Raw genomic sequence first — 230,686 nt, forward strand, 5'->3', positions numbered from 1 at the left:
CGACCGCGACCACGTGGGGAGCAATGCTGTGGCGGGGTGTGACGAAAGGCGTGGAAATCGAGCGGTTGGGGAGGCTGGAGGCCATCGTTGTCAGGCTTTGTCCGGGCACATCCCAGGCGGTGACCTGCGCGTTCACCGGGGATTGGCCCCCGTTTCCTCTCGCTCAATGACCCGGTTACGGATAACGTTGTCTCCCGACCTGTCCGCCGCCTTCGACGGAGCTCCATCACCGTGACTGTGCAGATCACCCGCGTGTCCTCACCCGAGTTGTTCGTCGGCCACGACGACGACCCGCGCCAGGTGCTGCGGATCGAGCTCGACCGATCCACTGCCGACGGCGCGTTCACCGTGCAGGTCGCGGGCGACGGCGTCTCCGGTACTGCGGAGGTCGCGGCCGGGGACGGCGCCACCCTGCTGGAGGTGCCCCTCGAGGTCGCCGCGGCGCTGCGTACGCAGTACGGGACCTCCGTTGACGCCACGGTGACAGTTGTCGCGGGCGACCGTGAGCTGGCGGCCGACAGTGGGCAGGTCACCATCGCGGAGCCGGGCTGGACGATGGTGATGGTGTCCCACTTCCACTACGACCCGGTCTGGTGGAACACCCAAGCGGCGTACACGACTGGCTGGGACCTGCTCGGTGCGGACGGCACGACCCGACCTGTGTACACCCACAACGCCTTCAGCCTGGTCGACGCGCACCTGAAGCTCGCGCTCCGCGACCCGGCGTACTGCTTCGTACTGGCCGAGCTCGACTACCTCAAGCCGTACTTCGACACCTTCCCCGAGCACAGGGCCGTACTGCGGCGCCTGATCGCCGAGGGCCGCGTGGAGATCATCGGCGGCACCTACAACGAGCCGAACACCAACCTGACCGGCGCGGAGACGACGATCCGCAACATCGTGTACGGCGTGGGCTACCAGCGCGACATCCTCGGCGGTGACCCACAGAACGCGTGGCAGCTCGACGTGTTCGGGCACGACCCGCAGTTCCCCGGGTATCTCGCCAAGGCCGGGCTGACGGGCAGTGCGTGGGCCCGCGGACCGTTCCACCAGTGGGGACCGCTGCGACAGGCCTGGAGCGACCCTAGGTCCGGCAGCGCCACGGTGATGCAGTTCCACAGCGAGTTCGAGTGGATCAGCCCCAGCGGCGACGGCGTACTCACCCACTACATGCCCGACCACTACGGCTCCGGCTGGGAGCTGCAGCACGCACCGAACGTGACGGCGGCCGGCGAAACGGCGTACGAGCTGTTCGCACGGCTGAAGACGGTCGCGGCGACCAAGAACGTCCTGCTGCCGGTCGGCGACGACTACTCGCCGCCGAGCACATGGATCACCGCACTGCACCACGACTGGGCGGACCGCTATGCGTGGCCCAAGTTCGTCTGCGGTACGACGAAGCAGTTCATGGATCGCGTGCGGACAGAGCTGGACGAGTCCGGGCGCAAGCCGTCACCGCAGTCGCGGGACATGAACCCGATCTACACCGGCAAGGACGTCTCGTACATCGACACCAAGCAGGCCCAGCGTGCTGCCGAGGTCGCTGCCGTCGATGCCGAGAAGCTGGGCACGTACGCCGAACTGCTCGGGCTCGGCCGGTTCGCGGAGGCTTCGCTCGACAAGGTCTGGCGACAGCTCGCGTACGGCGCGCACCACGACGCGATCACCGGTTCGGAGTCGGACCAGGTCTACATCGACCTGCTGACCGGCTGGCGGGAGGCGCACGACCTCTCCGATGCGGCGCGGTCCGCAGCACTGGAGGCGTTCGCGGCACGGATCGACACGAGCACCTTCGGCTCGGATGTCGTGGTCGTCACCAACACGCTCTCCTTCACCCGCACCGACCTCGTCTCCGTCCCAGTCGAAGGTGACGTGAGGGTGCTGACGGCCGACGGCGTCGAGCTGCCGTCGGTGGTGGAGGGCGGTCGGCTGACGTTCCTCGCCGAGGACGTGCCGTCGCTGGGATGGCGCACCTACCAGCTGACCGCCGGTACTGCGGGGTCGTGGGGGCCGGCCGATTCTGCTGATGCTGTCGAGAACGAGTTCTTCCGCGTGACGGTCGATCCGTCGCGAGGTGGCGCGGTCAGCTCGATCCTGGAGAAGCGGTCCGGACGTCAGGTACTGAAGGGCCTCGGCAACGAGCTCCGGGTCTACGAGGAGTACCCGGACCACCCGCGGTTCGGTGAGGGGCCGTGGCATCTCACGCCGTCCGGGCCGGTGGTCGGTTCGTCCGAAGGGCCCGCGAAGGTGCTCACCCAGAGCGGGCCGCTCGGCAGCAGGGTGGTGAGCCGCGGCGAGGTGGACGGGATCGCGTACGAGTCCGTGATCACCTTGTACGCCGGGCTCGACCGGGTCGAGTTCACCACCCGGATCCTCGACCACGCGCAGTCGGATCGGCTCGTCCGGGTGAAGTTCCCCGCCGACGTGCCGGGAGCACTGCCGTTGAGCGAGGTCGCCGGCGCCGTGGTGGGTCGCGGCTTCGGCCTGATCGACGTCGACAGCGAGCAGGCGCCGTGGACGCTGGACAACCCGGCGAACACCTGGTTCGGCCTCGGCTCGACCGCCCGGATCTCGCTCCTCGATGCCGAGGGCAACGAAGTCGGCACCCGCCCGGTGGCGGTCGCGGAGATCGTCGTACCGGACGACACCGAACCGGCCGACGTCCGCGACCTGGTCGTCGCCCTGGCCCGGGTCGGCGTCACCGCCACCACCTCGCCGGCCGGCGGCTCCCGCTACGGCAACCTCAAGGTCGACTCCAACCTCCCCGACCTCCGAATCCTCGTCGGCAACAGTCCTCTCACCGATTCCCTCCTGAGCAAGAGCACGAACGGCGCCGCAGGCGCTGGTGCCGGCGCGGGCGTGCAGGCGCGAGCCGGCGCAAGCACGCCTGGGGCGAGCGGCGCCGAAGGCGCTGGAGCTGCGGCGCACTTCGTTCCTGCTGAGACCGCGTTGGGTGAGGTGTGGCAGCCGAATGCGGATGTGCGGGGGGTGCGGACGATCTCGGCGCTGGTGTTGCCGGATGCGGCTGCTGTGGAGCGGGCTGTTGCGGAGTTGGCGGAGGCTCGGATCAGCGCGACGGTGGTGGGCGACGGCGTGGTCGAGGAGTTTGTCGACGCGACCGTTGCCTTGCTCACCTATGGATTGCCTGGTTTCGCAGTGGATGCGACCGGCGCGCTGCACGCCTCGCTGCTGCGGTCCTGCAGCGGCTGGCCGGCGGGGATCTGGATCGACCCGCCGCGTCGGTCGACACCCGACGGCTCGTCGTTCCAACTGCAGCACTGGACCCACGAATTCCGGTACGCGTTGACAGCAGGCGACGGCGACTGGCGCGCACAGCACCTGCCGTCGCGCGGCCAGGAGTTCTCATCTCCGTTGCTAGCAGCAACCACCACGGCACACGACGGCCTGCTGCCCGCCACCCATTCCCTCCTCCAGGTCTCCCCTGAACGAGACGTCCTGGTCTCCACCCTCAAGCCGGCCGGCAACCCGATCGCCCACGGCTCCGGTACGCCGTCCGACCCGCGCGAGGGCGTCACCCTCCGCCTGATCGAGGCCACCGGCCTCGGCGCGACGGCGACCATCACCTCAGCCGTCCCCATCACCGGCGCCTGCCATGCGGACCTCCTCGAACACCGGGGCGCACCACTGGATGTTGCCGATGGCAAGCTCACGGTCGACCTCGCCGGCTCGGCGGTCGACACCTTCGTCCTCGACGTCGACACCGCCGAACCAGCCGAGCCCGTCATCCTCGGTCGGCAGGCCGAGCTCGCCCAGCCGTCGTACTCGCGCTACTGGCTGCACAACCGCGGCCCCGCCCAGATGGGCTTCCTGCCGGTCAGCCTCTCGATCTCCCCCACCATCGCCCGCACCGCCGGCAAGCCCTTCGAGGTCGAGCTGGTGATCGCCAACCAGTACGTCGATTCCGTTGCCCGGGGCACCCTCACCCTCGACCTCCCACCCGGCTGGACCTCGGACCAACCGGACGTCCAGCTCGAGCTCGAGCCGGGCGGTTACGTCCGCCACCTCGCCAAAGTCACGCCGGCCGACTCCGAACCCGGGCAGTACTTCGTCGCGGCCCGCGTGACCACCCGGACGGACGAGCTGGCCGGCGGCGCCGGAGTACAGGCGGTCGAGGACGTCGTCACCGTGTTCCTCGGCGACAGCCCCGAACTGAACGCGACGATCGGTTTCGCACTGCCACCCGCCGAGCCACCGGAGCACGGATCCGGTGCCGTCGAGGGCGAACCGGGACGGCCCACCGGCTTGACCGTGACCCCATCGACCGAGGACTTGCGACTGACACCCGGCACCACGCAGACCCTGGAGCTCACCTTCGCGAACAACACCTTCTCGGAGATCCGGGCCGAGCTGCAGCTTGCGTCGCCGTACGGGACCTGGTCCTGGCTGCCCGAGCCGGTGCAGGCAGTCGTAGTACCGCCCAGGTCGTCGATGGTCGTCCCGGTGCCTGTCGTGGCGCCGGCGGATGCCACGCCGGCTCACGCGTGGGTGTTGCCGAAGGTGATGTGGTTCGGGCGGGCGCAGTACGCACCGACCGTCCGGCTGGAGATCTCGTGACGGCCACCCTCCAGCACGGCCATGGTCACGGTCATGGACATGGTCACGGCGCGGAGCACGCACCGCCGGAGGTGATGGGATATCTGAACGGCGAGCCCGTACCGCGGAGGTTGCTCGACGACCGTCTTGCCACACTCCGTGCGAGCGACATCGCCTGCGTACTGCCTCGACAGGACAGCCGAGAGGGTCGCCAGCTCGCCCGCTGGGTCGCCCAGGTCGTCCTCACCGAGCAGCTATGCATCGACGAACTGGCCCGCCGCGAGGACGTAGTACCGCAAACCCCCGCGAAGCCCTTGGACGTCTCCACCGCGATCGCGGTCGGCTCGATCACCGCTGCCGCCATCGCCTGCTCAGAGCCCGTACGCCGGTTGGCCGCCCTGGTCAGCCAGGACGTGCGGATCCCCCGCGCTCAGCTCGAGTACGCGGCAGACGTCCTCGGCGAGGAGCCACCGAGCGACCCGGACGTACCGGTCGCCCGCTGGCACGCCGAGTTGCTGGACAGTGCCCGGCTGGAGTCGTTCGCTCGCTGGCTGAATGCGGCCCTGCACGAACGGGTCCGGCTGGTGCACGGCCTCGAGCATCCGGGCGACAGCTCTCAACCTGACAATCTGCACCGGCACTGACGGGGGGACCATGAGCGACGAGGCAGTGACCGTACTCGGCATCGACATCGGCGGCACCAAGATGGCCGCCGCGATCGTTTCCGCCGACGGCCGGCTGGTCCGCGAGGACCGGATCCCGACACCGGCCGGCGATGCGGACCAGGTGTTCGCCGCGTTGGGTGAGCTGATCGACCGGATCCGTGACGACGCCACCCCGGCGGCGGTCGGGATCGGGTCGGCCGGGCCGCTCGACCAGCAGTACGGTCTGGTCTCGCCGGTGAACATCGCCGGCTGGCGGAACTTCCCGCTGGTGGACCGGGTGCGCGACCTGGTCGGCGGCGTACCGGTCAGGCTCGGGGTCGACGGTCACTGTTTCGCGCTCGGTGAGTTCTGGACCGGGGCCGGGCGCACCGTCGACAACCTGCTCGGCATCGTGGTCTCCACCGGAGTCGGCGCCGGCCTCGTGCTCGACGGGAAGCCGCTGCTCGGCCAGTCGGGCAATGCGGCCCACCTCGGTCACATGGTGGTGGACCTCGATGGCGAAGCGTGTGCGTGCGGGTCGTTCGGCTGTGTCGAGACGTACGCCAGCGGGCCGCGGATGGTGGCCCGGGCGAAGCGGCGCGGCTGGCGAAGCGACGAGGCCGTCGATGCGGCCGTGCTGTCCGCCGACGCGGCCGCCGGCGACGAGATCGCGCTGGCCGTCTTCGACGACGGCGCCCAAGCGCTTGCCGCAGGCATCGTCGCGACCGCGGTCACCGTGGACCTGACCACGGTGGTGATCGGTGGCGGGGTGGCGAAGGCCGGACCGGTGTTGTTCGACCCGGTCCAGCGGTGGGTGAAGCGCTTCGCGCAGTTACCGTTCGTCGCCGAACTGACCGTCGTACCGGCGCAGCTTCCCAATGCCGGCCTGATCGGAGCCGCCCGGCTCGGCCGGGACGCACTGGAACCGGCCGGTCTCGCAACTGCCGGACAATCTGACAGAAGCCCGCGACCGGGTGCCGGCTCCGGCAACGATCCCAGGTTGGGGCAACCAACCACGGTGGATGCCTCCGGGTAGGCGCGTCCGGCAGTTGGCGCCACCGTCACCGTGCTGACACGGTGAGCAACTCTTCGCACACATCTGATCCGTGCGGAAAAGGGTCTCCCGAGCAATTTTGTGCAGTTTTTACTCAATTGCCCAAAACCCTGTAACGATTGGCCCTGTCCACGCGATGCAACGGATGGATGGGGTGGGGGCACGTCATCCAAGGGCAATCAGGGGGGCCTGCATGCCAGGGATTGACCGTACGCGTGTGCGGCGGAAGGACGACCTTCCGCCGCCCGCGCGTGCAGAGCAGTGGAGGGATGCACGTCCACCAGCACCGCCGAGCGCGGTGCACGACCGTAGGGACAGGTCCAGATGGACGTCGTAGTACTCCTGATCTTCGCAGTTTTCTTCACCGTCCTCGTGGCCCTCACGATGACCGGGAACGGCCGGCTGCGCGCTGCTGTGCGCCGGCCGCGTCTCTTCCAGCTGGTGGTCGTACTCGCGGCCCTCGCCACCGTCCCCGTCGACCTGTACGCCGTGATCCACGGCACGGTCGGTCCGGGCGGCAGGGCGATCGAGGACGTCGCGGGCCGCCTGCTGTTGTTGAACGTCGCCGCGTCGTGCGGCGTCGCGGCCCTGCACGAGGCCCTCCGGGGCCAGGCCATCTCGTCGGCACCGGCCTCGGACGACTCCGAGATCGAGGAACCGCTGCGGATGGGTGTGCTGGGCTGGACAGGCCCACTGATCGCGCTGGGCGTGGTCACCGTCGTGATCGCGCTCGGGTCGTTGGGGAACGGACCCGAGCTCGGCAACGTCGGACCCGTCTGGGCCTGTTATTCCCTGCTCATCTGCGTGATCAGCGCCTTCGCGCTGTTGCGCCGAAGGGCCGGGAGTGCGATCGATCCTCGGGAGGGATGAGGATCGACGCGGGTTCTGCACCGCGGACGGTGGGCCGGTGGCTGCGGGAGGGCCGCCACTGGGGCAACACCCCCGTCCACGGTGCAGAACCGACGTCCTGAGGCCCCGCGTCCGGCGGAAGCCTCAGCCCTTGAGCCACTCCGGCTCGGGCAGGCGGGCGCGGTCCAGTTTGCCGCTGGCGTCGAGCGGGAGTTCCTCGATCGGGATCAGATCGGCCGGGACCAGGTAGATCGGAAGTTCCTTGGTGAGTTCGAGCAGTAACCGCGCCAGTACCGCGGGGTCGCTGTCCTCCAGGACGACGTACCCGATCAGGCAGGTGTCGCCGGCCGGATCCGTGTTGGCCACCACGACCGCGTCCACCACTCCGGGCAGGTCGGCGAGCACGTATTCGGTCTCACCCGGCTCCACCCGGTGACCACGGATCTTCACCTGGTCGTCGACCCGGCCGAGGTAGTCGAGCGTGCCGTCGGCCCGCCAGCGCCCGAGATCCCGACTGCGGTAGAGCCGCCCACCCGGATGCGCCGGGTCGTCGACGAACGCCGCCTCGGTCTCGTCCGGCCGCCCGAGGTAGCCCTGGGCAACGGATGCACCACCCAGATGGATCTCGCCGATCGCACCGACCGGGACCGGGCGGAGCGCCTCGTCGAGCAGCCGGACCACCACGCCGTCGATGGGCCGCCCGATCGACGGCCGCTCCTCGGCCGGGTCGACCTGATGAATCGTGGTCACCACCGACGCCTCCGTCGGCCCGTACTCGTTGTAGAGCAGGCAGTCGGGGTGCGCCGCCAGGAACTCCTTGATCCCGTGCGTCAGCACCATCGCCTCGCCGCCCGCGACGATCTCCCGGAGCGCGGGCAACTTCGGCAGCTCGGGCATCGTCGCCAGCAGCGCGGTCAGCGGGGTGAACGTCATGAACAGCCGTTCGACCTCGTACTTCGTCAGCGCCGCGACCACCTCGTCCGGGTCGTAGCGGTCGTCCTCGCCGATCACCACGAGCGCCGCGCCGGAAGCAAGCGCGGTGAACAGCTCCTGCACGTGGACATCGAAACCGAACGAGGTCCACTGCAGCGTCCGCAACGAGCGCCTCGTCCGCAGGTAGTGCCGAACCAGGTTGACGGGGCCGCGATGCGGTACCGCGACGCCCTTCGGGTTGCCGGTCGAGCCGGACGTGTAGATGCAGTAGGCAACATCATCGGCCGCGGCGCGCACCGGCGGCGCCTGCTTCGCGCGGAGATCCCCGTCGACAGCGGTCACCGGAACCAGCCGCAATCCGAGCCGATCGGCCAGCGCGGCGTCATCACCGACCAGCGCGACCGCGCCCGAGTCGGCGACCATGAACGACCACCGCGACTCCGGTACGCCCGGGTCCAGCGGGAGGTAGGCCGCACCGGACTTGAGAACGGCGAGGACGGCGATCACCAGCTCCGCACCACGAGCCACCCGTACGGCGACCAGTTGGCCCGGCTTGACGCCCAGGTCCACCAACTGCCAGGCGACCGCGTTCGACCGGCGGTTCAACTCGGCGTACGTCAACTCCCGGTCGCCCTGGATCACGGCGACCGCATCGGGTGTCCTGGCGACCTGCTGCTCGAACAACGTGTGCAAGCCGCTGAGCTCACCGGCGACCACGGCGTTCCGGCGTACGCGACCGATCGGGCCCGTCGGTGACGGTTCGCCTTCGAACTCGGCGAGGAGTACGCGGTCGGCTTCGATCGGGAGCATCAGGTCCGGGAGGCTCAATTCCGGCTCGGCGATCGCGCGCCGGAGTACGGCTTCGAGATAGTGCAGGACGCGCTCGATGGTCGCGTGATCGAACAGGCCGGACCGGTAGTCCGCAGTACAGCGGATGCCGCCGGGGTGATGCGCGAGGCGGAGGCGCAGATCGAGGTCGGGCGCCAGCTCGTCGTCACCGGGCTCGAACTCGACCAGGACCTGGAACAGCGGATCCTGCTCCAGTACGGCGAGGTCGGCGCTCGCGTGGTCGAACGCGGCGATCGTGATCTCGCCGACCCGCTGCGCGAGATCACCGAGCTGCGGTTCGCCGGACAGGTCGATGCGGAGTGGGAGCGCGCGCGGGCCCTTGGTGGGAGCGTTGCCTGCTCCGCGGAGAGCGGCCGTGCCGATGGTGATGTCGTCCTGCGCCGCGAACCGCCCGAGCACCGTGCCGACGGCCGCGAGCATCGTCATCAACGGACTGACCCGCCGCTCCCGACTGAACACGAAAATCGCGTCCCCCAGCTCGGAATCGAGCTCCAGCGATGCCGACGCCACCTCGGGCCGCGCCGCAGGCCGCGGCTGATCCGTCGGCAGCACCAGCGGCTGCGCCCCCGCCAACACCCGTTGCCAAAACCCCAGATCCGCAGCCTGCTTCTCCCCCGCGTTCTCGCCGGCACCCGCAGTCTCCGTACTCACCACAGCCTGCGCGACACTCACGTCCTTCGCGGCGAATCCCATGTTCGCCGCAGCCTGCGCGACGCTGACGTCCTTCGCGGCGAATCCCATGTTCTCCGCAGCCTGCGCGACACTGACGTCCTTCGCGGCGAATCCTATGTTCTCCGCAGCCTGCGCGAGTCCCGCGTCCTTCGCGGTGCTCGCAGTGTCCACGTTCTTTGCGGTTGGTGGGTTCTTCGTGGGGTGAGCCTTGGCCGGCTCGGCGTTCGGTTTTGCCGGCATCGCCTTTTCTTCAGCGCGGGTTCGAGCGCGCGTCTGCTGGGTGGATTCGTTGAGGAGGGCGAGTTGTTCGTGCATCAGCTTGGTGACGCCGTCGACCAGTTGACCGGCGACGCGCAGCTGCTGCGACATCAGCGCCGCCATTCCCGAACCCGGTAGATCGGCCTCACTCGTCGCCGCGGCGGCCGCGTCGACCTTCGCCGCGAGTTCGGCGAGCCCCGACCCGAGGACAGCCAGCGCCGTCCGGGAATCCTTCGCCTCAGCAGCATCCGCCTGCGCCTTCTCCGGCGCCGCCGGACGCAGCAGGTCGAGCGGATCGACCGCGCCGTCGGAAAGGTTGCGCGAGGCAACAGCCGAGGCGAGCTTGTGCGGCGTGTCCAGCTCGTCGAACAGCTCGCTCACCGCCAGCTCGACACCGAACCGCTGCCCGACCTCCTCGACAACCCGCAACATCGACAACGAATCCGCACCGAGTTCGGCGAACGTGTGATCCACCGTCACGTCGTACGGCTCGAGCCCCAACTGCTCCCCGGTCAGATCGAGTACGACGCCCAGCGAATCCCGATACCGCTCCGCCACCTCATCCGCACCACCCCCAGCCCGTCCGGCCAGCGCCGCCGCCTCGACAACCTGCCCAGCGTCATCCGACGACTCGACACCACCCGAGGCCTCCGCCTCGACTACCTGCCCGCCATCGCTCGACGACTCAGCCGCATCCGGCAACTCGACCTCGACTGCCGACTCGGCGTCGGTCAACGACTCGGCGTCGGTCAACGACTCGGCGTCGCCCGACGACTCGACACCGGCTCGCGACTCGGCGTCGTCTGCTGACTCGGGCTCGGGGTCGCCGGCCGACTCAGCACTACCCGACAGCTCGGTCACGGCCGCCGGCTCGTCGTCGTCCGACGACTCGGTGCCGGTCAGCGCTTCCGCCTGCTGCCTGGCGTCGCCCGACGGCTCGACAGCGCCTGGTGTCTCCGCCTCGACAAGCTGTCCGGCGTCGCTCGACGACTCAGCAGCGTCCGGCGACTCGGGTTCGACGGCCGGCTCGGCGTCGCTCGGCGGCTCGACATCGGGCCGCGACTCGGCGTCGTTTGCTGACTCGGAGTCGGGGTTCGCCAAGTTTTCGGTGTTCTTGGCGGTGGTCGGCGGCGTCGGGGCCGCTTTGAGTTCTGTGGGCTTGGTGGGGTGGGTGTTTTCTGCCGGGAGAGCGAACGGGGAGTGTTCCTCGGGCTCTTCGTGGGCTTGTTCGGTGAGCCCGTTGGAGCTTGGCGGGTCCAGCGGGATCTTCTTCAGTGCCGGGCGGAAACCCGCGTCGGCACCCTCGGCGCGCATGACCGGGCGCGCCGTAGTACCGAGGTCTGTTGCTCCGGGCAATGAAGGTGCCGCGGATGCCATCGACGGAGTGGTGGTGTCGACCGGGTGGTGGACGCGGCGGAACGGGTAGAGCGGCAGCGGTACGCGTCCGGCGTTCGGGTAGACCTTCGACCAGGCGATCTCGGTGCCTTGCGCGTACAGCTCGGCGAGGCCGTTCATCGTCGCGAGCACCGGGTCCTGGCCGAGTCGCTGCGCCGGAATCCAGGTGCTGTTCGGTGCGATCCGCCGGCCCGCCGGGCTCAGTACTGCGTCCGGCCCGAGCTCCAGGAACCGGCGGCACCCGGCCGCGGTCAACGCCTCCACCGCGTCACCGAACAACACCGGCTGCCGCAACTGCCCGACCAGGTAGTCGCTGTCGAGCGCCGTACCGCTTTCGAGCAGTTCACCGGACCAGCTCGACACCATCGGCATCCGCAGCGGGCGCAGCGAGATCTGCGCGACCACGTCGGCGAACTCACCGAGGATCGGATCCACCAGCGAGCTGTGGAACGCCCGATCGACATCCAGTCGCTGCCACGACACCTCGAGCCGGTCGAGCTGCTCGGCGAGCTGCCCGACGATCACCTCGGTACCGGTGAGCACGAACGACTGCGGTCCGTTGCCGGCGGCAATCTCCACGCCGGAGGACTGCGCCAGCTCGCGTACGCGGTCAGCGTCGGCACGGACCGCCACCATCGCGCCCGGCACAGTCCCGCGCTGCATGAGTTCGCCGCGCTTGGCCGTCAGCCGTACGCCGTCCGCCAGCGACAGGGCACCGGCCACGCACAGCGCGGCGTACTCGCCGACGCTGTGACCCACAACCAACGCGGGCTGCACACCGAACGACTGCCAGAGCCGCGCCAGCGCTACCTCGAAGGCGAACAGCGCGGGCTGAGCCGTCTCGGTCGGCCACACGCCTTCCGACGAGCCAGCGGGTGTCAGCAGGAGCTCCAGCAGGCTGCCGCCGAACTCCTCGGCGTACACCTTGTCGCACTCGTCCAGCACCGACCGGAAGACCGGGAACCGCGCAGCAAGCCCCGCAGCCATCCCGCGACGGGCAGCACCCTGACCGGTGAAGGCGAAGCCGAGTGGGCCGGGTCCACCGCGCGGTACGGCGACGGCTTGCGTAGTACCGAGTGCTTCGGCCAGCTCTTCTTCGGACGAGCCCGTCACAGCAACCCGATGACGGTGGGCCTGCCGGCCGAGTGCCGCAGTGTTGGCGAGGTCGATGAGGCGGTGGCCGGTGCCGTGCTCCAGGTCGACGCGGAACAGGTCGACGAGTTCGGTGAGCGCCTCGGGATCCGGCGCCGACAGCGGCAGCACGACCGGGCCGTCGTCGCCACGGCGAACCTGCCGAGGTGCTTCTTCGAGGATCACGTGCGCACTGGTGCCGCCCACGTCGAGCGCGCTGACTCCGGCGCGCAACGGCGTACCGGCTTCCCACTCGCGCAACTCGGTGCCGATCACGAACGGGCTGTTGGCGATCGGGAGTTCGGGGTCGACCTTCGTGTGGTTGATGGTCGGGACCAGCGTGCGGTGCTGCAGCATCAGCACGGTCTTGATCAGCCCGGCCATGCCGGCGGCGCTGTCGAGGTGGCCGATGTTGGGCTTGACCGAGCCGATCGTGCAGAAGCCGACCTTGTCGGTGTGCTTGCGCAGTACGGTCGCGAGTGCGCGGAACTCGCGGGCGTCCTCGACGGCGGTTCCGGTCGCGTTCGCCTCGATGTAGCTGAGCGAATCGGCTGGTACGCCGGCCTTCTCGAGCGCGTGCTCGACCAGGTCGGCCCGGTCGGTCTCGTTGCTGACCGCGGAACCACGGATCACGGCGTACACCGTGTCGCCGTCCTTGACTGCCTGGTCGAGACGCTTCAGCAGGACCGCCGCGACACCGTTGCCGCCGACGGTGCCGTCGGCTGCCGCATCGAAGACCCGGACATGCCCGGTCGGCGACAGGATCGACTCCGGGCTCGGGTGATAACCCGTTGCCTGCGGCACGTGTACTGCGGCGGCACCGGCGAGCGCGAGATCCGCGTCGCCGGACCGCAACGCCTGGCAGGCAAGGTGAACCGCCACCAGCGAAGACGACCACGCAGCCTGTACGCCGATCGCGGGGCCGGTGAGTCCGAGCCGGTAGGCGACCCTGGTGGCGAGGAAGTCGGGCGGCTGGTTCTGCTGGGTGTAGAGGTTCATCCCCGACCCGGCGAAGATGCCGATCCGGCCGGCTGCTCCGGCGTGACCGCCGTGTTCCAGCGCGTGCTGGCACACCTCGAGGAAGATCCGCTGCGCCGGGTCGGTCAGCTCGGCCTCCCGGTCGCTCAACCCGAAGAACTCCGCGTCGAACGACTCCACGTCGTCCAGCGCACCGCTCACCGCCACCAGCTCTTCGTTGCCGAAGGCATCCTTCGCGCCGCCGACCTCGTCCGGAGTGAACCGGCGCAGACTCTCCACCCCGCCGGCCAGGTTGTCCCAGAACTGCTCGAGCGTGTCCGCACCCGGGAACCGCGCGGCCAGCCCGATGATCGCGATCGGCTCGACGACCTGCTTCTTGGCCGGCTTCCTCGTCGGCTTGACCTGACTCCGCGCCTGCTCACTCGAATGCGCCGCCGCCGTACTACGGAACTCGTCCGCATGCCGCTCCAGGTAGTTGCTCAAAGCAAGAATCGACTCCTGCTCGAACATCACCGCCCGCGGAAACTCGATCCCCAGCACATCCTGCAACCGCGTATGCACCCGCACCATCGCGACGGAGTCGACGCCCAGCCCGATCAACCCGGTCCGCTCGTCAACCTCCTCACCCAACACGGCCCGGAACACCCCAACAACATCCCCCACCCAAGCGCCCGCACCCCCGGCCAAGCCCTCATCGGACCGAACCGAGACTTCCCCGGCCCGCTCTGGTACTTCACCGGCTCGGGCTGGTACTACGCCGGTTTCGTCCGGCACCTCATCGGCTCGCGCTGGTACTTCGTCGGCTTGGGCTGGTACTACGTCGGCTTGGGCTGGTACTTCGCCGGCTTGGGCTGGTACTACGTCGGCTTGGGCTGGTACTTCGCCGGCTCGTACTGGTACTTCGTCGGTTTCGGCCGGCACCTCATCGGATTCGTCCGCAGCCTCAATCGCCTCAGCGATCTCCTCATCACCTGACGCATCCGAAGCCTCGACATCCGCCGATGCGTCAACCTCCTCCGCCTCAGCCCCTTCACCGGCCGCCGGCGCGTCAGCTCCCCGCGCCACGTCAGCCGACTCGGCCCCAACCGACTCGACCATCGCCGCAGACTCGACATCGAAGTCCTCACCAGCAACCGCCAGCCCAGCACCCTCGGTCGCTTCGGTGAGTCCGGCCTCGGCAGCCGCCTCGATGGGCTCAACCTCGGCAGCCGGCTCCGTAGGTTCACCCTCGGAAGCCGCCGCGTCCACATCACCCGTCACGACCGCCAGCGCGGCCTCCGCCGGCTCAGCAGCCCCCGACGCTTCCGTGGCCTCAGCCGCGGCAGCCGGTTCGGTGGGGTCAACCTCGGCGGACGGCTCCGTAGGCTCGCCGTCGGAAGCCGGCGCGTCCACATCACCCGTCACGACCGCCAGCGCGGCCTCCGCCGAGTCCGCGATCTCGGCGCGTCCTGCAACCTCCGAGGGCTCAGCAGCTGCGGATGCGACGGCAACCGCCGGCTCAGCAGCCTTGGGTGCTTCTGTGGGCTCAGCCTCAGCAGCCGGTGCTTCTGGGGGCTCAGCGTCGGCAGCCGGTGCCTCCGCCAGCTCACCGTCGCCAATCGGCGCGTCCGCATCACTCGTCGCGGGAGCCGCCGCGGACTCCCTCGGCTCGGCGGCCTCCGTACGCTCGGTGGTCTCCGCGGCCTCGGCGGCCTCCGCCGGCTCGGCAGCTGCGGACGCGACGGGCTCCGCCACCTCAGCAGCTTCAATCGCTTCCGTAGCCTCAGCTTCGGCAGCCGGTTCGGCGGGATCCGCCTCAGCAGCCGGTGCCTCCGCCAGCTCACCCTCGGCAGCCGGTTCGGTGGGCTCGGCCTCGGCAGCGGGTTCGGTGGGCTCGGCCTCGGCAGCCGGTTCCGTTGGTTCACCGTCGGAAGCCGGTGTATCCGCCTCACTCGTCACGGCAACCGGCACAGACTCCACCGACTCGGCGGTCTTCGCAGGCTCGACACCCGCGGACGCGACGGCCTCCGCCGCCTCAGCAGCTTCGATCGATTCGGTGGGCTCATCCTCAGCAGCCGGTGCCTCCGCCAGCTCACCGTCGGCAGTCGGTTCGCTGAGCTCGACCTCGGCAGCCGGTTCCTTAGGTTCGCCGTCGGGAGCCGGCGCGGGCTCTGCCGGCTCGGCGATCTCCGCGGGCTCGACATCGGCGGATACGACGGCAGCAGCCGGATCAGTTGTCTCCGGCGCTTCCGTTGACTCACCCTCGGCGGACGGCTCCGCAGGCTCGCCGTCGGAGGCCGACGCAGGCGCCTCACTCGTCGCGGCAGCCGATGCGGGCTCCGTCGGCACAGCGGACGGATCCTCAGGCTCGCCGTCGGGGGCCGGTGCAGGCGACTCACTCGTCACGGCAGCCGATGCGGGCTCCGTCGGCTCGGCGGTCTCCGCAGGCTCGGCATCGGCGGATGCGACGGCAACAGCCGGCTCAAGAGTCTCCGGCGCTTCCATGGACTCGGCATCCGCATCCGGCTCGCTGGGCTCAGCCTCGGCGGGCGGCTCCGTGGATTCACCGTCGGGAGCCAGCTCGTTCACTTCACCCGTCACGGGCGCCTGCGCGTTCGCCTCACCCTTCACGGGCGCCTGCGCGTTCGCCTCACCCGTCGTGGGTGCCAGGTCGGACTGCGGCGGCTCGGCGGTCTCCGAGGGCTCGGCGTCCGCGGAGGTGGCGGGCGCCGGATCGGCAGTCTCGGTCGCTTCCGTGGGATCAGTGTCGGCAGCGGCCGCCTCGTCCGATGGGGCGGCCGGCTCGGAGTCGGCCGCTGGTGCGGGGGGTTCGCTGGCTGCCTCGGACGGGGTGGCTTCGGTCGGGTGAACGAACTCAGCAGGCTCGGCTGGTTCGAGGGGTGTCGTCGAGTCGGTGGGCTCTGCGGATGCGTCGGCGGGTTGGGCGCGCGTTGGGTCGACGGCGTCGTCTTCGGCCGGCTCGTTGGTGATTCCTGGTGCGGTTTCCTCTGCCGGTTGTTCGTCGGTGTCGTGGATCGGGGCCGTGGTGAAGGCGTCGACATCGGTGGGCTGTTCCGGCTCGTTCAGCTCCGGGGCAGATTGCTGCGCGGAGATGGCGTCGGCCATCTCGCGGTCGGCGGTCTCTGCGGAGTCGGCTTCCGGGTGCTCAGGTGTGGCGAGCGCAGCGGAATCGCGAGGGTCTGGCTGGGCCTGCTCCGACTGTTCCGGGGTGGTTTCGGTTGGGTGGGCGGGTTCTGGCGGGAGGCCGGCTTCTTCGGGGGTTTCTGGTGCGATCGCCTCGGTCGGGTGCTCGCCAACCGACGACCCGTCTGCCGGCGGCTCGTCGGCGTCCGCGGGGTCGATGGTTGGGGCGGCGGAGTGGCGGTTGGCGCCGAGGGTGGGGCGTTGGGGCGGGGTAGGGATGGAGTCTGCGAGGGTGCGGCGCCACGCGAGGCGGACGACCGGGAGTTCTGTTGTCTGCTCGGAGTCGTCCTCCACCCCGGCGGGGGCGCCGTACGGGGTGTTCGCGCGGAGCGGTTCGCCGTACGGGGAGCTGGGGGCGTTGAGGCTGCCGTCGATGAAGCGTTGCTTGAGCAGGGGGCGGAGGATCTTGCCGCCGGGGGTGGTCGGGAAGTGGCGGCGCGGTACGCCGACCACCTGCGCCGTCAGCTTGAGGCGGTCGTGCAGGACCGCTCGCATCGCCTCGGCAACCGCGTCGGGTGAGCCGTCCGCGGTCGGTTCGGTGGTGGCGAAGAAGATGACCAGTCGTTCGGTGCCGGACGAGGCGTCGGCGATGCCGCAGGCGGCGACCAGGCCGAGTTCGGCGCCGGGGACCGAGGCGGCGACGGTCTCGATGTCGTGGGCGTAGTAGTTCTGGCCGTTCAGGATGATGCGTTCGGAGTCGCGGCCGGTGATGACGACCTGGCCGCCGGTGATGAAGGCCTGGTCGCCGGTCGCCAGCCACTTGCGGGCCGGCCAGTTCCCGGCGGGGAAGGCGGCCCGGTCGGCGTCGGGGTTGCCGAGGTAGCCAGGCGTGACCCGGGCGGAGGCGATCTGGAGCTGGCCGATCCGGCCTTCGGGCAGTACGGCGCCGTTGGGGCCGACGATGCGCACGGTGGCGCCGGGCGCCGGCGTACCGACGGAAACCAGCGAGAGGACGCCGGGAGCTTCCGCCCGGGTCTTTCCCGGTCGAGCCACGGCGACCTTGCCGGCCGTCGTCCGCTGGTCGACCCATTCGACGACGCCGGTCGGTGGAATCCGGACGCGGTGCACGTTCGGCGTCAGCCCCGGTCGCGCGAACGTGATCCCGGTGACCGTCTCGGTCATCCCCCAGGCCGCGACGAACGTCTCCGGTACGACGCCGAAACGGTTCGTCAACCGAAGGAACTCGCTCACGACCGGCACCGTGATCTGTTCGCCGCCGCTGACCAGACTCCGCAGCGCCGACAGGTCCCAATGGCGATCGGGCTCGCCGGCGATCGCGGCGGTGACCAGCCGGTAGCCGAAGTTCGGCGCCCAGGAGTGGTTGACCCGGTGGGCGTCCATCAGGTCGAGCCAGCGGAGCGGGTTCGACAGCACCCAGTCGGTCGCGACGTGGATGTTGGTGCAGCCCGCGAACACCGGCAGCAGGTGGTAGAGCAGGAAGGCGCCGCTGTGGTCGAGCGGCAGCCAGTTCAGCGTGGTCTGGCCGGGGCGGACCGGCAGCATCGCCGGCGTACCGGCGGCGAACTCGACCAGGCCGCGATGCGTGAGCTGGATGATCTTCGGCGTCCCGGTGCTGCTGCCCGACGACATCATCAGTACGGCGACGTCGTCGGCGGCCGGCCGGTGGAACTCCGAGGTGGGCTCGTGCCCGGCCAGCGCGTCCGGATCGAGGACAGGAAGCCCGAGGTCGTCCGGCAGGTCCGACGGACGGCCGATGAGCACCGTCCAGCCGAGCAGGTCGGTCACCTTGCGCAGCCGCTCGCGCCCCTCCTCGGTCCGGTCGCCCTCGGCGGCCGGGGCCATCAGCAGCGGCCTGATGCCGCCGAGCGTGCAGGCCCAGAACGCGGCGAAGAACCCGACCGGCTCGGTGCAGTGCACGACGGCCGGATCACCAGCCCGTACGCCGTTCGCGCGCAGGCCGGCCAGGATCCGGGCGGCGAGCTCGAGCAGGGTCGGGAAGTCGAGCCGGGTCTCGCGGCCGTCCGGGCCGATCTCGACGACGCCCGACGTACTGAAGTCGCGGGCGGCCCGCAGCAGCGCGCTGGGCAGGTCGCGCGGATACCCGGCGGGGATCATCAACGCCGGCCCGGTACTGATCGCCGGCCGATCCGCCCCGTTCCTCACCATGCGAGCTCCAGGGCCGGCTCCAGGGCGAACTCCAAGGCCGGCCTCGTCAGGCCGGCACCGACGCGGCGGAGGCTGGCAGCCAGTCGGCGACCCACGGACACACGCCTCCCCCACTGGACGGAGCCGGGCTCAGGGCACACCCGTCTCGCTAGCTCTCACCGACAGAACAGGCCCCGTAAAACCGTCGATCGACGCGAGTCCGCGACCAGGCGTACCCGGTGCGTCATCGTCCGACCGACAGCCGTGAACCCTACCAGCCACAGACCGGCCTGGCAGAGCCAGTTCCTGCAGCCGAAGGTTAAGAATCAACCGGCCGACCGCTACTGGGGTCAACGAGCGTCGGCGGCTCGCGATACGCATCCACCGAAGACGTCCGCAGTACGGTCAGATCGCACCGGGAACGGAATTGAAGGTGGGCGCTGAGGGGATCGAACCCCCGACATCTTCCTTGTAAGGGAAGCGCTCTACCGCTGAGCTAAGCGCCCTGGAGCTACTACTTGCCGAACCGAGCGAGGAGTCTATCCGAGACCTGGGTGAAGTTCCGCCAAGGCCCTCAGGTAGTCGTCCGGGTCGCGTGCCTCGGAGATCGGTTTGACGATCGACCACCGGATCACCCCGGCCTGGTCGATCACGAACGTCCCGCGGGCCGCACAGCCCCGGTCGGCGTCGAAGACCCCGTACTGCGAAGCGATGGCGCCGTGCGGCCAGAAATCGCTCAGCAGGCCGAACTCGAGTCCGGTGGAGTCGGCGTACGCCCGCAGCGTGTACATCGGGTCGCAGGAGACAGCCAGGACCTCCGCGGCGGCCGCCAGGTCCGGCCGGTCGCGCAGGGCCGTCAGTTCGCTCGTGCACACCCCGCTGAAGGCATACGGGTAGAACACCAGCACGACGTCCCGCCGGCCCCGGAAGTCCGAGAGCCGGAGGGATTCGCCGTGCTGGTTGCGGGCGACGAAGTCCGGTGCCTGGCTGCCGACCCCAGGGACGGCAGCGGTCACCGGCGGATCACTTCTTGACCCGGGGCGACTTCGGCATCATCAGCTTCGTGGCCGACCAGTCCTCGGTCGGGGTCAGGCTGCTGGTCGTGGACAGTCCGGCGGTCGGTGCTGCCTCGGCGATCTCGCTGGCGTCGACGTAGCCCTCGCGGCCGACCTTGGGAGTCATCAGCCACACCACGCCGCCGGCCTTCAGGTCGGTCAGCACGTCGAAAAAGGCGTCCACCAGGTCGCCGTCGTCCTCCCGGAACCAGAGCAGAACGGCGTCGACGACCTCGTCCGTCTCCTCCCCGACGAAGGGCTCGCCGGTCAGTTCCTGGATGGCGTCCCGGAAATCGTCGTCGCAGTCGTCGTCGTAGCCGAGTTCCTGCACGACCCAGCCGCTTTCCAAGCCGAGCCGGGCGGCCATGTTCGGCTCGCCGCGCTTGCCGTCCGCGTGGTCCGCGGTCGCGCTCACGTGTCCTCCTCCGTCGTCCCCGCAGGCCCGGGGGTAGGCGTTAGTAGCAGTAGTCCATCGTGGCCTACCGCGTCGCGCAAGTATGCACGAGGGTTCCGTGACGTGTCCGGTATGCGCGTGCCGTGGACGTTCCGTGTCCGCTGCGACCGGGCCCGGGCGGGGAGAAAGTGCATCGTTGTGGATGCAAAGTAGAACGCATTCCGAACAGGTGACAGGATTGCCGGGAGGACCGACCTAGAGAGAACGGCAGGACACCGTGGCTTCCGGACACGAACCACCAGCCATCATCACCGAGGGGATGCCGACCCAGCTCCCCGACATCGACCCCGACGAAACTCGTGAATGGGTCGAATCGCTCGACGCCGTGCTGGACGAACGCGGCAAGGGCCGGGCGCGCTACCTGATGCTCAAGCTGATCGAGCGGGCCCGGGAGCGGCAGGTCGGAGTGCCGGCGCTGCGCAGTACGGACTACATCAACTCGATCCCGCCCGAGCGCGAGCCGTGGTTCCCCGGTGACGAGCACATCGAGCGGCGGATCCGGGCCTTCATCCGGTGGAACGCCGCGGTGATGGTCAGCAAGGCCAACCGCAAGGGGCTCGAGGTCGGCGGTCACATCGCCACCTACCAGTCCGCGGCCAGCCTGTACGAGGTCGGTTTCAACCACTTCTTCCGCGGCAAGGACCACCCCGGCGGCGGCGACCAGATCTTCATCCAGGGTCACGCCTCCCCCGGCATGTACGCGCGCGCCTTCCTCGAGGGCCGGCTCAGCGCCGACCAGCTGGACGGGTTCCGCCAGGAGGTCTCCCGCGGCCCGCACAAGGGCCTGTCGTCGTACCCGCACCCCCGGCTGATGCCGGACTTCTGGGAGTACCCGACGGTCTCCATGGGGCTGGCGGCGCTGGACTCGATCTACCAGGCCCGCTTCAACCGGTACCTGCACCACCGCGGCATCAAGGACACCAGCCAGCAGCACGTCTGGGCGTTCCTCGGTGACGGCGAGATGGGCGAGCCGGAGTCGCTCGGCGCGATCGGCCTGGCCGCCCGCGAGGAGCTGGACAACCTCACCTTCGTGATCAACTGCAACCTGCAGCAGCTGGACGGCCCGGTCCGCGGCAACGGCAAGGTGATCCAGGAGCTGGAGGCGTTCTTCCGCGGCGCGGGCTGGAACGTCATCAAGGTGATCTGGGGCCGCGAGTGGGACGCGCTGCTCGCGCAGGACCACGACGGCGTCCTGGTGAACAAGATGAACACCACCCCCGACGGCCAGTTCCAGACCTATTCGGTGGAGTCCGGCGACTACATCCGGAACAACTTCTTCGGCGGCGACCAGCGGCTGCAGGCTATGGTCCGGAACCTGTCCGACGAGGACCTGCGCAAGCTGCCCCGCGGCGGCCACGACTACCGCAAGGTGTACGCCGCGTTCAAGAACGCCACCGAGCACGTCGGCCAGCCGACCGTGATCCTGGCCCAGACGATCAAGGGCTGGACGATCGAGGCGCTGGAGGGCCGCAACGCGACCCACCAGATGAAGAAGCTGACCTCGGACGACCTGAAGGCCTTCCGCGACCGGCTCTACCTGCCGATCGACGACAAGGACCTCGAGGACGCCTACAACCCGCCGTACTACCACCCCGGCACCGACTCGCCGGAGCACCAGTACATGATGGAGCGGCGCAAGCAGCTCGGCGGTTTCCTGCCCGAGCGCCGGGTCCGGCCGAAGACGCTGAAGCTTCCTGGCGACGCCGTCTACAAGCCGCTCAGCAAGGGCAGCGACAAGACCCCGGTGGCGACCACGATGGCGCTCGTCCGGCTCTTCCGCGACCTGATGAAGGACCCGGAGATCGGGCACCGGATCGTGCCGATCGCCCCGGACGAGTACCGGACCTTCGGGATGGACTCGATGTTCCCGACGGCGAAGATCTACTCGCCGCACGGGCAGACCTACGAGGCGGTCGACCGCAACCTGCTGCTGTCGTACAAGGAGTCCGAGAAGGGCCAGCTGCTGCACGAGGGCATCAGCGAGGCCGGCGCGATGGGCTCGATGATCGCTGCCGGTACGGCGTACGCGACGCACGGCGAGCCGATGATCCCGTTCTACATCTTCTACTCGATGTTCGGGTTCCAGCGCACCGGCGACCAGCTCTGGGCGCTCGGCGACCAGCTCGGCCGCGGCTTCCTGATCGGCGCCACCGCGGGCCGTACGACGCTGACCGGTGAGGGTCTCCAGCACGCCGACGGGCACTCGCCGCTGCTCGCCTCCTCGAACCCGGCGGCGGTGCACTACGATCCCGGTTTCGCCTACGAGGTCGCGCACATCGTCAAGGACGGCCTGCGGCGGATGTACGGCTACGGGCTGGACGAGAAGAAGCCGTTCGGTGAGGACGTCTTCTACTACCTGACCGTCTACAACGAGCCGGTTCCGCAGCCGGCCGAGCCGGAGAACCTCGACGTGGCGGCCCTGCTCAAGGGCATGTACCGCTTCAACGAGTACGAGACGGCCGAGGGCGACGACGTACCGCGCGTGCAGCTGCTCGCGTCCGGCGTGGCGCTGCCGTGGGTCCGCAAGGCCCAGCAGATCCTCGCCGAGGAGTACTCCGTGGCCGCCGACATCTGGTCGGTGACGTCGTGGAACGAGCTGCGTCGCGACGCGATCGCCGCGGAGGAGCACAACCTGCTCCACCCCGACGAGGACGAGCGGGTGCCGTTCATCACCCAGCAGCTGAAGGACACCAAGGGCCCGGTCGTCGCGGTCAGCGACTTCATGCGCGCGGTGCAGGACCAGATCTCGCGCTGGGTGCCGAACGACTACACCTCGCTCGGGACCGACGGCTGGGGTCTGGCCGACACCCGGGCGGCCGCCCGCCGCCACTTCCACGTGGACGCCGAGTCGATCGTCGTCGCCACGCTGGAAATCCTGGCCAAGCGCGGCGACGTCAAGCGCGAGGTGGCCGCCGAGGCCGCCCGCAAGTACCGCATCGACGACCCGACCGCAGTCGCCGGCGTCAAGCAGGAAGGCGCCGGCGCCTGACGTAGTACCTCGAAGGGCCGTCCACCGATCGGGTGGGCGGCCCTTCGGCGTCCCTACGACAAATCACCCATCACCGGCCACACCCGAATTGGGCATTCCGTCCGACGCGACCGATGCCCCGCGCTTCCTACCGTCAGTGACATGACTGGCGCAAGCGTTGCTCTCCTCGCGGGGACGATCTCCACCGTCCTGTTCGCGTCGAGCACGTTGCCGATGATGTTCAAGGCGCTCCGGACCAGGGATCTCGCGTCGTACAGCCTCGCGAACCTCGTCCTCGCCAACGTCGGCAACGCCGTCCACTGCATCTACGTGGTGCACCTGCCGCTGGGCCCGATCTGGGCCCTGCACGGCTTCTACGTCGTGACGTCCGGACTGATGCTGCTGTGGTGCTTGCGCTACCGGCACGCCCAGCCCCGTGGCGCGCTGAACACCGAGCGGAGGCTCACATGAACACCGAAAGCATCGAGACCGTCATCATCGGCGCCGGGCAGGCCGGCCTGTCCACCGGCTACCACCTGCGCAAGCTTGGCCGGGAGTTCGTCATCCTGGACGGCAACGCCCGGCTCGGCGACAACTGGCGGGCGCAGTGGGACAGCCTACGGCTCTACACGCCGAGGAAGTACGACGGCTTGCCCGGTCTGCCCTTCCCCGGCGACCGCTGGTCGTACCCCGGCAAGGACGAGGTCGCCGACTACCTGGAGTCCTACGCCGCCCGATTCGACCTGCCGGTGCGGACCAGCACCCGGGTGGACCGGCTCGAAGCGGCCGAGGACGGGTACGCCGTCACGATCGGTGACCACCGGATCCTCGCCCGGAACGTCGTCGTTGCCACCGGCACCTTCGGCCGTACGCCGTACCTGCCGGAGTACGCCGTGGATCTCGATCCCGCCATCCGGCAGCTCCACTCCAGCGAGTACCGGCGTCCCGGGCAGTTGAAGGACGGACCGGTGCTCGTGGTCGGCGGATCGCACTCGGGGACCGACATAGCCTACGAGGTTGCCCTGACCCACCCGACCGTGCTCTGCGGCCGCGACCCGGGTCAGATCCCGGTCCGGCTGGAGAAGAAGGGCGCCCGGGTCTTCTTCCCGGTCTTCCTCTTCGTCGGGAAGTACCTGCTGACCCGCCGGACGCCGATGGGCCGCAAGGAGATGCAGGAGATCCGCTACCACGGCGGCCCGATGCTCCGGGTGAAGCGGGCGGACCTGCTCGGGCGAGGGGTCGAGCGGGTCCACCACCGGGTCACCGGGGTCAGCAACGGGCGGCCGGTTCTCGACGACGGACGGGTGCTGGACGTCGCCAACGTCGTCTGGAGCACGGGATTCCGGCAGGTGTTCGACTGGATCGACCTGCCGGTGTTCGGACCGGACGGGTGGCCGGAGGAGGTGCGTGGGGTCGCCGCCGGCGCGCCTGGCCTGTTCTTCTGCGGCCTGTGCTTCCAGTTCGCCTTCGCCTCGATGACTCTGCCGGGCGTGGGCCGGGACGCGCACTATGTTGCCGAGCGCATCGTGGCCCGCTCGGGAGCGATCCGTTCTGCCGCTGCCGCGTGATGCTCTCCCGCGCGTATCCTCGGCAGGGAGGGGGCTACGCGATGGGCATCGTCGACGACCTCGAGCAGGCGCGCAAGGCGTTCGAACAGCGGGACTGGGCCACCGCCTACGACCAGTTGGCGGTAGTGGCCGACCTGGGCCCGGACGACCTGCTGAAGCTGGGCACCGCGGCGTACCTGGCCGGCGACGACGACGCGTGCGTCCGGGCTCTGCAGCGCGGCTATCAGGTCGCGGTCGACGGCGGTGACACGCTGCGAGCGGTCCGGTTCGCCTTCTGGCTCGGCCTGGTCCTGAGCGTTCGCGGCGAGGTGGCCGTCGCCGGCGGCTGGTCCGCCCGGGCCCAGCGACTGCTCGCGGACCAGCCGGCCGACGTGGTGGAACGCGGCTACCTGCTGATCCACGACTTCTTCCGGTACCTCGACCAGCAGGACTTCCCGGGCGCGGTGCGGGTCGCGGCCGAGATCACCGAACTCGGCCGCCGGCATGCTGAACCAGATCTGCTGGCCCAGGGCCTGGTCTGCCAGGGCCGGACCCTGATGTACGCCGGCCAGGTGCCGGAAGGACTCGCGCTGCTGGACGAGGCCATGGTCGCGGTGGCTGCCGGCGAACTGTCGCCGATCTTCGCGGGCAACGTCTACTGCGCGATGATCGAGGCCTGCCAGGAGGTGCTGGACTTCGGCCGTGCCTCCGCGTGGACCACGGCGCTGACCCGCTGGTGTGACGGTCAGACCGGGCTGGTGCCCTTCACCGGTCAGTGCGCCGTGCACCGCGGTCAGATCCTGCGCCTTCGGGGAGAGTTCGCGGAGGCACTCGAGGAGTTCGAACGGGCTTGTCGCCGCTACGCCGCGTCGGGTGTCCAGTCTGCGGCCGGGTTCGCGATGAGCGAGGCCGGCGACGTACTGCGGATCCGCGGCGCCTACCCGCAGGCGGAGGATTGCTACCAGCAAGCCTCGGGGTTCGGCTACGAACCTCAGCCCGGGCTGGCCCTGCTGTGGCTGGCTCGGGGCCGCGCGCCGGCGGCCGGCGCCGCAGTACGGCGATTGCTGGCCGAGACTCCAGGGCCGGTGCAAAGGTCCCGGCTACTTCCAGCAGCGGTCGAAGTCCTCGTCGCCACCGGCAAGAGCGACGAAGCCGAAGCAGCCGCGACCGAGCTGACGAGGGTCGCGGAAAGCTTCGGGTGCAGCGGTCTGCGGGCGATGGCCGCATACTGCGCCGCGCTGGTGGCGGCCGCAGCCGGTGACGCCGACCGCGCTCTCCCCCAGGCCAGGCAGGCGAAGCAGTTGTGGAGCACCCTGCAGGCGCCGTACGAGGTTGCCCGTGCCATGGTCCTCGTCGGGCGGGCGTTCCGGAGCCTGGGCGACGAGGACTCGGCCACCGCCGAGCTGGCCGCCGCGCTCCGGATCTTCAGCGACGTCGGTGCCGTGGCCGGCCGGCAGGAGGTCGAGAAGCTGCTCGGCAGGAACGCGCCCGGAGGTCTCACCCAGCGCGAACTCGAAGTGCTGCAACTGGTTGCGGCCGGCAACAGCAACACCGAGATCGCTCAGCAGTTGGTCCTCAGCGACAAGACCGTTGCCCGGCACCTGTCCAACATTTTCGTCAAGCTCGACGTCCCGTCCCGGACAGCGGCGGTCGCGTACGCCCGCGAGCACGATCTCCTCTAGGCCTGCGGCGCTCGTAGGTAGGTGGCGCTCGAAAACAGGGTGAGGCCGACGCAGCGGCGGACCTAGCCTGGGCCCATGCCTGAATTGATCGAACCCACCGTCGACCTGCGGGATTCCTGGCTGAAGTCGGCGGCTGAGTGGGGATCGGAGACCCAGCACGGGTCCGGTCTGCAGGAGGACGACCAGGTCGGGACGGTCGAGGGATTCGTCCGCTGGATCGAGCGGCTGCGACGGCAACGTGACGGAGTGGTCGAGCCCGGTCGGGTGCCGGCGTCGTACTGGTGGGTCGTCGACGGCGGTGAGTACGCCGGTGCGATCACGCTGCGGTACGAGCTGAACGAGCGCCTGCTCGACGGTGGCGGCCACATCGGGTACGGCGTACGACCGTCGGCCAGGGGTCGCGGTCTGGCTTCGTGGGCGCTCGGGCAGATGCTCGACCGGGCTCGCGCGAGCGGTCTGGATCGCGTGCTGGTCACCTGCGACGACGAGAACCTCGCCTCGGCCCGCACGATCCAGCGCAACGGCGGTGTCCTGGAGGACGTCCGCGAGACCTGGCTGGGCCTGACCCGCCGTTACTGGATCGACCTCTGATCCCCGGCCTCACTCCATCCGCAGGCGCGCGGTGAGGGCGTGGCCGAACATCAGCTCGGCGTCGGCGATCGCCGCGGTTGACGGGGCGATCGTGCGGGCGCCTTCGGTCGTCAGGCGCTGGTAGGTGACCGTTTTCAGGAACTTGCCCACCCACAAGCCGCCGGTGTAGCGGCCGGCCCGGCCGGTGGGGAGAACGTGGTTGGTGCCGATCGACTTGTCGGAGAAGGCGACGGTTGCCTCCGGGCCGATGAAGAGCGAGCCGTAGTTGCGAAGGTGTTCGGCGTACCAGTCGTCCTGACTCGTTTGGATCTCCAGATGCTCCGGAGCGTAGGAATCCGAGACCTCGACGACCTCCTCGCGGGACGAACACACCACGACCGTGCCGTGGTCGCGCCAAGCGCCGCCGGCGACCTCGACGGTCGGCCAGTCCCCTGTCAGCCAGCGCTCGACCTCGGCGATCACCGCCGTACCGAAGGCCTGCGAGGTCGTGATCAGCAACGCCGGACTGTTGAGGCCGTGTTCGGCCTGGCCGAGCAGATCGGCTGCTACCAGGCGCGGATCGGCCGACTCGTCAGCGATCACGGCGACCTCGGTGGGCCCGGCCAGCAGGTCGATGCCGACCGTGCCGAACAGTTGCCGCTTCGCCTCCGCCACGTACGCGTTTCCAGCACCGACCACCAAGTCCACCGGTTCGACGTCCTCGACGCCGAAGGCCAGCGCGGCGAAGGCCTGCACGCCGCCCAGGCAGACGATCACGTCCGCTCCGGCGAGGTTCATCGTGTAGAGCTGGGGGCCGTAGATCCCGCGGCCGTCCCGGGGCGGCGCGACCGCGACGACCGTGTCCACCCCGGCCACCTTCGGCACGGTGACGGTCATGATCGAGGACGCGATCAACGGATACCGGCCGCCGGGCGAATACGACCCCACCTTGGCGATCGGCAGGTGCCGGTGGCCGAGCACCACCCCCGGCATCGTCTCGACCTCGAGGTCGGTCATCGTCGCCCGCTGAGCCCGGGCGAACCCCTCGACCTGGCTGCGAGCGAACTCCAGCTGCTCAGCGAGCTCGTCGTCGACAACAGCCGCCTTGATCTCGTCGGCCGGTACGACGAACGACCGCGGATCCCAGCCGTCGAGCCGCACCGACCAGCGCCGAATCGCCGGCAGCCCTTCGTGCTCGACCTCGGACAGGATCCGGCTGACGGTGTCGATCACCTCCGGCTGCCGCTCGACCTGCCGCGGCCATCCGGTCTTGAGGTGCTCGGCCATGACGATGCCTCCAGTGCCCGTAGCGACGTGCGGTCGCCGCGAAGATATGCGCCGGACGCCGGCCCCCGTAACGACCGGAGCGGACCGGAGTGGACCACGTCAGCCCTGCCCCGCCATTGGTCTACCCGGTGAGCCGCCCTGCTGACTTTCGACACCCCCGATTGGTGGTTGGGGTTTCCAACCAACTACGGTCGGCAGGACCGGTTTTCGATGGACAGGGAGTAGTCGAGCGTGTCCGGAACGCAACAGGCAACCGCCGGGGAGAAGACCTTCTTCGGGCATCCGCGCGGGTTGATGACGCTGTTCACCACCGAACTGTGGGAGCGCTTCAGCTACTACGGGATGCGCGCGATCCTGCTGCTGTACCTGACCGACAAGGCGCACGGCCTCGGCCTGGGCGAGTCGCTCGGCCAGGCCGTGGTCTCGATCTACGGCGCCTCGGTCTACCTGCTCTCGGTGCTCGGCGGCTGGCTCGCCGACCGGGTGATCGGCGCCCGCCGTACCGTCCTGTACGGCGGTGGCGTGATCGTCACCGGCCACATCTGCCTGGCGCTGCCGGTCGAGGGCATGGCGTACGCCGGTATCGCACTGGTTGCCCTCGGCACCGGATTGCTCAAGCCGAACGTGTCGACGATGGTCGGGAACCTCTACGCCAAGGACGACACCCGGCGCGACTCCGCGTTCTCGATCTTCTACATGGGCATCAACATCGGCTCGTTCTCGGCGCCGTTCGTGGTCGGATTCCTGCGCCGCGAGTTCGGGTTCCACGTCGCGTTCGCGGCCGCCGCGGTCGGTATGACGCTGGCGCTGGTCGCCTACGTGCTCGGGCGGCGGACCCTGCACGGCCGCGGTGACACCCCGCCGAACCCGCTCACCGCCGACGACCGGCCGACGATGCTGAAGATCACTGCCGCGGTCGCCGCGGTGCTGGTCGTCGTGTTCGCCTTGTCCGCCTGGCATTCCGGCGGTGTCGGCCCGAAACCGGTGGTCGACGCGATCTCCTACCTGTGCTTCCTGGCGCCGATCGCCTACTTCACCATGCTGCTCCGCAGCCCGCTGGTCACGCCGACCGAACGCCGCCGCGTCCGGGCGTACATCCCGCTGTTCATCGCCGCGATGCTGTTCTTCATGCTGTTCGAGCAGGCCGCGACCACGCTGACCACGTTCGCCGCGGACCGGACCGAGCTGAACCTGCTCGGCATCTCGATCTCGCCGGAGTTCTTCCAGTCGGTCAACCCGTTCAGCATCATCGTGCTGGCGCCGATCTTCGCCGTGATCTGGATCAAGCTCGGCGATCGCGGGCCGAGCATCGGCCAGAAGTTCGCCACCGGCCTGCTGCTGGCCGGCATCTCGTTCGCGGTGATGGCGCTGGCGTCGTCGATCTCGGGGAAGGACCTGGCCTCGCCGCTGTGGCTGGTGCTCGTGTATGTGATCCAGACCCTCGGTGAGTTGTTCCTCTCCCCCGTCGGCCTGGCAGCGACCACGATGCTCGCGCCGAAGGCGTTCACCAGCCAGATGATGGCGCTGTGGTTCCTTGCTCCCTCAGCCGGCCAGGCGATCACCGCCCAGGTCGTCCAAGCCACCACGGGCATCTCGGACACGGCGTACTTCGGTTGGCTCGCCGCCGTGACCATCGCGTTCGCCCTGATCCTCTACTTCCTGGCCCCCTGGATCCGCCGGCACGCTGACGTGCACGACGACACCGCAGCTACCTCAGCGCACTGAGCACGGCAGGAATCACCTCGGCAGCAACCAGCCGGAGTGTCTCCGACGCGCGCGCATGGGACAGCCCGGGCAACCGGGCCCAGTGCGCGAACTGGCTGAACCGCAACTCACGGCCGAGCGCGATCAACCGGTCCGCAACCTCGGCCGGAGTACCGACGAGATAGTCGTCGCGGTTCAGCCTCTGCTGCTTCCCCTGGCCGGCGTACTGCGCTAGCTGCCCTTCCAGATAAGCGATTCCGGGCTCGGCTTCGGCCCACGCCCGGTCCGGATCCGGGGCGACGTGCAGCACGCTCGTGCACACCAGTGGTAGGTCGATCTCCAGCTCATCGAGCAGGCGGCGCCGCGCGAGGAGGTCGGCCGGCGTCGCGCAGTACACGATCACGCCGTCCCCGAGCCGCGCTGCGCGTTCGAGTCCCGCCTTGGTGACTCCGCCGATGAATAGAGGGATCGGGCGCTCGGGCTTGGGGGTCACCTGCAGATCGTTCTTGCCTTGGAAATCGGGCGATCCCGACCAGGCTTGACGCAGTACCGCGACGCCTTCCTCGAGCAGCTGCGCACGGCGCCGGCGCTCGACGCCGAACGCGGCGAACTCCTCCGCCGCATAACCCTGCCCGATGCCGAGGACCAACCGACCACCCGAGAGCAGGTCGACCACCGCGGCATCCTCCGCGATCCGGAGCGGGTGGTGGAGCGGGAGGACGAGGATGCTGGTCCCGATTTGGATCCGCTGCGTGCGGGCAGCGATCGCTGCCGCCATCACCAGCGGGGAGGGCAACATCCCGTCTGCCGCGAGGTGGTGCTCGGGCATCCAGACAGTGTCGAAGCCGAGCTCCTCGGCGATGACGAGCTCTTCGAGGCACTCGGTGTAGTACGTGGTCAGGGACTCGCGGTGTGGCAGCGGTTGGCGGAAGTCGTGGAGGATGCCGAAGCTGGGTTGCATGCCCTTCAGGCTCGCCGCGCGGGTGCCGTTCGGTCCAATGCAATCTGCGGACGGAATCGATGCGGCGCGGGCATGTTCAACCTTGGGAGGGAGCTGGTTCCCGCTGCGGGGTGAGGATCGGGCATCGCAATCCGGCGATGCTCGACAGGTGACTGAACATCCGGTACCGCGCTGGGCCGACCGCCTCGCGCACGTGATCCCGTTCCTGGTCCTCCCGTCGAGTCTTTGGCGACTCGGCCTGGTCGCCGGCTCGTCGATGGGCGTGCTCGACGACGCCGGCCGCCGGGCGTATCTGCACGGCTTCGGTGAACACTTCTACGTCGTCTGCTTGAGCCTGTTCTCCGAGGCGGTCGCGCTGACCGCTTTCGGGATGGTCAGGCGGTGGGGCGAGGTGGTGCCGCGCTGGATCCCCTGGCTGGGCGGCCGCCGCGTCGCGCCGTACGCCGCCATCATCCCCGCGACGCTGGGCAGCCTCGCCCTGATCGCCATCTGGTCGTTCGCCTTCCGTGACGGGTTCACCGGCGACTTCTTGGCGTTCTCCTCCACCGCAGCCGAGATCCTGATGGTGGCCTGCTACGCCCCGCTCAACCTCTGGGGCCCGGCGCTCCTCGTCCTGACCTGGGCCTATTGGCGGCGCCGACGCCTCGAGCGGCAGCCGCACGCGGTTCTGGCCAGCTCCTAGGATGGTTGCCCCAGGCAAGCAGGCTTCAGCGTGAGCGGGGGCGTGGTTTCAGCCGTGTGCCGGGGAGGGCGGGCGCCGGCAGGGGTGCGCCGTCGTAACCGGGAACCATCGGGAAGCGGTGGCTTCCGCCAGACTCGATCGACGTCATCCAGTCGTTGCGTGCGGCAACCACTTCCTCGTGGGTGCGGCCGATGAAGTTCCACCACATCACGAGCTCCTCCTCGAACGGTTCGCCGCCGAGCAACAGGCAACGGGCGCCGTCCGGGGCAGCGGTCAGCTCGACCGACTCGCGGCCGCTGCCGAGGTAGGCCATCTCACCGAATCCCGGTGACAGCTCACCGACCCGCAGGGATCCGTCCACCACGAGTACGGCGTACTCGAAGGCTGCCGTCAGTGGGAGCGAGACGGTGCGGCCGGGTTCGATGCGGAGGTCGGCGCCGACGAGCGGTGTGTACGCCGGTGCGGGCGAGGTGACTCCCCCGACCGTCCCGAGCATCACCGTCGCCTCGGCGCCGTCGAGCACCAGGGTCGGCAGGTCGGCGTACGCGTTGAACGCGGGCGGGACGGCCGTACGCGCCGAATCGGGCAGCGCGACCCACAGTTGTGCGCCGTGCAGGGTCGGCGGCGCGCTGGGCAGCGAGACCTCGGAGTGCGCGATCCCGTTGCCCGCGGTCATGATGTTGAGTTCGCCGGGCCTGACCATCGCGTGCGACCCGACGCTGTCGCGGTGCTCGATCTCCCCCTCGAACAACCAGCTCACCGTCTGCAGACTCGTGTGCGGGTGGGGTGGCACGAGCATCCCGCGATCACCCGGTACGTCGTACGAGTCGACCCGGCCGGTCAGGTCGTCGGGGCCGTAGTGGTCGACGAAGCACCAGGCGCCGACCATCCTGCGGTTCTTGTTCGGCAGTAATCGGCGGACCTTGGTGGTCCGGCCGAGCACCACCTGCCGGGCCTCCAGCAACTCCTCCACCGGCCCGTCGGCCACACCGGCCGGGCAGACGATCTCGTCCGGATCCTTCTCCAGGTCACTCATACAACGAGTATGTACTTCGGCGGTCAACTCATCGTCGGCCGAGCCTGCGCGAACGTCCACCGGTGCCCTTCGAGGTCCTCGGCCTCGTAGCGGCGGTACCCGTGCTGGTGGATCTCGGAGACGATCTTCGCGCCGTACGCCGAACTCCGGCTGAAGTGCGCGTCGAGGTCGTCGACGTACAGCCAGATCGCGTGGTCGACCGGCCGTTCGCTGACAGGGTGCCCTTCGAGCTTGAAGAGCAGGATCGCTCGCCGGCCGACCTGGAGTTCGATCCAGTCCGGCTGCTCGCCTTCGGCGGGGATCTTGTCCCAGGACTCCAGTCCGAAGACGGTGTGCAGCCAACGCGCGGCCGCGGCGGGATCCTCGTAGTACAAGGCGATGCTGAGCCGGTCGAGCTCGCGCGGCTCTCCCGGCGCGGAGTCGCGGCGGGCGACCCAGGCGGGGAACCAGTGGATGACGTTCGGCCAGAAGTAGAACGCCTTCTCGCCACCTGGGACCAAGGCCTGCTCGACGGTGACTCTGGTGCCGCCGTCGAACGCTTCGAAGTCGATCCGGGTCTCGGTGTCGTCCACCTCGCTGCGATACGCGAATCGCTCGCCCGGCGCCCAGACGATGATCTTGCCCAGCACGAGGACGTCCTCGGCGGCTGTCTCGGTGGCCGGCTGGTAGACCTCCAGGATCCGGCCGCCGACGCCTGGTTCGATCTTCATCCCCACCGCCCGGGCGGAGTCGAAGAAGTTGATCGGGCCGCGGACCCACCACAGGTCGATGTCGTCGGTGAAGATCCGGAACGCCGTCAGCGGATCGGCACCGACCTCGACGGACGCGGATGCGGACTGCTTGGTCACGATGTCTCCCCAGTCTGATCGACGTACTTCTTGAACGCTCCCAGTTGCTCCTGCCAGTGCGCCTGCACCTGATCGAGCCAGGCCTGTACGGCGACCACGGGCTCGGCGCGCAACCGGAACACCCGCACCCGCGCGTCGTCCGCGACCCGCTCGTCGGTGACGACTCCCGCCGACAGCAGAATCCGCAAATGCCTGCTCATTGCGGGCGACGAGGTCCCCGTCGCCTGCGCCAGCCGACCGGCCCGCTGCGGCCCTTCGCCCAGCAACCGCACCACCTGCCGCCTGGTGGGGTCGGCCAGTACTTCGAAGAACCGATCCACCGAATCGTCCACCATGCGTCAATAGTTACAGCATCTGTTAACTATTGGCAACAGGTGGACGTTGTACGTCATCCTCGTCGCATGCTTCGACCTCTCGAACCCGCGATCATCTACCTGATCGTCGGCCTCCCCGGCGCCGGGAAGACAACTCGCGCCAAGGAACTGGAACTCAGCGCGCCGGCCCTGCGACTGACACCGGACGAATGGCAGCTCGCCCTGTTCGGCGACCAGAACCCGCCGGACAAGCGCGACCTCGTCGAGGGGAAACTCATCCAACTCGGAATGCGCGCCGCCGAACTCGGCACCAATGTCGTCTTCGACTTCGGCTTCTGGGGCAAGGACGAACGCTCAGCCCTCCGCTGGATCGCCGGCACCATCGGCGCCCGCAGCCAAGTCGTCTACCTACCGATCGACCACGAGGAACAACGCAAACGAGTCACCACCCGCTTCGCCACCACGCCCCACGAGACCTTCCAGATGAGCGACGTAGAACTCACCCAATGGCGCCTCCAATTCCAGGCCCCAGACGAGGAGGAGCTCCAAGGCACCCACATCCCACCCGCCCCCCTGGATCACGCCAGTTGGTCGGCTTGGGCGTCAGAACGCTGGCCGTCGCTGCCTGACATCTACACAGTTGCCGCCGAGTAGCCGCGGCGCAGTTCGCCCCGTGAGGGAGTCGAGCCCCGACGGAAGTGCCTGTACGCCGGGCGGGCGGGCCGACGCGAGCGAGCAGGACGACTTCGCCAGCCAACAAGCGCGCGGTGAGTACGACGGGTGGGGGCAAATACGAGCGAGTACGACGGCTGAGCCGGACGACACATGAGCGGTGAACTGAGGACTTCACCCGATGGGATCCGACCCACAGCGCCAGCAACTGAGCCGCGACGAAGGAGCGGCGAGCTACAGGCTCACCCGACGGGGTCCAGTTCGCTGCGCCAGCATCTGAGCCGCGACGAAGGAGCGGCAAGCAACCGGCTTCACTTGATGGAGTCCGACTCGCTGCGCCAGCAACTGAGCCGCGACGGAGGAGCGGCGAGCGGGCCGAGCGCCGACGAAGGAGGCGGCGAACGCTCGCCCCAGTTCGACGGGGATCCGCCTGCGGCGCGAGCATTTGAGCCGCGACGGAGGAGCGGCGAGATCGGGTGGGTGGGTGAGCGCCGACGGAGGAGGGCGCGAAAGGGGTGCTGTTAGGCGTTCGTCCACTCCAACAGCTTCTTGGCGTCCCAGGTGTTGATGACGTTCTCGATTGCGACGTCGCATTCTTCGGCGCGTTCGCAGCCGTAGGGTTGCCAGTCCAACTGCCCCGGGGCGTGTGCATCGGTGTCGATCGAGAAGACGCAACCCGTCTCAACAGCCAAGGAGAGCAGGCGCTTCGGCGGGTCCAGGCGTTCCGGCCGGGAGTTGATCTCGACCGCGGTACCGAACTGGCGGCAGGCCTCGAAGACGACCTCGGCGTCGAATTCGGACTCCGGCCGGGTGCCGCGGCCGCCGGTGATGAGGCGGCCGGTGCAGTGGCCGAGGATGTCGACGTGGGGGTTGGCGATCGCCCGGACCATGCGCTCGGTCATCGGTTCGGAGGCCATCCGCAGTTTGGAGTGCACGCTGGCGACGACGATGTCGAGGCGGGCGAGGATCTCGGTGTCGCAGTCGAGCGAGCCGTCGTCGAGGATGTCGACCTCGATCCCGTTCAGGATGGTGAAGCCGTCGAGTTCGTCGGCGAGCTTCTTGTTCAGCTCGGCGACCACCTCGATCTGCTGCAGGCGCCGCTCCCGGGACAACCCGTTGGCGACGGTCAGCCGCGGCGAGTGGTCGGTCAGCGCCATGTACTTGTGCCCGAGCCGAGCCGCCGTCCGCGCCATCTCCTCGATCGGGCTGCCGCCGTCGGACCACTCGGAATGCAGGTGCAGATCGGCCTGCAGCGCGGAGCGCATCGCAGTACCGGAATCCGTCAACGACCCCGCGGCCTGTTCCAGCTTGGTGAGGTACGACGGGGTCGCGCCGTCCATCGCTTCCACGATCACCGCTTCGGTCTTCGGCCCGATCCCCGGCAACTCGGTCAACGTGCCGGCCCGCTTGCGGGCCCGTACTTCGGCCGCGGGCAGCGCCTCGATCGTGTCCGCGGCCCGCCGGTACGCCTTCACCCGGTGCGTCGGCTGCCGGTCCCGCTCCAGGTAGTAGCCGATCGCCCGCAGCGCCTCGACCGCCTCCGCCACACCCGCCTTGTCACTCATGCCCACATCATTGCGCCTCGGGGGGACAACTGTGAGCTTCTGTATAGAAGGTGGGGGCTAGGGTCGGAGGATGGCAGCCAAAGGGCACAAGGCGCGGGCGGAGCGGTTGCAGAACGCGACCGGGGCGCTGGCGACGGCTGCAATGGCTGCGATGGACGAGAAGTTGCCGTGGTTCGGGAAGCTCTCCGCACAGGACCGGTCCTGGATCGGGCTCGTCGCGCAGTCCGGGATCACCGCGTTCGTCGACTGGTTCCGCGACCCGGACGCGCATTCGTCGATGCCGACCCGGATGTTCGGATCCGCGCCGCGGGAGTTCACCCGGGTGATCTCGTTGCACCAGACGGTCGACCTGGTCCGGACCACGATCGAGATGATCGAGAACACGATCGGCGAACTGCTGCCGAGCGAGGACATCCCGTTCGTCCACGAGGCGATGAACCGGTACGCCCGCGAGGTCGCTTTCGCCGCCGCGACGGTCTACGCGCAGGCCGCCGAGATGCGCGGCGCCTGGGACGCACGACTGGAAGCCCTCGTGGTCGACTCGGTGATCCGCGGCGAGGCCGACGAGTCGGTCCGCTCCCGCGCCTCCGCACTCGGCTGGACCGGCTCCGGTACTGCGAATGCCGGTACCGCGGGTTCCGCCGAGGTCGCCGTCGTCGTCGGCCGGGCGCCCTCGAGCGAGCCGGGCAGCACCAATGTGGCCGACGCCGTACGGCATGCCGCTCGGGAAGCCGGCGCCGACGCTCTGTGCGCGATGCAGGGCGACCGGCTGGTGATAGTTCTCGGTGGTACGAGTAAACCTGTCGAGATCGTACAAACGCTCGCCGAGTTCTTCGGGCCCGGTCCGATCGTCGTCGGACCGCTGGTCAAGGACCTGATGTCGGCCGTCACCTCCGCTCGCGCAGCCGTGGCCGGGCTCCGCGCGGCACCCGCGTGGCCGGGTGCGCCGCGACCCGTCCATGCCGACGAACTCCTGCCCGAGCGATCCCTGTCCGGCGACGGTCACGCCCGGCGTCAACTGGCGACCGACGTCTACGGCCCGCTCACCATGGGCGACGGAGTGCTGCTGGACACCGTTTCGACCTACCTCGATTCGGGCGGTTCGATCGAGGCGACGGCCCGGGCGATGTTCATCCACCCCAATACCGTCCGGTACAGGTTGAAACGTGTGGGCGAGATCACTGGCTACTCGCCCGGCAATCCGCGCGACAGTTTCACACTGCGTGTCGCACTGAGCCTCGGGCGCCTGCTCAACCCGGAGCCCGGCGCTGGCGTTTTATAGGATTCCTACAAAGTCGGCCCAGTAGAATTCGTGCCACATTGTGGCCCGGAAACCGCTCGGCTCAGGGAGAGTTGTCACGTGCTCGTCATCGTCGCGCCCGGACAGGGCGCCCAGACCCCAGGTTTCCTCGAGCCCTGGCTCGAGGACCCCGCCTTCGAGAACCGGCTGCACTGGCTGTCCGCGGTCGCCGGGCTCGACCTGGCCCACTACGGCACCAAGGCCGACGCGGACACCATCCGCGACACCGCGATCGCGCAGCCGCTGCTGGTCGCCTCCAGCATGCTGGCCGCGCTGGCGGTGTTCCCGCACCCGTCCGACGCGTTCGCCCAGATGGGCGCGGTCTCCGGGCACAGCGTCGGTGAGATCGCCGCGGCGGTCGGCGCCGGCGTGATCAGCGCCGAGCAGGCGATGGTGCTGGTCCGCGAGCGCGGCAAGGCGATGGCCGCTGCCGCTGCGCAGACCGCCACCTCCATGACCGCTGTGCTCGGCGGTGACCGCGAAGAGGTGCTGGCCAAGATCGCCGAGCACGGCCTGACCGCGGCGAACGACAACGGCCCCGGCCAGATCGTTGCCGCAGGCACCGTCGAGGAGCTGGCCGCCTTCCAGGCCGATCCGCCCGCCAAGAGCCGGCTCGTCCCCTTGTCGGTGGCTGGTGCGTTCCACACCAAGCACATGGCCCCGGCCGTCGACACGCTGGCCGGCTATGCGCGTTCGATCACCACCCACGACCCGCGGTCGCGGCTGATCTCGAACCGCGACGGCCAGATCGTGCACGACGGTCAGGACGTACTGCGCCGGCTCGTGCAGCAGGTCAACGCGCCGGTCCGCTGGGACCTGTGCATGCAGACGATGGCCGACCTGCAGGTCACCGGCATCCTGGAGATGCCGCCGGCCGGCACCCTGACCGGCATCGCCAAGCGCGCCTTGAAGGGCGTCGAGACGTTCGCCCTGAAGACCCCGGACCAACTGGACGACGCCCGCGCGTTCGTCGAGAAGCACGGCAGCCCTTCCGAGATCGACGCGTCGCCGACCTGGCGGCTGCTGGTGGCTCCGATGAAGGGCACGTTCACCCGCGAGGGTCAGACGCAACGCGAGCCCGGCGACGCCGTCGCGGCCGGAGAGGTGGTGGCGAAGGTGAAGAGCCTGCGTGACGAGCTGGAGGTCAGCGCCCCGCACGGTGGCATCGTGGTCGAGTGGCTGGTGGAAGAGGGCGACCCGGTCTCCCCCGGCCAGCCGCTGGTCCGGCTCCACCCGAGCGCGGGGAACTGACATGGGCGGCCAGATCAACCAGTCCATCGGCGCCGAGCACGCCGCCGTCCTGGGCCTCGGCTCGTACCGGCCCCGCCGCGTCGTGCCGAACGCGGAGATCCTCGAGCAGATCGACTCCAGCGACGAGTGGATCCAGACCCGGTCCGGGATCAAGGAGCGCCGCTGGGCCGATCCGGACGAGACGATCCTGATGATGTCGACCAACGCGGCCAAGGAAGCGCTGACCGACTCCGGCATCGACCCGGCCCAGATCGGCTGCGTCGTCGTCGCCACGGTCACGCATCTCTACCAGACCCCGGCGATCGCGACCCAGCTCGCCGTCGCGGTCGGCGCACCGACGGCCGCGGCCTTCGACATCTCGGCCGCCTGCGCGGGGTTCTGCTACGGCATCGCGATGGCGAGCGACCTCGTCCGCGGCGGCAGCGCGAAGTACGTGCTGGTGATCGGGGTGGAGCGGCTCAGCGACATCACCGACCGGACCGACCGCGGTACGGCGTTCATCTTCGCCGACGGCGCCGGGGCTGCCATTGTCGGTCCGTCCGACGAGCCGGGCATCGGCCCGGTCGTGTGGGGTTCGGACGGCACGCAGCACCAGGTGATCAGCCAGAAGGAGTCCTGGCAGGAGGCGGCCGGCAGCTACCAGTGGCCGCACCTGACGATGGACGGCAACCCGGTGTTCCGGTGGGCCTCGTTCGAGATGGCCAAGGCCGCTCAGCAGGCGCTCGACGTGGCCGGGGTGAAGGCCGAGGATCTCGACCTGTTCATCCCGCACCAGGCGAACGAGCGGATCACCGACGCGATGCGCCGGACCCTGAAGCTGCCGGAGACCGTCAAGGTCGCCCGCGACATCCAGCGGCAAGGCAACACGTCGGCCGCCTCGATCCCGCTCGCGATCGCCACGATGCGCGAGGAGGGTGAAGCCAAGTCCGGCGACCTCGCGCTGATCATCGGCTTCGGCGCCGGCCTGGTGTACGCCGCCCAGGTGGTCCGGCTCCCCTAAAAGATGTCCGGGACGGCTCAGGTGGCCGGCCCGGCGATTGTCACAGCAAATTCCGAAAGGGAAACCACAAAGATGGCCAGCACCGAAGAGATCCGTTCCAACCTCGCCGAGATCGTCAACGAGATCGCGGGCATCCCGGTCGAGGACGTCCAGCTGGAGAAGTCGTTCACCGACGACCTCGACGTCGACTCGCTCTCCATGGTCGAGGTCGTCGTGGCCGCCGAGGAGAAGTTCAGCGTGAAGATCCCCGACGACGAGGTCAAGAACCTGAAGACCGTCGGTGACGCCGTCTCGTTCATCGAGCGCGCCCAGAACGGCTGATCGAGACCACTCGATCTGTGCTGGCAGCCGTACTGCTCACCGGACCCTGTGGCCCGGTGAGCAGGCACCGGCCGCGCGGTACGCCGTACCGATGGCTGCTGCTGCACCCGATCCACAGCTCGCCTGCCTACTCGACCCACAGCTCTCACGCCGAAGGATGAGGTAACCATGTCGAAGACCCGAGTCGTCATCACCGGGCTCGGAGCGTCCACCCCGGTCGGGGGCGACGTCGCCAGCACCTGGGACGCACTGCTGGCCGGCAAGTCCGGCGCCAAGCTGCTGACCGCGGACTGGGTCGAGGAGCTACCGGTGAAGATCGCCGCGCCCGCCGCCGTCGAACCGACCGAGGTGATCGAGCGGGTCAAGGCCCGGCGGCTGGACCGCAACGCGCAGTTCGCCGTGGTCGCCGCTCGCGAGGCGTGGGCCGACTCCGGCCTGGCCGACGTGGAGCTCGACAAGACCCGGCTCGGTGTCGCCATCGCCACCGGCATCGGCGGCCTGCTCACCACCCTGGCGAACTACGACCTGCTGCAGAAGGGGCCGCGCCGCGTCTCGCCGCTGGCGATCCCGATGCTGATGCCGAACTCGGCCGCCGCGAACGTCGGCCTGGAGCTCGGCGCGCTCGCGGGTGTGCAGACCCCGGTCTCCGCCTGCGCCTCCAGCAACGAGGCCATCTCGCTGGCCGCCGACCAGATCCGGCTCGGCCGCGCCGACATCGTCGTCGCCGGTGGCGCCGAGGGATCGATCACCGCGCTACCGCTGGCCGCCTTCGGCCAGATGATGGCGCTCAGCAAGCGCAACGACGACCCCGAGCGCGCCTCCCGTCCGTGGGACGTCGACCGCGACGGCTTCCTGCTCGGTGAGGGCGCCGGCGTCCTGATCCTGGAGAGCTACGACCACGCGGTCGCCCGCGGGGCCAAGATCTACGCCGAGTTCGCCGGCTCCGGTATCACCGCCGACGGTCACGACATCGTCCAGCCCGACCCGACCGGCTCCGGCGCCGAGCGCGCGATGAACCTCGCGCTGCGCGAAGGCGACCTGGCCACCGGCGACATCGTGCACATCAACGCGCACGCCACGTCGACGCCCGCGGGCGACGTCGCCGAGGCGGTGGCGATTCGGAAGGCACTCGGCAGCGCCGCCGACCACGCCGTCGCGACCGCGCCGAAGTCGATGATCGGCCACCTGCTCGGCGCCGCCGGCGCGGTCGAGTCGATCGCCACCGTGCTCGCGCTGCACCACCGGGTGGTGCCGCCGACGATCAACCTGGACAAGCTCGACGACGGCGTACAGCTCGATGTCGCGACCGAGCCGCGCAAGCTCGGCGACGGCGACATCGCGGCGCTGAACAACTCGTTCGGCTTCGGTGGGCACAACGTCGCGCTCGCCTTCAAATCTGTGTAGTTCCGTCTGACGTAGCCCCTGTCCGCCCGACCTGGAGAGCCTGATGACCACTGCACCCGTGAAGCCGGCGAAGTTGCCGCGCGAGCAGGACCCGCGCAATCCGGTCAGCAGGCTCACCGCGCTGCTCGACCCCGGCACGCTCGAGCTGATCACGCCGGACGACCTGTCCGGCATGCTCGCCGTCCGGGGCACGATCAGCGGCGCTCCGGTGATCGCCTTCTGTTCCGACGCCACCGTGATGGGTGGGGCGATGGGCGACCAGGGCTGCGAGGTCGTGGTCAAGGCGTACCAGGTGGCCCGCCAGGAGGAGCTGCCGATCATCGGGCTGTGGCACTCCGGCGGTGCCCGGCTGGCCGAGGGTGTGCTGTCGCTGCACGCGGTCGGCAAGATCTTCTTCGAGATGACCCAGGCCTCGGGCAAGATCCCGCAGATCTCGGTCGTGCTCGGCCCGGCGGCCGGCGGAGCGGCGTACGGTCCGGCGTTGACCGATGTCGTCGTCCTCGGGCCGGAGGGCCGGATCTTCGTGACCGGTCCGGACGTGGTCCGCTCGGTCACCGGTGAGGACGTCGACATGCTGCGCCTCGGCGGTCCCGAGCCGCACGGCCGGCGATCGGGCGTCGTCCACATCACCACTGACTCCGAGGCCGCGGCGATCGAGAAGGCGCGCCGGCTGGCGGATCTGTTCGCGAACCAGGGCGACGTGTCCGCCGACGTACCGGACACCGACCTGTCCGGGTTGCTGCCGGAGTCGGCGAAACGCGCGTACGACGTCCATCCGCTGGTCGGCGGGGTGCTCGACGAGGAGTCCGGCGTCGAGCTGCACCAGCGGTGGGCGCCGAACATCGTCACCACCCTCGGCCGGCTCGGCGGCCGGACCGTGGGCGTGATCGCGAACAACCCGCTCCGCCTCGGCGGCTGCCTGGACGCGCTGTCGGCCGAGAAGGCGTCCCGCTTCGTGCGGATGTGCGATGCCTTCGGCGTACCGATGGTCGTGCTGGTCGACGTACCGGGCTATCTCCCGGGCGTCGGGCAGGAGTGGGACGGCGTCGTACGGCGTGGCGCCAAGCTGCTCCATGCTTTCGCGGAGTCGGTGGTGCCGCGGGTGACGCTGGTGACCCGGAAGACGTACGGCGGCGCCTACATCGCGATGAACGCGCGGTCGCTCGGCGCGACTCGGGTGTTCGCGTGGCCGCGCGCCGAGGTCGCTGTGATGGGTGCGATCGCCGCGATCCGGATCCTGCACCGCCGCAAGCTGGCCGAGGTGCCGATCGAGCTGCGGCCACAGGTCGAGGCCGAGCTCGCCGCCGAGCACGAGAAGATCGCCGGCGGGATCGAGCGGGCGCGCCAGATCGGCGTCGTGGACGAAGTCGTCGAGCCGAGCGCGACCCGCTCCGCACTCGCCGCCGCCATCGCAACCGCCGAAGCCGGCGGCCGAGTCCGCGGGCTGCACGGCAACATCCCGCTCTAGAAAACCCAACAGACAAAGAGAAAGGCGCGGACCGGATGGTCCGCGCCTTTCCACGTGGTGCGGCCGCTGTTGTACGACAACCGGGGGTGTCCCGACACCCGGTGGCCACAGCGGCCACGGTCTTGTTCCCCACCTTGGCCTCAACGTCTGGCCTTCAGCATGCTCGAAAATCTCGAAGAAATCTTCCCTTTGCGGGCTTTCTTCTGAACTTCTCAGGAAACTCCTAGACGACCTGATGAAGCCAACGAACGGGCGCGCCGTCGCCGGCGTACCGGAACGGTTCGAGCTCGTCGTCCCAGGGCCGGCCGAGCAAACGTTCGACCTCCTCGGTCAGATCAGCCTCACCACTCGCAGCCTTCAGCATCGCTGCTTTCAGCCGCTCCTCCGGCACCATGATGTCGCCGTGCACGCCGGTGGTCGCGTGGAAGATGCCGAGCGTGGGAGTGAACGAGTAGCGCTCGCCCTCGACGCCGTTGCTCGGCTCCTCGGTCACCTCGAACCGGAGCTTCTGCCAACCGCGCAGAGCCGACGCCAGCTTGGCCGCCGTCCCGGCTTCGGCCTGCCACGACAGCTCGGCCCGGTAGCTCCCTTGAGCCGCGGGCTGCGGCGTCCAGTCGAGTTTCACGGGCACGCCGAGTATGCCGCCCGCCGCCCACTCGACATGTGGACACAACGCCGACGGCACCGTGTGGACGTAAAGCACGCCACGAGTTGTCGCCACCGGGACCTCCTGTGTTCGAGGGGCGCCTTCCCCAGCGTTCTCGAACATGGACCGGAAAGCCCGGCGACAGCAGGTACATCTTGCACCACCCACCCCTCCAACACCAGCAACCTCGCCGTGTCAACTACATCACCGTCGTGTCGCGGTCCCGCAAACCGCGCGAAGCCCCTCGCGGCTGCTAGCCACTTCGGCGAGGGACTTCACGCGGCGGGACCGACCGTCAACGGTCCTGCGGTTGCTCGGTCACCAGCAACGGCTCACTGAGCGGGGCTGTTGTGGTACGCCGCGATCTTCCACTCGCCGTCGCGCTTCTCGAACACCCAGGTCGCGTTCACCTTGGCGCTGTCCGGCACCTCGCTCTGACCGGCGAACAGGATGCCGGATTCGCTGACGACGATCGCGGCGTCGTCGCCGAGAAAGCGGAGGCTGAGCTGCTTGTTGTACGTCGAACTGCCCTTGAGTGGTCCTGCGAACGCCTGTGCCATGCTTTCGCGGATCACGTCGCGGCTGTCCCGGAGCGAGCCGGGCATGATCGCGGTGGCGTCTTCGGTGTAGTCGGCAACCATCCCGGCGGCATCACCGGCCTCCCAAGCCTTGTAGGAGTCGACCAGCACGGCCTGGATGGCGGCCTCGTCCTGCACACGACTGTCTGACATCGAGATCTCCTCTGTGAGCGGTTCCACCGGGTGATCCGGTGAACTCGCGAATACATACCGGCGGGAAGGCCGGAACTCATCGCGCGCGCCGAAAAACTTTGCGCAGGGAGCTTCGTCAGTCGTCGAGCCGGGTCGCCAGACCGAAGGAGGCGAAGACCTCGGTGTCCTGGAACACCGAGTTGCGGCTGATGCCTTCGGTGGTGACGGTGAAGACCTGCACCGTGTGCAACTCATACCCGTCGCCGGTACGCCGGTACGCGGCGAAGCCGGCCTGCCCGTTCGCCGCTAGCGGCTCCAGGCGCCAATCCGTACCGGCCTTGTCGAAGACCCATTCCATGAACACGCCGTAGTTGCCGCGGCCCACGAACCAGTTGATCATCGGCGGCATCTCCATCAGCACGTCCTCGGTGAGCAGCCGCTTGAGACCCTCGATGTCGGCTCGCTCGAACGCCCGCATGTAGCGGTCGACCCAGGCGCGCTGCTCGGCCGCGGACGGCTCACGGGACCGGTCCTGCAGGACGCCGGCCTCCTTCACCCGGCTACGCGCCCGCTGCAAGGAACTGTTGACCGAGGCAACGGTGGTGTCGAGGACCTCGGCGGCCTCTGCCGCGGAGAAGCTGAGCAGGTCGCGCAGGATCAGCGCACCACGCTGACGAGCCGACAGATGTTGCAGTGCGGCAGCCAAGGCCAGGCGCAGGCTGCTGCGGTCGACAGCCGCGCGAGCCGGATCACCTGAACCCAGCAACGAGTCCGGCAGCGGCTGGAGCCAGGGGGTCTCGCCGTGGACGAGCGGTCCGCGAGGGTCCGACGGGGGCACCAGGCCCGACGGCAGCGGCCGCCGACCTCGGACCTCCAAGGCGGTCAGGCAGGCGTTGGTCGCGATCCGGTAGAGCCACGTGCGCAGTGAACTGCGGGACTCGTCGTACTGATCGCGGGCCCGCCACGCTCGAAGGTAGGTGTCCTGGACGAGGTCTTCGGCGTCGTGGGCAGAGCCGAGCATGCGGTAGCAGTAGGCCAGCAACTCCGACCGGAACGGTTCGATCAGCTGATCGAAGCTCGCCACCTCGGTCGCCACCCCACTCACCTCCTCTGCCGCTGTCGACAGGACCCTATCCGGAGGCGCCGACAGTCAGGCCGACTCGCGATGGATCAGGCGGGTGGGGAGGATGAGCGGGCTGGGCCGGTCGCCCGACATCAGCGAGAGCAGCATGCGGGCCATCTCCCGGCCGAGCGCCTCGATCGGCTGGTTGACAGTGGTGAGCGGCGGGGTCGTGTGGCGAGCGGCCGGGATGTCGTTGAAACCGATGACCGCGACATCGCCGGGGACCGTGCGGCCGGCGCGCGCGAGCGTCCGGAGCGCGCCGATCGCCATCTGGTCCGAGGCGATGAAGACCGCGTCGAGCTCAGGCGCCCGGTCGAGCAGCCGGCCCATCGCCGTACTGCCGCCGTCCTCGCTGAAGTCACCCGGTTCCACCAGCGAGTTGTCCAGGCCGGCGACCGCGAGGGCCTCCTGAAACCCTTGCAGGCGGGCGATTCCGGCACCCTCGTCGATGCGGCCGGTGATGGTCGCGATCTTGCGCCGGCCGGACGCGATCAGGTGTTCGGTGGCCAGCCTCGCGCCGCCACGGTTGTCGGCGTCGACGTAGTACCGCGCCTCGATGTTGAGCGGCCGGCCGCCGAAGACGACCGGCACCGACGCCTGGTGGGCAAGCGCCGCCAGCGGATCGTCGCCGTGCAGCGACATCAGCATCACCCCGCCGGCCTGGTGGGTCCGCAGCAACTGCTCGAGCCGTGCCTGCCCGCGGGTTGAGGTGGCCAGCGACAGCATCAACTCGAGGTCGGTCTCCTCCAGTACGGCGTTGACGCCGACCACCACCTCGGCGAAGAACGGATCGGCGAACATCGCCGGGTCGTCACCCGAGATCGCCAGGACGACGGAGCCGGCTTGCCGGGTCGCCAGCGCACGAGCCGTTGCATTGGGCACGTATCCGAGGTCGTCGACCGCCCGGAGTACCGCCTCGCGTTTGGCGCGGCTGACGTGCGGCGCGTTGTTGATCACGCGCGAAGCGGCGGAGCGCGACACCCCCGCCCGCTCGGCGACCTCGTCGAGCGTCGGCTGCCGCCTGGGCGTATCGGTCGTCACCTGGTCCAAGGTAGTCGTCCCAACTCGGCCGGGGAGCACCGACCTTCGCCCGTCCGGTGGGCACACGCGCCGGTCGACCCCGAGCACGGTGATCGGGACCTGTTTCCGGGAGCGCTTCCAGTCGACCATAGAGCAAATGGATCGAGGTTGGAAGTGCTTGGTTTCCGAGCAACTCTCGCCCTTGACACGCCGGAGCGCCCTCGGAACCATGCTGAGGGACGCCGGTGGTTCGACCGTCGAACTGAAAGCGCTCCCAGCACATTTTCCCCTCCCGGAGGCCGCCTCATGTTTCCTTTCCGACGGCGAGCAGGTACCGCCCTGACCGCTCTGGTTCTCACCGTCCCACTGGCAGTCGTCGCCACGGATACCGCGGCGCTCGCCGCAGCCACGCAGTACGAGCGGGTGCTGAACGGGACCTTCGACTCCGGGAGCGAGAGTCCTTGGTGGACCAGCGGTAACACCCCGGCGAGCGTCGTCGACGGCCGGTTGTGCGCCGACATCCCGGCCGGGACGGTCAACCCGTGGGACGCACTGATCGGGCAGGACGACATCCCGTTCGAGAGCGGTCAGCCGTACACGTTGCGGTTCGACGCGTCGGCCTCTCGCGCGGTGGACTTCCGGTCCGTGGTGCAGTTGGGCGCTGCGCCGTACTCCTCGGTGCTGAACGAGACCGTCAGCGTCGGCACGACCCCGCAGACGTTCGCCTTCACCGCCAACTCCACAGTCGACAGCGCCCACGGCCAGGTCACCTTCCAGGTCGGCGGCGCGACCACGCCGTACACGTTGTGCCTGGACAACATCAGCTTCGTCGGCGGGATCGTGCCACCTGGTGGGGTACGGGACTTCGGCTCGCCGGTGCGGGTGAACCAGGTCGGCTATCTCACCACCGGTCCCAAGCGGGCCACGTATGTGACGGATGCGACCGGCCCGCTCGGCTGGCGCCTTCTCGACGCAGCGGGCACCGCCGTCGCGACCGGCAGCACCAGCCCGTACGGCGCGGACGCGATGTCGGGCGAGAACGTCCAACGGATCGACTTCGGAGCATTTCGCTCGAAGGGACAGGGCTATCGCCTGGCCGTCGGTGACGACGTGAGCGAGCCGTTCGACATCGGCGACGACATCTATAAGGCGCTCCGCGGTGATGCGCTCGCGTACTTCTACAACAACCGGAGCGGCATCCCGATCGAGGCCCAGTACGTCGGGGACGCCTATGCGCGGGCGGCCGGGCATCTGGGGATCGCGCCGAACAAGGGCGACACGTCCGTGCCGTGCTTCCCGGGGACCTGCGACTACAGCCTCGACGTACGGGGCGGTTGGTACGACGCGGGCGATCACGGCAAGTACGTCGTGAACGGCGCGCTCGCGGCGTGGCAGTTGCTGGATCTGTACGAGCGGTCCGCAACGCATCGGGATCGTGGTGTCGCCGACCGGACGCTGCGGATTCCCGAAGCGGGGAACGGCGATCCCGACGTACTGGACGAGGCGAAGTGGGAGCTCGACTTCCTGCTCCGGATGCAGGTCCCGGCCGGGCAGCCGCTCGCCGGGATGGTGCACCACAAGATTCACGACGAGAAGTGGACGGGGCTGCCGCTGGCGCCGGCGGCGGATCCGCAGCAGCGGTACCTCTATCCCCCGTCGACGGCGGCCACGCTGAACCTTGCGGCGGTCGGTGCGCGATGTGCGCGGGTCTACGCACTGTGGGACCGGAAGCTCGCCGGCCGGTGTCTGGTGGCTGCCCGGACGGCATGGAAGGCGGCGTTGGCGCATCCGGCGATCTACGCGCCCGCTGGAGGCGAAGGCGGCGGCGCGTACGACGACACGAAGGTGACGGACGAGTTCTCGTGGGCGGCTGCTGAGTTGTTCGCGACCACTGGCGATTCGTCGTACAAGAAGTTCGTCACCACGACGCTCTCGGCCGCCGACGGCTTCTCGTGGCAGGAGACCGGCGGGCTTGCGGATCTCGCGCTGGCACGGATGCCGTGGCGGTTGTCGCCGGTGGAGTTGGCGAAGCTCGTCGTACGGATCAGCAAGGTGGCCGACAAGTACGTCGCCGATCTGCGCGGGCAGGGGTTCGCGAACCCGTTCCTGCCTGCGGACGGGAAGTACGTCTGGGGATCGAACAGCGCGGTCGCCAACAACTCGATGATCATGGCGACGGCTTACGACCTGACCCATCGGGCCAGGTACCGCGATGCGGCGCTGGAGGCGATGGACTATCTGCTCGGGCGCAACGCGATCAACCAGTCGTACGTGACCGGGTACGGCGAGCGGGCCAGCCACAACCAGCATCACCGGTTCTGGGCGCACTCGCTCGATCCGTCGCTACCGTCGCCGGCGCCCGGATCCCTGGCGGGTGGACCGAACTCAGGGTTGCAGGATCCCGTTGCCGAGCGCAACCTTCAGGGCTGCGCCCCGGCGACCTGCTACCTCGACGACATCGGGTCCTACTCCACCAACGAGGTCGCGGTGAACTGGAACTCGGCACTCGCCTGGATGACCGCGTTCGCGGACAGCACCGGTCGTCACAGCTGAAACCGAGGGCCCGCCGTACGCCGGTACGGCGGGCCGCTCTGGTTACGGGAAACGAGAAGCCAGGGCGACGCAGGCGCCGGCCGCGGCGAGGGTGAAGAGCATGGCGATCCCGGCGAATCTCGACGTGATCTCCTTGTCGACCTTGTCGTAGCCGACCGAGGAGCCGATGTCCTTGTAGACGTCTTCGAGTTCGCCCGCCGACTCGGCCGTGTACGCCTCGCCGCCGCTGATCTCGGCGACGCTGCGGAGCTCGGCGCGGTCCGGTGGGACGCGCTGGCGGATGCCGTCCATCTCGATGAAGCCGGAGTCGGTGCCGAAGGTGATCGTGTAGACCGGCGTGTTCTTCGCTTTCGCCGCCTGCGCGCCTTCCTGCGCCGTCCGCCCCACCGTGCGCTTGCCGTCCGACAGCATCACGATGCGCGCCGGGGCCGGATCGTTCGGATGCTCCGGGTCCGGCGGGACCTGGGTCAGCGCCTGCAACGAGGTGAAGATGCCCTCACCGGTGGCGGTCGACTCGGCCAGCTCGAGCCCGTCGATCGACCGGACGACGGTCGACCGGTCGGTGGTCGGCGGGACGATGATGGACGCCGTACCGGCGAAGTTCACCAGCGCCACGTTGAACTTGGCCGGCAGCGCGTTGACGAAGTTCTTCGCCGACTTCTTGGCCGCCTCGAGCCGGTTCGGGTCGACGTCGGTCGCCATCATCGACAGCGAGACGTCGATCGCGACCACGATGGTGGCCCGCTCGCGCGGCACCTTGACCTCGGCCTTCGGCTGGGCGAACGCAAGGATGCAGGACGCGGTCGCCAGCAACGCGAGCACCACGGCCACATGCCGGCGCCACTGCGGCCGGCGCGGCGCGACCCGGTCCAGCAGCGCGATGTTGGTGAACCGCAGCGCGTACTGCGCTCGCCGGTGCTGGAGGAAGATGTACCCCGCGACGACGAGCGGGATGAACAACAGGAACCACAGTCTGGCCGGAGACAGGAACTCCATCAGCGAGCCACTCCCTTCGGCGGTTGATGCAAGCGCGGTGCCATCCGCCGGTAGGCGAGCACGAACCGCACGGTGTCGGCCACCCAGTCGCGATCGGTCCGCAGGACGAGGTGCCCGGCTCCTACCCTACGCAGTGCGATCCGGGTCCGTTCCCGCTGCGCGAGTGCGGCCGCTGCGTACTCGTCGCGGACCCGGCGCTTGCGGGTGTCGATCTCGCGGATCGCGCCGGTCTCGGGGTCGCCGATCATCACGACACCGATATTGGGCAGCTCCAGCTCGCGCGGGTCGATGATCTCCACCGCGAGCACCTGGTGCTGCGCGGTCAGCTTGCGCATCGCCCGCTCCCAGGACGGCTCGAGCCGGCTGTCGACCTCGCCGTCCTCGGGGGTGAGGAAGTCGGACACGATCACGCGCAGGCCGCGTTTGCGTTGCGTCCGGGCCATCGAGTCCAGCGCACCGGCCAGGTCGCTGCGGGCCTGGAGCTCACCGTTGTCCTGCTCGGCCAGCAAGGCGCGGAGCAGGCCGTAGAGCGCCAGCCGGCCGGACCTGGCCGGCCAGCGCCGCAACGACGAGTCGCGAAGCATCAGCCCGCCGAACCGGTCACCGAGCCGGTGGGTGAGGAACCCGACGGTGGCAACCGCTGCCACCGCGAGCTCCCGCTTCTCCAGCTGCGACGTACCGAAGTCCATCGAGGCCGAGAGGTCGACCAGCGCCCAGGTCTCCAGCTCGCGGTCGGCGATCAGATCGCGGACGTGCGGAACCGTAGTACGGGCGGTGACGGCCCAGTCCATCCGACGGACGTCGTCACCGACCTGGTACTCGCGGGCCTCGGCGAGCTCGGTCCCCGGACCGGGCAGCAGGCCGAGGTGTTCGCCGTGCAGGTAGCCCTCGAGCCGGCGGACGACCGTCAACTCGAGCCGCCGCAGCGCACGCTCGGGAGCGAGCTGCGAGATCGTCATCGCAGCCCGCGGGTCTGGTCGGTTGGCCATGCGGTTAAACGAACTCGGGGCGGCCGCTGCCGTCGTTGCCGTCGCGCCAGACCGGCTGCGGCGGGGGCACGGTGGCGAGGATCCGCTCGACCACCGCCCGCGGGTCGATGTTGTCGGCGACGGCGTCGAAGGTCAGTCCGAGCCGGTGGCCCATCACGTCGAGCGCGACGGTCTGGACGTCACTGGGCAGCAGGTAGTCGCGCCCGTGGATCAGCGCGAGCGCCCGGCCGGCCGAGACCAGGCCGAGGGTGGCACGCGGGCTGACGCCGAGCTCGATGATCGGCTCCAGGTCCGGCAGGTGGAAGTCCGACGGCGTCCGGGTCGCCATCACCAGGCGTACGGCGTACTCGGCGACCAGGTTGTGCACGAACACCTGCTCGGCCGAGCGCTGCAGCTCCATGATCGTCTCGGGCTTGAGCATCTGGCGCGCCTGCGGCGGGTCGACACTCATCCGGCGGAGGATCTCGAACTCCTCGTGCCCGCGCGGGTGCGGCACGTCGATCTTGACCAGGAACCGGTCCCGCTGCGCCTCGGGCAGCGGGTAGACGCCCTCGGACTCGATCGGGTTCTGGGTCGCGATCACGATGAACGGCTTCGGCATCGGGAAGGTCTGGCCGCCGATCGACACCTGCCGCTCCGCCATCAACTCCAGCATCGCCGACTGCACCTTGGCGGGCGCCCGGTTCACCTCGTCGGCGAGGACGAAGTTCACGAAGGTCGGGCCGAGCTCGATGTCGAACGCTTCCCTGGTCTGCCGGTAGATCCGGGTGCCGACGATGTCGGACGGCACCAGGTCGGGGGTGAACTGGATCCGGGCGAACGACCCGCCGACCACCGAGGCGAAGGTCCGGACCGCCAGGGTCTTGGCGACACCGGGCACACCCTCCAGAAGGCAGTGTCCCTTGGCCAGCAGGGACACCATCAGGGTCTCGACCATGTGCTCCTGCCCGACGATGACGCGTTTGACCTCGTTGATGGCCTCGCTCACCAAGTGGGACTGCTGGGCGACTGACCCAGCGGGCACAGTGGTTTCGGTCATGCCTGTCCTTCCGGGGTCCACTTCGGACCGTAGCTGCTCGCGAACTGCCGCCATTCCATCAGATCCCCGGGTCCGGCCACGACCGCGCCCCGCCCGTTCCTCTCCCCATCCTCCCCACCCACCCAAATCCACAACCCCGTACGCCGCGCGCGCCGACTGCGGCGGGCTGAGCGCACGGCGCACCGGCCGGCTGGGCGGACGGCGTACCGGCGGACTGGGCGGACGGCGGACCGGCGGACTGGGCGGACGGCGGACTGGGCGGGCGGCGTACCGGCGGGCTGGGCGGACGGCGTACCGGCGGGCTGGGCGACAGTGCTACCAGGTGTCTGGAAGGATTGGTGGCGATGACCGCGACCGACTCCCGACCCGACGCGCCGCCGGCAGGCCCTCCAGCAGGCCCTCCGGCCGGGCCGCCGTCCGGCGCACCCGCGCGGGTGATCCCGGAGGGTCTTCCGCTGCTGCCGGAGGACCCGCCGCGCGTCGGTGAGTTCTGGCTGCGAAGCAGGCTGGGGGCGAACGCGGCCGGCTATCTGTACGCGGCGAGCGACGAGACCGGCCGGTCCGCGGTGGTCGCGATGATGACCGAGGGCTCCGCCGACGACGCGGCCGCGCGGGACCGGTTCGTGACAGCCGTCGACAAGCTTCCCGACGAGGCAGTCCTCGCCCACAACGACACCGATGACGACGACCTGGCGCTCTGGGTGGCGCTCGGCCCGATCCGCGAGGACGACGGCTCCAGCGCCGCGGCCGACGAGCGGCTGATCGCCGAGCGCCGCGGCGAAGAAGTGCTGTCGGCCGTCCTGATGGACCGGATCCCGCAGCTCGGCCGGTTCCGCGGCCCGGACTACCGGCATCACTGGGAGAACCGTCGCCGCCCCGGCCTGTTCCGGATCTGGCCACTCCCCTGGCCCGCCGTACTGCGGCCCGCCTCCCGCCTCGCGCTCGCCCTCGCCCTGCTGACCATGGCGATCATCATGGCGGTCGCCATGTTCATCGCCTGGCTGTTGTTCAGGAACGCGCCCGAGGTCGACCCGGGTCCGGTGATCCCGACGAACTCGAACGGGACCACCACCGTCACGGTGACCCCGACGACGCCACCGCCGGGCACCGAATCGCCCACCAGCCCAGGTCCCTCGCAGACCCCGGGCAGCCCCACGGTCTCTCCGACCGGCCCGATCCCCACCGACATCCCCAGCGGAACCGGCAGCCCCGGCGACGACCCGGGCGACCGCTTCTGATCGATCGGCAAGCCTCGGCCACCGTCAAGGTCCAGCTTTCGGTTTGCTCGGTCGGCATGCAGTTTGCGACGGGGGCGTCTGTCAGCCGGCCAGCAGCTTCCTCAGTTCGTGGTCTGTCCACAAAGAGGCCGGTACCGGTTGGCGGACCAGGGCCGCGTCGGCGCGGATCTCGGCCGGGCTGGCCGCGCCGATCAGGACCGAAGTGACGGCAGGGTGCCGGCTCGGATAGGCGAGCGCGACCTGCGGCAGCGATACGCCGTACGCCTCGCAGACTGCCGCGATCCGGCGGGCGCGGACGTTCGTGACGTCGACGTTCGCGCTCTTGGACCGGTCGATCTGCAGCACTTCCGGCGTCAGCACGCCGGAGACGATCGCCGCCACTTCGCGTGCCTGGCAACGGTCGAGCAGCGGCCGGGCCGATTGGTCGAGCAACGAGTACTGGCCTGACAGCAGGACGGTGTCGACGTCGGTGTCGCGGACGAAGCGATCCAGTTCCCGCCAGTCGTCCATGGCCGCGCCGATCGCATGCAGGACGCCTTGCCCGCGGAGCTCGTGCAGCACCGGGTACGCCTCGTCGATCGCCTGCTGCCAGTGCTCGCCCGGATCCTGGATGAAGACGAGGTCGACCGACTCCAGCCGCAGCCGCTCGAGGCTCTCGGTGAGCGAGCGTCTGATCCCCGCGGCGGAGAAGTCGACCCGCAGGCCGCGAGGCGTCACGATGCCACCGACCTTGGTGGAGACGAGGTACTCGCCCCGCGGGTGCCGGGCGAGCGCAGTACCGAAGCGTTGTTCGGAAACGCCCAGCCCGTACGCCGGAGAGGTGTCGAAGAACCGGATGCCCGCGCCGTACGCCGCATCGATCGTGCTGGTCGCCCGGGCATCCCCGTCCGGCGCGGGCAGATTGCCGATCGGCGATCCGCCCAGGCCGAACCGCGGCGGCCGGAACCGGTGCGTCGAGCGGCTGAGGAGGACATGACTGGGAGCGGTCATCGGGCTCCTCCCATCCCTGGCCGGTGTAAGTACCAGGATCAGGGCTCTGCGACGACTTCGCATCTCGACCGACGCGGTGCGGTTGAAGCGATGCGGTGCGATGCGGTGCGGTGCGGTGCGGTGCGGTTGAAGCGGTTCGGAGCGAGAACAGCGATGCAGGGGTGGAACCCGCCCCGGCTCCACCCCTGCATCAGCTCATCGGCCGGCCCCGGTCAGGAAACCTTCGGCGCCCAGTCGAGCCCCTCGGGCCCGTCGTCGCCGGCGATCGGCCCGGTCAGGGAGTAGCTGTGGCTGCCGTCCGGCAGGTACCCACGGACCTTGAACCGCTCGTCGGTGTCCTCCGGATCCGGCAGCGCGTTCCGGTTGAACTGCAGCGCCGCGATCTTCTTCCCGTCCGGCGACCAGGCGACCCCGATGTAGAAGATCCCTTGCGGATAAGCCTGGTAGCTGATCCGGAACGGCTCACCGGCACCACTGCGCGGCAGCGAGACGAGCTCGGTGTGCTCGGCACCGCGGTACCGGTTGGTGACGAAGGCGATCTTCTGCGAGTCCGGCGACCAGTCCGGGTAGTTGTTGATCACGCCGACCGGACTGGACGTCAAGGTGCGCGGATTGGTGCCGTCCGGATGGACCAGCTTGATCGCATTGCCCGTGCTGAAGGCGATCCGGGTGCCGTCCGGCGACCAGGCCGGCGAGGTCAGCCGGCCCGTTCCGGCCGGTGCCGTCCAGATCGGCGACCGCGCACCGGTTCCGACGGCGATCCGGTCCAGCTTCGAACCGTAGGCCGCGACGATCGAGTGGCCGTCCGGCGACCAGGCCACTCCGATCGCGTAGTGCTCCCCGTCAGCGGGATAGGTGTACACCAACCGCTCGCTGCCGTTGCTCAGCGTGCGGGTCCAGACGGAGTAGTCCCGGACGAAGGCGACCTGCCGGCCGTCCGGCGAGAACTTGGGCCGGTCGCCCGCTATCTCGGAGCTGTACGGCGCCGGTGTCCCGCCCGGCACGACGACCAGCCCGCCGTACTGCACGAACACCAGATTGCCGTTCGCCGGAGTGGCTGCGCCGGCCGGTACTGCGGTGGTTGCTGCCAACCCGATCACACACAGCGCAGCCAGCATCGATCTGAGTTTCATCTGCTCCCCCACGGAACGTCTGATCGCGTGATCCCCCACGCCTCCTCGCGCACGCTACGGAGCAGGCTCGACAACTGCAAGGCCGGACCAGCTGCAACAAGCTGCAGCTGGTCCGGCCCTGGTACTCCGTCAGCGACCCGAGGTGTAGAGGTCCTTCACCTCCGTGTCGGTCAGAGCACGGTCGAAGAGGTGGACCTGGTCGGCGCTGCCGTCCAGGTAGTCCACCGAGTTGCCGCCGAACTTCGCCCGGCCGATCAGCGTGTGCCCGGTCGACGTCGAGTCCAGGCTGCAGGCGGCCTTCGTCGCCACCAGTTCGCCGTCGACGTACAGCTTCAGCTCACCCTTGGCGGCATCCCGTACGCCGGTGAGGTGGTACCACTGGCCAGGGTTCGGCTTGGTCGGCGACAACGCCCGCAACCCGGTGAAGCTCATCGCGAACCGCTGGTCGGCACCGGAGTACTGCAGGAAGAAGGCGCTGTCGCGATCGCCGTCCTGGCTGACCACGGTCTGGAACGAGCCATCGGCCTTGTTCAGCTTCACCCACGCGGACGCGGAGTAGCTGCCGGCGGTGTCGAGGAGCTGCGCACCCGTGTCGACGAACTGCCCGGATCCGTTCAGGACAAGGGCCTGCCCGTTCTTCCCCGGTCCGAACGTCGCGCCGCCGACGAGGGTGCCGTCATTGTTGCCGACGGCATCTTCCGCGGTTCCGTCGAGCGGGTAGAAGTGGATGCCGTCGATCCCCGGCGTACCGGGCGGCGGGGTCGGGCCGGAGGTGCCGGTGCCGTCCGCGCCGCGGATGATCGACTCGTTCACCGCGCGGACCTGGGCGAAGTCCATCTTCGGAACCTGGCGGTCATAGGTGTAGAAACCGTTCAGCTCGCCCTCGACGTCGGTGATCTGGGTATAGACGGAACCACTGATCCCACAGGAGTTGGCAGACCGCAGTACGTCGCGCTGGTTCTCGACGTACCGGCGGGTGAGGGTCGCGCTGTCCGGCGTCATCTCGTACGCGAAGCCGTCGCCGAACCACATGTGATCGGGGACCTTCAGGCCGAACCCGCCGTGCTCGCCGTCCACCGAGACCCGATCGCCGGCCGGACTCGGCGTCGCCGGGCCGAGATACGCGTGATGGTCGATGATGTCGCCGCGCCCGGAGTCACCCAGGGAGTCGCAGCAGTTCATGCCGCTGTGGGCGTTGACGAGTCGCGACGGGTCCTGCTGCTTCACGCTGTCGGCGATCCGGCCGGTCTCGGCGAGGTCCCACTCACCCCAGCCCTCGTTGAACGGCACCCAGGTGGTGATCGAGGTGAAGCTCTTGTGCTCGTCGACCAGCTCGTGCAGTTCGGCCTTGAACTGGGCTTGCCAGGGCGCCGGGATCGGGTCCGGCTTCGTGGCCGGCATGTCCTGCCAGACCATCAGGCCGAGCTTGTCCGCGTGGTAGTACCAGCGATCGGGTTCGACCTTGATGTGCTTGCGGACCGTGTTGAACCCGAGCGCCTTGTCCTGCTCCAGATCGAACTTCAGCGCCGCGTCGGTCGGCGCGGTGTTCAGCCCGTCCGGCCAGAAGCCCTGGTCCAAGGTGGCCAGGTTGAACAGGATCTTGCCGTTCAGCGCCATCCGAAGCTTGCCGTCGGCCCCTTTCACCTTGCCGACCGAGCGCATCCCGGCGTACGAGCCGACCTGGTCGACGGTCTTGCCCCGGTCGATCAGTTTCACCTTCAGGTCATAGAGGAACGGGCTGTCGGGTGACCACAGCTTCGGGTTCCTGATCGGCAGCCTGAGCTCGGTGTCCGCCTTGCCGCGCACGGTCCCGACGACACGCTGACCGTCGTACGCCGTGGCCTCGACGCTCAGGCCGGCCGGGCCGCTGGTGTCCGCAGTGAGCCGCAGACTGCTGGTCGGCAGGTCGGGGGTGAGTTGGAGGCGGTCGATCGAGGAAGTGGCGACGGGCTCCATCCAGACGGTCCGCCAGATCCCGGAACTGCCCTGGTAGAAGATGCCGTGGTCGGAGACCTCGCGCTGCTTGCCGATCGGCTGGAAGGTCTCGTCGGTGAGGTCCTCGGCCCAGACGATCAACTCCTGCGGGCCGGACTTGTGCAGCACACTCGTCACGTCCACGTCGAAGCCGTCGTAGCCGCCTCGATGGGTGGCGACCTGACGGCCGTTCACCCAGACCTTCGCGTCGTAGTCGACCGCGCCGAAGTGCAACAGCAGCCGCTTCTGCTTCCAGTTGTCCGGAACGGTGAAGGTCCGGCGGTACCACATCCGGTCCTCGTGCCGCTGGACGCCGGACAGCGCCGACTCGATCGGGTACGGCACCAGCACCTTCTCCGCCAGCGTCTTCCCGATCGGCGGCGCCTCCCCGGTCGCGGCGGCCGCGAACTCCCACAATCCGTTGAGGTTCTGCCATTGCGGGCGAGTCAACTGCGGACGTGGGTACTCCGGCAAGGCATTGCTCGGCGAGACCTGAGCCGTCCACGGCGTGCTCAGTGGCGGCGTCCCGGCCTGCCAGCCGGCTGTCGGTACTGCGGCGTCGGGTGGCGGCGCCGCGGTGGAACTACCGGCCGCCAGTGCGGTGGCGGCGAGGAGACCCGCCACCGCGACCGCGGCCACTCGTCGGATCGAGGTCGATCGGCTCATCTGTGCGTCCCTTTCATGGACGGAGAAAGGTCGAGTCCGTTACAACGCTGTCATGACGAAGCGTGATCGAACGGACACGCACGTTATTCAAAGCCGAGCCTCACAGAAACGCAAGAGCTCACCCAAAACCGAACATCCGCCGCCCGCGACCGGACAGCGGATGTCGGACGCTGTCAGGCCGGCAGGACGCAGACGGGGATCGGCGTGGCGAAGTCTGCTGCTGGAGTGAGCGCACCGGTCTGGAGGTCGACGTGGAAGGTGGTGACGTTGTTGGAGTTCTGGTTGGAGACGAACAGCAACGTGCCGGTGCGGTCGAGGGTGCAGTGGCGGGGCCAGTTACCGCCGCACGACGGGGTCGCCAGCAGGCGAAGCGACGCGCCGGCCGCTTCGACGGCGAAGACCGCGACGCTGTTGTGGCCGCGGTTGGTGAGGTAGACGAAGCGACCGTCGGGCGACACGATCACCTCGCCGGGGTAGTTCTGCGGCGAACCGGCCGGCACCGTGGGCTGGCTGGCACCCGGGGTGAGCTTGCCGGTCGTTCCGTCGTACCGGCAGACCGTGATCGTGCTGTTCACTTCGTTGGCGACGTACGCGTAGTGGCCGTTGGGGTGGAACGCGAGATGCCGCGGGCCGGCGCCGGTCGCGACCTTGGCCTGCGATTTCTGGACGAGCTTGCCGGTGGCCGAGAGGGTGGAGGTGTAGATCGAGTCGGTGCCGAGGTCGACGGCCAGGATGTACTTCCCGGCCGGATCTTGCACCACCTGGTGCGCATGCGGAGACGCTCCGACGTGCTTCACCAGATCGGTGCGAGCACCGAGACTGCCGTCCGCGCGGACCGGGTGGACCGCGACATCACCCGAGCCGTAGTTGGCGCTCAGCAGGTACTTGCCATTGGCAACCAGTGCGAGATGACACGGGCCGGAACCACCGTTGGGCTGGCGATTCAGCACCCGCAACTTGCCCGGGGCATCCACTGCGACCGCGGTGACACCTCCGCTCGTCTGCTCGTTCACGGCATACAGGAACCGCCCGGACGAAGCCATCACCAGGAAGGACGGATCCTGTACGCCGGTCAGGGTGCCGGTCGACGTGATCGCCCCGGTGGTGCCGTCGAACGTCGCCAGTCCGATCCCGGTGCCACCGCCGTTCGCCGAGGTGTAGGTGCCGAGATAGAGCGTCCCGCTCTCCCGGCAACTCGCTCCGGCTGGGGTGACTCCCACTGCGGCACTGCCGACGGCAGCGGCGGTGAGTCCGAGGAAACGACGGCGGCTCGTACCCATGAACATCCTCCGAGGTGTGTGACGGTCCGACCACACAGGGTGGCCCACCCGGAGCGATGTGGCAAGACATACAATCTGCGTTGCAACCTACGCAATGAGAATGCTCAACCAAGCGGGATCGTCCGCCGGTGAGCTGAATCGCACCGTGGTCCCCAGCGAGCTACGGCCGAGGTACCGCGGGTCGACGGTGTCGACAACCAGGACCAGGTGATGGCCGGCAGGCACCTCCCAGCTGGTTGCCTCGAGCCGCAGGTCGACGTCGCGTGCCACTCCGGGAGTCACTGCGCGCAAGGTGAACGGCTTGTGCGAGATCAGCGATCCGCCGCCGAGCACGTCGACGTCGTACAGGTAAGCGAACAGCGACGTGTCGGCACTGCTCGGCGTCACCGTCACGTGCAATCGCGGGGAGCCGTTCACCACCGTCTTGGAGCCGTACGTCGGTCCGGACCAGACCCCGGCGAAACTCCTGTCCACCAAGGGCATCGCGACGCCGGTGGGGATCGAGAGCAGTCCCTGCAGAGCGCCGGACAAGATCGCGATGCCGCTGTCCGCCACGGTCGGAACACCCGCTCCGATGGCGTTCGACCAGCCCGTCGCGGCACTGCCCTGGAGCGCGCCCGTCCTCGACAATCCGGCCGGCTTCGACAAGTACGACGTACGCGGTGTGCCGACGGCTGCCCAGTTCGGGTAGCTCCGCCAGACGCCTCGCTGGGATTTGAGTTGTACGGGTGCTTCCTGATCGGCCCCGTTGTCCGCGCCGGTCAGGAAATGCCGGAGCCACGGGGCGAGCTCGTCCCAGACCTCGTTCGGCAGCCCGATCGCACCGGTCACCTCGGGCGTCGCATGGTCGCCGTGCGCGAACAGCAGCCGCTTCGGCCCGGTCAGCCGGGTAAAGAAGTCCGTGTACTGCGTGGGCGGGAAGATCGAATCCTCGAAGGCATTCGCCAGGAAGACGGCCGGATGGTTGGCGTTGACCCGGTCCACCACGGTGGCGGCGGATCGCACCGGCGCGATCGCCTCGGCCTCCGCGATCGCCCCGTCGAAGTCGCCGCCGACGAACTTGGTCTGCAGCGACTGCATCTCCGGACCCGGCCGGCCGGTGATGTTGCCAAGGGCAAGAAGTGCCGCGACCGACTGCAGATTGACCGTGTCGTGAGGATTCAGCGACGCGATCAGGTCCGCCCAGCCGCTCATCGCCCCGACCGCCTTGATCCGCGGGTCCTGTGCCGAGGCGAGCAGCGAGACGCCGGCGCCGTACGAGATGCCGACCGCGGCGACCCGAGAGGTGTCCGCGGGGGTGTGCTCGCCGGCCCAGTCGATCACCTCACTGACGTCCGCGACGGTCGGCGGGCCCGCGATGTCGATCCCGCCGGCCGAGTCCCAGAACCCGCGGCTGGAGTAGGAGATCACCTGGAAACCGGCGGTCGCCAGCTTGCTGCCCTGACCGACGTACTCGACATTCGGCACGCCCCAGCTCGACGGCATCACCACGAGCGGGAACGGCCCGGTGCCCTGGCCGGTCGGGGTCAACACGACGGCGCCGAGCTCGGTCCCACCCGCGCCGGGGATGCGCTGGTACGACGTACTGAATCCTGGCGCGGCCTGGGCCGGGATCGGGGCCAGACCGACGCTCGCGGCGATCAGGGCGAGGGCGATCACGAGTCTGCGCATCGGTGACCTCCGACTGGTGTTACTGGGCGGTTTTACCGAAGGGTAACCACCCGTGTGCCGGTCTGTCACTAGCTGGATACTTTGCGTCAGAACAAGTCGACTCCAGTGGCCTCGACCGACCAGGCCCACAGCCTCCGCGCCAGCTCGGGGTCCTGTGCCGTCCTGGTCGGGCGGACGATCTTGGGTGCGCCGCGGTACTCGAGGAACGACGGACCGACGTACGAGCCTGGCGGCAGGCCGGGCAGCGTCGCGGCGTACAAGGTCGGCATCGCTCCGGCCGCGGCGGACTGTGCGACGAGCCTGGTGCCGAGGCCCAGTAGTCGCGATTCCAGCGTGACGCCGTCGAGCCCGGCGCCTGCCGTCTGGAGGTTGGTGGAGGCGTAGCCGGGGTGCGCGCCGGCGCTCAGCAGGTTCGATCCGGCGGCCCGGGCGCGCCGGTCGAGTTCGAGCATGAAGAGCAGATTGGCGAATTTGGACTTGCTGTACGAGTCCCATTTCCGGTAGCTGTTCGCGGCCCGGAAGTCGTCCTGGCTGATCCCGCGGACGGTCTTGTGCATGAACGAGCTGACGGTGACGACTCTCGGCCGGTCGGCTCTCATCAGCAGCGGCAGGAGGCGGGCGGTGAGAGCGAAATGCCCGAGGTGGTTGGTGCCGAACTGCAGCTCGAACCCGTCGACGGTCTGCCGGTACGGCGGCGCCATCACGCCCGCGTTGTTGACCAGCAGGTCGAGCGGCTCGGTAAGTTGCGCAGCGGCCTTCGCGACGCTCGTCAGATCGGAGAGATCGAGCTCCAGTACTTCGGGCGTGTGTCCCGTCGTTGCCTTGAGGGAGGCGGCGGCCCGGGCGGACTTCTCCGGATTCCGCGCGGCGAGGATCACCTCGGCGCCGTGTCGCAGCAGCTCGAGCGCGGTCTCGTAGCCGAGTCCGCTGGTCGCGCCGGTGACAAGGGCACGACGCCCGGTCAGGTCAGGAATATCCGCAGTGCTCCAGCTCATGCGCCCACAGTAGCCATGGGCGCATGAGCCTCGGCTTTTGCTAGGACAGGATCTTGCGTGCCTTGAAGGCGGTGGTCACCTGGTCGGCGGCCGCCTTGCCGTAGAGCAGGCGAGCGGACTGCACGGTCACCCGGGCAGCGTCGGCGAACGAGGTGTCCGGCGCGTAGAAGAACGTGCCCTGCAGGATCACCTTGTTGGCCTTGGTCCGGCCGAGCGACTTCTGGATGTCCCAGAGCGCGTTCGACCAGATCTCACCGTCGTCGTGCACCTCACCGTCGATGTCGTCGGTCGTCTTGCCGGTGTCGGTCCGCCGCAGGCAGTGCTTCGGCCCGTCGGTGTACGACGTGGAGTCCCAGTCCATCACGCACGGGATGTCGTAGTTCTTGCTGACCGGGATGGACTGCTGGACGGCCCAGTAGTCGCCGAAGCCCTCGCCGATCGCGCCGGCCTGCTCGGACTCACCGAAGCCGGGCACGACGTCGTCCTGGATCGCGTGACCGTACTCGTGCCAGATCACCTCGGCGTCCTCGGCGTCGTCGACGCCACCCTCGCCCATCGTGATCATGTCGGTCGACGGGTCGTAGAACGAGTTGTCACCGGCGAACGTGTTGATCGAGAAGTCCTGCGACTCGTTGTTCACGTCCTTGAAGCCGAGCGAGTGGATGTACTCCTGGGTCTGGTTGACCTGGTAGTACGCCTCGACCTGCTCGAACTTGTCGCTGTGCCGCTGGTAGACGAAGGTGTTCGTCTTGCTCGACGCGAGGCCGCCCTTGGCCTCCTTGATGTTCACGTAGGTGCCGTTGAGCTTGCCCGACCCGTCCAGGTTGCGCAGGATGACGTTCTTCTGCGCCAGGAACAGCGCGTCCTGGTTCTGGTCGTTCTGGTCGGTCAGGTTCTCGTTCTTCAGCGTGACGACCGGGTTCGGGTCGAACACCGAGCCCTTGCCGTCGGCGTTGTGGCTGATCACCTTCGAGTCCACGACGGTGCCCGACTTGGCGTCGACCAGCGAGCGGCTGACACCTTCACTCGAGCGCGAGGTGACGTTCCAGACCAGCCGGGCGTTCGGGCCGCCGATGACGGCCAGCTGGGCGGCGCCCTGGGTGGCGGTCGGCGTCGGCGTACCGTTCTTGTTCGGTGCCGCGATCCGGCTCCGGGCGGCGCGCGCCGTCACAACCGAGTTGGCCGACTGGGTCGCCGTTGCCGCGGGCACCTTTGCGGACACGTCGAGCGAATCCGGTACCGCGTCGCGGCCGTCGTTCGTCTGGACGACCTTGCCCGACTTGTCGACATGCTGCGCGTAGTACCCGTTGACGACCGGCAGGCCCTTGAAGGTCTGCTGGTACCAGTAGTGCTTGCCGAGCAGGGATGTCTTGGTCTTGATCAGCTTCAGGTTGGCCGGCACCGCACTGGCGCTGGCGCCGTTGGCCGGCGCGGCCCCCGCTGCGCTGGTGAACGACATCCCGAGTGCCAGGACCGCCGCTGTGGCAGTCATGGCCGCGACCGCCTGCCGGCGGCGCAGGTGCTTGGTCATGCGCATTCCCTCCCATGGTGGACGACCGTAGTGGTACGACTACGATCCGTCGCGACACTAGTTCGCCGGACACCCTGCTGGGAAGCAAAACTTCGCGTCATTCTGACGAGGCAAGGGAAAACATCTAGCTGCCTGCTTGCTGGTGGGTAGCGGCCAGGACCTGGCCTGATCTCTTCCTAAAGTTGCTGCAGACCCGAGGAGAGGATCGGCCATGACGAAGCTGAGTCCGCGCGCCCTGAACCGTGCCACCCTGGAGCGCCAGTGGCTGACCGAGCGCCGTACCGCCACCGCACTCGAAGCAGTGGAGCACCTCGTCGGCATGCAGGCCCAGGTCCCCCTCTCGCCGTACGTCGGTCTGTGGTCGCGGCTGGCTTCCTTCGACCCGTCCGAACTCGCCTCGCTGCTGGAGAACCGGCAGGCGGTCCGCGGTTCGATGATGAGGGCAACGATCCACCTGATGTCCTCGCGCGACTTCCTGGCGATCCGGCCGCTGATCCAGCCCCGTCTCGAGCGCGAGGTCTACGCGAACCAGACCTACGGCCGCAAACGCCTCGAGGGCCTCGACATGGACGCCGTCCTCGCCGCCGGCGCCGCCCGCCTGGCGACCTCCCCCGCCACGGCCTCCGAACTCCGCGAACACCTCCAGCCCCTCTGGCCCGACCGCGACGCCCCATCGCTGGCCCACGCCGTCCGCTGCCTGCTCCCCACCATCCAGATCCCACCCCGCGGCGTCTGGGGCAGATCCGGCAACCCCACCATGTCGACCGCCGCCCTCTGGCTCGGCTCGGACGTGACCCCGACCCCCTCGATCGACAACCTCGTACTCCGCTACCTCGCCGCCTACGGCCCCGCCTCCATCGCGGACGCCCAATCCTGGTCCGGCCTGACCCGCCTCACCGAAGTCTTCGACCGCCTACGCCCCCAACTCCGCACCTACACCGACGCCACCACATCCCGAGAACTCTTCGACCTCCCCACCATCCCCCTCCCCCCAGAAGACCTGGAGGTCCCCACCCGCTTCCTCCCAGAATTCGACAACCTCCTCCTCTCCCACGCCAACCGCACCCGCTGGCTCACCTCCCCCGACCACAAACACCTCCCCCTCCAGGAAGCCATGACCCACGGCGCCATCCTCCACGACGGCCACCTCGCCGCCACCTGGAAGCTGACCAAGCGCCCCCAAAAGTCCGCCACCCTAGAAATCAAACCGCTCGTCAAACTCTCCCGACCGGCCCGCGCCCAAATCTCAACCGAAGCCGAACACCTACTCACCTTCGCCACGCCGTCGACCACGACCACTGAGATCAGGTACCTCTAGCCACTCCCCCGAACCACAAACCTGCAAAGCAGAGCCGAAACCGCAGCCACGAGCTCGTATGTGCGCTGATCAGCGACTACCCTCCAGCGCCTGAACGCGCTCTACCACCGACGGTGTACTGGACATCAGCTGTGACCGCCGGCTGCCTTCCCGCCCCAACGTCTGCTGATGCTGCATCTGCCACCCGTAGAACACCTGCACCAACGTCGCCCCATACCCCATAGCCGCAGCCCGCCGATCCGCCTGTTTGACATCTCGTCGGCTCAGCCAAGCAAGAATTGGTGGAGCGACGAACGGAGTCAAAAAGAGTAGCGGGAACGTGAGACTTTTACCGAAAGTGAGGACGGCGAGAAGTATGCCGACGTACGCGATCAGGAGAAATCCCCCGATCGCACATCCGACCGCAGGGACCGCTCTCATCAGTCGCACAATCGCCCGCACCGCAATCAAGGCGCAGCGGGCCGGGATCGAATACCAGAAGCTGAGGAGACTCAACCAAGTTCGACCACCTAAATGGTGACTGAGCTCGTGCGCGAGAACTGCTTCCAGATGCGAGCCAGGCAATGTATAGAGCGCCCACCTGGTAACCGCGACCGTGTGACCGGGAGTGGGACTTGCATTGACTTCGTCCGACTCCTGTATCCATAAGAAGTATTTGGCCGCATCGACACCAGCACGTCCAGTCGCCTGCTGCCAGACAGGCATGAGCCGTTGTTGCTCGACCAGCGTCGGCTTGCGCAATCTGAACAGATAACGAGCGACAAGGTCTTCGACCGGCCGAAGAAAGACCACGGCGCCGGACAAAACCCAGAGCACGACGATGATCCAGCCCCACCCGAAGCCGACGATCCCTGCCAGCCATGAGACGACTACGAAACTCCAGAAGAACCACGGCACAGCCGAGAGAAGTGCGGTTGCCGCGGAGATCTCGACACGCCCCCGCGGCTCCGACCGACCTCCGCCGTCCGACGGCAACTGCGCCCTTGGTGGCGGAGGCGGAAGAGGGTTCGGGCCACCGGAGTACGGCGGTTCCGTTGGTTGCCATGGGCCTTGGCCCGCCGGGCCGTTGTGTGGTTGCCAGGGGCCTTGGCCCGCCGGGCCGTTGTGTGGTTGCCAGGGGCCTTGGCCCGCCGGGCCGTTGTGATCGGTCGGATCATTCGGGCCGGTCATTGCACACTCGCTTCCTCGGGCGGGAGATCAACACTGGAGAAACCACGGCTCTCGTCACCAGAGCGAGACGTGAACATGGTCGTAGTGGCCACCCGTCGCATCGGTCGGGTTGTAGACGCCGCCACCGTTGTAAGGAATCCACGTACCGCGCCGCGCAGACCAGATCTTGCCGTACCAGATCACGTAGTGAACTCCCGTCTGCCCAGCGGTCTGAATCGTCCAGTTGGCGATCTGGTCTCCGCGTGCCTTGGCAGTCGGCGAGCGCCGCGCGTCCGCACCGACCATCACGTCACAGGCTCGTCCCTTCGGATGATCGCTGGTGGGGTTCCAAGCGTGTGCATCCCAGCAAGTCATGCTGAGCGTCCCGAGGGTCTTCTGCGCCTGCGCCACCCACGCCGCTGTTCGCGGAGTGACCATCCCGCCAGTGCCGGTCGGATCCGTCACGGTCGCATCTTCTTCTGGCCAGACCCCATTGACCGGCTTCCCTGCGACCAGCCCCTGTCCGCACTCGTCCTCGGCGAGATTCTCGTTGCCTTCGTTCGGCGGCGCGTCACCAGCCCGGCCGGCGTACGGATTCCCTGATCGGTTCAGGTCGATGCCGGCGGTAGCCGCGATGTCCCTCGCCTCTTGTTCGTGCTGCGCGTACAGATCCGGATGTCCGGAGGCCTGAACAGCTTGGGCCGCGTCGTTGTAGGACATCGAGGGCCATCCGTCGATGTCGACCAGTCCAGGCGGACTTGGCGCTGCGGCCCCACCGAAGAAGGCGTTTGCCGCATAGCGAGGCTTCAGGATCTGATCCCGATCACCCCAGCCGGTGGAGGGCCGCTGCTGGAACAACCCGACGGAGTCTGCGCTGCCATAGGTCAGATTCTGAAGCTGCGATTCCTGAAGCGCTGTCATGAGTGCTACCAGGGTCGCCTGGCCCGGCAGACCACGCTGAACAGCTACTTCGTCGATGATTTTCGCGAACGCGATCTGGGTCTGTCGCAGCGACCCGCCAGGATTCGGGTCGCCGGCCTGGCCTGGCGCCAACGGCGAACAAGCGGCCTGCGACGTACTGGCGCCCCCAAAGGGAGCAAGCATCAGCAGACTCACCACACCTACCAACGCGAGGACCCCCGTCGCCTTGAGGAAAATGCCCCTGCTCGCGAACGTGACGGCCCTGCCCAAATCGCGCTCGTCGAACATCAGACCTCCCGCACGGCGCTCATGGACCGGTCCCGCCGGATACGTCGCTGATGAGCCATTGGTTGTTCTGACTTACCAGGGTGATGAGGAGCGGTAGGTCGAATCGCTGCGCACCTTTGCCCGTCACGTTGATGGTGACCTTGACGAAACGGGTGATTCTGGTCGGTGTGTCGACCGGCGCAGCGTCCGGCTGTGGAGCGCTCACTAATGCCGCAAGCACGGTCGACTTTCCACCGTCGTTCTTGAGGGCCTCGTAAGTAGGGTCGCCGGCCGAGCTGAAACTGGCGGCGACTTCGGGTGTCGTGTACTTGGCACACCTTGCCACCAGCGCTGCATACGCCTCGGCGGCAGGATCACGGGTATAGAACTCGCGCGCCCAGGCACCAACGACCTCCGACGCCTTGGCGGTCACCTCAGCGCCAGGTCGCCTCGTCTCCGGGGGTGGTGTCGTTTGTGCCGACGACGGAGCCCCGCTCGGGAGGTCGGAGCTCGTCTGACTCGAAGCGGGCACTGTCGGAAGCACGACAGATCCACCAGGGGTGAGCAGGCCCACCGGCTTCTTGTCCGACGAATCGTCACCACCGAGGAGGCGCGGCAGGCCACCGCCCAGCCCGAGAATGAGGATCGCCAACAGAAGGACGACCGCAATGACCGCTACCGGACTTGTCGGTTCAGCCTGGCGCTGACTTCGGAGCCAGTCCATCCGCTGCGCGTGGTCATCGCGCCGCCAGTTCTTCTTGGCTCGCCGGCGGCTCCGGCTGTCGAGCTCGTCCAGATCGTCCGGGTAGTCGTAGTCGGTGCTCATCAATGAGCGCCAACTGTCGGGGGCCTGGGGGCGAGGGCGCTCGGAGGTCCGGTCGTAATCGCCGGCCGATTCACCTCTGCGTGCCCGGTCCACAGGTCTGCTGTTCGATCCCTCCCGACGGTCGGGTGTATCGCGCCGTCTGCGTGCCATCGACCATCACCTGCGCGCCGGTACGTGGACGGTCACGCCGTCTTTCGTGAACGAGGAGTACTCACGGAAGCGACGCTGTTGCTGCCCGGGCGAGCGGCGCCGTACGCGCGGCGCCTTCGGCGGTCCTTCCCGAAGACTTGCCGACGGTGTGCTGATCCGTGGCTCGTACCGGACGTCGCTGCCAGTACTAGGTTGCGGCCGCCGGGAGTGACGTCCCTTCGGTGCGTCCGCTGACCCGACCTTCGCCGACCCACCTCCGGCTGCAGCCGCCGGAGCCGCGCTGGCGGTCGAGACCGAGATCGTCCGGCGGCCTTCGGTTCTCGACTGAGTCCGGGCTCTGGCCAAGTTCAGCGCCGAGGTGGTCCGCGTCGAGCTTGCGCCGGCTCCGCGTCCAGGTTCCCCTGCGGTGTGCTGACCAGGAGCCATCCCGCCAACTGAGCCCGCGCCACCATCGGCTCTCCGACGCTCAGCTCCGGTGGTCAGTTCGTGAGGACTGCTCCCCGAACCCGCACGAGCGAGCATGCCCGCCGCAGGTGCCTGTCGATAGACGCGCACCGACGAAACCCGCTGCGTTGCTGCCTCGCTCGGGGCGTTCCTTTCCCGATTGCGTTCCGTAATCGACGGTGCGGAGCTTCGGCTGCTCAAGGCGCCGAGCATCCGGCGTACGGCACCGGTAGCACCCCGACGCGCAAGCCCACCGAGCATGATGCTGCCCGCACCGGGCCTCATCATGGTGGTCAAATTGTCCAACAGACGGCGCAGTCGGAAGCCCGCGATCAGGACGGCGATGGCCAGACCACTCACCGGCAACCATCCCAGAGTGCCGCTCAAGCTGAACACGGCCGTCACCAAAGTCAGAGCGGTACCGAAGACAAGCATCGCGAGAAATGACTGCAGGACCAGACCGATGAGCGCCTCGAACCAGTTCAATCCCCACTGGCGAGGACGGCCCGGAATGATCCACAGGCATGCGAAAAACACGCCGACCACCAATAGCAACAAGCATCCCACGAATGCCATCAACGCGGTGAACGCCAATGCGATGTTCAAGAAGGCGAAGAGCGTGGCAGCGATAGCCGCCAGCATGACAACTCCCACACGACCGAAGGCATTGTCCCCCTTGGTCCATTTCACAGTCGCCGCGTCACCGCCGCCTTCCGCCGGGGTCACCACCGTGTCGACGTACTTCTTCCGGGCGTCGGAGTCCGTGCCCGCATCCAGCATGCCCTTGCCGTATCGCTGGCAGGCCGCCAAGGAGCCGAACTCAGCAATGCACCACGGCGTGACGGCAAATCCACGCCAACTGGCATCAGCGGATTTCCTGAGCAGGGTGTCGCGTGACGTGCCGCTGAATCCTGGCTCGGGCCATGCGATCGGGCTCTGCATGGTCGGGCCCATTGCGTCGGACGAGGCACTCATCACCGCGCCCGCCCCAAGTTGCCGGGCTCCATCCACTCCTCTGAGCCAGGTCGCCGGAGCCAGCGCAAAGCTGATGCTCAGCACACCCGCGACCAACACCCAGACCAGTTGTCCCAACGCACTTCCACTACTCCGGCGTTGTGCATACGCCGCGATCGCACCGAATGCGAGCGCCGAAGGTAGCAGCCACCCGACCAATTGAGTGCTGGTTGCGCCGATCGTCGTGGACGTCGCCTCTGTCAAAGGCTTGATGTCGGTGAAGGAGAAAAGCCACCAGCCGACTGAGATGGCACCTCTGGTGATGGCGACGATGTACATCATCACCAGATGCGCGTAACCGTTGAAAACTGCCTGTAACGGATCGCGAATGCTGGTATCGAAATCCAGGCCGTAGACCATCGGGCTGTATTGCTCGAAGAGGGTTCTGGTGTCGCCGTGGGTTAGGTCGGGGGTGGGGAGGAGGTCGGCGAAGCCGGTGGGGTTGGTGGGGCCGGTGTTGGGGTCGGCGGCCAGGGCTGTTTGGCAGAAGAGGATGGTGCTGACAGCCAGGGTCGTCAGCGCAGTACGGAGTCTGCGCGGTGACCTCATGCGACGTGCTCCTTCTTGGGGGAGCTGTTGGGGGTTGGGTCGTCGTCTGGGGTGGAGGGGTACATCGCTTCGTTGTAGGCGGCCTCGTCTGCCTCTTGGTCGTAGACCTCGTCGGGGCCGATGGGCTCGTCGTAGCGGCCGGAGTGGGTGCGGTCCTGGCCGTTGGAGGAGGCGTTGGAGGGGGGTGTAGAGCCGTTCGACGGGGGTGTCGAGCCGTTTGACGGGGGTGTGGAGCCGTTGGGGGCTGCGGGGGCGGGGGCTGCGCCGTTTTGTTGGGCTACCTGGGGGGTTGGGGAAGGCGCAGAGGAGGGAGGTGCGGTCGACTGGGAGGGGGGCGCGGCCGGGGCCGACGCGAAGGTCGGGGGTGGCGTTGCGGAGTTGGCGTGGTGGCTTGAGGTCTCTACGACCGGCACCGACGGGAGCGGGTCGTCCTGGATCGGTTCCTGGGTGTGGGCGGCTGCTTGGGCGTGGGCCTGGGCTGCTGGTTCCAGGGCGTCGTCGAGGTCCTCGTAGTCGTCTGCGAAGGGGTCTGGTTCTTCGTAGGGCGGGAGGATGGGGACGGTGGGTTCGAGGTCGTGTTCCGACTCGGGAGTGGTGCGGAGGAGGTCGGCAACGCGCTGGCTCGGGATGTCGATCTGGACGGTGGCCACCTCGTCCCAGCGGTCGCGCATGATGCAGTGGCCGTGGCGGATGCTCTTGCCGTTGGCGGCGGTGTTGATGCCGCGGACCAGGGTCTGGTACGGCGGGGTCTGCGGGCGACCCAGGAGCTCCAGAAGCGAGTCGACCTGTTCGCGGGAGCGCAGGCTGAAGGCGAAGAGCGTGGTGATCTGCTCGACCAGGCCGGGGAGCTTGAGGATCGACGCCGGATCCTGGGTGTCCAGGACGAGGGAGGCGCCGAGCGCACGGCCGACGCGGGCGATGTAGTCGAGGAACGAAGCGCCGTCGGGGGTCTTGGTGAGCAGGTGGACCTCGGGCACGATGACGACCTTCGAGCGACCGCGGAACTCGCGGCGGCCCGTCGTACGGACCATCCAGGCGAGGCAGCCGCGGAGGCAGGCCATACCGACGCGTTCGATCGGGGACCAGGATTCGGGGGCCGATTCGGGCGAGGGCAGGGTGAGGCCTGGCATCTGGACCACCCAGAGGCCCGGGTTCGTCGTCAAGGAGGACAGGCCGGAGGGTGGGCCGGCGACGACCGAGCCGAGGCCGGTCTCGACCAGGTCGCGCAGGGCGAAGCCGACCGTGCGGGTGGTCTCGGATTCGGAGGCGCAGAGGCGTTGGATGACGCCCCACGACGACGGGTCGGGCGACTGGATCTCGGCGCGGGTCGCCGCCATCACGGGTGCTTCTGCGGCACCTCGCAGATGTGGCGGGAGCAGGAGCATCAACTGCGAAGGCGCCTGCAGCAACGCGTCGTCGACGGGCAGCACACGAAGGAGGTCGGCCGCTCCGGAGAACTGGGCCGTGATCTCGATGACAGCAGTCGGTACGCCGTACTCCGCGGCCACTGCGGAAACGCCGGCCGCGTCGCCCTTCAGGTCGAGCAGCGGCACCCAGGCGCCCGCGAAGGCCGAGTCGAGACCACCGAGCATCGCAGCCGTCGTCTTGCCTCGACCCGAGCGGCCGAGGAACAGCGTGGTGGTCGCGTCACCGAGGGCCGAACCGGCAGCGGCGTCGAAGCGGACCAGGCCGGGCGTGGAGCCGGTCAGGTAACCGATCGCCGGGCCGGTGGCGTCGCCGATCGAGGCACCGCCCCAGAACCAGGAGCCGAAGAACGCGGTCGATTCGCGGACATGGCCGAGATCCGGCACCCGGAGCTGGTCGCCTGGCAGCGATTCCAGCCAGAGATCGCGCTGCTCGTCCGCGCCGGCGGCCACGGTGATGCCGCGGTCGGCATAGTGCGCGACGACCGCGTCGACATAGGTCTCGAGGTCTTCGCGGGTATCAGCGCTGACCAGCAGTCGCGGGTGGTCCTCGACCAGCGTCAGGCCGGACCGGTTGATGTCGCGCTTGACCTCACGCATGATCCGCTCGGTCTCGACGATCTCGTCGGCCGTCTCCTCGGCGGTGCCCTTGGCGGCCGAGCGGCGCTGCTCCTTGGCGCTCTTGCGGGTCTCGTCGACCAGGTGCCGCGCGGTCTTCTTGGTCAGCACCCGGAACCGGACCGACGCCTCGACGGTCACGTCGATCTCGTCGCCGTCGTCGTCGATCGCCTTGATCTCGCTCAGCGTCCGCAGCCATTCCCCGGCGCCTGGGGTCTCCAGTTCCTCGGGGAAGTCGGTCATCGCGAGCACGGTCGTGTACGCCGCGATCTGGCCGCGGGCGTCGTAGATGCGCAGGTGGTCGGTGTACGGCACGACCCGGCCGGACGTCAGCCGGGCCAGCGAGGCCCCGGTGATCAGGCCGCGGCGGGGAGCGGCGACGGCGCCGCGGTGCATCTCGCGGCTGATCAGCCAGGAGATCACCTCGGCGGGCGCGGTGTGCGCGCGCCAGACCGTGGAGCCGAGCTGGCGGCCGAGCTTGCGGACGCGCTCGTCCAGGTGCGCGAGCTCGCGGGCGCTGACCCGCCAGGACGTCGTCCCGAGGGCGTCGCTGATGGAACCGCGGACCTGCGCGGTGGCGCGCGGGTCCCGATCGCTGAGGTGCACGCCGAGCGCGACGTACCGCTCCGGCATCCGCATCTCGTCGATCCGGTCGGCGCGGGTCTGGGCCCAGGCGTCGTGGTCGCCGAGCCGGTAGTGGCCGGCCACGCTATCGAGGTAGTCCTGACCGGTCGAACGGCCCCAGACCACCTTCAGGTGGCTGAGCCGGTCGCCGAGGATCGTCGCGGCGGCGCTCACCGCGGCGTCGAGGGCGGCGTCCTGCTCGGCCTCGGTGGCCAGGTCGGTGTTCGCGACCGAGATCAGGAACCACGCCTCGGCGTTCCGTTCGGTCACCAGCAGACCGTCGGCGATGGCCACCAGCCGGGGCGGTGGCAGGCCACGGTCCCGGCCGATCCCGACCAGGTTCAGGAACTTGTCAGCGATCTTCATCAGTGCCTCTTCCCCGACGATGTCCTGCGGCTGACCTTCTGGACGTGGTCCGCCCCCAGCAGGCGAGCACGCTGGCTCACCGTGATGTCCGCTCCCGCGCGGACCTGGGGATCGACTTCCACCACGACCTCGCGATCCCATTCCGGCGTTACCCTGGCCCGCGCCAGGTTGGCCACCTTCTGGGTCGCGATGCGCTCACGCCATGGCAAGTACTCCGTCTTGTCGGCGGCCCGGGCGCCGAGTCCGATGATCGGGCGGTGCGAGCGCAACGCGTAGCGGACGGCGAGCGCCCACTCGGTCACGCGGCGGCGGCGTTCGTGGTGCTTACCTGCCCGCCAGCCGAACGCGGTGATCACGAACGGCGGTACGACGTACAGGCTGACGGTCGGTTTCTTGGGCACCCCGATGAAGGGCACCAGCAAAGCGATCCAGGCGATGATGATCACCGCACCGAAGATGATCATCCGGCGACGGGCGCCTTCTCCGAGGTCGATGCCGAGCAGGTCGTACTGCCGGGTCTCGATCTCGAAGTGGTGGGTCAGGGTCCGGCCGACGCGCATCAATTACCTCCGGACAGCAATCCCCAGAAGCCCTTGAGCACGTTGATCGTCTGGTTGTTGGCATAGATCAGGCCGCCGACCAGGACGCCCGCGGCGATGTGGCCGAACAGCTCGCCCCACTCCCGCTTGAAGTAGTGCCCGATCGCGCGCAGGACGAGGATGGCGATGAAGATGTTCCCCGCGATGACCAGGACCCAGTCCTTGAAATCCGCGCCTGTCGGGACGTTGGGGTCGGCGAGCGGCACGACGAGCTCCACCACGCTCGCGGCCAGTTGGTGAGTCATCATTGCGGCATCTCCCTTGTAACGGTGGTCATCCGACGGCAGCCACTTGCCATCGTTGTGCTCCGTTCACGGCGACCGTGCGCCGCAGCGTGAGCGTGTAGGTCTGGTCGAGGGTGGTGTCCCCAGTACCGTCCCAGGTGACGGCGGCGGTGGCTTTTCGCTCGTCGTCGTTTCCGGTGTAGACCTGCCAGTCCTTCAACTGGTCCAGCTTGACCGTTCCGCCGAGGCTGCGAATGGTCACGCCCGGCGCGGTCACCGCGGCCACCTTGGTGTCCGATTCGGCGTACGCGCTGAAGAACGCCTCGGCGTCCTTCAGGGTTGCCGCGGTCAGGTCGTCGTCCGGCGCGGCCGCCTCGGGCATGTTGTCCGGCAGTGCGGCGCGGTCGTCCGGCATGAAGGTCGGGGCTCCGCTGACGACGACGCGCGACGCCGTACGGGCCACTGGCACCGAGACGCGGCGCCAGCTGTACTGACCGCCGACCCAGTTGCGGCCGCTGCGGGTGAACGGGCGCACCTGCACGCGGACGTCCACAACTGCCGCGACTCCGCCTGGATCGACCGTGACCTCCCCCGCGTACGCCGCGTTGGCGGTCTGCTTGCCGCGGCCGTTCCAGCCGCCGCGGGCGTCGAGGCCGGCCGCGAGGTCCACGCTGAGCTGCTGCGGCCGGGCGTCCGGGTTGTCCTCGTCCCAGTTCAGGTAGGAGACGGCGAAGCGGGTCGCGATCGCGCGGGCTTCGTTGGCGGGATAGCCGGATTGGCCAGTGACCACGGTCGAAGGGGTGTTGTCGGGCCGGATCCACGACCGCACGCCCGAGATCGCGGCGAGCAACAGAACCGCGACCACCAAGCCGCGGAAGAAGCGTCGTGCCCAGGTCGAGAACGAGGATTCCGGCTCGGTCGACCAAGGCGTCTGATTCGGCTCGAGGGGTGCCTGCAGCGGCATCGGGGCGGCGTGCGCACCGTGCGGCGATCTCTGCCGAAGCCGCTCGGGCGGGCGCGGCCCTTGCTGAGCCGGCTGGCCGGGCGCCGTCGTACTGCGGTGGGCCGGCGGCTGCTGGGGTCGCCGAGGAGGCGCCATCACTCCGCCCGCATCGGGCGGGGGCGCGCTGTACTGCGCCGCTACGCCCTGTGCCTGGCGAGGCGTGGGCGACACCGGTCCATCGGGGTGGGCCCACCACTCCGGTGCGGTGTTCTGCGGGCGTCCTTTGCCCGCCTTCTTCGGACGGCTCTGCTTCGTGCGCCGCTGGTCCGCCCAGTGCTCACCTTTTGGCGGCAGATTCAGCAACGTTCGCCACCAACTCATCGCTACCCGCCCCTCAGACAGCAGTTACGCGGACAGTAGCCGGGAGAATACGGCAAGCAACTGTCCTCCGGGAGTCCTGAGGCCAGGATCCGGATGCTAGATCGCTCCCCGCAGCCATACTGTTACCCCACTCGCGCACAGATGCACACCTCGGTTCGAAGCGTGACACCTTCGGTACCGTCGCCATAGCTCCTCTCTCATGCCCGACCCGCTTCGATCAGGCTGCGCACACCCTGCCATACGGACCCGACAGCTTCGAAAATCCGTGCGAACAACATGGTAAGCGGACCGCACCAACTGATCACGCATAGTAACCGATTTTCCCTGCCCGCCCTGTGGAAAAGCCGCTCGTGGCGGGGGCCGGAAGTACTAGGCTTTTGAACGATCACAGCTCCCCTCGGAAGGACTGGCATGGAGACTCGGCGGCTCGGGCGGCTGGAACATCGCAGCTCGGTACTGATTTATGGCGCGGCGGCGCTCGGCGGGGTCGACCAGGACGTGGCGGACGCCTCGATCCAGTTGGCGCTCGATGCCGGCATCAACCACTTCGACGTGGCCGCCGACTACGGCGACGCGGAACTGCGGCTCGGGCCGCGGATGGCGGAGATGCGGGACCGGATCTTCCTGGCCACAAAGACCGGTCGGCGCACGTACGACGAGGCGTGGGCCGAGATCAACCGGTCGCTGGAGCGGCTGCAGACCGACCACGTCGACCTGATCCAGATGCACGCGGTCTGCGATCTGGAGAACCTCGACCTCGTCACCGGCAAGGGTGGCTCGCTGGAGGCGGCGGTCCGGGCCAAGGAGGAAGGCCTGGTGCGCGCGATCGGGATCACCGGGCACACCGCGGCGGCGCCGTCGGTGCATCGCGAGGGCCTTCGCCGGTTCGATTTCGACAGCGTGCTGACCCCGCTGAACTACCGGTTGTCGACCGATCCGCAGTACGCCGACGACTACGCGGCGTTGGTGGAGGCCGTCCGGGCATCGGACGCCGCCCTGATGACGATCAAGATGATCGCCCGGCGGAACTGGCAGGACGGCGAGGAGAAGACCTACGACACCTGGTACCGGCCGTTCGACGAACAGCGCTACATCTCGGCCGCCACGGCCTGGCTGCTGAACGGGCACCCGGAGATCACCGGCCTGGCAACCGCCGGCGAGACCCGGCTGCTCCAGCAGATGATCACCGCCGAGAAGGAGCGCGCCGACCTCACCCCGGAAGCAGCAGCCGCGATCCTGGAAGAAGTCCAGGACTACAGCTCCCCCTTCATCTCGATGCCCTGGTAGTTCATCCGCTTCAAACACCTCTTGTACTACGCACGCCCGGTCGCCGACGGCGGAGGTCGCTTCGCGCCGACGGCCTTTCGCGCCCAGCTGGGGGCGGGGTGGGAACAGTGGGCGGGGTTGTGCTGTTGTGATGGAGGTAGTCGTCTAACTTCCGGAGGTTGTAGTGGCAACGGTCGAGCTGTCCCAGCAGAACTTCGACGAGGTCGTCGGTTCCGACGGGCTCGTCCTGGTGGATTTCTGGGCGGAGTGGTGTGGTCCGTGCAAGATGTTCGGACCGGTTTTCGAGAAGTCGTCCGAGAAGCACGAAGACATCACCTTCGGCAAGGTGGACACCGAGGCGCAGGTCGAGCTGGCCCAGGCGTTCCAGATCAGTTCCATCCCGACGTTGATGGCCGTGCGTGACGGCGTCGTGCTGTACTCCCAGCCGGGCGCGCTGCCGGCTGCCGCGCTGGAGGACCTGATCGGCCAGCTCCGCGCGGTCGACATGGACGAGGTCCGTGCCCAGATCGCGGCCCACGAGGCCGAGCACGGCACCGAGCCGCACACGCACTAACTGCATCGATACAAACAAACAGATCAAACAGCAGGGCAGTCGCACATGGCGCATCGTGTGCAACTGCCCTGCTGGTCTGTGGGTCCGGGGGGTGATTGCTCGAGAGCGTGACTCCCGGAATCTTCGCGCCGCGCAGGGACGGGCAGATTCGGGGAGCCACGCTCTCGCCGCATCAGGCCCCCGCGGCCCGGTGCGGCTACCCCGCCGATCAGGGCGGGTCGTTCGGTCCCGGCCGGCTGGGACAGGGGGTTGTCAGCAACCAGCCGACCGGGGGGATCGTGGTGAGGCGGTCGAGGGCGCGAGCCCGGGCCGCCCTGGGGGGATCGTGGTGAAGCGGTCGTACGCGAGGGGTCTGGCCTGGTGGTCAGCGCAGGGGGTTGAAGGGGGCCAGTTCGGTCGGCGTGGTGCCGGTGGTGATGGTTTCGGCCAGGAGTTGGCCGGTGATCGGGCCGAGGGTGATACCCCACATGCCGTGACCGCCGGCCGCGAAGACGCGGGGCGAGGCAGTGGCGCCGATCAGGGGCAGGCCGTCCGGAGTACAGGGGCGCGGACCGACCCACTCGTCCGTGCGGGCGTCCAGGTCGGCGTCGCGGAGTAGCGGGCGGGCGGCCTCGACGATCGCGTCGATCCGGCGCGGGTCGAGCGCCGCGTCGGCCTTGCGGAACTCCATCATCCCGGCGACGCGGAGTCGGTCGCCGAGCGGCGTACAGGCGATCCGCTGCGCCGGGAAGTACACCGGGCCGGCCGGCACGTGCGCCATCGGGACGCTGAAACTGTACCCGCGTCCCGCCTGGACGACGGTCCGTACGCCGAAGCGGCGGGCCAGGTCGCCGAGCCAAGCGCCGGTCGCCATCACGACGGCGTCGTACGCCTCGCTCTCGCCGTCGGCGGTGACGATGCGGACGCCGCGGATCTCGTCGACGATGTCCGAGACGTTCGCGTCGGTGACGATCCGGCCGCCCCGGGCGACGACCGAGTCGGCCAGCATCTGGACGTACTCGCCGGGGTTGATGAAGCGCTGGCCGTGCAGCCGGATGGCCGCGCCGATCTCGTCGGACAGCGACGGCTCGATCTCCCGGGCGTCGTCGCCGGTGATCGCCTCGAACTCGATGCCCTGGCCGGCCGCGTGGATGTGCTCGATCTCGTCCAGCAGCACGGTCCGCTCGGCCTCGGTGCGATACGCGGCGAGGAAGGACTTCGCCTCGTAGGTCTCGGCCTCCACGCCGGCCTTGGCGAGCAGGTCGAAGGCGCCGAGCGCCTGGCGGTTGATCGGGACCAGCGACTCCATCGCGGTCTTCCAGCGTCCGGCGGTGCTGTTGCGAGCGAACCGCGTCAGGAACGACAGCAGTCGGGGGCTCGCAGTCGGCGGTACGTAGACCGGCGAGGAGGGGCTCAGCACCGCACGGACGCCGTACTTGAGGACGGCCGGTTCCGGCAGCGGGGTGGCGAGGCCGGGAGTGAGCCAGCCGGCATTGCCCCAGGAGGCCCCGGCGGCGACGCCCTGGCGGTCGAGCACGGTGACCTCGATGCCACGCTCCTGCAGGAACCAGGCGGTGGCGAGGCCGACCATGCCGGCGCCGACGATGGCGACCCGGTCGGGGACGATGTGTGTGGATGAACCAGCAGCGACCATGTATCGATGGTGCGGCCGCGCCGAGGCGCTGTCATGGTGCGATCGCACCATTGATGCGTGAAATGACAGTGCTCAGCGCACAATAACTTCATGATCACTGCGCCTGACCTAGTCGTCGCCGTCGGTCCAGCCCTGTTCGAAGTCGTCGTCCGAGGGCGGGGGGACGACGAGGTTCGTGATGTGTTCCTCGCCGACCCGCAGGAGGCGGCGACCGGTCAGCCCGGCGACCTGGTGCTCGGCCTCGGCCTGCGGGATTCGGAGGAGGCTGTCGAGCTCCTGGAGCGCTGTGCCGCCGGCAACGCGTCAGGAGTCGTACTACGGGTTGCCCTCGCCAGGGATCCCCTCGTAGTCGCGACTGCCGAGCGGTGGCTCATCACGCTCATCGCACTCCAGCCGAGCGTCACCTGGGCCCACGTGGTCTGGCTGCTCCGCGGCGTCATCGACCGAGCGGCAGCGCCCGACTCCCCCGTCGCCGGAGACGCCGGAGTACACCAGGAGCTCTTCGCTCTCGCAGACGCCGCCGCGGCGATCGTGGACGCCCCGGTGACCATCGAGGACAACCAGAGCCGCGTACTGGCGTACTCCTCCGGCCAGGACCTCACCGACCCGACCCGCGTCTCCACCATCGTCGGCCGCCGGGTCCCCGCGGAGGTTATCGCGCACTTCCGGGCCCGCGGGATCTTCCGCCGCCTGGCGAGGTCGAGCGAGCCGTTCCTGGTCCCGAACGGGCCCAACGGCATCCGCCCGCGCCTTGTCGTACCGGTCCGCGCCGGGGGCGAGTGGCTCGGGTCCATCTGGGCTGTGGTCGACGGGCCGGTCAGCGACGAGGTGACCGCCGAACTGAGCAACGCGGCGTCTGTCCTCGCCTTGCATCTCCTGCGGCTCCGGGCTCAGGCAGACGTCGCCAGACGCAGCGCGATCGACCGTCTGCGCACGGTCCTCAGACAGTTCTCACCGGACACCACTGTCGACGTGCGTCTCCCACCGCCACCATGGCGGGTCGTAGCACTCGGCTCCCCCAGCGGATACGACGTACCGCAGCAGCTGGACCTCTGGGAGTCGACGGGACGCCGTCATGGGTGGAGTGAGCCACAGCTGGCCGACCTCGACGGCACGGTCCTGGCGGTCGTCACAGACGCGGACGGCCCCGGCTCGTGGCGCTGGTTGCGCCGACTCACGGTCGACCTGGCCAAGGACGCCCCTGGTACTACGGCGGCCGCAGGCGGCCGCGCACGTGGGCCTGCAGACCTCCCGAGCTCCAGGGCGGAGGCAATCGAGCTACTGGGCCTCGTACGCCGGGGAACCGCGCCAGGCCCGGCCCTCCGTGTCGAGCAGGCCTGGCACCTACTGACGGTGCACCGGGCCGTCACCTCGCTGGACACCACCAAGCTGGACGGCCCGCTGGCGACCCTCCTGAGGCACGACATCGAGCACGACACCGACTTCGTCGACACGTTGCAGGCGTGGCTGAACTACCCCGGTCAACCGCAGCAAGCCGCCAAGCAGCTCCATCTGCACCCGAACACCTTGCGGCACCGGATGAAACGGATCGGCGAGATCGCCACGCTCGATCTGTCCGATCCGCGCGAACGGCTCGCCCTCCAGCTCCAGATCGCCGCCGTCCGGACCGAGCACTGAGACCTACGCCACAGGCCCGAGTAACAAGGCTTCATATTCCGGCAATCGTTGAGCAACATCCGGATGGAATTGTTGAGGTCACAAGGGAGGCCGGGTCGCTCGCACAGCTGACTCGATCACCTGACGGACTTGTCTCAGCTTTTCACCAGGATGCTGAGGCAAACCGTCCCAGCTTTTCACCAGGATGCTGGGAAGGTGAGTCTGAGCTTTTCACCAGGATGCTCAGATCGCTGTGTGACCTGGCGATTGTCTGAGCGATCGCCAGGTCCACGCAGCGCTCACACCGGCGAGTTAAGCGGTGCAGAACGACGCCCGCCGCGCACGGAACGACACAAGCCCCCGAGCACGACGCTCGAGGGCTTCCGCTGTCCTGGTGGATCAGCCGATGTTCGCGCAGACCACAGACGGCCGGACGATCAGGTCCGTAGTGCCGTTGTTGAAGCCCTCGACCAGCCATGCGTTCGGCTTGAGCGAGCCGGCCTTGTCACCGGCGATGGGCTCGTAGACCTCCTTGCCGTCCTTGACCTGGGTCGGCGACGAGCTGACGATCTGAAGGTTCTTGATCGCCGCGACGGCTTCGTCAGCGCGCTGGTAGCCGCCACCGATCGCGGTCTTGCCGTCGGCGCACTGGACCCACGCGCGCTGAAGCGTGGCGCCGCTGTCGCCCACGAACTTGACCGTGGAGTTGGCGCCCTGGCCGGGGTTGTCGCTGAGCTGAGTCGCGCTCGGGTACGGGCTGTCCGACTCCAGGCCGGTGATGCCCGGCTTGTTGATCTTCGCCTTGAGGTTGGCGTCGAGGCCGATCTCGTGGACGCTGCCGTTGTAGACGGTGGTGAACCACTGCACCATGCCGGGGCCGAGATTGTCGCCGTAGATGCTGGCCTTGGCCATGTTCCAGTTGGTGACTGCGCCCTTGGTGTTCGGGATCGAACCTGCCGTCGAACTTGCGGTCATCGGTCCGACTTCGGCCGCGTCAGCCTGCGAGCTGACCAGCACGCCCCCGCCGATAGCGGCGAACGATGCTGCGGAAACGACGGCAACGAGCTTTTTGGTGATACGCACAATAACTCCCCGTTTGAGCCCCCCGGACGTGACCGCCCGGGACGACTCAAGGAGTACAGCACACATTTCCGACAAACGGGAGATCGAATTCTTGCATCAACATGCAAAATACGCATAACCAGCATGATTGCCCTTTACCCTCGGCGGCGCTCCAGTTCCAAGGACGCCCAGGCAACCCTCGTCGACGCCGCGGAGCGTCCCACCTCGACACGGGTCCGCAGGGAAGTGCACCGCCTTCGGAAGGGAAGGGTCTCCCGACGACCTAGGCCAGCCGGTTGACGATCGCGCCGTAGACGCCTGGCAGGGCCGCCGCGGCCGGCACGATACGTGGAGCGAGCAACGATCTGTTGCGGGTCCAGAGCAACGATGCGGTGAGGAACCGAGCCTCCCGGGACACCCGCCGCCAGGCTGCTTCATAGTTCTCCGGGAGGTCTTTCGAAACACAACGCACGAGTTCGGCAGAGGTACGCAACGCCACCGCGATTCCTTCACCGGTCAGCGCATCGACATAGCCGGCCGCGTCCCCGACCAGCAGCACCCGCCCCGCGACGCGCCGACGTACCCGCTGACGCAACGGCCCCGCACCCATCACCTCGGAAGCCGGCGAAGCACCTTCCAGCCGACGCTTCAAAGCCGGAAACGCCTCGAGATGGGAATCGAAAGAACCGCGGGCCGAAGTCAACACAGCGACACCGACGAGGTCGTCGGCCACCGGGGTCACATAAGCCTCGCCGAGCGGTGACCAATAGACCTCGACAAGCTCGGTCCACGGCGCGGTCGAGAAATGCCGCCGCAATCCGCGCCGTACCTGGCCCGACCTGTCGAGCCCCAACCCGAGTTGCCGCCGGATCGGTGAATGCAAACCATCGGCGGCCGCCAGGTACCGAGCGGTCAATCCGGCCGCTGTCACCGACGACCCGTTCTGACTGATCGCGTCGACCCGGCCGGTGATGACCGGAACCTCGAGCGCAGCAAGGCGATCCAGCAGAGCGGCCTGCAGCACAGTACGCCGTACGCCGAGCCCCGGGCCGGCCCGGAAGCGGGCGTCGACACAATGCGAGGAATCCAGATACCGGATCCCGGCGTAGGGCCGGCCTTCCAGACGAACGCCGAGCCGCTGCAGATACTCGACCGCGCTGTGCGCCACCCCTTCGCCACAAGCCTTGTCGATCGGACCTCGGCGCGGCTCGACCACGACGACCGAGAGCCCCGCGAGCGCGGCCCGGATCGCGGTGGCCGCGCCGGCCGGACCGGCCCCGGCGACGAGAAGGTCGATCACTTCGTCAGCGCACCGTCCAACGCGGCCTCTTCGGCGCGGATCCGGACGGTCAGCAGCGGGATGTTCAGCACCAGGAACAGCGTCGCCGTGATCCAGGCGGTGTGCACCAACGGCAGCGCGATCCCCTCCGCCACCACCGCGACGTAGTTCGGATGCCGGATCCACCGATAGGGGCCAGCGGCAACCAACGACAACCCCGGTACGACGATCACGCGGGTGTTCCACTGATGCCCGAGCACCGTGATGCACCACCACCGCAACCCCTGCGCCAGCAGCACCACGGCCAGCATCGTCCACCCCAGGGCCGGAATGAAGGGCCGGTCCGCCACGATCGCCTCGACCAGACAGCCCGCCAGGAACCCGGTGTGCAGCACAACCATGAACGGGTAGTGGCTCTTGCCGGTTTCCACCCCGCCCCGCTCGAAGCTCCACCGGGCATTGCGCAGCGACACCACCAACTCCGCCACGCGTTCCAGGCCGACCAGCACGATCAGTACGACGTACAGCCACAACGACGTTGACATCACCACTCCAGCAGGACGAGCTCGGAACAGAAACCGGGGCCCATCGCCAGCAGGACGCCCATACCCGAAGGATCCAGCCGCAGGGTGTCACCGAGCACGTGCAGGACCGACGATGACGACAAGTTGCCAACCGCGTCCAGCGATCTCCAGGTCACGTCGAGCGCGCCGGGCCGCAACCCGAGCGTCTCCGAGACCGCCTCCAGAACCTTCGGCCCGCCGGGATGAGACACCCAGGTCCCGATCTCCGGCACCGTCAGCCCGTGGTCGCCGAGGAATGTCACGACGTCCCCGCCGAGGTACTTGCGAACCACCTCCGGTACGTCCGCACCGAGCACGATCCGGAACCCGCCCGATCCGACGTCCCAGCCCATCACCCGCTCGGAGTCCGGATACAACCGGCTCCGGCTCGCCACCACCGAAGGCCCGGCAGCAGCCGGGTGGTCCGAACCGGTCAGCACCACCGCGGCCGCGCCGTCCCCGAACAAAGCGCCACCGACAAGGTTCGGCAGTGACGAGTCGTCCCGCTGCAAGGTCAGCGAACACAACTCCACCGACAGCAGTACTGCGACGTGCGTCGGCCAGGCGAGCAGGTAGTCGTGCAGCCGCGCGATCCCCGCCGCTCCCCCGACACATCCGAGGCCGAACAACGGCAGCCGCTTGACGTCCTCCCGCATCCCGAGCCGCATCGCGACCCGCGCGTCGATCGAGGGCGCGGCCACCCCGGTGACCGTGGTGAACATGAGGACATCGACGTCCGACACTGACAGCCCGGCCGCTGCCAGTGCCTCGGAAACGGCCGCCGCGCCGAGGTCGACCGCCACCGAGATCCAGGCGTCGTTGGCCGCACCGAAGTCCTTCAGTACGGCGTACTGCTCCAGTGGCAACGCCAGGTGCCGATGGGAGACACCGGCGTTCTGATGCAACCGGCGCAACAGGGCGTGCCCCTTGCCGTCGGGCAGGCAGATGTCGGCGAAGGCCTCGGTGAGTTCGTGTTGTTCGTACCGGTTGGGCGGGAACGCGGCCTGTGCCGCGGCGATCCGCGTCATCGTGGCATCGTTGCTTCGATGAGCAGCCTCGCGCGCACCCTCAAGGGTCTGGGGATGGCATCCCATCCGGGTCCGACCGTTGCCGTCACCACCTTGATCACGGTGGTCGCCTGGTCGGCCGGCCGCAACGCCGCCGGCTGCTTCCTAGTCGCCGCAGCAATCCTCACCGGCCACCTCTCGATCGGCTGGAGCAATGACGCGATTGACGCAACCCGCGACACCAGTGTGGCCCGGAATGACAAACCGATCGTGCTCGGACTGGTGAGTCGCCGGACGGTCGGCATCGGCGCAGTCGTGACGGCGATCGCCTGCGTGCCGCTGTCGCTGGCCAGCGGACTGCTCGCGGGCCTGGTCCATCTCGTCGCCGTGGCAGCCGCCTGGGCATACAACCTGAAGCTGAAGTCCACCCGAATCTCCTGGTTCCCGTACGCCGTCGCGTTCGGCCTGCTGCCGTCTTTCGTGACCCTCGGCACCGCGGATACCTGGGCGCCGTGGTGGGCCACCGCCGCCGGCGCGCTCCTGGGTGTCGGTGCCCATCTGGCAAACGTCGTACCGGATCTCGCGGACGACCTCGCCACGGGTGTGCGAGGGTGGCCGCAGCGGCTCGGCGAAGCCGCCCGGGTGCTGGCGCCGCTGCCTCTCGCGGTCGCCACAGCGCTGCTGGTGATCGCGCCGGACGGCCCGATCGGGGCGATCGGCTGGATCACCCTGGCTGTCAACGCCGGGCTGCTGGTCGCGATCGTCGCGTGGAAGAACGCGCCTTTTCTGGTCACCCTGGCGGTGGCAGCCGTCGCGATCGTCACCCTCGTCGTCCGGGGCGACGCGCTGACCAGCTAGCCGGCCTGCGGTTTCAGTGGCGCGTTGCTGCCGAGGATGGCGGCCGTCAGCGCCTCGGCCGGCTCCTTGGCCGCCCGAGGGTTCGTGATCAGCACCAGGTCGATCGCCGGCAACTCCGGCAGGCCCGCGCTCGGTGGTGGCTCGACCAGGTCGACCGGCATCAGGCTGCGCGCGAAGATCGCGATCCCGAGCCCGGCGCGAACCGCCGCCAGTACGCCGTTGACGCCGCGCACGATGCAGGTGATCCGGCACGACCGCCCGGCCTGCTCGAGAGTCTGTACGCCGAGGGACCGGCTGAGGCTGGGCGCCTGGTAGGCCACCAGCGGGACCGGTCCGTCGGGCGCGATCCGGGTGCCCGAGATGCCCGCCCACACCAGCGGGTCGCGGCGGACCAGCCGGCCGTTCAGTTCGGAGCCCGCGCCCGCCGTGTGCTTCACGTAGGCCAGGTCCAGGTGCCCGGACTCGACCCGGCGGAGCAGATTCGGGCTCTGGGCAACGGTCAGTTCGAGGTCGATCCGCGGATACAGCTGGCGGAAGTCGCGCAGGATCCGCGGCAGCGGGGTCAGCGCCAGGTCGTCGGTCACCCCGAACCGCAGCCGGCCGCGCAACTCCGACCCGGTGAAGTACCCGACGGCTTCCTCGTGCGCGGCCAGGATCGTCCGGGCGAACCCGGCCATCGCCTCGCCGTCGGCGGTCAGCGTCACCGTCCGGGTGTCGCGCACGAACAGCGGGCGCCCGACCGCGAGCTCCAGCTTGCGGACGTGCTGGCTGACGGTCGGCTGGCGGATCCCCAGCCGCTCGGCCGCCTGGGTGAAACTCAGCGACTGGGCGACCGCGAGGAACGTACGCAACTGGTCCGGATCGTAGGCCACAAGCTCACCCTCCTTCCTCCTTGACGTGCCTTCATTCTGTCATTGCGGGACGCAATAAGACTAATAGGAGTAATTCGCTGTCGAAACCAGCTCTCCAACGTTGAGGATGGAAGCGACCTCCCCTGACAGTCCACTTCGTAGGGATGACTCTTGACCACCCGGGCCACCGGTTCTGTCCACCACGTCCCCGACTTCCACACCCATCGCGCCACCCGACCTCCCGTCGACGAGCTCCCGGCCACCCAGCGCCGGCCGGGCTTCAGGGACACCTTCAGCGCACTGCAGGTCCGCAACTTCCGCCTGCTGGTCAGCGGCCTGTTCGTCAGCTCGACCGGCGGCTGGGTCCAGCGCATCGCGCAGGACTGGCTGGTGCTGACCCTGACCGGCAGCGCCACCGCCGTCGGTATCACCACGGCACTGCAGTTCCTCCCCACCCTCCTGCTCGGCCTGTACGGCGGGGTGATCGCCGACCGCTTCCCGAAGCGGAAGATCCTGCTGGTCACCCAGTCCACGATGGGCACCCTCGCCGCGATCCTCGCCGTCCTTGCCCTGACCGGCGGAGTGCATGTCTGGCAGGTCTACACGCTCGCGCTGATCCTCGGTCTGGCCACCGCGGTCGACAACCCGACCCGGCAGTCGTTCGTGACCGAACTGGTCGGCCGGGAGCGGCTGCGGAACGCGATCAGCATGGTGTCGTCCACCTTCCAGCTCGGCGGCCTGATCGGCCCGGCGCTGGGTGGCGCGATGATCGGTGCCGTCGGCACCGGTTGGGCGTTCGCGCTGAACGCCGTGACGTTCTTCGGCTCGATCTCCGCGCTGTTGATGATGCGCGAGCACGAGATGCCCGGTCTGAACGCGTCCCGCCAGGCGAGCGCGGGCATCCGGATCCGCGACGGCCTGCGCGACGGCGTCCGGTACGCCTTCCACGAACCCGCCGTCCGCTGGGCCGTCGTCCTGGTCGGCATCTTCGGGATGTTCACGATCAGCCTGCCGGTCACGCTGACCGCGTTCGCCAAGGTGGTCTTCCACACCGGCGCCACCGGGTACGGCGTACTGAACTCCGTCGTCGCCGTCGGGTCCCTGGCCGGGGCGTTGCTGTCGGCCCGGCGGATCCGGCCGACCCGGCTGCGCAACCTGGTCGGGATCGCCTCGATCCTGGCGATCACCGAGATGGTGGCCGCGATCCAGCCGTCGTTGTGGACGTTCCTGCCGCTGCTCTGCGCGCTCGGCATGGCCACGCTGATGTTCCTCACCGCGGCCCAGTCGATGGTGCAACTGACCACGCCCGACGGGCTCCGCGGCCGGGTGGCCGGCATCTACAACCTGGTCTTCATCGGCGGCGGCGCGATCGGCGGGCCGACGGTCGGCTGGATCGCCGAGCACTGGGGCGCCCGGACCGGTCTGCTGCTGGCCGGGCTGATCCCGGCCACAGCGACCGTTGCCATCGGCATCACTCTCGCCAGGGCAGGGCGCTTCCGGGTGGTCGTTCACCGCTCGGAGCGTTCGCCGTGGCTGCAACCACCGGTCCGGCTCGGCCTCGAGCAGGTCCCCGTCCGGCTCGCCCGGCCGGCCGCACCGCGGATCGACCGGCCGTTCCCGCTGGTTCGAAGGCATCACCGCGGCGGGGACCCGGCACCGCGCCCCCGGCGTACGAGGCGCAAGCCTCAGCACCACTAGAACCGATCGCCGGCAGGCCCCCCAGGTGCCTGCCGGCGACGGGGATCAGGGAGCGTCGACCAACTGGACCGGCGGGACCTTGACGGTGCGGTGGTGCGGGGTGCCGCCCAGGATGACCTTGCGCAGCGACACGTTGTTCTTGGTGTTGGACTCGAACAGGCGGTTCTCGGGGTTGGCGACCACCTGCACGTAGTACGTGCCGTTCTTCAGGTCGGTCACGTCGAACGACTGGCCCGGGAGCGACTGGACGTAGGTGTCACCGGAGCCGACGTCGAGGACCTCGCGGACCGACAGCGACCCGTGGTTGCCGCACGCGGTGTGCAGGTCGGTGTTCTGCGGGTGCCACTCGGCGTTCTTGACCGTGTAGTCGATCGAGTCGGTCGCGGCCAGGCAGAAGGCTTCCTTCTGGCTGCGGACGACCTCGGTCTGGTTGCTCGACAGCAGGCTGTAGCGGGCGAAGTCGGTGAAGTGCCAGTGACTGTGGCCTTCGCGGGCGTCCCACTCCATCGTCCCGGTGTTCTGGTAGCCGACCTGCTTGCCGTTGGCGTCGTAGAAGTACTGGTACGCGTCCATCAGGTCCTTGCCCTGCTGACGGAAGCCGTCGAGGACCAGCTTGGACGGACCGGCGTTCCACACGTTCGCGGCGAACGACAGGTAGTCGCGCTGGGCACTCGGGCCTTCGTCGCCGGGGGCAACAGTGATCTGCCAGGCCGGCAGCGGACGCAGGTCCGGCTTCGGGCCCTTCGGCACACTCGCCTTGCCGGTCGGCCGCTTGGCGTTCGGGGTCAGCGCGGCGCTCTTCGCCTTGGCGGCGCCGGGCTCGAGCGACTGGGCGACCTTCGACTTGCAGCCCCGGACAGCGCCGTGGCCCGGGTCGCAGCCCTGCTCGTCCTGAACAGTGACGTTGAGCGTGACGGCGGAGTCCGCCGTACCGAGCTTGAAGTAGTCGCGGTACTGCTTGTTGATGCTGATCTTGGCGGTGTACTTGCCTACCGGCAGGTCGGCCGGGGCCTCTTCGTCGTAGTAGTTGTAGGTGTTCGCCGACCAACCGGCCTGCAGCCCCCAGACCGCGCCGAGCGTGAACGGGTTCGCACTGCATTCCGACGGGTACGGCGAGGTGTCGGGCGCGTCCGGCCGGGTCCGGGAACCCTCGCCGTTGAGGCAGAAGGCCTGATCGCGATCGAGCACCTTCTTGCCGGTCGCGTCGGTCAGCGTGACGTGCAGGAACTTGCCGAGACCGGACCAGTCGGTGACCGAGCCCTTCGGCAACGAGACGGGATACCCGCCGACGTACTGCTTGGCGACGATCGGGTCGCCGTACGACTTGCGGGTGGCGCGGATCTCGATCGGCTTCTGGCCGGCGACCACGTGCGTCCCGAAGTCCATCACCACGCCGTAGTCCGGGATCCGGTCCAGCGTGACATCCTTGCTTCCGGCAACTAGTTTCAGCGCCGGAGTCGCGGCGGTTCCGGCGGTTGCCTTGTCCGGACCGGACACTGCGGCGCCGGCGGCACCGGCGGCTGCCGCCACCAGCGCGGCAGCGCCCGCGACCGCAATCGCGGTACGGCCGAATTTCCTTGAAGTGTTGATGGTCTACCCCTCCCAGACGAGCAGGCCCGCCTCCCGGGCCATGCCTCATTTACACGGGGTATGACGGAGGCCGGTGGTCGCTATGTTGATGACAGTTGTGTCGCAGTTGGATCACAGCACTACGCACAGTTACCGACGCCTGTTACTTGACGTTGTAAATTAAGCGGCCCTAGGCTCGGCTCCGTCCCGGTCCCCCTCGATTTCGGACGCGACGGAGGAACACATGTCAGTCCGCCCTGATGCCGCCCCGCAAACCCCGCCCGTACGCCGAACCCGCAGCCGCCGTCGTACCGGCGTCATCGCCCTCGCAGCTACCGCCCTGGTATCGGCAGCCGCGATCGCGCCGGCCGGTGCCGCAGTCCCCGACGCCACCATCCCGGCCACCGGCGTTCCCGCCACCAAGACGCCCGTACCAGCCACCTATCCACAGGTCGCGGCCAAGCCGTACATGGGGTGGAGCAGTTGGAGTCTCCAGTCCACCAACTATCCCGGCGTGAACCCGGACGGCCCCGGCAGCTTCATCAGCGAGAAGAACATCCTCACCCAGGCGCACGCGCTGGCCACCAAGCTGAAGCCGTACGGCTACGAGTACGTCAACGTGGACGCCGGCTGGCAGCTCGGCGGTGACGAGTACGGCCGCCCGGTCGCCAATCCCGCCCGCTTCCCGCGCGGGATGAAGGCGCTCGGCGACGACATCCACCAGCTCGGCCTGAAGTTCGGCATCTACACGGTCGTCGGGCTCGGCTTCGACGTCTACCGTGACGGCACCACGCCGATCTACGACGCGCCCGGCTGCTTCACCCGCGACATCGTCTACCCCGACCTGCGCACGACGAACGGCTGGGACCAGGCGTACAAGATCAACTACGCCAGCCCCTGCGCGCAGAAGTACGCCGACTCGATCGCGAAGACCTTCGCGAGCTGGGGTGTGGACTTCATCAAGATGGACGGCGTCGGCCCCGGTTCCTGGAAGGGCGCTCCGGACGACCCGAACCACAACAACACCGAGGACGTGGAGTCCTGGTGGCGCGCGGTGCAGAACGCCGGCCGCCCGATGCAGTACACGTTGTCGTGGTCCCTCAGCCATCGCTACGCGGACAGCTGGAAGGCCAACTCGAACGGCTGGCGGATCGACACCGACGTCGAGTGTTACTGCGACACGATCGTCCGCTGGACCGGCTCGGTGGTGCAGCGCTGGTGGGACGTTGCGCAATGGGTCGACGACGCCGGACCGGGACACTGGAACAACCTCGACGCGCTGAACGTGGGCGTCGGCGCGATGGACGGCGTCAACGAGACCGAGCGGCAGACGTACATGACGTTCTGGGCAATCAACTCGGCGCCGTTGTTCGCCGGTGACGACCTGACCAAGCTCGACGCGTACGGGCTCAAACTGCTCACGAAACGCGAGGTGATCGCGATCGACCAGGCCGGCGTCCCGGCCCGGCCGCTGAATCAGAACCAGTTGCAGCAGACGTGGTACGCCAAGAACGCCGACGGCAGCGTCACGGTCGGCCTGTTCAACCTCGCGGACAGTCCTGCCACCGTGACCGGACGGTTCGACGAGCTAGGCATCACCGGCAAGGCCAAGGTGCGTGACATCTGGGCCGCCACCAACAGCAACAACGTCAGCGCCCAGGTCGGCGCCCAGCTTCCGGCGCACGGATCGAAGCTGTACAAGATCTATCCGAACAACCTCGGCTCCGTTTCCAAGCCGGCCAACGTCAAGGCGACCGACGTCAGCCGGACCACGGTGACCTTGAATTGGCGGCCGAGCACCGGCGCGACGGCGTACAAGGTCTTCGCGAACGGCAAGCAGGTCGCGACGAGTTCGGCGACGAGTGTCGTGGTGACCGGGTTGCTTCCGCAGACGCAGTACACGTTCGAGGTCAAGGGCGTCGACGGCGGCAGGTCGTCCGAGGCGAGCGCGCCGGTGACGATGCTGACCGCGAAGTCGGGTGGGCCGACCCGGTACGAGGCGGAGGCATCGACGAGCACGCTGACCGGCAACGCCAGCGCCAATGGGTGCACCCTGTGCTCGGGTGGCCAGAAGATCGGCAACATCGGCTACGACGCCTCGGTGACGCTGAACGGCATCACGGTGCCGACGACCGGGATGTACCTGGTGAAGATCGCCTACACCGACGGCGACACCAGCCGGCAGAGCATGCTGACGGTCAACGACGCGGACACCTACTGGGTGAACTACCACGGTCTGGGCGACAACGACTGGGGTACGCCGCAGGTGGTCTACCTGCCGGTCAAACTCCAGGCGGGCTCCAACTCGATCAAGGTGAGCAACCCGAACGGCTACATCGCCGACATCGACTGGATCACCGTCTGACGGTTACGTCCGGAGAACCGAGGTCCTTGACCCTCGGTTCTCCGGACATTGCCCGCTTATGGTGGGCAGATGAGCGGATACCCCGAAGTAGTTGGGCGGATCGATCACCTCGAACCGGTGCCGCGGCGGATCCGCGCGACGCTCGGCGGCCAGGTCGTCCTCGACACCCTCGAAGCGAAGTACCTCTGGGAGTTCCCGCCCTACCCCCAGTACTACGTGCCGCTGGCGGACGTGGCGGACGGCGTACTGGTCGATACGGGTGAGACAGAGCAGCACCATCGGGGCAAGGCCCGGGTGCACACGGCCGGGAACGGGCAGGCGCGCGTGTACGACGACGGGGTGGCCGCCGGGTTGGTGCGGTTCGACTGGGACGCGATGGACAGCTGGTTCGAGGAAGAGGAAGAGGTCTTCGTCCATCCGCGCGACCCGTACAGCCGGTGCGACGCGATCAAGTCGTCGCGGTCGGTCAAGGTGGAGCGGGACGGGTTGGTGCTCGCCGAGTCGTCCTCGACGGTGATCGTCTTCGAGACCGGGTTGCCGCCGCGGTACTACTTCCCCCGGCTCGCGGTGAACTTCGAGCACCTCACGCCCAGCGAGACGAGGACGGCCTGCCCGTACAAGGGGCGCACGACCGGGTACTGGTCAGTGGGCAAGCACCCCGATCTCGCCTGGTGCTACGACTTCCCGACGGCACCGCTGTTGCCCATCGCCGGCCTGATCGCGTTCTTCAACGAGCGGGTCGATCTGACCATCGACGGCGCAGCGGTGCCGCGCCCGCGAACGGCCTTCTCCGGTGGGATCCCACCGTCAGATGGCTGACGTGCTGCCGCCGTCCATGGTGATGACGGAACCGGTGACGTAGCTCGCGCGGGGTGACGCGAGGAAGGTCGCGACGTCGGCGACCTCCTCCGGTTCGCCGGCGCGACCCATCGGGATGCTCTGGACCATCTCGGCGAGCAATTCCTCCTTGGGGCGGCCGGTCGAACGAACGGCAGCCTCGAGGCCCTCGTCGACGCGACCGGTCAGCGTCATCCCGGGGTTGATCACGTTCACCCGGACGCCGCGGCCGGCGTACGCCTTCGCGTAGCCGACGGACGCCAGCATCAGCGCCGCGTTCGCCGCGCCACCGCCGATGTGCAGTTCGTTGGCCTGCCGCCCACCCTGGCCGACCACGTTCACGATCGCGCCGTTGCCACGCTCGGCCATCCCGCGGATCACCGCGTCGATCGCGTGCATGTAGGTGAAGTACTTCGCTTCCATCGCCGCGTGCAGGGTCTGGCTGCTCAGCTCGTCGACCGGCGTCCGCCGGGCCGCGCCGGCACTGTTGATCAGGATGTCGACCGCCCCGATCCGCTCGAACACCGCCTTGGCCGCGTCGGCGTCCGTGAGGTCGACCGCCTCGACCTGGATCTTGAGTCCTTTGGCGGCCAGCTGGTCCTGAGCCGCAGCGAGGTTCTCCGGGCTGCGGGAGATGGCGACGACGCTCGCGCCCTCCCAGGCCAGCGCCTCGGCACACGCCAGCCCGATCCCCTTGCTCGCTCCGGTGACGACAGCGGTCCGGCCGGTCAGTTGCAGATCCACTAGTGCCCCTCGTCGAATTCGTTGCGTGCAGCAACGATCTCGTCCATGTGTGTGTAGGCCCAGGTACGCATCGTGGCGACCGCAGCACTCAGGCTCACGCCCAGCGGCGTCAGCGTATACGTGACGGTGACCGGCACAGTAGGAACTACGTCACGCCGTACGACGCCGTCGCGCTCGAGGTGGCGCAGGGTCTGGGTGAGCATCTTCTGGGTGATCCCCTCGATCGCCGCCTTCAGCTCGCCCGAGCGCAGCGTGCCCCGGCTCTCCAGCGTGCTGATCACCAGCATCGTCCAGGTGTCACCGATCCGGCCGAGGACCTGCCGCGTCGGGCAGGCGCCCTTGGTGGCGTCCCATCTGCCGCTGACCTGGTCGGTATCCATTTGGTGCCTTTAGCAGTAGAAAGTGCCGTCTTCCACGGCCCGATACATGGCCCGTAGCTTCGTTGCCGAGTCTAGTGAAGGAGGAGTTCGGTGCACGCAGTGGTGCCGGTAGGACCTGGGAAGGTCTCGTTCGCCGAAGTGGACGAGGTGTCGCCCAGGTCCGGGGAGGTGATGATCGAGGTCGCCGCGTTCTCGGTCAATCGAGGCGAGACGTTCCAGTTGGAGACGGATCGACCCGGGTGGCGGCCGGGCAAGGACGTTGCCGGGGTGGTGATCCGGACGACCGCGGACGGACCTGCCGTCGGCACGCGGGTCGTCGCGCATCTACCGCACTCGGGCTGGGCCGAGCGTGCCGTAGTACGGGCGCAGCAGGTCGCAGTACTGCCTGATGCTGTCTCGTTCGAGCAGGCCGCTGCGTTGCCGCTGGCTGGGTTGACCGCGCTCCGGCTCCTTCGTACGGCGGGAAACGTCGTCGGCCGGCGGATCCTGCTGACCGGTGCGTCCGGCGGCGTCGGCCACTACTTCACCGAACTGGCGGGCGGCGCCGAGATCACCGCCGTCGTCTCGTCGCCCGAGCGCGGCGCCCGCCTCCTGGAACTCGGCGCGGAGGCTCTCGCGTACGACGTGAGCGATGCGCGCGGACCCTTCGATCTCGTGCTGGAGTCGGTCGGTGGCAGCAGCCTGCCGGTCGCACTCTCGAAGCTGCGGGCAGGTGGGACGCTGATCTGGTTCGGCCAGGCGAGCCGGCAGGCGCCGCGGATCGACTTCTTCGACTTCTTCGCCGGGCCCGAGGCGGCTTCGATCAAGCACTTCCACTACGCCTCCGAGCCCGCGGACGGGCCCGATCTGGCGACCCTCGTGCGACTGGTCGCGACCGGCCGGCTGCACCCTGAGCTCAGGCGGATCGCGGACTGGTCGGAGACCGACCTGGTACTCGACGAACTTCGCGACCGGCGGATCCGTGGCAACGCAGTACTGACCATCAGGAAGGACCAACGATGAACGACCCGAAGACCGTGGTGACCCGGTACGTCGAGGCGGTGGCGACGGGAGATCTGCCGACCATCGAGGCCAGCTTCGCCCCCGAGGTCGAATGGACGTATCCGGGAGACCTGCCCTTGTCCGGTACGTGGCGTGGGCGGGACGTGGTGATCAACGACTTCCTGGGGGCGGCCGCGGGCAAGTTGTTCGCCGCTGACCAGCCGGTGGTGATCAAGCTGGTCAACATCCTTGCCGACGGCGACCAGGTGTTCGCCGAGTGGACAGCTCAGGCGACGGCGCTGTCCGGTGCGACGTACGACAACCGGTGCGGCGGCGTCTTCACCGTTCGCGACGGCCGGATCGTTGCCGTCCGGGAGTACCTCGACACCGACCACGCCCGACGGGTGTTGTTCGGCGCCGAATAGGTGCATAAGGCAACCATCAAAGAAGTGGCAGGCAACGAACTGGAATTGGCGCTCGTGCGGGCTTGATCCGGTCAGTACTATCAGTAGTCAGATCGACACCCTTTGTTTCGACGTTCAGATGCCGTTAGCACCGACGCCGGAGGACCCGTGCCGACCATGACCACTTCCGAATCCCCTGCCCACTCGCCGCCCGAGCGCGTCTCGTGGCACCTCATTCTTCGTCACGACCTACCGGCCTCGCTGGTGGTCTTCCTGATCGCGATCCCGCTCTCACTGGGGATCGCCGCCGCTTCCGGAGCCCCGCTGATCGCGGGACTGGTGGCCGCCGTCGTCGGCGGGGTTGTCGCCGGCACCTTCGGCGGATCTCCCTTGCAGGTCAGCGGTCCCGCGGCCGGCCTCACCGTTGTCGTCGCCGGACTGGTCGCCGAGTTCGGCTGGGCCGCCACCGCGGCCATCACCTGCGCGGCCGGCGTCCTGCAGATTCTGCTGGGCATCACCCGGATCGGCCGGCTCGCACTGTCGTTGTCCCCCGCTGTCGTGCACGGCATGCTGGCGGGCATCGGTATCACGATCGCGGTCCAGCAGTTGCACGTGGTGCTCGGCGGCCGGGCGCAGAGTTCGCTGATCGCCAACCTGGCCGGGCTTCCGGCACAACTGGTGGCGCATCATCCTGGCGCGGTACTGGTCGGCGTACTGACCGTGCTGCTGCTGTTGCTCTGGCCAAGGTTGCCGAAGGCAAGGATCGTTCCTGCGCCATTGGTCGCGGTCGTCGTCGTCACCGCGGTGGCCGCGGTGTTCAAGGTCGACGTCACCCGGGTCGAGCTGCCGAACGCGCCGCTGCAGGAGTTGATCGTCCCTGTGCTCCCCGATGGTGGCGCGGTGAAGATCGCCACCGCAGTGCTGACGGTTGCGCTGGTCGCGAGCGTCGAGTCGTTGCTCTCGGCCGTTGCCGTCGACAAGCTTCATCGGGGCAGGCGCAGCAATCTCGATCGCGAGCTGATCGGTCAGGGCATGGCGAACGCGGTCTCCGGCGCTCTCGGCGGGATGCCGGTCACCGGCGTCATCGTGCGCAGTTCGACGAACGTCGCGGCCGGAGCGCGCACCCGGGCGTCGGCGGTCATGCACGGTGTCTGGATCGCGGTGTTCGTGCTCGCGGCCGGCGCGATGCTGGAGCTCATCCCGATGGCCGCGCTGGCCGGCGTACTGCTCGTCACCGGTCTTCGGCTCGTCCAGCTCGCCCACATCCGCACGCTGCTACGCCACGACGAACTACTCGTGTACGTCGTGACCGCGGCCGGGGTGGCCGTCCTCGGATTGGCCGAGGGAGTGCTCGCCGGGCTCGCATTGGCCCTTGCGCGCGTGCTCTTCCGACTGGCCCGGGCCACCGTCACCGCGACCGAAGAGGACGGTGTGTGGGTCGTGCGAATCCACGGCACGCTCGTCTTCGTCGGAGTGGCCTCGCTCGTTCGCACGTTGCGGACGATCCCGGTCGGCGTGCCCGTCCGGGTGGAGCTCCAGGTCGACCACCTCGACCACGCGGCGTACGAGGCGATCGAGGACTGGCGGCGTGGGCACCTCGCCCGCGGCGGTTCGGTCGAGCTCAACCGGGCCGCGTTCCGGGCCGCGCTGCACGGCGAGTCGGCGCGACCGCGCTGGTTGCACCCGTGGCAGCACGGACAGCTGGTGCTCGAGCCGGATCAGCGGATCTCGATGCTGGACGGCATCCGTGAGTTCGAGGCGTCGGCGGACCCGATCCGGCCGATGCTGGCGAAACTCGCCGCGGACGGGCAACGTCCGACCCAGCTGTTCATCACCTGCGCCGACTCGCGGATCGTGCCGAACCTGATCACCACGACCGGACCGGGCGACCAGTTCTGCGTGCGGAACGTGGGCAACCTCGTCCCGCCGTACGGGTCGACCAGCACGTCCGTCGCGGCGACCATCGAGTACGCCGTCGAAGTGCTCGGCGTCGCCTCGATCGTGGTCTGCGGTCACTCCCACTGCGGCGCGGCGGCGGCCGCGCTCGACGGCGTACCGGACGAAGGGTCCGCGCTGAAGAACTGGCTCCGCCACCTGGAAGCCTCCGTACGCCGGTCCGCTCACGTCCCCGACATCGCCGATCCGGTCACCGGGGTCAAGCTGTCGGCGGCCGACAAGTTGTCCGTCACCAACGTGGCGGTGCAACTGGAGAACCTGCGGAGCTTCGACTGCGTCCAGCGGGCCGAGAACGAGGGCCGGCTGGAGCTGGTCGGGCTCTGGTTCGACATCGGCGCGGCCGCGGCGCGGCTGGTGCTCGACCGCGAGCCCTACCTGGTCCGTGCGGACGAGGAGCTCGCCACGGCCACCACCCCGGCCGACTCCTGATCCGACGTCCCGAGCAGGGCGGGTGCGCTGTCCCGGCGTACCCGCCCTCTTCGCCTGAATTGTTTCGGCCGAAAGAGGATGAGCAGGGGTACGGCGAGCGCGATCGCGACGAGGCCGTCCGAGAAGTAGTGATTCGCCGTCACCACGACCACGGTGAAGGTGAGCACCGGATGCGCGATCCACAGCCATCGCCACCGGGAGCGGGTGGCACGAATCATGAAGACGGCCACCATCAACGACCAGCCGACGTGCAGACTCGGCATCGCGGCGAACTGGTTGGCCAGACCGCTCTGCGCGTCCGGACCGTACACCGATTGCCCGAGCAGGGCGCCGGTATCGACCCATCCCGGCATCATCCGCGGCGGCGCCAGCGGGAAGACGAGGTGCCCGACCAAGGCGAGTCCGGTCAGCGCCGCCAGCGCCCAGCGAGCCTTCGGGTAGTGCGCGGGGCGGCGGATCATCAACCACAGCAGCACGAGCGCGGTCAACGGGAAGTGAACGAACTCGTAGTACCGGTTGGCGCCTTGCGCAAGGTCCGGGATGGGCAAGGCAACTCGCTGCAAGCCCGCCTCGCTCGGAAGACCAAGCTGTGTCTGGAGGTGGATCAGCGTGTGAGCATGGACGAACGCTTCATCTGCGTGCCCCATGGAGAGATAGCGACCGAGGTTGTAGGCACCGAACAGGAATGCCACGAAGAGCACTTCGCGAAGGATGCGCAAGAGCTTGGCTTGCGGTGCGTCCCGGGGACACGGCACCAACCGCAGATGCCTTCGATCTTCGTCCGGCGGCTTGTCCGCCCGCACGGACGCGCGCTCGACCTGTTCCAGTTGAACTTGTGCCATCCCTGGCCCCCTCCAAGAAACCGAATGCTCGTTCTCTATAGACCTACTGTTCCGCCGAATCGCATCGGCTCGCAAGAACGGTTCTTCGTTTCACCTTGTGATCCCGCCCACGCGCCGTCCTTCCAAATTATCGCAACATAGTGATAGTTGCGAAGGATATGAACAGAGTCACAGTCTCGGTTGGCGGAGGCGAAGGAGTTCGTCAGCGCACGCGTCAGCCGCCACCATCGGTGGGAGGCGAGCGCCAGCAATAGCACCCGCACCGCGCTGCACCGCGCTGCACCGGTACCGGCACCGGCACCGGCCCCACGGCAACCCACACTGCGAGCACCCACGGCACCTCACGCCTTTCAGCCGCGACGCAGGACCGGCGTCTCCGGGACGGCGGGTCGCGTAGCCGACGCAGGAGCGGCGCCCCGGGGCGGGCGGGTCGAGCAGCCGACGCAGGAGGCGCGAAGCGGGTCGTCGTACGAGGGCACGAAGCCGGTCGTCGGTCCTCAGCAGCCTGTACCGCGACCACTTACGGCACCCGCGCCTTTCAGCCGCGACGAAGGAGCGGCGCCCCCGGGGCGGGCGGGTCAAGCAGCCGACGCAGGAGGCGCGAAGCGGGTCGTCGTACGAGGGGCGGAGTGGGTCGTCGTACGGGGGTTGGGGGTTAGGCGACGAGTGGGGTGGGGGCGGTGAAGGTGTTGCAGGCTTTGGGGTTGGCTGTGTCGTAGCCGGTGAGGCTCCAGTTGGCGGCGTTCTCGGTGCTGCCGTGGTCGCGCTTGGGGTCGATGAAGTTGCGGACGAGGGCTTGCCAGTCGGTCAGGTCCTGGTTGCCCAGCAGGTAGGTGTCCTGGTCGGCGCCGAGGGAGACACCGCTCAGGCAGTTCGCCTGGAGTTCGATGCGTCGGCTGCCCTGGAGCGAGAGGTCGACGCCACTGAGCGGCAGTTGCCACTGGTATTCGGCCCTGAGGATCCCGGTCAGCGCCTGGATGTGATGCCCGTACTCGTGGTCGAGCAGAAACGTGAGATAGGCCAACGTCTCGCCCTGGTTGTAGCGCCAGCCATCGAGGAAGGCGGTCGCGTCGACGTAGATCGTGTCGCCGCAGTAGTACGCGTCGCTGTCGTCCGTGTCGCAGGGTGACGACGGTGATTTGCCCTTCACCACGACCAGTTTCGGCGGCTTGAAGGTGAACCCGGCTTTGCGAATCACGGGCGCCCAGGCCCGGTTCAGACAGCCCAAAAGCTCAGTCTGGAAGGCTCGGACGTTGGCGACCGAGGTCGGCTCCTGCTCCGGCTGAGTGCACCCCGTGGCCGGCAGTTTGCCGACCCGGTAGAGCGGGTTCTTGGTCAGCTGCGCGGGTTGCGGCGGCGCCGCTGCGACGTCGTCGGCTGTAGGGTCCGCGGACGACGGCGTAGTACTGGGCAGGGCAGCGCGGGCCTTGGCAGCTTCCGACGCCTCGGCCGCTGCGGCGGATGCTTGTGGGTCGGCCTGTGCGAGCTGATGGCGGTCCCAACTGATCGCACCCACCGCGATGATGCCGAAGGCAAGTAATGCGGCGCCGCCGGCGATCAACTTCCGCCCCCGTGTCCGGTTCACCCGCAGACCATAGCCCGCAGAGGCGGCGCCGACCGCCGGCCGACATCAAGCTGCAACCTCAGACGGTGAGGCGTCGTGACGCGACCAGTTCACCTCCGGAGTAGCCGTCGGCGCGAAGGACTTGGCCGGCCTTGACGTCGAGAACGGTCAGGTTGACCGGGTCGGCCGCCAGGTCCTCCGAGCTGATCGGGCGGTCGTCGAGGTAGACGTCGACACGGTCGATGCCGTCGACGTCGAGGCCGACCGTCAACGTAGTACCGGCCAGTGAGACCGTCACCCCGAGGCGCCGGACCGGCATCGCGGTGAGCAAGGCGCCGGCCGCGTCGAGCAGGTCGACGTTGCCTTCGAGCAGGTCCGCGCGGGTCATCTTGTGGGTGGCGTCCGGCCGTACGCCGAGGTCCTCGACCGGAGTACCGGACAATTCGCCGACCCGCAGCGTGCGGCGGATCGCTACCCGCATGTTCGCACCGTTCGGCAGCGCCTCGTACGGCGAAGTAGGGTCCGGTGGCGGGGGCTCGTTCAGCAAGGTGGCGAGCAGCCCGTGGGTCCACACGTTCGCACCACCGGCGCCGGTGTTGTCGTCGACGCCGAGGATCTTGCCGATCTGGTGATCGGCGAAGCCGGCCGCGAAGATGTCGGTCGCGGAGTAGACCCTCGCGTCGGTGACGAGGACGACCGGACCGTAGTACGTCTGGCCGATCTCGTTCGCGCCGTCCTCGGGCGTGATCGGCTTCGCGGCGGAGTACGCCGCACCGGTCTCGGTGGCGAGGTCGAGCGAGTCGAACCACGGGCCGAGGTCGATACCGGCCGGGTTGTCCTTGTGGCGCCGGCACAACCGCAGGTTGAGCGGCGTACTGATGAACTGGACCGGCTCCGGCGAGATGTGCCGCGGCGTCATCGTCTGCAGGGTGAACTCGCTGGCGTAGATGTGCCCGCCGCCGTTGTCGCGGACGTCGACGATCAGCCCGTTCTGCGGCAGCGCCGCCGCGAGCCGGACGAACTCGTCGCGGAACGCGACCGGATCCGTGACACTGAAGGTGAAGATGCGCAGGTGTCCGAAGGTGCCGTGCGCGGTGACGACCTCGCGGGCCCGGAAGACGCCCGGCATCGTGGTCGCCAGATCCGCGCCGCCGACCGCGACCGGCTCGGTGAGCTCGGCCGACGTCTGGCCTTGTTCGAGGTCGACCACCTCACGAACGTAGAGGGCCTTCTTGGCTCGCGCCTTCTCGTCGGAGTCGAGGTCGAGGCCCATCGACGCCGACGCCGGCGTGACCGCGTCCAGGTTCGTCATCGGCGGCAGGTTGGTGGTCACCTTCCATTGCTCGCGCAGTTCCTGGGCGGAACCGTCGAGACCGACGTAGCTCAAGGTGACCCAGTCCTCGTCCGGCGGTGCCTGGATCACCAGCGGGCGCAGGGTCAGGGATTCCAGGCCGCGGGCGAGGTTCGCGGCGTCGTTGCTGCCTGCGAACTGGGCTCCGTTCAGCGCGACGGCCCGCGCGATCGGCGTACCGTTCCAGTGCGTCACCTCGGCACCCGGGCCGAACTGCGGAGCGCTGTAACCGGTGACGATATTGGTGATCAGGTAGTGCTCGCCGGTCGTGTCGTAGCACTTCTCGATCATGAACGGCAGGTAGGCGATCTTGCCGGCGAACGGCGCCGGCAGCAGGTAGTTGGTGTGCAGGTCGCGGACCGAATGGAAGATGCTGGACATCTCGCGGTGGAAGATCCATTCGGCTTCCATCGACTCTGCGGTACGGCGTTCCATCCGGGCGCGCATGACGCGGAGCCGCTGCAGCGGATTCACGGCGTGCATCGCGACCTTCTCCGGCAGGTGCACGTAGTTCTGCTCGAGCAGGAGTAGCGCCTGGTCGACCAGCAGTTTTCGCTGGTCGAGCGTCAAGGTTCCTGCCGACGCGAGAAACTGCGGCAGCGGAACGGTCGAGGCCTGCTCTGCCGGCGCGGCGGTCTTCTTTGCTGCGGCGGCATTCTTTGCGGCGGCGGCATTCTTTGCAGCGGCGGCATTCTTTGCAGCGGTCTTGTTTGCAGCCGTGTTCTTTGAAGCGGTCTTCTTCGCGACAGTCTTGTTTGCCGCAGTGGTCTTCGCGGCCGTCTTCTTTGCTGTCGCCGTCGTCTTCTTGGCTGCGGTCTTCTTGGCTGCGGTCTTCTTCGCTGTCGTCTTCTTGGCAGCGGACTTGCGTGGTCCTGGCATGACTCCCCCAAAAATGCAGCCCCTCCCCTGGGCCGCGATGCCACTACCGTCCGTCGCGGCCTGGGCGATGTCAACGGCTCGGCACGCGGTTGTCCGGATGGCCAACACCTCGGCGGTCAACAACGATCGAGTGCATGCGGATCACACGTTCATTGATGACGGCCGCCCTGTTGATCGGCCTCTGCCAAGTACCGACGGCGCACGCTGTTGCGTCCTTCCCGCGCATCGACGCGTCCGGCTTCCAACTGGTCTCGGGCGACACGTTCGCGACGTACGGCGACCGGGTCACGGCACTCGAACAGAAACCCGGGCTCACCCCGGTAGGCGTCACCGAAGTACTGGCTGCCGCCAATCGGACCGGGCGCCCCCTGTGCCATTCGACGTACCTGACGGCCGCTCTGGATCCGAAGGGGTTCTGCTGGCAGGACGGGGAGGACGACGACGAGAACGTGTGGATCCCGCAGGGCGTCACCGGTTCGGGCGACGCGGGTGGCGGGCGTCGCGTGGTGGCGGCGACTTGGCACAACGCGAACGACACCGCGATCCGGGTGTCGTTCGTCGACCTCACGACGTACAAGTACCGGCATGTTCTGCTCGTCGAACCGACCTCCGACGGCAACTTCACCGCGATCGCCGGACACGGGCACGGCATGTTCTGGTCCGGCAACAAACTTGTGGTCGCGACGAGCGGTTCCGTACTGCGTGTCTTCGACCTCTCCCACATCTGGCGGACCGACACGTCGACCGGCGAGGTCGGCTTAGGTGCCGACGGCAAGTACCACGCGCTCTGGCACGCGTTCGCGCTGCCGCAGATCGGCGCCTACTGGTACGCCGGTGGTGGGTGCGCCAACAGCACCGGCTCCAAACCCTGTTTCGCGAGCCTCGGCATCGACCACTCCGGCACCGGTTCCTTCGTCGCCGCCGAACACACGACGCGAGGCGGCGGCCGAATCGTCCGCTGGCCGCTGGACGAAGCCGCCAGCCTACCTCGCGCCGTCGATGGCGTGGTGCAAGCGGTCGAGGCTTTCGATTCGCCGGTGTGGGGGATGCAGGGGGCGGTGTCCTATGAGGGGAAGTTCGTGATCACGGGGGTATGTCCGGAGTACGCGGACAACATCGGCGACGGCGTCGACTATCCGAGCTGCTTACACCGAGGGATCGGCGGCAGCTCCACGTCGGTTTGGACGAAGGCGCCCCGAAACACGGAGAACCTCTCCTACTGGCCGGCCACGAAAGAACTATGGCTCCTGAGCGAACAACTCCGAGAACGGGTGGTCGCCCACATACCTTGGAGCTGACCTGGTAGGTAGATCGGAGCGACGCAACTGGTTGGGCGAGTCGGTCGAACGAGCGACAGAATCGATGCCGCAGGAGGACGCGAGAGCGGGATGACTGTGCTTGCGGCTGGCTCAAGGACGCAGGAGTACGCGCAGCGGGTCGCCGTACACGGTCCACCGGAACGAACCCCGCGACACCTACGCATTTGATGAGCCGCGACGAAGGAGCGGCGAACTCGGTTGAGTAGGGGACGCAGGAGCCGCGCACCCGGCACACCCGCCACCGTTCCTCATCGGACCGCCTACATTCGAGCCGCGACGAAGGAGCGGCGACCTGGGGTGGGTGGGTCGAGCGGCCGACGAAGGAGGACGCGAAGCGGGCCGTCGTACCAGCAACCCAGCAGCACTCCCCTCGGCCCCGCACGCTTTTACCGAGCCGCGACGAAGGAGCGGCGAGCCGGTCCACCACAGCACCGTTACTCATCACACCCGCCTGCATTCGAGCCGCGACGAAGGAGCGGCGGCCAGGGGTGGGTGGGTCGAGCGGCCGACGAAGGAGGACGCGAAGCGGGTCGTCGTACGAGGGTTGACCGGAGGGCTGGAAGGATGGGGTGATGAGTGAGGTTTGGAACAACATCACCTCGGCGCAGCCTGCGGTGTCGGTGCGGGTGGTGGTTGCTACCGGCGTGGTCGCGTTGGCGTTGATCGCGTGGCGCCCGGTGTGGCGGCATACGCGGCAGGTGGTGACGATCGCGCATGAGGGTGCTCACGGCCTCGTCGCGCTCGTTGTCGGGCGCAAGCTCGCCGGGATCAGACTGCACTCGGACACCTCCGGCGTCACCGTTTCGCGCGGCCGACCGACCGGACCAGGCATGATCGCGGTCCTGTTGGCCGGTTACCCCGGACCCGCGTTGTTCGGACTGGCGGCTGCGTTCGCCCTGAGCCGCGGGTACGCCGTGGCGTTGCTCTGGGGCCTCCTGCTCGCGCTGGTGATTCTCCTGCTGCAGATCCGGAACCTCTTCGGACTCTGGTCGGTAGTTGCCTTCGGCGCCGTGGTGTTCGCGGTGTCCTGGTGGGGTTCGCCGTCGGTGCAGTCCGCGTTCGCTCACCTGCTCACGTGGTTCCTGCTGCTCTCGGCGCCCCGGGCTGTGCTCGAGTTGCAGCATTCCCGGCGCGGTGGTGGCGGCCGTAGTTCCGATGCGGACCAGTTGCGTCGACTGACCGGCGTACCGGCGTTGCTCTGGGTCGGCGCGTTCGGCGTGGTGACGCTCGCGTGCTTGGCGCTCGGCGTCATCTGGTCCGGCCTGCTTCCCAGCTGACCCCGGTGGCACCGGGTCCATGCCCGGTGCCACCGAAGTAGGTCAGTGCTTGGTCGGCTGACCGGTCGACGGGTCCAGCCGGAGAGTGGCGTGCGACCGGTGGCGGAAGTCGAACAGGTTGTTCAAACTGCCGGCTTTCTCGTCGAAGGAGTAGTTCCCGATCCGGCCGAGGTGCCAGTTGTCCTCGACGAAGCGCAGGACCGAGGTCTGGTCGGTGGTGGAGTGGTCGACGAAGTTCTGCTTCGCGTACTGCGAAACGACCAGCAAGGGCAGCCGGGGTCCGTACCCGCAGCGGTCCTGGTAGCCGCCGGCGATCCGCGCCGGGTTGGTGCCGCAGTTCTTGCCGTCGGTGAGGGCGTCGTGGGCCGGGTCGTTCGACTGGTTCACGACCGGGCCGACCTGGTGGTCGTACCAGCCGTCGCTGTCGTCGTAGGCAATGACGACGGCCGTGTTCTTCCAGTCCTTGGACTTCTGCAGCTTGTTGATCGTGTCGACCACGAACTGCTGCTCGTCGAGTGGCGTGGAGTAGCCGGCGTGGCCGTCCTGGTACGCGGCCGCCTTCAGGTAGCTGACCGCCGGCATGTTGCCGTGGTTCACCGCGGCCCAGAAGTCGGTCAGGTCGTACTGGTGGTTCGCCGGGCCGTTGTGCCCGATCTCCTTCACCGAGGCGGGGCGTACGTGCTGCAGGTTGGCCGTGCTCGCGTAGTACTGGAACGGCTCGTGGTGCGGGATGTAGTCCTTGCTGACAACGCCACCGACGTCAGTGTGGCTGGCGTTGCAGTCGGCGAAGCCGCCCTGGAACCAGCCCCAGCTGACGCCCTTGGCGTTCAGCAGGTCGCCGATGTTCTTGTTCTTGGGGTCGACCGACGCGGAGCTGTCCCGGGTGTTGCACTTGTCCCCGGCCGGCTGCGGGTCGCCGATCATCGTGCCGGTGGCGGCCGGTACGGCGTCGGCGTCGGCGCTGAAGCCGTGCGTCTGACCGGAGACCAGGTTGATCGCGCCCGGCGTCGAGGGACCGTAGACGGTGCCGTACGAGTTGTCGCTCATGGCGAACCGCTGCGCGTAGTTCCAGAGTCCGGTGACGGTGTTGCCGTCGTAGTACCCCATCACGAGGCCCATGCCGTGGCCGTAGTCCGCGCAGGTGCCGGCTCCCCGGCCGACCGTCTCGACGACCTTGTCCATCAGGCCGGAGTGCACGGCCTTCTGCTCGTCGGCGTAGTTGTGGTCCTGGTCGCAGGTCTGCGCCTGGTCGCGGCCGAGCCGGAACGGCTGGACCGAGTTCGGGTTGTTGGGGGCAAGCAGTGGGGCGTTCAGCCCGTTGACGCTCGGCGTGTCCGGTGCGGCGGTGAAGCGCGGCTCGCCGGCTGGGTTGGCCGCCGTCGGGTAGGTCGCGAAGTAGTGATCGAACGACACGTTCTCCTGGAAGATCACGACCAGATGTTTGATCGGTGTCGCCGTCCGCACGCTCTGGTCATGGCCGAGCGCCACCGCCGGGACGGCGGCTCCGAGCAGGACGAGCGACCCCAGAGCGGCCACGAGCGGGATCCGGCGGGTACTCCTGACAGACATGACTTTCTCCTTCGAAACCGTTCGACTGCGGTTTGATGGTCTTGAAAGACCATCGGAAAGTAACACCGCCGGGTTGACGGCGCGAGACTCAGCCGCGGCCGCCTTCGATCGGGCGATCCCGCTGCGCCAGGCCTGGACCGCCGTACGGGTAGTCCGCCGCACCCGGATCGCTTGCCTCGTCCAGCGCCGCCCGCTCCTCGTCGGTGAGGTGCAGGTCGGCCGCGGCGAGGTTGTCGTCCAGCTGCTCCGTCGTCCGGGCGCCGAGGATCACCGAGGTGACCGCCGGCCGGTCCACCAGCCAGGCCAGCGCGACCTGCGCCATCGAGATGCCGCGCGCCTCCGCGATCCGGCGGACGGCGTCGACGACGTCGCGGACCCGCTGGTTCTTGCTCCGCCGGTGCCACGACTCGACACCACGGTTCGGATCCTCACCGAGCCGCGTCGCGCCGGTCGGCTCCTCGTCGAACGAGTACTTGCCGGTCAGCCAGCCGCCGCCGAGCGGCGACCACGGCAGCAGGCCGAGCTTGTTCTCGATCGCCGCCGGCACGATCTCCCACTCGATCTCGCGGACCAGCAGGTTGTACTGCGGTTGCAGCGTCACCAGCGGTAACCAGCCCTGCCGGTCGATCAGGTCGCAGGCTTTCTGCAGCTGCCAGCCGGTGAAGTTCGACAGTCCGCCGTACCCGATCTTGCCGGCCCGGACCGCGTCCTCGAGGAAGCTGAGTGTTTCCTGCAACGGCGTGACCGGGTCCCACGCGTGCAGCTGGTAGAGGTCGATGTGGTCGACACCGAGTCGGGTCAGCGACGCGTCCAGGGCACGCCGCAGATGACGACGCGACGTACCGACATCGTTGGGTGTGTCACCGGTCGGGAACCGGCCCTTGGTCGCCAGTACGACGGTGTTGCGCGCGGAGCTCGTCGCCAGCCAGCGGCCGATGATCTTCTCCGAGGCGCCGGCCGAGTACACGTCGGCCGTGTCGATCAGGATGCCGCCGACCTCGACGTACCGGTCGAGCTGTTCGTGCGCGTCCGCCTCGTCGGTTTCGTTGCCGAACGTCATCGTGCCCAGCGCGTACGTCGACACGACGGTGCCGCTGTTGCCCAGAGTGCGGTATTCCACAGCTTCCTCCCAAGAGGTCGGGACAGAGGACCGGTTGCCACCCTAGACCGCCTTCACACCCGGCGACCGAGAACTGTCCACAGGCCGCGCTACGGTGGTTTCCGATCGCCTGACGCGAAGGAGAAGAAGCGTGAACACCAGCGAACTGCTGCTCGATGCGTACGGCCGGATCCAGGAAGTCGTGCGCGACCTGCTCGACGGACTGGACGACAAGACTCTGAGTACCCGGCCTCAAGACAGCGGCAACTCGATCGCCTGGCTGGTCTGGCATCTGACCCGGATCCAGGACGATCACCTGGCCGATGCCGGCGGCTACGAGCAGGTCTACACCGCCGACGGCTGGCACGAGCGGCTCGGCCTGCCGTTCGACGCGTCCGACACCGGCTACGGGCACTCCGCCGACCAGGTCGCGGCCGTCCAACTGTCGGCCGACCAACTCACCGGGTACTACGACGCCGTGCACGCCCGCTCGGTCGAATACCTGAAGACGCTGACGGACGAGGATCTCGACCGCGTCGTCGACAAGAGGTGGAAGCCACCGGTCACGCTCGGCGTGCGACTGGTGAGCGTTCTGTCCGACGACCTGCAGCACGCCGGCCAGGCGGCGTACGTCCGTGGGCTGCTGAGCTGATGCCGTGGGCAACTGATGCCGTGGGCAACTAATGGAGTGCCGCGACCTCGGCCCGCCATAACGTGAGCGGGCCGCCGACCGGGCCTGACAGCAGGTAAAGGGCGCCGGCGACCAGCACTGTCTGCGCGACTTGCTCAGTCGGCCCGGTCACGTCGCGGACGGTCCATTGGTTGTCGTCGCCGATCAGGACCTTCACCTTGCCACCGTCGGCGGCGAGTTGGATCAGCTTGCCGCCCGACTCGACCGCCGAGGGCACCCGGTCCTTGTCACCGACCGCGACCTGCGGCACGCCCTGGTACCGCGTGGCTTGGTCGCCCTCGATCTTCCACATCGCGAGCTTGCCATCGACGTACCCCGAGGCAAGGCAGGTCGTTGTGGTGCAAGTGATCGCCCGCACCTCGCTGCGGGTGCCGGCTTCGGGCAGCTCGAGCCGCGACCAGCCCTGGTTGAGCCGGGTCGAACGCCACAGTGCGGCGTGCTGTTCGACCAGGTTCGGCCCGAGTTTGACCTGCGAGCCGCCCAAAACGATGCCGTCGCCGGAGACGGTGCCGGAGGTCGGGCCGACCAGGAGAGCGGCCGTGCTCTGCAACGCCGTACCGGCAACGTTCTGCCGGACCCACTTCTTCTCACCTTCCGGTAGCCAGACCGCCGCGTCGAGACCGGAGACCGCACTCCCCCAGGTGCCGAGCAGCGCGCCCCCGCTCGGCGTCAACACGGCGCCGATGACGCCACCGGCATTCTGACCGCCGAAGGTGTTGAACTCCTGCGGCTTCTCCACCACTCCCGAAGTCGTGCCCGTCCAGACGGTGTAGCGGGTGTTCGAGTGCGCGCCACCGGCGGCTCCGCCCAGCCCGAGGATCGTCGTACCGTCGATCGCCACCGATTGCCAGATCGCCTCGAAGGCGTACGGACTGGTCGGCTTCAGCGGGATCGGCGTCAACGTGCCGTCGTCGGACCGGATCGTCAAGCCAGGAACGACTTTCGCGCCCCGGTGCCGCAGTCCGATCAGCAACTTCTCGCCGTCGGGTGTCAGCGTGACCGGTTCCTCGCGGGCCGGCAGGTCGACCTTCGTCCAGGTCACCGGATCGCTCTCACCAGGACCTTGCGAGTCGGCGGGGTCGCAGGCGCTGACGATCAGGGTCGCTGCCAGCAGCGCCAGCAGAGCTCGGTTCGGCATCCCGACATTATGTGCCGGGCTGATCCGGCCAGCTACCCCGTTTGAGTCAGCGGTTCTGCGGCAACTTCGTGGTGCGCTTGCGAGTCGTGCGAGGAGCCGACGGCGGCGGGACGACCGGTCCGATGTCGCCGTCCGGCGCGGTGTCCAGATCGACGATCACCGGCGCGTGGTCACTGGGCCCCGTGCCCTTGCGGGCCTTGCGATCGACCCACGCCGCCTTGACCCGCTCCGCGACCGGATCGGAGGCGAGGACGAGATCGATCCGCATCCCGAGATCCTGGTGGAACATGCCGGCCCGGTAGTCCCAGTAGCTGAAGACGCGCTCGTCCGGCCACCGATCCCGTACGACGTCGTGCAGCCCCGTCGACATCAGGTCGGCCAGCGCCTGCCGCTCCGGGGCGGTGACGTGCGTCGACCCGACGTACGCCGCCGGATCGAACACGTCCGCGTCGGTCGGCGCGATGTTCATGTCGCCGCAGACGATCGCCTCGGCAGGCCCTGCCGCGACGACCTCCTTCAGCGCAGCGAGCCAGGCGAGCTTGTAGCGGTAGTGGTCGGAGTCCGGCGTCCGCCCGTTCGGCACGTACAGCGAGTGGATGCGGATCCCGCCACACGTCGCGGCGACCGCCCGCGCTTCCGGATTCGGGAACCCGGGCGCACCCGCGACCCCGGTGACCACGTCCTCCAGCCCGACCTTGGAGAGCAGAGCGACGCCGTTCCACTGCACCTCGCCGTACAGCGCGGTTTCGTAGCCGCGGCCGGTCAGCTCCTTGCCGAGCAACGTGGTGAACGCGTCGTCCGCCAGCTTGGTCTCCTGCAGGCACACCACATCGGGCTGCCGCTCGTCGAGCCACTCCAGCAACCGCGGCATCCGCTGCTTGACCGAGTTCACATTCCAGGTAGCTACTCGCACCCGACCTACGTTAGGCGATCACCCGGTGCGGCCGGTACGGCGCTTCGAGGCGAGCCCGTTCGTCAGGCGTCAAGGTGACTCCGACAGCGGCCACGGCGTCCTCGATGTGTCGCGGTTTGGTGGCGCCGACGATCGGAGCGCTCACCCCGTTCGCACCGAGCAGCCAGGCGAGGGCGATCTGAGCGGGTGCGATGCCACGCTCCTTCGCGAGTTCACGGACCGCCGCGACGACCTCGAGATCACCGGCGTCGTACAGGTCGTCGGCGACGGGATCGCTGCCCGAGCGAGCCGTAGTACCGGCTTCTCGTGCCAGCAATCCGCGCGCGAGCGGGCTGTACGGGATCACGCCGACACCCTGGTCGATACAGAGCGGAATCATCTCGCGCTCTTCTTCGCGGTACACCAGGTTGTAGTGGTTCTGCATAGAGACGAAGGGGATCTCCGCGACCCGCTGCGCCTTGGCGAACTGCCAAGCGGCCATGCTCGACGCCCCGAGATACCGAGCCTTCCCAGCCCGTACGACGTCCGCCAGCGCTCCCATCGTTTCCTCGATCGGCGTCTCGTCGTCCCAGCGATGGATCTGGTAGAGGTCGACATAGTCGGTGCCGAGCCGGCGAAGCGAGGCGTCGATCGCGTCGAGGATGTGCTTGCGGGACAGGCCGCGATCGTTCGGCCCCGGCCCGGTCGGGTAGTACACCTTGGTGGCCAGCACGTAGTCCTCGCGACGGGCGAAGAACTTCCGCAACAACCGGCCGGTGAGCTCCTCGCCAGTGCCTTTGGAATACGCATCGGCGGTGTCGAAGAAGGTGATGCCGGCATCGACAGCCTGCCGCACGATCGGCTCGGCGGCGTCTTCTCCCAGGTGCCATTCCCGCGCCCCGCCGGTCCCGAAACTCATCATCCCCAAGCAGATCCGCGAGATTCGCAGCCCGGTCGAGCCAAGTCTGGCGTACTCCATCTCAGTTCCCCATCCGCGCAGCGTTGAGCTCCGCGAGCGCGGAGAACACCCGCTTGTGCCGCCAGTTGGTGCCGTCGGGATTCATCGCCACCAGCCCGTACGCCGCGAGGTCGAGGTCGTGCCTCGGGTCAGCCGGCTGATGCGGCAACTCGTACCCGGCGAAGCTGAACCAGAACGCCGCCGCCAATTCGATCCGGTCGAACTCCTCGACCAACTCGTTGAGATAGCCCACCTGCTCCTCCTCGTCCCGCTCGAACTCACCCGCGATGGCCGGCGGCTGCACCGACCGGTCGACGATCGTCCAGCCGATCCCCCCGCGATCGCCGGCACCCTTGTAGGTGCAGCACCCGAACTCGGTGACCGCGACCGGCTTTCCCCATTTCAGCCGCGCCGCCAGCTCGTCGCCGTACGCCGCCTTGTTCTGCGCGTCCCGGTAGGCATCGATGCCGACGATGTCGTAGAGGCTCCAGTCGACGTCCTCCCACAGGCCGGCGGCGTAGGTGATCCGGCCGCCGAACGCCTCGCGGGCCGCACTGACCAGGCGTTTCTGCACCTCACCCCAGCGAGCAAGGCCGGCCTGCAGTTCGGCCAGCTTGGCCGGGTCGGTCCAGGTGGCCGGATCGGTCATCACGGCGATCCGCTCGCCATTGGTCTCGCCCGGGACGAATCCCTTGCAGAAGATGGAGAGCTCGCAGCCGAGGACCAGGACGACCTCGCGCTCGTGCTGTCGCAACTCTTCGGCGCGGACCGCACAGTCGGTGAGGAAGGCGACGAACTCGTCGGGGGCGAGGTCCATCGGAATCGGCGAGAACCAGAGGTCGAGGCCCGCTTCGAGTGCGGCGGCACCTGCGATCGCGAGGCGGTCGAGGTTGTTGCCGGAGACGCGAACGGCGGGGGCATGGAGCTCGTCCGCGATGATCCTCAGCTCGCGGCGGACCGTGTCCTGGTCGAAGTGGTTGCGGGTGGATCGGCCGTCGAACGACAGCCCGGTGTCGTAGTTCACCCCAAGAGCACGCATGGTCAGCAGGCTAGCAGCCAAACTCATACTCGGTATATTTTTTATCCGGGTATGAGTTCCGTAGGGTGATCTCGTGGATGAGCAGCCGCGGCACGGCCGCCGGGAACGGAAGAAGACCGAGGTGCGGACCCGGATCTCGGACATCGCGACGGCCCTGTTCCTCGAGCGCGGGTTCGACGAGGTGTCGGTGTCCGAGGTCGCGGAGGCGGCGGACGTGGCCCGGCCGACCGTGTTCGCGCATTTCCCGCGCAAGGAGGACCTGGTCTTCGACCGGTACCCCGAGGCGGAAGCCCTGGTCGTGGCCGCGATCACCGACCGGGCCGCCGGTACGTCGGCAAGCTCGGCGCTGGCCGAGTTGCTGGTCTCGCTGGCCTCGCAGAGACATCCGTTGTCGGCGATCCAGGCCGAGTTCGCGCCGTTCTGGCGACTCGTCGCGCAGTCGCGGGCCCTGCAGGCGCGAGCGCGGGAACGACTCGAGCACCTCGAACAAGCGATGGCGCGAGCGATGGCAGACACGGGCGTGTCCGAGCCCGAACTCACCGCGGCACTCGCCGTCGCGGCGTACCGGACCGTCCATCTCGCATCGGTTCAGCGGGTGCTGGCCGGTGAGGATGCGGAGGCGGTCGCCGCCGAGCACCTGGTCCGCGTTCGCAGCGTCCTCGACGGTCTGGCCGACCACCTGTGAATCCATCGAGCGGTCGTAGGGTGGGTCAGTCCACCGGCAGTAGCTGACTGATCACGCCGGCCGTTGAGGAATGCCAAGGAGGAGTCATGGGACGTGCCGACCATCGCCGCCGTCTTCTGTTGATCAGCTGCGTTGCGACCCTCGGATTGCTGGCCACGGCGAACCCGGCGGCGAACGCCGCGCCAGGACGAGCGCCGCAGTTCTCCCCTGGTGCAGCCGGCGCGGGCGATCCTTACTTCCCTGACATGGGCAACGGCGGCTACGACGTCAGCCATTACGACATCAGGCTCGCGTTCGATCCCCGAACCAAGGCGATCAACGCGACCACGACGATCCTCGCCAGGGCCACGCAGAACCTGTCACGCTTCGACCTGGACTTCCAGGGACCGCTGAAGATCAGCAAGCTCTCGATCAACGGGCGGCCCGCCTCCTTCACCCGCAGCGGTGCGCAGGAGTTGGTGATCACGCCGGCGCACGGCCTGCGCCGAGGCAGCAAATTCGCCGTCGCCGTGACCTACGCAGGGGTCCCGCAGAAGATCGACGACCCGGCGCTGGGCGTTTCCGGCTGGGTCGCCACCAAGGACGGCGCGGTCGCCCTCAACCAGCCCATCGGCGCGGCCACCTACTACCCGGTGAACGACACGACGGACGACAAGGCGACGTACACCCAGACCATCACTGTGCCGACCGGACTCACCGTCCTCGCCAACGGCGAACCCGGACCGACCACCAAGCACTCCGGCCAGACCACCTTCCGCTGGCACATGAACCAGCCGATGGCCAGCGAACTGGCCATGATCGCGATCGGGAAGTACAACGTCACCCGCAGCGTGGCGGCCGGCCTGCCGAACATCACCGCCATCGGTCAATCGATCGATACGAAACCCGGCCAGGGCAAGGTGCTCAACCAGACCACGGCGCGGATCATCCAGTGGGAGTCGTCGTTGTACGGGCGCTACCCGTTCGGCTCGACCGGCGGCATCATCGCCGACATCGGCGTCCACTACGCCCTCGAGACCCAGGGCAGGCCGGTGTACGACCAACGCACCAGCAAGGTCAGTGGTGACCTGCTCGCGCACGAACTCGGCCACCAGTGGTTCGGCGACAGCCTCACCCCTGTGCACTGGTCGGACATCTGGCTCAACGAGGGCTTCGCCAGCTACTCGCAGTGGCTTTACCAGGAGAAGTTCAACGGCGTACCGGTGAAACAGAGCTTCATGGAGGCCTACAACGGCGAGAAGGACTGGACCGGCAAGGTGGCCGACCCGGGCCGGGACCACATCTTCGACGACCTGGTCTACAGCCGCGGGGCGATGACGCTGCAGGCGCTGCGGCTCAAGATCGGCGACCGCGCCTTCTTCCAGGTGCTCAGCCAGTGGCCGACGACGTACCGGCACGGGAATGTCTCGACGCAGACCTTCATCCGGTTCGTCGAGCGGCTGACCCATCGCGATCTCGGTGCGTTCTTCCACACCTGGCTCTACCAGGCGGGCCGGCCGACGCTCTGACGGACGCGGCAGGAATGGATCGGGTGAGCGGGTGGTTGCTCCCGTGGGGGTCTGCCGCGTGATCATTCTGAGGAGAACGTTGTGAGCAACGCCGATACAGTCATCGCCGCTCTGCGGTCCGGGTACGACGACCTCGCAGAGGTGGTCGAGAAGTTCAGTGACGCCCAGCTGACCGGTCCGTCGGGCGCAGCCGAGTGGGACATCTCGCAGGTGCTCAGTCACCTCGGCAGTGGCGCGGAGATCATGACGTCGACCGTGCGCGCCGCCCTCGACGGGAACCCTGCTCTTGGTGGCGACTACAACCAGTCGGTCTGGGACCGCTGGAACGCGATGACGCCCAAGGAGCGCGCGGACGGTTTCCTGGAGAAGAACGAGACCCTGATCGCTCTCTTCGAATCGCTGGACGCCACCCAACGCGAGGAACTGCGGATCGATCTGGGCTACCTGCCGGAGCCCGCGGATGTGGCGACCGTCGCGCGGATGCGGCTCAACGAGTTCGCCCTGCACTCCTGGGACGTCCGCGCAGGGCTGGACGAGAAGGCCACCGTCGCGCCGGAAGCGGTCGTCGAACTGTTGGGGGGTCCGAACAACCTGATCGGCTGGATCAGCAAGCCGGACGCCCTGAACGGCTCGTTCTCGGTGATTCAGGTCTCCACTTCCGACCCGGCCGCCGAGCTCACGCTTCGTCTGAACGATCCGGTGAGCATCGACAACGCCCCGGCCGACAACGCCGATGGCACGTTGACGTTGCCGGCCGAAGCCTGGCTGCGACTGCTGGCCGGCCGGCTGCGGCCGCAGTACACGCCGGAGACCGTCAAGACCACCGGCGCCGCCAGCCTCGAAACCCTTCGCCAGGTCTTCGCGGGCTACTAAGCCGTACTCCGGCCGTCGGCCGCGAGCTCCGCGGCCGACGGGCTGGTGCTCGATGGTCCGGTGCTCGATTGGCCGGGGCTCGATGATCTGGTGCCGGCCAGTTCGTGGCTTGTGGTCGCCCGGTCGTTGCTGGTGGCAGCCAGTTCGGGAGCCGCGGGGCTGGTGCTGGCGAGCTCGAGGTCGGCGCGGGACTGGGGCAGCATCCAGGCCAGCGGCTGGCAGAGGACCTGGCCGACGACGGACTCGCTGATCTGGAGCAGGTTGGCGATACGCCGTACGGCATCTGCTTCGTCGGCCGCCGAGTAGAGCAGGTGGACCACTTCGTGGCGATGGGCGAAGACGACCAGTGCGGCCGCGGCCAGCCCGGGATCCGCGTGAGCAGGTTGAGTGTTTTCCCCGTGGTTGTTCACAACCAGACAACGCCTGTTCTCGTAGATTGGTCACGGCGGGGGCGGATCGCCGGTCTGCGGGCCTCGGCCGGGGCGGCATTTCGACGGGCTGACACCATGGGGACGTGCTCAGACTTCGCCGTTCGTCCTGGCCTACCGAACTCACCGACGCCGTGCGGATCGCCGCGCGTCACTCCACCAGCGGCAAGGAAGAGATCCTGGCGGCCGTCCAGCTGACCACCGGCCACTGGGTCGCCGGGACTCGCGCCGCCGTCTACCTGCCGACCGAGAGCACCACCGCGGTACGCCGAGTCGGCTGGGAGAACATCGAACGCGCCTCCTGGAACTCCGACGAGTCGATCTTGCACGTCTACGAGACGACAGCCTTCGGTACGCCGTTGCGCGCGACCGATCTCCCTGTCGACGACCCGGGCCGCTTCGGGCAGCTACTACGCGAACGGGTCGACGCAAGCGTCGTCATCCAGCGCCACGTTCCGCTGGCCGGCAAGAAGGGTGTCCGGATCGTCGGGCGCCGCAACCCGGCCGACACGAACGCCGCCATCGCGTGGAACTTCGTTCTGGACAAGGGATTGGAGCCCGACCAACCCGGCCTGCTCGACCGCGCCGAGGCGGCCCTGGCCGGCGTACGGGACGAGTTCGGAGTCTGACCAGGAAGCGGTTTCAGCCCGGAAACGAGACGCCAGGAATCCCATTTTTGTAGTTCGCCCCGGGCCTGCTAACCTAATCCGGTCCTCAGGGATCGGGGGCAGGAAACACACCGATCCCGCGTAGCTCAATTGGCAGAGCAGCCGGCTGTTAACCGGCAGGTTACTGGTTCGAGTCCAGTCGCGGGAGCAACACCACACCACCCAGAGACCGACTCCACCCGGAGCCGGTCTCTTTTTCATCCGCGTCGCGCCTCCTACGTCGGCCGCTCGACCACCCACCCCGAGCCGCCACTCCTCCGTCGCGCCTCAGCAACTGCCTGGCGGCCGTGGTCGCCTCGGTGCGCCGACTTCGTACGCTTCTCGCCACCAGCTCAGCCGCCGGTTCTCGATCCAGCGTCCGGTGGGGCGTCGGTCCGCCTTGCCCGCGGCCACCGGACACCAACCGATTGTGTATCCACCACCGGCGCCACCGCAGGCGTGTCTGTCCGCCTCAGCGCCTGCAGGCGCCTTCAACGACCTACTTGCGCCCGTCCTTGCGGCGGTCGATTGCGCGCTGGATACGGTGTTGCGGCTGACCTGTCAGCTTGGCGATCAACGGCACCCGGAACCGGTACGCCGCCACGGCGCCCACCACGAGTACCAAAAAGATGAACCAGCCCATCGAACGCTCCTTCACTAGGACCAGCTCCCATCATCGCCGACAACGAGCCGCCACAGCTCAGTCATCACCCTGACCAGTCCCTGGTTTCCCACCACGACCCGATACCATCACCCAGCGACGCCGACACAACCAGTCGCCCGGGGCGGTAGCTCAGCCGGTTAGAGCAGGGGACTCATAATCCCTGGGTCGTGGGTTCGAGTCCCACCCGCCCCACCACGAGAAACCTCAGGTCAAGGGCTGTTGCTCGACACCACTTGATCATCCATAGGAGCATCCCTCGCTAGCCGAATGTCGGAGACCTCTTGGGCAGATATAGTTCCTGCATGGAAGGAAGTGATGTGGTTTGGAGCATTGTGCGGTCGCTGCATCGGTCGGCGCAGGTGCAGCGGCGAGGGGCGGCGGCTTCGGAGATCGGGCCTGTTGCTCTTGGCTTGCTGAATTTGGCCGCGCAGGGTGGCGTACGGCCGAGCGTGGCGGCGGAGGAACTGGATGTTCCGCCGCAGTCGGTGACGCGGGCGGTCGCGGAGTTGGAGGTGCTCGGGTGGGTGCGCCGCGTTGGTGACGCCTCTGACGGGCGGTCGTACGTGATCGAGGCGACCGCAGCCGGGCGGCGAGAGCGCCAGCGGTTCCAGGACGAGTTGATCGCGCGGTTCTCGAGACACCTCGCGGGCTGGAAGCCTGAGGAGATCCGTCGGTTCGCCGGCCAGCTCGACAGCCTGGTGACCTCGCTTGCCTCCGACCTGCCCGTCCATCCGAAGCCGGAGCGGAAGCCGAACGCGTGGAGGACGCGATGAACACGGTCAACGACGTCGAGGTGGTCGTCGTGGGGGCGGGCCTGACGGGCCTTGCGGCGACGGCGTTCCTCGCGCAGCAAGGGGTTCGGGTGCTGACAGTCGACCAGCATCCGGGTACTTCGGTACATCCGAAGGCGCGGCTGGTGAATGTCCGCTCCATGGAGCTCTATCGCGCCCTAGGAGTCGAGTCGGAGGTGCGCGCAGCGGGCGAGCCGAACAGAGGTTTCCAGGTCGCCGGCACCCTGGCGGGTGACTGGGAGACGTGGATCGAACCACCTGCGGACGAGTCGGACGCGGCAGGTCTGAGCCCGACAGTCGCGTACTCGTGTGACCAGCAGCGCCTGGAACCGATCTTGCTGCGATACGCGCGAGAACGGGGCGCGACCGTTCGGTTCGACACCACCGCCGTCCTGACCGACCCCATTGAGGGGCGGCCGACGGTCACCCTTCACGGGAGAGGCGGCGAGGAGACCGTGGTACGCGCTCGATTCGTCATCGCCGCCGACGGGGCCCGCAGCAGCATCCGCACCCAACTCGGCATCGCGCTGCGCGGCGAGAAGGTCGAGGGCGAGTCAGTCAGCGCCGTCTTCCGCGCTTACCTCGAACCTGCGCTGCGCGGGCGGCAGGTGAACGCGATCATGTGCCGCGATGCAGCAGCGTTCCTCTTCGCCCGCGGTACCGAGAACGACCGCTCCTGGCAGCTCGGAACCTACCTGCGGCCCGGATGGGAGGCACTGGCGCCGGACGCGCTGAGCGACAAACTGATCGAGGTCATCCGAGCCGCGACCGGCCTACCGGGCCTGCGGCCGGTGATCGAGGACACCGCCAGGTGGACTACCGGCGCCTACGTCGCCGACCGATTTCGCGTCGGCCCGGTGTTCCTTGTCGGAGACGCGATCCACGTCATGCCTCCGTACGGCGGGTTTGGGGGCAACACCGGGGTTCAAGATGCCCACAACCTCGCGTGGAAGATCGCGGCCGTCTGCCGGGGCGATGCGGCCGATGCCCTGCTGGACAGCTACGAGTCCGAACGGCGACCGATCGTCGAGCTGACTGTCGCGCAAGCCCTGCTGCGCTCCCAGAAGACGCCGGGGCAAGCACCGCCGGAGGCGCAGATCGACGCCATCAGTATCGCGCTCGGCTTTCAGTACGGACGCGACGGCGGCGTCCCGGTCGAGGATCCCGTCAGCCCCAGCGGAGAGCCGGGGACGCGCGCGCCACATGTGCGCCTCGCCGACGGCCGCAGCACGATCGACCTCCTCGATCCCGTCCGCTTCACTCTCATCGGGCCGAACACCAGCCGGGTTCTGCGGGAACTCACCGAGCATCCGACCGACCTCGTCGCTGCCGCCCCCGTCGACACCAGCGTCATCGACTCGTCCCAGCGCAAACGCTGGGAGGGCATCTACGAGACAGACCGGACCGAAGGGCTCCTCGTCCGACCCGACGGCATCATCCAGGCGAGGATCGGAACCAGCTCCGACCTGCACGCTGTACTGCGTTCGTGCCTCCAGCTGCGATCGGAGTAGATGTGGCCTAGGGCAACAATCGGAGAACGGGGTACCGGCGTGCAACAGCCGAGGCCTGCGCACCGAAGCTGGCCGGACCAACCGGAGGTAGGTCGCCGCACTCGCACCTGGGCAGACCGACTCAACCAACCAGCGCAACGTCGCCCTGCCCGACTGGCTGCAGTTCTGCAATCGTCACCGAGCCCATTCCGCAGAACGTGGGCTGGCCACCCATCACCCGACTGAGCAACCTTCCTGGATGTCACGTCTAACCGGGGCCGGTGGCTGTGTATCTCAGCAGTGGTTGGCCCACCGCTGGGGCGTCAGTCCAGGAGCCTTGCCCAGTCGTCCAATTCCCGCAGCATCCGCGGTAGGTGTTCGGCGGCGTCGAGGAGTGAGCGGGTGCAGAACTCGACCTGCTCCGCGCTCTCGTCGCGATGCCCCAGCGCCACCCATAGGCACCAGGCGGTGAAGCTGAGGTGCCCGATGAGCAGCCCGGCGAAGGCGGTCGCGTCGGCGGGCCCGGCCGGGCCGCCGTGGTCGCGGTACGACGCGATCAGCGGCCGGACGATCCGGGCGTCGCCTCCCGCAATGCTCCGTTCGTCGGCAGCGGCGAGCCGGACGGCGTTGCTTGCCGCGTCCCACCACGGGACGTCGGCGGTCGCCGACTCCCAGTCGATCAGCACCAGTCCGGTCGGCGTGGCGAGGATGTTGGCTCGGGCGGCGTCCCCGTGAGTCATCGTCAGGGGCGGACGGTTCCGCAGCGCGTCGGCGATCAGGTCGGCCGAGTCCTCGGCCACGCGGAGTACGGCGCGGGCGGCCAGGCCCAGCGCCGGGTCCGCCGTGCCCTCAGCCTGGCGGACCCAGTCCCGCCATTCGTCCAGTGAGTGGACCGGCGACGCGTCGGCGTCTTGGTCGACCGCCACGTCCAGCCGGGCGATCCGGGCCAGCACACCGCCGAGCCAGGAGGCCAGCTCCTCATCGGGAACGCGGGCGTCCCGCAGGTCGCGTCCCTCCACCCACTCGGTCACCCTGGCGAGGTCGCCGCCCGCGTCCGGCGGCGCGTACCAGAAGCCCATGCTCGGCTCGGGCGGTTGGACGGGGCGCGGCATGGGGATGCCGGCAGTCGCGGCGGCGCTCTCCAGCCGGTGCACGGTCCAGGCCTTCGTGCGCTGCCAGTCGGACAGGTCAGGACGGTCAGCGGAGCCGAGGCGGTCGTGCTTGACCACCCAGCGACCCTTCGTCGTCGACACGATACGGGTGACGGCCGGCCGATCCCCGTTGGCCAGCGGGCGGTCCTCCAGTACGGGCCCGAGACCGAAAGCATCGGCGACCTGCTCGGCGTTGATCGGCATCCGGGGATGATGCCACGCGCAGTACCGGGCGTGCGACGCACTTTCCGACCGACAACCCAGGGGGAATGGCCGGCAAGGGCTGCAATACCGGCAAGCTTCGAGCCCCACCGCTCCACCCAAACAGCCGGGCTAGCAACCTGGGTCTGGTAGGCGTGTTGGGCTGGGCAGGTGGGCCTCACCGGTCAACCGGGGGCAGACCAGGAAGGCAGCTAGTCCGCCGCCGATCCATAGCCAGCCTGCGAGTTCGAGGCATTCCTCGATGGCTACTTCGATTTCGTAGCCGGGGGTGCCGCGGCCTTGGCCGCCCGCGAACAGCAATGGGCTGCAAAACTCCAGGCCGACCGCGAGTACCAGCGCGAGTAGTCCAGCACGGACCAGGGCTCGCTCGGCCGGGTCGGCGTTCTCGGCCACGCGCCAGAGCTGGACGAGTAAGGCTGCGAGAAGCGGCAGGTACAGCAGGGGCCACAGCAGCCGGCCGGCGTGCGGGAACGGCGAGAGCAATCCGCCGATCCTTTCGTGGATCTGGATGAAGTCGTCGAACGACAGGAATGCCACCGTTGCTGCACAGAAGGTCAGGGTGGCAGGACGGACTGACCCCGCCGCCAGTAGGCCGAGGACGGCAGCAACCGCTGCCTCCACTGCGACTCCCGTCCAGCCCATGATGCTCTGGTCCTTGTCGGCATCAAGGATCCCGAAGCGGCCGTCCAACACCAAGGTGTTGACGAGGTGGCTGACCGCCAGCACCGCAGACAGCGCGACAGAAGTGATCCATGCGAAGCGCAGGATTCTCGAGCGAGTCAGGCCGGCCGCAGTCTGCGACCCGGTGACGGGCTTGTTCAGGTAAACGCGAAGGGGCGATGGTGAAAGCCGGACCAAGCGGTCGGTGACGGGCAGCAACCATGCTTGGACTTGAGATACAGGCATCGGTCTCCCCCGGCCGGCAGGCGCAATATGGTTCAGCGCACCGAGGATACGAGTACACGTTGCTGTAGTCCCCGAGTCGGCGGGCGTGTCGACGACCGCTGATCGATCTCGGCGCCGCGGTCAGTGCGGCGCGGGGTGGTCCCGGGTCGGGCGGAGGGGGTGCCCGACCCGGGAGTCGGTTAGGTGATGGTCAGGTTGCGGATGTTGGTGTCGGGGGCGGTGAAGACGAGGTAGACGTCTTGGATGCCGTGGGTCAGGTGGGTGTTGAGGGAGGTTGTGGTGGTCGTCCAGGTGTAGTGGTCGGGGGTGGCTGGGATGGCGAGGGTGCCGGCGAGGGGGCCGGTCGGGCTGCCCAGGCGGACTTCTACCGTCCCGGTTCCTGCCGCGGAGCGGGAGACGGCGGCCTGGAGTTGGGTGGCTCCGTGGCCCAGTTGGACGTGCTGGAAGGAGATCCAGTCGCCTGCGGTCGTCTTGCCGACGGCGTCGCCGCGGACCTTGGTGGCGTCGATGAGCTCGATGCCGGAGTAGTCGTCGAAGTCCGTGGCGGCCGTGGGCTTGCTGAGGTTCCGGGGCGGGATCACCTCGCCGCGGACGGCCACCGTCGTACGGGCCCTGATGTCGGCCGACGAGCTGCCCACCTGCACGTCCTGGAGGGCGGACTCGACCACCCACTTGTTGCGCGTCACGTCCCAGAACGCCAGGTCACTCGCCTTCACCTCGAAGGAGACGGTACGACGTTGGCCGGGCGCGAAAGCCAGTCGTTGGAACCCACGCAGCGTCTTGACCGGTTGGGCCACCCGCGAGGTGCGCTGAGAGGTGTAGAGCTGGACGACCTCGTCGCTCGCGGTCCGGCTGGTGTTGGTCACGTCGACGCTGACCTTGAGCCGTCCGTTCGCCGGAAGGACCGGCGAGCTGACGCGCAGTCCGGAGTACCGGAAGGTGCCATAAGTCAGGCCGTGGCCGAACGGGTAGAGCGGACTCGCGCGGTGGTACTGGTAGGTCCAGCCGGCCTTGATCACGTCGAAGTCGAGCGGATCGGGCAGCTCCTTGTCCGTGCGGTACCACGTCTGCGGAAGCCGGCCGGATGGCGAGTAGTCGCCGAACAACACGTCCGCCAAGGCGTGACCGGTCTCCTGGCCCGCGTGCGAGGTCCACAGGACCGCCTTCGCCTGCGTCCAGTCCCCCGTCAACGGATAGCTACTCTCCAGCACGACAACGGTTTTCGGGTTGGCAGCCGTGACGGCCTTCACGATCGCCTGCTGACCGGCGGCCAGAGCAGTGTCTTGGCGATCGTTGTCCTCGCGGCCGTTGATGAACGGAGTACTGCCGACCACCACGACCGCCGTGTCCGCCTTCTTCGCGGCCGCTACCGCGGCAGCCGTGCCGCTGACCAGGACCTCTCGCGTGAACTGGGCCGCCGTGTCCTGCGTGGCCGCGCCGATGGTGAGCTTCCCGTCGGCGTCGAGAACGATGTACTGATTGGGGCCGTTCCAGGGCTCCTTGACCTCGTTGCCGCGGTACCGGAGTACGTAATTGCCGTTGGCAAGCTTCTCTAGGCCGAACTGCTGCTGTACGAACCAGCCGTTGGGCTTGTCCTGGTCGTTCGCCAATCCGTTTCCGCTGCGGGAGACGTACTTGCCGTTGGCAGCCGAGCGCAACGCGAGGCGCCCGCCGCCCCAGTCGAAGACGTCCAGTGACTGGGCAGCTCCCGCCGCCGTCGCGTCCGCGGTCAGAGCGCCACCAGTGGCCCCAGCCGGCGCGGTGACATATTTGCCAGTGGCAACTGAACGGAGCGCGATCCGGTCCACGCCTTCGGTCGTGGTGACCGTGCTGCCGGCGCCGAGGCGCTCGGTGATCCCGCCGCTCGGGGTGACCCGGTACGGCATCGTGCCCGAATACCAGTCCTCGTAGACGGTGTCGGCCAACTGACCGATCACCGCGACATCCTTCGTCTTGGCAGCATCGAGCGGCAGGGCCTGGTGCTTGTTCTCCAGCAGGACAACCTGCTTGCGGGCAGCCTCGCGGGCGAGTTCCCGGTGAGCCGGAGTGTCGATGCTGTCGGCGCCGATCTTCTCGTACGGGTTCCGCCCGGCCGGGTCGAACTCGCCCAGCCGGAAGCGGACCGAGAGCAGGTGCTCGACCGGCTTGTCGATATCCGCCTCGGTGAGCAGACCCTTCGCCAGCGCCTCCTTGACGGCGGCAACGGTCGGGCCGCCGTTGGCGTCGTTCTCGGTGAAGCTGTCGAGACCGGCCTTGATCGCCGCGGCCGCGCCCTCGGCAGCCGTCGGGTAGTAGCCCTGGAGACCACTGACGTTGCCCGCTCCCCCGGCGTCGCCGACGATCATCAGGTCATCTTTCGACCAGGAACGCACCGTTTCGCCCAGTTCGGGTGAGACGTGGGTGGGCCTGCCGTTCAGCAGGTTGTACGACGCCATCACGCCAGTCGCGGCGCCTGCGGTCAGGGCCGGCTGGAACGCCTTGTACTCGTACTCGTGCAGCACTCGCGGCCGGACGCTCGCGGACACGCGAGCACGATCGGTCTCGACGTTGTACGAGGCGAAGTGCTTCAAGGTCGGAGCGGTCTTCAGGTAACGCGGGTCGTCGCCCTCCAGACCACGCCCGTACGCCGTGGCGATCTCGCTGGTCAGCAGAGGGTCCTCGGCGTAGCCCTCCTCGTTCCGGCCCCACCTCGGGTCACGCAACTGGTTCACCACGGGCGCCCACAGGTTGAGGCCGTTCTTCGCCGGGTCGATCTTGTTGTAGGCCCTCGCCTCGTCTCCGACGGCTGAACCGACCCGCTTGATCAGGCTCGGATCCCAGGTACTGCCGAGTCCGACCGCCTGGGGGAAGACAGTTGCTTTGCCCAGCCAGGCGACGCCGTGAAGCGCCTCGGTACCGGTCTTGAAGGAGGCGATGCCCAGTCTCGGGATCGCGGGCTGGTACTGGTGGAGCAGCGAGATCTTCTCGTCGAGCGTCAGGCGGCTGGTCAGGTCGTTCACCCGGGTTTTCAGCGGCAGGTCAGGGTTGCGGAACTCCGGCAGCGGTTCAGCCCGGGCGGGTTGTCCCACCAGGAAGGCGGGGACGAGCAGCAGCGCCACCAGGGCGGCCCCAAGTCGATGGCGATAGGTCATGGCGGTTCCCTCCGGCGATGAATCGAAGCGCTTCGACTATCGGGGCAAGAACCCGCCTCGTCAAGAGCAGAAGAGGCGGAGTCGAGTTCGATCCCGCCCCGCTGAGCTGCAATCCACGCTCACCACACGCTGGTCGCCCGAGAAGATTGCCGGAAGTAGTTGCGGTTGCGGGGAGGGCGGGTTGGGCCGAGGGCGAGCTCGGCTCGGGGAGGACGGTCGCGGGGAGGACGGTCGCGGGGAGGGCGGGTTGGGCCGCGGGCGACCTCGGTTCGGGGAGGACGGTCGCGCGGAGGGCGACGGCGGGTTAGCCGACGGCGGGCGGCACGGGAGGCACGGGAGGCGATGGCGGTTCGGCGACGGCGGTTCGAGGGAGGCGGTCGCGGGGAGGGTGCCGGCGTCGCGGGGAGGGCGGCGGCGCGGCGGGCAACGAAGGTTGGGGGCAGGAGATGCGCGGAGGGCGACGGCGTGCGGCGAGGGCGGGTGTGGGTAGGGCAACGGTCGCGGGAGCGGTAGCTGCGGCGACGGCGTGCGGCGAGGGCGGGTGTGGGTAGGGCAACGGTCGCGGAGCGGTAGCTGCGGCGACCGTTGCGGCTCGGGGGACGGGATCGTGGTTAGGGGGTGGTGGGGTGGCGCCAGAGGGTGGTGGCGAGGCAGAGGGACCAGATCAGGGAGAGGATGATGGTGAACTGGCCGATCATCGCGGCGCCGGCGATCAGGATGAGGGTTGAGCAGGCGAAGCCGACGTAGGCGAGCCATTTCGGCAGGATGTGGGTCCGCATGACGACGACCGAGACGGCCAGGATGGTCAAGCCCAGGGCTGTCATGGCGACGCTGCCGATCAGGTCGTAGTTGAGGGCGGTGGAGTAGCGCAGGACCTCGAGGCCGGGCAGCGGTTCGCCATCGACCTTCACCATTCGCCCGATCACGCCACGCAGCGCCGCTGAGACCAGCAGCGTCGTACTGAAGATCAGGCCCATCGAGCGGGCGAACATCGCCCATTGCCGCGCGGTGCTCCTCGCCGTGAGCGTCGTGAAGTAGTTGATGATGACAACGAACAACAAGGCGGCCGCGATCGCGCAGTACTGCGAGACGATGCCGGCCAGTTGTTTGTCGCTCTCCTGCCACCACGCGAGCAACTTCGCGTCGCTCGCCCGGTGCGGTACGTCGACGCTGGCAACGGTCCAGAAGAACGCGACCGCGAAGAGAGCCGCCGCGGCCGCCGCGACCTTGGCCGCTGACGTCCTTGCTGTCCGGGTGTGAGTAGGTGCTGTGGTGGTTGCCATGACGAGACTCCTCGAGATCGGGCCGGTTGAGTGCGTCCAGCGTCGATCTTTCGTGCGGCGGGAGCGACGGAGTGGGCACTGGTCTTCGGATCAGGGCTGTCCCTGAGTACGCCGTACGGATTTCCTGCCACTATGACGAGATGAGCAGGATCGCGGGGAGACTGGCACGGGTGGTGACCTGGCCGCTCGGACCTGCGCTCTTCGTCGGCATGGGTGTGGTCCAGAGCCGGCTCGACGGTGCCGTCCCGATGGCACCCTCGGACGTCCTGTACCTGGTCGCCATGCTGGTCTGCTGGGTGGTGGGCGTCGTCCTCACCTGGCGAGTCGTCGATCAACCCGCCGGCTGGGCCTTCCTGGGACTCGGCACCGCCCTGGCCTGGAGTGGGTTCGCCGAGCTGTACGCCGGTCTTGCGCTCAGCTCACACCAGGCGTCGCACGGTCCGTTGATGGCGACCTTCAGCGACAGCAGCTTCGTCTGGTGGTTCCTTTTCCTTGCCCTCGGCCTCCAATTCACGCCGGCCGTCCGGCCTTCGTCGCGGATCCTGCCGATCCTGACGGTCGTGTCCGGCACAGTCTTCCAAGTAGCCGCTCTGCTGCGCTCCACACAGCTGGAGCGTCCGTACGCCGATCTCGTCAGCCCCTGGGCGATCAAGGGATTCGCCGGCCCGATCTCCGTCCTGGCCGCCGTCGCGGTGATCGTGCTCGGCCTCTGCCTGCTGGCCTCGGTGTATGTGCTCGTCACGGCCTTCCGTCGTGCGCGGGGCGACGCCCGTCGGCAGTTGCTGTGGCTGGTCGCCGGTGCGGCACCGCTCGCACCAGGTGTGATCGCGTCGTTCGCAGTGTCGTACGCCGGATTCGACACCGTCGCGGGCTGGGTGCTCAGCGCCTGCGTGATCACTCTCGCGTTGGGTGCCGCATTCTCTGTGGCGAAGTACCGCCTGTACGACGTCGAGCGGATCGTCACCGACTCTGCCGCGTACGCGATCTCGACCGGCTCGGTCATCGCCGTCTTCGGTCTGGTGGTCGTGGTCATCACGAAAAGCCTTCCTGTGCAGGGCGATTCACAACTGCTGACGATCCTGGCCACCTTGGCCGCGAGCGGTGTCGCCCGGCCGGCGTACGTGTGGGCCCGGCGGGTCGTCGATCGTCGTTTCAACCGGCGCCGCTTCGACGCCGTCCAATTGCTACGAGCCGGGCTGGCCCAGCCGTCGCCCGATCTCGATGCTCTGCTGATCGAAGCGACCGGAGATTCGCAAGCGCGCGTGCTCTTCCCGGCCGATGGTGGCTGGGTCACCTCCGACGGTCGCGCGGCCGTGCCTGGTCCGCACGTGGTCGACTTGCTTCGCCGGGACCAGGTGGGTGCGCGCATCGAGTTCGACCCGTCGCGGTGCGATCGCGCCGTCGTGGAAGCGGTCGTCCATGAAGCCTCGGCAGAGATCGACAACCTGGGTCTGCGGGCCGAACTCGCCAAGCAGGTCGAGCAGATCACCGAGTCGAGGGCCCGCCTCGCCGGCGCGTATCTGGAGGAACGTCGCAGGATGGAGCGCGACCTCCACGACGGCGCCCAGCAACGTATTCTCGCGATCGCCCTGCAGCTCCGCTCCGCCCGCGTCAACGGCGCCGACGCCGTACTACGGGCCGAAGTCGACCAGGCCATCACGGATCTCGCGCTCACGGTCCAGGACCTCCGCGACCTCGCGAGCGGGCTGCAGCCGGCCGCGCTGGCCGGTGGCGGTCTCCGGGCCGCGACCGACGAGCTGGCCAGCCGGATCCCGGTCCGCATGAAGCTCGACGTGATCGACCAACGGTTCTCCGCTTCGGTCGAGAGCGCGGCCTGGTTCGTGATCGCGGAGGCGGTCGCGAACGTCGTCAAGCACGCCCAGGTCGAAGAGGTGGCGATCCGGGTGTCTGCCAACCGATCGGAGCTGCGGGTCGCCGTTCTCGACCACGGGGTTGGCGGCGTCGATCCCCAGGGCCGCGGGCTGCAAGGGCTGGCCGACCGGATCGCCGCTCTCGGTGGAGCGCTGTCGGCCGGTGACCAGCCGGGCGGCGGGACCAGAGTGGAGGCGGTGCTGCCATGCGGGTAGTCATCGCCGACGACTCCGCACTGCTGCGGGAAGGCCTTGCCCGGCTGCTGGCCGAATCCGGAGTCGAGGTCTGCGAGAAAGTTGCCGACGGCACCGGATTGGTTGCCGCGGTCGACCGCCATCGCCCCGATGTCGCGATCGTCGACATCCGGATGCCGCCCACCTACACCCACGAGGGCGCGGTGACGGCGATCGAGCTTCGCGACCGGATCCCCGCTCTCGGCGTGCTGCTGTTGTCCCAGGCCGTCGAGACCCATTTCGCCTCCCAGTTGTTGGAGCGTCATGCCGAACGTTTCGGCTACCTGCTGAAGGACCGGGTCGTCGATGTCGAGACCCTGATGGGCGCGTTGCGCACGATCTCCGCCGGCGGGACGGTGCTGGATCCCGAGATCGTGCGGCATCTGATGCGCGCGGATTCCGCCGGCGACCCGCTAGCTGCGTTGACCGAGCGGGAACGCGACGTGCTCGCCCTGATGGCCGAAGGCCGGTCCAACTCGGCGATCGCGCAGCGGCTGACGGTCAGCCTCAAGACCGTCGAAAGCCACATCGCGAACATCTTCAGCAAGCTCGGTCTGCACGGCGCCCAGGACGACCACCGCCGCGTCCTCGCAGTACTGGCCGCTCTTCGCGGTTCGCAGTAGTCAGGCGGCATAGTCGCGGAGGGTTCTTCTGCAGCGACGACGCAACGCTCGAAGTGCGTCACGTTCCAGGGTGGACGTCTGCTCTGGTGTGAGGCCGAGCTGCTCGGCGGTCTCCTCGAGGGTGGTGGGCGGCCGGCCGGTCAAGCCGAAGCGGAGGCGCAAGACGGTCTGGCCGAGGTCGTCGAGGAAGTCGAGCTGATGATTGAGATCACGGCGTAGCGCGGCTTGCAGGACGATCGACTCGTCGTCGATCTCCAGATCCGTCTCCTCCACATCGAGGGAGTCGGGGCGGACCTTCCAGGCGTTCGCGCGCTCGACCCGCGCCGGGGTCAGGCACGCTGCTGCCGCCACCTCCGCGGCGGTCGGCTCCCGGCCCAGTCGCTGGGTCAGGTCGCGGTGGACGGCCGCGACCCGGGTCGCGTCGGTGTAGGCCTGCGCCGGCATCCGGATCAGCCGTGATCGATCGGAGACGGCGCGGCCGATGGCCTGGCGGATCCACCAGATCGCGTACGTCGAGAACCGGTGGCCGCGGCGGTGGTCGAAGCGCTCGATCGCGCGCATCAGGCCGAGGTTGCCCTCCTGGATCAGGTCCAGCAGCGAGACCCCCTTGCCGGCGTACCGCTTGGCGAGGGAGACGACCAGGCGGAGGTTGCCCTCGATCATCCGGCGTCTGGCCTGCCTGCCCAGCTCGGCCACGGCGAGCAGGTCGGCCCGGTCGGCCGGTGCCGCGCCCTCGAGCCGGTCGGCGGCGAGCAGCCCGGCCTCGATCCAGTACGAGAGCTCCCGGACCTCCTCCAGGGTGAGTAGTTCGTGCCGCCCGATATCGCGCAGGTAGGCGACGAGCGCGCTGACGTCGGCGGGTTCGCAGTCGAGTTCGGCCATCGGTAATCCCCTCTCTCGAAAGGGATAGTGCCGCGAATCGAGCCGTCCGAGCGGGCGAAATCCGAACCGGTGGATAAACCACCGTAAGTGACCGAGAGGTAACCGTCAGCTGTGGATAACTACAGTGCTCCGGAGATCGCCTGAGCGCGCAGATCCGTGCGGTACCGCTCCAGCGCGATCAGTTCGCCGAACATCCGGTTGTAGTCGTCGGCCCGGTCGATCGGGTTCGTCCGCTGCAACTTCGACTTGAGATCCGCGATCCGGCGCAGGCAGGTCAATTCCTGCAGACGGGCCAGATGCGCCCGCGCGTACGACTCGTCCGGCTCCCGATCGATACGGATCGGATCGACCGCGAGAGCGCTCACGACGGCAGCAGCCGGGTCGTTCCCCATCGCCTCCCGCACCGCAACGACCCACGCCTCCCCCGGCGCAGCCGCCACCGGACCACCAACCTTCGCCATCGCGGTCCGCACGGCGGCCAACCACGGATGCGTGAAGTCCTGATCATCCAGCTCGTCGAAGGCGGCACCGACCAGCGCGGGATGCTGCATCGCGATCTTCAGCACGTCCCACTCGATCACGAACCGCTGGTCCCGCGGCGACGGCAGATCCACCCGAGGTGGCGGCGGCGCCTCAGAAGTCACCGTCACCGGTCCACGATCCACCGGCGCAGCAGGCGCCGCGACCGGTCGCGAGGCCGCGCGATGCACCTCGGACCGCACCTGGTCGACCTCCATGCCCAGATGCCCCGCGAGCTCGCGGGTGAAAGCGTCCACCTTCGATCGGTCCCGGATACTCACCACCAGCCGCGCCGCATCCCGCAGCGCGTCCACCCGGGTGTCCATCCGGTCCAGGTCGTACTTCGACAGCACGTTCGACAACACGAACCGGTACAGCGGGACCCGCCGCCCGATCAGCTCCCGTACCGCGGCGTCGCCCTTCTGCAGCCGCAGGTCGCACGGATCCAGCCCGTCCGGCTCCACCGCCACATACGTCTGCGAAGCGAAAGCTTGGTCCCCACTGAACGCCTTCAACGCGGCCCGCTGCCCGGCCTCGTCACCGTCGAAGGTGAAGATCACCTCGCCCCGGAACTGGTCGTGATCCAGCAGCAACTGCCGCAGTACTCGCGCGTGATCGTCACCGAACGACGTCCCGCAGGTCGCGACCGCGGTCTGTACTCCGGCCAGGTGGCAGGCCATCACGTCCGTGTACCCCTCGACGACCACCGCCTGCTTGCCCTTGGCGATCTCGCGGCGAGCCAGATCCACGCCGTACAGGACGCGCGACTTCTTGTAGATCGGGGTCTCGGCCGTGTTGAGGTACTTCGCCTCGATCTTGTCGTCGTCGAAGATCCGCCGGGCGCCGAAGCCGATCACGTCGCCGCCGGCATCCCGGATCGGCCACATCAGCCGGCCGCGGAACCGGTCGTACAGCCCGCGCTGGCCGTCCGAGCACAACCCCGACGCGAGCAGTTCCGCGTTGGTGAAACCACGACCACGCAGATGCGCGACCAGCGATTCGCCGCCACGCGGGGAGAATCCGACGCCGAACTGAGCCGCCGCGTCGCGATCGAAGCCGCGCTTGTCCAGGAACTGCCGCCCGAGCATCGCTTCCGGAGCGCCGAACAACTGCTCCGCGTAGTACTCGGCGGCGACCTTGTGCGCCTCGACCAGCCGGGGCCGCTGGTTGGACTGCGAGCGCTGGATCGGCGCGCCCGACTCGTCGTACCGCAGCTGGATGCCGACCTTCGCGGCCAGGGTCTCGACGGCCTCGTGGAAGGTGATCTGATCGATCTTCTGGATGAAGTCGATCACGTCGCCGCCCTCTTGGCAGCCGAAGCAGTAGAAGAAGCCGCGGGCCGGGGTGACGTTGAACGACGGCGACTTCTCGTCGTGGAACGGGCACAGCCCCTTCAGCGAACCACCGCCGGCGTTCTTCAAGGTGACGTACGAGCCGACCACTTCGTCGATCCGAGCACGCTCGCGCACCAGCGCGATGTCCTCTTCCTTGATCCGACCTGCCACGCAGTGAGTCTACGGTCCAGCCGAAGTGGTTGAGACCTCGGCCGGACCGCGCACCCGATCAGACCTCGGCCAGCTCCACCGAGGAGTCCGCCAGCCGCTCGGGGTCGACCGAACGGCCGGACCGGATCAGGTCCCGTACTCCGTCGATCGCGCCCCAGGTGTTGACGTGCATGCCCGCGAGCACGTGGTTGTCGTCGTCCAGCCAGAACGCCAGATAGGCGCCCGAGGCCGGGTCGCCGCGCAGCACGACGTGGGGCGACATACCGCGCGGCACGTCACCGACGTACTCCATGCCGAGGTCGTACTGGTCGGTGAAGAAGTACGGGATCAGGTCGTGCGACACGTCCTGGCCGAGCATCGCCTTCGCGGCCGCCTTGCCGGTGTCCTTGGCGTTCTGCCAGTGCTCGACGCGGATGGAGCGGCCGAGCAACGGGTGGTCCCAGCGCACCACGTCGCCGGCGGCGTACACGTCGGGGGCCGACGTCCGCAGGTCCGGACCGGTGACGATGCCGGATCCGTCCTCGCGCGACGCGACCTCGATGCCGGCTGCTTCGGCGAGCTCGGTGTTCGGCTGGACGCCGACTCCGACGATCACCAGGTCGGCCGGGATGACCTCGCCGTTCGACGTACGGACGCCGGTCACCTTGTCGGTCCCCTCCAAACCGTCGACGCCGGTACCGAAACGCAGGTCGACACCGTGCTGTCGGTGCAGGTCCGCGTAGATCCCGCCGACCGTCTCCCCCATCACCGAGGCGAGCGCGGTGGACTGCGGCTCGACGACGGTCACCTCGGAGCCTCGTTCGCGGGCGGCCGAGGCCGCTTCGAGCCCGATCCAGCCGGCGCCGACGACGACCACGCGCGGCTTCGCGGCGTACGCGTCGGTCAGCGTCTGCGACTCGGCGGCGGTCCGCAGATAGTGGACGCCCGGCAGGTCCGCACCCGGTACGTCGAGTTGGCGGACCCGGCTGCCGGTGGCGATCAGCAGCTTGTCGTACGACCGCTGGGAGCCGTCGTCCAGCGTCACGGTCTTCGCGGCGGGGTCGATCGCGGTCACCGTGGTACCCAGGCGCAGCTCGATGTTGTTGTCGTCGTACCACTGCTGGTCGTGGAGCTGCGCGGATTCGGTCTCCTTCTTGCCGAGCAGCACATCCTTCGACAACGGCGGTCGCTCGTAGGGCAGCTCGGTCTCACTGCCGATCAGGACGATCGCGCCCGTCCAGCCCTCGTCCCGCAAGGTCTCGGCCGCCGACGCTCCGGCCAGGCTCGCTCCGACAATCACCATCCGCTGTTCGTTGCTCATGCCCAAGACATTAATCCTTCAAGCTTCTTGAAGCAGGCCGACACTGCTCTGGGGAAGGGAAGGAAGGCGGTGGGCTGGTTGGTCAAGCTTCTTCAAGCAGGCCGACGGCCGGGTCAGGTGGTGAGGCGGGTGTGCCAAGCCGCGGCGGAGGGGTCGGTGAGGGAGGCGACCTGGTCGATGATGACGCGGAGGCGGGCGTTGTCGTCAACGGCCTCGGCGAAGTCGGCCGCGAAGGCGGCGTCCAGGTGCTGGGGTGCGGTCTTGGTCAGCGCCTCGACCAGTTCGGTCAGCAGTTCGCGCTGGATGGCGCGCCGGTGCTGGCGTTCGGGCGACTCGAGCACGTGGAACATCCCGATGCCTTTCAGCAGCGCGATCTCCGTGCGAATACCGTCCGGGACGACCAGGTCGGCGTCGTACCGAACCAGCCGGGAGCGCCCGAACCGCGCATGGGTCGCCTGCTCCGCCGCAGTACAGAACCGGCCGATCAGCTGACTGGTCAGGTCCTTCAACCCACCCAGCGCACGCCGGCTGTCGTCGAAAGAAGCGCTCGGCCAATAGGGCAGCGAGGTCAGCCGCCGCCATCCTTCGTCCAGTTCCGCATCTGTTGCCTCAGGCAAATAGATCCGCCGCACCGTCCGCCAGTACGGCGTACGCTCGGCGCCCACCTGCTCGAGATCGATGTGGTGCGCAACGATCCCGTCCTCGACGTCGTGCACCGAATACGCCACGTCGTCGGCGAAGTCCATCACCTGCGCCTCCAGGCAGCGCCGGTCCCCCGCCTCGACACCTTGCCGCAACCACTCGAAAACCTCGGCGTCGTCGTCGTACACGCCGAACTTCCGCTCGCCCTCGCGCCGCAGCCACGGGTACTTCGTCGCCGCGTCCAGCGTCGCCCGGCTCAGGTTGAGCCCGACGCTGCGACCGTCCGGCCCGAACGTCTTCGACTCCAGCCGGGTCAGCAACCGCAGCGTCTGCGCGTTCCCCTCGAACCCACCGATCCCCTCGGCCAACTGGTCGAGGGCGCGCTCCCCGTTGTGCCCGTACGGCGGATGGCCGAGGTCGTGCGCCAGGCAGGCCGCGTCGACGATGTCCGGATCGCAGCCGAGCGTGCTCGCGAGTTCGCGTCCGATCTGCGCGACCTCGAGACTGTGCGTCAACCGGTTCCGCACGAAGTCGTCGCTACCGGCGGTCGCGACCTGCGTCTTCGCCGCGAGCCGGCGCAACGCGGCACTGTGCAGCACCCGGGCCCGGTCGCGCGCGAACGCCGTCCGCCCCGGCCGCTTGACCGGCTCCGCGACCCACCGCTCCGCGTCGTGCTCGTCGTATCCCTCGTACTGCTTCCTCATCACGACTCACAGTAGCTCCCGCCACCGACAGTTTCGCCAACTCCACAACGCCCTTCACGACATGCAGTAGCGAAGCCAGACGACGCCGCCCTCGAACTCAACCGCATTGGCCAGGCGAAGGTCGTAGCGTTCAGCCGGAGCCCACCGCCGCCCGGACCCCACGACGACCGGATGAACCAGCAACGCCAACTCGTCGACAAGCCCCAATTCGAGCAGTACTGCGAGGAGGCGGCCGCTGCTGTCGACGCGGACGACCTGCGCGTGATGGCGCGAGCCGAGCAGTTCGAGCGCCTCGGCGAGGTCGACGCGGTCGTAGCCGGTGATGAGTTCCGGGATCACGCTGTCCAACGGGCGCGCGGGTGTCTGGTCGGCGTACAGGGCAAGGACGTCCGACCAGTAGCCGAGTTCGCGGAGCGACTCCCACTCGCGCACGCGCGCCCGGCTGTCCACGACGGCAAGGACCGGCCCAGCCGCCCGTACGGCGCGTCGCTCTGTGGACCGGAGAGCCTGCTCCTGGGCCAGGATCGTGTCGGCGCCGATCAGCGTCACATCCTCCTGCCACAAGGTCGCCAGGGCATAGAACCGCGCCTGATCGACGGCGAACCCGCTGGTCACCCCGTCGACCGACACAGCCACCTGTGCGACCACGTGCGGTCTCATCGCCACAGCCACCTCATGCCCAGAACGCTAGCCAGGCCCACCGACAGAACCCGGCAGCATCAAACGGGAGTGGTGCCCCGCGGACTGATCGCGGGGCACCACTGGCTTCAGCGCAGCGACCAGACCTGGTTGGCCTGGGGGCCGGAGCCATTGCAGGCGTAGATCTGGATGCCCGTGCCGTTGGCGGTCTGCTGACCGCTTGCGTCCAGGCACTTGCCGGACTGGGGGTTCACGACGGTGCCGTTGGAGTTGACCTGCCAGTTCTGTGCACCCGTGCCGTTGCACGACCAGAGCTGCACCTGGGCGCCGTTGGCGGTGGATCCGCCGGCGACGTCGAGGCACTTGCCCGACTGCGGGTTGACGAGAGTGCTTCCGGTCGGGGCCCAGCGCTGGGCGCCGTTGCCGTTGCAGTCCCAGAGTTGCACCCGGCTGCCGTCGGCTGTGGCGCCACCAGAGACGTCCAGACAACGGCCGCTACCGAGGCCGACGATCTCCTTGGCGGTCCCGCCGCCTCCGCCCCCGCCGCCCGTACCGGCCGTGACATCTGCGGAGAAGCTGGTCACGGCCAGCCCGGCGCCGCCGTTCCAGGGCTCGAAGCCGGCCTGGATGCTGGTGAGATACCAGCTGGTGGTGACCTGGGTCCGGGCGTCGACGTCCCGGACGAAGTCCATCACGTTGAACGACATGCCGGAGATGGCCGAGGGCGCGACGTACGAGACGACGTCGTTGCCACCGTTCCAGCCCTGCCAGACCTCCCAGGTCCTGCCAGCGACACTGGTGGTGCCGACCGGGCTGCCGACCGGACTGATCGAGCCCTGGCGATTGAGCCAGATCATGATCTCCATCTGGTTGACGCCGGTGGTCTTGGGCGTCGGGTCGAGCCAGATGTCGTAGGAGGCGTCGTAGGTGCCGCCCACATAGGAGTAGCTGATCGAGGAGTTGGCGCTACCGATCTGGCTGAGCTGCCGCGGCAGGTTCGTTCCGGGCGAGCAATTCGTGTAATGGCAGCCGACATAGATCGACGGGTAGGACAGCGGAGCGCCGTTGGTGGGGGCGGATCCCTGCTGTGACGTGATCTGGAAGCCCGATCCGGTCACATTGATGCACTGCTGCGCGCTGCTCCCCCACCGGTTGTTCTGTACGACGTACTTGCCGCCGATCGTGGTGGAGCCGAACTGCTCGCAGATCTGGGTGTCGGCCTGCGCTGGGCCGGCCCCGATCGTCGGGACAGCCAGTATCGCCGCGGCAGTCATCAGGACGGCGGACCACAAGCGTGTTTGCCTCATAGCGATCCTCTTTCGTTTGGGCGCATTTTGGGAGCGCTCCCAAAATGGATGTGCACCGATGAAAGCACGCTGGTCACGGAGTGAGAAGGGTCAAGCACAGATTGAATCGTTTTGGACTTTCACGCCCAGGGCAGCGTGGTGCCGGGGGTGGCTGCGGCTTCGAGGCGGGCGCGGACGGACTGCCGCGCTCGCGAGAAGACCGTGTCGATCTCGTCGCGCAACAGGGACGCCAGGTTGGCCGATTCGCAGAAGGCGTTGAGCTCGAACGCTAGCTGCGCCGGGTCGGCAGCCAACTCGCCCGCATCGCGCGCCTCAGTGGCGCACTGCTCGATCAGGCCGAGCCACTCACGGTCGACCGAGACCAGGAAATCATGGACCGGGCCCGAACGCGCACCGAACTCGTGGCTGACCTTGGCGAAGAAACAGCCACCCGGAAAGACCCGGCGTTGCGAATAGTCCAGCCAGCTCTCGATCAGCCGCCAGAGCCGGCCGAAGCCCGGCTCGACTGCGAGCGCAGGCTCGACGACCGCGTCGACATAGATCCGCCGGGCCGCGCGGATCGTGGCGAGTTGAAGTTCTTCCTTGGAGCCGAAGTGCGCGAACAGGCCGCTCTTGCTGATCTCCAGTTCGCCGGCCAGCCGGCCGATCGACAGCCCCTCCAGCCCGTCCACCGAGGCGATGTCGACCGCGCGCCGCAGTACTGCGCGGCGGGTTTGATCGCCCCGGACCAGCCGGCCGTCGGTCCGCGTCTGCATCGCCGTCTCCTTCGCCATCTTCCGCGTAAGCCTACGGCCCACCTTGACCGGCAGGCCCGCGCAAACTAATAATACGACCGTTCGTATAGTTTGCCGAGCAGGGAGTGCCGCATGATTCTCAGGATGGTCCGGGCCGGACTGCAGCTGGTCGCCAAGATCTCACCGGCGCTGGCCGGGCGGCTTGCCTTCGAGCTGTGGCGGCGGCCGCTGATGCGCGGCAAGGTGCGCGAGCCCGAGCAGGCCATCCACGCAGCCGCGAAGGTCGAGGTCATCGACGGCGTCGTCACCTACCAGTGGGGCGACGGCACGCGCCCGGTCCTCCTCGTGCACGGCTGGCGCTCGCGCGCGTCGAGATTCGCCGCGTACATCGAGCGCCTGCTCGAACTCGGCTACAGCCCGATCTCGTACGACGCGCCGGCGCACGGCGACTCCGGTGGCGGCCGGATCGCGAGCACGATCCTCGATCACCAACGGATCATCCAGGCGCTCGCCGCGAAGTACGGCACGTTCGAAGGCGTGATCGCGCACTCCCTAGGCGCCCCGTTCGCCCTGTACGCCGTCCGCGAGGGCGTCGCCGCCAACCGGCTCGTGACCGTGAGCGGCGTCGCCGACTTCGGCTACCTGACCGACGCGTTCTGCCACGAACTCGGACTCGGTCCGGCCGCGAACCAGGCGCTCCGCAAAGCCATCGAGAGGCACTACTTCCCCGGCTTGGACGACGTGTGGACGCGATTCTCGGTGCGCGCGGGCGATCTCGACCTGTTGGTGATCCACAACGACGAGGACGACGTGGTGGATCCCGGGCAGGCGGAGGTCCTACTCACGCAGTACGGATCGAAAGCGCGCTTCCTGCAGACGAAAGGCCTCGGTCATCGCCGGATCATGATCGATCCGGACGTGATCACCGAGGCCGTCGCCTTCCTTACCGCTGCTGATCTGAGCGACCAGAACTCAGATGTCGCGGAACGTCTCGATCTGGGCGCCTAGCGAGTTGAGCCGGGTGGCCAGGTCCTCGTAGCCGCGGTTGATCACGTAGACGCTGCGCAGTACCGAGGTGCCCTTGGCCGCCATCATCGCGATCAAGGTCACCACTGCGGGACGGAGTGCGGGCGGGCACATGATCTCGGCGCCGGACCAGTGCGTCGGGCCCTCGACCATCACCCGGTGCGGGTCGAGCAGCTTCACCCGGCCGCCGAGCTTGTTCAGGTCGGTCAGGTAGATCGCGCGGTTCTCGTAGACCCAGTCGTGGATCAGCGTCTGCCCGGTCGCCGACGCCGCGATCACCGCGAAGAACGGCAGGTTGTCGATGTTCAGGCCCGGGAACGGCATCGGGTGGATCTTGTCGATCGGCGCGTGCAGCGTGGACGGCCGGGTGGTCAGGTCGACCAGCCGGGTCCGGCCGTTCTCGGCCAGGTACTCCTCGGAGCGGCTGTAGTCCAGCCCCATCTCCTCCAGCAGCGCCAACTCGATCTCGAGGAACTCCACCGGCGCCCGCCGGATGGTGATCTCCGAACCGGTCACGATCGCGGCGGTGAGCAGGCTCATCGCCTCGATCGGGTCCTCCGACGGCGCGTAGTCGACATCGACGTCGATCTCCGCCTTGCCGTGCACGGTCAGCGTGGTGCTGCCGACGCCGTCGATCTTCACGCCGAGCAGGTCGAGGTAGAAGCACAGGTCCTGGACCATGTAGTTCGAGCTGGCGTTGCGGATCACCGTCACACCGTCGTACCGGGCGGCGGCCATGATCGCGTTCTCGGTCACCGTGTCGCCGCGCTCGGTCAGCACGATCGGCTTGGCCGGCGCGATCGCCCGGTTCACCATCGCGTGGTACTCGCCGCCGGTCGCCTTGATGTCCAGGCCGAACGGGCGCAGCGCCGCCATGTGCGGCTCGACCGTGCGAGTGCCGAGGTCGCAGCCGCCGGCGTACGGGAGCTGGAAGGTGTCCTCGCGGTGCAGCAGCGGGCCGAGGAACATGATGATGCTGCGCGTACGCCGGGCCGCCTCGGCGTCCATCGCGCTCAGGTCGAGGTGCTCCGGCGGGACGATCTCCAGGTCGCCGGCGTCGTTCAGCCAGGTCGTCTTGACGCCGATCGAGTTCAGTACTTCGAGCAGCCGGTTGACCTCTTCGATCCGGGCCACCTTGCGCAACGTCGTACGGCCCTTGTTGAGCAGACTGGCGCACAACAAGGCGACACCGGCGTTCTTGGAGGACTTCACATCGATGGATCCGGACAATTCTCGTCCACCGATGACACGGAGGTGGACCGGACCGCCACCGAGAGAGACAATTTCGGAATCGAGCGCCTCGCCGATCCGGGCGAGCATCTCGAGAGTGAGGTTCTGATGACCCTTTTCGATCCGGTTCACCGCACTCTGGCTGGTGCCGAGCACGTCGGCCAGCTGGGTCTGGGTCCAGCCGCGGTGTTTGCGGGCGTCCCGGATGAGATTGCCGATCCGGGCCAGGTAGTCGTCAGTCATGCGCCGGACCATATCTCACATGTGAGATATCACTGTGCCGACCCGCCGCTGACAGCGTAGCCAATGTCACGACCCACCGGTGCGGTGCCCTTGCTGCAACCGCCGCCCCCTAGTCTTAACGCCACCCTGCCGCCGCCATCGGAGAGGACCAGTAGATGCCCGACGACGTCAACACCGCCGCAGGTGTGACCGAGTTCGAGGCGGAGTCGTGGCCGCTGGAGGCAGCCGCCGAAGGGCTGCACCAGGTCATCGACGGCTTCCAGAACGGCGACACCAGGCCGCTGGTGATCGGCGACGGCGACCAGCCGGTGCTGGTCGTGCTCGCGATCGCGGACCTCGCCGACTTCCGCGGCCGGATCGCGGAACTGCTGGGCAACCCCGTCGACGCCGGCTGGCTGCGCTACTACCTGCGCTCCAACTTCGACATGAGTTCCGAGACGCTGGTCGAGCAACTCGGCGTCGACACCGACCACGGCCTGTCCTCGCTGGCCAGTCAGGTGAACGTCGAGCAGGCCGCCGTCCTGCTGCCCGATCACCTGCGCCGGACCGAGGCGGGCGCGAACCCGCTGATGCTGATCGGCGACGGTCCGATGGCGACCGCCGCGCTGATCGCCTTCCCGGCGTTCTCGGTGCTGCTCGCGATGGAGAGCGAGGGCAAGGGCGACGACGACTCCTGCGTGCACGACGACGAGGAGAAGCCGACCACGCCGCTGGAGGTGCTGGCCGAGCGACTCGGTCCGGTCTCGACCCAGATCGTCGCCCAGATCAACGCCGGCCGCGAGCCGCACCTGCCGCGGTACGACCTGCACTTCGAGGACGATCTGGTCGAGCACCTGCGTGACCTCGAGAAGCGCTCCCAGGCGGCTCCCGGCGGCGGCGCGTACGACGAACTGAACGACCTGCTGCACTCGTTCGACCAGATGCGCAGCGGCGGGGTCGGTGACGAGACCGACGAGGTCGAGCCCTCGGAGGCGCCGTACGTAGAGGTGAGCGACCTGGCCGCCGCGCTACCCGAAGTACGCGACAGCTACCGGGCCGGGGCCGACGACCCGTACCTGATCGGCATCGACGGGAACCCACTGGCCGGCCTGATCTCGTACGACCTGTACGAGGCGCTGCAGCAGGTGTCGGTGGACCTCAACGGCACCGAGGAGGCGCCGGTGCTGCCACTCCCCCGGCCGCGCTCGGAGGACGGCCCGGAACTGGTCCCGTTCGAGGCCGCCCTCGAACTCTGCGACGCGGTCTGCGAGGACATCAGCCACGGCGAAGGCTCGATGCTCTTCGTCGCCGACGACGCCGGCGAACCGGAACTCGTCCTCGCCCCCCTCGCCTGGCTCTGGGCCTACGTGGACCACCTCAACCTGGAACCCACCGACGCCTGAGCCGCTAGGCGTTGATCGGGAAGAGGGGTTGCCACTCGGTGAGGGTGGCGATCTCGTAGACGTCGGCCGCGGTGTACGGATCCTTGGCGAGGATGTCGCGGAGCTCGGCCTCGTCGGCGACGTCGTAGATCAGCAGGGCACCGGTCTGGTCCGCGAACGGCCCGGCGGTGACGAGCTTGCCGGCGTCCTTCAGGGAGTGCAGGTACTCGCGGTGCGCCGGGCGGACCTCCATCCGGCGTTCGGTGTCGGTGAACTTCAGCTGGAGTGCGAAGAGAGCCATACCCCGACCTTATAAGACCGGCCGGAATCCCCACCGAACAAGGGGAATTTGGTGCGGGAAGGGCGTCACGAGCCGCCACAGCGGCTGGTTCAGGTCAGACCCGAAAGTCGACAGTGATCGCCCTTCCCGCTCCGACATCTTGGACCAGCCGATCAGCTGGATGCAAGAGGTTGGTTAAGGCAATTTGCTGCACTCAGTTGAGTCAGGTAACTCTTCGTGATCGAACCGCCGGCCGCCTCGATGAGCGCGCCGATGCACTCGTACAGTCGGTCACGGGCTCTCGTTGTCAAGGCCCGATGTCCCGAATAAGACGACAGCAGATCGAGGTACTGCGCGGTCGTGTACGCCGCTTCCCACCTGAATCGACGGAACATCACCGGACCGAACCGGCCCGACGCGTCGAACTCCGACGGATCGTCCGGGACGGAATCCGGGTCGGGCAAACAGCTCTCGTCCGCGTCAGTGGTGAAGCGGCGATAGCAGTCTTGTACGTCGATCCAGAACTGCTCGCTGCCTCCGGCGACGTGATGCGTCGACACCACCGCGAGCACCCCACCGGGACGCAACAAGTCCGCCGCCCGGCTCATCCGGGTTCGCGGGTCGAGCCAGTGGAACGCGGTCGCCGAGAGCACCAGATCGAACCGCTCGGCCGGCAGCGGCCAGGTGTCGAAGTCGGCCGTGATCACCTCGAGCTCCGGCAGCTTTGCGCGCGCGACGCGGCTCAGCTCCGGACTCAACTCGACTGCCTGCACCGACCAACCGCGCTCCAGCATCGGGCCGGTCGCCTGGCCGGTCCCGCAGCCGATCTCGAGCACGCGGGGCCGGTTCCCCACCAGGCTCTCCAACTCGTCGTACAAGGCCGGTGGGTACGTCGGGCGGACCCGGTCGTACAGCTCCGCGTCTTCTCCGAAGGTCGTGCGCAGTTCGAGTCGGCCCATCCGGGCAGGTTAGTGCTCCGCGCCGGCTGCCCTCAACGGACTTACGGCGCGGAGCACCACGGACTCAGCTCAGCGTGGCTCGGCCGGCTTCGAGGCGGGCCACGGGGATGCGGAACGGCGAGCAGGACACGTAGTCCAGGCCCACCTCGTGGAAGAAGTGGATGCTGTCCGGGTCGCCACCGTGCTCACCGCAGATCCCCAGCTTCAGGTCGGGACGGCTGGAACGGCCGCGTTCGGCGCCCATCCGGACCAGCGCGCCGACGCCGTCGCGGTCGATCGACTCGAACGGCGACACCGCGAAGATGCCCTTCTCCAGGTACGTCGAGAAGAACGAGCCCTCGACGTCGTCGCGGCTGAAACCCCACGTGGTCTGGGTCAGGTCGTTCGTCCCGAAGGAGAAGAACTCGGCTTCCTCGGCGATCTGGCCCGCCGTCACCGCCGCGCGCGGCAACTCGATCATCGTGCCGATCGGCGTCGGCCACTCCACCCCTTCGTCCTCGGCGACCTGCCGCAGCACGCCTTCGACCTCGTCGCGGGCGAGCTGCAACTCCTGGACCGCGCCGACGAGCGGGATCATGATCTCCGGCCGCGGGTCCTTGCCCTGCTTCTTCAACTCGGCCGCGGCGGACGCGATCGCCCTGACCTGCATGGCGAACAACCCCGGGATGACGAGCCCGAGCCGGACACCGCGCAACCCGAGCATCGGGTTCTGCTCGTGCAGGCGCTCGACCGCAGCGAGCAGCGTGGCGTCGTGGCCCGGGTCCTCACCGCGCTCCTTGGCCAGCGCGACCTTGACGGCCAGGTCCTCCATCGACGGCAGGAACTCGTGCAGCGGCGGGTCGATCAACCGGATCGTCACCGGCAGCCCGTCCATCGCGCTCAGCAACTCGAGGAAGTCCTTGCGCTGCAAGGGTTCCAGTACGGCGAGGGCCGCCTCGCACTCGGCTTCGTCCTCGGCCAGGATCAGCCGCTCGACGGCCTCGCGCCGCTCCCCCAGGAACATGTGCTCGGTCCGGCACAGACCGATGCCCTGGGCACCGAACCGGCGAGCCCGCGCCGCGTCGTCCGCGGTGTCGGCATTGGTCCGTACTTCGAGTCGGCGCACCTCGTCGGCGTGACTGATCAGCCGGTGGACGGCGCCGACGAGTTCGTCACCGGACCCGGCGGCCAGCGATCCCTCGAAGTACTGGACCACCGGGGACGGGACGACCGGGACCTCGCCGAGGAACACCTCGCCGGTGGTGCCGTCGATCGAGATCACGTCGCCGGCCTCGACCGTCGTCCCGTTGACCTTGATCTTGCCGGCGGCAACATCCACGTCGAGATCCTCGGCGCCACACACACAGGTCTTTCCCATGCCTCGGGCAACGACCGCCGCGTGCGAGGTCTTGCCGCCGCGGCTGGTCAGTACACCTTGCGCGGCGATCATCCCGTGCAGGTCGTCGGGGTTCGTCTCGCGCCGGACCAGGATGACCTTGTCGCCCTTCTCGGCGGCCTCGACGGCAGCGGCGGAAGTGAAGACCACCTTGCCGGAGGCCGCACCCGGAGAAGCGCCGATCGCCTTGGTGAGCAGGTCTTTGGCCGCCTCGGAGTCGAACCTCGGAAACATCAGCTGGGCGAGCTGGGCACCCTTGACGCGGCGGAGCGCCTCGTCGATGTCGATCACACCCTCGTCGACCAGGCTGGTCGCGATCCGGAACGCGGCCCCGGCCGTCCGCTTGCCGACGCGGGTCTGCAGCATCCAGAGCTTGCCGCGCTCGACGGTGAACTCGATGTCGCACAGATCGCGATAGTGCCCTTCCAGGGTGGCCATGATCGACATCAGTTCGTCGTACGACGTCTTGTCGATCGTCTCCAGGTCGGCCAGCGGGACCGTGTTGCGGATGCCCGCGACCACGTCCTCGCCCTGGGCGTTCTGCAGGTAGTCGCCGTACACGCCGGGCTGGCCGCTGGACGGGTCGCGGGTGAACGCGACGCCGGTGCCGGAGTCCATCCCGAGGTTGCCGAACACCATCGAGCAGATGTTCACCGCCGTGCCGAGGTCGGTGGCGATCCGCTCCTGGCGGCGGTAGAGGATGGCGCGCTCGGAGTTCCAGGAGCCGAAGACGGCTTCGATCGCCAGGTCCATCTGGGCGCGCGGGTCCTGCGGGAACTCGCGGCCGGTGTGCTCGTGGACGGCGGCCTTGAAGTTCTCGACCAGCGCCTTCAGATCGTCGGCGTCGAGGTCCAGGTCGTTCTGGGTTCCCTTGGCCTGCTTGGCTGCCTCGATCGCGCCCTCGAAGACCTCGCCCTCCATCCCGAGCACGGTCTTGCCGAACATCTGGATCAGCCGGCGGTAGGCATCCCAGGCGAACCGCGGGTTGCCGGACTGGTGCGCGAGGCCGTTCACCGAGTCGTCGTTGAGGCCGACGTTCAGGACGGTCTCCATCATGCCGGGCATCGACACGGCGGCACCCGAGCGGACCGAGACCAGCAGCGGGTCGTCGGCCTGACCGAGCTTCTTGCCCATCTTCTGCTCGAGTTCCGCGACATGGTGGTCGATCTCGTCGGCGAGCTCCGGCGGCACCGAGCCGGTCTTGAGAAAGACCTTGCAGGCTTCGGCGGAGATGGTGAAACCGGGCGGGACGGGCAGGCCCAGGTTGGTCATCTCGGCGAGGTTGGCTCCCTTGCCACCGAGAAGCTCTTTCATGTCCTTGTTGCCTTCGGCGAAGTCGTAGACGAGTTTCGGCACGGTGACTCCCTGACGGTGTGAGGCGGCGACTGGTCGCGAGATGGGTGCTCGCTGGCCCGACGGCTCCGATGGCGTGGACGTCTTTTCAGAGTAAGGCAGAAAAACAGTCCAGTTGCACACTGGTCTCACATTGAGAAGGTGACTCTGCCCACATGATGAGGGGCGGAAAACCCTTACCTCATTGACAACGCAGGACAGACGAGGGTTTTCCCGTGGAAACACGAAAGGAGGCGCATACCCACCTTCGAGATGGGTATACGCCTCCTTTTGGAGGTAGAGCCCCGCCGTCAGAGCTTGCGGCGGGTTCTCAGGTAGTCGCCCACCACCGCGGCGCCGAGGCCGTCCGCGTCGGGCGCGAGGACCCGGCCGCCGGAGCGCCGGGCCAGCAGGTCGACGAAGGCGTTGAGGCGCGGGTCGTCGCCGAGGCGGAAGACCGTGAGCGAGGCGCCCAGCTTGGCCAGGCGGTCCACCTCGGCGACTGTTTTGCGCAGCGTCGCCGGGCGAGGTGGGTAGTCGAACTCCGCGGTGCCGTCGGGTTCGAGATGGGCGGTCGGTTCGCCGTCGGTCACCATCAGGACGACCGGTTGGGCATCCGGGTGGCGGCGGAGGTGACGGCCGGCCAGGAGCAGCGCGTGGTGCGCGTTCGTGCCCTGCTCCCAGGTTCCTTCCAGTCCGATCAGCTGCGGCAGTTCGACGACTCCGGCGTACCGGCCGAAGGTGATGAGCTGGAGCGCGTCGTTGCGATAGCGGGTCGAGATCAGCTGATGCAGTGCGAGCGCTGTCCGCTTCATCGGCAGCCAGCGGCCCTCCTGAACCATCGACCACGAGGTGTCCACCAGCAGCGCGACGGCGGCCCGCGCGCGATGCTCGGTCTCGGCGATCTCCACGTCAGCCACGTCGAGCTTGACCGAACCGCCGCGCCCGGCACCCGCAGTACGCAGTACCGCGTTGCGGACCGTGCGCGACACGTCCCACGACTGGGTATCACCGAACTGCCAGGGTCTGGTCGACCCACTCAGCTCGCCGGCCGCCCCCGCTGTGGCGGCGTCGCGCTCACCCGACTGCCCGCGAGCAGTACGCAGTACGTCGGACAGCGCCGTCTGACCCAATTGCCGCAGCGCCTTCGGCGACAACTGCAGTGAGCCGTCCGGAGCGCGCTCCAACAGACCCTGGTCCCGGAGTTGCCGCTCCAACTCGGACAGGCGCCGGGCGTCGACGGTCGCCTCGTCGCCGAGTTGGCGAGTCAGCGCGTCGAGGTCGATGTCCTCCAGCCGAGCACCCGGGTACGACTGAGCCAACTGCTCGGCCAGCGCGTCCAGCTCGGCCAGATCCGACATCGCCCGGGCACCATCGGCCAACCCGAGCGGATCGTCACCGCTCATCCGCTCGGACCCGGTCCAGTCCTCACCCGGCCGCAACGCCTGCAACTGCGCATCGAGATTCGCCAATTGCTGGGCGAGCTGCGGACTCCCGAACGCCTGCTGCGAAAGCTGTGCCAGCTCGGCGCGCTGCTCCGGCGTCATCGAGTTGAGCATCCGCTGCGCGGCCGCGGCACGAGCAGCCAGTACGTCGATCAGCTCGTCGACGTTCCGCGGATTCTCCGGGAAGAACTCGCCGTGCTTGGCCATGAACTCGGCGAACAACCCGTCGATCTCCGGATGACCCTGCGCATGCGCCGAGAGCAACGCGTTGAGGTCCGTGAGCATCTCGTTGATCCGCTCGACGTCCTCCGGCGTCGTGTTCTCCAGCGCCTCCTTCATGCCCTCGAACCGCGAGCCGAGCAACTCCCGCCCGAGCAACTCGCGGATCTGCTCGTACTTCTGCCGAGCCTCCGACGACTCCCAGTCGTAGTTCGCGAGCTCCCGTACTGCGGCCGCCGTACCGGCGGGGAGCGCGTCGAGCTGCATCTCCTTGAATCGGGCCTCGTCGGAAGGGTTCGGGAACAGGTCGTGCCGCTCGGCCGCTAGCGCCTCGTCGAGCAGCCGTTGCACGTCGCGCAGCGTGCCGTCGAGGTTGTGCCGGCTCTCGATCTCGCGCCGGCGTTCCCACAGCCGGCGGGTGAGATCGTCGAGCCCCTGAGTGTTCCGGGTACCGCGCCGGAGCAACTCCTCCAGCGCGGATCTCGGCGACGACCCGGCCATCACATCGCGGCCGAGTTCGTCGAGGGCGTCCCGCAGATCCACCGGCGCGGCCAGCGGATCGGGACCGTCGTGCCACGGCCCGTACGACCAGCCTTCCGGTAACGCGGAAGTCATGGTCAGACCCCGTAGACGGTGGTGTCGTCGTCGGCGTCCTTGGCCAATCGCTTGGACAGGTAGAGCGCCTCCAGGGCGAGCTCGACCGCGGCCGCGATCCGTCCTGGCGAGTCGTCCGGCTCCACTCCGGCCCGGGCAGCGACGTCGTGCAACACCGGAAGCTCAGGCAGAGCAGCCAGTACGTCGCGGCCGGGGATCCGCTCGCCGGTCGTCACAAGGTTGCCATCGGCAACGGCATTGGCCAGCGGGGTGAGGTCGAGCCCGGCGAACCGCTCCCGGGCCGTGTCGGCGACCGACCTCCGCAGCAGGTACTCGAGCAACTCGGTCTCGCGCCCTTCCTCACCAGGCTCGAACTCGAGCTTGCCCCGCAGTACGGCGGGAACCGCTTCGAGGTCGACCGGTCGCGCCACCGCCGGCTCCTCGCCGGTGATCGCGCTGCGCCTCAGCGCAGCAGCAGCCACCGTCTCGGCCGCCGCGACCGCGAACCGGGCCGAGACACCCGAGCGCTGGTCGATCGCATTCGACTCCCGCAGGTGCCGGACGAAGCGCGCAAGCACCTCCAGCAACGGCTCCCCGACCTCCGCGGTCAGGTGGCTCTCCTGCCGTACGACGTCGACCTCGGCGTCGATGTCGAGCGGGTAGTGGGTCCGCACCTCCGCGCCGAAGCGGTCCTTCAGCGGGGTGATGATGCGACCGCGGTTCGTGTAGTCCTCGGGGTTGGCGGTCGCCACCAGCAGGACGTCGAGCGGCAGGCGCAGGGTGTACCCACGGACCTGGATGTCGCGCTCCTCCATCACGTTCAGCAGCGCGACCTGGATCCGTTCGGCGAGGTCGGGCAACTCGTTGATGGCGACGATCCCGCGGTGCGCCCGCGGGACCAGGCCGAAGTGGATGGTTTCGGGGTCGCCGAGACTGCGGCCCTCGGCGACCTTGACGGGGTCGACGTCACCGATCAGGTCACCGACCGAGGTATCCGGAGTGGCGAGCTTCTCGGCGTACCGCAGGCTGCGGTGCAGCCACGCGACGGGCAGCTCATCACCGAGTTCAGCTGCTCGCCGCTGCGAGGCCGGGGTGATCGGGTCGAGCGGGTGCTCGGGCAGCTCCGCTCCCTCGATCACCGGGGTCCATTCGTCCAGCAACCCGACCAGTGTGCGGAGCAGACGCGTCTTGCCCTGACCACGCTCACCGAGCAGTACTACGTCGTGCCCGGCCAGCAGGGCACGTTCCAACTGAGGGATGACAGTCCGGGAGAACCCGACGATCCCCGGCCAAGGGTCGCGCCCGGCGCGCAACTCGGTCAGCAGATTGTCGCGGATCTCAGTCTTGATCGAACGGGGAAGATAGCCGGCGGCCCGAAGCTCGCCAACATTCCGGGGCAGCTCAACAGGTGCACTAGTCACGCCCCCGACGTTAGCTCGCCCTCCCCAAACCAGGCACTGAATTCCCCTGAGGGCTTAGTACTACGGCCCGCTTCGCGCCCTCCTTCGTCGGTCGCTCGACCCACCCGCCCCGGGGTTCGCCGCTCCTTCGTCGCGGCTCGGGTGCTGGCGCTGGGCACCCGGCGGGGCGCATGGAGGCCGCGGGCCGGACGGTGGGTCATCGGCTACCGGCGATGTTCACACCGACAGATGCGCGGGCTACTCGGCGGAGTTGGGGAGATGGTCGGGTGACAGGTATCGACGGTGCCGGGGAAGCTGCGGGACCCCGACGCGAACCGCCTTTGGAGCCGCGACGAAGGAGCGGCGAACCCGGGGGGCGGCGAGTCGAGCGACCGACGAAGTTGCGGCGAACCCGGGGGGCGAGCGACCGACGTAGGAGGAAGGGAAGCGGGGCGTAGTACTAGGACCTCGGCGGGAGGCGGTCGGGTGAGCGGCATCCAGGGTTGATCGGACCGTCCGGTGCACACCCGACGCGGACCGCCTTATCGAGCCGCGACGAAGGAGCGGCGACTCGGGGTGGGCGGGTCGAGCGGCCGACGGAGGAGGGCGCGACGCGGGGCGTAGTACTAGGTGCGCGCGGACCTCGGCGGGGAGGTGGTCGGGTGAGCGGCATCCAGGGTTGATCGGACCGTGCGGAGCACACCCGACGCGGAGCGCCTTCATCGAGCCGCGACGAAGGAGCGGCGACTCGGGGTGGGCGGGTCGAGCGGCCGACGGAGGAGGGCGCGACGCGGGGCGTAGTACTAGACGCGCGGGGTTACTCGGCCCCAGGCGAAGAGGTGGGTGGGGGTGAAGGTGACCGGGGTCCAGGGTTGGTCAGGGGCGGTGCGGTAGACGTAGTGGTTGCCGTCGAGGGGTGTTGTCGGGTGGAGTTCGTGTTCGACGACCGGCTTTTCGGCGAAGGCCAGGCGGGCGCCGGTGGCGTTTTCGGTGAGGAGGAGACGATCGCCTTCGCGGGTGGTGTCGATTCGGATGCCGGCTCGTTCGTAGCTGCCGAGGATGGCGTCGGTCGGCAGCAGAGCGTCGACCGGTTCGGGAGCCGGCGGGGGCGCGACGTCGGCGTACTGCGTGAAGACCTCGGTGGCGACCGCCTCGAACAGGGCGTTTCCGTTGGCGGAGTTGGTCAGCAGCACCATCGCGACACGGGCCTCCGGGTGGATCCGGAGATAGGCGAGTTGCGAAATGGTGGAGCCGTCGTGACCGAAGAGCTGGTGGCCCGACCAATCGTAGAGTCGCCAGGTGAGGCCGACGTGACTGATGTCCGAGCCGGCCGGGTACTCGACCTGGTGCTCTCTCATAGCGGCGTACGCCGGGTCTTCGAGGTGCAGCCGGGCGAAGCGCAGTACGTCGCTCGCACTGGCTGTGATGAGGCCGGCCGGACCGAGGCTGCGCGGGAGTTGCCAGGTGCTGACCGGGGTGCCGTCGGCAAGGTGCCCGACGGCGGCGCGGCGCAGGATCGCCTCCTCCGGCAGGGTCACCGTCGAGTGGAGGTCGAGCGGCGTGGTGATGCGGGCGTGCAGCGATTCGTCCCAGCTGCGGTCGTCCAGTACCTCGATGATGCGGCCGAGCAGGACGAAGCCGGCGTTGCAGTACGAGTACGCCGTCCCCGGCTCGAAGAGCTGGTCCACGTCGGCGAGCAGAGCGACGTACTTCGCGACGCAGTCGTCGCCGCGGCCGGTGTCGGTGAACACGTCGCCGTCGAGCCCACTGGTGTGAGTCAGCAGGTGCCGAACAGTGATCCGCTCGTCGATCGATGCCTCAGGCAACAGCTGGAGCACCTGGTCGTCGAGCGAGAGCCGGCCTTCCGCAGCCAGTTGGACGATCATGGTCGTCGTCCACGACTTGCTGATCGAGCCGATCTGGAAGAGCGAGTCGGCGGTCACCTCGACGCCGGTCGCCCGGTTGAGTACGCCGTACGGCGTGATCGTCTCCTTGCCGTCCACCCACAGGCCGAGCACGGCCCCGGGGACGGCATGGTCGGTCGCGAGTCGGCTCAGGCGCGCGGTCCAGTCAGGCATGCGTCCAACCTATGCGGCGAGGGATCGGGCATCGGCGCCGAGGCCCGAACGATGCCGTCGGCTACTTGCCGAGTTCCTTGAGCTGCGCCCGGATGTCCGACCAGGCCGTCGCCTCGTCCAGTCCGAGTTGTTCCAGCACCTTGGTGGCGATCGCTGCCTGGCCGCGGTAGAAGGCCAGCAGCAGGTGCTCGGTTCCGACATAGTTGTGGCCCAGGGCAAGGGCTTCGCTGACCGCGTCCTGGAGGACGTGGGCGGCGCGGCGGGTGAAGGGCGGTCCCTCGTTCAATGCGGTGTCGGTCTGGTCGGCCGCTTCGGGCTCGCGCGCGGGGCTGAGCGGTTCGATCGCCGCGGCGACCTTCTCCTCGGTGATGTCGTGCGCGAGCAGGACCTTGGTCGCGATCGACGCCGGCTCGGAGTACATCCCGAGCAGCAGGTGCTCGGTGCCGATGAACGAGTGGTTGAGTCCGTGCGCGGCCACGCCGGCTGCTTCGAGGACGGCCCGGCACCGGTTGGTGAAGCGGCTGAAGTCCGGTGAGGCCGCCCAGGAGTCGGCGAAGCGCTTGTGAGCCGCCTGCTTGCTGACGCCGAGCACGGTGCTGATCTCGACCCACGACTTGCCGGCGCCCCGAGCGCGGTCGACGAAGTAGCCGAGGGCGGCGTCGCTGGTACTGGTCAGGTCGTTGATCGTGCTCGACGCGGTGGCGAGCTGGACGAGGACGTCGTCGGTCCCGGCGTCTTGGCGGATCGTGTCGATGAGTTGCTGCAGATCGGGTCCTGGAGTCATGTCGTCAACCTTAGGTTGACGATTCCGCGTCGTCAACCCTGAGTTGACGACCTCAGCACTGATGCCGGACGTAGTCGGTGAGCGACCAGCCGCTGCGGCCGTCGGGGAGCCGGACGTGCACCCATGCGGCGCCGTCGCGCGGCGAGATCGGCGTCAGCCGGTCGCCGTGGTGAACCGTCGCGATCACCGTCCGGCTGCGCGGCGCGTCCCGCACGGTCGCGTCCTGCGCACACACCGTCAGCTGCGTCGGCTGCTGATTGCCTTGGGCAAGGATCGTCGCCGTCACTCCCCCGATCACCAGCACCGGTGCCGCGATCGCGACCCACTTCCCGATCCGGCGCCGCGTCCACCCGCGCTGCTTCACCACGACGGGCGCGACGTCGCCGGCCGCCGCGGCGCGGAGCGCCTGAGCGAAAGCGCCGGCAGTCGGATAGCGATCCGCCGGCTCCTTGGCCATCGCCGTACGGACGACTTGATCAAAAGCAGCCGGTACGCCGTACTCGCTCGGCGCCGGCGGTGGGAGCATCGCGACGGCGTACGCGAGTTCGGGCAGGGTTCGGCGGTCGAACGGCCGCCGCCCGGTCAGCAAACTGAACAAGGTGCCGCCTAGCGCGTACACATCAGTTGCCGCCGACACCGGATCTCCGCGCCACTGCTCCGGGGCCATGTACGCGACCGTGCCCGCCATCGCGCCGAGCGACGGGCCGGACGGCGTACCGCTGCGAAGCCAGGCCGCTCCGCCACTGAGATCCATCCCGGTACTCGATTCGAGGCTCGCCAACTGCCGGGCGACACCGAAGTCCGCGACCGTCGGGCGATCGCCGTCGAGGATGATGTTGGCCGGCTTCAGATCCCGGTGGATCACCCCCGCCGCGTGCATCGCGTCGACCGCGGCAGCGACCTCGGCGAGCATCGCGACGGCCCGATCGACCGGCAGTGGGCCGCCTTCGTCCAGCAATCGCTGCAGGTCGGGTCCACTCAACCGGTCCATCACCAGCCAGGCCTGGTCGCCTTCGCCGCCCACCGCATGCACCCGGACCAGCCCTGGGTGCTCGACGGCCGCGGCCAGCCGAGCCTCCCGGCGCAGCCGGTCACGGTACTGCGGGTCGACCAGCTCGGGATGCACCACTTTGACCGCGACGGACCGCCCGTCGGACAGCCGGTTCGCCGCGTACACCACCCCTGTCGCGCCCGCACCCAGTGGCTCCGCCAGGCGGTAGCCAGGTACTTCGACGATCACGGCTCGCACACTAACCCGCACTCTCCGGATGCGGAAGGGATTCTGCCGCCCGCCGGACAATCGGCTCCAGCTGAGCCACTTCGGACAGAACTTCTTGACGAAACGCCTTCAGATCGCCTGGCTGATCATCAGTTCCGCGCAGCGGCGACAGGAGTTGCCGGACCGCCTTGCTGAGCGGATCGTCGGCGGCAGACTCGACGAGCGGCAGCAGTTCACGCGCCTCCGCCAAGGCTTGGCTCAGTAGTCGCATGCGGATCGGCTGCTCCAGCAGGAGGGCCGCGATCCGCAGCATCCTTCGCCCCGCCCGCAAGGCGACCTCCGGACTCAGCGGCCGGCCGTCCTCGTCCTCGCGCCGGTCGCGGACGAGGTCGATCCACGGCTCGACGGTCTCGCCCCGCCAGATCGGCCCGGACGACAACTCGGCGTCCGGCTCCGGCATCCCGTGGCTACGCCGCCGCCGCCAGGCGGTCACCAACTGCCGGTTCAGTCCGAGCGCTTCGGCGATCTCCGCGATGCCGTAGAAGGCCTTGCGGGACGGCTCGCGTTCGCCGGCGATGACCTTGCCGCCGACCGGCACCGCCTCGTCGTCCGTCGATCGCCTCTCGTTCACCAGGTCAGCGTAACCACGGAGTACACCCATTGCCATCTCTAGCGACACGGCCTACCGTCATCTCAGATGACAGCAACCTGGAGGCTCTGATGACACGGAAAGCTCCGCTCGCCCTCGCCGTCGCCGCGCTCACTCTCGGCGGCGTGACTCTCGCGGCCGGCGCACCGGCCGCCACCGCGGTCGAGGTACCGACCCACGCGATCAACATCTGCCAGAGCGCGACGATGTACGAGAACTACAACTTCTCGATCCCCGGCCCGGTGACCTACATGCGGACCCTCGGCTACGGCGACAAGATCGGCCACACCCCCGGCAAGCACCCGGTCTACAACGGCTGGGCCTCGATCCAGGACTTCGGCCCGAACGACTGGGGCTTCATCCGCGAAGAATGCATCGGCGGCTACAACAGCTGGTGACTGCCACCCTCCACCGCCCCTTGAGGAGAACAGCTATGAAACGAGTACTACGTACCGCCGCCGCCACCAGCGTTCTGCTGGTCGCCGGCCTCGCAATCGCCCCCACCCAGGCCGACGCCGCCAACGGCACCGTCGGGGTCCGTGAGACGGTCTGCGCCCAGGACCTCCAACTGCGCACAGACCCGGGCGGCGCCCGCTCCGGCACGCTGCACTACGGCCAGACGTTCCTGGTCGAGCGGGTCATATCCGGCTGGGCCTACGGCTTCGCGTACGGCGACATCAACCATCGCGGCTGGGTCCAGGACGGCTGGTTCTGCTGACATGAACCACTCCGTCCTCAAGCGAGCCTTCACAACCGTCGCCGCCGGAGTACTGGCGGCGGTCGCCCTCAATCAGCCCGCCGGCGCGATCAACCAGTACCGCACGATCGGCAACGTGCCGAAACCGGCCGCCTGCAACAACCACGGCACGATCCCGGCCGGCGGTTGGCTGGCGAACAAGTCCTGCGGCTACGTGATGGGGACCGCGATCGCCGGCACGCTCTTCGACGTCAGTACGACAACCGCCGGCAACTTCCATTTCGGCCGCTGGCGTGCCGGCGACGGTTCGAGCTTCTGCACCTATCTGGTGCCGGGCGCACTCGACACCTCGCACTCGACGCCGGTCGCGGACAGCTGCAGCAGCGCCACCAGCGATCGGCTGTCGCACCGGCGCAGTTTCGGGCACGACTTCGATGCCGCTCCGCACACGGGCAACGGCTCGATCATCGTGGCGATCAACCCGTCGGCCTGCACGGGGTACTACAACTACTTCGTCGACAGCAACTACACCAGCGGACGCCTGCACGACCCGGTCGGTTTCGCCTTGCCCAGCACGGGCGGCTATCGCTACTCGACCAACGACAACGGCGCCTCGATGATCCGCGTGGACGCCTTGGGCGAGACCATCTGGCTCTTCGTCGCCCGAAGCTGCATCCAGTCCCAACTCCCCGCCAACCTGAACAACGAGAACGACTAGGCCGGTCCGCCTCCGCCCCCACCGCCCCGGGGGTGGAGGCGCACCGCCGAGACTGACCGACCTAGAGTTCCCCCATGCAGGAGCTCCCGGATCTGATCGCGCCGGAGTTGCGGGTCCTCTTCTGCGGGATCAACCCGGGTCTGGTGTCAGCGGCGACCGGGCATCACTTCGCGCGCCCCGGGAACCGGTTCTGGCCGGCGTTGCATCTGGCAGGCTTCACGCCCCGCATCTTCCGCCCGGACGAGCAGGCCGAACTGCTCGATCTCGGGCTCGGCATCACCAACGTCGTCGATCGGCCGTCGGCGAAGGCGGACGAGCTGAGCAAGGCCGAATTCAGGGCGGGCGGCGAGAAGCTGGTGGAGAAGGTGCTCGAGTACGAGCCGCACTGGCTCGCGGTGGTCGGCGTCACGGCGTACCGGGATGCGTTCGGGGAGCGCAAGGCCGCGATGGGCCGGCAGGTTCGGACGATCGGCAGGACCCAGGTCTGGATCCTGCCGAACCCGAGTGGGCTGAACGCCCATTACACGCTTCCGAAGCTGGCGGCCGCCTACGCGGAACTGCATGCCGCTGCCTACTGAAGCGCCTTCTTCAGCGTGCTGATCGCGAGGTTGATCGCGGTCTCGGCGCCGTGCGTACCGCGGAGCGCGTCGACCATCACGAAGTCGTGGATCACCCCGCCGATCCGTACCGCGGTGACCTCGACGCCCGCGGCGCGCAGCTTGGCGGCGTACGCCTCGCCCTCGTCACGCAGTACGTCGGCTTCGGCGGTGATCACCAGCGCGTCGGGCAGTCCGGCCAACTGGTCGAGCGTCGCGCGCAGCGGCGACGCGGTGATCTGGTTCCGCTCGGCCTCGTCGGTCGTGTACTGGTCCCAGAACCACTGCATGCCCTCGCGCTGCAGGAAGTACCCCTCCGCGAACTCGTGGTACGACGCGGTGTCGAACGACGCGTCGGTGACCGGGTAGAAGAGCACCTGCTGACGGATGGCCACGTCACCGCGCTCCTTGGCGAGCAGCGTCACCGCGGCGGCCATGTTGCCGCCGACCGAGTCGCCGACGACGGCCAGCCGCTCGGCGTCCAGGCCATACTCCTTGCCCGAAGCAACGATCCAGCGGGCGACCGAGTAGCTCTGCTCCAGCGCGTGCGGGTAGCGGACCTCAGGAGACAGGTCGTACTCCGGGAAGACGACCGCCGCGCCCGAGCCGACCGCCAGTTCGCGGACCAGCCGGTCGTGGGTGTGCGCGTTGCCGAAGACCCAGCCGGCGCCGTGGATGTAGAGGATCACCGGCAGCACTCCGGTGACTCCGGCCGGCCGGACGATGCGCGCCTTGGTCCCGTCGGGAGCGGTGACCCACTCCTCGTCGACGGGAAGCTTCGGGTAGTCGGTCGTCTGCACCTCGTCGACCGCCTTGCGGCCGTCGGCCGGGTCCAGCTGGAACAGGAACGGCGGCTCGGCGGTGGCGTCGGCGAAAGCTTGGGCGGCGGGCTCGAGGACGGTCATCGAAGTACTCCCTGTGGGTGAGGTCCGGAGCGGAGAACGAGCGTTCTCCGTCGATGTCCGCTACTCTAGGAGAACGATGGTTCTCAGCGCAAGTCGCGGTTCGGAGGAGGGTCCATGACGGTCGACACAGCCACCGCCCAGCGGCAGGTGCTGGAAGCGGCGGACGCGTTGTTCTACGAGCGCGGGGTGCAGGCCGTGGGGATGGACGCGATCCGGACGGCCTCGGGTGTCTCGTTGAAGCGGCTGTACCAGCTGTTCAGCTCCAAGGACGAGCTGATCGAGGCATATCTGAAGCACCGCGACGAGCTGTGGAACACGATGCTCGCCGAGCACGTCGACGCCGCCGGCGAGCCGAGGGAGCGCATCCTGGCGGCCTTCGATTTCCTGAACGACTGGTTCCAGCAGCCGGACTACCGCGGCTGCGCGTTCATCAACTCGTTCGGTGAACTCGGCACGGTGTCACCCCGGGTGGCCGAGCTGGCGAACGAGCACAAGGCCGACTTCCAGCGCCGCCTGACCGAGCTCGCCGAGGCGGCCGACGCACCCGATCCGGCCCGGCTGGCGGAGTACCTGATCCTGCTCAGCGAAGGAGCCATCACCCGGTCTGCGATCTCCCGCTCCGCCGAGCCCGCCCAACGAGCCCGCGAAGCCGCCGGCCTCCTCCTGGACGCGTTGCTCCCCGCCTGACCCAACCGCACCCGCCCCGCCTTCGGCAGGCTGCGCCGCCTGCTGGCAGGCTGCGCCGCCTGCTGGCAGGCGAAGCGCTGGTGAGCTGTCAGGTTGCGGTGGCTCTGGTCAGCTGGACTCTTCTGCTTCGCGGCGGGCTTTGGCGCGGCGTTTGCCTTCGTGCATCGCTACGACCCGGGCGACCGGGATCTCGTGGCCTTCGGCGATCAGGTCGGCGGGGAGGGTCTGCGGTGCCGGAAGTTGCTCAGCCCACGCCGGTGTCGCAGCGAGCAGGCCAGGCGTCGTACGGATAGTGAAGTCGGACGGGCTGACCTGGTCGAGGTTGTCCCAGCCGACCGGGAAGGACACCGTGGCGCCCGGGCGGACACGGGGACTGTACGCCGCGACGACCGTCGCTCCACCGGCCCGCGTCGAGTCGACGAACACTTTGCCGCCGCGCTCCTCCCGCACGTACGCCGTCGTCGCAAGTTCGGGGTCGATCCGCTCGGCCCGGGCAGCGATCGCCCGAGTCGCGGCGGCAGCGTCTTCGATCGAGGCCTGGTCGTCGATCGGCACGTAGACATGGACGCCCTTGGCTCCACTGGTCTTCACCGCGCCGGTCAGCCCGAGCTCGGTCAGCGCCTCGCGGACCAGGAACGCCGCCTGGACCGCCGCCGAGAATGTCTCCCCCTCGGGCGGATCGAGGTCCAGCACCAGGTGCGTGACCCGGTCCCACCGATCGGCGCGGACGAGGGTCGGGTGATACTCCACCGCCCGCTGGTTCGCGAACCACAGCAGCGTCCGGCGGTCGTCGCACAGTGCGTAGGTCACCTCGCGCTTGGACGCCTCGGCCCACATCGGCACGGTCCGCACCCACTCGGGCGTGTACTTCGGGACGTTCTTCTGCATGAACGGTTTCTGCCCCGGCCGGACCCTGATCACCGACAGCGGCCGGTCCCGCAGTCCAGGCAGTAATACCTCGTGCACCGCGTCCAGATAGTCGACCAGGTCGCGCTTGGTCGCGTCCGCGCCGTCGAACAACGGCTGGTCGAGGTTGGTCAGCGGTACCCCGTCACGCGTCTCGTCCGGCTCCTTCGCCATGGCAACGACCTTAGGCCCTGACACGGGTCCAGGGCAGGATGTGGGGATGCAAGCGACCGAGCTTCTGCGCTCCCTCGACAGTCTTCCGTACGGCGAACGCTCTCGGCTGATCGCTCAGGAGGCCCAGCGGCTGCGCGGCACGCAGGAGCTCGTTGGCCTGCTCGAACAGCTGAGCCGCGGCGCCGCCTTCGAGCGCGTGCTCGGCCTGCAACTGGCCCAGATCGCCGGCCAGGCCGACTACGTGGCGCACCTCCTGGCCGACCCCGATCCCACCGTCCAGGCGCGCGCCCTGGTCGCGGTCTCGCGCGGTGTCGCGGTCTCGGACCAGACCCTCCACACCCTGTACGACGATGCGCCGGCCGCGCTGCGCGGCAAACTGCTCCGCGTGATCCGCCGGACCGGCCGGCACGAGCTCGCCACCCGGCTGATCGAGGAGCACCGGGACCGCTGGGGTGATCGCTCGGCCGCGGCCATCCTGAGCAGCACGGACAGCGCCACCGTCGGACGGCTCCTTCCCGAGCTGGCCTATTGGCTGTCCGCCGGCGAATGGCAGCGGCTCGCCGTCAAGCACCCGGCCGCCGTCCTCGCGTGTGCCGAGCAGACCCTCCCGACCGGAGCCGACTGGCAGGAGTGGTGGCAGGGCATCGCGTACGGCGTGGTCGCTCTGCTCGATCGCGACGACGTACAACCCCACCTGATCCTCGCCCTGCTCGACCGCGCGCTCCCTGCCAATCAGTTGCCTAGGGCAATCACTCAGGTCCTCGGCCGACTCATCGACCTCGATCGCGAGCTGGTACTGCGAATCCTGCTCACCCCCGATCGAGCGGCTCTGCTCGGCAACGCACTCACTCCGGCGGTGTGCCGCCGCCTGCACCGGTTCTCCGACGACGAACTCGGCGCGCTCGGCCGCCTGCTCTGGCCGAACGCGGCCGACCTGCTCGCCGACCTGCCGCCGTCGCGGCGTACTGCGGTTTTCGCGGCGATCACCGGCTCACTCGACCTCTCCCGAACCGACCTGCCCACCGCGCTCCTCGACGTCCTCCCGCAGAACCTCCGGCACGAGCAGGCCCGCCGGATGCTCGAACTGCCGATCGTTGCCGAGAACACCCGCCGCCGCTGGGAAGTCACCGCCTACCTCCCGTACGACGAGGCGTTCGCGCTACTGGAACCCGAGATCCGGCGTCCCGAGGCCGACGACCGAGTGACGGTCTATCGAGCCGTCATCTCGTCCGCCGGTCACAGTCGGCAACCCGCGGCGGTGCAGGCGGCCCTGTCCTGGGCGACGAGGGTTCGCAACGATCGCGAGCCGGTTCGCCAGGCCGTCCTCGCCGCGGCGGCCGCGCTACCGCCGTCCGTGCTGGCCGACGAGCACGTGACGCCGCTGCAGACCTTGCTGACCGATGCACTCGAAGCACGGGACACTTCCTGGCTGGTGCGCTCGGCGTTGAACCAGCTGGCGGAGTACGCCGTCCGGGAAGGTGCCCTGCGCAACCAATCGGCCTTGCTGGACTGGGGACTGGAGTCGCACGCCCGGCTCACCGAGAACCGCGGCACGGTCAATCTCTACGGCCTCATCGACGGACTGCCACGAGGTCGGGAACTCGCGGTCTACGAGGCACTACGCCCGTACGTCGAGGCGGCCGCGGCCCGTCGCGAGTTCGACCTCGCCTTCGCGATCGCGGCGGCTTTCGGTCGCCGGGGCTGGACCAACGAGCATCTGCACCGCGTGCTCGAGCAGGCCGTCTGGTCGAACAAGGAGTACGTCGTCGGCCGGGCTGCCGAACTCTGGCTGCAGCCCACCTCCACCCGGGCCGAGCGGGTCGGCCGGATCATCAAGCGGGACGTCGGAATGGCCCGCTGGGACGCTGTCTGGCGGGCCGTCACCGAGGTCCGCACCGACCTGCTGGACCCGGTCCTCGCCAAGCCCGAGCGCAGTCACCGCTTCGACCGCAATCAGCCGTCCTGGCAGGTCCCCGACTCGGCGCTCCGCCGCTGGCTCCCCCGCCAGCACGTCCGGTACGCCGACCTGCTGACCACAGCCGCCCGGGACAAGCGCATGTCCGACTGGTCCCGCGCCGCGGCCGTGTCGGCGCTCGGGCACCTCCCGGACATCGGTCGCGCCGCGGTCGACCCGTTCCTGACCAGCGACCAGGTGCTGCTGCAGGAGGCTGCCCTTGGTGCGCTGGCGTGGACCTCTCAGCCTGAGCTCGCCTTGCCTGCCCTACTTGTCCATGCCGGTGACGACCGCGCGCGGGTCGCCGTCTACGCAGCTACCCGCGCTGCACGGTTCGTCCGGCCGAGTCGGTTGGCTGCAGCCTTCCAGCCGTTGCTGGTGGGCGACGGTGTGAAGGTGACCTCTCGCAAGGAGGCTGCGCGGCTGCTGGGCGAACTGCGTGCACCGGGGGCGAGCGAAGTACTGACTGATGCCTGGGGTGGGGCGCATCGGGATGTGCGTGCTGCGATCACGAGTACCGCGTCGCAGTACTTGCTGCACGAGCCGGGTAGCTGGGCCCTGCTGCAGCAGGCGGTGCACGACTCCGATGCGACTGCTCTGGCGCTGACTGCTCGGCAGCCTTTGGACATCGCGGAGAAGTACAGAGCGCGCTACGGCGACCTGTTGATCGCTGTGACGGCCAGGTCTGAGCCAGAAGTGGTGGCCGCTGCCTTGGCGGCATTGGCTCGGTGGGGTCGCTGGATCCCTGCTGCTGCGGAGGTTTGCGGTGAGTTCGTCACCGATCTCTCGTCACGCAGCCCGAACTGGCGTACTGCGGTCGACGCGTTGGCGGCGATGGCTGGACGCCGGCACATCGGGGAGTTGGACGATCTGCTCGAGGTCGTCCGGTTGCTGCTGCGGCATGACGACGATCCGGGCGCACCCGACGGCGAGGCGGACCGCGACCGGCCGGCGTGGCGTCGGCTGACGGTGCTGGTGGATTCGGTGGAGGCCGCGGTACGGCAGCAACCGCTGGAGCGTCGAGCAGGACTGCGGATCCTTGCCGACGAGCTTTCCGGCGTACCGAGCTTCCTGCCCCATCGACTTCACCTTCTGGTCACCGCAACTTCGTGGGCGTCACCGGCCGACGATCTGCGGCAACAGGTGTCGCTCGTCGCTGATCGGCCGGTTGCGGCCAACTTCCTGAGCGAGTTGGTCAGGAACGCTCTGGTCAACTCCACCTGGCGACCCGCCGATCTGAGCGGTCCGGCCGACGAGCTGACGCGCACCGGCAACCTCGCCTCGGGCCTGCTCGCCTGCACGTTGGTCAGCGCCGCCGGCACGTACGCCGGCTGGCCGGCCGAGTGGCGCACCCGCTTGCTCGCCCTCCGCCGCCACCCGGACGCGGACGTCCAGCAACTTGCCATCCGCCAAGCAACCGCAGAGGAGTAGCACGGGGACCGGCCGGGTGCGGCGCGCTACCCCCGGGAGACGCGGATCCCGCCGCAGGCGGCGACGGCGGTCAGCGACCCGAGAGGCCGATCCCCGACGCAGGCGGAGGCGGCAGTCAGCCGCCCGAGACGCCGATCCCGGCGCAGGCGGAGGCGGCGGTCAGCCGCCGGAGACGCCGATCTCGGCGTCAGCCATGTCCGTGCTCAGGCCGTCGGTGTCGTCGAGCCAGCCGTGGGGCAGGACGACGTGGTCGCGCGGGCTGCCCTGGCGGCCGCGAGGTGCGCCGAGTTCCTGGACCGGGAAGGGAGCCGACGGGTCCAGCTGGGACAGCAACTCGTCCAGCTTGGCGAGCGAGTCGACCATTCCGAGGGCCGCGCGCAACTCACCACCGGCCGGGAAACCCTTGAGATACCACGGCACGTGCTTGCGGAAGTCGCGCAGACCGCGCTGCTCTCCCATCAGATCGGCCAGCAGCTGCCCGTGCCGCCGCATCACGGTCGCGACCTCACCCAGCGTCGGCAGATTCAGCGCCTCACCACCCGCGAACGCCACAGCCAGATCCCGGAACAACCACGGCCGCCCGAGACAGCCGCGTCCGACGATCACGCCCGCACACCCGGTCTCGGCAACCATCCGGAGCGCGTCCGACGCTTCCCAGATGTCGCCGTTGCCGAGCACCGGGATGTTCACGTGCTCGACCAGTTCGGCGATCTTCGTCCAGTCGGCCTGGCCGGAGTACGCCTGGGCCGCGGTGCGCCCGTGCAGTCCGATCGCGGCCGCGCCGGACTCCTCGGCGATTGTGCCCGCGTCGAGGTAGGTCTGGTGCGCGCTGTCGATCCCGATCCGCGTCTTCATCGTGACGGGAATCCCGTACGGCGTGGCGGCCTTCACCGCAGCCTGCAGGATCGCGCTGAGCAGGTTCCGCTTCCAGGGAAGGGCCGCGCCGCCGCCCTTCCGCGTCACCTTCGGCACCGGACACCCGAAGTTCAGGTCGACGTGCGCCACGCCGTACTCCGAACACAGCAGCTCGACCGCGCGCCCGACATAGACCGGGTCCACGCCGTACAGCTGCACCGAGCGGACGGTCTCGGAGTCGGCGAAGGTGAGCATGTCCAGCGACTTCTGATCACCCTCGACGATGCCGCGCGACGTGATCATCTCGCAGACGTACAGCCCGGCGCCCTGCTCGGCACACAACTGCCGGTACGCCGCGTTGGTGATCCCCGCCATCGGGGCGAGCACCACCGGGGTGTCGATCGTGAGAGCACCTAGTTGCAGAGACATGTCAGGCCTTCGTGACCAGGACCTGGCCGTTGCCGGAGACCTGGGCGCGGTACGGCTGGACGGCGTTGCCGGTACTCGTGACGTCGCAGGAGATGCCCTGCGAGGTGTGCTTCACGACCGCGACGTCGTCCATCGTGCAGGTCACCTTGGCGGCATCGGTGACGGTCCGTTGGACCGCGTCGACCACCTTGGCGCGCACGATCGGCACCGAGTCGGAGGTGAACTTGTAGGTCGCCGTGTACTGCTTGGCCTCGATCGTGAGCTTGCCCGGGTACGACTTACCGGCGTACGTCACCGTGCAGCTGAGGTCGTGCGTGCCGGGCTTCTCCGCGTCCTCGATGCCGGGGCAGGTGACCGTGGTGGTGGCGGCCTTGCCGGCCGCGATCTGGGCCTGCTTGGCGATCGCGAACCGGATCCGCTGCGCGAGCGGGGCATCCGAGGCGGGCTGGCCGGTCACCTTCGGCGTCGGCCAGGGCTTGGACGGCGTCGGCAACGGGGTCAGCGTCGGTGTCGACGCTGTGGGGATCGGCGCTGTCGACGAACCACCGGTCGGCTTGGACGACGGCGTGCCGCCCGCGTCCTTGGAGGGCGTGTCCGAACAGCCTGCAAGCGCCAGGGCACCAAGCAGCAGCGCGCCCGGAACGACAGCGCCACGCAGTACAGCGCCACGCCGCATGGCTCCACGCGACACAGCGCCGCGCAGTACGCCGGGCCGCTCGATCCCCGATAGGTTCATCGTCAGCAGCCCACCAGCCGCTGGGCCAGGTAACCGGTCACCTCGGTCAGCGCCACCCGCTCCTGCTTCATCGAGTCACGCTCACGAATGGTCACGGCCTGGTCGTCGAGGGTGTCGAAGTCGACGGTGATGCAGTACGGCGTACCGATCTCGTCCTGGCGGCGGTAGCGGCGGCCGATCGCGCCGGCGTCGTCGAAGTCGACGTTCCAGCTCTTGCGCAGTTCGGCCGCGAGGTCCTTCGCCTTCGGGGACAGGTCGGCGTTGCGCGACAGCGGCAGCACGGCTGCCTTGACCGGGGCGAGTCGCGGGTCGAAGCGCAGTACGGTCCGCTTGTCCACGCCGCCCTTGGCGTTCGGGGCTTCGTCCTCGGTGTAGGCGTCGAGCAGGAAAGCCAGCACGTTGCGGGTCAGGCCGGCCGCCGGCTCGATCACGTACGGCGTCCAGCGCTCGCCCTTCTCCTGGTCGAAGTAGGACAGGTCGACGCCGGAGTGCTTGGAGTGGGTCGACAGGTCGAAGTCGGTCCGGTTCGCGATGCCCTCGAGCTCGTCGAACTCCTTGCCGCCGAAGTGGAACTTGTACTCGATGTCGACGGTGCGCTTGGAGTAGTGGCTGAGCTTTTCCTTCGGGTGCTCGTAGAAGCGCATGTTGTCCGGGTTGAGCCCGAGGTCGAGATACCAGTCCCAGCGGGTCTTCAGCCAGTACTCGTGCCACTCCTCGTCCGACCCCGGCGCGACGAAGAACTCCATCTCCATCTGCTCGAACTCGCGGGTCCGGAAGATGAAGTTGCCCGGGGTGATCTCGTTGCGGAAGCTCTTGCCGACCTGGGCGATGCCGAACGGCGGCTTCTTCCGGGCGGTACCCATCACGTTCGCGAAGTTGATGAAGATGCCCTGCGCGGTCTCGGGCCGCAGGTAGTGCAGGCCTTCCTCGCTCTCGACCGGGCCGAGGTAGGTCTTCAGCAGGCCGTTGAACATCCGCGGCTCGGTGAAGGTGCCTTTGTTGCCGCAGTTCGGGCAGGCGATCTCGGCGAGCTTGACCTCGTCGGCGTCCTTGTTCTTCCGGCGGGCGAACTCCTCGCGCAGGTGGTCGTCGCGGAACCGCTTGTGGCACGACTGGCACTCGGTCAGCGGGTCGACGAACTCCTCCAGGTGCCCGGAGGCCTCCCAGACCTTGGTCGGCAGGATCACCGACGAGTCCAGCCCGACGATGTCGTCACGGCTCGTCACCATCGAGCGCCACCACTGGGTGCGGACGTTGTTCTTCAGCTCCACGCCGAGCGGTCCGTAGTCCCACGCCGATTTCGTGCCGCCGTAGATCTCGCCGCACGGATAAACGAAGCCTCTCCGCTTACTCAGGCTGACGACGGCATCGACGGTATCCACGGGCACTTTTCGACTCCAGATTGGTGGTACGAGAAAGGTCAAGGCTATCGGTTCAGCGGTGCGGCGCGAACTCGTCCAGATCGTCGTACGCCGTGGGCTCGTCGATTGCCTGCGAGAGCAGCGGTACCGCGGCCAGCTTCACCTCGTACGGCGAGAGCGCGCGCCGGTAGCTGCCGATGTTCACCCACTCCATGCTCAGGGCGAGCAACTCGGGATCGTCCGCGTTCCGGCCGGTCCGGGCGGCCACGAAACCCTGCTGCCGCGACAGCACCTCGACAGCGGTCTCCAGCCGGCCCACGAACTCCGCCTGCGCCGACTCCTCGACCCGGAACCTGATCACCACGAACACCCGCGCCACCCTACGGCGTCACACCCCGTAACCCCCACCTCACCTCCCTTTTCACGCCCCTCACGCTCGAGGAGGTGAGGGCCCCGCCCCTCCCCGCTTCGCCCGCAGGGAACAATGGGCACCATGAGTTCCTCCAGCAGCCAGCCGGTCAGCCCCCTCCGGGCCCGAATCACCAAGGCGAGCTACCCGGTCGTGGCGCGGCTGCACGGCATGCCGAAACTCACCCTCCCCGGCATCACCCTGGTCCTCGCCCTCATCGGCGTCTTCGCCCCACTCCCCGTCGGCGTACCGGCCCTCCTGCTCCTGGCGCTACTCCTCTGCTGGCTCGGCTTCCTCTCCTGGCCGGTCGTCACCACCGGCCAACGAGCGATCCGGATCTTCTCGGTCCTCGTCATCGTCCTGTTCGCCGTCAAACGCATCGCAGACGGCTGACCCGAGGCCTCCACGCGGCCGTCGATGACACTTCCTCAGTCCCACACCGCGGACCACCGCAAATAGCCGTCGTCCAAGTCGGCCAGCCGCGGCGACAGTCGCTTCTCCGGCCAGACTGCTCCACTCGAGTAGCTCTGCAGAGCGGGGCGTCGGTCGACGAACGCCCCCGCGACATCGTCGAGCATCTCGCCGACGCCGTTCCACCACGGCGCCGACGCCCCGCCGCCTTCGGCGTACCACTCCCAGACACACCCGAACTGGTCACCATCGCGCAAATCGACGTACAGAAGACCCGCGTCACCCGCCACCGCGATCGGCAGGAAGCTGTCGAGCCAGTCCGTCGTCGGTCGCCCGGCCGGCTGGCCGTCGCCCGGCCAGGGGCCGGAACCATGGATGTGTCGCTGAATCTTCTGCAGCATTTGCCGGTTGGACAGCATGTCTTTGACCGGAACCAGGTTGTAGAGCGTCGGGATGAGCGAACCCCGTACTGCGCGGTGCTCCGTTCCGTTGGCCAGCTCGAGCAACTCGACCAAATCAGCCGGGAGCGGCCGGTTGACCGCAGCTTCGAGGTAGCGAAGGTCGACGGCCGTCGCAGGCGGGTTGATCAGGGTGGCCGTGGTCGGGTGGTGCGCTGCGAGCCAGCCGGCGATCCTCGGCCACGACGTGGAGACGGTCATGCGATCGGCCAGCTCCAATTCTGTACGGCAGTCGACCGATGGAAGGTCAGCGAGCGAATCACAGGCCGCAGCATACGGAGTACGAAGTCCACCGATGGCCGGCCGCTCATCACCCCAGCACAAATCCAACTGCCGCAGGCGGTCCACCGCGGCGAGGCGAAGTCCGATCCACTCTTGGGCGGGCGCTTCGGGGGTCTGTGCGCCGGGCAGGGTTGCGTAGCCGGGTTGAGTCGCGACGGAGGAGCGGCGTGCTGGAGTGGGTGGGTCGAGCGGGCGACGTCAGGAGGTCGCGAAGCGGGCCGTCGTACGGGTTAGAGGGTGGCTAGGTGTTTTAGCTGGGTGGCTCGGGTGTGTTCGATTGAGGCGGCCAGGGTTTTGACTGCGTGTTCCTGGCCGGCGGTGCGGATGCTTCGGGCAACGATGATCGACTGTTCGAGGTGTTCTTTGAGGTTCTTCTCGAAGAGGGTGTCGAAGGCGGGGCCGGTGGTGTTGCTGAGGGCAACGACTTCTGGTTCGGTCATCATGCCGGGCATGTCGTGGCCTTCGTGCTGGTTGGCGGTCGGGGCCTTGGCGCGGGTGCGGAGGGCGATCAGCTGGGTGAGCTCGGTCTGATGCCCGGCCGCCATCGAGGCGGCGAACGCCCGTACTGCGAGGTTCGCGGACTGCTGCTTCGCCATCGCCAGGACGCGCAGCAACTGCTGGTCCATCGGGATCATCAACTCGATCCAGGCCAGGTCGGTCGGATTGAAGGCCGGGTCGGTCTCGACCACGGTGGTGGCGGGCGGCGGGGACGCTGCCGATGAATCGCCACAGCCGCTGGTCACGCCCAGTAAACCAAGCAGCACAGCCATCACCGCAAGGGCTTTCATCGGCAGACTCCTTCGGAAGGGTGGCCGGGCGGGTCCTTGGGACGAGGACCCGCCCGGCGGTCAGGCGGGCTGCGGGCGAACCGTTGCCCGATGGTCAGCGGGCTACGGGTGACTGCCGGCCTGCGGTGCGCCTGGGTCAGGGATGACCGTTGGCGCCGCACTTGATGATCGGGCGGATGCAGTCGTTGACGCGGCGTTCCATCTCGGCCGGGGGCCAGGCGTTGAAGAAGTCGCCGTGCATCGTGTAGCCACCACCCGACGCGAGCCGGAAGCCGGCCGTCGGGCCGTTCACCGGATAGCGCAGGACCTGGCGAAGCTTCGGCACCGGCACCGGGTGGCTCGCCGGGCACTCGCCGTTGACCGGATACGCCATGTGGCTCTTGTGATCGGGCGAATCCAGGTCGCGCCCGTTCCAGCACTGCGGGAAGTCCAGGTAGGACTCGAGCATGCTGCCGGCCGGGCAGGTGATGAAGTCGTGCCCGGCCCCGGCGTCACCGGCGTGCAGGCAGGACCAGCGGGAGATGGTGTTGTCGTTCGGGCCGGTCGCCTTCGCGTTGCCGGCCACGATCCGCAGCCCGAACGGCAGCGGCTGGGTCCGGGCGATCACATCGTCGCGGACGCCTTCGCCCAGGTAGTAGAAGGTGGTCCCGGTCGGCTCGACCGGCTGGTTGTTGACGTAGAGCGTCGGCACCCAGTACGACGACTTGTCCTCCGCCGGGTTGCAGCTGGTAGGCGAGTTCACCAGGTCCTGCACGGTGGTGTTCGCGTTCGTCACGGTCGCGCCGAAGAAGCTGTGCAGGTGCGAGGCACCCGGCAGGTTGGGGAACACGATCGGGTCGTCCGGCAGGCCGTGGGTGAAGGGGCAATCAGCGAGGAACTCGGCCACCCGGACGATCGGCCCGCCTCCCGGCGTACCGCCGAACACCTGGAACTCGAACAGCGAGGCTCCCCATTGCGTCGCTCGCTGGGTGACCAGGACCCGCACGTACCGACCGTTGCCATCGACAACGAGATTCTGCTCGCCGCCGGCTCCGGTGGTGGTCGAGTAGGCGGTCACCCACTCGTTGCCGTCGTTGGAGGTCTGGAGCTGGAAACCCTGTGCGTACGCCGCTTCCCAGCGCAGCAGCACCCGGCTGAACGCCTGGGACGATCCCAGGTCGATCCGGAGCCACTGGTTGTCGGCGAAACTGCTGGCCCAGCGAGTGCCGTTGTCGCCGTCGACAGCCGCGGCGGCGGGGAAGGCGGCGCTCTCCACAGAGGAGGCGAGAGTCGGACGTCCTTGGGACAGCAGAGTTTCAGCGGCCTGCGCAGGCCGGCCGGTGCTCACCAGGTAGGCACCGAACAGCGCGAGCAGCATCACGAGCAAGGTGCCGAATCGAAGCACAGAGCGCTTCATCGGTAGACCCGCACGTAGTCGACGAGCATCCGGGACGGGAACGGCGTCGCCGAGTTCGGCGGGCCGGGAAAGTCGCCGCCGACGGCCAGGTTGAGGATCAGGTAGAACGGGTGGTCGTAGATCCACGGACCACGTGTCGCCTCGAGTTGCGCCTTGTCGACAGTGAACACGGTGGTGCCGTCGACCTGGTAGGTGATGCTGGTGGAGTTCCAGAGCATCGTCCAGGTGTGGAAATCTGCTGCGAAGTCGGCGCCACCCGGCAGGCCGTACGAACCGCCGTACCCGCCGGCGCCGTTGTAGGCCGGGGCGTGCAGCGTCGAGTAGGCCTTGGTCGTTTCGCGGCCGAGGATCTCCATGATGTCGATCTCGCCGTTGTACGGCCACGGGCGGCCGGTCAGGAAGTCCGAGCCCATCATCCAGAACGCAGGCCAGAATCCGTTGCCCTTGGGCACCTTGATCCGGGCCTCGATCTTGCCGTACGTCGTATCGAACTTCGTCCCCGTGTTGATCCGGGCCGACGTGTACTGGCACGTCCCGCTGCCGCTGACCGGGTCGATCGGGCACGCCGAGCCAGGCGTCACCTCACGACGGGCCTCCAGTACCAGATGGCCCTGGCCGTCGGTCTGGACGTTGTTGTTGTCGGTGTAGACCTGCAACTCGCCGTTCTGGCCGTTGCCCGGGTCGGCACGCCACTTGCTCGCATCCGGCTTGGCACCGGCGGCGCTGTTGAACTCGTCGGACCAGATCAGCTGCGGCGGGTTCGCCGGGTCGGCCGGCGGGGTCGGCGGCGTGGTGGGCGCACCGCCCGTGCCGTAGACCTGGAACTCCCACAACGAGTAGCCGTACGGCGTATTGCGCTGGGTGCCGTACATCCGCACATACCGGCCGGTGCCGGTGATGTTCAGCGTCTCCTTGAACCCAGGGCCGTTGGTCGTCGTGTAGATGGGCGTCCAGTTGGCCGCGTCGTTGGAGACCTGGATCTGGTACGACTTCGCCGACGCCGGGTCCCACTGCAGGATCACCTTGTCGATCTGGGCGGTCGCGCCGAGGTCGACGTAGATCCAGCCCGGGTCGACCCAGCCGGTGTCGGTCGTGGTCGCCCAGCGGCTGGCCGGGTCGAGGTCGAAGGCTCTGGCCGGTGTGCATTCCCAGCAGTTGCCGTCGCTCTGCTGCGACGAGGCGACACCGGGCTTGTTGTACGACAACAGCTTGCTGCCGGGCACAGTGCCGCTCGTGCTGCCGAAGACCTTGAACTCCCACAGCGAGTAGCCCCACTGGGTTGCGCGCTGCGTCCCGAGCAGTCGGACGTAGCGGCCCGAGCCGGAGACAGTCAGCGTCTGGTTGCCGCCGGCTCCGGTGGTGGTGCTGTAGACGGAGGTCCAGTTGTTGCCGTCGGCAGACGTCTGGAGCTGGAAGGCCTTCGCGTACGCCGCCTCCCAGCTGAGCTGGACCTGGCTGATGGCGGCGGTCTGGCCGAGGTCGATCTGGAGCGACTGCGGGTCACTGAAGGTGCTCGACCAGCGGGTGCCGGGGTCGCCGTCGACGGCGGCGGTGGCCGGGAAGGCGACGCTTTCGGTCGAGGAGGCGGTGACGGGCTTGCCTTGGGACAGCAGGGCGTCGGCGGCGTTCGCCGAGGGGCTGACGACCAGGGCGATGAGGAAGCTCATCGCGACGGCGAGGAGAGTCGCGGTCCTGAGGCGGCCGCGGTGGCGGGCAGGGGGCGGGGCAAGCGTCTGCATGGGCATCTCCAGGGCGGGGCGGGAAGAGAGGCTGGGGAACGTTCCCTAAGCCTGAGAGTTGCCTGCTCCGGGAACGGTGTCAAGGCTTCGGCCGAGATCGGGACACAACCTGGGTGTCAGCCGGGAGAACGCCTTGACAAGGTTCCGGAACCGCCGGGATGCTCAGTGCTTGGGGAACGCTCCCCACGTTCGAGGCCGAGGGAGTACCCGTGCGACGACCGACCCTGCATGCCGTCGCGGCCCGGGCCGGCGTGTCGAAGTCCAGCGTTTCCCGGGTGATCAACGGCGAACCGACCGTCGCCCCGGAGATCCGGCAGATCGTGATGGCGGCCGTCACCGAGCTCGGCTACGTGCCGAACGGCGCGGCCCGCAACCTGGTCACCCAGAAGACCAACACGATCGCGATCATCGTCTCGGATCCGCCGGCGGGTCTGGTCTCGGACGACCCGATGTTCGCGATGGTGGTTCGCGCGGCCTCCCGCGAACTGGAGGCGGCGGGCAAACAGGTGTCACTCGTGCTGGCCGGCTCCGACGAGAGCCGCAAGCGCGTCGAGCAGTACCTGGCCGCGGGCCACGTCGACGGCGCCATGCTGGTCTCGATGGACGGCGCCGACCCACTTCCCGCGGCCCTCGCGCGCACCGGGCTGCCGGTGGTGTCCCACGGCCGGCTGGCAACACCGGGGCTGATGCCGTACGTCGACAACGACAACATCGGTGGCGCCACCAAAGCGGTGCAGCATCTCCTCGATCAGGGCCGGCAGCGGATCGCCACCATCTCCGGACCGCTGGACATGACCGCCGCGCAGGACCGCCTCACGGCGTACCGGGACACGGTGCGGGACACCGGGCGGCGGTCGATCGTTGCCCTCGGCGACTTCACCCGAATCTCCGGTGCCGAGGCGATGCGGCAACTGCTCGACGACGATCCGCAGCTCGACGCGGTGTTCGCGGCCAACGACCTGATGGCGATCGGCGCCCTGCGGACCCTGCGGGAAGCGGGCCGGCGGGTCCCGGACGACGTCGCCGTGGTCGGCTTCGACGACATCGAGGCTGCGCTCTACACCGCTCCCCCACTGACCACCGTCCGCAGTCCGATGGGCGACCAGGCGGCCGGAACCACCCGGCTGCTGCTCGACCTGCTCGCCCACGGCGACGCCGATTCCGTCATCCTGCCGACCGAACTCGTCATTCGCGAGTCAGCCTAGAAGCCTTCAACAGCAGGCCGTACTGCGGTTGCCGCGCGAGTCGCAGGGGCCGAAGTGGATCAGAGTTGGGTGAGGCCGAGCGCGACCAGGCGATCGCGGAGCCAGGCGAGCTCGCCGGCGATGCCTGCGGCCAGTTCCTCCCGGCCCTTGGGTGGCGACGGGAGGACCGACCAGGTGTAGGTCTCGGACTCCAGGTGGTGGGTCAGCGGTTGGGCGCTTCCGACGAGGTGCCGCAGGCTTTCTTCGAGAACGTCGGTGGTGCTGGTCAGTGGCGGCCGCGGCGGGGCGTGCACGGGGATGTGGAAGTGCGCCCGCCAGGACGCGTGCCCGGACAGCTCGCCCACGAGATCGAGGTCGTCGACACCGGGGCCGCCGTACTCGCGGGTCTGGTGCAGGAACTTCGGCTCCGCGAACTCCGCCAGCAACTCGCGGGCCGCCGGATCCCACGGCGAAGCGACGTGCAGCGCGGCCGAGAGCTGGCTCTTCACGATCTCGACGTTCGCCTCGGCGAGGAGCGCGAACGACCTGCCCGGCTCCTCGAACTGGACCGCCAGATGACAGGTGTCCAAACAAATCCCCACCCGCGAACCACCGCCCCCGCGGGCTCCCTGCGTACCCCGCGCACCCGCCGCTCCCCGCGCAGGTACGGCGTACGGGGACAGCCAGTTGGTGGCCTGGCCGATCATTTCGAGGACGCAGCCGGGCTCAGGCTCGACGGCGACGCGGATCCGGCGGCCGGTTCTGGTCTCGAGCCGGGCGAGATGCTCGTCGAGTTTGCCGAACGCCTGTCGCGCCTGCGCGTCGCGGCTCCGGCTCCACGGCGTCCGCCAGGCCAGCGGCAGCGTGGAGATCGACCCGTACGCCGCGTCGGCGGGGAGCAACTCGCTCAGCACCTTGACGAGATCGAGCGTGTAGTCGAGGCGCGCCGGCTCGGTCCAGTCCGGCTGGTACACCTTCTTGCCGACCACGCGATCGCGCAACCCGGAGTACGGGAAGCCGTTCAGGGTGACGACTTCCAGCCCGTTCCGGTCGAGGGCACGCGCAAGTCTGCTGAGGGCGATCGGCGAATTCGCCAGCCGCTCGGCGAGGGTGTTCGCGAGCCACAGCCCGACGCCGAGGACCGGCACCTTGAGTTGCTTGCGGACCACTGCGGCACACCCGTCGAGCTGATTGATCACCCCTTCGAGGTCCTCGGCCGGATGAACGTTCGTGCAGTACGCGAGATGGACGACCGAGCCGTCGGGATGCCGGAACCTCATGCCGTTGCTCCTCACGATCAACGGCCACACAAAGTAATCTTTGGCGTACCTTGCGTGACTACAGAAACTCTAGATCGACATCGGACCTCCTAGGAAGAACTTCCCGACCGGTCACGCCGCGCCCGCGGATTCTCCTACCCCTGCAGGTGTTCCGCCTCCGCCACCAGGTCGCGCGATCGATCGGCGACAGCCATTGCGGCCAGCGCGGTCGTCAACGGGACGGCCGCGATGATCCCCAGACTGCCGACCAGACCTCGGACGACTTCGACGGCAACCGTCTCCGTGGTGACCACATAGCCGGTCGAAACCCCGCCGATCGCGAAGACCATCAGCAGCGGAAGCGCCGCACCGGCGTACGCGAGAACCAGGGTGTTGACCACCGAGGCGACATGAGCGCGGCCGATGCGCAGGCCGGCTCCGACCAGCGCGGACCGGCTCGCCGATGGATTGGCGGCGGACAACTCCCAGACCGCGCTCGCCTGGGTGACAGTGACGTCGTCCAGTACGCCGAGCGCACCGATGACGATGCCGGCCACCAGCACCCCGGGCAGATCGATCCCCGGCACCAGTCCCTTGATCGCCGAAGCGCCCTCACTGGCCAGCCCGGTGAAGAGACTGAGCTTGACGAAAGCCCAGCCCAGGAAGGCGGTCAGCGCGAGCGCGGAGATCGTTCCGGCCAGGGCGACGGAGGACTGCGCGTTCACCCCGTGGGTGAGGAAGAGTGCGATGACCATGATCACCGAGCCGCCGACGACCGCGACCAGCAGCGGATTCGATCCCTTCACGATCGCCGGCAGGATGAACTGGGTCAGCGTCACCGCCGTCACGCCGAGCGCGATCAGCGCCGATACTCCTCGCCAGCGCGACAACGCGATCACAGCGACCGCGAAGATGCCAGCCAGCCACAGCAACGGCACCTTCCGGTCGTGATCGACATAGTCGTACCGCGTGTCGATGGTCTTGGCGTCCTGCTTCACGTTCAGCAGCAACCGGTCGCCGACCTTGATCGGCAGCGCCACCTGGGCGGCCTTCGGCACCTGGACCGGCGCGTCGAGGCCCTTGTCGTTCAGTCCCGGGGTGTCGGTCAGATGAACGGTCGCCTGGTCGCAGTTGCCGAACTCCTTGGGACACGGAGCCATCGCGATCACCGTTCCGCGCGCACCCTGCTGCTCGGCCGCCGGGACCTTCAGGTCGGCACCCGGCCAGAGAATGACCATCGCGATCACGGCCGCCGCGATCAGCGGGATCAGGAAGGCGGCGACCACGATCCGCACCCGTCGCGCCACGACGGCATCCGCATCCACCACCGAGGTGTCGACGACGTGATCGCTGTAACCATGCCCGTGACCGGCGCCGGATCCGTCGCCACGCCCTCGGCCGAGCGCCTGTCCATGACCGTGCCCGTGACCGTGCCCGGAGGGAATGTCGATGCGCACGCGACGGTTCGGCCTACTGTCGGCTCGCCTGCGTCCCACGTTCCGCCTCGGCATCCGTCCACTCTCCCTGTTTTGACAACCATGTCCAATTAAATGAAAATGATTGTCATGAGACCAGTTACTCGCGCTGTTGCCGCCGGCGTCGCCGTCCTGGCGGTCGTCACTCTCGCAGGTTGCGGCAACTCTGCTGCCGACGACCCGGCCGGCGGCGGCGACAAGCTCGACGTGGTCGCATCGTTCTACCCGCTCGAGTTCATCGCCAAGACGGTCGGTGGCGACGCGGTCCACGTCACGACCCTGACGGCGCCCGGCGTCGAGCCACACGATCTCGAGCTGACCCCCAAGCAGGTCGGCCACATCGCGCAGGCCGAGCTGGTCGTGTACGAGAAGGGTCTGCAGCCCGCCGTCGACGAGGCCATCGCCCAGAACGGCAAGCAGGCCGGCTTCGACGTAGCGCCCGCGGCCAAGCTGGAGGCGACCGGCGCCAACTTCGAGGAGGAGGGCGGCGCCGCTCCTCCCACCGGCACGGTCAAGCCGGCCGCCTACACCGAGGACGCCCTCGATCCGCACTTCTGGCTGGACCCGGTCCGGTACGCCGATGTCGTCAAGGCGGTCACCGACAAGCTGATCGAGACCGACAGCGCGCATGCCGACGGCTACCGGGAGCGTTCGGCGGCAATGCTGGCCGATGTGTCCAAGCTCGACAAGGACTTCAAGACCGGCCTGGCGAACTGCCGGCTCAAGACGTTCGTGACCAGTCACGAGGCCTTCGCGTACCTCGCGAAGCGGTACGGTCTGCAGATGGTCGGCATCGCCGGATTCACCCCCGACGCCGAGCCGACCCCGCAGCGGATCAGGGAGGTCCAGGACATCGTGCGCGAGCAGCGGGTGTCCACGATCTTCTACGAGGAGCTCGTCAGCCCCAAGGTGGCCGAGTCGATCGCCCGCGACGTCCACGTCAAGACCGCGGTCCTGAGCCCGATCGAGGGCCTCTCGGACGCGAACTCGAAGGAGTCCTACCTCTCGCTGATGCGGGAGAACCTGCAGGAACTCCGGAAGGCGAACAGCTGCGCGTGACCGATCCAGCCCAGCACCCAACCCCCGCCGTCCAGGTCACCGATCTCTCGGTCGACCTGGGCGGACGGCTCGTACTGCGAGGTGTCGACCTCCGGATCCGCTCGGGCGAGGTGGTCGCCGTCCTCGGCACCAACGGCTCCGGCAAATCCACCTTGATCCGGACCATCGTCGGACTGCTGCCGGCTTTTCGCGGTGAGGTGAGACTGTTCGGCCAGCCGGTGCCGCGGTTCCGCCAGTGGCAGCGCGTCGGTTATGTACCGCAGCGGATCACCGCGGCAGGCGGCGTACCGGCCACTGTGCAAGAGGTCGTGTCGTCCGGGCTGTTGTCGCGGCGGCGGTTGTTCCGTCCGCTCAAGGCGGCCGACCGGCAGGCGGTCGAGCACGCGCTCGAACTCGTCGACATGGCCGACCGCCGCAAGGACGGCGTCGCCGAGTTGTCCGGCGGACAGCAGCAGCGGGTACTGATCGCCCGGGCCCTGGTGTCGGATCCGGACCTGCTCATCCTCGACGAACCGACGGCCGGGGTCGACCTGGCCAGCCAGGCGATCTTCGCCGACGCGATCCGCGAGCGGGTCGCCGGCGGCTCCACCGTGGTGATGGTCAGCCACGATCTCGGCCCGATGGACGCGCTGATCGACCGCTCGGTCGTACTGCGCCGCGGCCGGATCGTGTACGACGGTCCGCCGCACGCCTCCCAGACGCATGCCCATGTCCACCCGCACAGCGCGGACGACGAGCCGGGGTGGCTGTCGTGACGATGTTCCAGCTCGAGTTCATGCAGCGTGCGCTGATCGCGGGCCTGCTGACCGGATTGTCGGCGCCGGCCATCGGCACGTACCTGGTCCAGCGCCGGTTGTCGCTGATGGGCGACGGGATCGGGCACATCGCGATCACCGGTGTCGCCCTCGGTCTGCTGACCGGCACAGCGCCCGTGCTGACCGCAGTACTGGTCGCTATCGCCGGTGCGACAGCCATCGAGCTCGTCCGGGCTCGCGGGAAGGCCAGCGGCGATGTGGCGCTCGCACTGCTCTTCTACGGCGGTATCGCTGGTGGCGTGCTGCTGATCGGCTTGGCAGGCCAGGGCGCAGCGACGCTGAACACCTATCTGTTCGGTTCACTCACCACTGTGTCCCAGTCCGACCTGTACGTCGTGGTCGGGCTGGCGGTGACCGTCCTGGTCGTGGCGACCGGGCTCGGCCCACAACTGTTCGCGGTATGCCAGGACGAGGAGTTCGCTCGGGTCACCGGGCTCCGCGTGCAGTTGCTGAACTTGCTGATCGCAGTGATGGCCGCAGTGACCGTGACGGTGGCGATGCGGACGGTTGGCCTGCTGCTGGTGAGCGCGCTGATGGTGGTGCCCGTCGCCACTGCGCAGCAGGTGACGCGGTCGTTCCGCAGTACGTTCATCACTGCTTGCGCGATCGGGGTGACGGCTTGCGTGGCCGGCATCATCACGTCGTACAACGCGAATGTGGCGCCCGGCGCGACCATCGTCGTACTGGCGCTGGCCGGGTTCGTGGTGGCCGCGGTCGTCGGTACGCTGCTGCGGCGCCGGCAGGCCGTCAGCGCACCGCTTGCCGATGAGGAGCCCGAGATCGACATCCCCGAGCCCGCGCCGCACGTGGTGAGCCCGGAGCATGCACACGCGCACAACCCGGCGTGCGGGCATCCCAAGGTCGAGCACGACGATCACGTCGACTACGTGCACGACGGACATCTGCACGCGGCACACGGGGATCACTGGGACGAGCACTGACTTGGTGGGAAATGAGAGAATACGGGTGACGAGATGACAGGAGGCACGGTGGCCATCGGAACACGTTCGACCCGTCAGCGCGCGGCAGTCGCATCGGCGCTCGACAACCTCGACGACTTCCGGACCGCGCAGGAGATCCACCAGGAGCTCCGGGGCGCGGGTGAGGCCGTCGGGCTGACCACGGTTTACCGCACCCTGCAGGCGCTGGCCGACTCCCGCGAGGTCGACGTTCTGCGCACCGCGGACGGCGAAACGGCGTACCGGCGTTGCTCGAAGGGACATCACCACCACCTGGTCTGCCGCAACTGCGGCCGCACCGTCGAGGTGGAGGGCCCGGCCGTGGAGCGCTGGGCCGACAAGGTCGCCGCCGAACACGGCTACGCCGACGTCAGCCACACCCTGGAAATCTTCGGCACCTGCCAGGACTGCCGCACCAACTGAGTTTCACGAGCCGTGACCCCGTGCCATCGTGTGGCCGGGGTCACAGTTGCGTTCGAGCGCGCTCTAACCTTTACGGTTCGAAGCATGAACACGACCGGTGTCCTCAGCTCCCCCGCCCGACGGCAGGCCCTGGCCGACGGTTACCAGGCTCCCGAGCTGCCGCCGCTCGCTCCGGAGCTGCTGCGACTGCTCGACCTGCCCACCGACCTGCCGGACGAACTGTCGATCGCCGAGGTCGCGGCGGTGACCGGCCTGACCGCGCACACCCTGCGGTACTACGAACGGATCGGCCTGATCAAGGTCGCCCGGGACGAGTCCGGGTACCGCGTGTACGACCGCGAGGCGCTCGCGCGGGTCGTGTTCGTCACCCGGCTGCGACTGTCGGACATGCCGATCAGCACCGTCACCCACTACATCAACTTGGTGAACCAGGGCGAGCAGACCGCTCCCGAACGCCTGCTCGTCATGCAGGAACACCGCGCGATGATCCAGCGCCGGATCCGCGAGATGACCGCGGCCCTCGCCCTCACCGAATACAAGATCGCCACGTACGGCGGTCACTGCTCTCCCTGACCTACTCCCCTCTCAGCTGACAGCACTCGCTGCTGTCGGCAGGCACAGCCATGCCTTGTTCACTAGGAGATTCGATGATTCTCGGTACCAACGGACCTGACGTCAGCCGGCTCGGACTCGGCTGCATGGGAATGAGTTTCGCCTACGGCCCCGGCGACGACGCCGAATCGGTCGCCACCCTGCACCGCGCGCTCGACCTCGGCATCACGTTCCTCGACACCGCCGACATGTACGCCGCGGGCGCGAACGAGGAACTGGTCGGCAAGGCGATCGCCGGCCGCCGTGACGAGATGGTGCTGGCGAGCAAGTTCGGCATCGTGGTCGACCCGGCGACGTTGAAGGTCGTCGGCGTCGACGGCTCACCGGCGTACGTGCGTTCCGCGATCGACCGCTCGCTGGCCAGGCTCGGGGTGGATCACCTCGATCTGTACTACCAGCACCGGGCCGATCCGTCGGTGCCGATCGAGGAGACCGTCGGTACGATGGCCGCGCTGGTCGAGGCCGGCAAGGTGCGGTACCTCGGGCTGTCCGAGGCGTCGGCGGAGACGATCCGGCGAGCGCATGCGGTGCACCCGATCACCGCGGTACAGAGCGAGTGGTCGTTGTTCAGCCGCGACATCGAGACCGAGGTGGCGCCGGTCTGCCGCGAGCTGGGGATCGGGATCGTCCCGTACAGCCCGCTCGGCCGGGGCATGCTGACCGGCGCGATCGCCCGGACGGACGACCTGGCGGCCGACGACTTCCGGCGTACGCTGCCTCGCTTCGACGAGGCCAACCTGGCGGCGAACCTCGCACTGGTCGACGAGGTACGCCGGGTCGCCGCCCGCCACGAGGCGACTCCCGGCCAGGTGGCGCTGGCCTGGCTCCTTGCCCAGGGCAACGACATCGCCCCGATCCCCGGCACCAAGCGGCGGAGGTATCTCGAGGAGAACCACGGCGCCTTGGAGGTCAGGCTTTCGGCCGACGACCTCGCGGCGCTCTCGGGGCTGCGCCCGGCGGGCACCCGCTACCCCGACATGAGCTGGGTCGACCGCGACACGGTCGAGCTGTCCTAGTGGATGTTGCCGGTTTCGGCGGCGATGGTGGTGGTGTCGCCGTGGCCGGTGTGGACCACCGTGTCCGGCGGCAGCGTCAGCAGCTTGGTGCGGATCGAGTCGAGGATGGTCGGCTTGTCGGAGTACGAGCGGCCGGTCGCGCCGGGGCCGCCCTGGAAGAGGGTGTCCCCGGTGAAGACCGCGTTCAGGTCTTCCGCGTAGAGCGACGTGCTGCCCGGGCTGTGACCCGGCGTGTGGATCGCGCGGATCGTCGTACCGGCGATCTCGAACGTGGTGCCGTCGACGAGGTCGTGGTCCGGGCGGTCGTCGTACATGGCCTGCCACAGCATCGTGTCGGCCGAGTTGAGCCAGACCTGGGTGTCGAGGTAGTCGCGGATCCCGCCGACGGCGTTGATGTGGTCGTTGTGACCGTGGGTGCAGACCAGCGCGGCGAGCCGGCGATCGCCGACGGCCTTGATGATCGACTCGGGGTTGTGGGCCGCGTCGACGACCAGGACCTCGTCGTCGTCGCCGATCAGCCAGACATTGTTCTCGACGTCCCAGCTGCCGCCGTCGAGCGAGAAGGTGCCGGAGGTGATGACGCGTTCGATCCGGGCCGTCATCAGAACAGCACCACCGAGCGGAGTACGTCGCCGCGGTGCATCTTGTCGAACGCGGCCTCCACCTCGTCGAGCGCGATCGTCTCCGACACGAAGCGGTCGAGCGGGAGCCGCCCTTGCAGGTGGAGGTCGACCAGCATCGGGAAGTCGCGGCTCGGCAGGCAGTCGCCGTACCAGCTGGACTTCAGCGATCCACCCCGCCCGAAGAAGTCGAGCAGCGGCATCTCCAGCTTCATGTCAGGTGTCGGTACGCCGACCAGGACGACGGTGCCGGCCAGGTCGCGAGCGTAGAACGCCTGCTTCCACGTCTCCGGGCGGCCGACCGCATCCACCACCACGTCGGCACCGAAACCGCCGGTGAGGTCCTGGACCGCTTGGACGACACCGTCGTGATCGAGCCCCTTCGAGTGCACGGTGTGGGTCGCGCCGAGCTCCTCCGCGACCTTCAGCTTGCGCTCGTCCAGGTCGATCGCGATCACCTTGGCGGCTCCCGCCAGCCGCGCGCCGACGACGGCGGCAGTACCGACGCCGCCGCAGCCGATCACGGCCACCGTGTCGCCGCGGGCGACGTTGCCGGTGTTCATGGCGGCGCCGAGGCCGGCCATCACGCCGCAGCCGAGCAGTCCGGCGACCTCGGGCTTCGCGGCCGGGTCGACCTTCGTGCACTGCCCGGCGGCGACCAGGGTCTTGTCGGCGAACGCGCCGATGCCGAGCGCCGGGGACAACTCGGTGCCGTCGGCAAGGGTCATCTTCTGCTTCGCGTTGTGCGTGTTGAAGCAGTACCACGGACGCCCGCGCAGGCACGCCCGGCAGTTGCCACAGACGGCACGCCAGTTCAGTACGACGAAGTCGCCGGGCGCGACGTCGGTGACACCCTCACCGACGGACTCGACGACGCCCGCCGCCTCGTGCCCGAGGAGGAAGGGGAAGTCGTCGTTGATGCCGCCCTCCCGGTAGTGCAGGTCGGTATGGCAGACCCCGCAGGCCTGCACCTTCACGACCGCCTCCCCCGGCCCCGGATCGGGGATCGTGATCTCTTCGATCGTCACCGGGGCGCCCTTGCTGAGGGCCACGACACCACGCACGGTCTGACTCATGCCCCGACGCTAGCCGCCCACCCCATCCCCCGTCTGCCCCAACGCGCGTGTCCACCGGTCGGGGGACAGCCGGTCCGTCGGTCGGTGCTCCCTGGCACCCGGTGCGGAACGGGAAGGTTGACCCATGACCGACACAGACAACGCCATACGGGTTCGCGGACTCGTCAAGCGCTACCCCGACAAGGTCGCCGTCGCCGGCGTCGATCTCGACATCCACCGCGGTGAGGTGTTCGCCCTGCTCGGCCCGAACGGCGCGGGGAAGACGACGAGCGTGGAGGTACTGGAGGGGTACCGCCACGCCGACGAGGGTGAGATCAGCGTGCTCGGCGTGGACCCGGCCCGCGGTGACCGGCACTGGCGGGCCCGGATCGGGATCGTCGCCCAGACGTCTCGCGACGAGGCCGAACTGACGGTCGCGGAACTGGTGAACCACTACGCCGGCTACTACCCGAACCCGCGCGACCCCGACGAGGTGATCGCATCGGTCGGCCTGGAGAGCAAGCGCAAGGCCCGGACCCGGAAGCTGTCCGGCGGCCAGCGCCGCCGGCTCGACGTCGCACTCGGCGTGATCGGGAACCCCGAACTGCTGTTCCTGGACGAACCGACCACCGGGTTCGACCCGGAGGCGCGCAGGCAGTTCTGGACGCTGATCGAGAACCTGCGGACCGCGGGCACCACGATCCTGCTCACCACCCACTACCTGGACGAGGCCGAGCACCTGGCCGACCGGGTCGGCGTCATCGCGGACGGCCGGATGCTCGAGGTCGCCACACCGGAGACGCTCGGCGGTCGCGGCGCCCGCACCGCGCGGGTGTCCTGGCTGGACGCCGACGGAGCGCACGAAGTACGGACCGATTCGCCGACCGCCGAGGTGGCCGCGCTGATGGCCCGGTTCGACGGCGAGGTACCGGAACTCGAAGTACGGCGTCCGTCGCTCGAAGACATCTACCTGGACCTGATCGGCAAGGCCAACACCGCCGCCGCCGACCTCGCTACCGCCGAAGCCGGAGTCGCCTGATGAGCACCTTGACCGCCCCGAAGTCGTTGCCCTCGCCGCTCAAGGTGGGCGTGTCCCGGACCAAGCTGGAGGTCAAGCAGTTCTTCCGCGAACGCGAGCAGCTGATCTTCACCTTCTTCTTCCCGATCATCTTCCTCGGCATCTTCTCCGCCGTGTTCAGTGGCACCGACTTCGCCGGTGGCGTCAACGCGGCCACCTACTTCACGCCCGGGATGATCGCGTCCGGCATCTTCCTGACCAGCTTCCAGTCGCTGGCCATCACGATCGCGATGGAACGCGACGAGGACCTGCTGAAGCGCCTGCGCGGTACGCCGATGTCGCCGCAGTCCTACTTCATCGGCAAGATCGGGCTGGTGCTGTGCACGTCGATCGCCCAGTTCGCGCTGCTGCTCGCGATCGCCGGACTGCTGCTCGGCGTCGACATTCCCTCCGAGCCGTCGAAGTGGCTCAACTTCCTGTGGATCTTCGTGCTCGGTACGGCGTCCGGCTCGGTGCTCGGGATCGCGTTCTCGGTCGTCCCCAAGTCCGGCAAGGCCGCCTCCGCGGTGGTCACCCCGGTGGTGCTGCTGCTGCAGTTCATGTCCGGCGTGTACTTCGTCTACAGCGACCTGCCGTCCTGGATGCGCGGCGTCGCCTCGGTCTTCCCGCTGAAGTGGCTGGCCCAGGGCATGCGATCGGTGTTCCTGCCGGACGGGTTCGTCGTCAACGAGCCCGGCGGGTCCTGGCAGTTGGGCCTCGGCGCCGTGGTACTGACCGTCTGGCTGATCGCCGGGCTGGTGATCGCGCAGCGGGTGTTCCGGTGGACCCGGCGAGACGCAGGCTGACGATGGCGTCGGCAGCCTCTCCGGCCGGCCCGACGGGCCGGTCGGTCGTCGGCGTGATGGTGGAGGCGTGGCGGCTGTGGAGGAAGATGGTGGGCATGGAGCTCACCAGCGGCGCCGGGCAACCGGTCTGGACCCGCACGCTGATCGCCTGGCACATCGTGTTCTGGGCCCTGCTCGGCGTCACCGCGCTGGTGTCGCTGATCGGTGACCTGAGCGGTCGTCACCACCTCGTGGTTCTCGGCGCCCTGGCCGTCCTCGGCCTCGCCTACCACTTCGTCGGCCGGCCGGCGATGGTCTCGCGAAACGCGGTCGCGGCTCGGATCTACCTCGTACTGCAGATCGCCTGCGTGGCCGTCGTTGTGGCGCTCTACCCGCCCGGCGTGTTCCTGATGTTCATCGCGTCACCGCAGATCTGGCTGCTCAGCGACAAGGCTCGCGACTCGGTCGTGCTCAGTGTGCTGCTCGTCTTCACCGTTGGCGCGGCCCAGCTCTGGTCGGCCGGCTGGACGATCAACGCCTTTTGGGACATCTTGCCGTGGATGCTCATCAGCCTCGTGGTCAGCATGATGCTGGGGATCTGGATCGACAAGGTGATCGCGCAGAGCCAGCAGCGGGCCAACCTGATCGAGGAACTCGAATCGGCCCGGGACGAACTGGCCGAGGCGCACCACACGGCCGGCGTGATGGCCGAGCGGGAGCGGATGGCGCGGGAGATCCACGACACGCTGGCGCAGGGGATGACGAGCGTGGTGATGCTGGCCCAGACCGCGGCCGTCGAACTGCAGCGCGGTTCGCTGGAACCGGTCGCCGGGCGGCTGGCCGCGATCGAGGACACCGCGCGGGAGAATCTGGCCGAAGCGCGTGCGCTGGTGGCGGCCTTCACGCCCGTTGCGTTGACCGGAGCGACGCTCGCCGAAGTACTGCGTCGGCAGGCTGAGCGATTCGCGGCGGAGACGGGCGTCGACGTACAGGTGTCTCTTGATATGCCGGACGACGAGGTGGCTGCCTTGCCGCAGGCTCAGCAGGTGGTGTTGTTGCGGGCTGCTCAGGAGTCCTTGGCGAACGTGCGGAAACATGCTGGGGCGACTTCGGTCGTGATCTCGCTGGGGATGTCGGCCGCCGGGGTGCGGATCGAGATCCACGACGACGGGTCGGGGTTCGCGGTGGACGCCGCGGAGGGCTCCGGGACCGGGTTCGGGCTGGCGGCGATGCGGGGGCGGGTCGAGGAAAGCGGTGGAACGGTCTCGGTCGAGAGTGCGCCGGGTCGTGGCACCCGGGTGGCAGTGTTGATTCCTTCTGCTGGGGAGAACGCGTGAGTATTCGGGTGCTGGTGGTCGACGATCACCCGGTGGTGCGGTCCGGGCTGATCGGCATGCTCGCCGTGACCGAGGACATCGAGGTGGTCGGCGAGGCCGGCGACGGCGAGGAAGCCTTGACGCTGGTGGAGTCGACGCGGCCGGACGTCGTACTGATGGACCTGCGGATGCCGCGACGGGACGGGGTTTCGGCGACCGGGGCGATCGTGTCGTCGTTTCCGGCGACCAAGGTGCTCGTGCTGACGACGTACGACACGGATACCGACATCTTGCACGCGGTGGAGGCGGGCGCTGCCGGGTATCTGCTGAAGGACACGCCACATGCCGAGTTGCTGGACGGGATCCGGGCGGCATCACGTGGCGAGACCGTGCTGGCGCCGCCGGTCGCGGCGCGGCTGATGTCACGACTCCGTACGCCGGTCGCACCCGCCGCGGCGCAGCCGTCGCCTCGCGAACTGGAGGTCCTGGCCGCGGTCGCGCGCGGGCTGAGCAATGCGGAGATCGGGCGCGAACTGTTCATCGGGGAAGCGACGGTGAAGACGCATCTGCAGCGGCTGTTCACGAAGCTGGACGTGGACGACCGCACCCGCGCGGTGACCGTCGCCATCGAGCGGGGATTGCTGCCTTCTCCTCGGCGCTAGCTTTGCAGGAGCGGCTTCACCTCCTGGCCGAGGAAGCGGGCGAAGGCGCCGAAGTCCGGCTCGTCGCGGCAGGGCAGGACGGAGATCGTCGTCGCGCCTGCCGCTTGGATCTGTTTGAGGCGGTCCGCGATCTCTTCGGCGTTGCCTACGGCACCTATCTCGGGCGTGCCTTTCATCCCGTACTCCGCGAGCTCGGCGTCGACCCGGGCACGCGCGTTCGGGCCGATCGCGATCGGGATGCTCGCGATGACCTCGTGATCCTTGCCTGCCTTCTCGAGGGTGGTTCGGGTTGCCTGCTTGATCGCGTCGGTGTCCAGGCCGAGGGCCAGGAGGGTCCCGGTGCCTAGTTCGCCGGCCGCGGCGAGGGACTTCGGTCCGGCGACGCCGATCAACAGCGGCGGCGGCTCAGTTGGTGGGTGCGCGAGTGTGACGTCGGTGAGCTGGACGTAGCGTCCTTTGGTGGTGACGGTTTCGCCGTTGAGCAGTTGGCGGAGGGCGGTCGCGTATTCGCTCAGGAGGGTGAGTGGCGCGTCGGCCCGGACACCGGCCTGCTCCATCCAGGGTTGTACGCCGTGGCCGATCCCTGCGACGAACCTGCCCGGGTACAGGCGGTCGATAGTCGCGATCTCCATCGCCGATTGGGTCACGTTACGAAGCGGCACGGGCAGGATGGCCGCGCCGACACGGATGCGCTCGGTCATCGCCAGCGCGGTCACCGCACTGGCGATGGCGGATTCGTTGAAGCAGTCCTCAGAGATCCACAGATCATCGAGCCCGCTGTCCTCCACGGCCGCCACAAACGCCCGAAACCTCTCGGGCGCCCAGGCCGGCGGAAATGACACACCTACTCTCAACTGATCAACCATTCCCCGATGCTAAAAGCACCCACCGACAACTTCTGACCGTCAGCCCCACGCCAACCACCGCAGGACGGGTCAGATGGTGGGCTCGACCGGGTTGGGGATGGCGCCGCCGTAGCGGCGGTCGCGTTGGGCGTAGAGCTCGATCGCGTGCCAGAGGTGGCGGCGGTCGAAGTCCGGCCAGAGGGTGTCGAGGAAGACCATCTCGGCGTACGCGAGTTGCCAGACCAGGAAGTTCGAGGTGCGCTGCTCACCCGAGGAGCGGACGAACAGGTCGACCTCGGGGATGTCCGGCGCGTACAGGTGTTTGGCGATCGTCTTCTCGGTGATCCGGTCCGGGCTGAGCTTGCCGGCGGCAACTTCTTGGGCGATTGAGCGCATCGCGTCGGCGATCTCCGCCTGCCCGCCGTAGTTCACGCAGAACTGCAGGGTGATCGTGTCGTTGTTCTTGGTGCGCTCCTGGGCGTACTCGAGCTCGGAGATCACGCTCTTCCACAACCGCGGCCGCCGCCCGGACCACACCACGCGAACGCCCATCGCGTCCAGTTCGTCGCGACGCCGGTGGATCACCTCGCGGTTGAACCCCATCAGGAACCGCACCTCTTCGGGCGAACGCGCCCAGTTCTCGGTCGAGAACGCGTACACCGACAGGTACTTGACCCCGATCTCGATGCCGCCCTTGATCACATCCAGCAACGAGGCCTCACCGGCCTTGTGCCCCTCGGTCCGCGGCAGGTTCCGCGCCTTGGCCCAGCGCCCGTTCCCGTCCATCACCACCGCCACATGCCGAGGCACCAACTCCGCCGGCACGGCGGGCGGCCTGGCCCCCGACGGATGCGCCTCCGGCGCAACCACCGCCCCCACCCGCTCCCCCACACCCCGACCACGACGACGACCCAACGGCGACATGCCCCGATCTTCCCTCATACCGCTCACCCACCAGCAAGCGCCCTGTGGAAAACTGCCGAGCCGGAAACCCTTCGTATGGCAGCCTTATACCGTCCGTAACTCCACCCCTCGGGAGCCTCCTCCATGACCCGCCGCCCGCTCCTCGCAGCCGCCGCCCTCAGCGCCCTCCTAACGCTGACCGCCTGCACCGGCTCCCCCAAGGCAGGCGAACCGAACACCACGCCCCCGCCAAGCACCCCCACCACCCCGTCACCCACCCCATCAACCCCCTCCTGGACCCCAGAAGAACAAGCCGCCATAACCGCCGCCAAATCCCGCTACACAACAGCCCGCGCCGCGGTCAGTGTTGCGCTGCGGGATCCACGGAAGGCAACCAGGGACAACCTGGTGAAGGCAGGCAATGGAGGCGCCTGGCTCATTTCGATCCTCGGTGAGATCGACTTCCAACAGAACAACGGCTGGTATCAGACCGGCGATGTCACCATCGGTTCTACGGTCATCAATCTGTGAAACTAACAGGTGAACAACCAGAGGTTCGACTGACCTCATGCATAGATGGCTCGAAAGTGGTCACGAGGTACCAGGCGAATGGCAAGCCGGTGCCGATGGGCCCGAACGATGGCACGCGGCACAAGGTTCAGGCCCGCCTGGTCTTCGCCCCGCCTCTCGACAAGACCACCAAGATTTGGTTCCTCATCGAGGAGAAGCGGGTGGCCGGCAAGTGCTGAAATTGATGCGTTACGGCCTGCCTGCCTTGCTGATAGCAGCACCGGTGGCGCTTCCCCTGCCCTCAGCGAGCGCGACTGATCCGAACTACGTTCAGATGTGTTCACCGCTGACAAACATTTGCACCTGGGTGCTCCGATCTGAGATCGGAGGGAAGGTAGACAAAGATCAGCGCGGAAAGCAACCTGTTAAGGCTTCGAAGCGGACGTGTCAATACCGAAACGCGGCCCAAGCATGTACGCATCCCACCTTTGGGAACTGGTCGAACAGTCAGCAGTGCTACTTGAGGCGGGAGGAGCCGCAGCCGCCGTTTTCTGATCCGCGGTGGCAGGGGCATACGGAGGGGTCTGTTTGGGCGTGTGTGCGGGAGCAGGGGTTTGATCAGGGGCGGCATTTGGTGACCAAGTGGGTGTGGTTGCCTGGGGAGCCGGACACGGTGGTTACTGATCCGTTGACGTTGGCGTATCGGGCGGTGGCTGCTATGCAGTTGCGGGAGCCGGTGGTGAAGAGTGCGCCTGGGGTGGGGCAGATCGGGCTCGTGAACATGCCGGTGTGGTTGTGGGTGGAGAAGTCGGAGAACACCTGGGGACCGATCAGCCGGGATGCGAGTGTTCCGGGGTTGACCGTTACCGCTACCGCGCAGGTGAAAGCGGTGGACTGGAGTATGGGCGACGGGAAGACCGTGCGGTGCGAGGGTGCCGGTACGGCGTACCAGAAGTCGTTCGGGATCAAGCCGTCGCCTGATTGCGGGTATTTGTATCGGAAGACCTCGCGCGACCAGAACGACTGCCAGTACAAGGTCGGGGCGACTGCGCGGTGGGACATCACCTGGCGGAGCACTCTGGGCGATACCGGTCAGCTCTCGATGACGCGCGTCGGCGCTACGCAACTTCGCATCGGAGAGGCCGTTCCAGTGCTGGTCGATCCCGACGGTGCTCAGGCGGCTGCTCCCAAGACGCCGGCCGCCTGCTAGAGGCCCGCAGCTCTACCCAGCGTGCCGAGAGGCTCCCGACGTTAGCGGTCGGGGGTTAGGTCTAGGTGGGGGAGGGAGCGGAGGTTGCGGTCGAGGTGGTAGGCGACGAAGGCGGCTACGAGGGTGTTGGCTTCGCGGCGGGAGCGGGGGTCGGAGCGTTCGGCTATGGGCCAGTCGCCGGTGAGGAGGGCGGAGAGGAGGGCGATGGTGGGTGGGGCGGGCATGGCGGAGGCCGGGGGGCGGCAGGTGGCGCAGACGACGCCGCCGGCGGCTGGGTTGAAGGCTCGGTGGGGGCCTTCCTCGCCGCATTTCGCGCAGTCGGCGAAAGAAGGGGCGTAGCCCGAGATCGCCAGTGACCGCAAAAGAAAAGAGTCCAGGACGAGGGCTGGTTCGCGTTCGCCGGTGGAGAGGGCGCGGAGGGCGCCGGCCAGCAGGAGGTGCTGCTGGGTGGCTGGTTCCTTCTCCTCGACGACGAGGCGGTCTGCGGTCTCCAGCAAGACCGTGCCGGTCGTGTAGCGCGCGTAGTCGCCGACGATGCCCTCGCCGTACGCCGAGATGGAGACGGCCTGCGTGACCACGTCGAGGGTTCGGCCGGTCGCGAGTTGCAGGTCGACGTGGCTGAACGGTTCGAGGCGCGCGCCGAAGCGGGACGACGTACGGCGGACGCCCTTCGCTACGGCCCGGATCTTGCCGTGGGTGCGGGTCAGGAGCGTGGCGATGCGATCGGCTTCACCCAGTTTCTGGGTGCGGAGCACGATCGCTTCGTCACGGTAGAGCGGCACCCGTCCAGTCTCTCACCCGCGTGCGAGGTACTCCGCCAGGCCGGTCGGCGGGTGCCCGGTGATGTCCTCGACCGCGCTGCTGACCTCGCTGAGTTCGCCGCTGGCGATGGCGGCGTACGACGTGACCCAGCCGGCCACCTCCCACGGCGGAGCCCCGAACGACTCCCGCGAGCGGTACGCCTCGTCCAGCGTCTCCGCCTCGTACCGGATCGGCCGGCCCCAGGCCTCGCTCATCATCGCCGCCGCCTCGGCCAGCGTGAAGGCCGCCGGACCGGTCAGGTCGTACGTCTGGCCCGAGTGCGCCGGCTCCAGCAGCACCTTCGCGGCCACGTCGGCGACGTCCTCCCGCAGGACCGCCGCGACGCGCCCGTCGCCCGCCGGCCCGCGGATCACCCCGTCCTCGCCCGCGAAGCCGGGGATGAAGTCGAGGTACATGTTGTCCCGCAGGAAGGTGTAGTCGACACCGGTCGCCAGGAGGTGCTGCTCTGTGTGCCAGTGGTCGCGCGCGAAGGTGAAGGTCGCGTTCGGCGCCGCCCCGACGAACGAGGTGTAGACGATCCGCCGTACGCCGGCCGCGACCGCCGCGTCGATCGTTGCCTTGTGCAAGGAAACCCGGTCGGCGGATTCGGAGGCGCTGACCAGGAACAGCGTCTGCACCCCGTCCAATGCGTTCAACAGCGCCGCGGTGTCCCCGTACGACGCCTGGGCGACCTGCGCGCCGGCCAACTCGGGAGCACGAGCAGGATCTCGTACTACGAGGCGCAGGGCGGCCCCTGCTGCCGCGAGCCGCCGCGCGACCCGCGAACCAACCTGCCCCGTCGCGCCCGTCACCGCGATCAACCCCGAGGTCGAGGGCAACTCGGCGCCCGCTTCGGCCTCGACCGGACTCAACTCCGGATCGAGGCTGTCCGCCGACCCCACCATTGCTCCCACCGAGCTCAGCTCCGGATCGAGGCTGTCCGCCGATCCCCCAGTCGGGCTCAGCTCGGGGTCGAGGGTGGTCACCGCTCGACTGCCTTCATGGCGGCCTCGCTGTACCGGTCCCCCGCCACCGCGTCCGGCGGGAACGCCTCGTCCAGCGCCGCGAGTTCCTCGGCCGACAGTGTCACGTCGATCGCACCGAGGTTCTCGGCCAGGTACTTGCGCCGCTTCGTGCCCGGGATCGGCGCAATGTCATTGCCCTGGGCAAGCAACCAGGCCAGCGCCAGCTGCCCGGCCGTCACCCCCTTGGCCGCGGCCAGCGACCGGACCTTCTCGACCAGGTCCAGGTTGCGCTGGAAGTTCTCGCCGCTGAACCGGGGCAGCCCGCGCCGCATGTCGTCCGGCTCGAAGTCGTCCGGCGACTTGAGCTGGCCGGTCAGGAACCCACGGCCGAGCGGGCTGAACGGTACGAACCCGATGCCGAGCTCGCGCAGCGTCGGCAGGACGACGGTCTCCGGGTCGCGCGTCCACAGCGACCATTCGCTCTGCACCGCGCTGATCGGATGGACAGCGTGCGCCGCGCGCACCGTCTCCCCCGACACCTCGGACAGCCCGAGATAGCGGACCTTGCCGGCCTGCACCGCCTCGGCCATCGCCCCGACGGTCTCCTCGATCGGGACCTCCGGATCGCGGCGGTGCAGGTACCAGAGGTCGACGTAATCCACCCCGAGCCGCTGCAGCGACGCGTCGAGGGCGGCGCGCGCGTACTCCGGCTTGCCGTTCACCACCGTCGGCAGGGTGCTGTTCCCCGACGACCACTGGAAGCCGAACTTGGTCGCCAGGATCGCCTCGTCGCGCCGGCCCGCGAGCGCCCGCCCGACGAGCTCCTCGTTCGCACCGTTGCCGTACACGTCGGCGGTGTCGATGAAGGTGCAGCCGGCGTCGAGGGCGGCGTGCACGGTCGCGATCGACTCGGCGTCGTCGTTGGACACGCCGTACGACTGGGACATGCCCATGCAGCCGAGGCCGAGGCTGGAAACGGTCAGTTCTCCGAGCTGGGATTCACGCATGCTCCGAACCTACCTGTGCCGCACCGCCGCGATGCGAGGGGTCCAGAGTTACTGAAAGTAGCCACAATCCTTCGCTGCGCAGCCGAAACCAGCCCTCCCGGCATGACATCCGTTGCTCCTGCAACAACTTTGTGTCATTTCAGGCCGACCCGACCGGACGGTCGAGCGACTTCGTATCGTCAGCAGGTCAGGTGTCCAGCGGGTTCCTGGGGGGTCCAGTCATGTTTCTGCGGCGCGCACTGCGGTACCGGTATGCCCAGGCACTGGTACTGACCGGCGTCTCGCTGCTGATCGGCACCTGCGCGGCATTCGCGCCCTGGTTCGCCCGCGCGGTCGAGCAGACGGTCACCACGGAAACCCTGCACAGCCAGCGTCAGTCAGCCGCCTGGCAACTGGAAGCGACGCCGCCGGCGGCGAGTGGTGTGGCGACCGCGAAGAAGCCCGAAGACCTGGCTCAACTCGTCCCCGCCGACCTGAAGCCACTGTTCAGCCCACCGCTCTACGGTCAGACCGTGGACGCCCAGTGGCGGCTCAGCACCGACCCCAAGGACGTCAAGGTCGTCGGCCGGCTGGTCTGGCGGGACGCGTACTGCGGCCAACTGGTCCTGATCGAAGGGCGCTGCCCGAAGGGGCCCGGCGAGGTCGCCGTCTCCACCGCCGACAAAGCGAACTTCAACGCGAAGACGGGCTCCGTCCTGATCGCGAAGCCGACCGACTACGCGGGCGGCGCCAACCTCACGGTGGTCGGCGTCTACAAGCCGGTCGATCCACTGGCCGACTACTGGTTCGGGCGTGCGCCGGTAGGCCGGTCACATCTGCCGGAGTTCCCGGATCCGGGCAGCGGGGACTTCCTGCTGACGGATCGCGCCACTTTCGTCAAAAGCATCTGGGGGCACCGCTCGACCCTGGATACCCGGCCCCTGGCCGGCGTCGTGCGGGCCGACGATCTGCAGCGGATCAAGGACGCCACCGAGCAGGTCGATGCCAATGCCTCCCAACTGGGGCTGGAGACCAGGAACGCGTCCGGGCTCGTCGGGGTGATCGACCAGATCCAGGCCGAGCGGAAGCAGGCCACCACGATCATCCCGCTGGTGATGGTCCAGGTCGCCCTGTTCGGCGTAGTGGTCCTGGCGCTGGCGCTGTCGGCAGTAGTGGATCAGCGTCGGCCGGAGATAGCGGTAGCTCGGCTCCGGGGGGCCAGCGCACGGCGTACCGGGCGGTCGTTGGCGGTGGAACTCGGAGTGGCTGTCCTCACTGGACTGCTGGCGGGGATCGGGACGGGATTCCTGCTGTTGCTGGTCGTGCGGGCGACCTGGCTGAACGGCGGCGCACCGATCGAGGTCCCCTGGACCGTGCCGGCCGCGGTCGCGCTGGCTGTTGTGGTGGGGATCGCTGTCGTCGTCTGGTCCGTGCGGAGTGTCGTGCAACAACCCATCTCGACACTGTTGCGCCGGGTGGTACCGCGGCGACGCAGCCGGGCGCTGGGGATGATCGACCTCTCCATCATCATGCTGGCCTCGGCCGGCCTGGTCGCGGCGCTCACCGGAGGTGGCCGCGGTCCCCTGCCGGTGCTGACGCCCACGCTGCTGGCGCTGGCCGTCGGGCTGACCTTCGCTCATCTCCTCTTGCCCGCCGCGGGATTCGTCAGCCGACGGGCCTTGCGTCGTGGCCGGCTGGGGCTGGCCCTGGGTGCTTTGCAGGTCTCCCGGCGACCGGCGGTGACGCGCATCGTCGCCGTCGTGGCAGTGGCGACCGCGTTGGCCTCGTTCGCCGGTCAGGCCGCTTCGGTTGCCGGTGACAACCGAGATCTTCGGGCCGGCTACGAGACCGGCGCCGAGGGCGTGTTGTCGATGTCCGTCACCGATCTCAGCAGCTTCAGCCAGGCCATCGACAAGATCGACCCGGATCGGCACTGGCTCACCCCCGTCGTCCTGTCCAGGCCGCCGTCGCCGGATGGGCTCACCGGCATGATGATCGAACCGGACAGCTTCCGCCGGATCGCCTTCCGCGGCGACCAACTCACCGACGCGGCCGGGTACGACGCTCTGAAGGCGCCCGCCAAGCCGGACCGGATCGATATCCACGGCCATGAGCTGACCATCACCGCGACCCCCGGCAAGCTGACTCCGGTCGCGGTGACCAGCTTCAACGGTCAGCAGCCCGCTCAGAACCCGGCGGCGAAATCGGTGATCCTGGAGGCGAACGTGGTCAGCCGGGCCGGTGGCGCGCGGTTCCTGGTTCGGTTCCCGCCGATGCCGCTGGTAGCGGGCAGGACGTTCGTCCTCAAGACGCAGATCGGCTGCCTGCAGGGCTGCCAGCTGGTCCGGCTCGGGCTCGCCCGAGGTCTCAACGATCCGGGCGGATTCAAGGGCCGGATCGAGATCGGCAAGCTCACGATGGAGGGTGGCAAGGCGGTCCCGCTCGGGGCGGCGGCCGATTGGAGGCCGGTCAAGGCCATCGACGGCACACCCGGCTCGATCGCGGTCGACGACCGCTCCGGTGGCGGCCTCGCCTTCGACCTGACCAACACCGGCAACGAGCAGTTCATCCAGCACGGTTCCGTCCCGGCCGTGGTGCCGGCCCTGATCAGTCCGGGGTTCGTCTTCAGCGACGCCACCACCGTGCCGGGGACCGACGGGCTCGCCGTACCGGTCCAGAAGATCGACCGCCCGCAGGGAACGATCAACCGGTATCCGCTGAACGCCGCGGTGGTCGACCTGGAGAACATCCGGCGGCTGGGCGGTTCGGTGGACCAGCTCTCGACCGAGTTCCAGGTCTGGCTGAACGCCGACGGACTGGCGAACTCGCAGCGGGTGATCGACGGCCTCGGGCAGGCCGGGATGGTGGCGACCCTGATCGACCGGCACAGCGACCGGATCGCCACCTACGGCCGGTCGGCCAGCGCCCTGGCTCTCCAGCTCACCCCGGTGGTCGGGATCGCGGGCTGGTCGCTGGCGATCATCGTGCTGCTGTTGATGGTGGTGACCTCGTGGCGGTCCCGCGCGCAGGACTACGCCAGCCTGCGGATCACCGGCGTACCGGCCGGCACCACCGGGCGGGCCGCACGCTGGGAGCAGACCGGGCCGGTCGCGCTGGCGGCCTTGCTCGGATCGGCCTGCGGGGTGTTCGGGGCACAGATCGCGCTGCCGATGATCCCGCTGTTCGCCGAGACACTGCTGAAGTCGCCGATCCCGCTCGACCTGCACACCAACTGGACCGTCGCCCTGCTGCTGTGGCTGATCGGAACGGCGGTGCTGACGACCACGACCCTTCTGCTGGGAACGGGCGTCAACCGCCGCGCCGGGTACCACCGGATCCGGGAGGAGCTGTCATGAGCGGGCTCGCGATCAACACCAGCGGCCTGGTGCACATCTACCGCAGCCAAGGCCATGATGTCGCCGCGCTGTCCGGTATCGGGATCTCCGTCCGCCCGGGTGAACTCGTCGGCCTGCTCGGTCCGTCGGGGGCCGGCAAGTCCACCCTGCTGCAGCTGTGCGGCGGCCTGCTCACCCCGAGCGCGGGCCGCCTGCAGATCGGCGAGCACCACATCGCGACGATGACCGAGGCCGAACTCGACCGGATGCGGTCCGGCGACGTCGGCATCGTGTTGCAGGGCGCCGGCCGCAACCTGATCCCCTACCTGACGCCGGAGGACAACATCCGCTACGCCCAGCGCGCGGCACCTCGCGGGCGCAGCTTGCCCAGCCCGGTCGAAGTACTGGAACTCGTCGGCCTGCGCGACCACGCCCGTACGCCGCTCGACCGCCTCACGCCAGGTCAGGTCCAGCTCTGCGCTGTCGCGGTCGGAGTCGCGACCTTCCCCGGCCTGCTACTGGCGGACGAACCGACCAGCCAGCTCGACCACCAGGCCCGCGACGAGGTCCTGAACGCGATCTCAACCATCAACGCCAGCACCGGGATGACCGTGCTGCTGATCACCCACGACCCCGAGGTCGCGGCGGTCCTCCCCCGCACCATCACCATCCGCGACGGCCGGATCGCCTCCGAGGGCCGCTCCGGCGAGGAGTTCGCGGTGGTCGCCACCGACGGATCGTTGCCGTTGCCACCGCATGTCGCCGAACTGCTGCCACCCGGCACCCTGGTCCGCGTCACCAGCTCCGAGGACGGCACTGGCGGCGTCCACCTCACCCCGGTCGAGCAAGAAGGTCAGGCATGATCACCGTCACCAATCTCAGCGTCGCGTACGGCGAAGTGCTCGCGGTCGCGGACGTGTCGCTGCGGGTACCGCCGGGGTGTGTGCTCGCCGTCAGCGGGCCGTCCGGGGCCGGCAAGAGTTCGTTGCTCTGGGCAATCGCCGGCGCGGTCCGGGCGAGTTCGGGCACGGTCGAGGTGGACGGCCTGACGATCACCGACCGGCCGGCCGCCGCGGCACACGGGGTCGTCCTGATCCCGCAGGGCAACGGGCTGGCCCGGGTGCTCACGGCGCGGGAGAACCTGTCGATGCCACTGCTCGCGGATCGCGCGCTGACCGCAGTACTGGCACGGCGTGACGAGGACGACGACGAGGAGCGCGAGCACACCCTCGACACCATCGATGGGACGATCGAGAAGGCGTTGAAGGACGTCGGCCTGGAGGACAGCGGGGATCACCTGGTCGAGGAGCTGTCCGGTGGCGAGCAGCAGCGGGTCGCGGTGGCGCGCGGACTCGCCCAGCAGGGCCGGGCGATCCTGGCCGACGAGTCGACCAGCGAACTCGACAGCACCAACCGCGAACGCGTCCTCGAACTGCTGCGCCGCGAGGCCGACCGCGGTGCCGCCGTCATCATCGCGACCCACGACCCCAACGTCGCCGCCGGTGCGGACGGCCACGCCACCATGGACGAAGGCCGCCTGAGCTGGGAACGTCGCCTTTAGCTCTGCTCGGCCAACGGCAGACTCAGCTCCAGCTCGTAGAGACGTTCTACCGGCCTGAAGCCGAAGCGGGCGTTGACTTTCTGCATCGGCGTGTTGGTGAGCGCGGTCCACGTGTGCAGCCACGCCTGAGTACTGCGGTGCTTCGCGAGTTGATCGAGGTTGGCGAGCTTCAGGTGGGTCCCGAGATTGTGGCCGCGGTGATTCCGTAGTACGAGCGTGTCGTCCTGCTGCGCATGCTCGGCGTCGTCCCTGGGCAACCACATCAGCGTGTAGCCGGCCGGGGCGCCGACGGTGGTGTGCGCCATCGTGACCAGGGCGAGGTAGTTCTTGGCCAGTCGCTCTTCGCTCGTCCGCAAGCGCTCGACCGTCCAGGGGGCACGCTCGTGCGTCATCCCGCCGGTCGGGACATCCTGGTCCATCGCCGTGCGGAGATCGGCGTACTCCGCCAGGTACTCCGGCGGACAAGGGCCGGCCCATGACGTCAGTCGATAGCCGTCGGGGTCGCCCGCGGTCTCCCTGAGTTCGCGCAGCCGCGTTTCGTCGTACGGAAGCGGTACGACGAGGTGGTCCTCGACGTTCTCGACGCTGAAGCCGAGGGCGGTCGCGAAGACCAGTCCGGGGGCGGTCTCGGTGGGAGCGCCGATCTCGGTCTGGAAGATCGTCCGGCCGAGTTCACTGGCTCGCGTCGTCGCCCAGTTCCAGAGTGCGGTGCCGATCCCGCGCCGGCGCTCGGCCGGTGGTACGTCGATCTCGACCTCGATCGCGTCCAGGTCCTCCTCGAGGCGGTACTCGAACAGCATCGCGCCGACGATCCGGTCGCCGTCGAACGCGGCGATCGGCAGCCTGGTCTTGGCCGGGCCGGGATTGCGCAGCGAGTACGCCAGTGCCTGGTGGCCCGCGACAATGGCTGCTTCCCGGCCCGCGGTCGCGCCGGCCCGCAGTACGGCGTACCACTCGTCGAACAGCGGTTCGCCGGACGGATCGATCTCGCGCACGGTGATCACCGGGCGAGTCTGTCCAACAAAAGAGTCGCCCGCTACCCAATTAGCAGCGGGCGACTCAGTGGATCAGCGGTTCGCGCGGTTGACGGCGGAGACGACCGCCTTCAGCGACGCGGTGAGAATGTTGGCGTCCCGGCCGACACCCCAGTAGACGTCGTCGCCGACCTCGCACTCGACGTACGCCGCGGCCAGGGCGTCACCACCGGCCGAGAGCGCGTGCTCGTGGTAGTCCAGCACCCGTACGTCGTACTTCAGCGGCTTGATCGCGTCGACGAAGGCCGACACCGGACCGTTGCCCTCGCCAACCAACTCGTGCGGTACGCCGTTCGCGTACACCTGCACGCGGAGCTGGTCGCCCTGCCCCTCACCCGAGGTCGAGTTGACCGTCAGCAGCGACAGCTTGCCGGGCGCCAGGTACTCGGTGGAGAAGATGTCCCACATCTGCTGCGGGCCGACCTCGCCGCCCTCGGTGTCGGTGTACTGCTGGATCACACGGCTGAACTCGATCTGCAGCCGGCGCGGCAGGTCGAGGCGGTGCTCCGACTTCATGATGTACGCGACGCCGCCCTTGCCGGACTGCGAGTTCACCCGGATGACGGCCTCGTACGACCGGCCGACGTCCTTCGGGTCGATCGGCAGGTACGGCGCCTCCCAGTGGATCTCGCCGACCGGCTTGCCCTCGGCGGCAGCCTGCTTGTCCAGCGCCTCCAGGCCCTTCTTGATCGCGTCCTGGTGCGAGCCGGAGAAGGCGGTGTAGACGAGGTCACCGGCGTACGGCTGACGCTCGGGCACCCGCATCTGGGTGCAGTACTCGACGGTGCGGCGGATCTCGTCGATGTCGGAGAAGTCGATCTGCGGGTCGATCCCCTGGCTGAACAGGTTCATCCCCAGCGTCACCAGGTCGACGTTCCCGGTCCGCTCACCGTGGCCGAACAGGCAGCCCTCGACGCGATCGGCGCCGGCCATCAAGGCCAGCTCGGTCGCGGCCACCGCCGTACCGCGGTCGTTATGCGGGTGCAGGCTGATCGTGCTGTGCTCGCGCCTGGTCAGGTGGCGGCCGAACCACTCGATCTGGTCGGCGTAGACGTTCGGCGTACTCATCTCGACGGTCGCCGGCAGATTCAGGATGATCTCGCGACCCTCGTCCGGCTGCCAGACATCGCTGACCGCCTCGCACACCTCGAGCGCAAACTCCAGCTCGGTGCCGGTGAAGATCTCCGGGCTGTACTGGTAGCCGAACTCGCAATCGCCGAGCATCTCGTCGGCGTACTTCATCACGGTCTCCGTGCCGCGTACGGCGATGTTGCGGCACTCCGCCTTGTCCACGTTGAACACGACCCGGCGGAACAGCGGCGCGGTCGCGTTGTACAGGTGGATCGTTGCCTTCGGCGACCCCTGCAGCGACTGCACGGTCCGCTCGATGAGCTCCTCGCGCGCCTGGGTCAGGACGGAGATCGTCACGTCCTCGGGGATCGCGTCACCCTCGATCAGGCTACGAACGAAGTCGAAGTCGTACTGGCTGGCGCTCGGGAAACCGATCTCGATCTCCTTGTAGCCCATCTTCACCAGCAGATCGAACATCCGCCGCTTCCGGGCCGGCGACATCGGCTCGACCAGAGCCTGGTTGCCGTCGCGCAGATCGGTCGACAGCCAGCGCGGCGTCGCGGTGACCGCTTTGGCCGGCCAGGTGCGGTCCGGCAGGTCGATCGGCGGAAACGCACTGTACCGGCCGATCGGCATCCCGGAACTCTGCTGAACAGGCTTGGGCTGATTCTTCGGTGCCATGATTTGCGGGTTCTCCTCGCGAGAGTCTGTACTGCGGGGTCTCAGTGCGACCGGCGTACGACAAAACTCCGCGGCGAGGGAACCGGCCTACGTCAGGCCTCGCCGCGGCAGCGAAGGAGAAGAACCAGGTGCCGCATAGTGCCTGCGACTCTACCCACAACCCGCGCCACAGGTCGAACCCGGGGTCTCGCGGGTCGAGACAGAGAGTGATCATGGGACTCGGCAAGCGGTCGGGGTGGGATCCGCGAATGGCGGCCGACCTGGTACGACGGCCCGCTTCGCGCCTCCTGCGTCGGCGCTCGACCCACCCACCCCAAGTCGCTGCTCCTTCGTCGCAGCTCAAACCACGACCTGCCAACCGGCTACCCCGTCATCGCCAGGTCGGGCAGATTGGGCGAGCCGCCGGTGGCCTCGCGACCCGGATATGACGGCCCGCTTCGCGCCTCCTGCGTCGGCGCTCGACCCACCCGCCCCGAGTCGCTGCTCCTTCGTCGCAGCTCAAACCACGAGCTGCCAACCGAGTGCCCCGCCCTCGCCAGGTCGAGCAGATCGTGCGAGCCGCCGGTGGCCGCACAGAGGCGCGAAGCCGGGCCGTCAGCCGCGGGTGTTTGTTTGAATTCTTAAGCTTCGAGTATGACTTCTGAGCTACCCGGGAGAGCCGGGCTTGGTGTGCTGGTGACGATCAAGCGGGACGGGCGGCCTCAGCTGTCGAACGTCACTTACCTGTACGACGGCCGGAGCGTGCGGATCTCGCTGACTGACCATCGGGCGAAGACGAAGAATCTTCGGCGCGATCCGCGGGCGAGCCTGTACGTGAATGGTCCCGACGGACGCTCGTACCTCGTTCTGGAGGGCAAGGCCGAGCTCAGCCCGGTCGCGCGGGACCAGCACGATGAGACTGTCGAGGCGCTGGTGGACTATTACCGGGAGGCGTCGGGCGAGCACCCGGACTGGGACGACTACCGCCGCGCGATGGTCGACGACGGCCGGCTGCTGTTCACGATGACGGTCGACCACTCGTACGGGATGCCGTCACCGAACTGACGGGGAAGCCGTCAAGCCGACGAGGATGCTCTCACCGTCCAGATGATGGCAACACCCGAGCTGGAGATGACGGGACAACCCGGCGGCAGTTCGCAGTTGAGCCGCGACCAAGAGCAGCGACTCGGAGCGGGATAGGCCCGGGAGCTGCCCGACCTGGAGATGGGGCGGCAACCCGGCGGCAGCTCGTGGTTTGAGCTGCGACGAAGGAGCAGCGACTCGGGGCGGGTGGGTCGAGCGCCGACGCAGGAGGCGCGAAGCGGGCCGTCGTACCCGGGTCGCGCGGCCACCGGCGGCTCGCACGATCTGCACGACCTGGCGATGACGGGGTAGCCGGTTGGCAGCTCGTGGTTTGAGCTGCGACGAAGGAGCAGCGACTCGGGGCGGGTGGGTCGAGCGCCGACGCAGGAGGCGCGAAGCGGGCCGGAGTACAAGCCGGGCCGGCTCCCCCGTGAGGGAACCGGCCCGGTTGCTTTCCGTTCGGACTGCTCAGCGCAGGTCGAAGCGGTCGAGCTCCATCACCTTCACCCACGCAGCGACGAAGTCCTTGATGAACTTCTCCTGCGCGTCGTCGGCGGCGTACACCTCGACGAGTGCCCGCAGCTGCGAGTTCGCGCCGAAGACCAGGTCGACGGCGGTTGCCGTCCACTTGACCTGGTCGCTGCCCAGCTCGCGGATCTCGAAGACGTTCTCCTCCGCGGCCGACGCCTTCCACTCCGTGCCCGCGGCGAGCAGGTTCACGAAGAAGTCGGTGCTCAGCGTCTCCGGCCGGTCGGTGAACACGCCGTGCTTGGCGCCCTTGACGTTGGCACCGAGCGCGCGCAGACCGCCGACGAGCACGGTCAGCTCCGGCGCGGTCAGGGTGAGCATGTACGCCCGGTCCAGCAGCAGGGTCTCCGGCGAGACCTTCTCCCCCGCCCGCACGTAGTTGCGGAACCCGTCGGCCCGCGGCTCGAGTACGGCGAACGTGTCGGTGTCGGTCTCCTCCTGCGAGGCGTCGGTCCGGCCGGGGTGGAACGGCACGGTGACTTCCTGGCCGGCCTTGCGCGCCGCTTCCTCCACGCCCGCGTTGCCGCCGAGCACGATCAGGTCGGCCAGCGAGATCCGCTTGCCACCGGTCTGCGCGCTGTTGAACTCCTGCTGGATCTGCTCCAGCTTCGCCAGTACGCCGGCCAGCTCGGCCGGCTCGTTGATCTCCCAGTTGCGCTGCGGCTCGAGCCGGATCCGGGCGCCGTTCGCGCCACCGCGCTTGTCGGTACCGCGGAACGAGGCCGCCGAGGCCCAGGCCGTCTTGACCAGCTGGCCGACCGAGAGACCGGAGTCGAGCAGCTGCTGCTTCAGCGTCGCGGCGTCGGCTTCGTCGATCAGCTCGTGGTCGACGGCCGGGACCGGGTCCTGCCAGAGCTGCTGCTCCGGGACCCATGGGCCGAGGTAGCGCGAGACCGGGCCCATGTCGCGGTGCAGCAGCTTGTACCAGGCCTTGGCGAAGGCGAGCTGGAACTCCTCCGGGTGCTCCAGGAACCGGCGCGAGATCTTTTCGTACGCCGGGTCGACGCGCAGCGCGAGGTCCGTCGTGAGCATTGTCGGGCGGTGCTTCTTCGCCGGGTCGTGGGCGTCCGGGATGCTTTCGTCGGCATCCTTCGCGACCCACTGGTACGCGCCCGCGGGGCTCTTGGTGAGCTCCCACTCGTGGCCGAACAGGTTCTGGAAGAAGCCGTGGCCCCAGCGCGTCGGCGTACTGGTCCAGGTCACCTCGAGACCGCTGGTGATGGTGTCGGCGCCCCTGCCGGAGCCGTAGGTGCTCTTCCAACCCAGGCCCTGGGCCTCGATCGGGGCGCCTTCCGGCTCGGGGCCGACGTGATCGGCGGGACCGGCGCCGTGGGTCTTGCCGAACGAGTGACCGCCGGCGATCAGCGCGATGGTCTCCTCGTCGTTCATCGCCATCCGGGCGAACGTCTCGCGGATGTCGCGGGCCGCGGCGAGCGGGTCCGGCTTGCCGTTCGGGCCTTCGGGGTTGACGTAGATCAGGCCCATCTGGACCGCGCCCAACGGGTTGGCCAGCTTCCGGTCATCGCTGTAGCGCTGGTCGCCGAGCCAGCTGTCCTCCGGACCCCAGAAGATCTCCTCCGGCTCCCAGACGTCCTCGCGGCCGAACCCGAAGCCGAAGGTCTGGAAGCCCATGTCCTCCAGGGCGACGTTGCCGGCCAGCACCAGCAGGTCGGCCCAGGAGATCTTCCGGCCGTACTTCTGCTTGACCGGCCAGAGCAGCCGGCGGGCCTTGTCCAGGTTGGCGTTGTCCGGCCAGCTGTTCAGCGGAGCGAACCGCTGCGCGCCGTCGCCGGCGCCACCGCGGCCGTCCTCGATCCGGTAGGTGCCGGCGCTGTGCCAGCTCATCCGGATGAACAGCGGGCCGTAGTGACCGAAGTCGGACGGCCACCAGTCCTGGGAGCTGCGCATCACCTCGACGATGTCGCGCTTGAGCGCGTCCACGTCGAGCTTCTTGAACTCCTCGACGTAGTCGAAGTCCTGGTCCAGCGGGCTGGCCTGCGGCGCGTGCCGGCGCAGGACCGAGAGGTCCAGCTGGTTCGGCCACCAGTCCCGGTTCGACCGGGGCGTGGGCACCGCGGGCGTCGGGGAGTCGATGGCGGGGTTCTCGCTCTCACTGCCGTGGTTGGCCACGTCAGGCGTCTCGGTCATGCTCTACCTCTCGATGTGGTGGCTGGTTCGGAACCGGCCGCGGAACAGTCGGGGCACAGCCCCCAGTACACGACCTCGGCCTCGTCGACGACGAAGCCGTGCCGTCCGGACGGGTGCAGGCACGGAGCCGCGCCGACGGCGCAGTCCACGTCTTCGATGGCACCGCACGACCGGCAGACCACGTGGTGGTGGTTGTCCGCCACCCGGGCCTCGTAGCGTGCGACCGACCCGGCGGGCTGGATCCGGCGTACGAGGCCGGCGTCGGTCAGCGCGCGCAGTACGTCGTACACCGCCTGGTGCGAGACGTCCGGGAGCTCCTCGCGGGTGGCGCGGATGATCGCGTCGGTGTCCGCGTGCGGGTGCGAGTGCACCGCGCCCAGTACGGCGAGCCGCGGCCGGGTGACCCGCAGCGCGGACTCGCGCAGCAGCTGCTGGAAGTCGGAGGTGGCCATCACCGGCAGTCTCCCCCGTATTCTGGAACGAGTCAAGAATACTTGCGACGGGAACTTCTTCACCGGGCGCTAAATGACTCGCGGTGACAGCCGGCGCGGCGCACGCTGGGGCTGTGGACATCACCAGGCTCTCTCCCGACGACGAGGTCGGCTGTGCCGAGGCGGTAGCCCTGCTGACCGCCACCGCGAAACTCGACTGCCCGGAATCGGTGGTGCCGACGCCTCGCAGCTACGCGGCGCACCTGAAGTACGGCTGGGACGGCGATCCCGGCCGGAGCTATCTCGCCCGGGACACGGACGGGTTCCTGGCCGGACTGCTGAGCCTCGAGCTGCCGACGTACGACAACACCAATCTCGCCTGGTTCGAGGTCGAGGTGCACCCGGACTACCGCGGCCGCGGGATCGGCAGCGAACTGCTCCGGTACGCCGAGCAGCTGGCGCGCCGGGTCGGGCGGAAATCGATCGGGACGACCACCTGGGACCTGCCGAAGGCGGCCGCGTTCGCCGAGCACCACGGGTACGAGCAGAAGTCGGTCGAGGTGAACCGGCGCCAGGACATCGCCGGCCTCGACTGGTCGGTCGTCGAGGACCTGTACGCCGAAGCGGTGCGCGCCTCGTCGGCGTACGAACTGGTCCGGATCACCGGCCGGCTGCCCGAGGACCTGCTGGACGACATGGTCGCGGTGACCGCGTCGATCAACGATGCGCCGAGGGACGACCTGGAGATCGAGGACGAGGAGTACAGCCCGGAACGGCTGCGCGCCTACGAAGAGGCCCAGCTCGCGCACGACCGGGCTCTGTACCGCGTGATCGCCCGCGAGCGCGCCACCGGCGTACTGGCCGGGCACTCGACCGTCACCGTTGAGCGGGAGCGGCCGCACATCGCCGAGCAGGCCGACACGGCGGTCTCCCATGATCACCGCGGTCACCGCCTCGGCGCGCTGGTGAAGACCGGCATGCTGCTGTGGCTGCGCGAGGCCGAGCCGGCCATCACCCAGCTCGACACCTGGAACGCCGAGTCCAACGCCCACATGATCGCGATCAACGAGCAGCTGAACTACCACATCGTCGCCAGAGCGCTGGACTTCCAGAAAACCCTGTGATCAAACGGGTTCTACGACCAGAACCTTCATACGGTTCGAGACGGCGAAGCCCAGCGACTCGTAGAGGCGGATGGCCTGCAGGTTGGTGCCGCCGGTGTGCAGGAACGGCCGTGCGCCGGTCTGTTCGATGCCGGCGGCAACTGCCCGGATCAGCCGGGTGGCCAGGCCCTTGCCCCGGTACGCCGGATCGGTGCACACCGCGCTGATCTCGACGTAGCCCGGCGGGCGGCACCGCTCGCCGGCCATCGCGATCAACGCGCCCTGCTCACGCAACCCGAGATATCCACCGAACTCGATCGTGCGGGTCCGGAACGGTCCCGGCTCGGTGAGCTCGGTCAGCGCGAGCATCTCCGGCACGTCGTCGGCATCCAGTACTACGGCCTGCGGGTCCTCGACGCCGAACGACTCAGGCGCCACCAACTGGACGAGGTCGAACTGCTGGACGAGCTTGAAGTTCTCCGGCAGTGGCAACTCCGGCCGCATCAGGGCGGCGCTGTGGCCGACTCCGAGCAACGAAGCCGCGTCTGCCCAGTCCTGCTCGGTCGGCTCGTCCGGCAGCCCCAGGAAGGGCGCGACCTGGGCCGGGTAGCGACAGGCCCGGCCCTGGGTTTCGGCAAGACCCGAGTGCGTGCCCGTCAGGGCGTAGTACATCGGGTTCTTGAGGACGTCCAAGTCAGAACCCGAGCTTGCGAAGGTGCTTCGCGTCCGTCTGCCAGTTCTTGGCGATCTTGACGTGCAGGTCGAGGTAGACCGGCGTACCGAGCAGGGCCTCGATCTGGCGGCGGGCGTTCGCGCCGACCTCGCGCAGCCGGGCGCCCTTGTGGCCGATGATGATGCCCTTCTGGCTCTCCCGCTCGAGGTAGAGATTGGCGTAGATGTCGATCAGCGGCTTGTCGGCCGGCCGGTCCTCGCGCAGGCCCATCTCGTCGATGGTGACGGCGATCGAGTGCGGCAGTTCGTCCCGGACGCCTTCCAGCGCCGCCTCCCGGATCAGCTCGCCGACCAGGATCTCCTCGGGCTCGTCGGTGATGTCGCCGTCGGGGTACAGCGGCCGGCCTTCCGGCAACTGCTTGACCAGTTCGTCGGCGACCAGTTCGGTCTGGAACCCGTCGGTGGCCGAGACCGGGATCACCGCGGTCCACTCGATCCCGACCGACTCGCCCAGGGCGGCGATCTCGGACAGGTGTTCGGCCATCCGGTCCGGGCCGACCAGGTCGGACTTGGTCGCCAGCGCGATCTTCGGCGTCTTGGCGACCTTGGCCGCCTCGGTGACCAGGAACCGGTCGCCCGGGCCGATCTTCTCGTTCGACGGCAGGCAGATGGCGATCACGTCCACCTCGGCCCAGGTCGTCTTGACCACGTCGTTCAGCCGCTCGCCGAGCAGCGTCCGCGGCTTGTGCAGACCGGGGGTGTCGACCAGGATCAGCTGGGCGTCCGGGCGGTGCACGATGCCTCGTACGGCGTGCCGCGTGGTCTGCGGCTTCGACGAGGTGATCACGATCTTCTGACCGACCAGCGCGTTGGTCAGGGTGGACTTGCCCGCGTTCGGGCGGCCGACGAAACAGGCGAAGCCGGAGCGGAACTCCGGGGCGTGCTCAGGTGTGGACGACATCACGAACCTCTCCGTTGCCATTGGCAACGACTACCGGGAGGGCCGCGCCACCGAAGTAGCGCACCACCTCCACATCGACGTCCGGTGATTCGGTCACCACCGCGGCCGCCTCGATTCCCTTGACGCCGGAAGACACCGCCATCGCGATCGCCAACTGCAGCGCGCTGAGCAGCACGGTGTCCAGCTGAACCGTGCAAGCAGCATAAGTCCGCCCGTCGGTGTCCCGGACCGCGGCACCTTCCGCGGCGCGGGTCCGGGCCCGGGCGGCCCGGGCCAGCGTGACGAGCTTGGCGTCCTCAGCGGACAAGTCAGCAGACAAAGACGGCTCCAAAGATTCAGGCAGTCTGGTGACTGCTGTCCTGCGGCTGGCCGGCGGGCTCGGCGCGCCGGACCAGCACCGTACCGACCTGGTTGCGCCGGCCGGACGGGCGTTCCGCGGTGAGAGACAGGCCGAGGCCCTCGATCTCGACCTCGGCGCCGGGAATCGGCACCTTGCCGAGCAGCTTGGCCATCAGGCCGCCGACCGTGTCGACGTCGTCGTCGTCCAGCGGTACGCCGAACAGCTCGCCGAGTTCGTCGATGGGGAACCGGCTGGAGACCCGGTAGGCCCCGTCGGACAACGCCTGCACGGCTTCCGGGGCCTCGTCGTACTCGTCGGTGATCTCGCCGACGATCTCCTCGAGGATGTCCTCGATGGTGACCAGGCCGGCCGTTCCGCCGTACTCGTCGACCACGATCGCGACGTGCATCCGGGCCGCCTGCATCTCGCGCAGCAATTGGTCCACCGGCTTGGAGTCGGGGATGTACATGCACGGGCGCATCACCGACTCGACCCGCTCGGTCGACTCGGCGGCGGCGTTGTCGTACACGCGCCGCATCACGTCCTTGAGGTAGGCCACGCCGACGATGTCGTCCAGCGACTCGCCGACCACCGGGATCCGGGAGTAGCCGCTGCGCAGCGCGAGCGAGGTCAGCTGGCGCAGCTTCTTGTGCCGCTCGATGTAGACCATGTCGGTCCGCGGCACCATCACCTCGCGGACGATGGTGTCACCGAGTTCGAACACCGAGTGGATCATCTGCCGCTCGCCGGACTCGATCACCGACGACTTCTCGGCCAGGTCGACCAGCGCGCGCAGCTCGGCCTCGGTCGCGAACGGGCCGGCCGCGAATCCCTTGCCAGGAGTGAGCGCGTTGCCGAGCAGGATCAGCACCTTCGGCAGCGGCCCGAGCACGCTGGTCAGCGCCATGATCGGACCGGCCGAGATCATCGCGAACCGGTCGGAGTGCTGGCGGCCCAGCGTCCTCGGCGCGACACCGATGATCACGTAGGAGACGACCACCATCACCACCGCGGTGATCAGGATGTGCTCCCAGGTCACCGCGAAGACGTTGGACAGCGCCTGGGTGACCAGCACGATCGCGCTGATCTCACAGCTCAGCCGGACCAGCAGCAAGGTGTTCAGGTACCGCGGGGCGTCGGACAGCAGGTCGCGCAACCGAACGGCGCGCAGGTTGCCCTGCTCCACCTGCTCGTTCGCGCGCACCTTCGAGTACGCCGAAAGTGCCGCCTCAGCACCGGCGAACAGACCGGCCAGCAGAACGAGCACCGCAGCCACAACCAGCAGAACGCCGTCGTGGAAGGTCACTGGAACGTCACTCCTGTCCGAGCCTGTTTCCTGGTGCGCGCCAGGCTTCGAGCAACCGGCCCTGGACGTCCCACATCTCCGCCTTTTCGGCGGGTTCGGCGTGGTCGTAGCCGAGCAGGTGGAGGATCCCGTGCACTGTCAGCAGCTCCAGCTCGGCCCAGGTGCCATGACCGGCCTTCGCGCCCTGCGCGGCCGCGACGGTCGGGCAGAGCGCGATGTCGCCGAGGTGCCCCAGCGGCAGGTCGCCCTCGTCGGAGTCACTGGTCCCGGGCCGCAACTCGTCCATCGGCCACGACATCACGTCCGTCGGCCCCGGCAGGTCCAGGAACTCGACGTGGTACCGCGCCATCGTGTCCTCGTCGACCAGCTTGATCGACAGCTCGCACTCGGGGTGCAGGCGCAGCGACGACATCACGAAACGGCTCAGCCGCATCAGTCCGTGGGCGTCGATCTCCACACCGGACTCGTTGTTGACCTCTACGTTCATGCTCGGGGCTCAGCGTCGCTTTCGTAGTTCTCGTACGCCGACACGATCCGGCCGACCAGTTTGTGCCGGACCACGTCGTGCGAGGTGAGCCGGCAGAACGCCAGGTCCTGGACGCCTTCCAGGATGTCCTGGACGACCCGCAGGCCCGACCTCGTCCCGGTCGGCAGGTCCACCTGGGTGACGTCGCCGGTGACGACCATCTTCGAGCCGAAGCCGAGCCGGGTGAGGAACATCTTCATCTGCTCGGGCGAGGTGTTCTGCGCCTCGTCCAGGATGATGTAGGCGTCGTTCAGGGTCCGGCCGCGCATGTACGCCAGCGGGGCGATCTCGATCGTGCCGGCCGTCATCAGCCGCGGGATCGACTCGGGGTCGAGCATGTCGTGCAGCGCGTCGTACAGCGGCCGCAGGTACGGGTCGATCTTCTCCGACAGCGTGCCGGGCAGGAACCCGAGCCGCTCACCGGCCTCGACGGCCGGCCGGGTCAGGATGATCCGGGTGACCTCCTTGGCCTGCAGCGCCTGGACCGCCTTGGCGACCGCGAGATACGTCTTGCCGGTACCGGCCGGGCCGATCCCGAACACGATCGTGTTCTTGTCGATCGCGTCGACGTAGCGCTTCTGGTTCAGCGTCTTCGGCCGGATCGTCCGGCCGCGGCTGGACAGGATGTTCTGGGTCAGCACGTCGGCCGGGCTTTCGACCGTCTCGGCCTTGATCATCGCGATGCTGCGCTCGACGGCGTCGGCGATCAGCCCGTGACCGGTCCGCACGACCGCGATCAGCTCGTCGAACAGCCGCTCGACCAGGGCCAGCTCGGCGGGCTCGCCGGACATGCTGATCTCATTGCCACGGACCAGGATGTCGGCGGCGAACTCCTTCTCGACGATCCGGAGGAACTCGTCGCGGGCTCCGAGCAGCGCCACCATGTCGATGCTGTTCGGCACCACGATCTTGTGGGACGCCTTGTGGCCGGCACCTGCTGCGCCGCTGTCGGCGCGCGCCGCACCCGGGTGCGACGGCTCGATACTGCGTGGCCTGGACAGCCTCTTCCTCCTGATGCAGATGGTGTGACCCACCCATGCTAGCCGCCCCGCCCGACAGCCTCACTGCAATTCCGGTCCGACCTGCCCTGAGCGCGCCTGAGCACGGCCTTTCGGGACACCGGCCGAAGGCGCTTGGCCGGGCGGAGTACGACTGACCGGGCCGTGGTCGGCGAGGACCGCTTTCAGGCGGGTCAGCTCGTCGGTGGGGATGGGCGTGGCGGCACCGTGTTCGAGGGCGAGGCGGCGGTCGCGTTCGGCTTCCCACTCGCGGTTGGGGGTGACGTTGACGATGACACCGGTTGGGGAGGGCTGGAGCATCGGGTCGAGGGTCGCCTGCATCAGCTGTTCTGCCTGCTCGGGTCGGTCCAGCCCGCGTTCGAACGCGGACAACAGCCGGTACGTCGCCTCGACGGCGGCCCGGGTGGAGCCCGACTGTGCCGGTGGCTCGTCGAACGCGTCCGAGTGCGTGTTCCGCCCGTCGTCGATGCCGACCGCGTGGGCCGGGGTGAACACGTGCAACGACTGCACCCGAGCGGCCGGATCCCCGTCGTACACGGAGTCCTCGCGCCAGGCATGGGCGCCGCTGTAGCTGTCCTGGAGCGCGTGCGCCGCCGCGCCGAGGTGGGCGAACCGGTCGTCGCCACTGGCGGTTCGGGCCGCCGCCACCTCAGCGTGGATGTAGTCGACGTTGGTGCGCAGGTTGTCGCCGCCGCGCCGATACGGGTCCGCCATGAAGTGCTGCCGCTGGACCTCGGGATTCGCGTACGCCGAGTGCATGGTCGGCCCGGGTCCGACGTACGGGAAGGAGAGTCCGGAGTTGGCGAAGTTCCTGATCAGCCCCGCTCCGAGCGGGCGGTCCTGATGGGCCTGCGCCTTGTCGAGCGCTTCGGCGTACGCCGACCGGGTGATGCCGCGGATCCGGCCGTCCGGCCCGGCCAGCTCGTCGAAGAGCCGATCGGCCGCCGCATGGCTGATCTCCCGATGTCCCGACCACCGCGTGTCACCGTGCTGCTTCAACGAGTCCTCCAACCCCTGGCAGCCCAAGGTTCTCATCGCGGCGGTGTCAACCTGTGACGGGACCTTCGCGTCTCCGTTGCGTGGCACAACCCGTTGTGGTGTTCGATGAGTGCGTGGCACATGAGTCCTCGTGGGATGCAGACGAGGCGCTGACGGCTGTCTACACGGCGCATTACACGTCGCTGGTCCGCCTCGGCGCCCTGCTGCTGCGTGATACCGGTTCGGCGGAGGAGATCGTGCAGGACGCCTTCGTGGCGATGCACGCGCGCTGGCACCGGTTGCGCGATCCCCACAAGGCCCTGGCCTACCTACGCACCGCCGTGGTGAACCGCTGCCGTTCGCGGCAGCGGCATCTCGTCGTGGTGGACAAACACATGCCCCGGTCCTTGCCGGAGGAGCCCAGCGCGGAGCAGGCTGTGCTGCGGACGGCCGAGACCGACCGGGTGATCGAAGCGATGCGCACCCTGCCGGAGAAGCAGCGCACCGTGATGGTGCTGCGGTACTACGGTGATCTCTCCGAAGCCGAGATCGCCGACACGATGGGGATCAGCCGCGGATCCGTGAAGAGCCACGCCGCGCGGGCGAGCAAGTCGCTGCGCCAGGTCCTGGAGCAGAGCAGATGAACGACCCCGACGACCGGTTCGACGAGCTGATGCGTCGCGCCCTGGCCGACGAGGCCGACCGGATCGAGCCGGCCGACCGCCTGCACGAGATCCAGTCGCGCGTCCGCTCCGAGCGCAAGGTCGGCACCCGCCGGCCGTGGATGATCGCCGCCGGCGCGGCCGTGGTCGGTACGGCCGCGGCGATCGGCGCGTTCACGATGCTCGGCGACGACGTCCGGAACACCGGCGAGCCCGAGGTCGCCGGTCCGCCCGCCACGACCAGCGCGACGACCAGCTCGACGACCGGCCCGGCGACGACAAGCCCGTCGCAGGCGCCGCAGCCGACGACCCCCGGACCGTCTGACCAGCCCTCGGTCGCCAAGGACCGCAGTACGACCGAACCGTCGGTCAAGCGCAAGGCTGTCTCCGTCTACTGGCTCGGCAAGTCGACGGGCAACGACAGCGGAGTCGGCGTACGGCTCTACCGGACCTTCGTGCCGGTCAGCGGCCGCCCCGCGCTGGAAGCGGTCCGCGTGATGGCCAGCGGGAAGTCCGACGACCCGGACTACTACTCGCTCTGGCAGGACGCGACGCCGGTGTCGGTGACGCAGTACGACGGCGTGGTGACGGTGGACTTCAAGACCTACCCGCGGCAGAAGCTGGAAACGGGGATGGCACAAGTGGCCGTCCAGCAGCTCGTCTACACCGTCCAGGGCGCCCTCGGCGACCAGACGGCACAGGTCCGGGTGACCCAGCAAGGGCGTTCCGGAGTGCCGCTGTTCGGTCTGGTCGACACCCGCCAGCCCTTCAGTCGCGCGCAGGCCGCCGACGTCCAGGCGCTGGTCTGGATCAACTCGCCCACCGAGGGCACAGTCATTCGGAGTCCGCTGACCGTCGAAGGCATCGCCGCCGCCTTCGAGGCGGTCGTGAACTGGCGAGCCACGAACGAGAAGACCAGGCAAGTGGTCCAGGGCCAGACGACGACCAAGCAGGGCCAGGGCTTCTCCCCCTTCTCCTTCACCACCAAGCTCGCCCCCGGCGCCTGGCAGCTCGACGCCTACCTGATCTCCCCGCAGGACGGCCGCATCACCGACCTCGACTCGAAGACGGTCATCGTCCGCTAGGTCCAGCGGGAGCGGGACAGCAAGGCTGCTGCGGCGGCGACGCCCGCGGTCGACGTGCGGAGAACTGTGTCGCCGAGGAGGACCGGCTCGACGGCGAAGGCTGCCAGTTCGGCTGGGGAGATGCCGCCCTCGGGGCCGACGACGAGGACGATGTCGCCTGCCTCGGGAAGCTGCACTGAGGACAGCGCGGTCTTCGCTTCTTCATGCAGTACTACGGGCAGCGCGGCGTCACGCAGGAGCTGAGCCACCTCGGCAGTGGATGCGATCGGCGCGACCTCGCAGAACCACGAGCGACGCGATTGCTTGCTCGCTTCGAACGCCCAGGCCCGCCACTTCGCCACTGTCTTCGCGACCCGCTCCGGGTTCGACCGGAACTGGGACCGTTCCGCGTTCCACGGTACGACGAGGTCGGCGCCCACCTCGGTGAGCATCTCCACCGCCAGCTCGGCCCGCTCCCCCTTCGGCAAGGCCTGGACGACGACCAGCCGCGGACTCGCCGCCGCCACCGTGCCGCGAGACTCCACGGACACGGTGACGCCGGTCTTCGAGGCGGCCGTCACGGGTCCTTCGGCGAAGGACCCGCGCCCGTCGGTCAGCCGGACGCGCTCGCCCGGCCGGATCCGCCGTACGACGGCCGCGTGGCGACCCTCGGCGCCGTCGAGCACCAACTCCGACCCGTCGAGGTCAGCCAGGTAGAAGACCGCGAGACCCATCGATTCAGTGGTTGCCGAAGGCGTCGCGCAGCCGCCCGAAGACACCCTTGTGGGTGGCCTGGACCTGACCTTGCGGCCGCTCCTCGCCCCGGGCCTCCGCGAGCTGCCTCAGTAACGCCGACTGCGTGTCGTCGAGCCGGGTCGGGGTCTCCACGATCACCTGGACGATCAGGTCACCACGACCTGCGTGCCGCAGCCGGGGAACACCGCGCGCGGTCAGCGTCATCGCCGTACCGGACTGCGTACCGGGGCGGATCTCCAGCGGGGTCGTCTCGCCTTCCAGCGTCGGCAGGTCGATCGTCGTACCGAGTGCGGCCGCCGTCATCGGCAGGGTGACCGTGCAGTGCAGGTCGTCGCCGTTGCGGCTGAAGATCTCGTGCTGCTCGACCTCGATCTCGACGTACAGGTCGCCGGCCGGGCCGCCGCCGGGGCCGACCTCGCCCTGGCCGGACAGCTGCACCCTGGTCCCGCTGTCGACGCCACCGGGGATCTTGACCGTGACCGTCCGCCGGGAGCGCACCCGGCCGTCGCCGGAGCACTCGATGCACGGGTTCGGGATGGTGGTGCCGAAGCCGCGGCAGTTCGGGCACGGCCGCATCGTCCGGACCTCGCCGAGGAACGAGCGCTGGGTGTGCGTCACCTCGCCGCGGCCGTGGCAGATCTCACAGGTGACCGGCTCGGAACCGGCCGCGGCGCCGGAACCCGAACAGGTCGGGCAGACCACGGCGGTGTCGACCTTGAGCTCGCGGGTGGTCCCGAAGGCCGCCTCGGCGAGATCGATCCGCAGCGGGATGAGGGCGTCCTGGCCGCGCCTGGTGCGCGGCCGCGGGCCACGGGTGGCGCCACCGGTCTGGCCGAAGAACGCGTCCATGATGTCGGTGAAGGTGAAGGCCTGGCCGAAACCGGCACCGCCGGCCCCGCCCGGTCCGCTCGCGAAGGGGTCACCGCCGAGGTCGTGCACCTGCTTCTTCTGCGGGTCGCTCAGGACCTGGAACGCGCGGCCGATCTCCTGGAACTTGTGGTGCGCGTCCTCGGAGTCGTTGACGTCCGGGTGGTACTGCCGGGCCAGCTTGCGGTAGGCCTTCTTGATCTCGTCCGGTGAGGCGTCTCGGCTGACGCCCAGGACGGCGTAGTAATCGGTGCTCATACTCCAGACCAACGGTAGGTGGTGGTTCGGGATTCAGTCATGAGTCGGCCAGGATCTGGCTGACGTAGCGCGCGACGGCGCGGACGGCGCCCATCGTGCTCGGGTAGTCCATGTGGGTCGGTCCAACGATGCCGAGCGTGGCCAGCGCCTCCGACTTGGAGCCGTAGCCGGTCGCCACGACCGACGTGGTCGCGAGCCCCTCGTACGGGTTCTCGTGGCCGATCCGGACCGTCAGGGTCTGCGGGTTGGTCGCCTCGCCGAGCAGCTTGAGCAGGATCACGTGCTCCTCGAGCGCCTCCAGCACCGGTTTCACGTTGCGCTCGAAGTCGTCGCCGTACCGCGTCAGGTTGGCCGCGCCGCCGACCGCGATCCGCTGCTCGCCCTCGACCGTGAAGGTCTCCAGCAGGCTGGTCACGATGGCGGTCACCAACGGCCGGTCGGCCGGTGCGAAGGTCTCGGTCACGCTCTCCAGCGAGGTCGCCGCGTCGGCCAGCCGCTGGCCGGTCAGCGCCGAGTTCAGCCGGGACCGCAGGTCCACGATCAGTTGCTCGTCGACGTCGTCCGGCGCCTCGACGATCCGCTGCTCGACCCGGCCCGTGCTGGTGATCAGCACGAGCAGCAGCCGTCGCGGCGTCATCGTGACGACCTCGATGTGGCGCACGCTGGACCGGCTGAGCGTCGGGTACTGCACGATCGCGACCTGGCGGGTGATCTGGGCGAGCAGGCGCACCGTACGGCGTACGACGTCGTCCAGGTCGACCGCGCCGACCAGGAAGGACGAGATCGCCCTCTTCTCGGCCGGCGACAGGGCCTTCACCGTGCTCAGCTTGTCCACGAACAACCGGTAGCCGGCGTCGGTCGGGATCCGGCCCGCGCTGGTGTGCGGCTGGGTGATGTACCCCTCCTCCTCCAGCGCGGCCATGTCGTTGCGGACCGTCGCCGGGGAGACGCCGAGGTTGTGCCGGTCGACCAGCGTCTTCGAGCCGACCGGCTCATGAGTCGCCACGTAGTCCTCGACGATGGCCCGGAGCACGTCCAGTTTGCGTTCGTCCAGCACGCACACCACCCTCTCTGGCTTGGCACTCCCAAGTTTCGAGTGCCAGTCTACGTGGGTGCCGTCCTAGCTGCTCTCTGGCGACGCTCCCAACGGTACGGCGGCCGGCCGCTCGACCGTGCTGGCCACATCCACCGGCTGGTCCTGGTCCGCCGCCTCGAGCAGTGACTCGAGCACGTCGAGCACGTGGTAGGCCAGCGTGCCGTTGGCCCGGTGCGGCTCGCCTGTCCGGATAGCGCGCGCCATGTCGGCCAGGCCGACGCCGCGTCCTGTCCCGGCGTACCCACCAGCTACGGGGACCTCGGTCCAGTCCCGCACGGACGCGGTGGCGATCTCGACCTTGCCGTCGAAGTTGTTCGGGTCCGGCACGGACAGGCTGCCCTCTGTGCCGTACACCTCGATCCGCGGGAGCCGCGCGGCCCACACGTCGAAGCTCATCAGCACAGTGGTGAGCGCACCGGACTCGTGCTCCAGTACGCCGGTCACGTGGGTCGGTACGTCGACAGAGAACGTCTGGCCTGCGCGGGGACCCGTGTGGACCTTGCGCTCGGCCTGTGAGCGCCCGGCTCGCCCGGTGACCCGTCGTACGGGACCGAGCAGAGTGACGAGGCTCGTGATGTAGTACGGACCCATGTCGAGCAGCGGACCGCCACCGGGCTGGTAGTAGAACTCCGGTGCCGGGTGCCACAGCTCGTGCCCAGGCGTGACGAAGTACGCCGAGGCAGCGGTCGGTACGCCGATGTCGCCGCGATCCAGGACCGCTCGGGCGGTCTGGGTGCCGGTACCGAGCACGGTGTCGGGCGCGCAGCCGATGCGCAGCTTGTTGGCGGCCGCGAGCTTCAGCAGCGGCTCGGCCTCGGCCCGGTCGACCGCGAGCGGCTTCTCGCCGTACGTGTGCTTCCCGGCCTGCAGCGCGGCCTGGTGAACCGCTGCGTGGGCCGCCGGGATGGTCAGGTTGAGAACGATGTCGACGGCCGGATCGGCCATCAAGTCGTCGGATGACATCGCGCGGATGCCCGGGTTCTGGTCGGCGATCGCCTGGGCGCGGGACAGGTCGAGGTCCGCGACGGCCACCACCTCGACACCGGGCAGCCTGGCCAGGTGGTCGAGGTAGGTGCCGCTGATGACACCGGTCCCGACGATGCCGACGCCGGTCACTTGCTCGCCCACAGCAGCCCCCGCTCGATGATCGTGCGCACTTCGGGGACGTCCAGGTCGGCGAGGCTGTGCCCCGGCGTACAGACGAAGACGCGGCCTTCGCCCCAGGTACGGGTCCAGACGGCCGGCATCGTCGCGCCCTCGATCCACGGATAGTCCGGGTGGGCGCCGAAGGTGGTGGTCGCGAGCACGTTGTTGGTCGGGTCGGCGTGCACGTAGTACTGCTCGGTGTGCAGGTCGAAGTGCGTGATGTCCGCGACGATCGGGTCGTCGGAGACCACCTCGATCCGGTGGTCGACGAAGCCGTCCGGGTGCGAGACGAACTGGCCGCCGGTCATGAAGCTGTAGTCGGCGTTGTTGCGGAACGAGTCGACGATGCCGCCGTGCCAGCCGGCCAGCCCGGTGCCGGCCCGCACGGCCGCCTCCAGGCCTTTGACCTGCTCGGCGGTGATCTCGCTCATGGTGATGCACTGCAGCACCAGGTCGGTGCCGTCCAGGTCGAGGTAGCTGTCGAGGTTGTCCGACACCTCCACCTCGAAGTCGTTGTCCCGCAGGAACGGGATGAAAAGCTCGGTCGCCTCGACCGGGAGATGGCCTTCCCAGCCGCCTCTGGTCACCAGTGCCCGTCGTGTCGTCACGCCGTCCGCCCTTCAGAATGCCCGTTGATCGGCTGAGTCAGAGATCGGATGAGTTCGTTACCGCTCTGCGACCTTAAGCGGCGCGTCCCGGCCCTTCAACTCCGTATCTCGCGGCTTGGATAAGGCTTCCCATCCGGGCCGTCCGTCCGCCGCGCGAGCTCGCCCGGTTAAGGTCGCGGTATGAGCGCATGGACCGAGCTGGGTGATCGATGCTGGGTCCGCCGGTATCGCGAGTGGGACCTCAACGTCGGCCTGGTGGCCGGCAGCGAGGGCGCCGTGGTGATCGACACCCGGGCGGACGCCGTACAGGCTCGGGAGTTGCTCGACGAGATCCGGTCGATCACCGACGTACCGGTGCGCTGGGTCGTCAACACTCACGCGCACTTCGACCACACGTTCGGCAACGGCGTCTTCGCCGGAGCCGGGGCTGTCAGCTTCGCGCAGGAGAACGCGGCGGCGGCGCTGGCCGCGGATGCCAAGAACACCGAGATGGTTGCCGTCGACAACAGTTTCGCGGTCGCCAAGGTGATCGACCTCGGCGACCGGCGGGTGGAACTGCTGCACCTCGGCAACGGCCACACCGACGGCGACGTGGTGGTCGTCGTACCGGACGTGGACGTGTTCTTCGCCGGCGATCTGATCGAGGAGTCGGCGCCGCCGTCGTACGGGGACGACTCGTACCCGCTCGAATGGGCCGACACCGTCGACCGGGTGATCGGGCTGCTGTCGGCGACGGCCAAGGTCGTTCCGGGCCACGGCGCCGTGGTGGACGCCGAGTTCGTCCGCGACCAGGCCGGCGATCTCGGCACGGTCGCCAACACGATCTCCGGGCTGCACCACGCCGGCACGTCGCTCGAAGCCGCGCTGGCCCACACCGACGACTGGCCGTGGCCGGTGGCGCACCTCGAACACGCCGTACGCCGTGGGTACGCGGTGCTCGGGACGCCCCGCCGCCCGACGCTCCCCATCCTCGGCAACAGCTGAGTTCTCCTCGGTCGTCGCACTGTGGGGTTATCCGTTGACACGGTGCTGCCTGATCCCGCACGTTGTTGCGAAAGCGGTTACCGCACCGACCGGATGAGGTGGGACAGATGGCCAGCACCGAGCAGACCTATCACCCGGACGGACGGGTCGAGCTGACCGATCCGGAGGCGATCGCAGCCAGTCCGTACGGCAACGCCGAGCTGGCCCCGACGCGGCTGCCGGAGCGGCGCTGGACGACGTACAACTATGCGGCGCTGTGGATGGGGATGGCGCACAACATCCCCAGCTACCTGCTCGCCGCCGGGCTGGTCGCGCTCGGGATGAACTGGTTGCAGGCGTTCCTCACGATCACGCTGGGGAACCTGATCGTGTTGATCCCGCTGCTGCTGAACAGCCACGCGGGGACGAAGTACGGGATCCCGTTCCCGGTCTTCGCGCGCGCCTTCTACGGGGTGCGCGGCGCGAACTTCCCGGCGCTGCTGCGCGCGTTCATCGCGTGCGGCTGGTTCGGCATCCAGACCTGGATCGGCGGCCAGGCGATCTTCGTGATCGTCGGCGAACTCGCCGGCTCCTCGTGGACCGGCGCCGGCGCGATCGGTGGTCATCCGTGGACGATGTGGCTGAGCTTCGCGTTCTTCTGGGCGCTGCAGATGGTGCTGATCTGGCGCGGGATCGAAGGGCTGCGCCGGTTCGAGAACTGGGCCGCCCCGCTGGTCACCGTGGCGTTCCTGGCCTTGATGATCGCGATCCTGGTCAAGGCCGGCGGCTTCGGCCCGATCCTGTCGCAGCCGTCGAAACTCGGCTGGGACGCCGACTTCTGGAAGATCTTCGCGCCGTCGCTGATGGGCATGATCGCGTTCTGGGCGACGCTGTCGCTGAACATGCCCGACTTCACCCGGTTCGGTAAAGGCCAGCGTGCCCAGGTGGTCGGGCAGATCATCGGCCTGCCGACCACGATGTCGTTCATCGCGCTGGTCTCGATCATCACCACCTCGGGCACGGTGATCGTCTACGGCTCGGCGATCTGGGACCCGGTCGAACTCACCCGCCGCTTCGAGAACCCGGTCGTGGTCACCATCGGGCTGATCATGGCGATCCTGGCCACCATGTCCTGCAACGTGGCGGCGAACGTCGTCAGCCCGTCGTACGACTTCGCCAACGCCGTACCGAAGCTGCTGAACTTCCGTACCGCGGGGTTGACCACGGGCGTGATCGGCATCCTGATCCAGCCCTGGCGACTGATCTCCGACCCGTCGATCTACATCTTCGTCTGGCTCTCCTTCTACGGCGGCCTGCTCGCCTCGGTCGCCGGCGTCCTGATCGCCGGCTACTGGTTCATCGACCGCACCAACCTGTACCTGGCCGACCTCTACCTCCCCCGCGGCCGCTACTGGTACGCCGCCGGCTGGAACTGGCGAGCCGTCGTCGCCACCCTGATCGGCTCCGTCCTGGCAGTAGGAGGCGCCTACTCCAACCCCGGCGCCGGCCCCTTCCCAGCCGACGGCCTGATCCCCTTCCTCAAACCCCTCTACGACTACTCCTGGGTCGTAGGCCTCCTCGCCGGCTTCATCGCCTACGTGGCCCTCACCATCACCTCCCCCCACCGAGCCCCCACCGCCGCCCACGCGGCAACCCCTTGACCCCTCGTACGACGCCCGCTTCGCGGTACCTGTCACGCTGCTCGTCAGCGACTCGCGGTTCGCTTGACGCGGCTTGACCCGGCAGGTGGTGTCTGGTCTTGTGTCGCGGACAACAGCTACCGAAGGACGCCAGCCATGCTCGATGTGCCAGAACTGCCGTTTTCGATCACGCCCTCGCCCGCGGGTGTGTGGCGGCGGGACGAACCGGACGGGCCGGTGCTCGCCGATGCGCCGGCTCACACGGACTTCTACATCAACCCCGCCGGTCCGGACTCGACCGATGCGGAGTCGATTCTCAACGCGGCGACCCTGCTCGGCACACCGCCGGCCGGGGACTTCCAGTTCAGCGCTCGAGTCGGCGTCGACTTCCAGGCGCAGTACGACGCCGGCGTGCTGTTCATCTGGCTGGACCAGGAGCACTGGGCGAAATTCTGCTTCGAGTACTCGCCTGCGGGCGAGCCCATGGTGGTCTCCGTAGTCACCCGAGAGCACTCCGATGACGCCAACGCGTTCACGGTCCCCGAGCGATCGGTTCGGCTTCGCGTCTCGCGCATCGACGGCATCTACGCGTTCCACGCGTCCACCGACGCCACGACCTGGCAGCTGATCCGCGTCTTCAGGCTCGACGGCTCGGTATCCGATCACCAGATCGGCTTCGAGGCCCAGTCGCCCACCGGTGACGGCTGCACCGTGAGCTTCGACGAGATCCGATTCACCGGCCATCGACTGGCAGACCTCCGCGACGGCTCCTGAGCGGAGGGCGTGTGGTTGACCTGGAAGGAGGGTGGGTCGGCATACGGTTGGGGGATGGCTGATCGGTATGGGAATGACGTGCTGGCCGGGGACTGGCGGAAGCCGAAGAATGGGCGGACGGTTGAGGTCGAGGTCGCCAAGGGGATGGTGGTCGAGGAGCCTTCGTCGGGGTTCGTGGGAGCCGTCGTGCGCTGGGAGCACGGGGTGGTCGATCTCGAGGACCGGCATGGGCGGATCAAGACCTACCCGATGGGACCTGGCTTCTGGGTCGACGGCAAGCCGGTCAGCCTGCAACCACCGAAGCGCCCCGGACCGGCGAAGAAGACCCGTACGGCGTCCGGCTCGGTGGCCGTCAGCAATGTCAGGGCGAAGGTCGCCAGAGCCAGCCGGATCTATGTCGAGGGGCGCCACGACGCCGAGTTGGTGGAGCGCGTCTGGGGTGACGACCTGCGGATCGAGGGCGTCGTCATCGAGTACATGGAAGGGATCGACGACCTCCCGGCGATCGTGAACCGGTTCCAGCCCGGCCCCGGCCGGCGCCTCGGCGTCCTGGTCGATCACCTGGTCGACGGGTCCAAGGAGTCGAAGCTCGCCGCGCAGGTGACGAACCGGCACGTGCTGGTCGTCGGCCACCCGTTCATCGACATCTGGGAAGCGGTCAAGCCGTCCTCGCTCGGCATCGCCGCCTGGCCGAAGATCCCGCACGGCACCGATTGGAAGCACGGCGTCCTGGAGACGTTCGGCTGGCCCGCGACCGACCAGGCCGACGTGGCGGCGGCCTGGAAGCACATCTTGTCGAAGGTGAAGAGCTACGCCGACCTCGAGCCCGACCTGCTCGGCCGGGTCGAGGAACTCATCGACTTCGTGACTCAGGACTGATCGGCGGCATCCGCTTCTCGATCCATTGCCGGACCCGCTTGCGTTGCCGCCGGATGTACCACGAGCCGGCGGCCACCAACGCACCAGCGGCCAGCACTACTCCGGCCAGTAGCGCCGCGATGATCCGGATCGCAGCCACGTCGACCACCCCTGCGACGACGAGCAGCAGCACGACGGCTCCCAGCAAGGCGGCCGGCAACCACTGCTGGAAGATCAGCGGCCGCCGCGCGGGCGTCAGATCCGCGCTCTTCACCAACCGCTGCCAGGCGCTCTGCCGAGCCGGCTCGGCGAACCAGCGCGCGCACAGCAGCAACCAGGAGCCGGGCTGATGCTTGCGTCCGGCAACAGCCTTCACCCAGCTGCCGAACTGCGGGTTGAGCCCGCCCGACACCGCGACCATCCGGTCGGCAAGCCCTTTGGTGGTGGCGATCCCTTCCCGGGTGGTGTTGAGCTCGTTCCGCATCGTGGTCAGCGCGCCGAGCCCTGCGTTGACCGGGAAGTCCTTGGCCAGTCGCTGGATCCGCTCGGACACCTTGTCGATCTTCCAGTCCTCGGCCTCGAGCACCTGCCGCTGCGTCTCGCGGATCCAGTCCGGGTCCGCGCCGAGCATCGCGCCGAGATGCGCGACGCAGTGCAGCCGTCCCATCAGCCAGTCCCAGCGCCGCCAGTCGGCCGCTCCGAAAGCACCGAAGTGCCCGACCTGCGTGCCGTACAGGATCCTGTCCTTCAGGTCGTTCGCGATCGATCCCTCCGGCAACTCGTCCAGCAACGTCAGCGGGATGTCCGGCCCGAGTCGCAGGAACTGGAACGGCGCGCTGCGTTGCTGCGGAGTCCGCGCCGAAGTACACCGCGACACGATCTCCACCTCGAGCGCGGTCTCCACGACCTCCGTCCCGACGACCTGGATCAGCGCGGCGAACTCGTCGCCGAGCGCGCGCTGCACCTGCAGCAGCTCGAAGATGTCGGTCAGCCCGACCGCGACCGCCTCCGCTCCCCCGGCGGGCTGCAGATCGAGATCCGCCTTCGCCAGCTCGGCCGACAACTTGTCCCGCACGGCCAGCACGCGCTGCAAGCTGTCACTGGTCGCCCTCAACCGGCGCTCGAGATCCGGCCGGTCCACCTTGGCCGCGGAGTCGATCTGGAGCCGCAGCGACCGCAGTACGAGTCGTACTACGCGCTCCGCGGCGCCTGTTCCCCAGTCCCAGCAGGGGTTCCCGGCCTCGAGGCGCAACGGCGCCGTCGACCCGTCCGGTCCCGGCACCCAGGGGTGCTTGGTGGCGAGGATGTCGTCGATCTGCGCCTCCGACAACGCGGTCGCCGCGTCGAGCACGGTCGACTGGTCATGAGTCGCGATCGTCACCGCCTCCCAGACACCACCGGCGGCACGGCCACGCGAGTACGCCGGCAGCAGCAGCCGCGCCGCCTCCTGCAACCGGGCCCGCTCAGTTGGTTGCCCGACGCAACGATCAAAGAGCCGCTGCGAATCGGACCAGGACGCGTCCGCCTCCAGCAACAGCCGCTCGAGCTCTTCCACGTCCGACCGGAAGTCCACTTCCCGCGGGAACTGCACCGCCGACAGCGCCGCCACCGACCACTTGGGCTGGTTCGCATCCACGACCCGCGTCTCGGCGGATCCGACGCCCGCCGACGGTACGACGTACAGCACGTACCGCGTCGCGCGCCCGGACACCGGTCGACGGGCAACCACATCCAGCACCGGGGCGAACGGCGCGTTGTCGAGAACGCCACCGTCGACCAGCCACGCGCCGGACTCCTGGTACGGACCCGGCTGCAGCCGAGGCGGCGCGGCGCCCATCTTCGGCGTCTCCAGCACCGGCCCGAAAGCCGCCGGGAAGGACGCCGACGCACGAGCGGCCCGGGCCAGCAACTTGGTGTCCTTGAGCCCGTTGTTCTCCTTGACCGAGAACGAGCGGTTCGTCCCGTCGTACGTCGCGGCCCGCTCGCTGGTGAAGCGATACAGGTACCGATGATCCGGTACGACGAATCGCTGGCCGGCCGCGTCCTTCGCCTCGAACTGCTGGATCCCCAGCCCCGAAGCGGTCACGAACAAGGTCACCGGCTCGGCGGCCGAGGCCTTGCCCGCGTCGGCGACACCTTCGAGCAGCCGGTTCAGCTCCTTCAGGAAGTAGTCGCCGTCCAGCACCGACGTCGACGGCTTCCCTGCCGCGGGCACCAGCTTGCCGACCTCGAGCGAGCCGAGGCCGACCCAGCGCTGCCGCAGCCACGGTCCGTCATCACCGTCGGGATCGAGGGTCGACCCGTGCGAGATCGCGGTTGCGAGGAGTGACCCGTTCAGACCGCCGGCGCTGGTCCCCGCGATCACGTCGACGACGATCCGGCGTTGCTCCCCACCGCGGTGGCACAGCTCCTTCCAGCGCGCCGCGAGCACCTCGTCGTACGGCTGTGCGGCCGGCATCCCGGCGCCACCGGAGGCCCGTCTGATCAGGTCCAGCTCGTGCGTGACGCCGCCCATCCAGACGGCCAGACTGACCCCGCCGTTCAACACCAGCGCGATCCGGATCTCATGGTCGGACATTTGGCTCGGTCCCCCCTCACGGCCTTGCCCCAACAGATATCACGGAGGTGACCCGGGGAGACAGCTTTCGCAGCAGAGAGTGAGCGAAGAGCGCTCGAACTGTTGTGGCCGGCTGCACTCAGAGTCATCCTGAGTTCGGGGGTGGGCGAGATGTTTTCAGGGCGGAAGGCGCTGGCCACCGGACTGTTGCTGCTGCTCGCCGGTTGCGGCGGCGGCCCGCAACCGCCGGCCGAATCGACGCCGGCCGACACGATCGCCGAGCCGTCGTTCGAACCGACCGAGCCCGAGTCGACCCAGCCGGTCCAACCCCGGCCGTCCCTCGACCTGGCCTCGGCGCCGATCGGTGGCAACGTCCAGGAGAACGGCATCTTCCGCTGCGCCGAGGTCAACTGGCTCGGCCGGAGCCCGATCCCGGCCGGCACCACCATCGTCACCGGCCCTCCGCACGTCGAGCCCGGCGGTGTCTTCGAACTGGACCAGCGAGGCTGCCCGGCCGACGCACGGCCGTGTCCCGACGTCCAGTGGGTCCGCAGCAACTTCCAGCCCTGCTTCGTCGGCGCTCGCCAGGTCGCCGCCGGCACCGAAGACATCGCACTGATCATGCCGATCCATGCCACCTGCACCACCGAGGCGGACTGCCGGAGCCTCGCCGGTGATCAGCCCGGCAGCCAGATCGGGTTCACTCCAGGCGACCTGCCCTCCGCATCCCCGAGCGGCTGATGGCCGGCGAACGGTCCCAGGCCGAGCGCTGGGTCAGCTTCGCCGCCGGCATCGTCGCACCGGTGACGCTGATCAGCGGCCTGTTGTTCTACTTCGGCTACGTGTCCGCGCGAGCGCAGTACGAGTACTTCGGGATCGATGTCGACACCGTCGGCCTGAGCACGCAGGACTACGTGATGCGCAGCCCACAACCGCTGCTGGTCCCGCTGCTCGCCTTCGCTTTGCTGGCAGTCGCCGCTCTCCTACTGCACAACGTCATCCGCGCCCACTTGGCGGTCGGCCCCCTTCGCCACGCGCGAATCGTGGCGACCGCAGTACTTGTCGTCGGCATCGCCGGCCTGCTTGCGCACCCGCTCATCGGCGACATCGCGTACTACGCGTTGGTGGTGCCGGTGGTGATCGGCCTGGCCGCAGCAGCCCTCGGCTATGTCTCCTTCCTGACGACCAAAGCCCGGCCAGAGCTCGGCAATCAGCACGTGCTGCTCGGTCTGCTCGCCGTGGTCACCATCACCTGCGCCTTCTGGGCAACGGCGACAACGGCGCAGTACTCCGGGCGTGCGCTGGCCAAGTCCGACGCCGAGCACCTCGGACAGTTCCCGGTGGTCATCCTCGACACCAAGGAACGCCTTCAACTCCGATCCCCGGGAATCGAGGAGACCGTACTGCGACCTGGCGCGGGTCAGACCTTCAACTTCCGGTACCGCGGGCTCCGGTTGCTCGTGGTCGGGGAGAATCGGCTGTTCCTCGTGCCGCAGAAGTGGAGTGCGTCGGACACCACGTTCGTCGTACCGCTGGACGGCTCGATCCGGGTGCAGTTCCAGTTCCAGAACGATCCGCCGTAGCCCCTACGCCGAGCCGCGGATGATCAGTTCGGTACTGAAGATCTCCGGGCCGGTCAGATCGGCACCGGCGATCTTGGCCAGCAGAATCTCCGCCAGCCTGGTACCTAGCTGTACGACGGGTTGCCGCACCGTCGTCAGTTTCGGCGTCGTCGTGGTCGCGACGACCGAGTCGTCGAAGCCGACCACCGCCACGTCCTCCGGCACCCGCCGGCCGAGTTGCGAGATCACCCGCAGCGCCGCCGTGGCCATCAAGTCGTTGGCGACGAACAGCCCGTCGAGATCGGGATGCTCGTCGAAGAGCTTCAGCGCCGCCTGCTCACCGCCGTCGGCCGTGAAATCGCCGTACGCGACCGCTTCGGGGATGCCCTGCTCGGCCATCACCTGCTGGTACCCGGTCAGTCGGTCTATCCCAGCCGTCATGTCCAACGGCCCAGCGACCGTGCCGAGTTTGCGACGCCCCTTCGACAGCAGATACTCCACTGCCGTCCGCGCGCCGGCCACGTTGTCCACGTCGACGCTCGCGACCGGCTTCTCCACCCCGAGTGGGCGGGCGCTGAACACGATCGGCAACGGCAACTGGGCCAGCTCCTGCAGCACGTTGTCGCGGCCGTGGTGGCTGACGATGATCGCGCCGTCCACGTGGCCGCCGCGCAGGTACCGCAACAGCCGCTGGTCGTCTCCCGCGGACGGCTCGATCAGCAGCACCAACTGCGACGACGTCGGCGCCAGCGCGGAGCTCACGCCGCGCAGGATCCCGGCGAAGAACGGGTCGGAGAACACCCGGCTGTCCGGCTCCGGCACCACCAGCGCGACCGAGTCAGTACGACGGGTCACCAGCGCTCGGGCAGCCCGGTTCGGCACGTAGCCGAGCTCGACGATCGCGCGCTCGACCGCGGCCACCGTGTCCGGCAGCACCTTCGGCGATCCGTTCACCACCCGCGACACCGTCGCCCGCGAAACACCGGCCAGCGCGGCCACCTGTTCCAGGGTCGGGGACAGCGAGTCGTAGCTCTGCCTGGACGACGGCTTCGACAACGGACCTCCCCGACTGGTGCTGAACGTTCACACCGTAGTACGTCCGGTCGTCAGTCAGCTGGTTTTCCGGACGTTCGCCGCCTTGTCGCTGTCCCGGAGTGCTTGTTTCCAGGCCGCCGCCGGGGACTGCTTGCCCGTCTCGATCCGGTTCAGCGCTTCGGAGAAGACCTGGTTGATCTCGCCGTCGCGGGGGCCCTTGTGTTGTTTGAGGATCACGTTCTGGGCCCGGTTGATGAAGATCTTGCCGACCGGTGCGTTGTTGAAGTACGGGTTGATCTGCGACTTCACCTGCGGGGAGTCGTAGGCATCGGTGGTCGACGGGAACGACCCGACCTTCTTGAACACCTTGATCTGCTGCTCCGGCGCGGTCAGCCAGGCGGCCAGTTTGGCGGCTTCCTCGGGATTGGCCGACTGGGTCGGCACGGTCAGGTAGGACCCGCCCCAGTTGCCGCCGCCGCCGGGGAACACGTCGGCGACGTCCCACTTGCCCTTGCCGAAGCTTCCCGCGTTGTCCTGGATGACGCCGAGCAGCCAGCCCGGGCAGGCGATGGTCGCGAACGCATCGGAGCGGAAACTCTTGTTCCACGCGTCGGTCCAGGCCGGCAGCTTCGCCGACAGGCCCTGCTCGGTGCCGGCGACGACCTGGTTCCAGGTCTTCTTCAGCAGGTCGTTCTCGGCGCCCAGGTAGCGGTCCTGGTTGGAGTAGTAGGCCTGGATCAACTGGTTGCGCATCGCGTCCCAGGTCACCGTCGCGGAGTCGTACCAGGCGGAGTTCGGCACTTTCGCCTTGAACTTGCGGCCGTAGGAGAAGTACGACGCCCAGTCCGGGAACAGCTTGGCGACCTCGGTGCGGTCCGTCGGCAGGCCGGCCTTGGCGAACAGGTCCTTGCGGTAGCACATCGCCATCGGCCCGATGTCCGTGCCGTACCCGATGATCCGGCCGTCGCCGGTGGTCGCGCCGGCCGTCTTCCAGTCCAGCCAGCGCGACTTCAGGTCGTCGGCGCCGTACTGGCGCAGGTCGACGAACTTGTCGGCCTTGGCCAGGTACTTGTAGATCCAGCTGACCTCCATCGCCTCGATGTCGGCCATCCCGGACCCGGCCGCGAGGTTGTCGTCGAGGTGCTTGATGTGCACGTCGACGGTCGGGGCGCGCCGTTCGGTGATCTTGATGTTCGGGTGCGCCGCCTCGTACTCGCGGTACAGGTCGCTGTAGCCGAACTCGTTGAAGGTCGCGATGGTCAGTTCCAGCTTCTGACCGTCGTCGTCTTTGGAGTCCGACGAGGCGGAGGACGGGTCGTTGCCACCGCAGGCCGAAACCAGCAAGGTGAGGCTGCAGGCTAGGAGGGCAACTGCGGTGCGATAGCCGGCACTGGGCCGCATTGAATGCTCCCTGTTACTGGACGGGTTGAGAGCGCTCTCGGTTGGTAAACCGACCTGAGTTTCGAGCGTTTCAACTGAGTGTGTCAAGCACCACATCGTTACTCTGAGACACCACGCCGCGTTGGTCAGTACATAGCAGACCAAATAGTCACTGTGCGAACCACACCGGTGACTGACAGCGTAAATTCCTGGCAAACAGCTGTGTTGGCACAAGCAACTATTTGGTCACGGCAGCAGTTCGCGGACGACCGCGTCGGCCAGCAGCCGACCACGGCGAGTGAGCACGAGGCGTCCTTCGGCCTCGATCAGCAAGCCGTCACCGACCGCGTCCGCGACGGCCGCACGACCACCCTCGTCCAGTACGTCGAGAGGCAGGCCGGCCCGCAGCCTGATCTCCAGCAGCACCCGCTCGACCCGACGCGTCTCGTCGTCGAGCACTTCCCGCGCGTACGCCGGACTCGCGCCCGAGGCGATCCGGTCGGCGTACGCCGTCGGGTGCTTCACGTTCCACCAGCGCACCCCGCCGACGTGGCTGTGCGCGCCCGGCCCGATGCCCCACCAGGTGTCGCCTCGCCAGTACAGCTCGTTGTGGCGGCACCGAGCGTCCGTCGTACGGGCCCAGTTGGACACCTCGTACCAGCCGAGTCCCGCGCTGGTCAGCAGGTCGTCGGCGAGCACGTATTTGTCGGCCAGGTCGTCGTCGTCCGGCATCGGCAACTCGCCACGGCGTACCCGACGGGCCAACTGCGTGCCGTCCTCGACGATCAGCGCGTAGGCGCTCACGTGGTCGGGATCGGCGGAGAGCGCGGACTCCAGCGAAGTCCGCCAATCCTCGAGCGACTCCCCCGGGGTGCCGTAGATGAGGTCCAGATTCACGTGCTCGAAGCCGGCGGCCGTCGCTTCCTTCACCGCCTGCAGAGCGCGCCCGGGCGTGTGTGTGCGATCCAGAATCTGCAGCACGTGCGGACTCGCACTCTGCATCCCGAACGAGACGCGCGTGAAGCCGGCTTCGAGCAGCTCCTCCAGATACCGCGGATCCACGGACTCCGGGTTCGCCTCCGTGGTCACCTCGGCACCCGGTGCCAGCCCGAACTCATCCCGTACTGCGGCCAGCATCAACCCGAGATCCTCGGCCGGCAGCAGCGTCGGCGTACCCCCACCGAAGAACACCGTCTCGACCGGCCGATCCAGCTCCCCCAGCACCCGCCTGGCCAGCCGCACTTCCTCGACGGCGGTCTGCGCGTACGACGCCTGAGACCCGCCGCCACCCAACTCCTTGGCGGTATAGGTGTTGAAGTCGCAATACCCACAACGAGCCGCACAGAACGGCACATGCAGATAAAACCCGAACGGCCTTGCCCCCGCCTCCCGAACCGCGCGCTCCGGCAACGCCCCATCCGCAGGCGCAACCTCCCCCTCAGGCAATATCGACGGCACCCACCCATCCTACGGACGCCCCCACGCCGGCCCCCCGCTCACTCCTCCGTCGTTCACTCGAGGCTCGCTCCCACCCACCCCACAACGCGGCTCCTCCGTCGCCGCTCAACCGGTGGTTGCGGTGGATGCCCAGGCGAGCTTCGCAAGACAACCCATCAGCTCGACGACACGAGGCGCGAATGTGACCGCTCCGCAGAACTTGCCCGCCGGTTCTCGCCACCTGCGAGATAGCTTCGCGCACGCATTGGATCGCTGCCTGCAGTTCCGACATGTCCGCCATCCAGTCACCCGGTCGGCGGTGGTCCTGCACGCTTCCGCTACGGGGTTGCGTCTGGGTAGTTGACTACCTCGACGCTCTTGTCGCCTGGTTTGCGGATGTTGGTGGTGTTGGTGGGTTCGAGGGGGTAGATGTAGCGGTCGCCTTTGGTCAGGGGCTTGGCGTGTTGGAGGTCGTGCCAGCCTCGGAGGTCGCGGAGCTTGGACTGTTTCAGGAGGGTCTCGAGCATCTGCAGCCAGGCCGCGCGGTACGCGGGTTTCTTCACCGAGAGGGCGGCGGGGAGCTTCGCGTCGAACGCGTCGGTCGCCAACTGCTCGGCTTCGGTCGGGGACTTGGCGGGGCCGAACTTCTGGCCGGCCATGCCGGCGATCGTGGTGGTGATCAGGCCGTAGGTGAGGTCGTAGGCCCGCCTGGCATCGTCGAGATGCTCCTGCTCGCCCTCGCGAATCGTCGCCGACATCGCGTCGGTGACGCGGTGCCAGGCCTCATAAGTTTTCTTGCCAGGACCGGGCGCCGTACGGGTTCCCCATTTGTGGTCGCCGGCGGCCGGGTAGAACGAGTCGTGGACGGCGTCGGGCGACGCGACCGGTGGGTCGACGGTGACGAAGTGGTCGCCGCCCGGCTTCGGCGGGTGGATCCAGGTGGTGGTGAAGTTCGGCGAAACGAAGGCACCGGCCATCTTGATCCCGGTCCACCCGGCCGCGGCCCCGAGCGCCGAACTCGCCTCGTTGGCCTGGATCGCATCCATACCACCGGGCGGAGCCTGGGCGGCAGTCGTTCCAGCCCGTACGACGAGAACCTCGGGCGACCCGGGTGGAGTCCGTTCGTGCAGGCTCGACATCAGCTGGCAGACGGCCGCGTTACCGGCCGTTCGCTGCAGCTGTGCGAGCGGTCCGTCGCCATCAATGCGCAGGCCCGGCGAGACCTCCGCCGCACGCGACTGCCGGCCCTTGTGACTGCGCATCCGCCACCTCCCCCGGCAACCCTTACCGCGAGATTAGCCCTCCGAACCGACACTGTCCCGCCCTCACACCGAGCAGCGGGAGACGTGGACTACTCGTACATCTTGTCCAAGACATCGCCATAGGTGACTTCGACGTGCTTGCGCTTGAGCTTCAGGCTGGGCGTCAAGGCGCCGTCCTCGACGGTGAGGTCTCGTTCGAGGATGGTGAACTTCTTGACGGTCTCCCAGCGATTCAGGCCGGCGTTGAGTTCGTCGACGTAGCCCTGGACCATGGCGTGGGCAGCGTCCGAGGTGACGATCTCGGCGTACGGTTTGCCGCCGAGCCCGTTCTGCTGCGCCCAGCCCTCGATCGCCTCGGGGTCCAGCGTGACCAGGGCGGAGACGAAGTTGCGCTGGTTGCCGTGGACCAGGAACTGGCTGGCGTACGGGCAGATCATCTTGAACCGGCCCTCGATCACCTGCGGCGCGACGTACTTGCCGCCGGAGGTCTTGAACAGGTCCTTCTTCCGGTCGGTGATGAAGAGGAACTCGTCCTCGAAGTGCCCGATGTCCCCGGTGTGGAACCAGCCCTCGGCGTCGATCACCTCGGCGGTCTGCTCGGGCAGGTTGTGGTAGCCGCTCATCACACCGGGACCCTTGATCAGGATCTCGCCGTCCTCGGCGATCTTGAACTCCGCGGCCGGGAAGACCGGACCAACGCTGCCGAGTCGATACCGATCCGGCCGGTTCAGCGTCGAGCCGGCGGCGGTCTCGGAGAGCCCGTAGCCCTCCAGGATCAGCAGCCCGGCGGCGTGGAACCACTCGGCGAGCTTCTTGTCCAGCGCGGCCGAACCGGACACGAAGAACCGGATCTTCCCACCGAAGCGGTCCCGGATCTTCGACAGCACCAGCTTGTCCGCCACGGCGTACTGCGCGGCCAGGACGCCGCTGGGCTCCTTGCCCTGCTGGCGAAGCTTGGACACCTGGGAGCCGATGCCGAAGGCCCAGTGGAACAGCTTCGCCTTGACGCCGCCCTCGGCCTCCATCATCGTCACGATCCGCCCGTGCGCCTTCTCGAAGACGCGCGGCGCGGCGGCCATGAAGGTCGGCTGGACGGCGGCCGCGTTGGCCACGATCTTGTCCACCCGGCCGTCGATCGCGGTCGCGAAACCGATCTGGAACTGTACGGCGAGCAGCACCTGGCCGAAGACGTGCGACAAGGGCAACCACAGCAACTGCAGGTCGTCCGGGCTCAGCACCCGGATGCCTTCCACCGCGGCCCCCTCGTACGTCCAGACCGAGTGCGGCAGGCGCACACCCTTCGGGCGCCCGGTCGTACCGGACGTGTAGACCAGCGTGCACAGGTGCTCCGGCCGGATCTGCCCGATCCGTTCGTCGACAGCCGCCGCGTTCTGCTCCAGCAACTGAGCCCCGAGCTCGTCGAGCGCGGACAGGCTGATCACCCAGTCGCCGTCACGCTCTTCCGGCGAACCGTCGATCAGGACGACCTTCTGCAGCGACGGCAACTCCGACCTGTGTTCTCGCAGCTTGTCCACCTGGCCGGCGTCCTCGGCGAACACGACCCGGACCTCCGCGTCGGCCACGATGTAGGCGACGTCGGCGGCCATCGTGGTCGGGTAGATCGTGGTGGTCGCGGCCGCCGCGAGAACCGCGGCGAGGTAGCACTGGACCCATTCGAGCCGGGTGCTCGCGGCAACGGCGACGCGCTGCTCGGGCTCGACCCCGAGCGCGATCAGGCCGGCGGCGCGACGGCGTACGAGCTCGTCGGTCTGCTGCCAGCTGACCGAGGCCCATTCCTCACCGGCCGGGTACCGGAAGGCCTCCCGGTGGGGTTGCGCGGCGACGCGGTCGAGGAACATCTGGGCG

191 protein-coding genes, 3 tRNA genes and 2 pseudogenes (1 of these 196 running past the window's edge) are annotated in these 230,686 nt (G+C 68.5%); 82 read left to right on the plus strand and 114 right to left on the minus strand.

What is annotated here, in order from left to right; translation table 11 throughout:
• Nucleotides 1-231: 231 nt before the first annotated feature.
• The 4 genes from EV138_RS04040 (at nt 232) to EV138_RS04055 (ending at nt 7,122) form a co-directional block, all read left to right on the plus strand.
• On the plus strand, nt 232-4,575 hold the full coding sequence (locus tag EV138_RS04040) for a glycoside hydrolase family 38 N-terminal domain-containing protein (protein ID WP_133977091.1): 4,344 nt from the start codon (nt 232-234) through the stop codon (nt 4,573-4,575).
• A complete protein-coding gene (locus EV138_RS04045; RefSeq protein ID WP_238157949.1) occupies nt 4,572-5,198 on the plus strand; it encodes a DUF7158 domain-containing protein in 627 nt (208 codons plus the stop codon). The genes EV138_RS04040 and EV138_RS04045 overlap by 4 nt, the downstream gene beginning before the upstream one ends.
• Nucleotides 5,199-5,208: 10 nt before the next feature.
• On the plus strand, nt 5,209-6,234 hold the full coding sequence (locus EV138_RS04050) for an ROK family protein (protein ID WP_133977092.1): 1,026 nt from the start codon (nt 5,209-5,211) through the stop codon (nt 6,232-6,234).
• A 342-nt stretch (nt 6,235-6,576) separates the two neighbouring features.
• On the plus strand, nt 6,577-7,122 hold the full coding sequence (locus EV138_RS04055; RefSeq protein ID WP_133977093.1) for a hypothetical protein: 546 nt from the start codon (nt 6,577-6,579) through the stop codon (nt 7,120-7,122).
• A gap of 123 nt (nt 7,123-7,245) precedes the next feature.
• Here EV138_RS04055 and EV138_RS04060 read toward each other — a convergent pair whose 3' ends face one another.
• From EV138_RS04060 to EV138_RS04075, 4 genes are all read right to left on the minus strand, one after another.
• Nucleotides 7,246-18,627 (minus strand): non-ribosomal peptide synthetase/type I polyketide synthase, encoded by an 11,382-nt coding sequence (locus EV138_RS04060; RefSeq protein ID WP_133977094.1) that lies wholly within the window; start codon nt 18,625-18,627, stop codon nt 7,246-7,248.
• A gap of 413 nt (nt 18,628-19,040) precedes the next feature.
• Nucleotides 19,041-19,112: transfer RNA gene (locus EV138_RS04065), tRNA-Val, on the minus strand.
• A 33-nt stretch (nt 19,113-19,145) separates the two neighbouring features.
• Nucleotides 19,146-19,622, minus strand: a complete 477-nt coding sequence (locus tag EV138_RS04070) for a peroxiredoxin (protein ID WP_133977095.1) — start codon at nt 19,620-19,622, stop codon at nt 19,146-19,148.
• Nucleotides 19,623-19,629: 7 nt separating this feature from the next.
• Nucleotides 19,630-20,076 (minus strand): DUF3052 domain-containing protein, encoded by a 447-nt coding sequence (locus tag EV138_RS04075; RefSeq protein ID WP_133977096.1) that lies wholly within the window; start codon nt 20,074-20,076, stop codon nt 19,630-19,632.
• A 298-nt stretch (nt 20,077-20,374) separates the two neighbouring features.
• On the opposite strand from EV138_RS04075, the gene aceE reads away from it, so the two are divergent.
• The 5 genes from aceE (at nt 20,375) to EV138_RS04100 (ending at nt 26,903) form a co-directional block, all read left to right on the plus strand.
• Entirely contained in the window at nt 20,375-23,104 is a 2,730-nt protein-coding gene (gene aceE / locus EV138_RS04080) for a pyruvate dehydrogenase (acetyl-transferring), homodimeric type (RefSeq protein ID WP_238158398.1), read from the plus strand.
• 141 nt (nt 23,105-23,245) lie between these two features.
• Nucleotides 23,246-23,554, plus strand: coding sequence for a hypothetical protein (locus EV138_RS04085; RefSeq protein ID WP_133977098.1), 309 nt, complete (start codon nt 23,246-23,248; stop codon nt 23,552-23,554).
• Nucleotides 23,551-24,651, plus strand: a complete 1,101-nt coding sequence (locus EV138_RS04090; RefSeq protein ID WP_133977099.1) for a flavin-containing monooxygenase — start codon at nt 23,551-23,553, stop codon at nt 24,649-24,651. Before EV138_RS04085 ends, EV138_RS04090 begins: the two co-directional genes overlap by 4 nt.
• Before the next feature lie 41 nt (nt 24,652-24,692).
• On the plus strand, nt 24,693-26,312 hold the full coding sequence (locus EV138_RS04095; protein ID WP_133977100.1) for a helix-turn-helix transcriptional regulator: 1,620 nt from the start codon (nt 24,693-24,695) through the stop codon (nt 26,310-26,312).
• A 75-nt stretch (nt 26,313-26,387) separates the two neighbouring features.
• The gene (locus EV138_RS04100; protein WP_133977101.1) at nt 26,388-26,903 is read left to right on the plus strand and encodes a GNAT family N-acetyltransferase; all 516 of its coding nucleotides are present in this window, start codon (nt 26,388-26,390) and stop codon (nt 26,901-26,903) included.
• A gap of 9 nt (nt 26,904-26,912) precedes the next feature.
• Here EV138_RS04100 and hisD read toward each other — a convergent pair whose 3' ends face one another.
• Complete coding sequence (gene hisD, locus EV138_RS04105; RefSeq protein WP_133977102.1) at nt 26,913-28,169, minus strand: histidinol dehydrogenase; 1,257 nt, start codon at nt 28,167-28,169, stop codon at nt 26,913-26,915.
• 231 nt (nt 28,170-28,400) lie between these two features.
• Between hisD and EV138_RS04110 the strand changes: the two genes are divergently transcribed.
• Nucleotides 28,401-29,894 (plus strand): peptide MFS transporter, encoded by a 1,494-nt coding sequence (locus EV138_RS04110; RefSeq protein WP_133977103.1) that lies wholly within the window; start codon nt 28,401-28,403, stop codon nt 29,892-29,894.
• On the opposite strand, the gene EV138_RS04115 is transcribed toward EV138_RS04110, so the two are convergent.
• The gene (locus EV138_RS04115; RefSeq protein WP_133977104.1) at nt 29,878-30,834 is read right to left on the minus strand and encodes an LLM class flavin-dependent oxidoreductase; all 957 of its coding nucleotides are present in this window, start codon (nt 30,832-30,834) and stop codon (nt 29,878-29,880) included. The genes EV138_RS04110 and EV138_RS04115 overlap by 17 nt on opposite strands.
• A gap of 148 nt (nt 30,835-30,982) precedes the next feature.
• Here EV138_RS04115 and EV138_RS04120 point away from each other — a divergent pair, with 148 nt between their 5' ends.
• Nucleotides 30,983-31,516 carry a hypothetical protein gene (locus EV138_RS04120; RefSeq protein ID WP_133977105.1) on the plus strand — a complete coding sequence of 178 codons (534 nt, stop codon included), beginning with the start codon at nt 30,983-30,985 and terminating at the stop codon, nt 31,514-31,516.
• A 25-nt stretch (nt 31,517-31,541) separates the two neighbouring features.
• Here the strand turns inward: EV138_RS04120 and EV138_RS04125 are convergent, their stop codons facing one another.
• The 3 genes from EV138_RS04125 to EV138_RS04135 are packed head-to-tail and all read right to left on the minus strand — an operon-like array spanning nt 31,542 to nt 33,735.
• Nucleotides 31,542-32,552 (minus strand): pirin family protein, encoded by a 1,011-nt coding sequence (locus EV138_RS04125; protein ID WP_133977106.1) that lies wholly within the window; start codon nt 32,550-32,552, stop codon nt 31,542-31,544.
• A 23-nt stretch (nt 32,553-32,575) separates the two neighbouring features.
• Nucleotides 32,576-33,400: a VOC family protein gene (locus tag EV138_RS04130; protein WP_133977107.1), complete on the minus strand. Its 825-nt coding sequence runs from the start codon at nt 33,398-33,400 to the stop codon at nt 32,576-32,578.
• The gene (locus tag EV138_RS04135; protein WP_133977108.1) at nt 33,397-33,735 is read right to left on the minus strand and encodes an ArsR/SmtB family transcription factor; all 339 of its coding nucleotides are present in this window, start codon (nt 33,733-33,735) and stop codon (nt 33,397-33,399) included. Before EV138_RS04135 ends, EV138_RS04130 begins: the two co-directional genes overlap by 4 nt.
• Before the next feature lie 66 nt (nt 33,736-33,801).
• Here EV138_RS04135 and EV138_RS04140 point away from each other — a divergent pair, with 66 nt between their 5' ends.
• The gene (locus EV138_RS04140; RefSeq protein ID WP_133977109.1) at nt 33,802-34,368 is read left to right on the plus strand and encodes a P-loop nucleotide/nucleoside kinase family protein; all 567 of its coding nucleotides are present in this window, start codon (nt 33,802-33,804) and stop codon (nt 34,366-34,368) included.
• A 539-nt stretch (nt 34,369-34,907) separates the two neighbouring features.
• Here the strand turns inward: EV138_RS04140 and EV138_RS04145 are convergent.
• The gene (locus tag EV138_RS04145) at nt 34,908-35,951 is read right to left on the minus strand and encodes a PHP domain-containing protein (RefSeq protein WP_133977110.1); all 1,044 of its coding nucleotides are present in this window, start codon (nt 35,949-35,951) and stop codon (nt 34,908-34,910) included.
• Between the two features lie 70 nt (nt 35,952-36,021).
• On the opposite strand from EV138_RS04145, the gene EV138_RS04150 reads away from it, so the two are divergent.
• The 6 genes from EV138_RS04150 to EV138_RS04175 all read left to right on the plus strand — a co-directional run bounded on the left by EV138_RS04150 (nt 36,022) and on the right by EV138_RS04175 (nt 42,695).
• Entirely contained in the window at nt 36,022-37,233 is a 1,212-nt protein-coding gene (locus EV138_RS04150; protein WP_133977111.1) for a PucR family transcriptional regulator, read from the plus strand.
• 78 nt (nt 37,234-37,311) lie between these two features.
• Entirely contained in the window at nt 37,312-38,502 is a 1,191-nt protein-coding gene (locus EV138_RS04155) for an acyltransferase domain-containing protein (RefSeq protein ID WP_133977112.1), read from the plus strand.
• Nucleotide 38,503: 1 nt separating this feature from the next.
• Nucleotides 38,504-39,502 (plus strand): beta-ketoacyl-ACP synthase III, encoded by a 999-nt coding sequence (locus tag EV138_RS04160; protein ID WP_133977113.1) that lies wholly within the window; start codon nt 38,504-38,506, stop codon nt 39,500-39,502.
• Nucleotides 39,503-39,574: 72 nt separating this feature from the next.
• Nucleotides 39,575-39,823: an acyl carrier protein gene (locus EV138_RS04165; protein WP_112236548.1), complete on the plus strand. Its 249-nt coding sequence runs from the start codon at nt 39,575-39,577 to the stop codon at nt 39,821-39,823.
• Nucleotides 39,824-39,991: 168 nt separating this feature from the next.
• Nucleotides 39,992-41,227 carry a beta-ketoacyl-[acyl-carrier-protein] synthase family protein gene (locus EV138_RS04170; RefSeq protein WP_133977114.1) on the plus strand — a complete coding sequence of 412 codons (1,236 nt, stop codon included), beginning with the start codon at nt 39,992-39,994 and terminating at the stop codon, nt 41,225-41,227.
• 43 nt (nt 41,228-41,270) lie between these two features.
• On the plus strand, nt 41,271-42,695 hold the full coding sequence (locus EV138_RS04175; RefSeq protein ID WP_133977115.1) for an acyl-CoA carboxylase subunit beta: 1,425 nt from the start codon (nt 41,271-41,273) through the stop codon (nt 42,693-42,695).
• A 223-nt stretch (nt 42,696-42,918) separates the two neighbouring features.
• Here EV138_RS04175 and EV138_RS04180 read toward each other — a convergent pair whose 3' ends face one another.
• The 4 genes from EV138_RS04180 to EV138_RS04195 form a co-directional block, all read right to left on the minus strand.
• The gene (locus EV138_RS04180; protein WP_133977116.1) at nt 42,919-43,416 is read right to left on the minus strand and encodes a DUF3145 domain-containing protein; all 498 of its coding nucleotides are present in this window, start codon (nt 43,414-43,416) and stop codon (nt 42,919-42,921) included.
• A gap of 257 nt (nt 43,417-43,673) precedes the next feature.
• The gene (locus EV138_RS04185) at nt 43,674-44,072 is read right to left on the minus strand and encodes an SgcJ/EcaC family oxidoreductase (protein ID WP_133977117.1); all 399 of its coding nucleotides are present in this window, start codon (nt 44,070-44,072) and stop codon (nt 43,674-43,676) included.
• Nucleotides 44,073-44,187: 115 nt separating this feature from the next.
• On the minus strand, nt 44,188-45,201 hold the full coding sequence (locus EV138_RS04190) for an RNA polymerase subunit sigma-70 (protein WP_369410823.1): 1,014 nt from the start codon (nt 45,199-45,201) through the stop codon (nt 44,188-44,190).
• Nucleotides 45,202-46,215: a LacI family DNA-binding transcriptional regulator gene (locus EV138_RS04195; RefSeq protein ID WP_202866610.1), complete on the minus strand. Its 1,014-nt coding sequence runs from the start codon at nt 46,213-46,215 to the stop codon at nt 45,202-45,204.
• A 285-nt stretch (nt 46,216-46,500) separates the two neighbouring features.
• Here EV138_RS04195 and EV138_RS04200 point away from each other — a divergent pair, with 285 nt between their 5' ends.
• Nucleotides 46,501-48,747, plus strand: a complete 2,247-nt coding sequence (locus EV138_RS04200; protein ID WP_133977120.1) for a glycoside hydrolase family 9 protein — start codon at nt 46,501-46,503, stop codon at nt 48,745-48,747.
• Nucleotides 48,748-48,789: 42 nt separating this feature from the next.
• Here the strand turns inward: EV138_RS04200 and EV138_RS04205 are convergent, their stop codons facing one another.
• From EV138_RS04205 to EV138_RS04215, 3 genes are read right to left on the minus strand one after another with little or no spacing between them, the layout of a single operon-like run.
• The gene (locus tag EV138_RS04205) at nt 48,790-49,743 is read right to left on the minus strand and encodes a VWA domain-containing protein (RefSeq protein ID WP_133977121.1); all 954 of its coding nucleotides are present in this window, start codon (nt 49,741-49,743) and stop codon (nt 48,790-48,792) included.
• On the minus strand, nt 49,743-50,732 hold the full coding sequence (locus tag EV138_RS04210) for a DUF58 domain-containing protein (protein WP_238157951.1): 990 nt from the start codon (nt 50,730-50,732) through the stop codon (nt 49,743-49,745). The genes EV138_RS04205 and EV138_RS04210 overlap by 1 nt, the downstream gene beginning before the upstream one ends.
• A gap of 4 nt (nt 50,733-50,736) precedes the next feature.
• On the minus strand, nt 50,737-51,771 hold the full coding sequence (locus tag EV138_RS04215) for an AAA family ATPase (RefSeq protein WP_112236539.1): 1,035 nt from the start codon (nt 51,769-51,771) through the stop codon (nt 50,737-50,739).
• 344 nt (nt 51,772-52,115) lie between these two features.
• On the opposite strand from EV138_RS04215, the gene EV138_RS04220 reads away from it, so the two are divergent.
• Nucleotides 52,116-53,009: a hypothetical protein gene (locus EV138_RS04220; protein WP_133977122.1), complete on the plus strand. Its 894-nt coding sequence runs from the start codon at nt 52,116-52,118 to the stop codon at nt 53,007-53,009.
• 81 nt (nt 53,010-53,090) lie between these two features.
• Here EV138_RS04220 and EV138_RS04225 read toward each other — a convergent pair whose 3' ends face one another.
• The 7 genes from EV138_RS04225 to EV138_RS04255 all read right to left on the minus strand — a co-directional run bounded on the left by EV138_RS04225 (nt 53,091) and on the right by EV138_RS04255 (nt 63,249).
• Nucleotides 53,091-53,999 (minus strand): aldo/keto reductase, encoded by a 909-nt coding sequence (locus EV138_RS04225; RefSeq protein WP_133977123.1) that lies wholly within the window; start codon nt 53,997-53,999, stop codon nt 53,091-53,093.
• Nucleotides 54,000-54,211: 212 nt separating this feature from the next.
• Complete coding sequence (locus tag EV138_RS04230; RefSeq protein ID WP_133977124.1) at nt 54,212-55,132, minus strand: PD40 domain-containing protein; 921 nt, start codon at nt 55,130-55,132, stop codon at nt 54,212-54,214.
• Nucleotides 55,133-55,261: 129 nt separating this feature from the next.
• Complete coding sequence (locus EV138_RS04235) at nt 55,262-57,772, minus strand: LamG-like jellyroll fold domain-containing protein (RefSeq protein ID WP_133977125.1); 2,511 nt, start codon at nt 57,770-57,772, stop codon at nt 55,262-55,264.
• 173 nt (nt 57,773-57,945) lie between these two features.
• On the minus strand, nt 57,946-59,052 hold the full coding sequence (locus tag EV138_RS04240; protein WP_202866611.1) for a lactonase family protein: 1,107 nt from the start codon (nt 59,050-59,052) through the stop codon (nt 57,946-57,948).
• An 87-nt stretch (nt 59,053-59,139) separates the two neighbouring features.
• A complete protein-coding gene (locus EV138_RS04245; RefSeq protein ID WP_133977127.1) occupies nt 59,140-60,723 on the minus strand; it encodes an alpha/beta fold hydrolase in 1,584 nt (527 codons plus the stop codon).
• Between the two features lie 86 nt (nt 60,724-60,809).
• Nucleotides 60,810-61,718: an oxidoreductase gene (locus tag EV138_RS04250; RefSeq protein WP_133977128.1), complete on the minus strand. Its 909-nt coding sequence runs from the start codon at nt 61,716-61,718 to the stop codon at nt 60,810-60,812.
• Nucleotides 61,719-61,758: 40 nt separating this feature from the next.
• On the minus strand, nt 61,759-63,249 hold the full coding sequence (locus tag EV138_RS04255; protein WP_202866612.1) for a M4 family metallopeptidase: 1,491 nt from the start codon (nt 63,247-63,249) through the stop codon (nt 61,759-61,761).
• Between the two features lie 211 nt (nt 63,250-63,460).
• On the opposite strand from EV138_RS04255, the gene EV138_RS04260 reads away from it, so the two are divergent.
• Nucleotides 63,461-64,567, plus strand: a complete 1,107-nt coding sequence (locus EV138_RS04260) for a winged helix DNA-binding domain-containing protein (RefSeq protein ID WP_133977129.1) — start codon at nt 63,461-63,463, stop codon at nt 64,565-64,567.
• Nucleotides 64,568-64,636: 69 nt separating this feature from the next.
• On the opposite strand, the gene EV138_RS04265 is transcribed toward EV138_RS04260, so the two are convergent.
• The 8 genes from EV138_RS04265 to EV138_RS04300 all read right to left on the minus strand — a co-directional run bounded on the left by EV138_RS04265 (nt 64,637) and on the right by EV138_RS04300 (nt 75,066).
• Complete coding sequence (locus EV138_RS04265; protein ID WP_133977130.1) at nt 64,637-65,464, minus strand: M48 family metalloprotease; 828 nt, start codon at nt 65,462-65,464, stop codon at nt 64,637-64,639.
• A 327-nt stretch (nt 65,465-65,791) separates the two neighbouring features.
• Nucleotides 65,792-66,925, minus strand: a complete 1,134-nt coding sequence (locus EV138_RS04270) for a VldE C-terminal domain-containing protein (RefSeq protein ID WP_133977131.1) — start codon at nt 66,923-66,925, stop codon at nt 65,792-65,794.
• A gap of 19 nt (nt 66,926-66,944) precedes the next feature.
• Entirely contained in the window at nt 66,945-67,337 is a 393-nt protein-coding gene (locus EV138_RS04275; protein WP_133977132.1) for a hypothetical protein, read from the minus strand.
• Nucleotides 67,338-67,886: 549 nt separating this feature from the next.
• Nucleotides 67,887-69,887, minus strand: a complete 2,001-nt coding sequence (locus EV138_RS04280; RefSeq protein ID WP_133977133.1) for a TrbL/VirB6 family protein — start codon at nt 69,885-69,887, stop codon at nt 67,887-67,889.
• A complete protein-coding gene (locus EV138_RS04285; protein ID WP_133977134.1) occupies nt 69,884-72,919 on the minus strand; it encodes an ATP-binding protein in 3,036 nt (1,011 codons plus the stop codon). Before EV138_RS04285 ends, EV138_RS04280 begins: the two co-directional genes overlap by 4 nt.
• Nucleotides 72,919-73,479 (minus strand): hypothetical protein, encoded by a 561-nt coding sequence (locus EV138_RS04290; RefSeq protein ID WP_133977135.1) that lies wholly within the window; start codon nt 73,477-73,479, stop codon nt 72,919-72,921. Before EV138_RS04290 ends, EV138_RS04285 begins: the two co-directional genes overlap by 1 nt.
• Nucleotides 73,479-73,766: a hypothetical protein gene (locus EV138_RS04295; RefSeq protein ID WP_112236526.1), complete on the minus strand. Its 288-nt coding sequence runs from the start codon at nt 73,764-73,766 to the stop codon at nt 73,479-73,481. The genes EV138_RS04290 and EV138_RS04295 overlap by 1 nt, the downstream gene beginning before the upstream one ends.
• 25 nt (nt 73,767-73,791) lie before the next feature.
• Complete coding sequence (locus tag EV138_RS04300) at nt 73,792-75,066, minus strand: conjugal transfer protein (RefSeq protein ID WP_133977136.1); 1,275 nt, start codon at nt 75,064-75,066, stop codon at nt 73,792-73,794.
• A 411-nt stretch (nt 75,067-75,477) separates the two neighbouring features.
• Between EV138_RS04300 and EV138_RS04305 the strand changes: the two genes are divergently transcribed.
• Together EV138_RS04305 and trxA are read left to right on the plus strand one after the other, a co-directional pair.
• The gene (locus EV138_RS04305; protein WP_133977137.1) at nt 75,478-76,353 is read left to right on the plus strand and encodes an aldo/keto reductase; all 876 of its coding nucleotides are present in this window, start codon (nt 75,478-75,480) and stop codon (nt 76,351-76,353) included.
• 163 nt (nt 76,354-76,516) lie between these two features.
• Nucleotides 76,517-76,906 carry a thioredoxin gene (trxA, locus tag EV138_RS04310; protein WP_112236523.1) on the plus strand — a complete coding sequence of 130 codons (390 nt, stop codon included), beginning with the start codon at nt 76,517-76,519 and terminating at the stop codon, nt 76,904-76,906.
• A gap of 364 nt (nt 76,907-77,270) precedes the next feature.
• Here the strand turns inward: trxA and EV138_RS04315 are convergent, their stop codons facing one another.
• On the minus strand, nt 77,271-78,539 hold the full coding sequence (locus EV138_RS04315) for an NAD(P)/FAD-dependent oxidoreductase (protein WP_133977138.1): 1,269 nt from the start codon (nt 78,537-78,539) through the stop codon (nt 77,271-77,273).
• A 90-nt stretch (nt 78,540-78,629) separates the two neighbouring features.
• Between EV138_RS04315 and EV138_RS04320 the strand changes: the two genes are divergently transcribed.
• Entirely contained in the window at nt 78,630-80,177 is a 1,548-nt protein-coding gene (locus EV138_RS04320) for a PucR family transcriptional regulator (protein ID WP_133977139.1), read from the plus strand.
• A gap of 378 nt (nt 80,178-80,555) precedes the next feature.
• On the opposite strand, the gene EV138_RS04325 is transcribed toward EV138_RS04320, so the two are convergent.
• The 4 genes from EV138_RS04325 to EV138_RS04340 form a co-directional block, all read right to left on the minus strand.
• On the minus strand, nt 80,556-81,239 hold the full coding sequence (locus tag EV138_RS04325; protein WP_133977140.1) for a hypothetical protein: 684 nt from the start codon (nt 81,237-81,239) through the stop codon (nt 80,556-80,558).
• 262 nt (nt 81,240-81,501) lie between these two features.
• On the minus strand, nt 81,502-82,518 hold the full coding sequence (locus tag EV138_RS04330) for an NAD(P)/FAD-dependent oxidoreductase (protein ID WP_133977141.1): 1,017 nt from the start codon (nt 82,516-82,518) through the stop codon (nt 81,502-81,504).
• Entirely contained in the window at nt 82,515-83,042 is a 528-nt protein-coding gene (locus EV138_RS04335) for an isoprenylcysteine carboxyl methyltransferase family protein (protein WP_133977142.1), read from the minus strand. Before EV138_RS04335 ends, EV138_RS04330 begins: the two co-directional genes overlap by 4 nt.
• Nucleotides 83,042-84,088 (minus strand): type III polyketide synthase, encoded by a 1,047-nt coding sequence (locus EV138_RS04340; protein ID WP_133977143.1) that lies wholly within the window; start codon nt 84,086-84,088, stop codon nt 83,042-83,044. The genes EV138_RS04335 and EV138_RS04340 overlap by 1 nt, the downstream gene beginning before the upstream one ends.
• An 18-nt stretch (nt 84,089-84,106) precedes the next feature.
• On the opposite strand from EV138_RS04340, the gene EV138_RS04345 reads away from it, so the two are divergent.
• Nucleotides 84,107-84,925 (plus strand): UbiA family prenyltransferase, encoded by an 819-nt coding sequence (locus tag EV138_RS04345; protein ID WP_133977144.1) that lies wholly within the window; start codon nt 84,107-84,109, stop codon nt 84,923-84,925.
• On the opposite strand, the gene EV138_RS04350 is transcribed toward EV138_RS04345, so the two are convergent.
• Nucleotides 84,922-85,797, minus strand: coding sequence for a LysR substrate-binding domain-containing protein (locus EV138_RS04350; RefSeq protein WP_133977145.1), 876 nt, complete (start codon nt 85,795-85,797; stop codon nt 84,922-84,924). The genes EV138_RS04345 and EV138_RS04350 overlap by 4 nt on opposite strands.
• Before the next feature lie 150 nt (nt 85,798-85,947).
• On the opposite strand from EV138_RS04350, the gene EV138_RS04355 reads away from it, so the two are divergent.
• A complete protein-coding gene (locus EV138_RS04355) occupies nt 85,948-87,474 on the plus strand; it encodes an MFS transporter (protein ID WP_133977146.1) in 1,527 nt (508 codons plus the stop codon).
• A gap of 45 nt (nt 87,475-87,519) precedes the next feature.
• Here EV138_RS04355 and EV138_RS04360 read toward each other — a convergent pair whose 3' ends face one another.
• Complete coding sequence (locus tag EV138_RS04360; RefSeq protein ID WP_238157952.1) at nt 87,520-89,004, minus strand: lysyl oxidase family protein; 1,485 nt, start codon at nt 89,002-89,004, stop codon at nt 87,520-87,522.
• A gap of 283 nt (nt 89,005-89,287) precedes the next feature.
• Between EV138_RS04360 and EV138_RS04365 the strand changes: the two genes are divergently transcribed.
• Together EV138_RS04365 and EV138_RS04370 are read left to right on the plus strand one after the other, a co-directional pair.
• Nucleotides 89,288-91,408: a fibronectin type III domain-containing protein gene (locus EV138_RS04365; RefSeq protein WP_133977148.1), complete on the plus strand. Its 2,121-nt coding sequence runs from the start codon at nt 89,288-89,290 to the stop codon at nt 91,406-91,408.
• Nucleotides 91,409-91,477: 69 nt separating this feature from the next.
• The gene (locus tag EV138_RS04370) at nt 91,478-92,227 is read left to right on the plus strand and encodes a DUF427 domain-containing protein (RefSeq protein WP_133977149.1); all 750 of its coding nucleotides are present in this window, start codon (nt 91,478-91,480) and stop codon (nt 92,225-92,227) included.
• On the opposite strand, the gene EV138_RS04375 is transcribed toward EV138_RS04370, so the two are convergent.
• Nucleotides 92,216-92,989: an SDR family oxidoreductase gene (locus EV138_RS04375; protein ID WP_133977150.1), complete on the minus strand. Its 774-nt coding sequence runs from the start codon at nt 92,987-92,989 to the stop codon at nt 92,216-92,218. The two genes, EV138_RS04370 and EV138_RS04375, sit on opposite strands and share 12 nt — an antisense overlap.
• The gene (locus EV138_RS04380; protein ID WP_133977151.1) at nt 92,989-93,369 is read right to left on the minus strand and encodes a winged helix-turn-helix transcriptional regulator; all 381 of its coding nucleotides are present in this window, start codon (nt 93,367-93,369) and stop codon (nt 92,989-92,991) included. Before EV138_RS04380 ends, EV138_RS04375 begins: the two co-directional genes overlap by 1 nt.
• Nucleotides 93,370-93,459: 90 nt before the next feature.
• On the opposite strand from EV138_RS04380, the gene EV138_RS04385 reads away from it, so the two are divergent.
• The 3 genes from EV138_RS04385 to EV138_RS04395 all read left to right on the plus strand — a co-directional run bounded on the left by EV138_RS04385 (nt 93,460) and on the right by EV138_RS04395 (nt 97,139).
• Complete coding sequence (locus tag EV138_RS04385) at nt 93,460-94,371, plus strand: zinc-binding dehydrogenase (protein ID WP_202866613.1); 912 nt, start codon at nt 93,460-93,462, stop codon at nt 94,369-94,371.
• Complete coding sequence (locus tag EV138_RS04390) at nt 94,368-94,775, plus strand: nuclear transport factor 2 family protein (RefSeq protein WP_133977152.1); 408 nt, start codon at nt 94,368-94,370, stop codon at nt 94,773-94,775. The genes EV138_RS04385 and EV138_RS04390 overlap by 4 nt, the downstream gene beginning before the upstream one ends.
• A 156-nt stretch (nt 94,776-94,931) precedes the next feature.
• A complete protein-coding gene (locus EV138_RS04395) occupies nt 94,932-97,139 on the plus strand; it encodes a bifunctional SulP family inorganic anion transporter/carbonic anhydrase (protein ID WP_238157953.1) in 2,208 nt (735 codons plus the stop codon).
• Here EV138_RS04395 and EV138_RS04400 read toward each other — a convergent pair.
• The 3 genes from EV138_RS04400 to EV138_RS04410 all read right to left on the minus strand — a co-directional run bounded on the left by EV138_RS04400 (nt 97,082) and on the right by EV138_RS04410 (nt 101,775).
• On the minus strand, nt 97,082-97,981 hold the full coding sequence (locus tag EV138_RS04400) for a phosphatase PAP2 family protein (protein WP_133977154.1): 900 nt from the start codon (nt 97,979-97,981) through the stop codon (nt 97,082-97,084). The two genes, EV138_RS04395 and EV138_RS04400, sit on opposite strands and share 58 nt — an antisense overlap.
• A 655-nt stretch (nt 97,982-98,636) precedes the next feature.
• Complete coding sequence (locus EV138_RS04405) at nt 98,637-99,566, minus strand: neutral zinc metallopeptidase (protein WP_166678483.1); 930 nt, start codon at nt 99,564-99,566, stop codon at nt 98,637-98,639.
• Nucleotides 99,567-99,624: 58 nt separating this feature from the next.
• Nucleotides 99,625-101,775: a S41 family peptidase gene (locus EV138_RS04410; protein WP_133977156.1), complete on the minus strand. Its 2,151-nt coding sequence runs from the start codon at nt 101,773-101,775 to the stop codon at nt 99,625-99,627.
• Nucleotides 101,776-101,909: 134 nt separating this feature from the next.
• On the opposite strand from EV138_RS04410, the gene EV138_RS04415 reads away from it, so the two are divergent.
• Together EV138_RS04415 and EV138_RS04420 are read left to right on the plus strand one after the other, a co-directional pair.
• Nucleotides 101,910-103,073 (plus strand): hypothetical protein, encoded by a 1,164-nt coding sequence (locus tag EV138_RS04415; protein WP_133977157.1) that lies wholly within the window; start codon nt 101,910-101,912, stop codon nt 103,071-103,073.
• Between the two features lie 593 nt (nt 103,074-103,666).
• Nucleotides 103,667-104,371 carry a M50 family metallopeptidase gene (locus EV138_RS04420; protein ID WP_133977158.1) on the plus strand — a complete coding sequence of 235 codons (705 nt, stop codon included), beginning with the start codon at nt 103,667-103,669 and terminating at the stop codon, nt 104,369-104,371.
• A 42-nt stretch (nt 104,372-104,413) separates the two neighbouring features.
• Here EV138_RS04420 and EV138_RS04425 read toward each other — a convergent pair whose 3' ends face one another.
• Both EV138_RS04425 and EV138_RS04430 read right to left on the minus strand, forming a co-directional pair.
• Nucleotides 104,414-105,940: a phospholipase C gene (locus tag EV138_RS04425; RefSeq protein WP_133977159.1), complete on the minus strand. Its 1,527-nt coding sequence runs from the start codon at nt 105,938-105,940 to the stop codon at nt 104,414-104,416.
• An 88-nt stretch (nt 105,941-106,028) separates the two neighbouring features.
• A complete protein-coding gene (locus tag EV138_RS04430; protein WP_133977160.1) occupies nt 106,029-107,060 on the minus strand; it encodes an aldo/keto reductase in 1,032 nt (343 codons plus the stop codon).
• 130 nt (nt 107,061-107,190) lie between these two features.
• Here EV138_RS04430 and EV138_RS04435 point away from each other — a divergent pair, with 130 nt between their 5' ends.
• A complete protein-coding gene (locus EV138_RS04435) occupies nt 107,191-107,691 on the plus strand; it encodes a mycothiol transferase (protein WP_133977161.1) in 501 nt (166 codons plus the stop codon).
• A 28-nt stretch (nt 107,692-107,719) separates the two neighbouring features.
• Here the strand turns inward: EV138_RS04435 and EV138_RS04440 are convergent, their stop codons facing one another.
• The 4 genes from EV138_RS04440 to EV138_RS04455 are packed head-to-tail and all read right to left on the minus strand — an operon-like array spanning nt 107,720 to nt 111,784.
• Complete coding sequence (locus EV138_RS04440) at nt 107,720-108,868, minus strand: hypothetical protein (protein WP_133977162.1); 1,149 nt, start codon at nt 108,866-108,868, stop codon at nt 107,720-107,722.
• Nucleotides 108,869-108,914: 46 nt separating this feature from the next.
• On the minus strand, nt 108,915-109,781 hold the full coding sequence (locus tag EV138_RS04445) for an exodeoxyribonuclease III (RefSeq protein WP_133977163.1): 867 nt from the start codon (nt 109,779-109,781) through the stop codon (nt 108,915-108,917).
• A gap of 10 nt (nt 109,782-109,791) precedes the next feature.
• A complete protein-coding gene (locus EV138_RS04450) occupies nt 109,792-110,739 on the minus strand; it encodes an aldo/keto reductase (protein ID WP_133977164.1) in 948 nt (315 codons plus the stop codon).
• A 1-nt stretch (nt 110,740) separates the two neighbouring features.
• Nucleotides 110,741-111,784: a glycoside hydrolase family 113 protein gene (locus EV138_RS04455; protein WP_202866614.1), complete on the minus strand. Its 1,044-nt coding sequence runs from the start codon at nt 111,782-111,784 to the stop codon at nt 110,741-110,743.
• Between the two features lie 46 nt (nt 111,785-111,830).
• On the opposite strand from EV138_RS04455, the gene EV138_RS04460 reads away from it, so the two are divergent.
• The 3 genes from EV138_RS04460 (at nt 111,831) to EV138_RS04470 (ending at nt 114,823) form a co-directional block, all read left to right on the plus strand.
• The gene (locus EV138_RS04460) at nt 111,831-112,442 is read left to right on the plus strand and encodes a TetR/AcrR family transcriptional regulator (protein ID WP_133977165.1); all 612 of its coding nucleotides are present in this window, start codon (nt 111,831-111,833) and stop codon (nt 112,440-112,442) included.
• A gap of 86 nt (nt 112,443-112,528) precedes the next feature.
• The gene (locus EV138_RS04465; RefSeq protein WP_202866615.1) at nt 112,529-113,950 is read left to right on the plus strand and encodes a M1 family metallopeptidase; all 1,422 of its coding nucleotides are present in this window, start codon (nt 112,529-112,531) and stop codon (nt 113,948-113,950) included.
• 81 nt (nt 113,951-114,031) lie between these two features.
• Nucleotides 114,032-114,823: a maleylpyruvate isomerase family mycothiol-dependent enzyme gene (locus tag EV138_RS04470; protein ID WP_133977166.1), complete on the plus strand. Its 792-nt coding sequence runs from the start codon at nt 114,032-114,034 to the stop codon at nt 114,821-114,823.
• Here the strand turns inward: EV138_RS04470 and EV138_RS04475 are convergent.
• The gene (locus EV138_RS04475) at nt 114,820-115,233 is read right to left on the minus strand and encodes a hypothetical protein (RefSeq protein ID WP_133977167.1); all 414 of its coding nucleotides are present in this window, start codon (nt 115,231-115,233) and stop codon (nt 114,820-114,822) included. The genes EV138_RS04470 and EV138_RS04475 overlap by 4 nt on opposite strands.
• Nucleotides 115,234-115,337: 104 nt before the next feature.
• Between EV138_RS04475 and EV138_RS04480 the strand changes: the two genes are divergently transcribed.
• Together EV138_RS04480 and EV138_RS04485 are read left to right on the plus strand one after the other, a co-directional pair.
• Nucleotides 115,338-115,880, plus strand: coding sequence for a hypothetical protein (locus EV138_RS04480; RefSeq protein ID WP_133977168.1), 543 nt, complete (start codon nt 115,338-115,340; stop codon nt 115,878-115,880).
• A 114-nt stretch (nt 115,881-115,994) separates the two neighbouring features.
• Nucleotides 115,995-116,067: transfer RNA gene (locus EV138_RS04485), tRNA-Asn, on the plus strand.
• A gap of 330 nt (nt 116,068-116,397) precedes the next feature.
• Here the strand turns inward: EV138_RS04485 and EV138_RS37165 are convergent.
• Complete coding sequence (locus EV138_RS37165; RefSeq protein ID WP_166678484.1) at nt 116,398-116,541, minus strand: hypothetical protein; 144 nt, start codon at nt 116,539-116,541, stop codon at nt 116,398-116,400.
• A gap of 139 nt (nt 116,542-116,680) precedes the next feature.
• Between EV138_RS37165 and EV138_RS04490 the strand changes: the two genes are divergently transcribed.
• The 4 genes and pseudogenes from EV138_RS04490 to EV138_RS37885 form a co-directional block, all read left to right on the plus strand.
• Nucleotides 116,681-116,757: transfer RNA gene (locus EV138_RS04490), tRNA-Ile, on the plus strand.
• 107 nt (nt 116,758-116,864) lie between these two features.
• Nucleotides 116,865-117,335, plus strand: a complete 471-nt coding sequence (locus EV138_RS04495; RefSeq protein WP_133977169.1) for a MarR family winged helix-turn-helix transcriptional regulator — start codon at nt 116,865-116,867, stop codon at nt 117,333-117,335.
• Nucleotides 117,332-118,864 (plus strand): FAD-dependent monooxygenase, encoded by a 1,533-nt coding sequence (locus EV138_RS04500; RefSeq protein WP_133977170.1) that lies wholly within the window; start codon nt 117,332-117,334, stop codon nt 118,862-118,864. Before EV138_RS04495 ends, EV138_RS04500 begins: the two co-directional genes overlap by 4 nt.
• A gap of 118 nt (nt 118,865-118,982) precedes the next feature.
• Nucleotides 118,983-119,115: pseudogene (locus EV138_RS37885) on the plus strand (IS481 family transposase); the annotation flags it as partial.
• A gap of 51 nt (nt 119,116-119,166) precedes the next feature.
• Here the strand turns inward: EV138_RS37885 and EV138_RS04510 are convergent.
• The 4 genes from EV138_RS04510 to EV138_RS04525 form a co-directional block, all read right to left on the minus strand.
• Entirely contained in the window at nt 119,167-120,198 is a 1,032-nt protein-coding gene (locus tag EV138_RS04510) for a phosphotransferase enzyme family protein (RefSeq protein ID WP_133977171.1), read from the minus strand.
• Nucleotides 120,199-120,327: 129 nt separating this feature from the next.
• On the minus strand, nt 120,328-121,122 hold the full coding sequence (locus EV138_RS04515; RefSeq protein WP_133977172.1) for a DUF8692 domain-containing protein: 795 nt from the start codon (nt 121,120-121,122) through the stop codon (nt 120,328-120,330).
• A gap of 179 nt (nt 121,123-121,301) precedes the next feature.
• Entirely contained in the window at nt 121,302-124,253 is a 2,952-nt protein-coding gene (locus tag EV138_RS04520) for a glycoside hydrolase family 3 protein (protein ID WP_133977173.1), read from the minus strand.
• A gap of 611 nt (nt 124,254-124,864) precedes the next feature.
• On the minus strand, nt 124,865-125,536 hold the full coding sequence (locus EV138_RS04525; RefSeq protein ID WP_133977174.1) for a hypothetical protein: 672 nt from the start codon (nt 125,534-125,536) through the stop codon (nt 124,865-124,867).
• 140 nt (nt 125,537-125,676) lie between these two features.
• On the opposite strand from EV138_RS04525, the gene EV138_RS04530 reads away from it, so the two are divergent.
• Together EV138_RS04530 and EV138_RS04535 are read left to right on the plus strand one after the other, a co-directional pair.
• Nucleotides 125,677-127,623 carry a sensor histidine kinase gene (locus EV138_RS04530; RefSeq protein WP_133977175.1) on the plus strand — a complete coding sequence of 649 codons (1,947 nt, stop codon included), beginning with the start codon at nt 125,677-125,679 and terminating at the stop codon, nt 127,621-127,623.
• Nucleotides 127,614-128,264 (plus strand): LuxR C-terminal-related transcriptional regulator, encoded by a 651-nt coding sequence (locus tag EV138_RS04535; protein ID WP_133977176.1) that lies wholly within the window; start codon nt 127,614-127,616, stop codon nt 128,262-128,264. Before EV138_RS04530 ends, EV138_RS04535 begins: the two co-directional genes overlap by 10 nt.
• On the opposite strand, the gene EV138_RS04540 is transcribed toward EV138_RS04535, so the two are convergent.
• The 7 genes from EV138_RS04540 to EV138_RS04570 form a co-directional block, all read right to left on the minus strand.
• A complete protein-coding gene (locus EV138_RS04540; protein ID WP_133977177.1) occupies nt 128,265-129,146 on the minus strand; it encodes a sigma-70 family RNA polymerase sigma factor in 882 nt (293 codons plus the stop codon). It abuts the gene before it with no gap.
• Between the two features lie 119 nt (nt 129,147-129,265).
• A complete protein-coding gene (gene dnaG, locus EV138_RS04545) occupies nt 129,266-131,170 on the minus strand; it encodes a DNA primase (RefSeq protein WP_133977178.1) in 1,905 nt (634 codons plus the stop codon).
• A gap of 58 nt (nt 131,171-131,228) precedes the next feature.
• On the minus strand, nt 131,229-132,470 hold the full coding sequence (locus EV138_RS04550) for an NAD(P)/FAD-dependent oxidoreductase (RefSeq protein WP_133977179.1): 1,242 nt from the start codon (nt 132,468-132,470) through the stop codon (nt 131,229-131,231).
• A gap of 113 nt (nt 132,471-132,583) precedes the next feature.
• Nucleotides 132,584-133,816 (minus strand): deoxyguanosinetriphosphate triphosphohydrolase, encoded by a 1,233-nt coding sequence (locus tag EV138_RS04555; protein WP_133977180.1) that lies wholly within the window; start codon nt 133,814-133,816, stop codon nt 132,584-132,586.
• Nucleotides 133,817-133,870: 54 nt separating this feature from the next.
• The gene (locus tag EV138_RS04560; protein WP_133977181.1) at nt 133,871-134,476 is read right to left on the minus strand and encodes a dihydrofolate reductase family protein; all 606 of its coding nucleotides are present in this window, start codon (nt 134,474-134,476) and stop codon (nt 133,871-133,873) included.
• A 107-nt stretch (nt 134,477-134,583) separates the two neighbouring features.
• The gene (locus EV138_RS04565) at nt 134,584-135,762 is read right to left on the minus strand and encodes a GH12 family glycosyl hydrolase domain-containing protein (protein ID WP_202866616.1); all 1,179 of its coding nucleotides are present in this window, start codon (nt 135,760-135,762) and stop codon (nt 134,584-134,586) included.
• Between the two features lie 119 nt (nt 135,763-135,881).
• Nucleotides 135,882-136,535: a TetR/AcrR family transcriptional regulator gene (locus EV138_RS04570; protein ID WP_238157954.1), complete on the minus strand. Its 654-nt coding sequence runs from the start codon at nt 136,533-136,535 to the stop codon at nt 135,882-135,884.
• A gap of 93 nt (nt 136,536-136,628) precedes the next feature.
• Between EV138_RS04570 and EV138_RS04575 the strand changes: the two genes are divergently transcribed.
• The gene (locus EV138_RS04575; protein WP_133977183.1) at nt 136,629-137,504 is read left to right on the plus strand and encodes an alpha/beta fold hydrolase; all 876 of its coding nucleotides are present in this window, start codon (nt 136,629-136,631) and stop codon (nt 137,502-137,504) included.
• On the opposite strand, the gene EV138_RS04580 is transcribed toward EV138_RS04575, so the two are convergent.
• Complete coding sequence (locus tag EV138_RS04580; protein ID WP_133977184.1) at nt 137,469-138,995, minus strand: helix-turn-helix domain-containing protein; 1,527 nt, start codon at nt 138,993-138,995, stop codon at nt 137,469-137,471. The genes EV138_RS04575 and EV138_RS04580 overlap by 36 nt on opposite strands.
• A 155-nt stretch (nt 138,996-139,150) precedes the next feature.
• Between EV138_RS04580 and EV138_RS04585 the strand changes: the two genes are divergently transcribed.
• Complete coding sequence (locus EV138_RS04585; RefSeq protein ID WP_133977185.1) at nt 139,151-140,377, plus strand: hypothetical protein; 1,227 nt, start codon at nt 139,151-139,153, stop codon at nt 140,375-140,377.
• 4 nt (nt 140,378-140,381) lie between these two features.
• On the opposite strand, the gene EV138_RS04590 is transcribed toward EV138_RS04585, so the two are convergent.
• From EV138_RS04590 to EV138_RS04630, 9 genes are all read right to left on the minus strand, one after another.
• Nucleotides 140,382-140,657 (minus strand): YciI family protein, encoded by a 276-nt coding sequence (locus EV138_RS04590; protein ID WP_133977186.1) that lies wholly within the window; start codon nt 140,655-140,657, stop codon nt 140,382-140,384.
• Between the two features lie 152 nt (nt 140,658-140,809).
• Nucleotides 140,810-141,595, minus strand: a complete 786-nt coding sequence (locus EV138_RS04595; protein ID WP_133977187.1) for a class I SAM-dependent methyltransferase — start codon at nt 141,593-141,595, stop codon at nt 140,810-140,812.
• Nucleotides 141,596-141,659: 64 nt separating this feature from the next.
• A complete protein-coding gene (gene ppdK, locus EV138_RS04600; RefSeq protein WP_133977188.1) occupies nt 141,660-144,326 on the minus strand; it encodes a pyruvate, phosphate dikinase in 2,667 nt (888 codons plus the stop codon).
• Nucleotides 144,327-144,613: 287 nt separating this feature from the next.
• Nucleotides 144,614-146,581: a vWA domain-containing protein gene (locus EV138_RS04605; RefSeq protein ID WP_133977189.1), complete on the minus strand. Its 1,968-nt coding sequence runs from the start codon at nt 146,579-146,581 to the stop codon at nt 144,614-144,616.
• 2 nt (nt 146,582-146,583) lie between these two features.
• Nucleotides 146,584-147,981, minus strand: a complete 1,398-nt coding sequence (locus tag EV138_RS04610) for an ATP-binding protein (protein WP_112245545.1) — start codon at nt 147,979-147,981, stop codon at nt 146,584-146,586.
• Between the two features lie 782 nt (nt 147,982-148,763).
• The gene (locus EV138_RS04615) at nt 148,764-150,038 is read right to left on the minus strand and encodes a serine hydrolase domain-containing protein (protein ID WP_133977190.1); all 1,275 of its coding nucleotides are present in this window, start codon (nt 150,036-150,038) and stop codon (nt 148,764-148,766) included.
• 61 nt (nt 150,039-150,099) lie between these two features.
• Complete coding sequence (locus EV138_RS04620; protein WP_133977191.1) at nt 150,100-150,822, minus strand: Clp protease N-terminal domain-containing protein; 723 nt, start codon at nt 150,820-150,822, stop codon at nt 150,100-150,102.
• A 52-nt stretch (nt 150,823-150,874) separates the two neighbouring features.
• The gene (locus tag EV138_RS04625) at nt 150,875-152,062 is read right to left on the minus strand and encodes a serine/threonine protein kinase (protein WP_166678485.1); all 1,188 of its coding nucleotides are present in this window, start codon (nt 152,060-152,062) and stop codon (nt 150,875-150,877) included.
• 10 nt (nt 152,063-152,072) lie between these two features.
• Nucleotides 152,073-152,672 carry a hypothetical protein gene (locus tag EV138_RS04630; RefSeq protein ID WP_133977193.1) on the minus strand — a complete coding sequence of 200 codons (600 nt, stop codon included), beginning with the start codon at nt 152,670-152,672 and terminating at the stop codon, nt 152,073-152,075.
• Between the two features lie 89 nt (nt 152,673-152,761).
• Here EV138_RS04630 and EV138_RS04635 point away from each other — a divergent pair, with 89 nt between their 5' ends.
• The 4 genes from EV138_RS04635 (at nt 152,762) to mug (ending at nt 154,683) form a co-directional block, all read left to right on the plus strand.
• Complete coding sequence (locus tag EV138_RS04635; protein WP_133977194.1) at nt 152,762-153,088, plus strand: hypothetical protein; 327 nt, start codon at nt 152,762-152,764, stop codon at nt 153,086-153,088.
• A gap of 35 nt (nt 153,089-153,123) precedes the next feature.
• Complete coding sequence (locus tag EV138_RS04640; RefSeq protein ID WP_202866617.1) at nt 153,124-153,408, plus strand: hypothetical protein; 285 nt, start codon at nt 153,124-153,126, stop codon at nt 153,406-153,408.
• A 1-nt stretch (nt 153,409) separates the two neighbouring features.
• Nucleotides 153,410-154,105 carry a hypothetical protein gene (locus tag EV138_RS04645; RefSeq protein ID WP_133977195.1) on the plus strand — a complete coding sequence of 232 codons (696 nt, stop codon included), beginning with the start codon at nt 153,410-153,412 and terminating at the stop codon, nt 154,103-154,105.
• A 74-nt stretch (nt 154,106-154,179) separates the two neighbouring features.
• Nucleotides 154,180-154,683 (plus strand): G/U mismatch-specific DNA glycosylase, encoded by a 504-nt coding sequence (gene mug / locus EV138_RS04650; RefSeq protein WP_133977196.1) that lies wholly within the window; start codon nt 154,180-154,182, stop codon nt 154,681-154,683.
• On the opposite strand, the gene EV138_RS04655 is transcribed toward mug, so the two are convergent.
• Nucleotides 154,677-155,606: an alpha/beta hydrolase gene (locus EV138_RS04655; protein ID WP_133977197.1), complete on the minus strand. Its 930-nt coding sequence runs from the start codon at nt 155,604-155,606 to the stop codon at nt 154,677-154,679. The genes mug and EV138_RS04655 overlap by 7 nt on opposite strands.
• Before the next feature lie 114 nt (nt 155,607-155,720).
• Between EV138_RS04655 and EV138_RS04660 the strand changes: the two genes are divergently transcribed.
• A complete protein-coding gene (locus EV138_RS04660; protein WP_133977198.1) occupies nt 155,721-156,293 on the plus strand; it encodes a TetR/AcrR family transcriptional regulator in 573 nt (190 codons plus the stop codon).
• A 108-nt stretch (nt 156,294-156,401) separates the two neighbouring features.
• Here EV138_RS04660 and ligD read toward each other — a convergent pair whose 3' ends face one another.
• Nucleotides 156,402-157,373, minus strand: coding sequence for a non-homologous end-joining DNA ligase (gene ligD / locus EV138_RS04665; protein ID WP_133977199.1), 972 nt, complete (start codon nt 157,371-157,373; stop codon nt 156,402-156,404).
• 46 nt (nt 157,374-157,419) lie between these two features.
• Between ligD and EV138_RS04670 the strand changes: the two genes are divergently transcribed.
• On the plus strand, nt 157,420-160,758 hold the full coding sequence (locus EV138_RS04670) for a hypothetical protein (RefSeq protein ID WP_133977200.1): 3,339 nt from the start codon (nt 157,420-157,422) through the stop codon (nt 160,756-160,758).
• Nucleotides 160,759-160,917: 159 nt separating this feature from the next.
• Here EV138_RS04670 and dusB read toward each other — a convergent pair whose 3' ends face one another.
• The 4 genes from dusB to EV138_RS04690 are packed head-to-tail and all read right to left on the minus strand — an operon-like array spanning nt 160,918 to nt 164,509.
• Nucleotides 160,918-162,042: a tRNA dihydrouridine synthase DusB gene (gene dusB, locus EV138_RS04675; RefSeq protein WP_133977201.1), complete on the minus strand. Its 1,125-nt coding sequence runs from the start codon at nt 162,040-162,042 to the stop codon at nt 160,918-160,920.
• Nucleotide 162,043: 1 nt separating this feature from the next.
• Nucleotides 162,044-162,778, minus strand: coding sequence for a hypothetical protein (locus EV138_RS04680; protein WP_238157955.1), 735 nt, complete (start codon nt 162,776-162,778; stop codon nt 162,044-162,046).
• Nucleotides 162,779-162,780: 2 nt separating this feature from the next.
• Nucleotides 162,781-164,166 (minus strand): glycine--tRNA ligase, encoded by a 1,386-nt coding sequence (locus EV138_RS04685; protein ID WP_112245570.1) that lies wholly within the window; start codon nt 164,164-164,166, stop codon nt 162,781-162,783.
• Nucleotides 164,167-164,212: 46 nt separating this feature from the next.
• Nucleotides 164,213-164,509, minus strand: coding sequence for an antibiotic biosynthesis monooxygenase family protein (locus tag EV138_RS04690; RefSeq protein WP_133977202.1), 297 nt, complete (start codon nt 164,507-164,509; stop codon nt 164,213-164,215).
• A gap of 99 nt (nt 164,510-164,608) precedes the next feature.
• Between EV138_RS04690 and EV138_RS04695 the strand changes: the two are divergent.
• A pseudogene (locus EV138_RS04695) lies at nt 164,609-164,941 on the plus strand (DUF6703 family protein); the annotation flags it as partial.
• A gap of 35 nt (nt 164,942-164,976) precedes the next feature.
• Here the strand turns inward: EV138_RS04695 and EV138_RS04700 are convergent.
• From EV138_RS04700 to EV138_RS04715, 4 genes are all read right to left on the minus strand, one after another.
• Nucleotides 164,977-165,618 carry an SMI1/KNR4 family protein gene (locus tag EV138_RS04700; RefSeq protein ID WP_133977204.1) on the minus strand — a complete coding sequence of 214 codons (642 nt, stop codon included), beginning with the start codon at nt 165,616-165,618 and terminating at the stop codon, nt 164,977-164,979.
• A 311-nt stretch (nt 165,619-165,929) separates the two neighbouring features.
• The gene (locus tag EV138_RS04705) at nt 165,930-166,487 is read right to left on the minus strand and encodes a DUF305 domain-containing protein (RefSeq protein WP_133977205.1); all 558 of its coding nucleotides are present in this window, start codon (nt 166,485-166,487) and stop codon (nt 165,930-165,932) included.
• Nucleotides 166,488-166,623: 136 nt separating this feature from the next.
• Nucleotides 166,624-167,883, minus strand: coding sequence for a DUF1996 domain-containing protein (locus EV138_RS04710; RefSeq protein ID WP_133977206.1), 1,260 nt, complete (start codon nt 167,881-167,883; stop codon nt 166,624-166,626).
• Complete coding sequence (locus EV138_RS04715; protein WP_133977207.1) at nt 167,880-169,622, minus strand: discoidin domain-containing protein; 1,743 nt, start codon at nt 169,620-169,622, stop codon at nt 167,880-167,882. The genes EV138_RS04710 and EV138_RS04715 overlap by 4 nt, the downstream gene beginning before the upstream one ends.
• Before the next feature lie 209 nt (nt 169,623-169,831).
• Here EV138_RS04715 and EV138_RS04720 point away from each other — a divergent pair, with 209 nt between their 5' ends.
• A complete protein-coding gene (locus EV138_RS04720; protein ID WP_133977208.1) occupies nt 169,832-170,827 on the plus strand; it encodes a LacI family DNA-binding transcriptional regulator in 996 nt (331 codons plus the stop codon).
• 59 nt (nt 170,828-170,886) lie between these two features.
• Here EV138_RS04720 and eboE read toward each other — a convergent pair whose 3' ends face one another.
• The gene (gene eboE, locus EV138_RS04725; RefSeq protein ID WP_133977209.1) at nt 170,887-172,086 is read right to left on the minus strand and encodes a metabolite traffic protein EboE; all 1,200 of its coding nucleotides are present in this window, start codon (nt 172,084-172,086) and stop codon (nt 170,887-170,889) included.
• Nucleotides 172,087-172,220: 134 nt separating this feature from the next.
• Nucleotides 172,221-173,522 carry a YibE/F family protein gene (locus EV138_RS04730; protein ID WP_238157956.1) on the minus strand — a complete coding sequence of 434 codons (1,302 nt, stop codon included), beginning with the start codon at nt 173,520-173,522 and terminating at the stop codon, nt 172,221-172,223.
• Nucleotides 173,523-173,630: 108 nt separating this feature from the next.
• Here EV138_RS04730 and EV138_RS04735 point away from each other — a divergent pair, with 108 nt between their 5' ends.
• The 6 genes from EV138_RS04735 (at nt 173,631) to EV138_RS04760 (ending at nt 178,424) form a co-directional block, all read left to right on the plus strand.
• Nucleotides 173,631-174,599, plus strand: coding sequence for a metal ABC transporter substrate-binding protein (locus EV138_RS04735; RefSeq protein ID WP_133977211.1), 969 nt, complete (start codon nt 173,631-173,633; stop codon nt 174,597-174,599).
• Entirely contained in the window at nt 174,596-175,354 is a 759-nt protein-coding gene (locus EV138_RS04740) for a metal ABC transporter ATP-binding protein (protein WP_202866619.1), read from the plus strand. The genes EV138_RS04735 and EV138_RS04740 overlap by 4 nt, the downstream gene beginning before the upstream one ends.
• Entirely contained in the window at nt 175,351-176,355 is a 1,005-nt protein-coding gene (locus tag EV138_RS04745) for a metal ABC transporter permease (RefSeq protein ID WP_238157957.1), read from the plus strand. Before EV138_RS04740 ends, EV138_RS04745 begins: the two co-directional genes overlap by 4 nt.
• A 48-nt stretch (nt 176,356-176,403) precedes the next feature.
• Entirely contained in the window at nt 176,404-176,796 is a 393-nt protein-coding gene (locus EV138_RS04750) for a Fur family transcriptional regulator (RefSeq protein WP_133977213.1), read from the plus strand.
• A gap of 84 nt (nt 176,797-176,880) precedes the next feature.
• On the plus strand, nt 176,881-177,369 hold the full coding sequence (locus EV138_RS04755; protein ID WP_133977214.1) for a MerR family transcriptional regulator: 489 nt from the start codon (nt 176,881-176,883) through the stop codon (nt 177,367-177,369).
• A gap of 74 nt (nt 177,370-177,443) precedes the next feature.
• Nucleotides 177,444-178,424, plus strand: a complete 981-nt coding sequence (locus EV138_RS04760; protein WP_133977215.1) for an aldo/keto reductase — start codon at nt 177,444-177,446, stop codon at nt 178,422-178,424.
• On the opposite strand, the gene EV138_RS04765 is transcribed toward EV138_RS04760, so the two are convergent.
• Both EV138_RS04765 and EV138_RS04770 read right to left on the minus strand, forming a co-directional pair.
• Complete coding sequence (locus EV138_RS04765; protein WP_133977216.1) at nt 178,421-179,026, minus strand: MBL fold metallo-hydrolase; 606 nt, start codon at nt 179,024-179,026, stop codon at nt 178,421-178,423. The two genes, EV138_RS04760 and EV138_RS04765, sit on opposite strands and share 4 nt — an antisense overlap.
• Nucleotides 179,026-180,120 carry an S-(hydroxymethyl)mycothiol dehydrogenase gene (locus EV138_RS04770; protein WP_133977217.1) on the minus strand — a complete coding sequence of 365 codons (1,095 nt, stop codon included), beginning with the start codon at nt 180,118-180,120 and terminating at the stop codon, nt 179,026-179,028. Before EV138_RS04770 ends, EV138_RS04765 begins: the two co-directional genes overlap by 1 nt.
• Nucleotides 180,121-180,244: 124 nt before the next feature.
• Between EV138_RS04770 and EV138_RS04775 the strand changes: the two genes are divergently transcribed.
• The 4 genes from EV138_RS04775 to EV138_RS04790 are packed head-to-tail and all read left to right on the plus strand — an operon-like array spanning nt 180,245 to nt 183,919.
• Complete coding sequence (locus EV138_RS04775) at nt 180,245-181,138, plus strand: ABC transporter ATP-binding protein (protein ID WP_133977218.1); 894 nt, start codon at nt 180,245-180,247, stop codon at nt 181,136-181,138.
• Nucleotides 181,138-181,962 (plus strand): ABC transporter permease, encoded by an 825-nt coding sequence (locus tag EV138_RS04780; RefSeq protein ID WP_133977219.1) that lies wholly within the window; start codon nt 181,138-181,140, stop codon nt 181,960-181,962. The genes EV138_RS04775 and EV138_RS04780 overlap by 1 nt, the downstream gene beginning before the upstream one ends.
• 2 nt (nt 181,963-181,964) lie before the next feature.
• Nucleotides 181,965-183,278: a sensor histidine kinase gene (locus tag EV138_RS04785; RefSeq protein ID WP_238157958.1), complete on the plus strand. Its 1,314-nt coding sequence runs from the start codon at nt 181,965-181,967 to the stop codon at nt 183,276-183,278.
• Entirely contained in the window at nt 183,275-183,919 is a 645-nt protein-coding gene (locus tag EV138_RS04790; protein ID WP_133977220.1) for a response regulator, read from the plus strand. Before EV138_RS04785 ends, EV138_RS04790 begins: the two co-directional genes overlap by 4 nt.
• On the opposite strand, the gene EV138_RS04795 is transcribed toward EV138_RS04790, so the two are convergent.
• Nucleotides 183,916-184,785: an LLM class flavin-dependent oxidoreductase gene (locus tag EV138_RS04795; protein ID WP_133977221.1), complete on the minus strand. Its 870-nt coding sequence runs from the start codon at nt 184,783-184,785 to the stop codon at nt 183,916-183,918. The two genes, EV138_RS04790 and EV138_RS04795, sit on opposite strands and share 4 nt — an antisense overlap.
• Before the next feature lie 69 nt (nt 184,786-184,854).
• Nucleotides 184,855-185,706, minus strand: coding sequence for an isoprenyl transferase (locus EV138_RS04800; RefSeq protein WP_238157959.1), 852 nt, complete (start codon nt 185,704-185,706; stop codon nt 184,855-184,857).
• A gap of 105 nt (nt 185,707-185,811) precedes the next feature.
• Here EV138_RS04800 and EV138_RS04805 point away from each other — a divergent pair, with 105 nt between their 5' ends.
• The 3 genes from EV138_RS04805 (at nt 185,812) to EV138_RS04810 (ending at nt 187,387) form a co-directional block, all read left to right on the plus strand.
• Nucleotides 185,812-186,198 (plus strand): hypothetical protein, encoded by a 387-nt coding sequence (locus EV138_RS04805; protein ID WP_133977222.1) that lies wholly within the window; start codon nt 185,812-185,814, stop codon nt 186,196-186,198.
• Between the two features lie 56 nt (nt 186,199-186,254).
• Nucleotides 186,255-186,416, plus strand: a complete 162-nt coding sequence (locus tag EV138_RS37170) for a hypothetical protein (RefSeq protein ID WP_166678488.1) — start codon at nt 186,255-186,257, stop codon at nt 186,414-186,416.
• Between the two features lie 479 nt (nt 186,417-186,895).
• The gene (locus EV138_RS04810; RefSeq protein ID WP_133977223.1) at nt 186,896-187,387 is read left to right on the plus strand and encodes an ATP/GTP-binding protein; all 492 of its coding nucleotides are present in this window, start codon (nt 186,896-186,898) and stop codon (nt 187,385-187,387) included.
• Nucleotides 187,388-187,428: 41 nt separating this feature from the next.
• On the opposite strand, the gene recO is transcribed toward EV138_RS04810, so the two are convergent.
• The 3 genes from recO to EV138_RS04825 are packed head-to-tail and all read right to left on the minus strand — an operon-like array spanning nt 187,429 to nt 190,160.
• Nucleotides 187,429-188,169 (minus strand): DNA repair protein RecO, encoded by a 741-nt coding sequence (recO, locus tag EV138_RS04815; protein WP_133977224.1) that lies wholly within the window; start codon nt 188,167-188,169, stop codon nt 187,429-187,431.
• Between the two features lie 12 nt (nt 188,170-188,181).
• Nucleotides 188,182-189,174 carry an SDR family oxidoreductase gene (locus EV138_RS04820; protein WP_238157960.1) on the minus strand — a complete coding sequence of 331 codons (993 nt, stop codon included), beginning with the start codon at nt 189,172-189,174 and terminating at the stop codon, nt 188,182-188,184.
• On the minus strand, nt 189,171-190,160 hold the full coding sequence (locus EV138_RS04825) for an aldo/keto reductase (protein WP_133977225.1): 990 nt from the start codon (nt 190,158-190,160) through the stop codon (nt 189,171-189,173). Before EV138_RS04825 ends, EV138_RS04820 begins: the two co-directional genes overlap by 4 nt.
• 221 nt (nt 190,161-190,381) lie before the next feature.
• Here EV138_RS04825 and EV138_RS04830 point away from each other — a divergent pair, with 221 nt between their 5' ends.
• The 3 genes from EV138_RS04830 to EV138_RS04840 are packed head-to-tail and all read left to right on the plus strand — an operon-like array spanning nt 190,382 to nt 195,035.
• Nucleotides 190,382-193,495, plus strand: a complete 3,114-nt coding sequence (locus tag EV138_RS04830) for an FtsX-like permease family protein (RefSeq protein WP_133977226.1) — start codon at nt 190,382-190,384, stop codon at nt 193,493-193,495.
• Nucleotides 193,492-194,337, plus strand: coding sequence for an ABC transporter ATP-binding protein (locus EV138_RS04835; protein WP_133977227.1), 846 nt, complete (start codon nt 193,492-193,494; stop codon nt 194,335-194,337). Before EV138_RS04830 ends, EV138_RS04835 begins: the two co-directional genes overlap by 4 nt.
• Complete coding sequence (locus EV138_RS04840) at nt 194,334-195,035, plus strand: ABC transporter ATP-binding protein (RefSeq protein WP_133977228.1); 702 nt, start codon at nt 194,334-194,336, stop codon at nt 195,033-195,035. The genes EV138_RS04835 and EV138_RS04840 overlap by 4 nt, the downstream gene beginning before the upstream one ends.
• On the opposite strand, the gene EV138_RS04845 is transcribed toward EV138_RS04840, so the two are convergent.
• Together EV138_RS04845 and leuA are read right to left on the minus strand one after the other, a co-directional pair.
• Nucleotides 195,032-196,039: a GNAT family N-acetyltransferase gene (locus EV138_RS04845; RefSeq protein WP_133977229.1), complete on the minus strand. Its 1,008-nt coding sequence runs from the start codon at nt 196,037-196,039 to the stop codon at nt 195,032-195,034. The genes EV138_RS04840 and EV138_RS04845 overlap by 4 nt on opposite strands.
• A 63-nt stretch (nt 196,040-196,102) precedes the next feature.
• A complete protein-coding gene (gene leuA / locus EV138_RS04850; protein ID WP_133977230.1) occupies nt 196,103-197,821 on the minus strand; it encodes a 2-isopropylmalate synthase in 1,719 nt (572 codons plus the stop codon).
• 633 nt (nt 197,822-198,454) lie between these two features.
• Here leuA and EV138_RS04855 point away from each other — a divergent pair.
• On the plus strand, nt 198,455-198,865 hold the full coding sequence (locus tag EV138_RS04855; protein WP_133977231.1) for a PPOX class F420-dependent oxidoreductase: 411 nt from the start codon (nt 198,455-198,457) through the stop codon (nt 198,863-198,865).
• Nucleotides 198,866-199,351: 486 nt separating this feature from the next.
• On the opposite strand, the gene katG is transcribed toward EV138_RS04855, so the two are convergent.
• Together katG and EV138_RS04865 are read right to left on the minus strand one after the other, a co-directional pair.
• Entirely contained in the window at nt 199,352-201,559 is a 2,208-nt protein-coding gene (gene katG / locus EV138_RS04860) for a catalase/peroxidase HPI (RefSeq protein ID WP_133977232.1), read from the minus strand.
• Nucleotides 201,556-202,011, minus strand: a complete 456-nt coding sequence (locus EV138_RS04865; protein WP_112245632.1) for a Fur family transcriptional regulator — start codon at nt 202,009-202,011, stop codon at nt 201,556-201,558. The genes katG and EV138_RS04865 overlap by 4 nt, the downstream gene beginning before the upstream one ends.
• Nucleotides 202,012-202,124: 113 nt before the next feature.
• Here EV138_RS04865 and EV138_RS04870 point away from each other — a divergent pair, with 113 nt between their 5' ends.
• Nucleotides 202,125-203,114 carry a GNAT family N-acetyltransferase gene (locus tag EV138_RS04870; protein WP_238157961.1) on the plus strand — a complete coding sequence of 330 codons (990 nt, stop codon included), beginning with the start codon at nt 202,125-202,127 and terminating at the stop codon, nt 203,112-203,114.
• Here the strand turns inward: EV138_RS04870 and EV138_RS04875 are convergent, their stop codons facing one another.
• The 6 genes from EV138_RS04875 to EV138_RS04900 are packed head-to-tail and all read right to left on the minus strand — an operon-like array spanning nt 203,115 to nt 207,782.
• On the minus strand, nt 203,115-203,786 hold the full coding sequence (locus EV138_RS04875) for a GNAT family N-acetyltransferase (protein ID WP_238157962.1): 672 nt from the start codon (nt 203,784-203,786) through the stop codon (nt 203,115-203,117).
• 1 nt (nt 203,787) lies between these two features.
• Nucleotides 203,788-204,726: a GTPase Era gene (gene era, locus EV138_RS04880; protein WP_133977234.1), complete on the minus strand. Its 939-nt coding sequence runs from the start codon at nt 204,724-204,726 to the stop codon at nt 203,788-203,790.
• On the minus strand, nt 204,710-205,045 hold the full coding sequence (locus EV138_RS04885) for a cytidine deaminase-like protein (RefSeq protein WP_133977235.1): 336 nt from the start codon (nt 205,043-205,045) through the stop codon (nt 204,710-204,712). Before EV138_RS04885 ends, era begins: the two co-directional genes overlap by 17 nt.
• 16 nt (nt 205,046-205,061) lie before the next feature.
• Nucleotides 205,062-206,372 (minus strand): hemolysin family protein, encoded by a 1,311-nt coding sequence (locus tag EV138_RS04890; RefSeq protein ID WP_133977236.1) that lies wholly within the window; start codon nt 206,370-206,372, stop codon nt 205,062-205,064.
• 7 nt (nt 206,373-206,379) lie between these two features.
• On the minus strand, nt 206,380-206,859 hold the full coding sequence (ybeY, locus tag EV138_RS04895; protein WP_133977237.1) for an rRNA maturation RNase YbeY: 480 nt from the start codon (nt 206,857-206,859) through the stop codon (nt 206,380-206,382).
• Nucleotides 206,856-207,782 carry a PhoH family protein gene (locus tag EV138_RS04900; RefSeq protein ID WP_238158401.1) on the minus strand — a complete coding sequence of 309 codons (927 nt, stop codon included), beginning with the start codon at nt 207,780-207,782 and terminating at the stop codon, nt 206,856-206,858. Before EV138_RS04900 ends, ybeY begins: the two co-directional genes overlap by 4 nt.
• Here EV138_RS04900 and EV138_RS37890 point away from each other — a divergent pair.
• Nucleotides 207,781-207,927, plus strand: coding sequence for a hypothetical protein (locus EV138_RS37890; RefSeq protein ID WP_232828583.1), 147 nt, complete (start codon nt 207,781-207,783; stop codon nt 207,925-207,927). The two genes, EV138_RS04900 and EV138_RS37890, sit on opposite strands and share 2 nt — an antisense overlap.
• Nucleotides 207,928-207,959: 32 nt before the next feature.
• Here the strand turns inward: EV138_RS37890 and EV138_RS04905 are convergent, their stop codons facing one another.
• The gene (locus EV138_RS04905) at nt 207,960-208,952 is read right to left on the minus strand and encodes a hypothetical protein (protein ID WP_133977238.1); all 993 of its coding nucleotides are present in this window, start codon (nt 208,950-208,952) and stop codon (nt 207,960-207,962) included.
• A 77-nt stretch (nt 208,953-209,029) separates the two neighbouring features.
• On the opposite strand from EV138_RS04905, the gene EV138_RS04910 reads away from it, so the two are divergent.
• The gene (locus EV138_RS04910) at nt 209,030-209,539 is read left to right on the plus strand and encodes a SigE family RNA polymerase sigma factor (RefSeq protein WP_238157963.1); all 510 of its coding nucleotides are present in this window, start codon (nt 209,030-209,032) and stop codon (nt 209,537-209,539) included.
• Nucleotides 209,536-210,642 carry a Gmad2 immunoglobulin-like domain-containing protein gene (locus EV138_RS04915; RefSeq protein WP_133977239.1) on the plus strand — a complete coding sequence of 369 codons (1,107 nt, stop codon included), beginning with the start codon at nt 209,536-209,538 and terminating at the stop codon, nt 210,640-210,642. Before EV138_RS04910 ends, EV138_RS04915 begins: the two co-directional genes overlap by 4 nt.
• Here EV138_RS04915 and EV138_RS04920 read toward each other — a convergent pair.
• The 5 genes from EV138_RS04920 to EV138_RS04940 form a co-directional block, all read right to left on the minus strand.
• Nucleotides 210,639-211,355, minus strand: coding sequence for a 16S rRNA (uracil(1498)-N(3))-methyltransferase (locus tag EV138_RS04920; RefSeq protein WP_133977240.1), 717 nt, complete (start codon nt 211,353-211,355; stop codon nt 210,639-210,641). The two genes, EV138_RS04915 and EV138_RS04920, sit on opposite strands and share 4 nt — an antisense overlap.
• Nucleotides 211,356-211,359: 4 nt before the next feature.
• The gene (gene dnaJ / locus EV138_RS04925; RefSeq protein WP_133977241.1) at nt 211,360-212,502 is read right to left on the minus strand and encodes a molecular chaperone DnaJ; all 1,143 of its coding nucleotides are present in this window, start codon (nt 212,500-212,502) and stop codon (nt 211,360-211,362) included.
• Nucleotides 212,503-212,539: 37 nt separating this feature from the next.
• Nucleotides 212,540-213,559 carry a heat-inducible transcriptional repressor HrcA gene (gene hrcA, locus EV138_RS04930; protein WP_133977242.1) on the minus strand — a complete coding sequence of 340 codons (1,020 nt, stop codon included), beginning with the start codon at nt 213,557-213,559 and terminating at the stop codon, nt 212,540-212,542.
• A gap of 63 nt (nt 213,560-213,622) precedes the next feature.
• Nucleotides 213,623-214,726, minus strand: a complete 1,104-nt coding sequence (locus EV138_RS04935; RefSeq protein WP_133977243.1) for a Gfo/Idh/MocA family protein — start codon at nt 214,724-214,726, stop codon at nt 213,623-213,625.
• A complete protein-coding gene (locus tag EV138_RS04940; protein WP_238157964.1) occupies nt 214,711-215,352 on the minus strand; it encodes a ThuA domain-containing protein in 642 nt (213 codons plus the stop codon). The genes EV138_RS04935 and EV138_RS04940 overlap by 16 nt, the downstream gene beginning before the upstream one ends.
• A gap of 180 nt (nt 215,353-215,532) precedes the next feature.
• Here EV138_RS04940 and EV138_RS04945 point away from each other — a divergent pair, with 180 nt between their 5' ends.
• The 4 genes from EV138_RS04945 (at nt 215,533) to EV138_RS04960 (ending at nt 219,608) form a co-directional block, all read left to right on the plus strand.
• Complete coding sequence (locus EV138_RS04945; protein ID WP_133977244.1) at nt 215,533-216,336, plus strand: MBL fold metallo-hydrolase; 804 nt, start codon at nt 215,533-215,535, stop codon at nt 216,334-216,336.
• Between the two features lie 107 nt (nt 216,337-216,443).
• Nucleotides 216,444-217,976, plus strand: a complete 1,533-nt coding sequence (locus tag EV138_RS04950; protein WP_133977245.1) for an NCS1 family nucleobase:cation symporter-1 — start codon at nt 216,444-216,446, stop codon at nt 217,974-217,976.
• Nucleotides 217,977-218,111: 135 nt separating this feature from the next.
• Nucleotides 218,112-218,729 (plus strand): DUF1349 domain-containing protein, encoded by a 618-nt coding sequence (locus EV138_RS04955; RefSeq protein ID WP_133977246.1) that lies wholly within the window; start codon nt 218,112-218,114, stop codon nt 218,727-218,729.
• Nucleotides 218,730-218,783: 54 nt separating this feature from the next.
• Nucleotides 218,784-219,608, plus strand: coding sequence for a DUF3097 domain-containing protein (locus EV138_RS04960; RefSeq protein ID WP_133977247.1), 825 nt, complete (start codon nt 218,784-218,786; stop codon nt 219,606-219,608).
• On the opposite strand, the gene EV138_RS04965 is transcribed toward EV138_RS04960, so the two are convergent.
• On the minus strand, nt 219,583-222,165 hold the full coding sequence (locus tag EV138_RS04965) for a DUF3376 domain-containing protein (RefSeq protein ID WP_133977248.1): 2,583 nt from the start codon (nt 222,163-222,165) through the stop codon (nt 219,583-219,585). The two genes, EV138_RS04960 and EV138_RS04965, sit on opposite strands and share 26 nt — an antisense overlap.
• 150 nt (nt 222,166-222,315) lie before the next feature.
• On the opposite strand from EV138_RS04965, the gene EV138_RS04970 reads away from it, so the two are divergent.
• Entirely contained in the window at nt 222,316-222,885 is a 570-nt protein-coding gene (locus EV138_RS04970; protein WP_133977249.1) for a hypothetical protein, read from the plus strand.
• A complete protein-coding gene (locus tag EV138_RS04975) occupies nt 222,885-223,727 on the plus strand; it encodes a hypothetical protein (protein ID WP_133977250.1) in 843 nt (280 codons plus the stop codon). Before EV138_RS04970 ends, EV138_RS04975 begins: the two co-directional genes overlap by 1 nt.
• A gap of 3 nt (nt 223,728-223,730) precedes the next feature.
• On the opposite strand, the gene EV138_RS04980 is transcribed toward EV138_RS04975, so the two are convergent.
• The 5 genes from EV138_RS04980 to EV138_RS05000 form a co-directional block, all read right to left on the minus strand.
• Nucleotides 223,731-224,762, minus strand: coding sequence for a LacI family DNA-binding transcriptional regulator (locus tag EV138_RS04980; RefSeq protein ID WP_133977251.1), 1,032 nt, complete (start codon nt 224,760-224,762; stop codon nt 223,731-223,733).
• Nucleotides 224,763-224,816: 54 nt separating this feature from the next.
• Nucleotides 224,817-226,142 (minus strand): ABC transporter substrate-binding protein, encoded by a 1,326-nt coding sequence (locus tag EV138_RS04985; RefSeq protein ID WP_133977252.1) that lies wholly within the window; start codon nt 226,140-226,142, stop codon nt 224,817-224,819.
• 225 nt (nt 226,143-226,367) lie between these two features.
• Complete coding sequence (hemW, locus tag EV138_RS04990) at nt 226,368-227,579, minus strand: radical SAM family heme chaperone HemW (protein ID WP_133977253.1); 1,212 nt, start codon at nt 227,577-227,579, stop codon at nt 226,368-226,370.
• Nucleotides 227,580-227,896: 317 nt separating this feature from the next.
• Nucleotides 227,897-228,820 (minus strand): hypothetical protein, encoded by a 924-nt coding sequence (locus tag EV138_RS04995; protein WP_133977254.1) that lies wholly within the window; start codon nt 228,818-228,820, stop codon nt 227,897-227,899.
• Nucleotides 228,821-228,909: 89 nt separating this feature from the next.
• A protein-coding gene (locus tag EV138_RS05000) for an AMP-dependent synthetase/ligase (RefSeq protein WP_133977255.1) crosses the window boundary here: on the minus strand, nt 228,910-230,686 show its 3' portion. It continues 59 nt past the right edge of the window; only the last 1,777 of its 1,836 coding nucleotides appear in the window; the start codon falls outside the window, past its right edge — the gene reads right to left on this strand; it ends in the stop codon at nt 228,910-228,912.

The organism is Kribbella voronezhensis, assembly GCF_004365175.1.
GTDB lineage: Bacteria > Actinomycetota > Actinomycetes > Propionibacteriales > Kribbellaceae > Kribbella > Kribbella voronezhensis.

Bases quoted from the DNA above. Each gene is read 5' to 3' on its own strand.
- EV138_RS04285 (WP_133977134.1), bottom strand. From the start codon at position 72,919: ATGAAGATCGCTGACAAGTTCCTGAACCTGGTCGGGATCGGCCGGGAC.
- EV138_RS04805 (WP_133977222.1), top strand. From the start codon at position 185,812: ATGACCCGCCGCCCGCTCCTCGCAGCCGCCGCCCTCAGCGCCCTCCTA.
- EV138_RS04415 (WP_133977157.1), top strand. From the start codon at position 101,910: ATGCGGATCACACGTTCATTGATGACGGCCGCCCTGTTGATCGGCCTC.
- hisD (WP_133977102.1), bottom strand. From the start codon at position 28,169: ATGGCCGAGCACCTCAAGACCGGATGGCCGCGGCAGGTCGAGCGGCAG.
- EV138_RS04710 (WP_133977206.1), bottom strand. From the start codon at position 167,883: ATGAAGCGCTCTGTGCTTCGATTCGGCACCTTGCTCGTGATGCTGCTC.
- EV138_RS04400 (WP_133977154.1), bottom strand. From the start codon at position 97,981: ATGGCACAAGTTCAACTGGAACAGGTCGAGCGCGCGTCCGTGCGGGCG.
- era (WP_133977234.1), bottom strand. From the start codon at position 204,726: ATGTCGTCCACACCTGAGCACGCCCCGGAGTTCCGCTCCGGCTTCGCC.
- EV138_RS04230 (WP_133977124.1), bottom strand. From the start codon at position 55,132: ATGAAACTCAGATCGATGCTGGCTGCGCTGTGTGTGATCGGGTTGGCA.
- EV138_RS04735 (WP_133977211.1), top strand. From the start codon at position 173,631: ATGAGACCAGTTACTCGCGCTGTTGCCGCCGGCGTCGCCGTCCTGGCG.
- EV138_RS04900 (WP_238158401.1), bottom strand. From the start codon at position 207,782: ATGGTGGCGCTGCTCGGAGCCCGCGACGAGTTCCTCCGGATCGTCGAG.
- EV138_RS04235 (WP_133977125.1), bottom strand. From the start codon at position 57,772: ATGAGCCGATCGACCTCGATCCGACGAGTGGCCGCGGTCGCGGTGGCG.
- EV138_RS04390 (WP_133977152.1), top strand. From the start codon at position 94,368: ATGAACGACCCGAAGACCGTGGTGACCCGGTACGTCGAGGCGGTGGCG.
- EV138_RS04620 (WP_133977191.1), bottom strand. From the start codon at position 150,822: ATGACTCCAGGACCCGATCTGCAGCAACTCATCGACACGATCCGCCAA.
- EV138_RS04465 (WP_202866615.1), top strand. From the start codon at position 112,529: ATGGGACGTGCCGACCATCGCCGCCGTCTTCTGTTGATCAGCTGCGTT.
- dusB (WP_133977201.1), bottom strand. From the start codon at position 162,042: ATGTCTCTGCAACTAGGTGCTCTCACGATCGACACCCCGGTGGTGCTC.
- EV138_RS04510 (WP_133977171.1), bottom strand. From the start codon at position 120,198: ATGCCGATCAACGCCGAGCAGGTCGCCGATGCTTTCGGTCTCGGGCCC.
- EV138_RS04655 (WP_133977197.1), bottom strand. From the start codon at position 155,606: ATGACCGTCCTCGAGCCCGCCGCCCAAGCTTTCGCCGACGCCACCGCC.
- EV138_RS04785 (WP_238157958.1), top strand. From the start codon at position 181,965: ATGGCGTCGGCAGCCTCTCCGGCCGGCCCGACGGGCCGGTCGGTCGTC.
- EV138_RS04225 (WP_133977123.1), bottom strand. From the start codon at position 53,999: ATGACCGCTCCCAGTCATGTCCTCCTCAGCCGCTCGACGCACCGGTTC.
- EV138_RS04595 (WP_133977187.1), bottom strand. From the start codon at position 141,595: ATGGGCCGACTCGAACTGCGCACGACCTTCGGAGAAGACGCGGAGCTG.
- EV138_RS04615 (WP_133977190.1), bottom strand. From the start codon at position 150,038: ATGCCTGACTGGACCGCGCGCCTGAGCCGACTCGCGACCGACCATGCC.
- EV138_RS04795 (WP_133977221.1), bottom strand. From the start codon at position 184,785: ATGGTTGATCAGTTGAGAGTAGGTGTGTCATTTCCGCCGGCCTGGGCG.
- EV138_RS04175 (WP_133977115.1), top strand. From the start codon at position 41,271: ATGACCACTGCACCCGTGAAGCCGGCGAAGTTGCCGCGCGAGCAGGAC.
- EV138_RS04410 (WP_133977156.1), bottom strand. From the start codon at position 101,775: ATGCCAGGACCACGCAAGTCCGCTGCCAAGAAGACGACAGCGAAGAAG.
- EV138_RS04525 (WP_133977174.1), bottom strand. From the start codon at position 125,536: ATGGCAACCACCACAGCACCTACTCACACCCGGACAGCAAGGACGTCA.
- EV138_RS04640 (WP_202866617.1), top strand. From the start codon at position 153,124: ATGAAACGAGTACTACGTACCGCCGCCGCCACCAGCGTTCTGCTGGTC.
- EV138_RS04365 (WP_133977148.1), top strand. From the start codon at position 89,288: ATGTCAGTCCGCCCTGATGCCGCCCCGCAAACCCCGCCCGTACGCCGA.
- EV138_RS04920 (WP_133977240.1), bottom strand. From the start codon at position 211,355: ATGGGTCTCGCGGTCTTCTACCTGGCTGACCTCGACGGGTCGGAGTTG.
- EV138_RS04425 (WP_133977159.1), bottom strand. From the start codon at position 105,940: ATGTCTGTCAGGAGTACCCGCCGGATCCCGCTCGTGGCCGCTCTGGGG.
- EV138_RS04700 (WP_133977204.1), bottom strand. From the start codon at position 165,618: ATGACCGTCTCCACGTCGTGGCCGAGGATCGCCGGCTGGCTCGCAGCG.
- EV138_RS04780 (WP_133977219.1), top strand. From the start codon at position 181,138: ATGAGCACCTTGACCGCCCCGAAGTCGTTGCCCTCGCCGCTCAAGGTG.
- EV138_RS04975 (WP_133977250.1), top strand. From the start codon at position 222,885: ATGGCCGGCGAACGGTCCCAGGCCGAGCGCTGGGTCAGCTTCGCCGCC.
- EV138_RS04115 (WP_133977104.1), bottom strand. From the start codon at position 30,834: ATGCAACCCAGCTTCGGCATCCTCCACGACTTCCGCCAACCGCTGCCA.
- EV138_RS04855 (WP_133977231.1), top strand. From the start codon at position 198,455: ATGACTTCTGAGCTACCCGGGAGAGCCGGGCTTGGTGTGCTGGTGACG.
- EV138_RS04370 (WP_133977149.1), top strand. From the start codon at position 91,478: ATGAGCGGATACCCCGAAGTAGTTGGGCGGATCGATCACCTCGAACCG.
- EV138_RS04705 (WP_133977205.1), bottom strand. From the start codon at position 166,487: ATGAAAGCCCTTGCGGTGATGGCTGTGCTGCTTGGTTTACTGGGCGTG.
- EV138_RS04905 (WP_133977238.1), bottom strand. From the start codon at position 208,952: ATGAGAACCTTGGGCTGCCAGGGGTTGGAGGACTCGTTGAAGCAGCAC.
- EV138_RS04165 (WP_112236548.1), top strand. From the start codon at position 39,575: ATGGCCAGCACCGAAGAGATCCGTTCCAACCTCGCCGAGATCGTCAAC.
- EV138_RS04535 (WP_133977176.1), top strand. From the start codon at position 127,614: ATGCGGGTAGTCATCGCCGACGACTCCGCACTGCTGCGGGAAGGCCTT.
- EV138_RS04205 (WP_133977121.1), bottom strand. From the start codon at position 49,743: ATGGAGTTCCTGTCTCCGGCCAGACTGTGGTTCCTGTTGTTCATCCCG.
- EV138_RS04095 (WP_133977100.1), top strand. From the start codon at position 24,693: ATGGGCATCGTCGACGACCTCGAGCAGGCGCGCAAGGCGTTCGAACAG.
- EV138_RS04555 (WP_133977180.1), bottom strand. From the start codon at position 133,816: ATGAGGAAGCAGTACGAGGGATACGACGAGCACGACGCGGAGCGGTGG.
- EV138_RS04835 (WP_133977227.1), top strand. From the start codon at position 193,492: ATGAGCGGGCTCGCGATCAACACCAGCGGCCTGGTGCACATCTACCGC.
- EV138_RS04995 (WP_133977254.1), bottom strand. From the start codon at position 228,820: ATGCGCAGTCACAAGGGCCGGCAGTCGCGTGCGGCGGAGGTCTCGCCG.
- EV138_RS04450 (WP_133977164.1), bottom strand. From the start codon at position 110,739: ATGGAGTACGCCAGACTTGGCTCGACCGGGCTGCGAATCTCGCGGATC.
- EV138_RS04420 (WP_133977158.1), top strand. From the start codon at position 103,667: ATGAGTGAGGTTTGGAACAACATCACCTCGGCGCAGCCTGCGGTGTCG.
- EV138_RS04865 (WP_112245632.1), bottom strand. From the start codon at position 202,011: ATGGCCACCTCCGACTTCCAGCAGCTGCTGCGCGAGTCCGCGCTGCGG.
- EV138_RS04395 (WP_238157953.1), top strand. From the start codon at position 94,932: ATGACCACTTCCGAATCCCCTGCCCACTCGCCGCCCGAGCGCGTCTCG.
- EV138_RS04570 (WP_238157954.1), bottom strand. From the start codon at position 136,535: ATGGCGAAGGAGACGGCGATGCAGACGCGGACCGACGGCCGGCTGGTC.
- EV138_RS04965 (WP_133977248.1), bottom strand. From the start codon at position 222,165: ATGTCCGACCATGAGATCCGGATCGCGCTGGTGTTGAACGGCGGGGTC.
- EV138_RS04300 (WP_133977136.1), bottom strand. From the start codon at position 75,066: ATGAGTTGGTGGCGAACGTTGCTGAATCTGCCGCCAAAAGGTGAGCAC.
- EV138_RS04320 (WP_133977139.1), top strand. From the start codon at position 78,630: ATGATCACTGCGCCTGACCTAGTCGTCGCCGTCGGTCCAGCCCTGTTC.
- EV138_RS04770 (WP_133977217.1), bottom strand. From the start codon at position 180,120: ATGAGTCAGACCGTGCGTGGTGTCGTGGCCCTCAGCAAGGGCGCCCCG.
- EV138_RS04520 (WP_133977173.1), bottom strand. From the start codon at position 124,253: ATGACCTATCGCCATCGACTTGGGGCCGCCCTGGTGGCGCTGCTGCTC.
- EV138_RS04305 (WP_133977137.1), top strand. From the start codon at position 75,478: ATGGAGACTCGGCGGCTCGGGCGGCTGGAACATCGCAGCTCGGTACTG.
- EV138_RS04915 (WP_133977239.1), top strand. From the start codon at position 209,536: ATGAACGACCCCGACGACCGGTTCGACGAGCTGATGCGTCGCGCCCTG.
- EV138_RS04090 (WP_133977099.1), top strand. From the start codon at position 23,551: ATGAACACCGAAAGCATCGAGACCGTCATCATCGGCGCCGGGCAGGCC.
- EV138_RS04660 (WP_133977198.1), top strand. From the start codon at position 155,721: ATGACGGTCGACACAGCCACCGCCCAGCGGCAGGTGCTGGAAGCGGCG.
- EV138_RS04060 (WP_133977094.1), bottom strand. From the start codon at position 18,627: ATGGTGAGGAACGGGGCGGATCGGCCGGCGATCAGTACCGGGCCGGCG.
- EV138_RS04765 (WP_133977216.1), bottom strand. From the start codon at position 179,026: ATGACGGCCCGGATCGAACGCGTCATCACCTCCGGCACCTTCTCGCTC.
- EV138_RS04220 (WP_133977122.1), top strand. From the start codon at position 52,116: ATGACCGCGACCGACTCCCGACCCGACGCGCCGCCGGCAGGCCCTCCA.
- katG (WP_133977232.1), bottom strand. From the start codon at position 201,559: ATGACCGAGACGCCTGACGTGGCCAACCACGGCAGTGAGAGCGAGAAC.
- EV138_RS04550 (WP_133977179.1), bottom strand. From the start codon at position 132,470: ATGAGCAACGAACAGCGGATGGTGATTGTCGGAGCGAGCCTGGCCGGA.
- EV138_RS04345 (WP_133977144.1), top strand. From the start codon at position 84,107: ATGAGCAGCCTCGCGCGCACCCTCAAGGGTCTGGGGATGGCATCCCAT.
- EV138_RS04135 (WP_133977108.1), bottom strand. From the start codon at position 33,735: ATGGTGGACGATTCGGTGGATCGGTTCTTCGAAGTACTGGCCGACCCC.
- EV138_RS04280 (WP_133977133.1), bottom strand. From the start codon at position 69,887: ATGAGGTCACCGCGCAGACTCCGTACTGCGCTGACGACCCTGGCTGTC.
- EV138_RS04970 (WP_133977249.1), top strand. From the start codon at position 222,316: ATGTTTTCAGGGCGGAAGGCGCTGGCCACCGGACTGTTGCTGCTGCTC.
- EV138_RS04215 (WP_112236539.1), bottom strand. From the start codon at position 51,771: ATGACCGAAACCACTGTGCCCGCTGGGTCAGTCGCCCAGCAGTCCCAC.
- ligD (WP_133977199.1), bottom strand. From the start codon at position 157,373: ATGGCGAAGGAGCCGGACGAGACGCGTGACGGGGTACCGCTGACCAAC.
- EV138_RS04715 (WP_133977207.1), bottom strand. From the start codon at position 169,622: ATGCAGACGCTTGCCCCGCCCCCTGCCCGCCACCGCGGCCGCCTCAGG.
- EV138_RS04170 (WP_133977114.1), top strand. From the start codon at position 39,992: ATGTCGAAGACCCGAGTCGTCATCACCGGGCTCGGAGCGTCCACCCCG.
- EV138_RS04255 (WP_202866612.1), bottom strand. From the start codon at position 63,249: ATGACCAAGCACCTGCGCCGCCGGCAGGCGGTCGCGGCCATGACTGCC.
- EV138_RS04050 (WP_133977092.1), top strand. From the start codon at position 5,209: ATGAGCGACGAGGCAGTGACCGTACTCGGCATCGACATCGGCGGCACC.
- EV138_RS04150 (WP_133977111.1), top strand. From the start codon at position 36,022: ATGGCAGCCAAAGGGCACAAGGCGCGGGCGGAGCGGTTGCAGAACGCG.
- EV138_RS04440 (WP_133977162.1), bottom strand. From the start codon at position 108,868: ATGCCGAACCGAGCTCTGCTGGCGCTGCTGGCAGCGACCCTGATCGTC.
- EV138_RS04955 (WP_133977246.1), top strand. From the start codon at position 218,112: ATGCTCGATGTGCCAGAACTGCCGTTTTCGATCACGCCCTCGCCCGCG.
- EV138_RS04240 (WP_202866611.1), bottom strand. From the start codon at position 59,052: ATGGGTACGAGCCGCCGTCGTTTCCTCGGACTCACCGCCGCTGCCGTC.
- EV138_RS04140 (WP_133977109.1), top strand. From the start codon at position 33,802: ATGCTTCGACCTCTCGAACCCGCGATCATCTACCTGATCGTCGGCCTC.
- EV138_RS04635 (WP_133977194.1), top strand. From the start codon at position 152,762: ATGACACGGAAAGCTCCGCTCGCCCTCGCCGTCGCCGCGCTCACTCTC.
- EV138_RS04560 (WP_133977181.1), bottom strand. From the start codon at position 134,476: ATGAGACCGCACGTGGTCGCACAGGTGGCTGTGTCGGTCGACGGGGTG.
- EV138_RS04145 (WP_133977110.1), bottom strand. From the start codon at position 35,951: ATGAGTGACAAGGCGGGTGTGGCGGAGGCGGTCGAGGCGCTGCGGGCG.
- EV138_RS04590 (WP_133977186.1), bottom strand. From the start codon at position 140,657: ATGGCTCTCTTCGCACTCCAGCTGAAGTTCACCGACACCGAACGCCGG.
- leuA (WP_133977230.1), bottom strand. From the start codon at position 197,821: ATGGCACCGAAGAATCAGCCCAAGCCTGTTCAGCAGAGTTCCGGGATG.
- EV138_RS04185 (WP_133977117.1), bottom strand. From the start codon at position 44,072: ATGTCAGACAGTCGTGTGCAGGACGAGGCCGCCATCCAGGCCGTGCTG.
- dnaJ (WP_133977241.1), bottom strand. From the start codon at position 212,502: ATGAGCACCGATTACTACGCCGTCCTGGGCGTCAGCCGAGACGCCTCA.
- EV138_RS04380 (WP_133977151.1), bottom strand. From the start codon at position 93,369: ATGGATACCGACCAGGTCAGCGGCAGATGGGACGCCACCAAGGGCGCC.
- EV138_RS04495 (WP_133977169.1), top strand. From the start codon at position 116,865: ATGGAAGGAAGTGATGTGGTTTGGAGCATTGTGCGGTCGCTGCATCGG.
- EV138_RS04825 (WP_133977225.1), bottom strand. From the start codon at position 190,160: ATGCGTGAATCCCAGCTCGGAGAACTGACCGTTTCCAGCCTCGGCCTC.
- EV138_RS04315 (WP_133977138.1), bottom strand. From the start codon at position 78,539: ATGGTCGCTGCTGGTTCATCCACACACATCGTCCCCGACCGGGTCGCC.
- EV138_RS04055 (WP_133977093.1), top strand. From the start codon at position 6,577: ATGGACGTCGTAGTACTCCTGATCTTCGCAGTTTTCTTCACCGTCCTC.
- EV138_RS04800 (WP_238157959.1), bottom strand. From the start codon at position 185,706: ATGAGGGAAGATCGGGGCATGTCGCCGTTGGGTCGTCGTCGTGGTCGG.
- EV138_RS04260 (WP_133977129.1), top strand. From the start codon at position 63,461: ATGACGAAGCTGAGTCCGCGCGCCCTGAACCGTGCCACCCTGGAGCGC.
- EV138_RS04340 (WP_133977143.1), bottom strand. From the start codon at position 84,088: ATGACGCGGATCGCCGCGGCACAGGCCGCGTTCCCGCCCAACCGGTAC.
- EV138_RS04200 (WP_133977120.1), top strand. From the start codon at position 46,501: ATGTTTCCTTTCCGACGGCGAGCAGGTACCGCCCTGACCGCTCTGGTT.
- EV138_RS04085 (WP_133977098.1), top strand. From the start codon at position 23,246: ATGACTGGCGCAAGCGTTGCTCTCCTCGCGGGGACGATCTCCACCGTC.
- EV138_RS04830 (WP_133977226.1), top strand. From the start codon at position 190,382: ATGTTTCTGCGGCGCGCACTGCGGTACCGGTATGCCCAGGCACTGGTA.
- EV138_RS04670 (WP_133977200.1), top strand. From the start codon at position 157,420: ATGCAAGCGACCGAGCTTCTGCGCTCCCTCGACAGTCTTCCGTACGGC.
- EV138_RS04295 (WP_112236526.1), bottom strand. From the start codon at position 73,766: ATGATGACTCACCAACTGGCCGCGAGCGTGGTGGAGCTCGTCGTGCCG.
- EV138_RS04125 (WP_133977106.1), bottom strand. From the start codon at position 32,552: ATGAGTGACCTGGAGAAGGATCCGGACGAGATCGTCTGCCCGGCCGGT.
- EV138_RS04530 (WP_133977175.1), top strand. From the start codon at position 125,677: ATGAGCAGGATCGCGGGGAGACTGGCACGGGTGGTGACCTGGCCGCTC.
- EV138_RS04500 (WP_133977170.1), top strand. From the start codon at position 117,332: ATGAACACGGTCAACGACGTCGAGGTGGTCGTCGTGGGGGCGGGCCTG.
- EV138_RS37890 (WP_232828583.1), top strand. From the start codon at position 207,781: ATGTCGATGCTGTTCGGCACCACGATCTTGTGGGACGCCTTGTGGCCG.
- EV138_RS04290 (WP_133977135.1), bottom strand. From the start codon at position 73,479: ATGCGCGTCGGCCGGACCCTGACCCACCACTTCGAGATCGAGACCCGG.
- EV138_RS04810 (WP_133977223.1), top strand. From the start codon at position 186,896: ATGCAGTTGCGGGAGCCGGTGGTGAAGAGTGCGCCTGGGGTGGGGCAG.
- EV138_RS04605 (WP_133977189.1), bottom strand. From the start codon at position 146,581: ATGACTTCCGCGTTACCGGAAGGCTGGTCGTACGGGCCGTGGCACGAC.
- EV138_RS04210 (WP_238157951.1), bottom strand. From the start codon at position 50,732: ATGGCCAACCGACCAGACCCGCGGGCTGCGATGACGATCTCGCAGCTC.
- EV138_RS04775 (WP_133977218.1), top strand. From the start codon at position 180,245: ATGACCGACACAGACAACGCCATACGGGTTCGCGGACTCGTCAAGCGC.
- EV138_RS37165 (WP_166678484.1), bottom strand. From the start codon at position 116,541: ATGGGCTGGTTCATCTTTTTGGTACTCGTGGTGGGCGCCGTGGCGGCG.
- EV138_RS04575 (WP_133977183.1), top strand. From the start codon at position 136,629: ATGATTCTCAGGATGGTCCGGGCCGGACTGCAGCTGGTCGCCAAGATC.
- EV138_RS04985 (WP_133977252.1), bottom strand. From the start codon at position 226,142: ATGCGGCCCAGTGCCGGCTATCGCACCGCAGTTGCCCTCCTAGCCTGC.
- EV138_RS04580 (WP_133977184.1), bottom strand. From the start codon at position 138,995: ATGACTGACGACTACCTGGCCCGGATCGGCAATCTCATCCGGGACGCC.
- EV138_RS04335 (WP_133977142.1), bottom strand. From the start codon at position 83,042: ATGTCAACGTCGTTGTGGCTGTACGTCGTACTGATCGTGCTGGTCGGC.
- EV138_RS04455 (WP_202866614.1), bottom strand. From the start codon at position 111,784: ATGAGTTTGGCTGCTAGCCTGCTGACCATGCGTGCTCTTGGGGTGAAC.
- EV138_RS04540 (WP_133977177.1), bottom strand. From the start codon at position 129,146: ATGGCCGAACTCGACTGCGAACCCGCCGACGTCAGCGCGCTCGTCGCC.
- EV138_RS04160 (WP_133977113.1), top strand. From the start codon at position 38,504: ATGGGCGGCCAGATCAACCAGTCCATCGGCGCCGAGCACGCCGCCGTC.
- EV138_RS04755 (WP_133977214.1), top strand. From the start codon at position 176,881: ATGAACACGACCGGTGTCCTCAGCTCCCCCGCCCGACGGCAGGCCCTG.
- EV138_RS04270 (WP_133977131.1), bottom strand. From the start codon at position 66,925: ATGTTCGACGAGCGCGATTTGGGCAGGGCCGTCACGTTCGCGAGCAGG.
- EV138_RS04585 (WP_133977185.1), top strand. From the start codon at position 139,151: ATGCCCGACGACGTCAACACCGCCGCAGGTGTGACCGAGTTCGAGGCG.
- EV138_RS04565 (WP_202866616.1), bottom strand. From the start codon at position 135,762: ATGAGGCAAACACGCTTGTGGTCCGCCGTCCTGATGACTGCCGCGGCG.
- EV138_RS04645 (WP_133977195.1), top strand. From the start codon at position 153,410: ATGAACCACTCCGTCCTCAAGCGAGCCTTCACAACCGTCGCCGCCGGA.
- eboE (WP_133977209.1), bottom strand. From the start codon at position 172,086: ATGAGGTTCCGGCATCCCGACGGCTCGGTCGTCCATCTCGCGTACTGC.
- EV138_RS04515 (WP_133977172.1), bottom strand. From the start codon at position 121,122: ATGCCTGTATCTCAAGTCCAAGCATGGTTGCTGCCCGTCACCGACCGC.
- EV138_RS04840 (WP_133977228.1), top strand. From the start codon at position 194,334: ATGATCACCGTCACCAATCTCAGCGTCGCGTACGGCGAAGTGCTCGCG.
- EV138_RS04100 (WP_133977101.1), top strand. From the start codon at position 26,388: ATGCCTGAATTGATCGAACCCACCGTCGACCTGCGGGATTCCTGGCTG.
- mug (WP_133977196.1), top strand. From the start codon at position 154,180: ATGCAGGAGCTCCCGGATCTGATCGCGCCGGAGTTGCGGGTCCTCTTC.
- EV138_RS04950 (WP_133977245.1), top strand. From the start codon at position 216,444: ATGGCCAGCACCGAGCAGACCTATCACCCGGACGGACGGGTCGAGCTG.
- ybeY (WP_133977237.1), bottom strand. From the start codon at position 206,859: ATGAACGTAGAGGTCAACAACGAGTCCGGTGTGGAGATCGACGCCCAC.
- EV138_RS04960 (WP_133977247.1), top strand. From the start codon at position 218,784: ATGGCTGATCGGTATGGGAATGACGTGCTGGCCGGGGACTGGCGGAAG.
- EV138_RS04245 (WP_133977127.1), bottom strand. From the start codon at position 60,723: ATGCGCAGACTCGTGATCGCCCTCGCCCTGATCGCCGCGAGCGTCGGT.
- EV138_RS04945 (WP_133977244.1), top strand. From the start codon at position 215,533: ATGAGCGCATGGACCGAGCTGGGTGATCGATGCTGGGTCCGCCGGTAT.
- EV138_RS04760 (WP_133977215.1), top strand. From the start codon at position 177,444: ATGATTCTCGGTACCAACGGACCTGACGTCAGCCGGCTCGGACTCGGC.
- EV138_RS04680 (WP_238157955.1), bottom strand. From the start codon at position 162,778: ATGAACCTATCGGGGATCGAGCGGCCCGGCGTACTGCGCGGCGCTGTG.
- EV138_RS04250 (WP_133977128.1), bottom strand. From the start codon at position 61,718: ATGAGCTGGAGCACTGCGGATATTCCTGACCTGACCGGGCGTCGTGCC.
- aceE (WP_238158398.1), top strand. From the start codon at position 20,375: ATGCCGACCCAGCTCCCCGACATCGACCCCGACGAAACTCGTGAATGG.